This is a genomic window from Kribbella qitaiheensis (assembly GCF_014217565.1).
Taxonomy (GTDB): Bacteria; Actinomycetota; Actinomycetes; order Propionibacteriales; family Kribbellaceae; genus Kribbella; species Kribbella qitaiheensis_A.
In genome coordinates, this window is sequence record NZ_CP043661.1 from 286,711 (window position 1) to 512,313 (window position 225,603).

A 225,603-nucleotide genomic window follows, 5' to 3' on the forward strand; every position below is an offset into this window, starting at 1 on the left:
TGCATCCTGGTCGCTACCGGCGGGATGAACCGGGCGGCGCTCGAGGCGACCGGCGTACCTGTGACCTCGACCATTCCCGAGGCGGTCCGGCTGATCGCCTGAGCTGTCCAGGTGCTGGATAGAGAATGCTGCAAGGCGGGCTGCCTACCGTCGCCGGGTATGAAGCCCACGCGTACTGACCACCCCTGCACCCACTGTTCCCGGTGGACCTCAAGGTCGGCCGGCTGATGGCAAGGCGACTGCAATGGCAGCGTCTGAAGGACCGGCCGGATCTGGCCGCCGGCCCGGTTCGAACGGCACTCGACGACCTGGATGCCCTGGTCGCGCCGATCGACCCCGGACTGGCGGACACGGCCGCATTCTGCGCCGAGTACGGCGTTCCGCTCGAAGCGTCCGCGAACTGCCTGATCGTGGAGGGCCGCCGGTCGGCCGTCACGAGGGTAGCGGCCGTCGTCGTACTGGCGACCGCGCGTGCTGACGTCCGCGGCGTCGTCCGGCGACATCTCGACGTCCGCAAACTCTCCTTCACCGCCCACGACGACGCCGTCAGCCGGACGGCGATGGAGTACGGCGGCATCACGCCCATCGGGCTACCGGCTGACTGGCCGGTGCTGGTGGACGAAGCCGTCACCACGGCGGGCTCGGTGATCCTCGGCAGCGGGATCCGCGGCTCCAAGCTGCTCGTCGAAGGCTCGGCCCTCCGCCGCCTGCACGCTGCCCAGATCCTCCAGCTGGCGCTGCCCACCGTCGACGCCGACATCGAGGTCGCGCGCCCAGCCCTGTCCGGCTTCTAGCCCGTCTCCAACCCACCGCCCCAAGGGTGTGGTGGTGGGTACCGGTCGTGGCGAGATGGACAGCGAAAAGATGGACGCCGAGTTCGACGTGGTTGCCGACTGGACCAGGGCAGCGGTCGAGCAACTCGGTGCCGACCATGCGATCCCGGCCGGCTGCCGCGGCAGCGCGAGTCCCTCCGCGCTCGCCTGGCTGGCCGAGGCGCTCGAATTCACCGCCGGGACGAGGCTGCTCGACCTGGGTGCCGGGATCGGCGGTCCGGCGGCCTGGGCGGTCCGCCGTTACGGCGTACGGCCTGTGCTGGCCGATCCGATGGAAGGTGCCTGCCGCGCCGCTGCCCGGCTGTTCGGCCTGCCGGCTTTCGAGGCGGACGGGACGGCCGTTCCGTTGCGAACGGCATCAATCAGTACTGCGTGGTGTCTCGGCGTCCTCTGCACGGTCGAGGACAAGGCCGGCCTCTTGGCGGAGCTGCACCGAGTCCTCGCTCCCGGCGCCGGCCTCGGGCTCCTCGTCCTGGTCGCCCAGACCACCCACCTGGATCCGATCCCGGCGGGCAATTCTTTCCCGACCCAGACCGAGCTCCAGGACCTCTTGAGCCAGAGCGGCTTCACGATCGAGGAACAGGTCGCCGACCCGCGCGACACACCGTCCTCCTGGACCCGCCGGACCGACCGCGTCGACGCTTTGATCCGCCGGCAACACCACGATGACAAGGCCTACCTCCAGGCCGAGGAACAAGAAGACCGCCTCGGCGTGCTCCTCTCCAGCGGCCAGCTCAGCTCCCAGCTCCTCCACGCCACCCGCTCGAGCCGAGCCTGGAGCTGATCGGGGTCAGACGCTCCGGAGTACGGAGACCACGACGCCGAGGACGGTGGCCTGGTCGCCGTCGATGACTTCGTACTCCGGGTTGCGCGGTTCCAGGAACACGTGGCCGTTGCGGCGGCGATAGACCTTGACGGTCGCCTCGTCGTCGATCATCGCGGCGACGATCTGGCCGGAGTGGGCCTCGGACTGCTGCCGGACGACGACGGTGTCGCCGTCGCAGATCGCGGCGTCGATCATCGACTCGCCCCGCACCTTCAGAGCGAAGACGGTGCCACGCCCGGTCAGGCCGCGCGGCAACGAGAGGAACTCGTCGACGTGCTCGATGGCGGAGATCGGCGTACCGGCCGCGATGTCACCGACCACCGGCACGGAGACCGAGTCGTCAGAGGTCGACTCCGACGGGGCTGACCGCAGGAACGCCCGTACGTCGATCGGTCGCGACACGGAGGCGCTGCGACGCAGAAACCCCTTCTCCTCAAGGCTCGTCAAGTGCTTCGACACGGAAGAGGTCGACCGCAGGCCGACCGCATCGCCGATCTGCCGGCTGCTCGGGGAGTACCCGTTCTTGACCACACAGTCCCGGATCACCCCCAGGATCCGCTGCTGCCGCTCCGGCAACACAGAGGTGTCCAACTGACCGAACGGCTCAAGATCGTCGTAGCTCACCGCGAAATACTAGAGTGCGCTGGACCTCTGCCCGGTACCGCCTCGCAGGTCGGTGAAAGGTATCGGACAGTTCGGCTCGGATGCGCAGCTCATCAGGTCGTCGCAGCCGACGGCGAGGGCCGAACGCAGGGTTGCCGCGATCACCGATAGGTCGGCGATCCGGGTTTCGATGTCGGCCAGTTTCGTGGCGGCGCGTTCCTTCAGGTCCGTGCCGTGATGGTGACCGCCGACCTTGAGCAGGTCGGCGATCTCGTCCAGCGAGAAGCCGAGGCGCTGGGCGGCCTTGATCACGCGGAGGGTCGTCACGGCCTCGGGTGGGTAGAGGCGGTGGCCGCCGTTGGTGCGGTCCGGTTCGGCGAGTAGGCCGCGGCGTTCGTAGTACCGGAGAGTCTGGAGGTTGACTCCGGCTGCGCTGGCGACCTGGCTGCTGCGGAGCTTCATGAGAGTGCGGCGGTGGCTCGGGTGGCCAAAGCGTCGAGGACCGTACTGCGGGTCGGTGGGACCGTGGCGGTCAGGAGGATCTCGCCGTTGTGGCTGGGGGAGAAGGTGAAGGTGAAGAACGAGCAGCAGTCCGTTTCCCGGGCGGTGAGCGCTCTCGCGGTTTCCTCGGCAGCGGCGTCGAGGCGCAGTTCGAGAGCCGAGTCGGTGCGGACGACAGCTCGCAGGGAGGTTGCGAAGAGGTCGTCGAACTCGGCGACTCGTAGTGGTTGCTCGGCGGTCGGCAAGGTGCATGCATCGGGCACCCAGTTCTCTGTACTCATGGAACGACGGTAAACCCGTACCCCGGTACCGGATGCAAGCTGATTGGATGGTTGGTATGGGTGGCTCACTCAGCGGGCAGCAGCGGTTGGTTCTTGGGTGGTTGGCGGAGCTGGCGGTGCCCGCGGATGAGTTTCCGTCGGCGAGAGACGTTGGTGTTGTCGAGTTCGTGGAGCGGGTGCTTGCCGAGGATCGGCCGGACTGGTTGCCGCGGGTGGTGCGGGGGCTCGAGGTTGCTGGGATGGAGCCCGACCTTGACGTAGTACTGGCTGATCCGGACGGGGCGTGGCTGGTTCGGCTGCTGGCACAGGGGTTCTATGCGGGCGAGGGGCAGTACGACGGGCAGCCGGCGGCGTGGGTGATGGTGGGCTGGCAACCCGCTGCGGGTGGGCCTTGGGAGCCGGTCGAGTTGGAACTCGCAGTCACGCCTCGGGCGGCGTTGGCTGATCGGTATGACTGCGTGATCATCGGGTCGGGGGCTGGTGGGGGAGCGGCTGCGCAAGTGGTTGCCGAGTCGGGGCGGTCGGTGCTGGTGGTCGAGACCGGGCGGTACCCGGCCACCGATGACCTGACGCGTGACCATCTGCGGAACCCGCGCTCGGTTGTCGGGCTGCCGGCGCCGACCGACCCGGATCCGCGCGGTCGGCCGAGGGTGTCCGTCGTGGATGGCGAGCGTCGGGTGGTGCTGCCGCCCGACGGTCGCTGGGGCAACAACGCGTTCACCGTCGGCGGTGGCACTCGCGTGTACGGCGCGCAGGCGTGGCGGTTCGTCCCGCGTGACTTCCGGATGGCCAGCACCTACGGCGTACCGGAGGGGAGTGGGCTGGCGGACTGGCCGATCAGCTATGACGACCTGGAGCCGTACTACTCATTGGCCGAGCAGCGGTTCGGCGTGAGCGGTGGTGGGGTCGACCCGTGGCACGACCCGCGCTCGATCCCACTGCCGATGCCACCGATGCCCCGGTCCGCGACCACGCAGCGCCTCGCGGCCGCGGCCGAGCGGCTCGGGTGGGGGACTCTCGACGTGCCGCTGCTCATCAACTCTGAGGACCGCGACGGCAGATCCGGCTGCGTGCGCTGCGGACAATGCGTCGGGTTCGCCTGCCCGGTCGAGGCCAAGGCAGGCACTCACAACACTGCCTTGCCGGCCGCACTCGCCACAGGCCGCTGCACGCTGGTGACGGAGACGACAGCTGAACGGTTGGTCGTCGACAGCCGCGGCCGCGTCACCGGCGTAGCGCTGGTGGCTGCCGATGCCGACGGCCGGATCTGGCGGCGTACGGTCGACTGCGCGGACGTCCTCATCGCCGCCGGCGCCACCGAAACCCCACGCCTGTTACTGAACAGTGCGCACGACGGCGAACCAAGGGGACTAGGCAACAATCTCGACCAGGTCGGCAGGTATCTCCAGGCCCATGTGTACGCCGGCGCGGTCGGCCTCTTCGACGACGAGGTGGCCGAGCTGATCGGCCCCGGCGTATCGATCGCGACCTGCGACTTCCGCCACGGCAACGACGGGATCATCGGCGGCGGAATGCTGGCGAACGAGTTCGTCCCGACCCCAGCGGCGACGTACGACTACCTGACGGGCGCCGGCCTGATCCCGCGCGCGGGTTCGGCGGGCAAGCAGGCGATGCGGCGCGAAGCCCGGCGGATGCTGCGTGTGGTCGGGCCGATCCAGGAGGTTTCGTCGGCCGATTCCAGAGTGCGGGTCGACCCTGGCGTCGCCGATCGATTCGGCAACCCGGTGGTGGAGATCAGCGGATCAATTCATCCCGAGGACTTCCGCGCTCAGGCGTACATGAGTGAGAAGGCCAGACAGTGGCTGGCCGAAGCAGGTGCAGTCCGTACTGCGGTAGGCGGCGCCGGCACCCCCAACAGAGCCAGCGTCGGTCAGCACCAAGCCGGCACCTGCCGGATGGGCGACGATCCGGCCCGCTCTGTCGTCGATCCGGACGGCCGGGTCTGGGGGCACGACAACGTGCGGATCGTCGACGGCTCGGTCAACGTGACCAACGGCGGCGTGAATCCGGTCCTGACCATCCTGGCCGGGTCCCTGCGGACAGCCGCCCACCTGGTGAGCTAGCCGGACCCGGCGCGCTGGGGAGCCCGGAGCAGGAACCCCGGGCTCCCCAGTCGTTTCACCAGCTGTTGTTGGAGATGTCCTGGCCGAGGATCACCTGGTCGTAGGTGTTCCCGTCGTTGTCGTCGGTGTAGGCGACAGCGACTTCGGCGTACGGCGAAACCGCGACCGTCTGCTGCTCCTGACGACCGAGAGTGGCCTGGCTGAGCCGCTGCGCCGACAGCCTGCCCGCATCGGTTCCGTTGGTGCCGAAGCCACGAACCCACACATCGAGGTCCGTGGCCTGTACGGTCCAGCCGACGACCGAATTCGACTGGTCGTCCAGCCCGACAGACGGCGCCTTGCCTCCGGCCGCTACCTCGACCTCGGTGAAGCGAGGGGTGCCGGCCGAGTCGTAGGTGCGGGTCCAGGCGCCCGCCGTGCCGGTGTGGTCGGATTCCCAGGCGACGGCGAAGTCGCCGTTGAAGTTGGCTGCCACCGACGCGTGCCTCTGCTGACCACCTCCGTTGGTGTTCGCCGTACGGCGCGAGAGGGTGGCCGCGCCGTTGGTGCGCGCCAACCGGATCAGGCCGATGTTGTACGACGCGTTGGCGTCACCGTCCTCGTCCCAGACGACGACTGCGTCACCCGAGGCCGACACCCCTACATCCGGGTTGTGATGCTGGCCCGTCGTCTGTGAAGCGGTCACCTCCCAGGCGCGAGTCGTCGGACCGGTGAATCCGGCTGCCTTGACCATCGCCTGGGCGCCGGTCTGGATGTCCTCCCAGACCACGGTGAAGGCGACAGCGGCGCTGGAAGGTGCACCGTCCGGGTCGACGGCCACGCGCGGGTTGATCTGCTGGCCGTCCGCACTGGTGTTGGCGTTACCCGAAGCGGTGACCATGCCTGCCGTGTTCACCACCCGGTACGGGACGTTGTAGAACCCGTTGCCGTCCGGGTCGTCGGCCCACACCACGACGGCGTTGCCCTTGTCATCAAGGCCGACGTCGGGGTGGAGGTGACGCCAGTTGGTGACGCCGCTGCTGCCACCGGCGGACAGCTTGACCTCGTACGCCGCCGCACCGTTGTGGAACAGCCGCAGGTAGATCTCGCTGTGCGCGTTGTCGGTCGCGTCGGTGGTGTCGCGGTCGTCCTCCCAGACGACCGCGACATAACCGTTGCGATTGGTCGCGATCGAGGGCGCGTCCTGGTCTCCGGTGGACGCGCTGTTCGCGGTCTGCCAGGTCGGTGTCGCCAGGGCGGCACTCGCGTTGGTCGCAGTGAAGACGACCGACGAGGCCAGCACCGCAAGGGCGAGGAGCTTCTTCATGGTCAGCCCCCTCAGACTGCCTGAAGGCCGGGCCGGCCTTCTTCGATGACGAAGGACTTCGCGGTGGTCGCCGCGGCTCCGTGCTCCGACACCTTGGCCACGGCCCGGAAATCGGCATGCATCTGCGTCGGGCTGATCGTCGTACGGACGTAACCGCGGCGGTTGTTGTAGAACTTCAGCCACGGGTTGGTCCCGACGTCGGGAATGGCGGTGGCGCCATCACCGTCACCGCTGGAGGTGACCGAGCTGGTGACCAGTTCGGACCCGATCACGGCCGATGCCGGGTTGTTGTAGTCGGCAACCAAGTTGCTCGCCCAGGCACGGTGCACGTCGCCGGTCAGTACGACGGGGTTGCGGACGCCGCGATCGACCCAGCCCTGCTGGATCCGGGCCCGGGAGGCGCGGTAGCCGTCCCACGAGTCCATGCTCGCGCCGGTCGAGTTGAACCGGCGCGCGAAGAACACCTGCTGACCGATGATGTCCCAGGTCCCCTGGTGCTGGGAGAGACCGTCGAGGAGCCAGGACTCCTGCGCGTTGCCGGGCAGGCTGCGGGAGGCCAGATCCGCGTCCGAGCAGATCTTCCAGCCGTCGCCGCAGGCCTGGTCGTTGCGGTACTGCCGGGTGTCGAGCATGTGGAAGGTGGCGAGGCTGCCCCACCTCAGGCGGCGGAACAACGGGATGCTCGCCCCGTTGTTGGCCTGCGCCGGGCGCAGCGGCATGTTCTCGTAGTACGCCTGATAAGCGCCGGCCTGCCGAGCGGTCCACTGCGCGGCGGTCAGCGCCGGAGTGTTGTTCTCGCGGATGTTGCCGGCCCGGTTGTTCTCGATCTCGTGATCGTCCGGTACGACGATCCACGGTGCGACCGCGTGCGCGGCCTGGAGATCCGGGTCCGACTTGTATTGCCCGTAGCGGCGGCGATAGTCCGCGAGTGTGGTGATCTCGGCGGTGCCCGCGTGCAGCCGTGGGCGGCCGGCGGTCGCGCCGTACTCGTAGATGTAGTCGCCCAGATGGAGGATGACGCCCGGGTTGTCCTCGGCCATCCGCCGGTAGACGGTGAAATAGCCCTCCTCGTAGTGCGAGCAGGACGTGAACGCCATCAGCAGATCGCGTCCGGCGGCACCGAGTGCGGGTGTGGTGCGGGTGCGGCCGACGGGAGAGATGTGGCCCTGGGCCCGGAACCGGTAGAAGAAGTCCGAGTCGGAGTTGAGGCCGCCGGCGACGACATGGACGGAGTGCGCGGCCGCGTACGTCGCCGTGACCGATCCGGAGGCGACCAGCGTGGTGAAGAGCTCGTCGGTCGCTACCTGCCACTCGACGGCCACGTTGGCGTCGGCCATGCCGCCGTGACCATCGGCATTGAGGGGGAGGGGTGCCAGCCGCGTCCAGAGGACGACGCTGCTCGCGTCGGGTTCACCGGAGGCGATCCCGAGCTGGAACGGATAGGGCACTGCTGCGGTGGCGTTGATGACACTGGAGTAGGCGGGAATCGCGGTGGCGCCGGCTGCCGCGAGTCCGCCGAGGACAAGGGTTCGACGACTGATGGGTTTCATGGAGCCTCACCTTCGGGAGCACACATGACGTCAGGTCACCGGAAAGCTGAAGTGGGCGGAAACTTCCGGGAACCTCAAGGGCGGTGGTAGTGCGTTCCCATACTGGCGGGGTTTATGTAACTTTTCTACGGCGCGCCGGGAAACAGTGCCGGAACCTGTCAGCCTTCGCGGGCGGCGGTCAGGAGTTGCTCGAGGTGGGCCCGGGTCAGTTGGCCGCCGGAGAAGGCGACCAAGCGACCGACCGGGAGAGCGCCGAGCAGCACGGCCAGGTCCGTGCCGGCCGCTTCCGCGGTCAGCTCGGCACCGAAGGTGGCGCTGAGAAGACCGCCCAGAGCCGTGGCCGTGGCCGGGTCGCTCAGTGCCTCGGCGAGGGAGGACTCCAGCGTGACGGGAAGCCGGAACTCGTCACCTGTCACCTCGACGGCGACCTGGCCGCGGAGGTCGCGACTGGAGGAGCCGACGGATACGACGTACTCGCCGCTCTCCACCAGCCAGCAGTCCACCCGGACGTCCCAGTAGGCAAGGTCGGCGCGGTCGATCGTCGTCTCGACGGTCGCACTCTCCCCGGGCGCCAGCGTCGCGCTGCCGAACGCGACCAGTTGCCGCGGCGCGCGCTCGACCGAAGAACCCGGCACGGAGACATAGAACTGGGCGACCTCGCGGCCCGTACGAGTGCCGGTGTTGGTGATCGTCACCCGCGCCTGGAGCGACGGATCGACGACGAGATCGCTGTACTCGAAGGTCGTGTAGGACAGGCCGTGCCCGAAGGGGAAGGTGACCGGGAGCTCGCGCGCGTCGTACCAGCGGTACCCGACCTGCAGGCCCTCGCCGTACCGGACGTGGCCGTGCTCGCCGGGGAAGTTCCCGTACGCCGGTACGTCCTGCAGCCGGACCGGGACTGTTTCGGTGAGCTTGCCGGACGGGTTGACCGCGCCGAAGAGCACGTCGGCGAGCGCGGCACCACCGCCTTGACCGAGGAGCGCGGCGTCCAGGATCGCCGGTGCGATGGTGATGGGAGCGACCCGTAGTACGGAGCCGTGGATCAGGACCACGACCGTCCGAGGCTGGGCCGCCACGACCGCGGTGAGCAGTTCGAGTTGCTCGGGCGGGATCTCGATGTCGGCACGGTCGGCGCCCTCGGATTCCTGCCGCGCCGCAAGGCCGAGGAAAACCACAGCGGTGTGCGCAGTGGCCGCGGCTTGTACTGCGTCCTCGCGCAGCGCGGCGGCATCACCGGAGCCATCGGTGCTGAAGCCCGGCGCGAAGGTCACTTCGGCGCGGGCCCCGATCTCCTCCATCGGCACGTCGAGCCGGGTCGGGGTCACGTGCGAACTGCCGCCGCCCTGATAACGCGGCTGCTGAGCGAACTCGCCGATCACGGCGAGGTGCTTCGAGCTGTCCAGCGGCAGTAGGTCGCCCTTGTTCTGGAGCAGCACGATGCTGCGCGCGGCAGCCTCCCTGGCCAGCAGGTGATGCGCATCGGCGTCGAACTCGGCGCCCTCGCGATGCGCTGCCGTCGTACGGGTGGCCAGGGCTGTGACGCGATCGGCGGCGCGGGCGACCCGCGCCGGGTCGAGGGAACCGTTGCCCACGGCCACGACCACGTCGTCGTCGGTCGCCGCGCCACCGCCTGGCATCTCGAGATCGAGGCCGGCGGCAACGGCCGCGGGCCGGTCGGCGACCGCACCCCAGTCACTGACGACGACTCCCTGGAAGCCCCATTCGTCGCGCAAAACCTTCGTGAGCAACCATTCGTTCTGCGAGGCGAGGACACCGTTGACGCGGTTGTAGGAGCACATCAGGCTCCACGGATCCGCCTCGGCGACGACTCGCTGGAAGGCGCGCAGGTAGATCTCGCGCAGCGTCCGCGGATCGACGTCCGCACTGACCCGCATCCGGTCGTACTCCTGGTTGTTCGCCGCGAAGTGCTTCACACAGGCGCCGACCCCCTCGCCCTGGACGCCCCGGACCCAGGCGGCACCGAGGACGCCGCTGACGAAAGGGTCCTCGGAGTAGTACTCGAAGTTGCGGCCGCAGCGCGGATCCCGCTTGATGTTGATGCCCGGGCCGAGGAGCACGTGGACGCCGAGGGCCTGCGACTCGCGGCCGAGGGCCGTACCGATCCGCTCCACCAGCCCGGGATCCCAGCTCTGGCCGAGCCCGGCCGCCGGCGGGAAGCAGGTCGCCGGAACGTTCTCGGCGATGCCCAGCTGATCTGACGCGGCAACCTGCTTGCGAACTCCGTGCGGGCCGTCGGTGAGCACGATAGCCGGCACCGGCCCGACCTGCTTGGTGGTCCAGAAGTCGGCCCCACTACCCAGCGCTGCCTGCTCGGCCAGTTCGCTCATGTCATCAGTCCTCTTGATCGGCCGCGGGCGGCAGCATGGGGTAGTCGATGATCGGATAGAGCCCGACGGTGAACCCGTACGTCGTGTCGCCGGCGCGGGGCAGTTGGTCGAAGTCGTGGATCAGCCGGTCGACCTGCTGCCAGAACTCCGCCGCCCGTTCCTCGGGGATCCGGGCGTGCCGGATGAACGACCGCATCTGGCCGGAGTCGTAGGCCGCGGCCGACTCCTTCATCGCGACCTCGAAGTCGTTGAAGTCATGGGGCAGTGCCGCGCCCTGGCCCTGCCGGCCGAGTCCGACGTAGAACATCCGGGCCGCGCGACCGTAGTACCGCTCGTCGATCGCCCGCACCCGCTTGGTCCGGACGACGCGCAGGATGCCGGCCGCGGCGAGCACGTTGACGTGGTGCGCGACGGTGCTCTTCGGGCGTTTGACCGCGGCGGCCAGCTCGGTGACCGTCGCGGCCCGCTCGTGCAGCAGGCCGAGGATGGTCGTGCGCAACGGATCGCTGATCGCCCGCACCTGCTCGGCGGTGGTGAGCTCGATCGTCTCTTCGAGTTCGTAGTCCGGCACGTTGGTCGCCATGATCGGGCCAGCCTAACGAAGGGGCTCGGCGGTGAGGGCGATCGTGAGGTCGAGCACCGTCCGGGGGTCGTCGAGCCGGTCGCCGAAGAGCTCACGAATCTGGCCCATGCGGTATCGCACTGTCTGCGGATGGACGTGGAGAGCGCCGGCGACCTCGTCGCGTCGGCCGAGCTGGAGAAGCCACTCCCGCAGCGTCTCGATGAGCCGCTCGGCCGTGGCCGGGCGGAGCTTGGCGAACGGCGCGAGGACCCGCTGCCGGAGATCCTCCAGTGCCGCCGGGTCGGACGTCACGACCAGGGTCGCCAGGTGATGCTCGGTGTCTACCGGTGCGCTGGTTTCCACCACCAGCCCGAGGCCGCGGGTCCGAAGGACTCTGACGTACGACGTACGCGCGGCGGTCCAAGGTTTGTCCGGACCGACCCACGCCTGACGTCCGCGCAAAGTCCGCAGCAGGGCGGGTCGCGCTGAGCCGTGCGCGTCGGGGACCAGCAGGACCGTCACGTCTTCCTTCTCCAGCTCGGGCAACTCGTCCTCGGTGCGAAGGGTGCGCGGATCCAAGGAGGCGAGAACTCCACGGACGTGGGCATTGGGCAGGACCACGGCGGTCAACGTCTGCGGTGGCTCCCAGCCCGCTCGCTCCGCCCGGTCGACGAGCTGGTCCGCGCGATCTCCCTGCAAGAGACTCCGGCTGAGCGCCTGCAGGTAGCGCTGCCGGACCTGACCGCTGGTCGCAAGCTCGTCGGTATGGCCCGCGACGCTGGCGGCGGAGAGTTCGTCGATGTAGGCGAAGACGAGCTCGGCGAACTTGGCCAGCGTCTCGGCCGAGAGTCCCACCTCGACGGCGGTGCCGGACAACTCTCGCCAGGAGACTCGAGCGCCGACTCTATAGGCGGCGAGCAGCGCGTCCATGCTGCGGCCACTCCGAGCCTCACCGCGGCCGAGGATGTAGGCGCCTTCCAGAGCCGGAGTCAGCGGCGTACCGGGGTCGCCGCTGCTGGCCAGGCGGAGAAATCCGCCGAGTGCGAGCTGGACGGCACCCTCGATCTTGGCGCCCATCGGGCCGGCCAGGGCATTGGTGTAGCCGGGCACTTCGGTGATGATCGCGTGGACCGTGTTCTGCGCGATGTCGACCAGGCGGGAGCGCAACAGGTCCATGGCCGCCTCGCCGAGCTCAAGGTCGGCAGCTCCCCGCGCGGTGCGGCTGGCGTGACGGATGCGATCGGAATCGGGCATTGTTTGTTCGCTCCGTACAAGATCGGCCGACAGATTCACCGCTTACGGTCATGAAATTACACCTCCTGTCGAGGACTCTGGAGTGCATGACCACTTTCGTGCCCGATCAAGGCGTCCGGGCGACCCCTCGTCAGCGCCTGCGTGAGCGGGTCTGGCAGCTGGCGGCCGCGGCGACGCACCCGTTCGATCCGGCCGACTACCTCGATATGTTCCGGCCGCTGCGACCCGGCGCCGAGCTGCGGGCCCGCGTCGTCGAGGTCCGCCGGGAGACCGCCGACGCGGTGACCGTCGTACTGCGGCCTGGCGGCGCCTGGCGCGGCCACCAACCGGGTCAGTACGTCCGGATCGGCCTCGAGGTCGACGGCGTACGGCTGTGGCGCTCGTACTCCCTGACGTCCGCACCCGGGAACGGCCTGCTCACCATCACGGCGAAGGCTGTCCCGGACGGTGTGGTCAGCGCTCACCTCGCCCAGGAGTTGCAGCCCGGCCAGTTGGTGCACCTCGACCAGGCCGTCGGCGACTTCGTGCTCCCCGACCCGGCGCCTCGCAAGGTCCTCTTCGTCACCGGCGGCAGCGGCATCACCCCGGTGATGGGCATGCTGCGGGCCGGCCTCGATCGGCTGAGGGACGTCGTACTGGTTCACTCCGAGGCTTGTGCCGATGACGTGATCTTCGGCAGCGAGCTGCGTGGCTTCGCTGAAGAGGGTCACCTCCGGCTGGTCGAGCAGCACACCGATACTCACGGCCGGCTCGATGTGGCGGCCCTCGCCGTGCTCGTGCCCGACCTGGCCGAGCGGGAGGTCTGGGCCTGTGGTCCGGCCGGTCTCCTCGACGCGCTCGAAGAGCAGTGGGCGGACCCCGGACTGCTGCACACCGAGCGCTTCCGGACCGCTCTGGCCGAGCCGGGGGAGGGCGGGACCGTCCGATTCACCGGGGCCGGGGTCGCTTTAGAACTCGACGGCGCGACGCCGATCCTCGACGCGGGCGAAGAGGCCGGCGTGCTGATGCCCTCGGGTTGCCGGATGGGCATCTGCTTCTCGTGCGTACTGCCGCTGCGTGAAGGGTCGGTTCGCGACCTCCGCTCCGGCGACGTCACCACCGCCGCCCCCGGCGACGGCGTCCTGATCCAGACCTGCATCTCGGCCGCGGCCGGCTCCTGCGACATCGACCTCTGAGAGAGATCCCCTTATGACAGTGCTGCAGAAGAAGACCGACAACCCGATCGCTCACCTGACCGGTGCGGACATCGAGGAGATCGGCCGCCGGCTCGACGAGATCCGGGCCGACGTCATCGCCGAGCGTGGCGCGTCCGACGCGGCGTACATCCGCAAGGTCATCAACGTGCAGCGGAAGCTGGAGCTGTCCAGCCGGGCCGTGCTGTTGCTGTCCCTGTTCCCGCCGGCCCTGGCTGGTCGGCACCGCGGGTCTGTCGGTGGCCAAGATCCTGGAGAACATGGAGATCGGCCACAACGTCATGCACGGCCAGTGGGACTGGATGCGGGACAAGAAGATCCACTCGACCACCTGGGAGTGGGACCACGCCTCGCCGTCGGAGCAGTGGAAGCACTCGCACAACGAACTGCATCACACCTACACGAACGTGGTCGGCAAGGACAACGACCTCGGCTACGGCATCATGCGCGTCGACGAGGACCAGCGCTGGCACCCGCTCTACCTGGCCCAGCCGCTGTGGAACTTCATCAACGCCTGCTTCTTCGAGTACGGCATCGCGGCGTACGACCTGGAGCTCGGGAAGAACCTGGCCACCAAGAAGCGCCGCCAGAGCCCGGACTTCAAGGCCCGCACCAAGCAGGTGTTCAAGAAGATCCGCGGCCAGATGACGAAGGACTACGTGATCCACCCGCTGCTGTCGGGCCCGTCGGCCCTGCACACGCTGGCCGCCAACGCGACGGCCAACGTGGTCCGCAACATCTGGGCGCACTCGGTGATCATGTGCGGTCACTTCCCCGAAGGCGTGCAGACGTTCGAGCGGCGCTCGATCGAGGGCGAGACCCGCGGCGAGTGGTACCTGCGACAAATGCTCGGCTCGGCCAACATCTCCGGCGGCCGCGCGATGCACATCATGACCGGCAACCTGTCGTACCAGATCGAGCACCACCTGTTCCCGGACCTGCCGAGCAACCGGTACTCCGAGATCGCGCCGAAGGTGCAGGCGATCTTCGAGGAGTACGGCCTGACCTACACGACCGGCCCGCTGCCGAAGCAGGTCGCCTCGGCGTGGTCGAAGGTGATCCGGCTGTCGCTGCCGAACGACTTCGGTCAAAAGGTCAGGTCGCGGGTTGCGGGCGGCCGGCAGGCGCTGCCCGCCTAGTCCTGCTCAGGAACGTGGGCGGCGGGGCGCTTCCTTCAGGCGCTCCGCTTCCCGCTGTACCTCGGCCTGGGTGGCGCGCTCACGCTCGAGCCACTCCGGGTTCTCGTCCCGGAGCTCCTCGATCTGCTCGGTGGTCAGCGCGTCGGTGACCCCGCCGCGGGCGAGGCCGGAGATCGAGACGCCGAGCCTTGCCGCGACCACCGGCCGGGGGTGCGGGCCGGTACGGCGGAGCTCGCGCAGCCACTCCGGCGGGTCGTTCTGCAGCGTGTTGAGCTCGTCGCGCGAGACGACACCCTCCTGGAACTCCGCGGGGGTGGCTTCGAGGTACACGCCCAGCTTCTTCGCCGCGGTCGCGGCCTTCATGGTCTGGGTGCTCTTTTGCGACGTCATGGCGTCAAGGGTAACGACGATGCACGGCCGCCATGACCACCATCCTTCAGGGCCCGTTAGCCTGAGCCGGTGACAGACTCCGACGGACCGGCCTCCTTCAAGCTCGCGTACGTCCCCGGGGTGACGCCGACCAAGTGGGTCCGGGTCTGGAACGAGCGGCTGCCCAGGGTGCGGCTGACGCTGATCCCGGTCACCGCCGCCGAAGCGGCCGACGTCGTACGGGCCGGTGAAGCCGACGCCGGGCTGGTGCGGTTGCCGATCGACCGGACGGGTCTGAGCGCGATACCTCTCTATACCGAGACGACAGTGGTCGTGGTGCCGAAGGATCACGTCGTGACCGCGGCCGAAGAGGTGACCTTGGCCGACCTCGCTGACGATTTCATACTGCATCCGCTCGACGACATCCTCGGCTGGGAAGAGCTTCCGGGGGAGCCGGCGTTCGAGCGGCCCGCGACGACGGCTGCCGCGATCGAGCTGGTGGCGGCGGGAGCGGGGCTCCTCGTGGTACCGCAGTCGCTGGCCCGGCTGCATCACCGCAAGGACCTCACCTATCGGCCGTTGTCGGACGCTCCGGAGTCGCAGGTCGCGCTGACCTGGCCGGAGACCGAGACCACCGACCTGATGGAACAGTTCATCGGCATCGTCCGCGGCCGGACCGTCAACAGCTCCCGCGAACGACCGCCGACGCCACCCAAGGCCAAACGCCAGGACACCAAGAAGCAGGACCCCAGGAAGAAGGCCGCCGCCGGCCGCCGGCAGCCCGCCAAACGCGGCAAACCCCGCGGCCGCTGAGAACCTCCGGATCCGGCTGTGCCGCCGCGATTCCTGACCGGCCGAGGCTGACACGGTACTTAATCTTGACTGATTCCAGAAAAGGGGGCAGACTCCGGAACGTGCCGACGACCTCCGAGATCGAGCAGCTGTTGCGTGGGGCAACGCTGCGCGTGACCAGGCCGCGGGTGGCCGTGCTGACTGCCGTCCACGGCATTCCGCACGCCGACACGGACTCGATCATCGGGGCCGTGCGCGCCGATCTCGGCGAGGTTTCGCACCAGGCCGTGTACGACGTACTGCGCGCGCTGACCGAGGTCGGTCTGCTCCGGCGGATCCAGCCGACCGGCATGGTCGCGCGGTACGAGTCGCGCGTCGGGGACAACCACCACCACGTCGTCTGCCGGTCGTGCGGCACCATCGCCGACGTGGACTGCGCCCACGGTTCGGCCCCTTGCCTGACGGCCTCGGAGGATCACGGCTTCGTGATCGACGAGGCCGAGGTCGTCTACTGGGGCCTGTGCCCCGACTGCTCGGCCAGAACCGGTACTTGATCAATCCCTTTACTCCGGAAGGTACTCCCGTGTCTGACAAGCCTGACGCCGAAGTCGGCGAGATGAATGAGCCGAGCCAAGCCCAGTGTCCGGTCGACCACGGTCGTTTCAAGCACCCGACCGAGAGCGGGAGCAACAGTGACTGGTGGCCGAAGCAGCTCAACCTGAAGATCCTCCGCAAGCACCCCGCGGTGGCCAACCCGCTGGGCGCGGACTTCGACTACGCCAGGGCGTTCGGCACCGTCAACCTCGACGACCTGGCCACCGATGTCGACGCGGTACTGACGACCTCGCAGGACTGGTGGCCGGCCGACTTCGGTCACTACGGCCCCTTCATGATCCGGATGGCGTGGCACAGCGCCGGCACGTACCGGATCAGCGACGGCCGTGGTGGCGCCGGCGCCGGTATGCAGCGCTTCGCGCCGCTGAACAGCTGGCCCGACAACGGCAACCTGGACAAGGCGCGCCGGCTGCTCTGGCCGGTCAAGCAGAAGTACGGCCAGTCGATCTCGTGGGCCGACCTGATGATCTTCACCGGGAACCGCGCGCTGGAGACGATGGGCTTCAAGACCTTCGGCTTCGCCGGTGGCCGCGCGGATGTCTGGGAGCCGGACGAGGACGTCTACTGGGGTCCGGAGCAGACCTGGCTCGGCGACGACCGCTACACGGGTGACCGCGAGCTGGAGAACCCGCTGGCCGCGGTACAGATGGGCCTGATCTATGTGAACCCCGAAGGCCCGAATGGCAACCCGGATCCGCTGGCCTCGGCCCGCGACATCCGCGAGACGTTCGGCCGGATGGCGATGAACGACGAGGAGACCGTCGCGCTGATCGCCGGCGGGCACACCTTCGGCAAGACCCACGGTGCGGCCGACCCCGAGCAGTACGTCGGACCGGAGCCGGAGGGCGCGCCGCTGGAGCAGCAGGGCCTCGGCTGGAAGGGCTCGTTCGGCAGCGGCAAGGGTCGCGACGCGATCACCAGTGGTCTGGAGGTCACCTGGACGGCGACCCCGACCCGGTGGGGCAACGCCTTCTTCGAGAACCTGTTCGGCTACGAGTGGGAGCTGACCCACAGCCCGGCCGGCGCCAACCAGTGGAAGCCGAAGGACGGCGCCGGCGCGAACACCGTGCCGGACCCGGAAGACGGTTCGCTGGTCCGTACGCCGACGATGCTGACCACCGACCTCGCGCTGCGGGTCGACCCGATCTACGAGCAGATCTCACGCCGCTTCCTGGAGAACCCGGACCAGTTCGCGGACGCGTTCGCCCGCGCCTGGTTCAAGCTGACGCACCGCGACATGGGCCCGATCCAGCGCTACCTCGGCCCGCTCGTGCCGCAGGAGGAGCTGGTCTGGCAGGACCGTGTGCCTGCCCTCGACCACGAACTCGTCGGCGATGACGAGATCGCCGCGCTCAAGACGCAGCTACTCGACTCGGACCTGTCGGTCTCGCAGCTGGTCTCCACCGCGTGGGCGTCGGCCTCGACGTTCCGTGGCAGCGACAAGCGCGGTGGCGCGAACGGTGCGCGGATCCGCCTCGAGCCGCAGCGCGACTGGGAGGTCAACGAGCCCGACAACCTGCGGCTCGTACTGCGTGTCCTGGAAGGGATCCAGGAGTCGTTCAACAGCGCCGGTGGCAAGAAGATCTCGCTGGCCGACCTGATCGTGCTCGGTGGCGTCGCCGGTGTCGAGAAGGCCGCCAAGAACGCGGGCTTCGATGTACAGGTGCCGTTCACCCCGGGGCGTACGGACGCCACGCAAGAGCAGACGGATGCCGACTCGTTCGCCGCGATGGAGCCGACCTCGGACGGCTTCCGGAACTACCGCGGCAAGGGCAACCGGCTGCCGTCGGAGTACCTGCTGGTCGACCGCGCGAACCTGCTGAACCTGAGCGCGCCGGAGCTGACCGTCCTGATCGGCGGCCTGCGGGTGCTCGGTGCGAACCACCAGCAGTCCTCGCTCGGCGTCCTCACCTCGGCGCAGGAGTCGCTGACCAACGACTTCTTCACGAACCTGCTCGACATGGGTACGACGTGGAGCTCGGTCTCCGAGGACTCGGAGACCTTCGAAGGTCGCGACGCCTCGGGTGAGGTCAAGTGGACCGGTACCAGGGTCGACCTGGTCTTCGGCTCGAATTCCGAGCTGCGAGCGCTGGCCGAGGTCTACGCCAGCGACGACGCCAAGGAGAAGTTCGTCCACGACTTCGTCGCCGCCTTCGACAAGGTGATGAACCTCGACCGGTACGACCTGGTCTGATCTGTTCCACGTTTGCTGTCGAGGGGTCCAGGCTCGCCTGGGCCCCTCGGCTAGTTGCGGTCCGTGGCTGGGCGGGCACCTGAAATCACTGCGGCGCTATGTCAACTTCGAGCCCCCTGAGCGCATCTATTAAGTGTCTCTAAGGGGGGACAACTCATGAAGTTCATCCACACCGATCACAAGCCGATCCGCCGACCTCTCCGAGCCGCCTTCGCCATCCTGGCAGTTGCGGCCATCCCGGCAGCCGCGGTCGCCGTACCGGCCGTCGCCGACGCGTCCACGACAGCCGCCAGCTCGTGCCCCACCGGTTGGGGTTCATTGCCGGAGGCAAGTACTTACCGTGGCCTCGGCAAGCTGACGAACGTCCGGACCGGTCGGCACGACTGTTTCGACCGCATCGTCTTCGACGTCAAAGGCAAGCCGTCCTGGTTCGGCGTGCGCTACGTCACGAACGTCTACACCGTCGGGGAAGGGGCCCTCGTGCCGCTCCGTGGCGGCGCCAAGCTGGAGATCGTCCTGTCCGTGCCTTCGTACGACGATGCCGGCAACGACACCTATCACCCGGCGAACGTCAACGAACTGACCAACGTGCACGGCTACCGGACCTTCCGGCAGGTCGCGACTGCGGGCAGCTTCGAAGGGGAGACCACGATCGGGCTCGGCGTCCGCGCCCGCCTCCCGTTCCGCGTCTTCACCCTCACCGGCGCAGCGAACACGAGCCGCATCGTCGTTGACGTCGCCCACCACTGGTAATAGTGCAGAATTGCCCGTGTGAGTAAGGATGCGACCATCGGCGCGAGCAGCGCGCCAGCTGTGCCCAGGTGCCGGTAGATGTTGGTCGAGCTGGCGGTGGGGGACGCGTACGGGGCCGGGTTCGAGTATGCGGATCCGGCCTTCGTCGCGACGCACAACACGGTGCGCGGCTATGTCCAGCATCCGACGCACGCGGGTATTGGGCCTGGTGCCTATACCGACGATACGCAGATGACGATCGCCGTTGCCGAGCACCTGATTTCCGCCGAGCCATGGACGGGCGAGCGGCTGGCGGATCGATTCGTGACGGCGTTTCGGCGGGATCGGCGCGAAGGGTACGCCGGTGGGTTTTACCGGCTGCTGTCCGAAGTACAGGATGGTGCCGAGTTGCTGGCTCGGATCGATCCGAGCAGCGACAAGAGTGGGGCGGCCATGCGGGCCGGGCCGGTGGGGCTGCTGCCGACGGTGGCCGACGTGCTGCACCACAGCGCGGTACAAGCTCGCGTCACGCACGACACTCCGGCCGGCATCGAGGCGGCGCAGGCGGCGGCGCTGGCTGTGCATTACTGCCACTACGAGCTGGGTCCGTTGGCCCAGCTCGGACCGTGGATCGACCGGCAGGTGCAGTCCGTGGGTGGTCGGGGCGGGTGGTCGCAACCTTGGCGTGGCAAGGTTGGCGCACAGGGGTGGATGAGCGTTCGCGCTGCGATCACAGCGATGACCAAGAGCACCAGCCTGAGCGACATTTTGCGGAGCTGTGTGGCTTTCACCGGTGACGTCGACACTGTCGCGACCGTGGCGCTCGGCGCGGCGTCGCGATCGCCGCTGGTGGTCCAGGACCTTCCGAACGTGCTGCGGCGCGGGCTGGAGAACGGCCCGTACGGGCGTGGTTACCTGTGGAATCTTGATGCCCGCTTGCTTTCCTGCACGTCACCGCTGGCGGATCCGGCCGGGCCTTCGGTGGTGGGGCTGTGGGGTGACGATTCGCTCTTTCAGGGAGCAACGGAGGCCGACCGGGTCGCATTCGTTGCTGACGGCACCGGTTGGTTTGAGCACGCCAATGCGTTCGCCACCGAGGTCGAGCGCTTCAACTGGGAGCAGTTGCCCGCTGGGCGGATACGGATCGCCTTCACCCGCTACCTGTACCTGGAGAGCGGCAAATCTCCGGAGGCCAAGGAACACTGGCACTCCGAGCGACTTCTGACCGCCCGAGTGGGGCGGGGGACTGATGCCATCGACGGCGAAGCGACGGTGCTGACGTTGGAGGCCGCCTCCGAGCGGCCGCGTCGATTTGCGCTGGTTCGCGCCGACGTCACCGCCGCCGCTGATCCGGCTGGGCCCATCGATTGACCAATTGTCCGGTCTGACGGTCGTGCGGGGATGGCGTCATGTGGCTATCCGGAGGACATCGCCCACGCGATCGCCGCCAAGAACGGCTGGCAGGTACGCCGGGACGGTGCTGACTGGCGTCGCGTGGTTCCTTCACCGTTGCCGCAACGAGTGGTGGAGCTCGATGTCGCCGAGCTCCTGCTCCAGAACGAGGCCACAGTGGTCCTCGCCGATTTTGGTACGCCGTCCGCGCGGGCGTTGGGGGCGATCTCGGTGGGCGAACTGGAGGCGCTGTCCTTCCCGTCCGGCGGTCCCATCCGGCCCCGGTCGTCCTTCAGTTCCTGTCGGCGAAATATACCTACAACCCGTCGCGGCTCGCGGTGATCTATCGCCCGGCGGCCGGGAGGTGTTGGATGGAACTGACCGACTATGTCAGGAGAAACATGTCGAAACCGCTCAAGATCGCGGTGCTGGGGTTCTGGCACGTCCACGCCGGGGACTACGCGAAACAGGCCGAGCAACATCCCGGGACGGAGCTGGTCGCCGTCTGGGACGACGACCCCGCGCTCGGCCAGGCTGGTGCGGATCGGTTCGGAGTGCCGTACACGGACGATCTCGACGCTCTGCTCGCCCGCGACGACCTGGACGGCGTCACCATCACCACGGCGACCAATGTGCACCGCGACATCATGGTCAACGCGGCGAACGCCGGCAAGCACATCTTCACCGAGAAGGTGCTCGCGCCTACCGTCGCGGAGGCAGAGGAGATCATCGCCGCCGCCGACGCCAACAAGGTCAAACTCGTGGTCTCGCTGCCCCGGCTCGCGCACGGCTACACGCAGGCGATCCGCGAGGTGATCGACAGCGGCGACCTCGGCCGGCTCACCTACGGCCGCGTCCGGCTCTCGCACGACGGTGCCATCGCCAAGAACGGGGGAGAGGACGGCTGGTTGCCCCGCCGCTTCTTCGAGCCGGAGACGGCGATCGGCGGCGCGCTGACCGACCTCGGCTGTCACCCGGTCTACCTGCTCCAGCTCTTCCTCGGCGCGGATCCCGAGACCGTCAGCGCGACGTACCGGTCGGTGGCCGGTCGTGACCTGGAGGACAACGCGGTCGTGACGGTCGGGTACGCCGATCAGAAGATCGGCGTGATCGAGGCCGGGTTCGCGAGCCCGAACCCCTTCACGATCGAGATCTTCGGTACCGAAGGCAGCCTGACCTACACCGACGAAGGCAACCTCCTGCAGGTCAGCGGCAAGCAACTGCTCGTGCCGGACCACAGTCAGGACGCGTTCGGCCAATGGGTCGACCACATCGCAGGAGGCACCCGCGCCGACGACAACCTCGCCCGGGCCGTGGAGCTGACCCGGATGGTCGTCGCGGCGAACGAGGCCGCGGCGGCGGGCCGGGCCATCTCTTACCAGGGCCCGACGGCCTGATCGTTCTCCCCACCCCACGAACGAGGAGACACCCATGCCACAAATCAAGGTCGGCCTGATCGGGGCCGGCGGCATCGCGTCCGCTCACATCAAGGGCTACAACGCCCACGCCGACCGGATCGGCGTCATCGCGGTGGCCGACGCGGTCGAGGAAACGGCTGCTGCCCGCGGCGCCGAGCTGGGCGCCACGCCGTACACGGACTATCGCCAGATGCTCGCCGCGGAGGACCTCGACGCGGTCGACATCTGCCTGCCGCACCACCTGCACCGCGACGCGATCGTCGCGGCGGCCGAGGCGGGCAAGCACATCCTGTGTGAGAAGCCGCTCTGCCTGACCGCGGCTGAGGCCAAGGACGTCCGTACTGCGGTCAGCGCCAGCGGCGTCACCTTGATGTGCGCGCACAACCAGTTGTTCATGCCGGCTGTCGCCAAGGCGAAGGAGTTGCTGGAGGCGGGAACCCTCGGGACCGTCTACGAGGTGCGGACCACCGACAGCTTCTACAACGACTTCGACCCGGCCAACATGGGCTGGCGCGCGAGCACGAGTACGAGCGGTGGCGGCGAGCTGATCGACACCGGCTACCACCCGACGTACCTGATGTTGCACCTGGCCGGCGGCTTACCGGTCGAGGCGACCGCGATGCTGTCCACGCATCGGCTGAAGTTCATGGAGGGCGAGGATTCCGCGCAGGTCCTGATCAGGTTCGACAACGGCGTCGTTGGGCAACTGGTCACCAGCTGGGCCTATCAGCCGGCCGCCGGCACCGAGCGCTTCTCGGTCGTCGGGGAGCTCGGCGCCCTGCACAGCGACGGGAGCTCCGTCACCACCAAGCTCCGCTCCGGCGAGACCAGCACCATCGACCTGGAGCCCGTTGACACCTTCGTCGCCGAGATCGGCCACTTCGCCGACTCCCTGCTCAACAAGACCCGCCCGCTGCACACCGAGGAGGAGGGCATCGCTGTCCTGGGCATCCTGCTCGCCGCCTACGAAGGCGCTCGCAACAAGACGATCGCCCCCGTACTCCGAGCCGATTGAACCGACGCGGGATAGTTGAGGAGTGACCAGTACCGCTGACGAGAGCGCGTCGGAGCAGACGACGGCCGTGAGGCTCGAGAAGCGTGTCCTGGTGAAGGAGGTCTGGCTCGTCCTCGCGCTGTCGCTCGGCGCATCGGCCGTTTCGGCCCTGATCTCCTTCACCGGGGTGCTCACCTCGCATCGTCCGTTGGGCGATCAGACGGCGGTGATCGTCGGTTCGCGTGCTCCGGGGCGGCCATGGCTCGACCTCGCCTGGCAGATCTTCGCGGTGGTGACGGCGTTGGTGCCGGTCGCGCTGGTGGCCCACCTGCTGGCGCGGGGTGGTGAATCACTGCGGACGCTCGGGTTCGACCGACGGGACCGCCGCCGGGATCTCGCCCGTGGAGCGGCCGTGGCCGCGGGTGTCGGTGCCGCCGGGTTGGCCTTCTATCTCACGGCCGTCGCGGTGGGAGTGAGTCTGACCGTCGATCCGGCGCAGCTGCCCGGAGCCTGGTGGCGGGTGCCGGTGCTGATCGCGGTCGCGGCGCAGAACGCGATACTCGAAGAGGTCATCGTCCTCGGATATCTGACCCGGCGGCTGGAGCAGCTGGGCTGGTCCTTCAGGAGCAGGACGGCCGCGAGCGCCGTGCTGCGTGGGTCGTACCACCTCTACCAAGGATTCGGCGGCTTCGTCGCGAACCTGGTGATGGGTGGGCTGTTCTGCTACCTGTACCGGCGGTGGGGACGCGTGATGCCGCTGGTAGTGGCGCACACGCTGATCGACGTGGTCGCGCTGGTCGGAGCGACCTACCTGATCGGGAAGGTCGGCTGGCTACCCGGCGGCTGATCCGGTCAGTGTGGGAGCTTGCGGGTGTCGATGAGTTGCTGGGCGACATCTCGGAGCTTGGTGTTGGTGTCTTGGGAGTAGCGCTTGAGGATGGCGAACGCGCGGTCGTCGTCGACGTCGAAGCGCTCCATCAGGATGCCCATCGCCTGGCCGACCAGCTTGCGGGCGTCGACCGCCGACGTCATGGTCTCGTCATGCCGCGCGGAGGCGACCGCGACGGCGGCATGCCGGCCGAGGATGTGCGCGATCGCCTCGCCGTCCTCGCCGAACGCGTTCGGGCCGGGGCTGTACAGACCGAGTACGCCGACCGACCGGGTGGTGCCGCCGCCGATCAGCAGCGGAACGTCCAGCACGCTGCGGACCCCCAGGGCGGCCACCTTCGCAGCCCATTGGGGCCACCGGTCGTCGGTGAAGGTGTCCCGGATGAGCACGGTGGTGTGTTCCCGCAGGACGGTGACCAGGGGACCGACCGAGGTACTGAGCTGCAGGTCGTACACGTCCGCGACGACCGGGTCGGTCACCGCTGCCACCTGCGGCCGGCTACCCCTCGTGTTGAGTGCGACACCGGCGTAGCTGCAGTTGAGCGCCTGCAGAGCGAACTGGACGACCGCGTCGATGGTCTCGCCCACCCCGTCGGCGTCGTGCAGCTCGAGCGCCAGCCGGGCGAACGTTTCCGCCACGTCGGCGGAAGCGGGATCAAGCGGCGTCATGGTTCGCTCCAGGCAGGTGTCAGCACCAGGAGCACCCACACCTCAGGAGTGATCCGAGGCCAAAGGTAGTGCACCGCCTCCGTGGTTTACCGGAGGGGTGTCAGCGTGGCGGTTTCACCAGCGCATCAGACCAGGTAGCGATCGCCGGGGCGCAGTACTCGGAGCCAACAGCAGCCGTATCCTTCGACGCGGTGGCGGAAGGTGCCGTCGGTTCCGACCTCGGTGACAGCCCCGCTGAGAAGGTCCGCGACCCGGAGGCCGGCAGCCGCTCCTGCCACAGCGATCGTCACCTCCGCAGGTTCGTCGGCGAAGTTGTGCAGGGCGATCACCGTGCCGCCCTCGCAGTCCGAACGGTGGGCGAAAACCGAGGGGGCCTCGGTGGCAAGGATCGTGCAGGTACCCCAGGACAGCTCCGGGCTCTCCCGGTAGCGCTGGACCAGGAGCTTGATCCAGCTGAACAATGAATCGGGATCCCGTCGTTGGTCTGCGACGTTCACGTACTCCGGGGACAGTTCGCCTTCCACCATAGGCCGGAACAGGTTGTCCGGATCGGCGGCAGAGAAGCCACCGTTGACGCCGCTGGTCCACTGCATCGGAGTCCGTACCGCGTTGCGCCCGTCCACACTGAGGTTTTCGCCCATGCCGATCTCCTCGCCGTAGAACAGCACCGGCGTACCAGGCAGGCTGAAGAGCAGGCTGTAGACCATCTTGATCCGGGCCGGGTCGTTGCCGAGCATCGGAGGCAGCCGCCGGCGCAGGCCACGGCCGTACAGCTGCATGTCCTGGTCCGGTCCGAAGGCGTCGAAGACCTCCTGCTTCTCCTGCTCGGTCAGCTTGTCGAGGGTCAACTCGTCGTGGTTCCGGACGAAGGTGCCCCATTGCGCCTCTTCCGGCGGAACGGGTCGTTCGTTCAGGGCCTTGACCAGTTCGGCGGGATCGGACCGGGCCAGCGACAGGTACAGCTTCTGCATCCCGATGAAGTCGAAGCACATCGTCAGTTCGTCGCCGTCCTCGTCGCCGAAGAACTTCCGGGTGTCCTGGTAAGGCAGGTTCACCTCGCCGAGGAGGAGGGCATGTCCGTTGCGCCGGTTGAGGAATGCCCGCAGGTCGCGGAGGTAGTCGTGCGGGTCCGGCAGCGCACCGGCGTCCTGCGCGCCTTTGGTGTCCAGCAGGAACGGGACGGCGTCGACCCGGAACCCGGACAGCCCGAGCTGCAGCCAGAACCCGATGATCCGGATGATCTCCTCGCGGACCTGCGGGTTGGCGATGTCGAGGTCGGGTTGCTGCTTGTAGAACTGGTGCAGGTAGTACTGGCCGGCCTGCTCGTCGTACTGCCACAGGCTGGTCTCCTGGTCCGGAAACACGATGCCCTCGGCGGCATCCGCGGGCGGTTCGTCGCGCCAGACGTACCAGTCCCGGTACGGCGATTCCCGCGACGCCCGGGCGCTCTGGAACCAGGGATGCTGATCGGAGGTGTGGTTCACCACCAGGTCGGCGATCACCCGGATCCCGCGATCCTGGGCCAGCGTGATCAGCTCGACCAGGTGCCCGTGCGTGCCCAGCCGGGAGTCGACGCCGTAGAAGTCGGTGATGTCGTACCCGTCGTCGCGGTCCGGCGTCGGATAGAACGGCATCAGCCACAGACAGGTGACACCCAGTTCGGCGAGGTGGTCGATCCGCTGCGACAGCCCGCGGATGTCGCCGCGGCCGTCCCCGTCGGTGTCGAAGAAGGTCTCGATGTCCAGGCAGTAGACGACAGCGTTCTTCCACCAGACATCGGCGGTCTCGGTCAGCCTCACGGTTGGCTCACTTCCAGTTGGGGGAGGACTTTCTCGCCGAACACGTCGATGAACTCCGACTGCTCGCGCCCGACGTGGTGCAGATAGATCGCGTCGAAGCCCAGCTCGGCGTACGAGTTGAGCCACTCGGCGTGCTGGGCCGGATCGGACGACACCCGGACCGCCTGGTGGATGCCATCCGGTGGCACGTGCTCCGCGGCCTGGTCGAACGCCTCGGCCGTGTCGGTGTCCCAGCAGAACGGTGGGGCGAAGACGTTGGTCCGCCATTGGTCATGGGCTAGTTCGAGCGCCCGCTGCTCGTCGGCGGCGTGACTCAGATGCACCTGCAGGCAGACCTTGCCGCGTCCGCCGTTGTCCTTGTACGCCGAGATCATCCGGCGCAACTGGTCTTCCCCGGCCCGCGATGGTGATCATCCCGTCGGCCCAGCCCGCGCACCACTTCGCCGTACTGGTGGACACGGCCGCGGCAAGGAGCGCCGGCGGCTCGGCGGGTGGGACCTGCTCGTGGGAGGCATGAAAGCCGTAGACGGTCATGCCTCCACGTGCCCCGACCGGCGCCGTCGTACACGGTCAGATCGCGATGATGGCCGTGTCAGCTACACCGAGCACGGCCGCTGGGTCGCCGCCGACGGGTACGAGCACCTGGTCGAGCTCGAGGAGCGGTTCATCGAGGAGTTCGGGCGAGCGGAGTACGACATCGCCCGGGAAGTCATCGAGCGGGTCGTGGGACTGCTGGATCAGCTGGCCTCGGAACAAGAAGACCGCGACGCGGGCTGAGGGTCAGCGGAGGTCTTCGGACAGGGACTTCGCGGCCTGGGTGAGCAAGGGGACCGCGCGTTCGACCAGGTCCTCGGTCATCCGGCCGGCCGGGCCCGAGATCGAGATGGCCAACCGGGACGGCGCGTCCGGCACCGGTACGGCGACGCAGCGGACGCCGAGCTCCTGCTCGCCCTCGTCGATGGCGTAGCCCTGCTCCTCGGTGGCGTGCACCTGGGACATGAACGCGTCCGGGTCGGTGATGGTGTTGTCGGTGTGCTTCGGCATACCGGTGCGCTGCAGCAGGTCGCGGACGTCGTTCTCCGCGAGCTGGGAGAAGATCGCCTTGCCGACCGCGGTGCAGTGCGGGAGCACCCGGCGGCCGACCTCGGTGAACATCCGCATCGAGTGCCGGGACGGGACCTGGGCGAGGTAAACGATCTGGTCGCCGTCGAGCATCGCCATGTTGGCCGATTCGCCGAGCTCGTCGACCAGCCGGGCCAGATGCGGGCGGGCCCAGACGCTCAGCATCCGCGACGAACTCTCGCCGAGGCGGACCAGCTTGGGTCCGAGGACGTACTGCCGCGAGGGCTCCTGGCGCAGGTAGCCGAGGTCGACCAGCGTGCGGACCAGGCGGTGGATCGTCGGCAGTGGGAGGCCGGAGGCGGTGGCCAGCTGGGACAGGCCCATCATTCCGCCGGCGTCGGCCATCATCTCCAAGAGGCCGAAGGCGCGCTCGATGGACTGCACGCTGCCGGACCGGCCCTTGCTGCTGGTCTCTGCCGTGCTGCTGGTCTCCGCCGTCACGGTGATCCCACTCTCCTCGAAGCTTCCGGATGACGGAAGTTTACCGCCAGATGGTGGAAGCAGGGCGCTCTTGCAACTTCCGTAGTACAGATACTAATATCCGCATTACGAAATCTCGAGGATTGAGGTGCGGTCAAGTGGAAGATGCACTCCTTGCTGAGCTGGATCGGCGGCTGGCGGATGCCGACGCGGAGCTGGCCGCGACGTACCCGGGCGAGCGTGGGGTCCGGCAACCCGTCCATACCGTCTACGTGCCCGCCGACCGGTTCGACGCCGGGACGGTCGGCGAGTGGGGACAGGGTGCGCGGGACGCATTGGTCCGCCATGCCTCGTCGCGGGCGGAGTTGGCCGAGGCGCTGGAGTTGCCGACGAATCTGTCGGCTGAGGTCTACGGGCGCGTTCTCGCCAAGTTGGAGCGCGAGCCGATCGAGGATCTGCGGATCGACTTCGAGGACGGCTACGGCACCAGGCCTGACGAGCAGGAGGACGCGGCAGCCCTCAGCGCGGCCCGTGCGGTGGCCGAGTTGGTCAAGACCGCCGAAGTCCCGCCGTACTACGGACTTCGGATCAAGTCTTTGGAGGCGCCGAGCCGTCGTCGTGGGGTGCGGACGCTTGACCTCTTCGTCGGTGAGCTGGCGGCAGCTGGTGCGTTGACGGACGGGTTCGTCATCACGCTTGCCAAGGTGACGTCGGTGGAGCAGATCGAGGCGATGGTGATCGTGCTCGCGGCGATCGAGGAGGCCCACGGGGTGCCCTCGGGGTCGCTGAAGTTCGAGATCCAGGTCGAGACGCCGCAGGCGATCCTCGCGCCGGACGGCACCACGCCGTTGGGGCGCATGATCCGGGCCGGCGCGGGACGGGTGACCGGTCTGCACTACGGCACCTATGACTACTCGGCCTCGCTCGGCGTCGCAGCCGCGTACCAGAGTATGGAGCACCCGGTCGCCGACCACGCCAAAGACGTTATGCAGTTGGCCGCGGCGGGCACGGGGGTGTTCGTCTGCGACGGCTCGACGAATGTTCTGCCGGTCGGCGATCGCGAGGTTGTGCACGCTGCCTGGCGACTTCACCTGCGGCTGGTACGACGTTCGCTCGCGCGCGGCATCTACCAGGGCTGGGACATGCACCCCGCCCAGCTCCCGAGCCGCTACGTCGCCACCTACTTGTTCTACCGCGAAGGCCTCGAGTCGGCCGCCGCGCGGCTTCGCGCCTACCTCGGCGGCGGCGACTCCGGCTACCTCGACGAGCCCGCCACAGCAGCAGCCCTCGCGAGCTACATCCTCCGCGGCCTCGAATGCGGCGCCACCGAGCTATCGGAAATCAACACCCTCATCGGCATAGGCACCCCCCAACTAGCAAAACTGGCCCGCCGCCCCCTCCGTCCATAAGACCACCCCGCCTCAGTCCCGTGGGGGCCAAGTCGTGCGGAGCGTGATTGGGCAGGCTGGCTGGCGCGAAGGGCGAGGGCCTGAGTAGCCCCCTGTGGCCTGCGGTACGGCTGTCTTTGTGCACCGGCTGAGCGTTCTGGGCGGAATACATGCTCAGGTCGTGCACAGAGGGCGGAACGCCGGTGTCGGTCGCCGGCCCTTGTGCACCAGGTGAGCGTCTTCCGGCGGCGGAATGCTCAGCCGGTGCACAAAGACGCCGTACTGGGGAACTGGGGAACGGGGGACGCCGGCGGTGGGGGGTCCGCTCCGCGGTCTGGTGCTTTGGCCGGCTTTGTGGTGCTAGGCGCGGGTGAGCTTTGCCAGGAGGCGGCGTTGGGTGGTTGCTACCTGGCTGGCGAGGGTGGCTTCGTCGACGGTGATCACCGTGTCGTGTTCGACCACCGGGCGGCCGTTGACGAGGAGCAGTTCCAGTGGGGGTGGTGAGCCTAGGACTAGGGCGGCTACTGGGTCGGCGATGCCTGCATGGGGGAGGGTGTCGAGTCGCCAGACGGCGAGGTCGGCGAGTTTGCCTACCTCCAGGGAGCCGATCTCGTTCTCGCGGCCGAGGATGCGGGCGCCGTCGAGGGTTGCCATCTCCAGTGCAGCCCGTACGCCGAGCGCCTGCGGGCCGCCTCGGGCCCGAGCGAAGAGCAGTGCGTGCCTTACTTCTTCGAGCAGACTGCCCGCTTCGTTGCTGGCGGCACCATCCACGCCGAGGCCGACCGGGCAGCCGGCCGCCCGGAGGTCCGCGACCCGCGCGATCCCGGCCCCGAGACGCGCGTTGGAACTCGGGCAGTGCGCGACCCCGGTGCCGGTCTGGCCCAGCCGCTTGATCTCCGCGTCGTCGAAGTGGATGCCGTGCGCGAACCACACATCCGGCCCGGTCCAGCCGAGCTCCGCGGCGTACTCGGACGGCGTACAGCCGAACTTCTCGTCGCACCAGTCGGCCTCGTCGGTGGTCTCGGCCAGGTGAGTGTGCAGCCGGACGCCCTTGCGGCGGGCGAGTTCCGCCGACTCGCGCATGAGTTCGCTGGTGACGCTGAACGGCGAGCAGGGTGCGACCACCATCCGCAGCATCGAGTCCGGTGCGGGATCGTGCCACCGGTCGATCGCCGCCTCGGTCGCGGCCAGGATCTCGTCGCGGTCCTGGACCACGGAGTCGGGTGGCAGTCCACCGTCCTTCTCGCTCAGGTCCATCGAACCGCGCGCCGGGTGAAACCGAAGTCCCACCTCGGCAGCGGCAGAGATCTCGGCCGCCAGCAGGTCGCCGCCGGGGAAGACGTAGTGATGATCGGCGGCCGTCGTGCAGCCCGTCCGCGCGAGCTGGGCCAGCGCGCCCTGGGCGGCCGTGTGCACGGACTCCTCGTCGATGCCGGCCCAGACCGGGTAGAGCGCGGTCAGCCAGCCGAACAAGGTGGCATCGACGGCCAGCCCCCGGGTCACCCATTGGTAGAGATGCTGATGGGTGTTGACGAAGCCGGGGGTGACGAGGCATCCCCGGCCATCGATCACCCGCGCTCCCTCGTGCCTCGGTGCGGGCCCGGGGCCGACGGCAACTATGCGGTTGCCGTCGGCAATGACGTGTCCTGAGGTGAGCTCACGGCGTTCCTGATCGAGCGTGACGATCGTGGCTCCGTCGATGATGATCAACAGAACCCCGGTACTGCGTGCCAGGCCGACCCTGCATCCGTGGCGTCGTCGCGCACGACGGTCGCCTCGATCAGCCCGTACGGACGATCGGCGGCGATGAACACCTCGCCCGGGTTCTCCACGTCGAAGGGGCTCAGGTCGACCAGGAAGTGATGCTTGTTGGGGGCCGAGAACTTGATCTCCGCGACCTCCGGGTGGCGCTCGAGCACTGCCTCGCCCATCCCGTACAGCGTCTGCTGGAGCGCGAGGCTGTGGATCCGCGCGAACTGTTCGAGCAGCAGGCCCTTGATCTCGTCGTACGACTTGTCCCAGTCGACGTCGGTGTGGTCGTAGCGCCAGCGGGCGACCAGCGAGGTCGCGAGGATGCGGTCGTCGGTCTCTGGCAGGGTCGTGTATTTGTCCTTGAGGAAGCCGTGGAACTCCGAGCCGGTGGACTTGAGCACGGTCAGGTCGCGGATGCCCGACACGACGTGCGCCCTGCGATCGTCGCCGCGGCCCTCGACGTTGACGACCGTCGTCCGGATGCCGCTGCCGCCGCGGACGAAGGAGTGGTCGTGGCCGGCGCCGTCGACGGAGATCCGCTCCCACTCGTACTCCTCGATCTCCACCCGCGCGCCGTCGGCGGCCGAAGAGGCTTCGAGGAAGTGGTCGCCCAGCGTGAGTGCGAACTCTTCGATCGCGCCGACGCCCTTCTCCTTGGCGAAGGCGAAGGCGGTGTTCTTCTGGCTGTCGGTCGGCAGTACGTCGGACTGGTCGCCGGTCGTGTGCGCGTTCTCGAACCGGCCACGCAGTGCGGAGGAGACGTTCAGGTCGCGGATCTGGTGCCGGGGGGTGTCGCGGTAGATGCGGACGACCCGGCTCTCGGCCTTGCCGTACTGGTTGGCTCCCAGGTGGATCGCCATCGGTCAGCTCCCTCGATAGGTAGAAAACGCAAACGGGCTGAGCAGCAACGGCACGTGATAATGCCGCTCGTCGGTAATCGTGAAAGTCACACTGATCTCAGGAAAAAACAGCTCTTGCCCGGTAGCCGCCCCGTACTCCGCGACATCAAACCGAAGCTGATAGTTGCCAGGCTCCAACTGACCGCACGCGAAATCGGTAACGCGGCCATCAGCATCCGTAGTACCGCTCCCGACCAGCGCTGCTGAGGTCAGCTGGTGGAGGTGGACGGGGATGCCTGGGGCGGGGTGGCCGAGCGCGGTGTCCAGGACGTGGGTGGAGATGGTGCTCATGCGGGGATCTCCTTGCCTAGGGCAATGAGTTTGGTCAGGCGTAGTACGGCTATTTTGCGGAGTTCGTCTTGTACTACGTATGCCTCGGTGCGGGGGTCGTTCGTCAGGCGATGGTGGAGGGCGGTGAGCATTTCGGAGGCGGTGAGGCCGGTGGCGCAGATGAGGAAGACCTGGTTGAAACGTTGTTCGTAGGCCTGGTTGCCGGCTGTTAGTGCTGCTCGTACTGACGGGTCGTCGCCTACTCCTGATTGTTCGTTGCGGGACCAAGTTGCTTCGGTGGTGTTGCCGTTGGCTCGGTCGCCGATTCGGGGGTGGGCTGCTAGGGCCTGAGTGACCTCGGTGGCGTCAAGGTCTCGTGCCGCCTGGTCGGCGACCGCGGTGAGGGAGGGGAGGTCGTCGTACGGGCGGGCGGTGAGGATGCGGTTGACCCAGCGCGGTACGTCGCAGCAGGCGGCGAGCAGGGGGCGCAGCTCGTCGGCTGGTATGGAGTTGAAGTTCTGCAGGTCCACCGATCACACCTTTCCGGAGGAGTCGTTCAGCAGTTGGCCGTCGATCCAGACGGCGCGGATGTCGGCCGGGGTGCCGAGGGTGAAGACCCGGGCGAGGGTGTCCTCGGCATCGGAGGCGTGCTCGATCCCGACCGCCAGTGGCGAACCGTCCAGCGGGCGCAGCAGCTGAGCGTCGAACCGTTTGCCAACACTCAGATCGCCCACGTCGGCGCCCAGCCCGAGCGCCTTGGCGCCGGCGGCCGTCGCGAGGTGCAGCAGATGCGCGGAGCTGAGCGGATGCCCGTGATCGCCGAGCAACTGCTGACAGAAGTACGCCTGCAGTCCTTCCTTAAGCAGTGAGAACCCAGTGCCCGCACCAACATCCGAACCGAGCGCGACATGTACGCCGTGGTCGAGATGCCGTCCCAGCGGGAACAGTCCACTGCCCAGCACCGCATTGCTCGTCGGGCAGTGAGCCACCGTCGCACCGCTCTCGGCGAGCAGCTTCAGCTCGACATCGGTCGGGTGCACGTTGTGCGCGAACACGCTGCGATGGTCGACCAGCCCGTGCCGCTCATAGGTGCTCACGTAGTCGCTGCCGCCGAACAGTTCGGCGACCGCAGCGATCTCGGCCTCGTTCTCGTTGAGATGCGAGGTGAACAACGCGCCCGGAATCTCCTCCAGTACGCGCTGGCACGAAGCGAGCAGCTCGTCCGTGCAGGACAGCGAGAAGCGCGGCGTCACGGCGTACCGGTTGCGTCCTACTCCGTGCCAGCGAGACGCCAACGCGAGCGATTCGTCGTACGCGCGCTCCGGCGTCGTCAGCAGATCCTCGCGGATGATCCGGTCGCTCACGACCAGCCCACTAGTGATCCGCAGGCCGACCCGCGAGGCCGCGGTGAAGAGCGTGTCGACCGCCTCGGCGTAGTGCGCCCCGAAGACCAGCGCACTCGTCGTACCGGCTGCCGCGAGGCCACGCACGAATTCGTCGGCGACGCTCGAGGCATAGGCCGCGTCGGCCATCCGCGCTTCTTCGGGCAGCGCGTACTTGTCGAGCCATTCGAGCAGCGGCATCCCCATCCCGCCGACCGCCCGGATCTGCGGGAAGTGGACGTGCGTGTCCACGAACCCGGGCAGCACCAGCCCACCGGTCAGATCGACGATGTGCTCGGCCGGATGCGCGCCGCGAATCTCCTCGAAGGGGCCCCGGGCAACGATCAGGCCGTCCTTGACCACGAGTGCGACGTCGGTACCGACCCGCAGCTTGCCGCCGGTGAACGGGTTGTCGGGGGTATCGAGAAAGGTGCCTCTGAACAGCGTCATGCTTTTGCCTCACGATGAACCGGCGCGGAGTTGCGCTCGGCAACGAACAGTTGGAGCAGCCAGGCGGCCACGCTGACAGCGATGACGGCCGGCTCCTTGCCTGGCAGGTCGGACAGCCCGATGGGCGTGACGATGGTGTCGATCGCCTCGGCCGGATGACCGTCGTCGGCGAGCTTCCGGCGGAACCTGGTCCATTTCGCGCTGGACCCGATCAGCCCGATCGAGGCCAGCTGCCCATTGCGCAGAGTGGCGTCGCAGAGAGCTGCATCCTCCGCGTGGTCATGGGTCATCACCAGCGCGTGAGTGCCCGGCGGCAGTTCGGCGATCACCAGCTCCGGCAGCACCGGAACGTGATGCACGTGAACTCCGGCGACGGCGTCGTCGAGCACGGACAACCGCGAAGGCGCGAGCTGGTCCGGCCGAGAGTCGACCAGGTGCAACTCGACGTCGTGCCGAGCCAGGATCCGGGCCAGCTCAAGCCCGACATGCCCGACCCCGAAGATCGCCACGGACGGGACGACCGGAAGAGGTTCGAGCAACAGCCGCACCTCGCCGCCGCAACACTGAACCCCGTGCTGGTACGGCGCCTTGTCCGACAACGCGAAGTCGAGCGTCTCCGGCGACGTGGCCCGATCCGCGAGCAGCGCACGAGCACGCTCGATCGCGACCGACTCCAGATTGCCGCCGCCGACAGTGGCCCAGACCTCGTCCTCGGCCACGACCATCTTCGCCCCGGCCTCGCGAGGAGCATGGCCGCGAACCGACATCACCGTCACCAGTACGCCGGGCCGCCGTTGCTCGCGCAGCCGCTGAACTGCCTTCATCCACTCCATCTCGGTCGTCACCCCCTGCTCAATCCGGCGGGTTCGAGCGAGCGAGCCCGGTCCAGCGCCCAGTAGACGGCTTCGGGGGTCGCAGGCGAAGCGAGATCGACGCTCGTCCCGGCCGGCCCGAACGCCGCCGCGGCCTGACGCAACGCCTCTCGGACCGAGAAGGCCAGCATCAACGGCGGCTCGCCGACGGCCTTCGAGCCATAGACGGCACCGTCTTCATGAGCCTTCTCCAGCAGCCGGACGTTGAAGACCTCCGGCATCTCCGAGAAGCTCGGCAGTTTGTAAGTGCTAGCAGCCTGCGTAGCCAGCCGGCCCCGGTTCGGACCCTCGCTCTCGTCCCACCGCAGATCTTCCAGCGTCAGCCAGCCGGCGCCCTGGACGAAGCCGCCTTCGATCTGACCGATGTCGATCAGCGGACTGAGGCTGTCGCCGACGTCGTGGACGATGTCGACCTGGCGCAGCGTGTACGCGCCGGTGAACCCGTCCACCTCGACCTCGGCCGCCGCCACGCCGTACGCGAAGTACTTGAACGGCTCGCCCCGCATCGCGTTGGCATCCCAGTGCAGTCCCTCGGTGCGATAGAACCCGGCCGCCCACAGCTGAACCCGCTGGAGATAGGCCGCCTTGACGACCTCTTCCCAGCTCAGCGTCCCGCCGTCGAAGACGATCCCTCGCACAGTGCCATCCACGAACCGGACGTCAGCAGGGTTGATGCCGAGCTTGCCGCTGGCAACTTGTTCGAGCCGCTCACGGATCTGCTCGCAGGCGTTCTTGATCGCCGCACCGTTGAGATCGGCACCGGAGCTGGCCGCGGTGGCCGAGGTGTTGGGCACCTTGTCGGTCCGCGTCGGCGCCAGCCGGACGTGGGCGAGCGGTACACCGAGGCTCGTGGCCGCCACCTGCAGCATCTTGGTGTGCAGGCCCTGTCCCATCTCGGTGCCGCCGTGGTTGATCAGCACCGAGCCGTCCTTGTAGACGTGGACGAGCGCACCGGCCTGGTTGAACGCGGTCAGGTTGAACGAGATGCCGAACTTCACCGGCGTCATCGCGACCGCCCGCTTGGTGTTCGGGTGGGTCGCGTTGAACAGCTCGATGTCGACCTGCCGCTGCGAGATCTCGCCGGCTTCGAGCACCTCGCTCCAGCACGCCTCCAACCGCTCGGCGTGACGGACAGGCATCCCGTACGGCGTACTGTGCTGCGGCTCGTAGAAATTGCGGCGCCGCAGCTCCATCGCGTCGTACCCGAGCAATGGCGCGCAGCGGCCGAGCAGGTCCTCCACGACGAGCATCCCCTGCGGTCCGCCGAAGCCGCGGAAGGCCGTCTGCGAGGTCTTGTTCGTCTTGGCGATCCGGCCGTCGACCCGGACGTTCGGGATCCAGTACCCGTTGTCGATGTGGCACATCGCGCGGGCCAGCACCGGCTCGGACAGGTCGAGGCTCCAGCCACCATCGGCGGTGAGCGTCGCGTCGAGCGCCACCAGATGTCCCTCGTCGTCGAAGCCGACCCGCCACTCGCTGTGGAAGCCATGGCGCTTGCCCGTCATCGTGACGTCCTGGGTGCGATTGAGCCGCAGCCGAACCGGCCGGCCGGTCAACGTCGCGCCCAGCGCCGCGATGGCGGCGAAGCCGTGCGGCTGCATCTCCTTGCCGCCGAAACCGCCGCCCATCCGCAGGCACTGGACGGTCACGGCATGGCTCGCCACGCCGAGGACGTGGGCGATGATCTCCTGGGTTTCCGACGGGTGCTGGGTGCTGCTCTGGACGAAGATCTGGCCGCTCTCGTCGACCATCGCCAGCGCGGAGTTGGTCTCCAGGTAGAAGTGCTCCTGCCCGGCGAACTCGAACTCCCCGGAGAAGACATGCGGCGCAGCGGCAAGTGCCGCCTCGACGTCACCGCTCTCCAGGTGCCGCCCGATGCCCTGGAAGTTGCCTGCGGCAATCGCTTCGCGAACGGTCACCAGCGACGGCAACTGCTCGTACTCGACCTCCACTGCCGCGGCTCCGAGCCGAGCCGCCTCCCAGGTCTCGGCGAGCACCCAGCAGATGGCATGACCGTGGAACATCGCCTCAGCCGGGAAGAGCGGCTCATCGTGCTTCACCCCGGCGTCGTTGACCCCAGGAACGTCTTCGGCGGTCAACACACGAACAACACCCGGTACGTCGTACGCGGGCTTCACCCTCAGCGACAGGATCCGCGCATGCGCGTACGGCGACTGAACCGGGAACGCATGCAGGACGTCGCGAGTCCGTACGACGAGGTCGTCGGTGTAGAGAGCCTTGCCGGTGACGTGCAGCGCGGCGCTCTCGTGCGGCAGCGGCAGGCCGACGACGGCTTGCTGTGGTCGTTGCGATAGTGAGCTCATCAGCTCACACCTCCAACTGGGCATAGAAGCGGAGCAGCGACTGACCGAGCATTGCCGACCGGTACGACGCACTCGCGCGGTGGTCGTCCATCGGCGTGCCCTCGGCGGCCATCACCGCGGCTGCTTCGCGGACGGTCTGCTCGGTCCACGGCCGACCCGTCAGCGCATCCTCGGTCGCCCGAGCGCGTAGTGGCGTGGCAGCCACTCCGCCGAGACCGATCCGGGCTTGGGTGACGACACCGTCCGCGACCTCGATCGCATAGCCGACCGCGACGCTCGAGATGTCGTCGAAGCGGCGCTTGGCGATCTTGTGGAAGGCGGTCATCGGTGCCAACGGCAACGGAACGAGGACGGCCCGGATCAACTCGTCCGGAGTCTTCAAGGTCTGCCTGTACCCCGTGAAGTACTCCGCGAGCGGCACCACCCGATCACCGCGGCGGGACGTCAGCACGAGGGAGGCGTCGAGGGCCAGCAACGCGGGCGGCGTATCACCGATCGGCGAACCGGTGCCGAGATTGCCGCCGATCGTGGCGCCGTTGCGGATCAGCCGCGACGCGAACTGCGGGAACATCTGCGCCAGCAGCGGCACCCTGCCGTCGAGCAGCCGCTCGATCTCGCTCAGCGTCAGCGCGGCCCCGATCCGGATCTCACTGGACCCGACCTCGAACTCACGCAACTCCGGCAGCCGATCGACGGCGACGACCAGGGCAGCCCGGACGCCGCGGAGATTCACCTCCACCCCGGCATCGGTCGACCCGGCCACGATCCGGGCGTCGGGCCGATCGGCCAGCACACCCAGCACGTCGTCGAGACTCGCCGGCCGGAGGAATTCCGCCCCGTCGACCGCCAGTCGCGTGGCCGCCGGTGGGGGAGGAGGGGACAACCTACGAGCCGCGAACGCGTCGTTGTCTTCCGGTACGCCGAGCGCGTACGCCGCGTCGCGGATCGGCCGGTAGCCGGTGCACCGGCACAGGTTTCCGCTGAGCGAGTGCAGGTCGAAGCCGTTCGGGCCGTGCTCGTGGTCGTCGGTGCCGTGGGCGGCCGCAGTACGAGCCGGGCGGTAGTACTCGGCCGCCATACTGCAGACGAAGCCTGGCGTGCAGTAGCCGCACTGCGATCCACCGCGGACGGCCATCTCCTGCTGCACCGGGTGTAGCTCGGTGTCCTTCCCCAGACCCTCCGAGGTGACGATCTCCTGGCCGTCCAGGGCTGCGGCCGGCAGCAGGCAGGCGTTCACCGCCGTCCACTCGGTCGGACTGTCGATCCCGGGCCGGGCGACGAGGACCGAGCACGCACCGCACTCACCCTCGGCGCAGCCCTCCTTCGCGCCGGTCAGGCCGCGGTCGCGGAGCCAGTCCAGCAAGCTGGTGTGAACGGGTACGCCGTCGAGGCGGGCGTCCTGGCCGTTGACCTTGATCGCCGCGGCGCGGAGGGTCTGGGGAGTACTCATCGGCTGCTGCTCCAGCGGGTACGTGCACTGTGGATGGGATTGGCGTCCTGCAGGAAGTCGTCGAAGCGGTAGCCGGCGATCTTCGCGATCTCGAGCAGCGCGGCGGCCTGTTCCTGGTTCTCACAGTTGCCGAGCCGGATCCGGCCCTGCTCGACGATCCGGTCGAAGGACTCCGCGTCCCGGACCGAGATGACGAGCGGGAAGCCGAAGCGTTCGCGGTACGCCGCGGTGATGGCGGCCAGCTCGTCGCGATCCGGCTCGGGGAGATAGGTCAGGCCGCGGGCGGACTGGTCCCGCAGCGACGCTTCGCCGCTGAGGCCGTCGGCGACGAACTGCGATCCGAGCTGCGGGTAGGACTCGATCAGGTCGCGCTGCTCCTGCGGCGATCCGGAGAAGAGCGCCTCCTGGAACGACCGGCGCAGCGCGTGGGTGTCAGCGAACGGCCGCATCGTCCAGGCCCGCTCGACCATCCAGGTGGGCCCCTGGAAGAGGCCGGAGAAGGTGGTGACGAACCCTTCGCGGGTCATCTTGTTCACCTGGTCCAGCCGGACGATGGTGTCACCCGGTACGCCGGCGACCGCGGGGCCGAAGTCCTTGCCCACGTGGTGGAAGAGCAGGTTGAGGCCGATCGCGGTCAGGCTGCCGAGGGTGATGCCGCTGCCGAAGATGATCTCGGCCCAGCCCGGCACCGCCTGGGAGATCTGCGGCTGCGCCGTGACGTACATGGCCAGGCCGACGCTGGTCGCGACGATGACCACGTTGCGGTGGTCGTGGAAGTCCACCTTGGCCAGCGTCTGGAAGCCGACCACCGCGACGGTGGCGAACATCGCCAGGGCGGCGCCACCCAGTACCGGGTGCGGGACGCCGGCGACGATCGCGCCCGCCTTGGGCACCAGGCCGAGCAGGATCATGATCCCGCCGGCCGTCGCGACCACCCAGCGGCTCTTGACCCGGGTCAGCCGGACCAGCCCGACGTTCTCGGCGAAACAGGTGTAGGGGAAGGAGTTGAAGACACCGCCGATGGTGGTGGCCAGGCCGTCGGCGCGCAGGGCGCGAGCGATGTCCTCGCGGCCGATCCGCTTCTCGACGATCTCGCCGGTGGCGAAGACGTCACCGGTGGTCTCGACCGCGGTGATCAGCATGACCACGATCATCGAGATGATCGCGGCGATCGAGAACTTCGGCCAGCCGAAGTTGAACGGTGTGGTCACCCCGACCCAGTCCGCACCGGTGACCGCGCCGAAGTGGGCGTCACCGAAGGCCCACGCGACCGCCGTACCGGCGACCAGTCCGACCAGTACAGCGATCGTGGCGAGGAAGCCCTTGAAGACGCGCTGGATCAGCACGATCAGCGCCAGGGTGCCGAGGGCGTAAGCCAGGTTCTTTCCGCTGGTCGGGTCCGAGGTCGGGCCCGCTCCGCCGGTCGCGTCCCCAGCCGCCACCGGCAGCAGCGCCAGCCCGATGATCGTGATGACCGAGCCGGTGACGACCGGCGGGAAGAAGCGGATCAGCTTGCTGAAGAAGGGCGCGATCAGGAAGGTGGCGAGGCCGGCTACGAGGACGGCGCCGTAGATCACCAGCAAGCCGCTGGTCCCGCCACCGGCGGCGAGGCCGATCGCGATCATCGGCGACACCGCGGTGAAGGTGACGCCCTGCAGCAGCGGCAGCCGGACCCCGACCTTCCAGAAGCCGACGGACTGGATGATGGAGGCGATGCCGCAGGTGAACAGATCTGCGTTGATCAGGTGCACGAGCTGCTCGGTGGTCAGCCCGATCGAGTTCGCCAGCAGGATCGGTACGATCACCGCGCCGGCATAGAAAGCCAGCACGTGCTGGGTGCCGTAGACGGCCAGCCGTCCCGGCGACAGCACCTGATCGACCGGATGACGTGTGCTGTTCGGTCTCGGGTTCGCCTTCATCGGGCACCTTCCAAGGGGTCGCGGGCGGTTCTGGCCTGCACGACAGCTTGGGCTCAGGTGCTAGTCGATTGCACCCGATAAACCTCCGAACTTGCCCCGTTCCGGCCCCGCCGGATTTGGAGGATCCTCCAAATCCGGGCGATTACAGCGACTTGAGTGCGAGGAACACGTCGACCCGGTCCTCGAATTGCGACAGATCGCGACCGGTCAGTTGCTCAATGCGTTCGATCCGGTAGCGAACGGTGTTCACATGCAGGTGCAACGCCTCGGCTGTCCGGGACCAAGAACCGGACCAGGCGAGGAATTCGTCCAGCGTGGCGATCAGGTCGGCGTGGGTTCGCCGATCGTGGTCGAGCACCGGCCCGAGCACCCGGTGCGCATACGTCCGCCGTACGTCGTCAGGCACCGTGGCGAGCAGGAGGACATGCGAGGCGACCTCGTCAGACGTCACGACTGAGATCCGGGTCCGGCCGGCCAGTGCCGCCCGCTGGGCGAACCGCGCCTCCTCCAGCGCGCCGGTCAGCGCGTCGACGGTGGTCGCACCGCTGATGCCGACCGTGAGTCTCCCCTTGCCCAGGCCGGGAGAGAGCCGGCCGAACGCGCGGCGGAGCAGATTCGGGAGCTCGGGAGAGGACGGCAGCAAGGCGACCGGCAGGCCGTCCCGGCCCGCTGCCACCACTGCTGGTCCGACCGTGAGCGCGACGTCCTCGAACACCGTCAGCGCGATCTCGGCCGGCCCGTCGTCGCGCAGCTCGCCCACCGCGATCGCCAGCGGGCGGTAGGAGTGCACGCCGGCCTGCCGGAGCCGGGTGGCGACCTCGGCGGGCGGACCACCGGACTCGATCAGCGCGAGCGCGTCAGCGACCAAGGGCCGTAGTGCCAGCCGGCCTTCGTCGCGGCGTACGCGATCGAGTGCCGCGATGGCGGCCAGCTCCTGCACCGCCTCGACATGGGCACGCGACCACTGGGTGTGGTCGCCCTCGACGACCAGCAGCCAGGCGGTCAGCCGGTTGCCGAGACCCGACCCGATCGGGAACAGGCTGTAGGCCGTACCGCCCGCGTCGGCGACGGCAGGCGTGCGATCGGCGGTCAGGAACCGCCGGGTGACCGCGTCGAGAGTGTCGTCGTCGAGCGGGCCGGGACCCGGTACGACGTGCCGTCCGGTGGAGGTGATCACCCGGGCGTCGTGCCCGATCTCGGTGGAGATCCGGGCGGTCAGCTCGTCGAGGCTGCGGCCGGAAGCGATCGCCGAGAGCAGCTGGCGCTGCCGGACCAGACTCGCCGACAACCGAGCGCCGGTGTCGGCCGAGCCGGCGGCGGCGACGTACTCGGTGACGTCTGCGAAGGCGACCTCGGTCGGCACCTCGACCAGGGTGACCTGGTGGCGACGGCAGGCCTCGAGCAGGTCTTCCGGGATCATCCCGAGCAACGCCGCGCCCGCGAGGATCGTGGTGGCGCCGCGGTCCGCCACGGAGGCGACGAAGGTCTCGCTGTCCGCGGGGCTGCGGCGCCAGACCAGACCGGTCAGAACCAGCTCGCCGCCGTTGAGGTAGTTGCCGGGCTCGAGCAGGTCGGTGGTGATGATCCGGCCGATCGGCCGGTCGTACGCACCGCTGGCCGCATGCAGCAGTCGAAGCCGCAGGTCCGGTACGTCGAACAGCTCCGAGAGCAGCATCTGTGCCTCCTCCGACCGGTGCGATGACCGCATGGGGTCCTTGGAGGAACGTACAACGCAGGCCCGCGCGCGCGAAAAGCGTGCTTGTCAGAGGAGGGTCCGTGCGGGCATCGAACGGGCCTGATCGGGCGCTTGCTGCCTGGTGCTTGACGGGCTCGGTGCGGCCATTCTATGGTCATTTCGCATAGCAGAAGCAAGTTTCCACAATGCGGAATTATGAGAGAAGGATTCATGAGCCACCCGCTGCCCTACGCGGTGAACTGCTCGATCCTGTTCACCGAGCTGCCGCTGCTGGAGCGCCCGGCGGCCGCTCGGCAGGCCGGTTTCGAGGCCGTCGAGTTCTGGTGGCCGTTCGCCGGGGCGGTGCCGGCCGATCACGACGCCGACGCCTTCGTGACCGCGATCCGCGACGCCGGCGTCCAGCTGATCGGCCTGAACTTCTTCGCCGGTGACATGCCCGCCGGCGACCGCGGCCTGGTCTCCTGGCCCAAGCGAGCAGCCGAGTTCCGGGACAACATCGACGCTACCGTCGGCATCGGAGAGCGGCTCGACTGTCGGGCCTTCAACGCCCTCTACGGCAACCGCGAAGACGGCCACCCGGCGGCGGAGCAGGACGAACTCGCCGTCGAGAACCTCAGGCTGGCTGCCAAGGCCGCGGAGCGGATCGGCGCCACCGTCCTGGTTGAGCCGGTGAGCGGTGCGGAGCGCTACCCGCTGCGGACCGCGGCCGACGTACTGGCCGTCGTCGATCGGGTGGAGGCGGCGAACGTCGGCCTGCTCGCCGATCTCTATCACCTCGCGGTCAACGGCGACGACGTCGATCAGGTGATCGCGCAGCACTCCGACCGGATCGCTCACGTTCAGATCGCCGACGCGCCCGGCCGCAACGAGCCCGGCACCGGCACGCTCCCGCTCGAAACCCAGCTGGTCGCGCTCGCGGCCAACGGCTACGACGGCTGGGTCAGCTTGGAGTACAAGCCGGCCACCACCACTGACGACAGCTTCTGCTGGCTGCCGCGCGAACGCCGCGGTCTGACCGGCACCCCTAAGGAGATCCAGTCATGACGAACATCGCCTTCATCGGTCTCGGCATCATGGGCAGCCCGATGGCAGTCCACCTCGCCAACGCCGGTCACGACGTCACCGGTGTCAACCTCGACCCCGAGCGGGCCAAGCCGCTGATCGAGGCCGGTGGCCGCGCTGCCGCGTCCATCGCCGACGCGGTCAAGGACGCCGACGTGGTCTGCGTGATGGTGCCCGACTCCCCGGACGTCGAGCTGGTCCTCGCGGGTGAGGGCGGGGTGTTCGAGAACGCGCGAACCCATGCGCTGATCATCGACTTCTCCAGCATCCGGCCCGACATCACCATCGAGCTGGCCCGGCAGGCCCGCGAGCGCGGCTTCCGGTTGCTCGATGCGCCGGTCTCCGGCGGCGAGGCAGGCGCGAAGAATGCCGCGCTGTCGATCATGGTCGGCGGCGAGGCCGGCGACTTCCAGGTGGCCAAGCCGCTGTTCGACGCGGTCGGCAAGACCATCGTCCACGTCGGAGCGAGCGGGGCCGGGCAGACGGTGAAGGCAGCGAACCAGCTGATCGTCGCCGCCAACATCCAGGCGCTGTCCGAGGCGGTGGTCTTCCTGGAGGCGTACGGCGTCGACACCTTGGCCGCCCTCGAGGTGCTGGGCGGTGGACTGGCCGGGTCCGCGGTGCTGAACCAGAAGAAGGAGAACATGCTGTCGCGCTCCTTCGAGCCGGGCTTCCGGATCGACCTGCACCACAAGGACATGGGTATCGTCACCGCGGCCGCCCGCGAGCGAGGCGTCGTCGTACCGCTCGGTTCGCTGGTGGCTCAGCTGGTTGCCTCGGCCCGCGTGAACGGCGACGGTGGCCTCGACCACTCCGCCCTGCTGCGTGGCGTCGAGCGGCTGTCCGGAAAGGCGTCGAACTGATGGCCAGGATGCGCGCGGTCGACGCCGCGGTTCTGATCCTGGAGAAGGAAGGCTCGACCCAGACCTTCGGTCTGCCGGGTGCGGCCATCAACCCCTTCTACAGCGCGATGAAGAAGCACGGCGGGATCAAGCACGTACTGGCCCGGCACGTCGAAGGCGCCTCGCACATGGCCGAGGGCTACACGCGGGCCAAGGCGGGCAACATCGGTATCTGCATCGGTACGTCGGGGCCTGCCGGTACCGACATGATCACCGGCCTGTACTCCGCCTCGGCCGACTCGATTCCGATCCTGTGCATCACCGGCCAGGCGCCGGTGGCCAAGCTGCACAAGGAAGACTTCCAGGCGGTCGACATCGCCTCGATCGCCAAGGCGGTCGCGAAGTGGGCCGTCACCGTGATGGAGCCGGCGCAGGTGCCGGGGACGTTCCAGAAGGCCTTCCACCTGATGCGCGAGGGCCGGCCGGGTCCGGTACTGGTCGACCTGCCGATCGACGTCCAGTTGGCCGAGATCGATTTCGACATCGAGACTTATGAGCCGTTGCCGGTGACCCGGCCGGCCGCGACCCGGGCTCAGGCGGAGAAGGCGCTCACGCTGCTCAACGACGCCGAGCGGCCGCTGATCGTTGCGGGTGGCGGGGTGGTCAACGCTGATGCGGCCGACCTGCTGGTCGAGTTCGCGGAGCTGGTCGGCGTGCCCGTCGTGCCGACGCTGATGGGCTGGGGAACGATCCCGGACGACCATCCGCTGACGGCCGGCATGGTGGGTCTGCAGACCTCGCACCGCTACGGCAACGCCACCTTGCTGGCGTCCGACGTCGTGCTGGGCATCGGCAATCGGTGGGCCAACCGCCATACCGGGTCGGTCGCGACGTACACCGAAGGCCGGAAGTTCGTGCACGTCGACATCGAGCCGACCCAGATCGGCCGGGTGTTCGCCGCGGACTACAGCATCGTCTCGGACGCTCGTGCCGCGCTGGAGGCCTTCATCGAGGTGGCCAAGGACTGGGCGGCGGAGGGCAAGCTGGCCGATCGGTCCGCCTGGGTGGAGGAATGCAGGCAACGCCGTACGGCGCTGCAGCGCAAGACGCACTTCGACAACGTGCCGATCAAGCCGCAGCGCGTGTACGAGGAGATGAACCGGGCCTTCGGACCCGAGACGCGTTACGTCTCCACGATCGGGCTGTCGCAGATCCAGGCCGCGCAGATGCTCCACGTCTATCGGCCGCGGCACTGGATCAACGCCGGCCAGGCCGGGCCGTTGGGATGGACCATCCCCGCGACCCTGGGTGTCGCCGTCGCCGACCCGGACAGCACGGTCGTGGCGCTGTCGGGTGACTACGACTTCCAGTTCCTGATCGAGGAGCTGGCGGTCGGGGCGCAGTTCAACATCCCCTACATCCATGTCGTCGTGAACAACTCGTACCTGGGGCTGATCCGGCAGGCGCAGCGCGGACTCGACATGGACTACTGCGTTCAGCTGTCGTTCGACAACATCAACAGTCCTGAACTCAACGGCTACGGCGTCGACCACGTCAAGGTCGCCGAGGGCCTCGGCTGCAAGGCTCTGCGGGTGTCCGACCCGGCCGAGATCCTGCCCGCCCTGGAACAGGCCAAGAAGCTCCTGGTCGAATACCAGGTGCCGATCGTCGTCGAGATCATCCTGGAGCGCGTGACCAACGTTGCCATGGGCACCGAGATCGACAACGTCACCGAGTTCGAGGAGCTCGCCGAGCACCCGGAAGACGCCCCCACCGCGATCGCACTGCTGACCTGATGGCAGCGCTCTCGCCTGGAGCGCCGGGCCCCGGCCTTCCCCCGCCCCAAGTCGCGCCACGGGCGCGTGCCTCCTCTCCTTCGTCGCCCCGAGCGAAGCGAGGGGCGGGGTGCCGGGTTGTTGTTGCCTCGGACAAGTTCAAGGGCACGTTGAGCAGCGATGAGGTGGCTGCCGCGGTGGGTGACGGCGTACGGCTGGTTTGTCCGGACGCTGTTGTTGACGCGGTGGCGGTGGCCGACGGTGGCGAGGGAACCCTCGCCGCCGCGGTCGCCGCGGGGTTCGAGCTGGTACGGCGAACTGCCACGGGGCCAACCGGTCATCTGGTGCAAAGCGGGTTCGCCCGCCGTGGTGATACCGCTGTCGTCGAGTTGGCCGATGTGTCGGGTCTGAGCCGGCTGCCTGCGGGGGAGCCGGCTCCGATGACGGCGACCTCCCGTGGGACCGGTGAGTTGATCGCTGCCGCTATCGACAGTGGTTGCACGCGGGTGATCCTCGGTATCGGCGGCAGCGCCTGCACCGACGGGGGAGCGGGGCTGGTTCGCGCGTTGGGTGCTCGGCTACTCGACGGCAGCGGCTGGGACCTCGCCGAAGGTGGTGCCGCTCTAGCTAGGGCGGTGTCGCTCGACCTGACCGCACTGCGTGAGCGGCTGGCCGGAGTACAGATCGTCGTTGCCTGCGATGTCGACAACCCGCTGACTGGGCGATCCGGTGCAGCAGCGACCTACGCTCCACAGAAGGGCGCTTCCCCGGCGCAGGTCCAGGAACTGGACACCGCCCTGACCCACTGGGCGGACCTTGTGGCCCGCGCTGTCAAGCGGACCACCCGCAATGCCCCCGCTCCCATGGCGGGCCGCGATGCTCGCGACTCTCGCGGTCACGCGCCGCCTCGCGAGACCCGCGGTCACGCGCAGGCTCGCGATCTGCGTGACGCTCACGGAGCGGGCGCGGCCGGGGGAGTTGGGTTTGCGGCGATGGCCCTGCTGGGGGCGGAGTTGCGGCCCGGGATTGAGCTGGTGCTTGAGCTGGTCGGGTTTCATGAGCAGCTCAAAGGCGCTGACCTGGTGATCACTGGTGAAGGGGCGCTTGACGAGCAGACATTGCATGGGAAGGCGGTCGCGGGGGTGGCGGCAGCGGCCCGGAAGAGCGGAATCCCCGTGGTCGCGGTCTGCGGGACCAACCGGCTCGACTCCGGCAGGCTGCGGCAGGCGGGGATCGCCGCGGCGTACGCGCTGACTGACCTCGAACCCGACGTACGAAAGTGCATCGCCGATCCCGCTCCTTTGTTGCGGCAGCTCGGCGAACGGATCGCGGCCGATCGGCTTCCAGCGTTCGACCCACCACAGAGACCTACGATGACTGCAACTGAGAGGGGCGTCGTATGACCGCGCTGGACCTCGTCATCCGGGCCCGCCGGATCGTCGGTACCGCGGGCGAGCTGCCCGGCACCGTCGGCGTCAAGGACGGCCGGATCGTCGCCGTCGAGCCCTACGACTCCGATCTCGAGGGCGCCGACCAGCTCGTGCTGGCCGACGACGAGGTGATGATGCCCGGCCTCGTCGACTCCCACGTCCACGTCAACGACCCAGGACGCACCGACTGGGAGGGCTTCACCACCGCCACCCGGGCAGCCGCGGCCGGTGGCGTCACCACGATCATCGACATGCCGCTCAACAGCATCCCGCCGACCTGCGACGTACCGGCGCTGGAGCTGAAGCAGAAGGTCGCCCAGAGCCAGGCATCCGTCGACGTCGGCTTCTGGGGCGGCGCGATCCCCGGCAACGTCGCGGAGTTGCGCCCGTTGCACGAAGCGGGCGTCTTCGGCTTCAAATGCTTCTTGCTGCACTCCGGCGTCGACGAGTTTCCGCCGCTGAACCCGGCCGAGCTGGAGCTCGCGATGCGCGAGATCAGCTCGTTCGACGGATTGCTGATCGTGCACGCCGAAGACGCCCACCGAATCGACCACGCGCCGGCACCGAACGGCGCGAGCTACGGGGATTTCCTGCGGTCACGGCCGCGAGAGGCGGAGAACGCCGCCGTCGCCGACGTCATCGGTCTAGCGGCCCTGACCGGCTGCCGGGCGCACATCCTGCACGTGTCCAGCGCCGACCTGCTGCCGATGCTGGCCGCGGCTCGCCTCGACGGTGTCCGGATCACCGCGGAGACCTGCCCGCACTACCTCACCTTCAGTGCCGAGGAGATCCCCGCCGGCGCCACGCAGTACAAGTGCTGTCCGCCCATCCGCGAAGCGGCGAACCGCGAGCTGCTCTGGGAAGGCTTGCGCGACGGCCTGATCGACCTGGTGGTCTCCGATCATTCGCCGTCGACGGTCGATCTCAAGTGCCTGGACACCGGCGACTTCGGCGCGGCCTGGGGCGGCATCGCCTCGCTCCAACTCGGCCTGCCCGCGGTCTGGACGCAGGCGCGCCGACGAGGCTTCACCCTGACCGACGTCGCCGGCTGGATGTGCCAGGCGCCGGCACGACAGGTCGGCCTGCGACACAAGGGCCGCATCGAGATCGGGTACGACGCCGACTTCAGCGTCTTCGCGCCCGACGAGACGTTCGTGGTGGACGTCCATGCCCTTCACCACAAGAACGCGCTCACGCCGTACGACGGAATGCCGCTGACCGGTGTGGTTCGCCGCACCTGGCTCCGGGGCGCATCCATCGCGGCCACCCCACAAGGACACCTGCTGAACCGAGGAGGACAAGGATGACCTACTACTACTCTCCGGCCGGCGGACTCCCGCCGCAGACCGAGCTGACCACCGATCGCGCCGTCTTCACCGAGGCATACGCCGTACTGCCGCGTGGCACCATGCGCGACATCGTCACCAGCCAGCTGCCGTTCTGGGAGAACACCCGGCTCTGGGTGCTCGCCCGGCCGCTGTCCGGCTTCGCCGAGACCTTCTCGCAGTACATCGTCGAGGTCGCTCCGGGCGGTGGCAGCGACAAGCCCGAGACCGACCCCGGCGCCGAGGCCGTCCTGTTCGTTGTCGAAGGCAACTTGTCCCTGACGGTCGCGGGTGAGAAGCACGAGCTCGAGCCGGGTGGGTACGCGTTCCTGCCACCGGCGGCCGATTGGACGGTGCGCAACACGAGCGACCGGAAGGTGGTGTTCCACTTCTTCCGCAAAGCCTATGAGCGGGTGGAGGGGATCGACCTGCCGGAGGCGTTCGTCACCAACGAGATCGACGTCGAGGGCCACGCGATGCCGGACACGGAGGGGCGCTGGAAGACCCAGCGGTTCGCGGATCCGCTCGACGTCCGCCACGACATGCACGTCAACATCGTCACCTTCGAGCCCGGCGGTGTGATCCCGTTTCCGGAGACGCACGTGATGGAACACGGCCTCTACGTGCTCGAAGGCAAGGCCGTCTACCTGCTCAACAAGGACTGGGTGGAGGTGCAGGAGGGCGACTTCATGTGGCTGCGATCCTTCTGCCCACAGGCCTGCTACGCCGGCGGTCCGGGCCGGTTCCGCTACCTGCTGTACAAGGACGTCAACCGTCACCCGAAGCTTCCGCGGCAGCTCCTGTGACCGCGGCTGACTGAACACCCTTGTGACTGTCCCATCTCTGCGTCGTTAGGCTGTTCGGCGTAAGACCGGACGGTGAAGGGAACCTCGTGACTGCCAATGAAGAGCTGACGGCTCAGCGCGATCGTGCGCGCAAGGACTACGAAGCGCTGGTCGCTCGTGGGCTGAAGCTGGATCTCACCCGAGGGAAACCGTCGCCGGATCAGCTCGATCTCGCGCTCGGACTGCTGGAGCTGCAGGGTCCGCCGACCGCCGCGGACGGCACCGACCTGCGCAACTACGGCGGTCTCAACGGCCTTCCGGAGCTGCGGGCGATCTTCAGCGAGGCGCTTCAGGTGCCGGCCGGCCAGTTGCTGGCCGCCGGTAACTCCAGTCTCGAGCTGATGCACGACGCGGTGGTGTTCGCGATGCTCAGCAAGGTGCCGGGTGCCGACCGCCGGTGGGCGGACGAGCCCGAGATCGCGTTCCTCTGCCCGGTGCCCGGGTACGACCGGCACTACGGCATCTGCGAGCGCTACGGGATCACGATGATCCCGGTGGCGATGACCCCCGACGGACCGGACATGGACGCGGTCGAAGGCCTCGTCGCCGAAAATCCTGCGGTCAAAGGCATCTGGTGCGTGCCGAAGTACAGCAACCCGGACGGTGTCGTGTACTCCGACGAGACGGTTCGCCGGCTCGCCGCGATGGAGACCGCGGCGCCGGACTTCCGGATCTTCTGGGACAACGCGTACGCCGTCCATCACCTGGCCGACGAGCCCGCCGAGATCGCCGACATCCTCGCCCTCGCTGCCGAGAACGGTCACGCCGACCGGGTCTTCGTCTTCGGCTCGACCTCGAAGATCACCTTCGCCGGTGCGGGCGTCGCCTTCTTCGGCTCCTCGCCGGCGAACGTCACCTGGTGGCTGAGCCACACCGTGAAGCGCAGCATCGGCCCGGACAAGATCAACCAGTTGCGGCACGTGCGATTCCTCAAGGACGCCGAGGGTCTCCGGGACCACATGGCTCAGCACGCCGCGGTGATCCGGCCGAAGTTCGACCTGGTCGACAAGATCCTCACCGCCGAGCTCGGCGACAGCGACCTGGCGTCCTGGACCAGCCCGGCCGGTGGCTACTTCATCACCCTGACGGTGCCGGAAGGCTGCGCCAAAGAGGTGGTCGCGAAGGCCAAGGCGGCCGGTATCGCCCTGACGCCCGCCGGCGCCACCCACCCGTACGGCGACGAGCCGGCGGACCGCACGATCCGGATCGCGCCGACCTATCCCGATCCGGCCGAACTCCAGACCGCGATCACCGGTCTGGCGACCTGCGTCCGGTTAGTTGCTACGAACAAGCGCTTGAACGCGTGACGCTGCGCTGACGGGGTGTGTTCGGAGTTTACGAACTCTGGACACGCCCCGTGCTGACACGGTCTACTCACCCTGATCGAGTGGAGGATCGTGACAGGAATCAGGCTGGACTCGGTGTCCAAGGTGTACCCGGGAGGCCATCTGGCCGTCGATGAGTTGACCCTCGAAGTCATGGACGGCGAGTTCATGGTGCTGCTCGGGCCGTCGGGTTGCGGCAAGACCACAGTGCTGCGGATGATCGCGGGGCTGGAGGATCTCAGCAATGGCGCGGTGTGGTTCGGCCGTACCGAGGGCACGGCGCTGACCCCGAAGGACCGTGGGGTCGCGATGGTCTTCCAGAACGGTGCGCTGTACCCGAACCGGACGGCGCGCGAGAACATCATGTTCCCGTTGCGGATGGCGGGCGAGGACCTGGTCGAGGCCAACGCCAAGGCGTCCGGGCTGGCCCGGATCCTCGGCATCGACGGCGCGCTCGACCGGTTGCCCAGGACGCTGTCGGGCGGCCAGCGGCAGCGGGTCGCCATCGGCCGGGCGATCGTCCGGCAGCCGAAGGTCTTCCTGATGGACGAGCCGCTGTCGAACCTGGACGCGACGATGCGGACCGAGCTGCGCCAGGAGATCGGCTCGATGACCCGGGACATGCACGTGACGACGGTCTACGTGACGCACGACCAGGTCGAGGCGCTGACGCTGGCCGACCGGATCGCGATCATGCGGGACGGCAAGATCGAGGACGTCGGCACCCCGGCGCAGGTCTACGACGACCCGGCCACCGCGTTCACCGCGGGCTTCCTCGGTACGCCGAGGATCAACCTGATGACCGCGATCGTCCAGGTCGCCTCCCACCACCGGGTCACCCTGGACCTCGGCAGCCAGACGATCGCGCTGCCACCGACGGACCGCAGATCGATGATCCTGCGCGACCACGCCGGTGAACAGGTCATCGTCGGAGCCCGCTCGGACGCCTTCTCGGTGACCGCGGGCGGCGGCGACGCGAACCAGTTGTCCGGCACGATCCGGGCGCTGGAATTCCACGGCCACCAGTGGATCGCCTTCGTCGACGCCGGTCTCGAGTTGCTGAATCCCGATCTGATCGGCCTCAGCCGGCGTCGCAAGGTGAGGACCGGCCGGCCAACCTCGCACAGCGCGGGCTCTCGGGTCCACCGCAGCGCCGGACGCCTGTCAGCAGTGGCGTCCAAGGTGCGATCCCTCGGCCGGGACAGCACGCCGCCCCCGCTGGAGCCACTCGCTTCGGCGACCCATCGGCGGTCCGACCTCGTCATCGAGATCGACAACGTCGTCGGCCTGAAGACGCACGACCAGATCCGGCTCACCGTGGACGTCTCGCGGATCCACATCTTCGACCAGCGCGGCCGCCGGGTGGACCGCGTCAAACGCTGAGCCCGCTGGGCCCCTGCTCTTGCCGTCCAACGCAGAGCCCCGTCCGGCAAACTGCCGGACAGGGCTCGTACTGCGATGGCGTCAGCCGAGGTGATCGCGCCAGGAGCCGGGTCGGGCGGGCCGCGTTGGTCGGGCCGGTCAGCAGAGCCAGATCCGCGGGCTGACCCCATCGGGTCCGCTGCACCTTGTGGGGGTTAGCCCCGCCGAGTGGGGGTCGGCCCCGCCGTGTGGGGGTTAGCCCAGCTGTGTGGGGGTTAGCCCAGCTGTGTGGGGGTTAGCCCAGCTGTGTGGGGGTTAGCCCAGCTGTGTGGGGGTTAGCCCTGCCGTGCGGGGGTTAGCCCAGCCGTGAGGGGGTTAGCCCAGCTGTGTGGGGGTTAGCCCTGCCGTGTGGGGGTTAGCCCAGCTGTGTGGGGGTTAGCCCTGCCGTGAGGGGGTTAGCCCAGCTGTGTGGGGGTTAGCCCTGCCGTGTGGGGGTTAGCCCACTGGTATGGCAGTGGGCTAACCCCCAGGAGAGGAGGGGAGCGCATTGATGGTCACCGGGGTTGCCGGTGGGGGTCGGCCCTGCCGTGCGGGGGTCGGCCCTGCTGTGTGGGGGTTGGCCCTGCTGTGCGGGGGTTAGCCCACTGGTATGGCAGTGGGCTAACCCCCAGGAGAGGAGGGGAGCGCATTGATGGTCACCGGGGTTGCCGGTGGGGGTCGGCCCTGCCGTGCGGGGGTCGGCCCTGCTGTGTGGGGGTTGGCCCTGCTGTGCGGGGGTTGGCCCATTGGTATGGCAGTGGGCTAACCCCCAGGGGAGGAGGGGAGCGCATTGATGGTCACCGGGGTTGCCGGTGGGGGTTGGCCCTGCTGTGTGGGGGTTGGCCCTGGTGTGTGGGGGTTGGCCCTGCTGTGTGGGGGTTGGCCCTGGTGTGTGGGGGTTGGCCCATTGGTATGGCAGTGGGCTGACCCCCAGGGGAGGAGGGGAGCGCATTGATGGTGACCGGGGTTGCCGGTTGTGGGCTTCGGCGGGTTGTTGGCGGGTTGTTGGCGGGGGGCCGGGGGGCCGGGGGGCCGGGGGCGTTGGGGGGGGGGGGAGCCGGCCGGTTAGCCGTCCGACTCGGGGGCCGGGAGGTAGGAACCGGGCACGTCGGCCGGGGCGACGATCTTGGCTTCGCCCGGGTACGGCGTGGACCAGTCGTGGGCCTGGTACCAGTCGAAGTGGTTCATCTGCGCGGGGTTGGCGAAGTCGGCCCGGGCATTCGGACCGGTGGTTCGCTGCTGGGACTTCCAGGCTTCCCACTTCGCCGCGACGTCCTGCTGATCCGCCGGTACGACGGCCTTCGGGGCGGGCGCCGCGTTCGGGTTCTGCGCCGCCGGAACGTCCGCACCGCAAGGCGGCAGGGTACTCAGGCCCGCGGTCAGCGAGGTCCGGTTCGGCACCGCTGTGAACGGGGTGAAGTCGGGCTTCGTCGTGAACGCAGTCGTCATCGGTGTGGCGGCGGTGTCCTTCTGGTTCATCGGCTTGATCCCGAGGATCTGCTCGATCGTCCGGATCATCGTGATCTGGGTGTAGTAGCGGCTGTCGACGACGCCGTGCTGCGCCCAGGGGCTGATGATCTGGATAGGAGCCCGGTGGCCGTCGATGTGGTCGAGACCGGCCTGGGAGTCGTCCTCGACGATGAAGATCGCCGAGTCCTTCCAGTACTTGCTGTGCGAGATCTGGTCGACGATCTTCGCGGTGGCGAGGTCGTTGTCGGCGACCTGGGCGGCGCCGTTCGGCGGTCCACCGGTGTGGTCGTTGGACAGCCAGAACATGTTCAGGTTCGCCGGTCCGGTGGCCTCGAAGTCACGCTTGAAGATCTCGGCCTTGTAGATGTCCGGGACGCTGGTGTCGAAGAGCGGGAAGCCCGGCACCGAGACGGCGTTGAGGGACGGAATCGCCGAGCCCGTGGTGATGGGGTAGGCGGTGTTCTGCCCGGTCGCGGCCATGTTCTTCGTGTCGCAGTACAGGTTCTGCCAGGTCGCGCCGGCCGGCTTGCTCTCGATCGACTGGAACTCGCCGTAGTCCTTGACGGACTTGCCGGCCGCCTGCGCGCCGGTCCAGATGAAGCCGCTCTTCTGGTGGCCGAGTGCATCGTTCTCGGTGTCGTAGCTGCGGGTGTACTCGCCGGCCGAGGACTCGGTGTACTCCGGGTTGTCGGCCTGCATCAGCCAGTTGTGACCCTCGGCGGAGTTCGTGCCGATGTCGTAGGTGTTGTCGTACAGCCCGAACTGCTTGGCCATCGCGTGCTGGTTCGGCGTCACGTTCTCGCCGTACTGCGCCAGCGCCGGGTCGCCGTTGCCCGCCGGGATGTCGCCGTACACCTGGTCGTAGGTCCGGTTCTCCTTGACGATCAGGAAGACGTGCTTGATCGTCGAGGGCTCGCCGAGCCGGTTCGGCACCGGCACCGGCTTCTTGTTGCCCTGGCCCGCCCGGGCCGCGCCCTTGGTCCAGCCGTTCTGCTGGAAGACCTTGTCCGTGCCCTTGCGGACGGTGCGGTCATCCGGCAGCCGGAACCGGGTCAGGCTCGACGTCGTGTCGTGGGTGCCGCGACCGGCGGCAGTCGTCGTACGGCGGGCGTCGACCCCGCGGGTGTTGGAGACCACGATGTCCTTGCCGACGGTCGCGAGCTCCGCCGGGAAGTAGTCCGTCGGGAGCAGACCGACGTAGCTGACGGGCTCCAGCGGGCTTCTGTAGTTGTAGACGGCAACCGCGTTGGCCCGGCCGAGCGACACCAGCAGGTGGCCGTCGTCGGTGAGCGTCACGCCGTCGGGTTCGTAACCCACAGAGGCCTCGGGCCACGGCTGGGTGGCGATGGTCTGGACGACCTTGCCGCGCCGGGTGTCGATGACGGAGACGTTGTTGGTGGCGGTGTTGGTGACGAACACGACGCCGTTCTTTGCGTACACGGCGGTCGGGTGCAGGCCGACGTCGATGCTCGCGGGCGCGGCGGCCGGCTTCGACAGGTCGATCACGCTGACCGTGCCGGTGGTGGTGGCAGCCGTGATCTGCGAGGCCGGCACCTGCGTGCCGTACGACTCGATCGTGGGCTCGCCGGGTTTGGCCGGACGGCCGCCCTCGTTGCTGACGTAGAGCTTGTCGCCGACCATGACCATGTCACGCGGCGCGTTGCCCACGGCCCAGCTCTGCTTGACGGTGCCGGTCGCGGTGTCGATCGCGACGACCTTGTTCTGGCCGTTCACCGCGGAGTACACGGTGGAACTGTCGGCCGAGAACACGGCCTCACCCACCAGTGCGCGCTTCGCGCCGTCCGCGGCGATCGTGACGAAGGTCGGGTTGGCGAGGCTGCCGTCCGGGTTCACGGTGAACCTGCGGTAGCCGTCCGACTGGCCCAGCCACAGCTGCGAGCCGTCGGGGGAGTACGTCGGGCCTTCCTGGCCGACGTCGTTCTTGGGGATCTTCAGGTCGGCAGCGGCGTTGTTGCCGACGTACTGCTGCACCTTCCAGGTCTTCAGGTCGACGATCGCGAGCGCCATCCCGCCATCGGTCACGGAGGCGGCCAGATGGCCGCCGTCCGGACTGACCGTGGACGACATGATCTTCCCCTTCTGGAGGAGAAGACGCTCGCCCAACGGTTCGACGTACTGGTCGCTGGAGACGACCTGGCCCTTGTCGGTGACCTGGCCGACCTGCTCGGTGCCGAACTGAACGGTCGAGGCGACCGCGGTGCCGGCAAGGGTCACGGCGATGGCGGTGGTTCCCGCGGTGACCAATGGAATCCGGCGGCGAAGAAGGCTGGTTAGGCCTTTCTCGTCACGCCTACGACGGCGTGTTACCTGCATGGGGGCTATCCCTTCGGGGTGGACGGAAGCAGTTCGAGGTTGCCGTCGAACTGCCACAACGGGTTCGGTTCGTCGCCTGCCGGGGTCCGGACCAGGAAGAAGCCGTTGACTTCTTTCGGTCCGTCCCCGTCGGCGACGTACCGACCGAGCGGGTTGATGTCGAGTTGGTAGATAGCCGAACCGGCTGCTTCGACACCTGGCAGGTGCCAGCTCACGACGCAGCGCCAGTCGTTGCCGGGACCGACGGCCGAGACCTGGCCGCCACCTTTGGTGCAGGCGGCGGAGGTCTGCTGTTGCTCCTCGGTGACGTCGGGCCGGTTGAGCTGTTTGGTCTGCAGGCGATAGAGGTGCGCGAAGGACGTGGCGACCGACCGCTGCACCTTGTCCTGATCGATCCCGGAGCCGCCCCCGGTCGCGGCGGTCAGCACCCCGGCGGTCAAGGCGAACAGGACGACGAGCGGCAGCAGGCCCGCGGTGAACGCCAGCCGGCCTGACCCGTCGTGCGCCGGGTTCGTGAAGTCACGCCGTACGAAGAGGAAGTAAGCCAGTGCCGTCGCGACGACCACCCACACCAGACTGACCGCGATGCCGATCAGCAGCGGTCCGAGTTGGGCCGGACCGGTGAACAGGCCGTTCCAGCTGATGAAGGCGTAGCCGGGCAGGGCGTAGCGGATGGCGACGGGTACCGGGAGTTGCTGGACGAGCTGCATCGCCAAGGCGACCACCGCAGGAAGCAACAGGCCCATCGGCGACCGGCCCAGCGCGACGGACCCGAGCAGGCCGATCGCGGCGAGAGCCAGGGTCGGGGCGAGCGCGCAGGCCCAGGCGAGCAGGACCTTCCCGGCGGCGTCGCCCGGCGACAGCAGCTGGCCGTCGAGGCCGATCAGGGACCTGTTGCCGACGACCGCGAGGCCGCTGATCGTGCTCGAACACACCAGGCCGATCACGAGCAGCACGATGACGGTGAGGCTGGCGAGGGCCTTCGAGACGAAGATCCGTCGCGGCGACCGGACCGCCACCAGCAGGTGGCGCCAGGTGCCCAGCCGGTCCTCGGCCGCGAACACGTCACCGGCGACCAGCGAAGTCAGCAGTGGGAGAGCCCACGAGCCGGAGAAGCCCAGGATCACCAGCGGTCCCGCCCACCCGGTGGCGTGCATCCACCGGCCGAAGAGAGTGTCGACCGGGAGCGAGGCCTGCCGGCTGATCACGGCGACGAAGAGCGCGGGCCCGAGCCAGCAGGCGATGATCACCAACCGCACACGCCACTGCGAGACGAGCTTGACCAGCTCGAACCGGTAGCCGCGCGCCACCGAGACCGGGCTCGCGACCGGTGCCTGAACAAGGGTCGCGGTCATCGATTCGTCTCCTGCTGCTCGGTCAGGGCGAGGAACGCGGCCTCGAGTGGCGACACCACCGGTGCCAGCTCGCGCACCGCGATACCGCCGTACACAAGGGCTTTCACGAGTTCGTCCATGGCGAGCACCGGCGCGGACACCACCAGCAGCTCGGCGTCTTCTCGTACGCCGTCGTCGACGACCCGGACGCCTTCCGTTTCACCAGCGATCCGCCGAGCGGCCTCGGCATCGGAGGTGGTCAGCCGGTAGTCGAGTTCACGGGTCTCGGTGGCCAGCTTGGTCAGCGGTCCGGAGAAGGCGACCCGGCCGGTGGAAAGGATGGTGACCTCGGAGCACAGTGCCTCGACGTCGTCCATCCGGTGGCTGGACAGGACCACGGCCGTTCCGTCCGCGGCGAGCCGGGTCAGTACGCCGTACACGTGCTTCTTGCCGGCCGGGTCGAGTCCGTTCGAGGGCTCGTCGAGGACCAGGAGTCTGGGCTTGGTGAGCAGGGCGGCGGCCAGGCCGAGCCGCTGCCGCATGCCGAGGGAGAAGCCCCGGATCCGGTCGTCGGCGACGTCGGTGAGCCCGACCTGGTCGAGCACGTCGTCGATCCCTGCTGTCGGCGCCTTCCCGCGCAGGGCGGCCAGCGCGGCCAGGTTCTGCCTGGCGGTGAGCGAGGGATAGAGGCCGGGTCCGTCCACGAAACCGGCGACACCGTCCGGAGCGGCGAGCGCCCGGCCGACCGGCGTACCGAGGATCTCCAGGGTGCCGCTGTCTGCGACGGCGAGGCTCAGCAGGAGGCCGAGCAGGGTCGTCTTGCCGGCGCCGTTGGGTCCGACCAAACCGTGGATCTGGCCCGCCGCCACCTCCAGCTCGATGCCGTCGAGCGCCACGACCTCGCCGAAGCATTTGCTGATTCCGCGCGCGCGGACAGCCACCTGCTCGTCCATGAGTACCCACTTTCCTGGCCTCTATGGAACATAGTTTCGCTATCCGACCGAGGCGAGGACCGCAGGTTTAACGTTCATAGAACGGCAGGCGACCTGCTGTGCGGTTCAGGCGGGCGTGGGCGACTTCTCGATGTCCGGTTCCGCGACGTGGCACGCCGCGGTGTGCCCGTCGCCGAGGACGCGGAGCTTGGGCGTGACGTGGTGGCATTCGTCGACGACCAGCGGGCAGCGCCAGCGGAACCGGCAGCCGGGTGTCGGGTCGATGACCCTGGGCGGCTCGCCGGTGTCGCCCTCGACGCCGACGGTGAGCGGCGCCCGCGGATCGGGCACGGCGCCGAGCAACAGATCGGTGTAGGGGTGCTTGGGGTTGGCCAGGACCGACTCGGTCGGTCCGGACTCGACGATGTGACCGGCGTACATGATCATCAGCTTGTCGGCGACGTACCGCGCGCTCGCGATGTCGTGGGTGATGTAGAGGAACGACACCCCGGCCGTACTCCGGAGCTCTGCCATCAGGTTGAGCAGGCCGATCCGGATCGACACGTCGAGCATCGAGACCGGCTCGTCGGCCAGGATCAGTTTGGGCTTGTGCGCAAGGGCTTGCGCGAAGCCGATGCGCTGGCGCTGACCGCCACTGAGCTCGTACGGATAGCGCTGCATGATGTCGGCGGCCCGGGGTCAGTCCTACCGCCTCGACGACTCGCTCTGCCTCTTCGTGCCGCTGCGCCTTGGTGAGCTCACCGCTGTGCAGCTTCAGACTGCGGGTGATGCCGTGCGACACCCGGAAGGCAGGGTTGAGGGAGCTGAACGGATCCTGGAAAACCATCGGTACGTCGCTGCGGTAGGCGAGCTGGTCCCGGCGGGACCTCAGGCCGGACAAGGCGCGTCCCTCGTAGAAGATCTCGCCGCTGGTCGGTTTGTAGACCCCCGCGAGCAGTCTGGCGATGGTGCTCTTGCCACTGCCGCTCTCGCCCGCCAGCGCGACGATCTCCTGTCGATCGATAGTGAGGTTGACGTCGTCGGCGGCGTGCAACATCTGGCGGGAGAACCCGCGACCGACCCGGAAGTGCCGGGTCAGGTCCTTCGTCTCGAGCAACGGCCCGGTCGCCGCCTCGGCGTCGGTGGGGGAGACTCTCGTCGCCGTCATGGCGTCGCCTCCTTCACTGGTTCGGCCACTGCGGTTTCGGGAGCGTGCAGCAGACAGCGGGCCTGGACGGAACCGACCTGATAGAGCTCGGGCTCGATCTTGGGACAGTCCGCGAACGCCTCCGGACAGCGCGGATGGAACCGGCAACCGCTCGGCGGGTGGGCGAGATTGGGTGGGCTGCCGGGAATCCCGGTCAGCGGCACCTTCGGGCCGCGGATCGACGGGAACGCGTCGAGCAATCCCTTGCTGTACGGATGGGCCGGATGGTCGAAGACCGCCCGGGTGGCGCCGAGCTCGACCACCTGGCCGGCGTACATCACCATCAGCTGGTCGGAGAAGTGGCTGACCAGCGACATGTCGTGGGTGACGAAGATGACAGCGAAGCCGAGTTGCCGCTGCAGCTCCTTGATCTGGACCATCAGCGACCGCTGGGCGACGACGTCGAGGGCCGAGGTCGGCTCGTCCATGATGATCAGGTCCGGGGTGAACAACAGCGCCATCGCGATCATGGCCCGCTGCCGCATCCCGCCGCTGAGCTGGTGCGGATAGCTCTTGAGGTGGATCGGGTCGATGCCGACCAGCCGCATCACCTCGGCCGGACGGTCGTCGGCCACGTGTTCGTCGTGCGCCATGATCGCGTCCCGGAACTGCGCGCCGATGCTCTTCACCGGGTTGAGCGCGTTCATCGCGCTCTGCATCACCACCGAGAAATCGCGCCAGCGCAACGCGGCCAGGCTCTTCTCGCTCATGGCGACCAGGTTCTGGCCCTGGAACACTACGCTGCCGCCGGTGATGGCGGCCGGCGAACTCAGCAACTGGGCGATCGCGAACAGCAGCGTGGACTTGCCGCAGCCCGACTCGCCGACCACCCCGACGAACTCACCGGCATGGACTTCGAGATCCACCTTGTCGACCGCCACGACCGGACTGTCCCCGGTGTCGTACTCGACGGTGAGATCGCGGACCTCAAGAATTGGCTGACTTGACACGTCGCCTCCGAACCGGCCGCAGTGCGGGGTTGCTGATCTCGTCGAACGCGTAGTTGAGCAGGGCGAAGGAAACACCGAGCAAGGCGACCGCCAGGCCCGGCGACAAGGCCCACGCGGGCAGGTCGTTGACCAGGGCCCCTTGGTTCTGCGCCCAGTAGAGCATCGTGCCCCAGCTCAGCGAGTTGGGATCGCCGAGCCCGAGGAACTGCAGGCCGGCGGCCGTCAGCACGGAGTACAGGGCGGCGCCGAGGAAGTTCGCGACGATCAGCGAGGTCATCGTCGGCAGCATCTCGACCACGATGATGTACGACCGGCGCTCACCGCGGACCCGGGCCGACTCGAGGAAGTCGCGGTTGCGCAGGGACAGCGCCTGCGCGCGCATCTGCCGGGCGCCGTAGGACCAGCCGGTCGCGACCAGCACGATGATGATCACCGTCAGGTTGCCCTTACCGGCGTACGTCGCCAGCACGATGATCAGCGGGAATGTCGGGAGCACCAGGAAGATGTCGGTCAGCATCGACAGGCCGTCATCGGCCAACCCACCGAGGTAGGCGGCCGAGACGCCGATGACGACCGAGAGGATCGTCGCGCCGAGACCCGCGACGATCGCGATCACCAGCGACTCGCGGGTGCTGTAGATCAGTTCGGCGTACACGTCCTGGCCGAGGCCCGTCGTACCTAGCCAGTGTTCGCCGGACGGTGGCTCCAGCGGCAGGTCGCCGATCGCCCGTGGGTCACCGTGCAGCCACGGGACGAACAGGTGCGGGAACGCTGCGAGCAGGATGAAGAGGAAGAGCAAGGCCGCCCCGAGCATGGCCTTGCGGTTGTGCATGACGGCCCGCAACAGGCCGCCCCGCGGCCGCCGAGTCGCGCTCGGTGCGGGTGCTGCTGCCGTTCCGGCGACGATCGCGCTCATGGGCTATCCCTTCGTCCGGGCTCGCGGGTCGAGCAGGAACACCGCGAAGTCGCAGAGCAGGACACAGATCAATACGGCCAGGGTCACCAGCAGGAAGAGTGCCTGCAGCAAGGGATAGTCCGTACTGACGGTGGCGTTGTAGAACATGTAACCCAGTCCGGGGTAGTTGAAGACGTACTCGACCAGGATCGTGCCGGAGATGACGAAGCCGAGTGACATCGCGAAGCCGGACAGGTTCGGCAGGAACGCGTTCCGGCCGGCGTACCCGAACATGATGCGCCGGTTGGGGATGCCCTTGGCCCGGGCCATTCGGACATAGTCCTCGGCCAAGGTGGTGATCATGTTGTTCCGCATGGTCAGGATCCAGCCGCCGATCGCGGTGATCAAGATGGTGCCGGCCCGGCAGGATGCCGTGCTTGAGCACGCTGACGATGAACTCGCCGTTGAACCCCGGCGTCAGCCCTTGGTCGTAGTTGAAGTCGTTCGGCAGGATCGGGTTGTTGCCGATCGCGAACAGCGAGATCAGCAGCAGCGCGACCCAGAAGTACGGCAGGGCCGAGGTGACGATGAAGACCGGCGGCACGATCCCGTCGATCAGCCCACCGCGCCGCCAGCCGGCGATCGTCCCGATCAGCGTGCCGAGGACGAACGCCAGCACGGTCGCGATGCCGACCAGCCCGAGCGTCCACGGCAACGCGTCGCCGATCAGCGTGGTCACCGGGACACCGAGACTGCTGCCGATCGACACGCCCCAGTGCCCGGTCACCATCGCCTTCAGGTACTCCGTGTACTGGAGCAGGATGTTCTTGTCCGGATCGAAGCCGAACTCGGCCAGCACGGTCCGCAACTGCTCCGGCGAGACGACCGAGCCGCCCTTGCTGAACCGCTCCCGCAGCGCCTCCTCGGGGCTGCCCGGCATCAGCCGCGGGATGAAGAAGTTCAGCGTCATCGCCGCCCAGAGAGTGAGCACGAAGAAGCCGAGGCGACGGATCAGAAACCTCACGGCTGACAGCTCCTTGTGCTCACTCTCGCGGACGCCCTGCTGCGGGCGCTGACTGCTGTTCCTGTACTGAATACTTCTGTGCCGGCTACTTCTGGGCCGACTTCGAGTACAGGTTGCTCAGCACCTGCCCGACGTCGGGGATGTTGTACGGCGCGGGCTGGGCGAAGGGGTTGTCCTGCGTCGGCCAGCCGTCGATGTCCTTGGTGTTGTACTGGTACCAGTCGACCGACTCGGTGGTCGGGATGAGCGGTACGTCCTTGATCATGTACGACGAGATCTGCTTGATCAGCTTGACCTGCGTGTCGGGGTCGGCACTCGCGTACTGGTCGAACAGCGCGTCCACCTCGGGCTTCATGTAGCGCTGGTAGTTGCTGCTGGCCTGCTTGCCGATCGGCGCGGAGTTCTTCGAGTACAGCAGTTGCCGCAGTTCGTAGTACGGCGTGGGTCCGCCGGACTGGCTGGAGTACGCCAGGTCGTAGTCACCGGTGAAGAGCTTCTGGTTGTACGACTGCTGCTGCAGGTCCTGGATGGTCAGCTCGATGCCGACGGTCGCCAGTTGCTGCTTGACGACCGCGAGCGACGCGTCCCAGTCGGTGTAGCCGGTGACCGTGATGACGCTGAGCTTGAGCGGGTTCGACGACGAGTAGCCGGCGGTCTGCAGGAGTTGCTTGGCCTTGTCCGGGTTCGGCTTGTCGTAGCCGGCGGCGGTCAGCGCGTCCTTGTCGAAGTACTTGTCGAAGGTCGGCGTGACGACACCGGCCTGGTTCGCGGCCGGCTGGTAGCCACTCTCACCGATCTTGGAGATCTGCTCCCGGTCGAGCGCGTAGGCGATCGCCTGCCGGATCGCCAGATTGCTGGTGATCTTGTGGGACGGGTCGAGGTTCGGGATGATCGCGACATTCGCGGTCGGCGGGAACCAGTAGTTGTTCTCCGGCGACTTCGACTTGTAGAACTTGTCGATGTTCGGGATGTACTGGCCACCCCACTGCGCCTTGCCGCTCTGCAGGTCGAGGTTGGCCGGGTTGTTGTCCAGGTACGCCGGGTACTGGACCTTCTCCAGGTAGGGCTTGCCCGGCTGCCAGTAGGTGCCGTTGGCAACATAAGAGATGTTGTTGCTGCTGCACGAGGCGACCGTGAACGCCCCGGTGCCGACCGGCTTGGTGTTGGCCCAGGTGGCGGACTTGGCGGCCGCGTCACCGGTCGACCAGATGTGCTTGGGGACGATGCCGATCTGGTTGGCGAAGTTGAAGAAGTACGGCTCGGCGGGCGCCTTGAACTGCAGCGTGACCTTGTCGCCGGCAGCGGTGACGCTGGTCAGACCCGCGCCCGTCCACAGCGAGTACAGGTCGAGCGCCGGCTGCTGCTTCATCAGGTTGAAGGTGAACGCGACGTCGTCGGCGCTGAAGGCCTGGCCGTCGCTCCACTTCACCCCGGAGCGGATGGTGAAGACGATCGAGTCCTTCTTCGGCGACCAGGCGAAGGACGTCGCCAGCATCGGGGTGGTCTCGCCGGTCTTCAGGACGTTGACGAAGGTCAGCGGTTCGTAGACGAAACCGAGGGCTTGCTGGTTGACCGCCGGGTTGAACGGGTTGAACTGGCACGGCCAGGTCTGCCCGCCCACGTTGGCGATCGTGACGGTGCCGCCCTTCTTGTACGCCCCCTGAGCGCCACCACTGCTGGTCGACGCCTGGGGATTGCTCGATGACGTGTTCCCGATCGGTTGGTCGCCGCCGCCACAACCGGCGGCCAGGAGGCCGACGGCTATCGCGGTGACGCCAACACGCTTGATGGCCCTCATCGTCTCTGCCTTTCACTACTTGAATTGATGATCATGCGAAGGCCCCCTCGTCGAGGACGGCGCCGGCGGCCCTGGACCCCAAGGGCGAGCGCACCGACCAGCGGCGCGTCCGAGGGGAACCGGGCCACCGTCAACTCCGGTGGGAAGGGGACTGCCGCGTCGAGTGCGCGGCGTAGCTCAGGTGCGATCCGGTCCCAGGAACCGGCCAGCCCGCCGCCGACCACGATCCGGACCGGGTCGATGGCGATGGCCAGGTTGACGACATGCATCGCCAGTTCACGGTTGAACCCGGCGGTCAGTACTGCGGCCTCCGGCTTGGTCTCGGCCAGCGCGAAGACCTCGGCCGCTGTTACTTTCAGCCCGAGGCGGCCACTGCCCGTCGCCTCGAGCGCCTGGCCGCTGACGACCTCCTCCAGGATCGTGCGTTCCGTCGAGTCGATCCATACGTCCGCAGCCGCTCGCAGGCTGTAGCCGATCTCGCCGGACGCACCGTGCGCGCCGGAGATCACCGTGCCACCGGCAACGATCGCCACCGCCAGACCCGTGCCGAGATTGAGGTAGATGCCCGGATCGCAGTCGACAAGGGCACCCCAGCGCAGCTCGGCGGCTGCTGCTGCCTTCACATCTGTCGCGAGCTGGACCGGTACGCCGGGGAAGGCGTCTCGCACCAACTGTCCGAACGGGAGTTCGCCCCAGCCGGGAAAGGTCGGTGCGAGCTCCACGCGGTCGTCGTACGGAATGCCGAGTGTCGCGGCACCAACGGCCGCCAGCCGGCCGTCCGGGGCCACCTCCGCCAACAGATCGTGGGCAGCGGTCAGGCCACGGGCAAGCGCGGCCCCGGCTCCGGCCTCGGCCAGACTTTCGACAGTCGTGACACCGAGACGTCGGCCGGAAAGGTCGCAGACCGCCACGGCGATCTTCGTACCGCCGAAGTCGAGTCCGAGGACCACCGGCGAACGAGTCATGGGCTGGCACCTCCTCGTGCCTACCAAATACAATTAATCGGAAACTACGTTAACAATCACTGTCGACACAAGGCCTCTTGGTGACGTAGGTATTAAGAGTTCGCAACGTAAGGAGCTTCAGATGACGGTTGTCGCGGGAGGTGCCGCCGCGGCCCGCCCGCGACTGATCCGTGCGATCAACGAGCAGGTGCTGCTCGATCACATCCGCCGGTCCGGGCCGCTGTCGAGGACGGAGCTCGCCAATCTCTCCGGTCTGTCGAAACCCACGGTCTCCGCGGCGCTGGGCAGCATCGAGCGGGCCGGACTCGTGCACGCGACCGGTCAGCGAACCGGCAGTCCCGGGCCCGCCGCGATCTTGTACGAGGTGCGGCCGGAGGCGGGGTTCGTGCTCGGGCTGGACGTCGGACGCGAGTTTCTGCGCGGCGCGGTGACCGATCTGGCCGGCACCGTTCGCAGTCGACTGAGCGTGCACACGAAAGCCGGCGACGCGATGGCCCGCGTGCAGGAGTTGGCCGATCTGGCGAGGACGTTGCTGGCCGAGGCCGGCATCTCGTCCGCCCAGCTGATCCAGACGGTGATCGGAAGTCCGGGTGTCTACGATCCGGGGCTGGACACGTTGACCTTGACCGGGCGCATCGGCTGGGACTCCCCGGCCGTACTGGCGGCGCTGCGCCAGGAGTTCGGGGCGACGTTGATGATCGAGAACGACGTCGATGCGGCGGCGCTGGCCGAACGCGTGCACGGTCATGGTCGCGGCGTCGAGAGCTTCGCCTTCGTCTCCGTCGGCACCGGTATCGGGATGGGGCTGGTGCTCGACGGCAAGCTGCGGCACGGCTCGCACGGGGTGGCCGGCGAGATCGGCTATCTGCCTTTCGCCGAAGGCAGTGGCAGCGACGCGCGGGATGCCCGGAAGCGGGGCAGCTTCGACGCGTCGGCGTCGGCCGCGGCCGTGGTGCGAGCCGGCCGGCGCGCCGGTCTCCGGGGTGCCTCCACGGCCGAGAAGGTGTTCGCGGCGGCGGCGCGTGGCGATTCGGTCGCGGCCGCGGTCGTCGCCGAGGAGGCGCTGTTGGTAGCCAAGGCGGTGTGCACGGTGATCACCGTCGTCGACCCTGACCTGATCGTGCTGGGCGGTGGCATCGGGCAGGCGCCGGGCTTCCTCGAGGCCGTCGTCGACCAGTTGCGCCGGTTGGCGCCGGTGCTGCCGGAGGTGGAGGTGAGCGTCCTCGGCGTCGACACCGTCGTGGCCGGCTGCCTCGCCGCCGGTCTGGACCAGGCCTGGCAACACCTCGCCGGCCACCGGATGACCAGCTGACCCGGGTCGGTCGGCAGCCCGTCGGCGGATATTCGGTGGCGGGCCGGCGGCAGGCGCTGGTAGCGTGCTCGATCTGCCTTTTCCGTATCTGCGTGAAGGATCGAAACGAACCGGATGGCCTCCGGGGCGGGACCCTGTTGATCGCCGCCAGTCCGTCGTTCGTATCCGTGCCAACGCGAGTCGAGGCTTCTTTCCATGGTCGAATCCGTACCTGTCCCTGCTTTGCCCGAACTCCGAACCGAACGAATCTTCCTGGACGAGGCCCGCGCCGCGCTGGCCCGCATGCACGCCGACGTGCTGGTGCGAGACATCCCGGTCATCGGCGGTGAGGACAACGACGAACGCTTCACCAACGAGGCCAACGCCCGTGCCCACCAGAACAGGGTGCTGGCCCTGGTCGACCTGCCGGACGTGCCGCTGTTCTTCGGCCTGCTCGACTACGAGCCCGGCACCATCGAGGGGATCGACCAGATCCACATCGGCCGCCGGCACGTGCACGACGGCAGCGGCGTCCCGCTCGTCGTCGACTGGCGGGCCAGGGTGTCGGTGCCGTTCTACCGGGCGACGGCGGGCGACCGGCAACACGTCGTACTGCGGCGTCGCTACGGCTTCTCCGATGCGGCCGAGCTGACCGGTTTCGAGGACGAGCCGCTGGTCGGAGTCATCGAGTCCGATCAGGCCGACAAGTTCCTGCGGGCCGAGATCGAGCGGCCGCGGACCGGGCCGATGCGCGACATCGTGGCCACCATCCAGCCGGAGCAGGACGACCTGGTCCGGGCGCCGTTGCATCCTTCCGTCTGCGTGCAGGGTGCGCCCGGTACCGGTAAGACAGCCGTCGGCCTGCACCGCGTGGCATACCTGCTTTACACCGAGCGCGAGCGGCTGAGTCGTGGCGGTGTCGTGATCGTCGGGCCGAACAGTTCGTTCCTCTCCTATATCCGCAAGGTGCTGCCCGCGCTAGGCGAGGTCGACGTACGGCAGATCACGATCGAAGAGCTGATCACCCGGCCCGCGACGGCGTCGGACGAGGCGGAGAACGCGCGGGTCAAGGGTGATGCCCGGATGGCCGACGTACTGCGGAAGGCCTTGTGGTCGTACGTCGGTAAGCCGGCCGAGGGAATCCTTTACAGCAAGGGATCCAGGCGCTTTCGGGTGCATGACTACCAGCTCGGGGAGATCGTCTCCGCGCTGTACCAATCGACCAGATACGCCCCTGGCCGGAATGCTCTCGCGCAGCGGGTCGCGCACGCCGTACTGGTTCAGATGGAGCAGAGCGGCGATTCGCCGGACGATCGGGTGCAGAATGCCGTCGCCCGGTCGAAGCCCGTGAAGGATCTGCTCGCCGCGGTGTGGCCGCAGGTCGTGCCTGAGCAGGTGCTGCACCGGTTGTTCTCCGACGCGGAATTCCTGGCGCAGTCGGCCGACGAGCTCACCGAGGACGAACGTACTGCGCTGCTTCGGCCCAAGGCGCGTGGTTCCTGGAAATCGGCGAAGTGGTCGGTCGCGGACGCGGTGCTGCTCGACGAGCTGGAGGACCTGATCGAGCGTCGGTCCGGCTCACTCGGCCACCTCGTCCTGGATGAGGCGCAGGACCTGTCGGCGATGCAGTTGCGCGCTCTCGGGCGGCGCTGCCGGACCGGGTCGGCGACCGTCCTCGGCGACGTGGCCCAGGCGACGACCCCGTGGGCTGCCGGCTCCTGGGACCGGGTGCTCGGCCACCTCGACAAGGCGGATGCCGTCATCGCCGAGCTCGATCGGGGGTTCCGCGTACCGGACCAGATCATCGACTTCGCGGCGAAGCTGCTGCCACAGATCGCACCGACGCTCGGCGTACCGCGTGGTGTCCGTACGGTCGCCGACGCGCTCTCGATCGTCCCGGCCGACGAGCTCTCGTTCGCGGACGCGATCGTCGCCGCCTGCAGGACCGCACTCACCGGCGAAGGCTCGGTCGCACTCATCGCGGCCGACGACCAGGTCGCCGGGTTGCGTGACGCACTCGCCGCCGCCGGCCTTCAGCCGGCGCTCCTCGGCGCCAGCGAGGACGCGATGGAATCGTCCCGCCTGGTCTGTGCCCCCGCCTCTCTCGCGAAGGGCCTCGAATTCGACGCGGTCGTCGTTGCCGAACCGGCCCGCATCGTGGCCGCCGAACCCCGCGGCCTCCAGCGCCTGTACGTCGTACTCACCCGAGCCGTCAGCCACCTCCGGATCATCCACGCGGAACCGTTGCCCGCGGCCCTGAACCGGTAAGCCGCGACGCTCGGTGCGCAAGGTTGACCCCGGGTAGCGGACTTAGGTAAGGCTTACCTAGCATATGGGGCCCGTCCCCGTTGCTCCCACCACGAGTTCCTGATGCACCCGCGGCCCGGCTTCCACTTCCTGGACTAGTGCACCGACGGAGGAGGACGCGAAGCGGGTGTACATACAAGAGCGCCCGGTGACGTGGTCACCGGGCGCCTTGAGGGAGTGCTGTCAGCTGAGGGTTGCGAGGGTGTCGTTCCAGGTTTTGGACGGGCGCATGATGGCTGCGGCCTTGGCGGGGTCGGGCTGGTAGTAGCCGCCGAGGCCGACCGGTGAGCCCTGTACCGCGAGGAGCTCCTCGATGATGGTCTGCTCGTTGGCGGCGAGGGTCTCGGCCACGGTGGTGAAAGCCTTGGCCAGCTCGGCGTCGTCGGTCTGCTTGGCCAGCTCCTGCGCCCAGTACAGGGACAGGTAGAAGTGGCTGCCGCGGTTGTCGATCCCACCGACGCGACGGGTCGGGGACTTGTCCTCGTTCAGGAACGTCGCCGTCGCGCGGTCCAGTGTGTCAGCGAGGACCTGCGCCCGCGCGTTGTCGGTCGTCTGCGCCAGGTGCTCGAAGCTCGCGGCCAGGGCGAAGAACTCGCCGAGGCTGTCCCAGCGCAGGTAGTTCTCCTTCACCAACTGCTGGACGTGCTTCGGCGCCGAGCCGCCGGCGCCGGTCTCGAACAGACCGCCACCGGCCATCAGCGGCACGACCGACAGCATCTTCGCGCTGGTGCCCAGCTCCAGGATCGGGAACAGGTCGGTCAGGTAGTCGCGCAGCACGTTACCGGTGACGGAGATGGTGTTCTCACCGCGCCGGATCCGCTCGAGGGAGTACTTGATCGCGTCCACCGGCGCCAGGATCTTGATGATCAGGCCCTCGGTGTCGTGCTCGGTCAGGTACTTCACGACCTTGCCGATCAGGTTCGCGTCGTGTGCGCGGGTCTCGTCGAGCCAGAACACCGCCGGGTCACCGGTTGCCCGGGCCCGCGTGACGGCCAGCTTGACCCAGTCGCGGATCGGCGCGTCCTTGGTCTGGCAGGCACGGAAGATGTCGCCGGCCTCGACCGCCTGCTCCAGTACGACGTTGCCGTCGGCATCGACCATCCGGACGGTACCGGCGGCCGCGAGCTCGAAGGTCTTGTCGTGGCTGCCGTACTCCTCGGCCTTCTGCGCCATCAGACCGACGTTCGGGACCGAGCCCATCGTCGACGGGTCGAAGGCGCCGTACGCGCGGCAGTCGTCGAGGACGACCTGGTAGATCCCGGCGTAGCTGCTGTCCGGCAGTACGGCGAGGGTGTCGTGCTCCCCGCCGTCCGGACCCCACATGTGCCCGGAGGTGCGGATCATCGCCGGCATCGAAGCGTCGACGATCACGTCGGACGGCACGTGCAGGTTCGTGATGCCCTTGTCGGAGTCCACCATCGCCAGCGCCGGGCCGTCGGCCAGCTCGGCGTCGAAGGAGGCCTTGATCGCGTCACCGTCGGCCAGTGCGGCCAGCCCTGTGTAGATCCCGCCGAGGCCGTCGTTCGGGGACAGCCCAGCCGCGGCCAGCGTCTCGCCGTACTGCGCGAACGTCTTCGGGAAGAAGGCGCGGACGACGTGGCCGAAGACGATCGGGTCGGAGACCTTCATCATGGTGGCCTTCAGGTGCACCGAGAACAGCACGCCGTCGGTCTTCGCCTGAGCGAGCTGGGCGGTCAGGAACTCGCGCAGCGCGGCGACGTGCATCACCGAGGAGTCGACGACCTCGGCGGCCAGGACCGGGATCGACTCACGCAGTACGGACGTCTCGCCGTCGGCGCCGACGAACTCGATCCGGAGCGTGCCGTCGGACTCGATCACAGCCGACTTCTCGGTCGAGCGGAAGTCGTCGGCGGCCATCGTCGCGACGTTGGTCTTCGACTCAGGGGTCCAGGCGCCCATCCGGTGCGGGTGGGTCTTGGCGTAGTTCTTCACCGAGGCGGGTGCGCGGCGGTCGGAGTTGCCCTCGCGCAGGACCGGGTTGACGGCGGAGCCCTTGGTGCTGTCGTAGCGGGTGCGGATGTCCCGCTCGGCGTCGGTCTTCGGTTCGTCCGGGTACTCCGGGAGCGCGTAGCCCTGGCTCTGCAGCTCCACGATCGCGGCCTTGAGCTGCGGGATCGAGGCGGAGACGTTCGGCAGCTTGATGATGTTCGCACCCGGCGTCTTGGCCAGGTCGCCGAGCTCGGCGAGCGCGTCCGGGATCCGCTGGTCCTGCGTCAGGTGGTCGCCGAAGACGGCGATGATCCGCCCGGCCAGCGAGATGTCCCGGGTCTCCACGCCCACACCGGCCTGCGCGGCGTACGCCTGGATCACCGGCAGGAGCGAGTACGTCGCCAGGGCCGGGGCCTCGTCCGTATGGGTGTAGATGATGGTCGACTCAGTCACCGCGTATGTCCTCTACTCCGTCGATGTCGCTCCTCGGGCCACCCCGTGGAGGCAACCCCACCTTAGTCGGCGGACCGGCCGCGCCCGGCGGCGAGTGGCGATGGTCACGACAACTCCAGGTAGTGGTGGCCGGGCTCTTCCGCAGCGGGCGGGGAGGAGCTACCTTCGCGATACGTGAGAGCGCTCTCACCTCCTGCCTTCGTCTTTCCGCCCCCTGGAGGTGGCACCCGTGATGCCTAGTCCCGAAACAACCCGCCGACGGTCGCGCCGGCGCGCGACCTTGATCGCGATCGTCCTGGCCGTCTGCTCGACCCTCCTGGTGGGCGGCGTAGCGACGGCGGCCGACGACTACACGCAGTCGGCCGCGTCGCTGAACGCGACCCAGGCCCAGATCTCGTTCACCCCGACCACGTCGGCGCTCTATGTCGACGTGCACTACACCGTCACCGGCCAAGGGCAGCAGAACGTCCGCATGACCCTCAGCAGCGGCACCTGGCGGACGACAGTGAGCGGGCTGTCCACAGGGACCGTCGTCGACTACTGGTTCACGTACGAGAAGAGCGGCCCGCAGTACGACACGCCACACTTCTCCTACACCCACGGCGGTAGTACGACTACGGCTGTCGCGACGCCGACCTTCTCGCCGGCGGGTGGCCAGTACTCGTCCGCCCAGACGGTGACGATCTCCACCACCACCTCGGGCGCCACCATCCGCTACACGGTCGACGGGTCCACGCCGACGGCGTCCTCGACGCTCTACAGCGGCCCGATCAGTGTTCCGTCGTCGCGCACGGTCAACGCGATCGGCATCAAGTCCGGCCTGACGAATTCGACCGTGGCGGGTGCGACGTACACGATCGGCAGTACGCCGGCGAGTTGCCCGACGCAGTCCGACGTACCGAACTTCGGCCCGAACACCCGCATCTTTGACCCGAGCATGTCGTCGGCGACCATCCAAGCGCAGCTCGACGCGGACTTCAACGCGCAGAAGGACACCCTGACCGCGCAGATGGCCAACCGCCGGGTCGCGCACCTGTTCAAGCCCGGCGCCTACAGCGTGCACGACGACGTCGGCTACTACACCTCGGTCGCGGGCCTCGGCCAGAACCCGGGTGACGTGGTCATCAACGGCGCGATCACGGTCGACGCTTTCAACGCTTCCGACCAGGGCGTGGCGCTGCAGAACTTCTGGCGGTCCGCGGAGAACATGGCCGTCAACCCGGTCGGCGGCTCGGATCGCTGGGCCGTCGCGCAGGCCGCGCCGTTCCGCCGGATGGATATCCGCGGCAACCTGCAGCTCTACCCGGCCAGCTACGGCTTCGCCAGCGGTGGCTACATCGCCGACACGAAGGTGTCCGGCGAGACCGCGTCCATCTCGCAGCAGCAGTGGTACACCCGGGACAGCAACCTCGGCAGTTGGGCCGGTGGCGTCTGGAACATGGTCTTCTCCGGTACTACGGGCGCTCCCGCGACCACCTTCCCGAACCCGCCCGAGACCACCCTGGGCACCACGCCGGTCTCACGCGACGTGCCGTATCTGTACATCGACGGGGCGGGCAAGTACCGCGTCTTCACGCCGTCGCTGCGCACCAACGCGTCGGGCGCGAGCTGGGCGAACGGCTCCACCCCTGGTACGTCGATCCCGATGAGCCAGTTCTACGTGGTGAAGGCGGGCGACACCGCGTCGTCCATCAACTCCGCACTGTCGTCCGGCTGCAACCTGTTCTTCACCCCGGGCGTCTACCACCTCAACCAGACGCTGAACGTGACGAAGGCCAACACCGTCGTGCTCGGTATCGGCTACCCGACGTTGATCCCGGACAACGGCGTCAACGCGATGCAGGTCGCCGATGTCGACGGCGTACGGCTGAAGGGCCTGCTGTTCGATGCCGGTACGACGAACTCGGCGGCGCTGCTGACCGTCGGTCCGTCGGGCTCCGCCGCGAGCCACGCGGCGAACCCGACCACCCTGCAGGACGTGTTCTTCCGCATCGGCGGGTCGATCGCCGGCCACGCCACCACGAGTCTCGTTGTCAACAGCAACAACACGATCATCGACCACATCTGGGCCTGGCGAGCCGACCACGGTAATGCCGGGACGTGGGGCTGGACGCAGGCGACCGGCGATACCGGATTGCTTGTCAACGGCAACAACGTGCTGGCGAGCGGGCTGTTCGTGGAGCACTACCAGAAGAGCCAGGTGATCTGGAACGGCCAGGGTGGCAAGACGATCTTCTTCCAGAACGAGATGCCGTACGACGTGCCCAACCAGGCGAGCTGGAACCGGCCGAGTGGGCGCAACGGCTACCCGGCGTACAAGGTGGGGGACAACGTCACCTCGCACGAGGCGTGGGGGTTGGGCAGTTACAACTTCTTCAACGTCAACCCGTCCGTCAGTGCCTACAACGCGTTCGAGGTGCCGAACAACGCGAACGTGCGCTTCCACAGTCTGTGCACGGTGTCGCTGAACTACCAGGGCGTGATCACCCACGTCATCAACGACACCGGCGCGGTGACGCCGCCGGGGACTGTCCCGGTGAACGTGGTCAGCTACCCGTGAGCTGAGGGAGCCCGGTGCCGCACGGCACCGGGCTCCCGCCCCGCACTAGGCTGGCGTCGTGGACGATCAAACGAGCTGGCGCGAGCAGCGGCGGGAAGCCTCGGCCGCCCATGCCGCCGCGCTCGAACGACGGAAGGCCGCCGAGACCGAGCAGGCTCGCGGTCTGCTGGCCGACTTCATCGAGAAGCTGCACGCGGCGGGTATCGAGCCCCAGAAGCTTCGGGCGCCGGTCGTCGGCTCAGGCGCCAGTTACAAGACCGGCATCACCGGGTGGTATCTGCGCCGCAACAAGTCGCTCGGCATCGACACCGACGGCAACTTCTACATCCTCGGCGTACCGGCCGGCCTGAAGGCCCGCCTGGTCGGCGTACGGATCCTGCCGTCGGATCCGCCGCTCGTCATCGGCCAAGGCGCCCGCGACGGCGAATCCCTCCCGCTGAAGAGGCTGCTCGAACTCCGCCTGACCGAAAGCGGGCTGGTTTAGAACGACTGTCGGCTCGGTCGGCGTGGACCGGACCGCCAGGGATGCGCCGTCCTCGCCTGGCGACCGGCCGGGTCACGCTTGTCCCCGCCTGATCCCACCAATCTCGCCTTGGCCACGCGAGCTCAGGCGGCGGGTTCGGACACGATGTCGGGGGCTTGGACAAGGTATTACGTGTCCCAAGTCCCCAGTTGGTGTCCGGAGTCCCCAGTTGGTGTCCGGAGTCCCCAGTGGGGCGGTGAGAATTCCCGGCGGCTGTGGGCGCTCTGTTAGGCGCCTTTGACGTAGACCCAGAGGTCGTTCTCCCGGGCGAAGTGGCTGATCTCGTGCTGGTCGCCTGGTTGTCCGTCGGCCAGGTAGTGGGCGCGGAATTCGACGGTGCCTTCGGTGTGGAAGGCGCTGCCGCCGGCCGTGTTGAGGATGTCGAGGGCGGTCCATTCGAAGTTCTCTTCGAAGGTGAGATGCGGTGGGCGGCTCGCCGCAGCCCAGGTGCGGAGCAGGTAGGCGGCGTCGTGGACGACATAAGCGACGTACCGCGAGCGCATCAGCTGCTCGGCGGTCGCCGCCGCCTTCCCCCGGTGCAGGCGTCCGCAGCAGTCGTCATAACCAGCGTCGAGTCCACACGGACAAAGTTCGGCCATGCGAGACAACCTAGTGCCCGCGGGCGACGGTGGTGGCGATCAGGAGGACCGTGGTGGCCGCGATGGCGGCGATGACCGCCGTGACCCCGATCCAACTGACGGTCAGGGGGAGCAGGAGGATGACGGCCGCGCAGGTCAGCAGGATGGCGGGTGGGATGACGGGCTCCTCGACGAGCGGTGCGTGGACCGCCCAGAGGAGGATGAGGAACACCGCGACCGGGATGGCGACGGCGTACGTGACTTCGAGGTGTCCTGCCTCGACGTGGTGACCGGATTGCTCGACGGCGACCTCGAGGCCGGCGCCGAGGGCGGCCAGGGCGGCGAAGATGCCGTAGTGGCTGTAGCCCCAGAAGTAGGACCAGTTGCGGTTGGCGCTGAGGCCTTCACCCGCCGGTTCGAGGAAGTAGAGCCACCAGAGCGCGAACAGCAGGACCAGGGCCGAGATCGCGATGGTGACGAAGGAGCCGCTGATCCCGTTGGCATCCAGCGCGCCTTGGACCCCGGTCGCCGCGGCCAGCACGCTCTCGCCGAGCAGGATGATCGTGAAGAGGCCGTAGCGCTCGGCGATGTGGTGTGGGTGCCAGTTGGTGGGCATGGTCCGCTCGGCCCAGCGTGGTACCAGCAGGTCGAGGACGGCCATCACCAGGAACAGCGGGAGCTGGGCCGATGACGGCAGCAGGCCCGTGTCCAGGACGACGAGGCGGAGGACCCAGCCCACCTGGACGATGGCGATTCCAGCGGCGTAGCGGAACGCCGTACGCCGACTTGCCGGGTCTTCGATGCCGGCCCGCACCCACTGCGCGACCAGGGCGATCCGCATGATCACGTAGCCGAACGTGACGGCGCGGAAGTCGGAGTGATCGGCCGCAGCCGGTACGCCGGCGGCCAGCACGAGGACGCCTGCCATCTGCAGCATCGTGAGCAGCCGGTAGGGGACGTCGTCGGTGTCGTACGACGAGGCGAACCAGGTGAAGTTCATCCAGGCCCACCAGATCGCGAAGAACACCTGCAGGAACGGCACGATCGAGGTGAGCCCGTGGGCCTCGGCGATCTGGTGCGCGAGCTGGGCCGTGGCGGCCGCGACGGCGATCACGAAGGTCAGGTCGAACAGCAGTTCGAGCTGACTGGAGACGCGGTGCGGTTCGTCGATCGGCCGCGCGCTCATCCGTACCCGGATGGGCATCCGGGAGCTTGCTGGGGGCAAGGTTCCACTCCTGTCGGTCAGCAGCTGAGACAGCACAGCAGTCCCAACTGTGGCAGAAGGGGAAGGAGCCGCTGTCACAGCCGGGCGGGCTCTCCGGTCTTAGCTGGTGACCGGACAGCAACGAATGCCCCGGCGGACAAGGAAGGTGTGCCATGAGAATCGTGGTAATCGGCGGTACGGGCCTGATCGGATCGAAGCTCGTCGCGAAGCTCGGCGAGCACGAAGCTGGTCGAGAGCGGCTACTTCCGCGCCAAGCTCGCCCAGGAGAAGCTGATCGAGGACTCGTCGATCCCGTACTCGATCGTGCGCGCGACCCAGTTCTTCGAGTTCGTCCCGAGTATCGCGGACGCCGCCACCGACGGGAACACGGTCCGGCTGGCGCACGTCTTCTTCCAGCCCATCGCCGCTCAGGACGTAGCCCAGGCAGTCGGCCGGGTCGCGGTCGGTGCGCCGCTGAAGGGCCAGCTGGAGGTCGGCGGTCCGGAGCGCTTCCGGATGGACGAGTTCTTCCGCAAGGTAGTTGCCGAGAGCAACGACATGCCCGAGGTCGTCACCGACCCCAAGGCCGTCTACTACGGAATCTCGCCGACCGAGAGCGCACTCGTCCCCGCCGACGACGCCAGCCAAGGCGAGACCACCTACGCCACCTGGAGCCAGCAGTAGTAACTACTCGCCCGGCGGTCGGGTCCAGGCCGGCGATGTCGGCTACATGTCGAGCACGATGTCGCTGGTCGGGCGGGCGCAGCAGATGAGCGCTTCGCCTTCGGCCGCCGGTTCCAGTGGGGTGGGGGAGTAGGTGACCTGGCCGGAGAGGACCGGGGTTACGCAGGTGTGGCAGACGCCGGTGCGGCAGCTCCAGCGGGTCGGGACGTCGCAGGCTTCAGCCAGTTCGAGCAGGGTGGTTTTGGCGAACGGGGTTGAGATGCCGCTCCGGGCGAAGGTCACCATCCGGCCGGTTCCGGGTGGACCCGGTGGCTGGTGCGGTGGACGGCTGACCTGCCCGGCGATCCCGGGGTTGATCGGCGGCAGGGCACCGAACAGCTCGGTGTGGATGCGATCCGGCTCGAGTTCGGCCGCGATCAAGGCCTCTCGCATGTCGGCCATGAACGAAGCCGGCCCGCAGATGTACGCACTCGCCTCGGCCGGGAGCGCCAACTCCAGCAGCTTGTCTTTCGTCAGGCGGCCCGTGGTGCCGCTGTAGTAGATGTGCTCGCGCGCGTTCGGCAACAACGCGAGCAACTCACGTGCCTCCGCGGCCAACGCATGTTCCTGCGGCCCGCGTGCGCTGTGGATCCACCAAACCTCCCGCGTACTGCGGACGCTCGCGAGCTGATGCAGCATGGCCAGCACCGGCGTGAGTCCGATCCCGGCCGAGATGAGCAGGGCCGGACCGGTGGCTGTCCCGAGCACGAAATCTCCGCGCGGAGCGGCCGCCTCGACGACAGTGCCGGGCCGAAGTTTGGTGGTCAGATAACCGCTGACCACGCCGTACGGCTCGTGCTTCACGCTGATCCGGTAGCCGTCGCTGCCGGGAGCGGACGACAACGAGTAGCTGCGAACCGGGACCCGGATGTCCGGGTCGGCGATCTTCAGCGTCAGGTACTGGCCGGCCTGAGCAGCTGGCAAGGGTGTCCCGTCAGGCGCGGACAGGTAGATCGACGAGACCATCGAGTTCTCGGCGACCACGTTCGTGACCTGTAGCGGCCGGAAACCGGGCCAAGAAGGCTCGTTCTCGGAAGAGGTCTCCAGCAGGTCGCGGAACGACGTCTGCCAGCCTGGGCTGAGCGCGGGGATCTCGGTGGCGCGGCGCAGGACCTCCGGATCGCGGTCGGGCAGATAGAGCAGCGCGTCCACCGCGGCGACCGACAAGGCGTTGGGACCGGTCCTCGTCTTCACGATCTGATCGCCGGCCTGGACCTCTCCTTCGGTGATGACCCGCAGGTAGAAGCCCGGGCGGTGGTGAGCGACCAGCAGCGAAGGAAGCTCGGGCTCGCCCATCCGCAGGCCGACCCGGTAGCAGGTGACGCGCGGCTGGGTCACCTCGAACTCGGCCGCACCGATGCGATACCGGTCGCCGATACAGACCTCGTCGTCGGGCATCCCGGCGACGGTGAAGTTCTCGCCGAACTGGCCGAAGCTGAAGTCGTCGCGGCCGAAGTACTCCTGCCAGTACTGGTAGGACTCGAGCTGGTAGACCATCACGGCCCGCTGCTCGCCGCCGTGCCCACCCTTGTCGCCCTGGCCGTCACCGTCGATGTTGAGCCGGCGGACCATCGCGGGTCCGTCGACCGGATACTTCCAGATACCCGTGAAGACGGTTTTGCCGTTCCACGCCACGTCTTTCGGCATCCCGACGTTCACCGACAGGATCGAGGACTTGCCGGCCGCTTCCCTAGCGAGTGGCCCCTGTTGCCAGGGCAGGCCCATCTGCCGCTCCTTTCTGGAGGTCTCTCGAGAATGTCACTCAGGTCAATGGTTCGCCACCGTCGACCTGCAGCTGTTGTGGATGGCAGGTAAGACGGCGCTGGGCGTCAGGCGAGACGGATGTGGAAGATGGCTTCGTGCGCGTCGTGGCCGTCGACGTTCAGCGGGATGATTTTCGAGGTGATGAAGTCGAGCTGGACCGTGCCGTCGCCGGGCAGCCAGTTGATCCGGTCGATGCCGCCTGTGTAGACCGAGTGCTCGTTCGGCTGCGCGGTCGCGGTGTCGTAGTTCGGGTTGTTGGTGTCCGCCGTCCAGATCACCAGGGTGCCGTTGTTGTGGTGGGCCATCACGCGCTCGCGGTGGATCTTCTTGTGCAGGTCCCAGTAGGGGCGCAGGTTCGGCCGCTGCGCGCCGTTGTAGGCGTTGTACAGGTAGTGCGTGTTCATCAGCGTGAACTTCAGCCCCGGATGCGCGTTGTGCTGGACGACGACCTCGTTGATCCAGCGCGGCGGGCTCACGTCGGGAACGACGCCGTGCACGAAGATCGGGTCGGAGTTGTACAGGTTCCAGGGTTGCGGGACGGAGATCGGGACCCGGTACGAGTTGGGATGGTTCAGGAACATGTTCGTGTAGGCGTCGCCGAAGGACTGCGAGATCATCGCCGGCTCGCCGGTGTCACCCTCGCTGATCTCCTGCCAGCCGACGAACGGCCGGTTGCCCGGATCGCCGTCGCGGACGGCCGCGATCGCCGCCTGCCGGGCGCCGAGGTTCTTCCGGCCGATGTTGGCCGTGATGATCGGGAGCCGGATCCAGTCGCCGGCCGCTTCGGCGCTCCCGGCGAGCGAGCCGGCCACCGCGGCGCCGGCCACCACGCCTCCGCCGAGCTTCAAGGCCTGCCGTCTACTGATCCTGTTGACCATTTCCTACCTCCACAAGAGCCTGGCCTTCCGGCCAGTAGGCGAATTTCCTGGACGTTGGTGAACCTGGGCCACACCACACCACAGCCCATCCCCACCGCACTTCGTTCTCGACCAAACCCGACCACGGCGGACACTTCCTCGCCGTGGAATCGCCGGAGACCTTCGTCGCCGAGATCACCGCGGCCTTCACCGACTACCTCCCTGGTTGAGGTGGAGGCGGCGGAGGAGTTGGGCGTTGGCGGCGACGACGATGGTCGAGGCTGACATCAGGACGGCGCCGATGGCGGGGCTCAGCGTGATGCCGGCCCAGGCCAGTACGCCGGCGGCAAGCGGGAGCGCGACGACGTTGTAGCCGGCTGCCCAGGCGAGGTTCTGGGTCATCTTCCGGTACGACGCCTTGGACAGGCGGATCACGCCCGTCACGCCGCGCGGGTCCGACGAGGCCAGTACTACGCCGGCAGACTCGATGGCGACGTCCGTCCCGGCACCGATCGCGATACCGACGTCGGCGCGGGCCAGCGCGGGGGCGTCGTTGACGCCGTCGCCGACCATTGCCACTGTGAATCCGCGGGCCTGCAGTTCGCTGACAGCCTTGTCCTTGTCGGCAGGCAGTACCTCGGCGAACACCTCGTCCAATCCGAGGTCAGCTGCCACCGCACGGGCAACGGGCTCGGCGTCACCGGTGATCATGACGAGCTTGGCGATGCCGGCTGCCCGGAGCTGTTGGACTGCTTCCCGTGCCTCGGGCCGTACTTCGTCCTCCAGGGCGATGGCCGCGATCACTACGTCGTCGCGCAGGAGGTGGAGGACCGCGGCGCCTCGGTTCGACCATTCCTCGGCGTGGTCGCGCAAGGAGTCGGGGACTGTCGCGGCCAGCTCTCGCAGCAGCGCTGGTCCGCCGACGGCGTAGGTGGTTCCGTCGATGACGGCCTGGACGCCGCGTCCGGTGAGCGACTTGAATTCGGCTGCTTTCGCGCGGCCGCCGCGCTGGTCGGCGGCGGTGACGATGGCGCGCGCTAGCGGGTGCTCGCTGTCGGCTTCCACGGCACCGGCGATACGCAGTACGGCGTCTTCGTCGATCCCGTCACCTGCGACGCCGGTCACGACGTGCTCGCCCTTGGTCAGCGTGCCGGTCTTGTCGAACAGGACTGCCTGCACGGTGCGCATCCGCTCCAGCGCCAGCCGGTCCTTGACCAGGATGCCTGACTTGGCTGCGACCGCGGTGGACAGTGCGATCACCAGCGGAATGGCCAGCCCGAGGGCGTGCGGGCAAGCGATGACCAGGACGGTGACGGTCCGGACGACCGCCTCGTTGAGGGTGCCGAAGGCCCACCAGGCGATAAAGGTGATCAAGGCAACGGTGGTGGCGATGTAGAACAGCATCGCGGCGAACCGATCGGCCAGGACCTGCGCGCGTCCGCTCGACTCCTGTGCTTGCGCGACGAGCCGCTGAATCCCTGCCAAAGCAGTGTCATCGCCGACCGCATCGACCCTTACGCGAATCGCGGAGTCGGTCGCGACGGTCCCGGCCACGACGCGGTCGCCGATGGCGCGAGAGACCGGCCGGGATTCGCCGGTGATCATCGATTCGTCGAGCTCTGCTGCGCCGTCGACGATCTGACCGTCGGCGGGGACGCGGGAGCCGGACCTGACCAGGACGACGTCGCCGATTCCGAGCTCGGCCACCGGGATGGTCTCGATGCCGTCGTCGGTGACGCGGTCGGCATCATCGGGGAGCAGCGCGGCCAACGCGGCGAGCGCGCCTTGCGCCTGGCCGATCGCCTTCATCTCCTGCCAGTGGCCCAGCAGCATGATCGTGACGAGCGCGGCCAGCTCCCACCAGAAGTCCAGGTCGAACAGCCCGACGCTGGTCGCGAGCGACGCGACGTACGCGACTGTGATCGCCATCGAGATCAGCAGCATCATCCCGGGTACCCGGTCGCGGACCTCGCGGATGCCACCGACCAGGAACGGCCAGCCGCCGTAGAGGAACACGAACGTCCCGAGCACCGGACCGACCCAGCTGATCCCGGGGAAGTCCAGCTCGTAGCCGAACCAGTCCATCACCATCTCGCTGGTCGCCACGATCGGCAATGTCAGCAGCAGACTCAACCAGAACTTCCGCCGGAACATCTCCGGATCGTGCCCAGCATGCTTGTCGTGCCCCGAGTGGTTGCTGTGGGCATCCACTTCGTGATGACCCGGTACGCCGTGCTCAGTGACCTTCGCCATGATCATTCCTTTCACTGCCCGCTTCGTCACCACCCTTAACACTATACCCCTATGGGGTATTCCGGATGTCTCAGCCAACATATCGATTTCCGAGCTGATGGGGGTTTACCGTGGCGGGTGAGATCCGCTTCGAGGAGAGGGCGGCTGACGACGCCCAGCTGTTGGTGCTCCTGAAGGCCGCGTTCGCCGAGTTGGTCGAGCGCTACGGAGCGGTAGGTCGCTCCCAGGTCAAAGGCGATGCGCGCTACCTCGTTGTACTCGGCGACGCCGGCATCGCGATCGGCTGCGGCGCAGTACAGGCTTTCGGCCCGGGCACCGAGCATCCCGGCGACGGCGAGCTCAAGCGCATGTACGTCGTACCGGGGTCGCGTGGGCGTGGGTATGCCCGTGCGTTGCTAGGTGGCCTTGAGGAGTTGGCGCGAGTGGCTGGGCATCCGGTGCTGCGGCTGGCGACGGGTGAGCGACAGCCTGAGGGGATCGCGCTGTACGAGTCGAGCGGATACGCCCGCACGGCGCCGTGGGGCAAGTACGTCGACCAGCCTCTCACCCACTGCTACGCGAAAGACCTGCGCGAGCTCTGAGGGCGTACCGAGTGAAAGCCGGTACTTCGGACACGTAGCCGAGGTCGCTGCGGGAGATCGCGTCGTGCAACGCCACCGCGATTCGGCTCCACCAGGTCGAAATCCATCTCCGCCACCGTCGCGGCGATCACCTCGTCGCCGTGGCCGAACCATTTCTGGCTCCGCCGCTGCCGCAACTCCTCAAGTGCCGGCACCGTTGGTATGGCCCTGCCCCTCTGCCGGCAGCCGACGGGTGTCGATCAACTGTTGGGCGACGTCGCGCAGCTTGGTGTTGGTGTCCTGGGAGTAGCGCCTGAGGATGGCGAAGGCGCGGTCGCCGTCGACGTCGAAGCGCTCCATCAGGATGCCCATCGCCTGCCCGACCAGCTTCCGGGCATCGACCGCGTGCGCCATCGAGATCTCGTGGCGCGCGGTCGCGACGGCGACCGATGCGTGCCGGGCGAGGATGTGCGCGATCGCCTCGTCGTCGGCGCCGAACGCGTCCGGATCGGGGCTGTAGAGCCCGAGTACGCCGACGGTCCGGCATTGGTCGCTGCCGGTGACGAGCGGTACGTCGAGAACACTTCGTACTCCGAGCGCGCTGACCTTGGCTGCCCAGTCAGGCCATCGCTGCTCGGTCGTGGTGTCCCGGATCAGCACGGTGCTCCGCTCTCGCAGGCAGGTGACCAGCGGTCCGGTCTCGCTGTCGAGCTGCATCTGGTACGCCTCGGCGACGACCGGATCGGTGACGGCGGCGACTTCCGGCCGGCCGCCCCGGGTGTAGAGGGTGATTCCGGCGTACGAACAGTTCAGCGCCTGTAAGGCGAACTGGGCCACGGCCTCGACCGTCTCCACGACGCCGTCGGCATCGTGCAGCTCGATCGCCAGCCGCGCGAACGTGTCGGCCACGTGCTGATGGTCGAGCTGCACGTGGGAGTCCAAGGGTGCGTCAGCGGCACCCGCTCCGTCGGAGTGAACCATGCGCTCATCATGGCAAGCCGCCTCGAATTCACACCACCAGCACGCTCTGTAGCCGAAATTCCAGGCTTGCCGTGGGGGGACGGCCGCTGTGATCACCGAACGGCGTAGCGTGACAGGAGTGGTGGACGCCACCGATCACGGCCCGAGGCGGAGAAGGTCATGACAGACCATGCGGTGATCCTGGCCCGGCTGGCGCGGCTCGCGGCGGCCAACGCGCGGGACCGCCACCTGGCCGAGCGGTTGTGTGAGGCGTGCCGGCTGATCCTGAGCGTCGACGCGGCCTCCATCACGGTGAGCAACGACAGCGCGAGCAGGATCACGCTCGCCGCGACGAATCAGCTGGCGGCGCGGCTGGAGGATCTGCAGGACGTGCTGGGCGAGGGACCGTGTCACGACGCGTTCCGGACCGGTCAGCCGGCGGTCGTCGACTTCGACGAGGAGACCGGGCGGCGCTGGCCGGAATTCAGCCGGGCCGCGCGCGCCGAGGCCGGCGCCGGCTCGGTCAAATGTTTCGCGATGCGACCGGGGAAGCAGGTGTTCGGCACGTTGAGTCTGTACATGTCGAGTACTCCGCAGGCGGCCGAGTCGGACGAGACGGCGCAGTTCCTCGCCGATGCCGTCGGCGCGGCGCTGCTGCGTGACCCGTCGAACGAGGCGGGCGTCACGGACAGCGGCGCGTGGTCCTCGCGGGCGGCGATCCACCAAGCGACCGGCATGGTCATCGCTCAGCTCCGGCTCGGGCCGGATGACGCGCTGGCCATTCTGCGAGCACACGCGTATGCGCATGAGACCACACTGGCTGAGATCGCCGAGCTGGTTGTTGCCCGTCGGCTCGACTTCTCCCAGGGAGACTGATGACCATGCACGAGAACGCCGGACGCGCGGGCAACGCGCTGCACGAACTGGCGGTCGCGACGGCCGGCCTGCTGGGCGAGCAGGACGTGATCGGGATGACTTCCTCGCTGCTGGCGGGCTGCAGTCGCGCGACCGGAGCCGCCGCGGCGGGTCTGGTGGTGGCCAGGCCGGATGATCGGCGACTCGAGTTGCTCGCCTCGACCAGCCATCGCGCCGAGCAGATCGAGCTCTATCAGCTCCAGGCCGACGAGGGGGCCTGTGTCGACGCGGTGAAGACGCTCGAGCCGGTCACCGTGGTCGGTAGCGCGCAGATCGCCGACCGTTGGCCGACGGTGGTGCGGGCTTTCGCGGCGGCGGGATACACGGCCGTCCACGCGGTTCCGATGATCTGGCACGGCGAGGCGCTGGGCGCTGTCAATCTGTTCTTCGTCGACGGCGGATCCATCGACGAGATCAGCGAGATCGCCCAGGCCTTCGCGGACGTGGCTGTTGTCGCCATCGTTCACTCCGGCCGCGTGACCGCCCAGGACGTGGTTGCCCGCTCCCGGGCCGCGCTGGACCAGCGGATCGTGATCGAGCGTGCCAAAGGCGTGATCGCGTACGCCGGGAACGTCCCCACCGACGAGGCGTTCGACCTGCTGCTGGCGCTGGCCGGCAGCAGCGGGCGCCCGCTCGGCGAAGTCGCCGGCCAGCTCATCGACCACGCCGTCAGCACCAATTGAGGATCAGTTTCGCCGACGGGCCGCCGCCAACCCCGCGGGGGGCGCACCATGAGAGCTCCAGGGACGAGTGGTCCCGGTGCTGCGGCGCGTCTGGAGTCTTGAGTGTGTTCAATCACCGTGAACTGACTGCGGCCGACATCTTCGCCCGGCTCGCGGTCGACCTCCACGCCGCCGGCGGTATCGGCGAGACCGTCGAGGCCGTCGCCAAGTTCGCGGTGCACGCGCTCGGGTGCAGCAGTGCGAGCGTAGTTCTGATCAGGCGGGGACGTTCGCCGGAAGTTGCCGCGGTCACCGATGAGGCACTGGCGGAGCTCTACCGCCGGCAGATCGACACCGGGAACGGACCGCTGATCACGGCTGTCAAGGACGATGTCGTGGTGATGGTCGCCGACGTGTTGACCGATGATCGCTGGACTGCCGAATGGGCAGCCCAGGTCGCCGCGGCGGGAATCCGCAGCGCCTTGCACCTGCCGCTTCCAGTGGCGGGCCGGCCGGTCGGCGTACTCAGCGTCTACAGCGACGCGGCGAACGGGTTCTCCGACGACGACCTGGCGGTCGCTCACATCCTGGCCCGGCATGCCTCGATCGCTGTCGCCACCAGGCGGCAGCAGGACACCCTCGGCCAGGCTGTCGATGCCCGCAAGCTGGTGGGGGTCGCGATGGGGATCCTGATGATCAGCTACGACGTCGATCAGGCCCGCGCCTTCACGATTCTCCAGCGCTATTCGCAAGACACCAACACCAAGCTGCGCGACGTCGCCCAGCACGTGATCGACACCCGCAAACTCCCGAACGGGCGGCTGCCCACCTGAGCCGTCAGGCCGGTGCCGGCTGCCCGTGGTCCCGGTTGCCGCCGGTGTAATGGATCGTCTTGACGGGCGATCGGGACGGATAGGGGCCGCTGGCATAGATGTTGGTCTCGACAATCTGTCCGTCGGAGTCCTTGATGATGTGCCGGACACCCGCCCAGCGGGCCACCTCGGCGCCGATCGTGAGTTGCCTCAACCGCGGTCCGCCGCTGGAGAACGGCTGATCCGAACCGACCCGCCGGCTCCTCCACACCCCGTGCTCGCAGTACGTCTCGACATCTCTGGTGTCCACGGCCTGTTCCCCTTCCCCGATGATGATCGGGGCCCCGGTACCCGCCGTTTCCGGCCGCAATCGTGGCGAGCCGCACTGTTCGGGGAGTTGGGCAACTGGTAAAAGTGGCGAATGGACAGGCCGAGGATCGTCATCATCGGAGCCGGGTTCGCCGGGTTCCATGCTGCCCGCCGGCTGTGCCGGCTCGCCAAGGGCCGCGCCGACATCCTCGTGGTGAACCCCACCGACTATTTCCTCTACGTACCGCTGCTGCCCGAGGTGGCGACCGGCATCCTCGAACCGCGCCGGGTGAGTTGTCGTACGACCGGCTCGTGATCGCTGCCGGAGCGTCAACAAGCTCCTGCCGATCCCCGGGATCGCCGAGCACGCGCACGGTTTCCGTGGCATCCCCGAGGCCGTCTTCCTCCGCGACCACCTGACTCAGCAGCTCGAACTGGCCGACGCGACCGATGACGGTCTTCGCCTGTGGTGACGCGGTCGCCGTGCCGGACCTCACCCGACCCGGCGAGATCACCCCGATAACGGCCCAGCACGCCGAACGACAAGGCAACCGGGCCGCGGACAATGTCGCAGCCAGCCAGCCAGCCAGCCAGCCAGCCTGACGGGCGGTGCGCTGAAGCCCTACAGCCACAAGGATCTGGGAGGGTAGATAGCTCCGGGGGGTAGTCAGGCGTGGTCGCCGTCCAGGAGTTCGTGGAGTTCGGCGACGGCCTTGGTGATGTTGTCGTAGTCGTTCTGGGCGGCGCGTGACTCGGCGCTGATCACACCGCACCGGTGCACGCGGCGGAAGTCGCCGTACGGGAACTTGTAGTGGCCCTGGCGCCGGACTGGCCGGTGTCCGCTTCGTCGCCCGCCCCAAGTGCCCGGAGGCGTTGTTCGTCATGGACAGGGAGGCCGCGGCACGGTTCAGAGGTTGGCGCCGGCTGACTGCAGGCGCTTCGCCAGGATGCGACAGCGCTCACCCAGCTCCGGCGGGTCCAGGGCCTCGAAGGGGTGGCCGAGCAGGACCATGTGCATGAGGACGAAGTCGAGGCTGCCGCCCCCGCTGAGTACCTCGCAGTGCTCGTCGTCGCGCGGTCGCACGACGGCCGCCGACGCCGGAAGTTGCGCGCGCACCGTTTCGGCCGGTGCGTGCACGAGGAAGCGGGCCTGGTGCAGGTAGACCCGGCTCGCAACGGCTTCTTGGACGTACGACGCTGCGTCGGGCGCCGGGCGGGGGCGGAAGTGCCAGGTTCGGGCGGCCACGTCGGTCATCTTGTCGACGCGGAAGTTGCGCCAGTCGTCGCGGTCGAGGTCGTAAGCGAGGAGGTACCAACGCCGATCTGAGGCGACCAGGCGGTAGGGCTCGACCCGACGTCGCCGTACCTCGCTCCCGGACGGGTAGTCGAAGCCGGCCTCGACCTCGTCGCGGCAGGCTCTGGCCAGCGTCATCAACACCTCGGGATCGATCGGCGGCCGACCTCCGCCGAAGGACTCCACCGAGCCGGAGAGGGCCCGCACCTCGTGCCGCAACCTGGTCGGCAGCACGCGGTCGAGCTTGGTCAACGCCCGTACTGCGGCGTCGCCGGCACTCGCGACGCCAGCACCCGCCCCGGCGAGCAGCGAGACCGCGGTGGCGATCGCCTCCTCGTCGTCGAGCAGCAGCGGCGGCAGGTCCTTTCCAGGGCCAAGCTGGTAGCCGACGCCCTGACTGGACTGCACCTGATAGCCGAGTGTCCGCAGCCGCTCGACATCGCGGCGTACGGTGCGTGAAGTGACGCCCAGCCGGGAGGCGAGCTCGGGGCCGGTCCACACCTGGCGCTGCTGCAGCAGGCCGAGCAGGGTGAGCACCCGCTCGGTCGTCCCTAGCTCGTCGTCCATGCGACCAGCCTGCCAGATCTAGCGGACCGATCCTGTCCGCTTGGGGTGTCAGGGTGGGTCTATGCAAATCAACGCTACGAACGGAGCAGACCGATGAGCCGCGAGATCCAGGTGACCTTCGACGCCCATGACCCGGCGGCTCTGTCGCTGTTCTGGCGCGATGTCCTCGGTTATGTCCACCCCGGCCCACCCGGAGTCGAGCTCGCCGAGGGCGACGACCCGCTGGCAGCCTGGGACGAGTTCCTCGAGCGGCCGGCGTGCCGATGGCGGAGCGCAACACGGCCTCGGCTCTGGAGGATCCGGACAAGCGAGGCCCGCGGTTCTTCTTCCAGCAGGTGCCCGAGGGCAAGGTCGCCAAGAACCGCCTTCACCTCGACATCCGGGCAGCTCCCGGGTTGGAGAAGGACGAGCGGATGGCGGCGCTGGAGCTCGAGTGCGATCGGCTCGTCGCGCTGGGAGCGACGCGACAAAGCAGGCACGAACCCGCACCGCCGTTGAGCCTCGGTTTCATCGTGATGACCGACCCTGAGGGCAACGAGTTCTGTCTGGACTGAGGTGGGCGGCGCACTCGGCCGCGACGGCGACAGCCAGCGTTTCGGGCGTGTCGTCGTCGCGTTCGGGGACCAGGTGATGGACCGTGCCGGTCGGCCGGCGTGATCCCGGCGGCGGCGACGTCCTGGAGGGAGGCCCGTCATGAGAGATCCTACGGGAGAGCGCTGTTGGTGGCGCATGGGTTCGGACGGATCGGGGTACGGGCGGGGACAAGCATTCTGACCGTGGTCCAGAGATGAGGCTGCGCCGTGACTCGACAAGTCGCGAGGGTCGATCATGCTTTCTGGCAATACCCCCACCTCAGTACCGACGCAGTGTTCCACGCCCGAAGAAAGGGCCGAGCGCGAAGCCGCCACCAGAGCGTTGCTGGAGCGGCGAGCGCGAAGCTCCGATGAGGCCGAGCGGCAGGAGCTGCTCGAAGATGTCATCGAACTCAACATCGAGATCGCCCGGGGCATCGCGCACCGGTTCCGCGGGAGGGGTGCGGAAGCCGATGACCTGGACCAGGTCGCGTTCCTCGGACTGGTCAAGGCGGCCCAGCGCTACCGGCTCGAGGAAGATACGCCGTTCATCGGTTTCGCGATCCCGACCATCCGCGGCGAGGTGAAGCGGTACTTCCGCGACTGCGCGTGGACCGTGCGGATCCCGCGGCGGTTGCAGGAGGTCCAGGGGATGATCCTGACCAAGCTCCCCGAGTTGCAGCAGCGACTGAACCGCGAGCCGACGCGGGAAGAGCTCGCGGCGTACCTGGCCGTGGAGTTGGAAGACGTCGAGCAGGCGCTGGCCGCGACAGGGTGCTTCAAGGTGCTGTCGCTGGACCGGCCGGCAGAGGAAAGAAGTCTGTCGCTGGCCGACGTGGTCCCTGCCGAGGAGGACTGGACGGTCGGTCAGCTGGAGGCCGTCGACATGTTGCAGCCGGTGCTGGCAGACCTGGGACCGCGCGAGCGGCGCATCCTGGAACTGCGCTTCGTCGAGGGCTGGATCCAGGCCGACATCGGCAAGGAGATCGGCGTCAGCCAGATGCAGGTCTCCCGCCTGCTCAGCCAGATCCTGAACGACCTCCGCGCGAAACTCACCCCCGCACCCGCGGCCGCCTGACGTGCGACTGAGACGGAGCGATCCGGCGAAGCCCGGCCTGACCCGGCGGGGCCGGGGCAAGGGATTCGGCTATCTCGATGCCGACGGCAACGTTGTCGACGATGCCGCGGTGGTCGAGCGGATCCGGGCGCTGGTGATTCCGCCTGCCTGGAACGATGTCTGGATCTGCCCGCACCACAACGGGCATATCCAGGCGGTCGGGACGGACGAGGCCGGCCGTCGTCAGTACCTGTACCACGACGAGTGGCGCACGTCGCAGGATGATGACAAGCATGATCGGGTGAAACGCCTGGCAGCCCGGCTCCCTGAGTTCCGCGCGGCGGTGGATCGGGACCTGTGTACGGCGGGGCTGGGCCGGGCCCGGGTCCTGGCGACCGCCCTCAGGATGCTCGATCACGGTGTCTTCCGGATCGGCAACACCCGGTACGCCGAGGACGCGGGCAGCCGGGGTGCCGCGACGTTGCTCCGCGACGACGTACGGGTCCGCAAAGGCCTGCTGGTGTTCGACTTCATCGCCAAGGGCGGTAAGCAGCGCACACTCGAACTGAAGGACGACAAGCTCGCCGCGGCGGTATCCGCGCTCAGACGGAGCAAGCACGACAACCCGCGGCTACTGGTCTTCCACGACAAGTCCGGTTGGCACGAGATCGATGCGAGCTCGATCAACGCGCGGTTCCAGGAACTCGTCGGCGACCAGTACACGGTGAAGGACCTGCGCACCTGGACCGCCACCGTCCACGCCGCGGTGGACCTGGCCGAGGCCGATCCGCCGCAAACCGAGCGGACCGCCAAGAAGGCCGTCAAGGAGATGCTGACCGAGGTGTCGGAGCATCTGGGCAACACCCCGACGGTGGCCCGCGCATCGTATGTGGATCCGCGCGTCATCGCGCAGTACGAGGAAGGCCGGACGATCGCCCGGGCGATCAAGAAGGTCGGTTCCGACGAACTCGAGCGGCAGAAGGTCCGGGAGAAGCTCGACCCGTCCGTCGCCCGCCTGGTCGCGGAAGGTGGTCGGCAACGCAAGTGAAGGCAGCGGGTCTCTCCGCGTACATCGCCGCGGCGTAGGCGTCGAACGGCAGGGTCGCGCCGGGAACCTGTCGACCGGCGCAGTTCCGTTTGCTGGGTGGGTATCACGTGGTTATGGTGCGTTTCCGCCTCGTCTGGGGTTGTGCGTGCGGCCTGGTGGTCGCGCTGGGGATCGCGGCCGCAGTGCTTGCGCTGCCGGCCGTCTCGCTGGTGCCGTTGTTCCTGGTGCCGGGGTTGCTCGGCTTCCTCACCGCGCTGATCGCCCGGATGGATGCCGATGCCCAGGTGGGTCTGGATCGGCTGCGGCGGGCGATGACGACGGGCCTGGTAGTCGGGTGCGCGTGCGTCGGCGCTGCGGGGCTGCTCGCGCTGCTCGGACCCGGCGCCTTGCTGATCGGGGCTTTGGTGGCTGGGACCTCGCCGCCCGTCGTACGGCGGTTCCTGCCGAAGGCCGACAAGGGTGATGAGCTTCGCCAGCAGCCGACTTTGCTGCTTTGTCGTCAGTGGCAGAGCAGCTACGAGGCGCTGAAGATCGAGCCTGTTGCCTCGCGACGGCTGGAGATCGTCCGGGCTCGGGCGCGGTGTCTCGACGAGCTCGAGCGGAGGGATCCGGCCGGGCTGCAGGCGTGGCTGGCCTCCAACGCCAGTGCTGCGGGCGATCCGGCCCGCTTCCTGAGCGAACCTCCGTCGTCCAGCTGATAACGCTGGCGCCCGGAGTACGGCGAGGCTGGGAGTTCCGGAAGTTGATCGTCCGGAACGGGGGTTATCGTCGCAGGTGTGGACATGCTGACTGATGAGCAGATCGCTGAAGCGGACCTGAAGGACTGGCGGAAGCTGGGGCAGGGACTTCATGCGCGCTATGTAGTCGAGGGGTTCGGCGGCGGGTTCGTCGCCGCGGTGGGGCAGGCAGCAGATGCGCTCGGGCACCATCCGCGGGTGGCGATGGGGAGCGGGTACGTCGATCTGAAGGTGATCAGCGACGACGCTGTCTATCGCGACGGCGAGGGCACCGAGCACATCATCGAATGGGTGACGGAGCAGGACCTCGAGCTCGCCCGGCGGATCACCGAGATTGCCGCCGAGCAGGCGGTGGTGGCTGCGCCGAGTGCGATCACGGCGATCGAGATGGCGATCGACACCGCGCACATCGAGAAGATCGCTCCGGTCTGGGCGGTTCTGCTGACCGGAAGCACCGAGGCGCAGGGGCGCGGGAGCACCGGCAACGACATCCGGGACGCCACCGGGCGAATGCCGATCCTGTGGTTCCAGAAGACCGATGAGCACGAGACGCCGCGCCAGCGGTTCCACATCGATGTCTGGGTGCCGGCCGACGTGGCCGAGCAGCGGATCGCCGCGGCCGTCGCCGCCGGTGGGATCGTCGTCGACGACAGCCAGGCGCCGTCGTTCACCGTGATCGCCGACCAGGACGGCAACAAGGCGTGCGTATGTACGCCGCCGGATTCGGCGAAAGAGAGCTGACCGGCGGCCGGGTCGCGCTGAGCGAAACCCGAGTGCCGTTCGGTCAGGCGGTCGCTAGGCTGCCTGGGTGATCGAGCTGCCGCCGTCCTTCCTGGCGATGCCTCGCTGGTGGAACGAGGGGCAGGAATGGCTGGCGTCGTTGCCGGCGAGCGTCCGGGACCAGTGTGAGCGATGGAATCTCCAGCTCGACGGCAGGCTCGCGCACGGGTCGAACGCGATCGTCGTACCAGTACTCCGGTACGGCGAACCGCTGGCGCTTCGGATGTCGCCTCCTGGTCGGGAGGTCACCGAGCAGATCCACGCGCTGAGCTGGTGGAACGGCCGAGGCATGGTGCGATTGGTGGAAGCCGAGGCCGACCGGGGCGCCATGCTGCTCGAACGCCTCGGCAGTCCCTTGAGCGACGCTCCGCTCGCCGAGTCGATCGGGATCCTCGGCGGTCTGATGCGTCGGCTCGCGGTGCCGGGGGACCCGACGTCCTGGTCTACTGCCGAGATCGCAAGCCGCCGGGCCGCTGAGCTCGAGCCGGAGTGGGATCGGCTGGGTCGCCCCTTCGACGAGGCTTGGTTGCGTGAAGCTGAGCACCTCGGTGGTGGCAGGTTGGCAAGCACCGAGCACGACCTGGCCGTCAACGGTGACTTCCACGCGGATCAGGTACTACGCGGTGCCCGCGAACCGTGGCTGGTGGTCGATCCCGTGCTCTGTCGCGGCGACATCGAACTCGACCTCGCCCGGATCCTCTGGATGAGCATCGACGCGATGAAGACCGACGGCGAACTCCTCGACCACTTCGCCACCCTGGTCGCGACAGCCGAACTCGACCGGGACCGGGCCCGCGACTGGGTCGTCTTCCGCACCACCGACTATTGGCTCTGGGGCCTCAAGGCCGGCCTCACCGAGGACCCGATCCGCTGCCACCGACTCCTCGGCGCTTTCCTCTAGGTCGCGCCGCGCTTCCGAGGTCAGGCGGCGACCGGGGCGGCTTCCGGCGTACGGCGAGTGGTGGTGCTTCGGGCGCCGAAGGCGAGGCCGAGGGCGGTTGCGCCCAGGGCGAGCATCGCCGGGGTGAGCCAGGGCGAGACGACGCCGGCTGAGTACGTCGTACCGTCGTCGAGCTTGCAGTCGAAGCGCAGCGGCAGGTAGCCGGCGTCGTAGCCAGTGACGTGGCTGATGGAGCTGGGCGTCGGCGCGGACAGCCGGCAGGCGGGCGAGGGTGACGAGTCCGTGCCGTGCGACGACTCCGATTGCTGGGCGCCGATCACCACCACGCCGAACGCGTAGCCGCCGACGGCCAGCGCGCCGGTGAGCAGAGCCAGCCCACGTAGGACGCGAGCAGCACGCCCCGCGGGGCGCCGACGGATCAGCGCGACCAGCGTGCTGACCAACCCCCAGCTCGCCACCAGCAGGCTGACCAGGAAGACGACGAGACCCACGAGGAAGACCATCGTTCAAGTCCACCACACGGGAGGGCCGTCCCCGACCCACGGCAACGCGACGGTACGTCGTGGGTCGGGGTCGAGTCAGCTGGTGCAGGGGAGAGTGCCGCTGCGGAGGCGTGCTGGCTGGTGTTGCCGTCGTCGGACCAGAGCACGGTCTTGTGGCCGGAGGTGCAGGTCGACTGCGGGGCGATCGTGAAGCCCTCGTTGTTGAGGTTCGACATGCCGGACGGGCGGCTGTAGGTGGCCGTGACCGCGAACTTGCCCTGGGCATTGAGATCCAGGGTCTTCGTCTGTCCCGAGCAGGTGTCGTCGCACTCGGCCCAGAGGTGGCCGGTCTCGGGTTCGAACTCGAGATCCATCACCCCAGCGAAGCCGGTAGTGATGGTGGCGACCCGGGTGTAGCTGCTGCCGGACAGGCTCAGGGCGTAGGCGTAGATCGTGGCGTTGTCCTCGAGACCTAGGAAGTACAGGCCGGTTCCGTGGCCCGAGTAGCTCCTGGGGGAGTAGGCCGCGCCGGTGTGCTCGTCGCGGAAGCCGTGCGCGGTGAGGAAGCTGTCAGGGATCCAGGAGATGGCTTCGAGACCGCCGTTGGGGTCAACGTCTGGCAGGTCTGGGGTGAGGTTCCATTCGCCGGTCGCGTTCAGGGAGGACGCCGTCGAGTTGGGGTCGAAGCGGAGCACCTTGAGCAGGCTGTCCTCGTCGTTCTTGTTGTCCCGCTCGGTGGACACGAACAGCCCGTCGGGAGTCGCGACCACACCTTCGGCATCGGGGTCGCCGTTGCCGTTGCTGTAGTGCAGTGCCTTGCCGCTACTCGGGCTAGGTTTCCACTTCGCGCCGTCGGGGAGGAGTTTGTAGATCATGCCGGGGCCGTTCTTCACCGCCCACACCACGGTCGGGCTCTGGAAGGACAGACCGCTCAGGTTCGACCCGAAGACATTGCTGCCGTCAGCGGTCGAGACCGAGGATCCACCAGGCCAGGTGGTCGCAGTCTGGGCGCTCCAGCCGTACGACGTACTGGACAGCGCGAGCCCTGCGACAGCCAGGGAGACAACGGTGAGTCGTGCTTTTCCAAGCCAGCTCATCTAAGACCTTTCTCGTGGGGCGACGAGGTACAGGTGGTCAGAGTGTTTCCCGCCAGTAGCAACAGTGGCAACCCTGCACCTGTCGTCCTGGACTACGACTGACCTGGTAGGCGAGATAGGCCACACCTGTGCGGACTTCCATTTAGTAGGACGTCCATGCATATAGTTGGGTGTCCTACTAAATGATGAGGCTGACCTAAAGGTCGCCGATCGCGGGAACGGAGCACGATGGTCAACCGGCATGGAAGGGCTGGGCAGCTACTGCCTCACCGAGCCCGAGGCCGGTTCGGATGCGGGCGCGTTGCGTACGACGGCTCGTCGGGACGGTGACTCGTATGTGCTCGACGGAGTGAAGCAGTTCATCTCGGGCGCGGGGTCGTCCAGCGTGTACGTCGTGATGGCGCGTACCGGCGAGCCGGGGCCGCGTGGCATCACCGCCTTCGTGGTGCCGGGTGACGCTGCCGGGCTGTCCTTCGGGGCGAACGAACGCAAGATGGGCCGCCTTCACCGTGGCGAACAAGGCTCTGCAGTTGCACGGCGGCTATGGATATCTGAGCGAGTACGGCATCGAGAAGGTTGTGCGCGACCTGCGCGTGCACCAGATCCTGGAAGGGACCAACGAGATCATGCGACTGATCGTCGGGCGCGCCGTCATCGAGGAGGCCGCATGAACGACGCTCCTGTTCTTATCAGCATCGAAGGTGCGGCGGGGCACATCGTCCTCAACCGGCCGAAGGCCATCAACGCGCTGACCCACGAGATGGTGACGATCATCCAGGCCGCGCTGGACGAGTGGGCCGACGACCCCGCAGTACAGACCGTTGTGCTGACCGGAAGTGGAGAACGCGGGTTGTGCGCGGGTGGCGACATCGTCTCGATCTACCGCGACGGTCTCGCGGGCGGCTCGGAATCGGTGGCGTTCTGGGCGGACGAGTACCGGCTGGATGCGACCATCGCCGACTACCCGAAGCCGTTCGTCGCGATCATGGACGGCATCGTGCTCGGTGGCGGGATCGGGCTGTCCGCGCACGCTGATGTCCGAGTGGTCACCGAGCGATCCAAGATCGGCATGCCTGAAACCGGCATCGGGTTCTTCCCTGATGTCGGCGGCACCTACCTGCTGTCGCGCGCGCCGGGGGAGTTGGGTACGCACCTGGCGCTGACCGCTGGTTCGGTGCGGGCGGGCGACGCGATCGCTGTTGGACTGGCCGACTGGTACGTGCCGAGCGACCGGCTGCCGGCTCTGCTTGCGGCCCTCGCCACGAAGGCGCCGTCGGAGGCCGTCGCGGCGGTGGCGGACGATGCACCGCATTCGGCGTTGCTCGCCGATCGGGCCTGGATCGACGCGGCGTACGAAGGCGATGACGTGGTGAAGATCCTGGCTCGGCTGGCCGGTTCGGAGGCCGAGGCGGCTCGTGAGACTGCCGTCGTACTGGCTTCGAAGTCACCGACCTCGGTGCAGGTGACGCTGCGGGCGTTGCGGAATGCGTCGGATCTGCCGTCGTTGCGGGATGCGCTCGATCAGGAGTTCCGGCTGTCGGTGCGCTTCCACGGGTCGCACGACTTTCTCGAGGGGGTGCGGGCGCAGGTCATCGACAAGGACCGCAATCCGCGCTGGTCTCCGGCCGACCTCGACGATGTCGCCGAGGAGACGGTCGCCGCGTACTTCGCCACTCTCGGCGCCGACGAGTTGGGACTCGGACGATGACTGTTACCGCTGTCGGATTCATCGGGCTGGGCAACATGGGTGGACCGATGGCCGCCAATCTGGTCAAGGCCGGTTACACCGTGACGGGCTTCGACCCGTCTGAGGTGGCGCGTTCCGCGGCTCAGGAGGCCGGCATCGTGATGGTGGGTTCGCCTGCCGAAGCGGTCGCGGGTGCCGAGGTCGTCATCACGATGCTGCCGAGCGGTCGGCATGTTCTCGATGTCTATCAAGGCGCCGCAGGGTTGCTGGCGGCTGCGCCGGCCGGTGCGCTGTTCGTGGACAGGTAGTTTCTTGCCCGTGAACCGGGACGGCCCCTTATCTCCCGTAGTTGTTGGCGAAGCGGGGATCTACCACGGGACTTCGCCCGCGTCCTCGAAGAACTTTCCGTTCGGGCCGTCGTCGGGCAGGGTCGCGAGTTCGACGGCGATCGCAGCGCCCTGTTCGGGGGTGCGCACGCCGTGGAAGCCGTTGAGGTCGGTGGCGACGTAGCCGGGGCAGCCGACGTTGATCAGGATGTTCGTGCCGCTCAGTTCTCTGACGTACTGGAGGGTGACGGCGTTCAGGAAGGTCTTCGACGGCGCGTACGCCACGGCCACGGGCCCCGTCCTCTGCTCGGCACCCGTACCTGCCTGCCGGGTCAGGGAGCCCACGCTGCTGGACATGTTCACGATCCGCGGCGAGGCGGAGCGGCGTAGCAGCGGCAGCATCGCGTTGGTGACGCGGATGACGCCGATCACATTGGTCTCCACGACCGTGCGGATGGTGGCGGGATCGACCCGGGTGGGATCCTGCGGCATGACGCCGGCGATCCCGGCGTTGTTGACGAGTACGTCGAGGCGCCCGGCCCTTTCCTCGATCACCCGCGCGGCGGCGGTGACGCTCGCGTCGTCGGTTACGTCAAGCGGCACGCCGAACGCGTCGACGCCCGCCGCGCGCAGTTTCCGCACCGCGTCCTCTCGGCGCTGCTCGTCGCGTGCGCCGACGCCGACGCTCAAGCCGAGGGCGCCGAGGCCCGCGGCGATCTCGTAACCGATTCCCTTGTTCGCGCCGGTAACCAGCGCAATCGTCTGCTCGCTCATGGGAACGATGCTGCCTGGGCCATCCGGCGCAGGTCCAACACCGATTGGGTGAGCAACGATACCGGTCAGGTATGGATCCGGCGTACCGTGGCTGGATGGAAACCCGGGAGCTGCGCTACTTCGTCGCCGTCGCTGAAGAGCTGCACTTCGGGCGCGCCGCGCAGCGGCTCGGGATCGCACAACCGCCCTTGTCGCGGGCGATCCAGCAACTCGAACGCCGACTCGGGGCCGTACTGCTCGACCGCACAAGCCGCGCCGTCACACTGACCGAGGCCGGCTCGGTGCTGTTGACCGAGGGCCGCGCGGCTCTGGACGCGGTCGACACCGCCGAACGCCGGACCCGCCGCGCCGCCCTCGCCGCGACCGGCCGTCCCGGCACGGTCCTGGTCACGAAAGCCAGCGCGTCCAGCGAACTGCTGGCGGAGCTGCTCGACGCCTACGCCGCCGAACCCGGCGCGGTACCCGTCGAGGTCATCCTGTGCGGCCCGGCCGAGCAGGGACGACTCCTACGCGAGGGCCGGGCCGACGTGGCGCTGCTGCACACGCCGTTCGACTCGACGGCAGGGTTCCACACCGAAGAACTCAGCACCGAGAACCAGGTCGTGGTTCTCCCCGCCGGGCATCCCCTCGCCACCCGGCCGCAGGTGCGCATGGCCGACATCACCGGTCTTGACGACCTGCCACTGCCACGCTGGCCCAACCCCGACGGCACCTACCCGCCCGGCCCAGGCCCCCAGGTCCGCGACCACGCGCAGTTGCTGCAACTGGTCGCCCTCGGCCGCGCCTGCGCCGTCTCCCCGGAATCCTGCAGAACCCGACTGACCAGCGACCTCGTCGCCGTGCCCGTGCTGGATGCGCCCCCAGTCACGACCGTGATCGCCTGGCCACCGCACAGCAGATCCCGGGCCGTCGCCGACCTTGTCAGGATGGCGACACGCCTCTCCCCGAAGCAGGCCACCCAACCAACGAGTCAAAGCGCCACCTGACGAGTCACGGCACAGCCGACAGTACGTTCCTCGCTGGCAACGGTCGCGGCCGTAGTACCAGTCGTGGGGGTTAATTCACGGGATTAAGAATCATGGGTTCGGACTCTTGACTTCTTGTTCGGCAGCCATCAAAGTTCCAATATCCTATCCGATATGTGGTTGTTGCCGGTGGCTGTCGCACCACAGAGAGAGGTCTCACCGCTCATGACCAGGTTCCTTCGAAACAGGCGACGCGGGGCATTCTCGTGGGGATTCTCGTCGTCGCCGCGCTGCCGGTCGGACTGACTGCCTCCGCCGCGCGCGACCCACGCGGAACAGCGCCCGCTCAGAGCGCTGCCAAGGCGAAGACGACGACCAGTACTACGAACGCGAGCATCTCCACGCCCGCGACCGTCACCACCGCGGCGAGCCCGTCACTCGGGCCGGCGGGCGCGGCGGCTGCCAAGCCCTACATGGGCTGGAGCAGCTACAGCATGCAGGTGTACTCCAACGACGGTGGCAACTGGATCAACGCGGCCCAGATCATGGCCCAGTCGGACGCGATGCACAAGAAGCTTCAGCCGTTCGGCTGCAAGTACATCAACATCGACGCGGCCTGGAACGGGCTGCGGGTGAAACATCGCGAGTCGGTGGAGGCGATCGCCGGCGCTGTCACCGGTTCGCTCGCTCGCCCGGACTCGCTGATCGTCGGCCGGGTACCGCGGCCTGCTTGGCCTCGGCCGGCACCTGATGGAGTTGTCCGTTCAGCCGTTGCACATCTGACACGTCAATCTCCTCGCTGGGTTTGGGTTGTGGCCATTGGGCTGGGGATGCGGCCTCGGAGGGGTTGCGCTCGAGCGGGCCTTCACCACCTGCACTGTCAGCTCGACCTTGCTGATCGGCGCGGTCTATCTTGTCGCCGCGGTGGGGACCTTGGGCATGTACATCGCCTCGCGCCGACTCGGAAAGCTGCTATTCAAGTAGTGCGCTGAACAGCAAGGTGGCGGAGGTGGCGCCCGGATCCTGATGACCGACGCTTCGCTCACCCAGGTAGCTCGCGCGGCCTTTGCGGGCGAGCAGGTCGATGGTCGCGTCCCGTCCTGATTCGGCGCCGCGGAGACCTGCCTGGAAGATGTCGGTGTGGTCGTACTGCGCTGCCGCCGCGGCGTCGAGTGCGTCGATGCCGGGAGCGAGTGTGTCGTACATGGTCTTGTCGCCCGCGACGGCGCTGCCCCTGGCGACGACGCCCGCGAGTCCGGCGCGTAGGCCGAGGGCGAATCGGCGGGCGTCGAGGTCGTGGTGGTTGCCTAGGGCATCACCTAGGCAGAGGAAGAAGCTGCCGAAGAGTGGGCCGGCGGCGCCACCGACATTGCTCACCGCTGTCTTGCCGACCCAGCTGAGGAGGCCGCCCGGGGCGTCGGGTGCGGAGTCCAGGGTGGCTGAGACGACGGTGAAGCCGCGGCGAAGATTCGTCCCGTGGTCGGCGTCGCCGATCGCGGCGTCGAGCGCGTTGAGTTGGTCGTGGTGCGAGTCGACGAGGGTTCCGAATGCGGCGATCCAATGCCTCAGGAACTCGACGGTGATCACGAACGTCCGTCCTGCGCGGCGGGCAGGGAAGCGGCGAGGTCGACGGCACGATCAGCCGCCGTGCGGGACAAGGCGAGGTAGACCAGACCCGCGACTACGCCGGCGCTGAGTTCGGCGACCAGATAGACCGGCAGCTGGGCGAAGTTGACCTGGCCGCCGGCGACCTGTTGGACGAGCATCGGACCGACCGTGCGGGCTGGGTTGATCGAGGCGCCGGTGATGGGGGCAACGGGGATGATCGCGCCGAAGACCACGAAACCGATCGCGAGGCCGGCGAAGCCAGGGGCCGCCTTGCGGTGCGTCGCGCCGAAGACCGTCAACACCAGGATGAAGGTTCCGACGAACTCCGCGGTGAACGCCTGCACGACGCCGATGTTCTCGCCGTACGTCGCGACGCCGAGACCGAGGTCGCTCGCCTTGGAGCCGAGGACGCCGAGGATCGCGGCGGCTCCGAGCACCGCGCCGGCCAGTTGAGCTGCCAGATACGCCGGGACGAGTGACCACGGGAACTTGCCGGTCGCGGCCAGGCCGAGCGTCACGGCCGGGTTGATGTGGTTGCCGGAGATCGGGCCGAGCGCGTAGACGGTGGCGACCACCGCGGCCGCGAAGGCGAGCGAGATCATCCCGAGGTCGGCCATCGTGAAGGGGGCCGAGCCGTTCACGATCAGCGTCGCCGGGACCGCGCCGACGCCGACGAAGACCAGGATCGCGGTACCGATCAGCTCGGTGCCGAGTCGTTGGGTCAGGGAGTTGTCGTCCATGGGAGTCCTTCCGGGAGCGATCGGAGTACAGGCCGGGGGCGATGCGAACCTGAAGGCCGTTCGACATTATCGAATAGTTCTCGGAAGATACGCCTGTGGTTCACTGCTGTAAAGATGTGTTCGATCCTTGGAGGAGAACTCGGATGATCCAGTCCGTCGACCGGGCGATCCGGATACTCGCAGTGCTGCAGGGTGCCCGCCGGCTGAGTCTGTCCGAGGTGGCCGGCCGGCTCGAGTTGCCGCCGTCGACGGTGCACGGAATCCTCAAGACCCTGCAGGCGCACGGCATGGTGGTCCAGGATCGCGACTCGAATCGCTACCAGCTGGGTCCGGCGGTGCTCAAGCTCGGCAACGTCTACCTCGACACGTTGGAGCTCCGGTCGCGAGCGGTCACCTGGTCGGAAGAGCTGGCCCGCCGCAGCGGTCACGCTGTACGGACCGGTGTGCTCACCTTCGACGAGGTGGTGATCATCCATCACGAGCCGCGGCCTGACGGGAGCCGGCAGATGCCCGAGGTCGGGATCGTCATCCCTGCGCACGCGAGCGCTCTGGGGAAGGCGCTGCTCGCATTCCTGCCCGAGCAGGCAACTGGTCTGATGGCCGGCGACAAGCTCCGGAGCATGACGTCGGAGACGCTGGTCGATCCGTCGGTACTGCGTGCGCAGCTCGCCGAGGTCGCCCGCGAGGCGCTGGCGACGGAGCGCGAGGAGGCGGTGCTCGGCGAGGCCGGAATCGCGGCGCCGATCTTCGACGCTTCTGGTGCGGCGGTCGGTGCCATCGGCATCGTTCTCCCGGCCGCCGACTGGCCGCCGGCGGAGTCGACCTTCACTGCGGTCCGTGAAGCGGCCCGCAACATCAGCCGGGAGCTCGGCTCACCGCGCTGGCCGGCCTAGCCCCAGCCCTCGAAGTCAGCGGCTGGTCTTTACAGGCAGATGAACCGCGGCTTACTGTGTGAAATCCATTCGACATTATCGAATGAGATTCACAAGAGGAGGCGACGGTTGTGAAGAAGCTTGTCAACGGTGTGAGCGACGTGGTGCCCGAGATGCTGGCCGGGTTCGCGCTGGCCAACCCCGGGATCGTCGTCCTGGGTGACGGTGTGGTCGCCAGGGCCGATCGCGAAGAGCTCAGGCAACGCGGGCAGGTGGCGTTGATCTCCGGCGGCGGCGCTGGGCACGAGCCGGCTCATGCGGGGTATGTCGGGCCGGGCATGCTCACCGCGGCAGTCGCCGGTGACGTCTTCAGCTCGCCGTCCGCCGACGCCGTGCTGACCGCGATCCGGGCCGTCGGCGGCGAGGGCCGGCGTCCTGCTGATCGTGAAGAACTACACCGGCGACCGGCTCAACTTCGGCCTCGCCGCCGAGATCGCCCGCGGCGAAGGCATCCCGGTCCGGATGGTCGTGGTCGCCGACGACGCCGCGCTCGCCGACAGCGACGAGAACGCGGGTCGCCGCGGCCTTGCGGGAACCGTCCTGGTCCACAAGATTGCCAGCGCCGCCGCCGAAGCAGGCAAGCCGCTCGACGAGGTGGCCCAGGAAGCACTGGAGGCGGCGGGGTCCGTGGCGACGATGGGTGTCGCGTTGTCTGGCTGCACGGTCCCGGCGGCGGGTAAGCCGGGACTGGATCTCGGCCCGGACGAGATCGAGTGGGGCCTCGGCATTCACGGCGAACCGGGGGTCGAGCGCGGCAAGATCTCCTCCGCCGACGAAGTAGTCGATCGGCTTCTCCGGCATCTCGTCGCCGACCGGCAACTCAAGGCCGGTGACCGAGTGGTTCTGCTGGTCAACAACCTCGGCGGCACCCCGACGATGGAGCTCGGCATCATCGCCGGCCGCGCGGTCGCGTTCCTCGCCGGGCACGGGATCAAGCTCGAGCGGCTGTGGGTCGGCACGTTCCTCACCGCACTCGAGATGGCCGGCTGCTCGCTGTCCCTCGCGCGGGTCGACGACCACGTGCTCAGTCTGCTCGACGCTCCCTCCCAGACGAGTGCCTGGCCGACTCACCTCGGCAAGGTCTCGACCCACACCGAGGAGCCCCAGCCCCGCGTCGAGCCATCAGCACCCACTACGACAATCGGCGATCACCTCAAGCTGCCGGTAGCTGCCGTCTGCAACGCCTTGATCGCGGCCGAACAAGAGCTGACCGACCTCGACCAGATCGTCGGCGACGGTGACCTCGGCATCAGCCTCGCCCGCGGCGCCCGAGCTGTCCTCGACGGGCTGAACCAGTACGACGGCACCGACGACGCGACCGCGCTGCGCGGCATCGCCGGCACAGTGCGCCGTACCGTTGGCGGCACCTCAGGTCCGCTCTACGCAGCCCTCGTACTTCGAACCGCCACGGCCCGCGCAGCCGGAAAGCCTTGGCCAGAAGCCTTTGCGGAGGGAGTGGACGCCATAGCCGAACTGGGCGGCGCGAAGATCGGCGACCGGACGATGCTCGACGCTCTCATCCCAGCCGTGGCCGCGTTGCGGACCGGCGCACTGGGTGAGGCGGTTGCGGCAGCCAGGAAGGGCACAGATGAGACGGCGGGGATCATGGCCCGCCGGGGCAGGTCGAGCTACCTCGGTGATCGCGCGCTCGGCACGGTCGACCCCGGCGCCGAGGCGGTCGTCATCTGGCTCGAAGCCCTCGCAGACGTTCTGACCCCAGTCAGCTGAATCAACTTGCGAAGCCACCAATAGGCGCCGCGGATCGTGGCCTCGCTGCTCGGCCCAGGCCGGTCGGCAGCACGAAGCTGGACTTCAGCTTCCGCGGCGACTACCGCGACGACGTCCACGCGTCGACTGCGGCAGGTGCGGCGATCAACTTCACCTTCCGCGGTACTGCGGTGGACTGGGTCACGGCGCTGGCTCAGGACCAGGGTGAGGCCGACGTCTACCTCGACGGCAAGGTCGTCACCAGGGTGAACCTGCACAGCGATGTGCGCGTCACCACCCGGCAGGTGTTCAGCAAGACCGGTCTGACGGATGCGCAGCACACGCTTCGCATCGTGAAGATCTCAGGTGACCAACTGCGGAACGACATGATCCGCTACACGCTGGCGAAGTAGCTCCAGCAGGATGCTTCGGCGGGCCGGGAGATTCTCCCGGCCCGCCTTGGCGTTCAGCGCGCGTTGAGCTGGTGAAATGAGGGGGACCAGAACGGCGGCGAAGGAGTACGGGGATGAGCGAGAAGGTCTGCATCGTGACGGGCGGCGGCGGTGCCCGGATCGGCAACGGGATCTGCCGGGCGCTGGCGGCCAAGGGCTGGACCGTGGTGGTCGCTGACCGGGATGTGCCGGCCGCCTCGGCGGTGGCCGACGAGTTGCGCGGAGCGGGCGCAACCGCAGTACCGATGGCTTTGGACACCACCGATGCCGAATCGGTGCGGGAAGTGGTCGCCGCGACGATGAGCGAGTTCGGGCGACTCGACGGCCTGGTCAACAGTGCCGGGGTCGGAATGCGCAGGCACGGCGGCGAGGCGACGCCCGAAGAGTTCGACCGGGTGCATTCGATCAACTACCGCGGGCCGTGGAACTGCATCCGGGAGGTCCTGCCGATCATGCTGCGGAACGGCGGCGGCAGCATCGTCAACATCGGGTCGGTGCACGCGGCCGGTGCCACCGAGACCTTCACCCTGTATGCCGCGACGAAGGCCGCGCTGACCGCCCTGACACGGGGGATCGCGCGGGACTACGGGCTCCGGAACATCCGCTGCAACATCGTCCACCCCGGAGCGGTGGAGAGCCGCGGCAACGAGCACCTGCTGGCCGACTTTGTCGCAACCAAGCAGATGCTTCCGCGAGCCGTCGAGGCGATCGACATCGGCAACGCGGTCGCCTTCCTACTCTCCCCGGAGGCCCGCGCCATCACCGGCATCGAACTCTTCGTCGATGCCGGCACCACCGCCATGCTGTTCGAACAACTACGTCCGGGCGAGCATCAGGACTGATCAGCGGCCGGGGAGGCGCTCGCTAGGGCCGCAGCGGCATCGGGCAGATCGGTTCGGTGGCGGCGTCAGCCAGATCGTAGGCCACCATCGGGCACCGCTGGCAGTACAACAGCCCATCGCAGGGGTTGGTGACGAACTCGTGCTCGTGGATCGCTCGGTGACCGTTGTTCTCGTTCGACGATTCGGTCACGGTCCTCTTTCCCCAGGGAGGCTGCGGTCCGTCCCCGGTGCCCCGCCGGCGGATTTCCACGCATCTACGCCGGATCGGCCGCCGCGTCCACGGCGGGTAGGTCGGCGCGGATGACGAGCAGCCGGTGCAGCATCGTCAGCTTGATCGTCGACTCCAGCGCCGGCCGGAGCCGCGCCAGACACAGGCTGCCACCGGCATCCGCCGCCAGTTGGTGGAGCCGCACGAACGCCCCCAGGCCGCTGGAGTCGCAGAAGGCCAGCTCGGCCAGATCCAGGATCACCGAGCGGCCCGCCTCGGCCGCCGGCTGGACGACCGCCATCAGGTCGCTGATGGTGCCGAAGTCCAGCTCGCCGTGGACGCCGATCACGACGTCGGGCCCTCGGTCCAGCACCTCGACCGACAGCATCTCTTCACTCACTGTGCGTGCCTCTTAGCTTGCGGGTGTCGATCAACTCCTGCGCGACGTCACGCAGTTTGGTGTTGTTCTGTTGTGAGTAGCGCTTGAGCATCTCGAACGCACGGACCTGGTCGGTGTCGAAGCGCTCCATCAGGATGCCCATCGCCTGCCCGACGAGCTTACGCGCGTCCACTGCGGCGGCCATGGCTTCACCATCCTGGGCCGAGGCGACGGCGATCGACGCGTGCCGGGCCAGGATGTGGGCGATCGCCTCGTCGTCGGCGCTGAAGGCGTTCGGCTCGGTGTTGAACAGCGACAGCACGCCGATGAGTTGCTGACTGATCCACATCGGCACGTGCAGGTACGACCTGACCGGGTACCGCGTGACCTTGGCCGCCCAGGCCGGCCAGCGCGTCTCGGTCTCGACATCCACGACGTGTACGACGACGCCCTCGCTCAGAGCTGTCTGTAGCGGGCCCTCGCCGAGATCGAACTGCAACTGATAGATCGCGGTGACCAGCGGGTCGGTCACCGCCGCGATCTCGCGGCTGCCCCGCAGCGTGAGCGTGACGCCGGCGTAGGAACAGGCCTCCGCCTGGAGCGCGAACTGCACGACCGCCTCGACCGTCTCGTCCACGCCGGCAGCGTCGTGAAGCTCGATCGCGAGCCGGGCGAAGGCGTCCGCTCCGAGCGTCTCCGACGGGCCCATCTCAACGGACAGGGTCGGCTGCTCCACCTGGTAGCTCCTGACCTCGGGGGGCCGAGCTGACTGATCCATGGCCATACGATGCCTCCCCGCGAGTTCCGCTCCACCTGCGACGCGGAATTAGAGCACAGACCGTTGCCTGACTGGAAGGGGAGCTCCCAGCGCCAGCAAGGCGGTGTCGTCCGCGAGGCGGGGGCCGAAGCCGGCCAGTACGGCGGAGAGTGCTTCGACGAGCGCGGCCGGTGACGTACCGGCGTACTGGGTGGCGAGTGTCCGCAAGGCCTCGGGGCCGTACAGATCACGCTTTCCGTTGACCCGCGCCTCGGTCAATCCGTCGGTGTAGAGCAGCAGCATGTCGCCCGGCCCGAGGGTGACGTCGGTCAGCGGAAACTGCGAGGACGGCAGGATGCCGATCAGCGTTCCGTCCTCGCTGAAAAGGAATTCGCAACTGCCGTCAGCGCGGATCAGCAGGGGTGGCGGGTGGCCGCCCGATGCGAATCGGAGGGTGACTTCGCCCGTCTCGAGGTCGCTCCGCAGGGTCCCGAAGACGGCCGTGCAGTAGCGCAGGTCGCCGCCGGCGTACCGCTCGTGCAGTACTGCGTTCAGGGTGCCCAGCGCGGCGGTCGGGTCGTGCATCGCGGCAGCTCGCAGGGTGTAGCGAGCGACCGAGGTCACCGCGGCGGCGGTGGGACCCTTGCCGCACACATCGCCGAGGAAGAAACCCCAGCATTCGCTCTCGATGGCGAAGACGTCGTAGAAGTCGCCGCCGAGCTGGTCGGGCGAAGCGGTGTGGTAGTACGCGGCGGTGGCCAGACCCGGTACGTCGGGAATAGTGGCCGGTAGCAACGACTGTTGGAGGACGGCAAGCGCGTCCTGCAGTCTGGCGCGGTCACCCTCGGCCTGCCGCCGGGCCGCTTCGGCCGCCTTCCGCTCGCGCAGCAGTTCCTCTTCGTACGCACGCCGGATCCGCGCGTCGAAGACCGTGGTACGGACCAGGACGGGACCGCCGGCGTCGTCGTACTTGACGACCGACGACACCAGGACCGGTATCCGGCCGCCGCCGTCCCGCTTCAGCTCCAGGGCGACTCCGCCGACCTCGCCCTGCATGCGTAACAGGGGAGCGAAGTGCGTCTTGTGGTAGAGCTTGCCGCCGACGGTGAGCAGGTCGACGAACCGGAGCCGTCCTACCACCGCGTCCCGGGGCAGACCGAGCCAATCGAGCAAGGTGTTGTTGACCTTGACGATCGTGCCGTCCATCGACGTCGTGAGCTGGCCACAAGGGGCGGCCTCGTACGCCTCCTCGTCACTGTCCACCTGCACTGTCACTTCAGGGCCGCGACACTGCTTGTCGTTTCAGGCCCGCAAGAAAGTCTGTGATGGCCCTGTTGGTGGCGTCGGGGGCCGACAGGTGTGGGCAGTGCCCGGCGGCATCCAAGGTGACGAGAGTGGACCCCTCGACGGCCGTCCGTACGTAGGCGCCGACCTGGCGCGGTGCGATGACGTCCTCGGCCGACTCGAGGATCAACGTCGGCACCCGGACCGCTGCCAGGTCCGCGCGGGAGTCGGACAGGAACGTCGTCCGGGCGAAGACCCGGGCCATCGCGGGATCGGTGGCGCAGAAGCTGTTGGTCAGCTCCTCGCCGAGGTCGGGGCGGTCCGGTGTACCCATGATGACCGGTGCCATCGCGGCCGACCAGCCGAGATAGTTCGACTCCAGCGAGCTGAGCAGCTCGTCGATGTCCTCGACGCTGAATCCGCCCTTGTAGTCACCGTCGTCCACGTAGCAGGGGGAAGGGGCGACCATCACCAGCGCGCCGATCCGCTCCGGCGCCTGCTGGGCGGCCAGTACGCCGATCATCGCGCTGACCGAGTGCCCGACGAACACGGCGTCGGTCAGCTCGAGCGCGGCGCAGACCTCGACGACATCTTCGGCGTATCCGCTGAGCGAGGAGTAGCGCGGTTCGTCGAACGCGGTCAGGTCGGACCGGCCGGAACCGACGTAGTCGAAGAGCACCACCCGGTACTCCGGCGCCAGGGCGGGGACGGTCAGCCGCCACATGTTCTGGTCGCATCCGAACCCATGAGCCAGCACCACGGCCGGGCCGGCCGGATTACCGGTGACCACGACGTGGTTCCTGCGCAAGATGTCCACCCCGCCATCCTCGCAGTTACCGCGGCGGGTAGGGCCCCACGGGTTACTCGTTGCGTTTGCGATGGGTGATCACCACCAGGTCCACCACGGCGACGACCGCGAACCCCACCGCCGCGACGACGAACGGCACCGGCACCTTCAACACCACGAAGGCGACCGCCGCGCAGCCACAGACAACAAGCCCGAAGGCGGCCAGCACCATCCGCAGCGTCAACGCACTACGCGGTGCCGGGGGAGTACCTCTGTCCGCCATGTCTTATCCGGTGACACCTGTCCGGTGGTCCCAAACCCTGAGCCTATGCTGGGGGCGTGTCCACGGAGTGAACCTGGCGGTTCGCGGCTCAGAGCGTCAGTTACCATAGTTAGGTAAGGCTTACCTAATTATGGACTGGGAGATCATGAGAGACCTCCGTGTCGCCGTTGTTGGCGCCGGGCCTGCGGGTATCTATGCGGCCGACATTCTGACCAAGGAGCACGACGGAGCCCACGTCGACCTGATCGAACGGCTGCCCGCGCCGTTCGGGCTGGTCCGGTACGGCGTGGCGCCGGACCACCCGCGGATCAAGGAGATCATCAAGGCGCTGCACCGCGTCGTCGGCCGGGACCGGATCCGGTTCCTCGGCAACGTCGAGTACGGCGTCGACCTCAAGCTCGACGACCTGCGCCGGCACTACGACGCCGTCATCTTCGCGACCGGAGCCATCAGTGACCGCGAGCTCGACATCCCAGGCATCGACCTGCCCGGCAACCATGGTGCCGCCGACTTCGTCAGCTGGTACGCGGGTCATCCCGACGTACCGCGGGACTGGTCGCTGGATGCTCGCCAGGTCGCTGTCATCGGAGCCGGCAATGTCGCGCTCGACGTGGCCAGGATGCTGGCCAAGCCGGCGGACGAGCAGCTCAGCACCGAGATCGCGGACAACGTCTACCAGGGTCTGAAAGCGAACCAGGCCACGGATGTCCACGTCTTCGCCCGGCGCGGACCGGCCCAGATCAAGTTCACCCCGATGGAACTGCGCGAGCTCTCGCACTCCCCGGCGGTGGACGTGATCGTGCACCCCGAGGGCTTCGAGATCGACGAGGCGAGCCAGCGGGCGATCAATTCGAACAAGGGCACCCGCCTGATGGTCGACACGCTGCTGAAGTACCTCGAGGCGGAGCCGACCGGAGCCGAACACCGCATCCATATCCACCTGTGCCACGCGCCGGTCGAGGTGCTGGGTGCTGAGCGGGTCGAGGGATTGCGCACCGAGCGCACTGAATTGCAGGGCGACGGCACCGTCCGCGGCACCGGCGAGTACGTCGATACGCCGGTGCAGGCGGTCTACCGCGCGGTCGGGTATCTCTCCTCGCACCTGCCCGGGCTCCCGTTCGATCACCAGGCCGGTGTGATGACCAACGACCGCGGCCGGGTGCTCGACCTGGATGACGTGCCGCTGGCCGGCCTGTACGTCACGGGCTGGATCAAGCGCGGCCCGATCGGCCTGATCGGGCACACCAAGTCGGATGCGGCCGAGACGATCGCGAGCCTGCTCGCCGATCTCGACGGGCTGCCGCGGCCGGAGGTGTCCGATCCCGACGCGATTCTCAAGCATCTCGCCGACCGCGGTGCGACCGTCGTCGACGCCGACGGCTGGTCCCGCCTGGACGCCCACGAGCTCGCACTCGGTCAGGGCCAGGGGCGCGAGCGGATCAAGGTCGTGCCCCGCGAGGAGATGATCCGGGCAGCCGGCCCGACTGAGGAATGAACCGGGTACCTTCTCGACCTCCGGACGGTCGATGACCCCCTGCATACCTAGTATCTAGATACCGAGTATGCAGTCGGGGTATCGACCTACCGAGGAGAGACATGAACAGACGAGTTGCCATCGTTTCCGCACTGGCCGTCGCGACCCTGGCCGGGGCTCCGCTGGCCGCCCAGGCGGCGCCGGCACGCCCCTCCGCCCAGGTGGATCAGCCGTACACGCACCTGGTCACCGGCCATACCTGGAGCACCGGGGGTACGTACATCTCCCACGGCGGTGACATCAAGCTGAAGCTGACCACCCTCCCGAAGACCACCGACGTCCTCGTCGAGGACTGTGAGAGCGGCGGGGATCTGGGCGACGTCCAGGCCTTCACGAAGAAGGCCCCCAGCCACGTGCTGGCGACCGACGTACCGGCGGGGACCTGCGTGCTGATCCTCTTCCAGTCGCATGCGAAGAGCGGCGCCTACCAGGTCAAGGGCACTCTCAGCTACTGATCCGGCTCGGGTTATTCAGGCACAGGTGCCGCGACGAGAAGCCCGGTGCCTGTGCCACCTGAGCAGATCGCGGCCGGCCGTGGGTCGCTGAACCAGCCGCGCCATCGAAGGAAAAAGCACCCGCCACCGAACAGCAGAGCGGCCACCCAGTAGAGCAAGGCGGTCAGCGCGACCGCGCCGAAGGCGGCGGTCCAGGAGACCCCGATCGATGTCAGACCGGCGACCAGAGCGCCTTCGCGCGGGCTCGCACCATGGACGCCGGGAAGCACTCCGGCGAGCTGACTCGCGCCGAACACAGCGATCAATTGGAAGGCCGACACCGAGTCGCCAACCGCCTGCAGGGCCCCGATCAGCAGGCCCAGGATTGTGGCCTGGTAGCCGATCGACAACGCGACACCGGCCGCGAACACCCCCGGCGACGGCCAAGGCAAATTGCCTGCCAGACCAGGACGCCGACGGCGTACGACGAGGGCCGCTGCCAGCACGATCGCGGCAAGGCCGAGCGCACCCGCGAGCACGGTCCAGGGCAGGGTGATTCCGCAGACAGCGACGGCGACGACCAGTCCGACGGCGCCGACGAACCGGTCCAGGGCGACGGACGCGATCGCCGACGAGCGTCGTACGCCGGTTGCTTCCAGGCGGTGAACCCGCCAGACGTCGGCGCCGGCGTGCCACGGTGAGATCAGGCCGAGGATCTCACTCTCCGCATACGCACGCACGTGCCACGCCCGGGTCCGCCCGCTGGCGGACAGGGCGTGCCAGCGCAGCGGGCACAGGACATATTTGCCGATCGCGAACGGCAGCAGCCCGACGACGGCGGGCAGCACCGACGTGTGCGGGACCCGCTCGACGTTCCAGAGCGAGATCATCACGGCGCCCAGCAAGGCGCTCACCTGAACGGCGCGATTGGTGACGATCGCCCGCGCGACCCGGAAAGGTGTCTTGAACTGCTCTTGCCTCACACGCACGACGGCCTCCTCTCGGCCAACCGAACGGCGTCGCCGGGGCCCGAGTCGCTTGCCCCCGCCACTCGGTCAGACCATAACCGCCCGGCCCGACCCCCGCATCCCGCCGCCCGCGCGCCGCCTACTCGTTCAACGGCCGTTCAGCGCCCGTTGTTGATGGGTGATGGTGATCGGCCCGTACTCCGAGCGGTTGGTCAGCCGAGTGCTTCGAGGTTCGTCTGCCGACCACCAGTTGATCGCCCGGGCGGGTGAGTTACCCACCAGTGAAGTAAGGTGAGACTTACTCAGCCGTTCCGGCCGAGTCATTGAGGCCTGCGGGGGTGGGTGGAATCGCCGTGATGAACAGTTGGGACGAAGGTCGCCGGATTCGGGTGATCAGGACGGCGCGGTCATGACCGCCGCCGGTACTCCGTCCGCGCGCCGGACGAGGCGTGGGCGCCGTCGGCCGTTCTCGGTCGAGGCGCGGTTGGCCGAGCACGTCGACCGGCTGGGCGAGGAACATCCGCCGATCCCGGTGGACAGCGCGGACTACTCGATGAAGCGTCCGGAGGTGCTTGCCGAGCAGTTCGGTCCGGTGCTCACCTACATGGCGCGAGTCGAGCTGGAAGTCGAGCGCAACGTCCTCGAGCTGAACCTGTTGCTCCCGGATCCGCCCGCCGTGGACCAGCACTTCTACGCCGATGTGTGGCTTCCGCAGGAGATCCATCACGGGTTGCTGCTGGACAAGCTGCAGAGGCTGGCCGGCCTGCCGCCGTCGGACCCGGACCTCAGCTCGATCGAGTTCAGCTATCGGGTCCTCGGTGCGCTCGGTCGCTGGAGCCCCGTCCAGGACGTGAGCCGGATGCTGTACTACCTCACCGGCGTGGCGACCGAGCAGTCGGCGATCCTTGCCTACAACAAGCTTCACCAGGGGCTGCTGGACCTCGGCGAGGAGGCGGTCGCCTCGACGATCATCGCGCCGATCCGGCGCCAGGAGCCGGGCCACTTCGCCTACTACAAGATCGCCGCCCAGGGCCTGTGGACCGAGCTGTCCCAATGGCAGAAGTGGCTGATCAGGACGCTCCGCCGGCACACCTTCGAACCGGTCGGCGCGTACACCAAGAAGCAGTGGGCGGAGTTCGGTGCCGTGATGCATCACCTTGGCATCACGACCGAGGACGGCACCGGGGTGAGTCGCTACGCCCAGCAGATCGGGCGGGTCGAGATGGAGTTGCTGTGGGCCCAGCGCCAGGGGTTGCGGGTGCCCACCTACATCGTCGACTCGCTCAAGTCCGCCGCGAAGCTGGCGGCCGCCGATCGCAGCGTCGCGGGTTGACCAGCTTCTAGCGGAAACGCTGCGGCTGGGAGCGAGCCGTGAGGATGACGAAGGCCGCCGTGGCGAAGGCGGTCAGGGCGGCCGGGATGAAGAAGACGTGCGGCAGGCCGATGGCTGCCACGCCGAGGCCGCCGATCGCGCCACCGATGGCAGAGCCGACCGGGATTGCGCTGAGGAAGACGCCGGATGCCGTCCCGACGCCCTCGGGGTTGAGGTGCTGGGCGATCGACACTCCAAGCGCTCCGACGCACGCCCAGAGGCCGGCCGTGAGAGCTTGTCCGAGGAACAATGCCCAGACCGTGGTGCCTGTCGCGTAGGCGAGGTTTCCGCCCAGGCCGAGTGCGGCTCCGCCCGTCATCACCGCCAGTGCTCCGTAGCGGTCGGCCAGCCTGGCCACCAGGGGGAGCAGCAACAGCTCCAGCAGTGGCTGGATTCCGATCACGGCGCCGCGCATCGCGTCGGAGACGTGGAGTTGTTCGGCCATGTAGATCGGCAGGTAGCCGAACTTGATGGTGTCGCCGGTCATCGCCAGGACGCAGACAGCGGTGAAGACCAGCAGCGGCATCAGGTGGTCGATCTGTCGCCGGTTCGGAGGTCGTAGCGGCGGCGCCAGGTCCTGGTAGCGCTCCACCCGCTGGCGGCCGAACGGGATGAGCTGTGCGAAGACGCAGACAGCGGTTGCCGCCAGCAACGAACGGAGGCCGAAGACCCCGCCGTACCAGCTGCCCAGGACGGGGCCGAGGATCCAGCCGATCGTGAACGCCATCCGGATGGTGGCGATCACCCTGTTGTCCGATCTGGTCGGGTGCCGGCTCAGCTCGTCGCGGCAGGCAGCGAACAGTTGCGCCATCGAACCGCCCGCGATGCTCAGCGCCAGTGCGCTGATCACGAACGGCAGCCAGACCGACCGGGCGGCCGCCATCGCGAGCCAGCCGAGCGCGCCGATGATCGCGCAGAGACGGAACCAGAGCAGCCGCTCAGGGGTTCGGTCCGACAGCCTGCCGATGAGGAAACCGGCCAGCGGGGCGGCCAGGTTCGTCACGTAGTAGAGGCCGGCCACCGGCAGCGGCGTACCGAGCTCGCGGACCAGGAAGAGGGTCAGCTGAGGCGTCGCTGCCGACGTACCGATTCCGGCGATCAGCAACGACAGGAACGCCGAACGATAGAAGCGCGACCGGACGACAATCCCCACCGCAGACTCGGATCGGTCGAGCATGACCCTCCAGCCGCTGTTCAGCACCGTCGGTAAACGATATCCGGCCGGCCAGGATGACGGTCCGTCATCTCGATGGTCGAGAAACCCGGTCACCGAGATTGGCGTCCTGCGCGGGGGTACCAGCTCAGGGCCGGAAGGAGGCCACGTGCGACTGATCGACGCCAAGCCGCTGGACGACGACGCGCTGCAAGGGCTGGACGCGTACTGGCGGGCTGCGAACTATCTCTCCGTCGGGCAGATCCCGCGCCGCCGCCAAGATCCCCGCCCTGGTCTACCTGCTCGCGAACCCGTTGCTGACCGAGCCGTTGCGCCCGGAGCACATCAAACCGAGGCTGCTCGGCCATTGGGGTACGACGCCCGGGTTGAACCTGATCTATACGCATCTGAACCACGTGATCCGCGAACGCGAGCGGGAACTGATGTACGTGATCGGTCCCGGTCACGGCGGGCCCCGCGATCGTCGCGAACAGCTGGCTGGAGGGCAGCTGGACCGCGACGTACCCGAGGGTCACCCAGGACGGGCCGGGGATGGCGAGGTTGTTCAAGCAGTTCTCCTTCCCCGGCGGGATCCCGAGTCACGTCGCGCCGGAGGTGCCTGGGTCGATCAACGAGGGTGGCGAGCTGGGCTACTCGCTCAGCCACGCTTACGGAGCCGCCTTCGACAACCCGGATCTGGTCGTCGCCTGTGTCATCGGCGACGGCGAGGCGGAGACCGGGCCGCTGGCGACCTCGTGGCACTCGAACAAGTTCCTCGATCCGCGCCGCGACGGCGCGGTCCTGCCGATCCTTCATCTGAACGGCTACAAGATCGCCAACCCGACCGTGCTCGCCCGGATCGGCGACGAGGAGCTGGAAGCGCTGCTGCGGGGCTACGGCCATGAGCCGTACCTCGTCGACGGCTCCGAACCGGCCGGTGCATCAGGCCCTGGCGGCCGCGATGGACCGCTGCTTCGACCGCATCGACGAGATCCAGCTGGAAGCCCGTACTACGGAAGGTCAGCCGCGCCAGGCCTGGCCGATGATCGTGCTCCGGACGCCGAGGGGCTGGACGGGGCCGCACACGGTCGACGGCGAACCGGTCGAGGACACCTGGCGGTCGCACCAGGTACCGCTGTCCGGCGTACGGACGAATGAGGACCACCTTCGGCAGTTGGAGGACTGGCTGCAGAGCTACCGTCCGGAGGAGCTGTTCGATGGCGACGGCCGGCCGTGACCGAGCTCGGACATCAGCCGCGCGATGTCACCCGCCATCGACCTCTTCGAGTACTGCGTGTGTGCGGCGTCCGCGGCCGGTTTGTCCGACTGGCCGTAGCCACGGAGGTCGGGACACAAGACGGTGAATTCCTTCGCGAGCACCGGCGCGACCTGGTACCAGGTCGTATGGGTACGCGGGTGTCCGTGTAACAGCACTACCGGCGGTCCCGAACCGCCGTGGCGTACGCGGAGACTGACTTCGCCGACGTTGATCTGGCTCAGCTGAAATCCATCGAACATGTGCTTGCAGGTACCACATTCGTACTCCCGAGTGTCAGCTGGCAGCCATCGGCTGGGCCGACTCGGCGGTATCCCAGTTGTCGAGCAGGTAGTGGGCGAACAGATTGTCCACACCGAGGCAGCAGGTCGCACCGAACAGGATGCCGGCGACGGACTCGGGGTGCTCCTCGGCGTAGCCGTCGCACAGATCGTGGGCCGCGATCTGCTCGTGGACGGCGTCCGCCTCGACATGCTCGGTGAAGTAGCGAGCCGCTACCGGTCCGGCGCCGAGGCGGGTCGCGCCGGCGGCGTACCGGCGATTGGGCAGAGTCGAGGTCATCTCCAGCGCGGCCAGGTGGCCGAGCAGCGCCGGGGTCCACTGGCGATGCAAGGCGAAGGTCGACATGACGTTCGAGATCGCGAGCGTGACTGCCGGTACCTCGGGGACATAGCGGCCGTAGGAGTCGTCGAGGTCGAGCCAGCGCATGGTCGAGCGGAAGAGTTCGGCGTGCATCCGCTCCGGCCGGCCGCCGCCGTACTCGTCGGCCTGGATCTCGACCAGGGCCGTCTTTGCCGGGCCGTCGAGGCGGGGGATGCCGAAGCTGTGCGGGTCGGCCTCCTTCAGTTGGTAGACCGACCGGTTCAGGACGAACTCCCGGAACTCTTCCAGGCCGGCGTGACGATGCAGGAAGGCCGCCAGGGAAGGGCCGTCATCTCGATCGATCAGGTCGCGGAGCAAGTCGGAGGGCTTGCCGTCGACAGTGGCCGGCCAGTAGGTGGCGCAGAGCCACTCGAGCCAGGGGTGTTCGAGCTCGGCCCGGAACGCCAGGATGTCGAGGTCCCATTCCGCCGCCGGATCGACGTCGTCGAAGCCGCGGTAGTGCAGTTCGTAGCAGCACCACAGTGCCAACTGCAGATCGTCGTCAGCCCAGGGCTGGTCGTACTCGCCGACGAGGGGAGACGGCACGAGGCGGCCATTCAGGTGATCGCCGAGCCATTGGGTGAGTGGTCCGCGGGGTGGGGGAAGCTGCATGGTTCTGTCTCCTTCACGACCCAGCGCCGGTACCCGCGGATTCACGGGCCATGCCTGGCCGGAAAGTGACGTCGGCCTCCCGCCGACTCAGTGACCTGCTGACTTGCGGAGTTCGGGGAGGACCTCGGTGCGGTAGAGGTTCATCATGTCGACCGAGTGGGGACCCATGTTCGCGACGTAGATCTCGTCGAAGCCGGCCTCGACGTACGGTTCGAACGCCTTGAGATGATCGGCTGCCTTCGCGCCGCAGGTCACGGATTCCGCGGTCTGCTCCTTGGTGACCAGTTGGCTGGCCTGTTCGAAGTGGCGCGGCGAGGGCAGCACCTGGGACAGCTCTCCGGGGAGGCCGGCGTTGCCCCAGATCCGGTGCGCCTGCTCGATGCCCTCGTCCTCGGTGGGCGCATAGCTGACCTTGAAGCCTGCCTGGGTGAGCTTGTCACCGCCGCCGTTCGTACGGAACCGCTGCAGCAGGTCCTTGTCGGGCGTGGTGGTGATGTAACCGTCGGCGATCCGGGCGGCCAGGTCCGTCGCTTGCGGCCCGAATCCGGACATGTAGATCGGCAGCGGCGAGTCCGGGCGGGTGTAGATCCGGGCGGTGTCGACGGTGTAGTGCTTGCCGTGATGGCTGACGAAGCCGTCCTCGGTCCAGAGCCGGCGGATGATCTCGACGGCTTCCTCCAGCATCTCCAGCCGTACGTCGACCGTCGGCCAGGCGTCGCCGAAGATGTGCTCGTTGAGAGCCTCACCGCTGCCGATGCCGAGCCTGAAGCGACCGTTGAGCAGTACTGCGCTGGTCGCGGCGGCCTGGGCGATGACGGCCGGGTGGATCCGCACGGTCGGGCAGGTGACCGCCGTCGTTACCGGAAGCTCGCAGACCTGGGAGACCGCGCCGATCATCGACCACACGAACGCACTCTGCCCCTGCTCGTCGTTCCAGGGGTGGAAGTGGTCGCTGATCCACAATCCGTCGAAGCCGGCCTCCTCGGCCAGCCGCGCCTGCTCGATCAACTGCGCCGGTGTGTATTCCTCGCTGGACAGAAAATATCCGATCTCCATCTACCCGTGGTACCCAGGAACGGGCCGCGCAATCGGCGTCCTGGACCTCGTCCTGGTTCGGGGGAGCGGAGCGGGGTACTCGAAGGCAATGGAACCTGAAGCTGTGGTCGAGACGGCCCGACGGTTGGCGGAGGCGCTGAAGCCGGGCGACCTGGACCAGACGTTGAGCCGGATCACCGCGGCAGCAGTCGAGGTACTGCCCGAAGTCGACTTCTGCAGCATCACCATCCTGCATGCCGACGGCAGCCTGGATACCAGCTCGCCGACCGATGAGAAGCTGTGGAAGCTGGACCAGGCGCAGTACCAGTTCCGTGAAGGTCCTTGCTACGAGGCCGCGACCACCACGGTTCATGTCATCTCCCCGGATCTCGCGAACGACGAGCGCTTCCCGCAGTACGCCGCGGTCGCCGTCCGGGACGGGATCCGGGCCCATGCCGGGCTCAGGTTGTTCGACGGACCGAAGGGTCGCGCGGCGCTGAACCTGTACTCCGAGACGCTCGGAGCGTTCTCGGACCTGGCCTCGCTCGGCGCCCTGTTCGCGCACCAGTCAGCGGTGGCGATCGGCTACGCCTACGAGATCCGCGAACTCCAGGAGGCCGTGAAGACCCGCGGCCTGATCGGGCAGGCGGTCGGTATCGTCATGGAGCGCTACAAACTGAACGACCAGCGCGCCTTCGCATTCCTCGCCCGGCTGTCCCAGCACGGCAACATCAAACTGAGACGAGTCGCCGAGCAACTCGTCGCCACCGTCCCACAGCCCACCGACGACCGCTGATCCGCACGCCACATACCCGCTGGCCGACCAGCAGGGTTGGAGTAGGTGGTGGTGGATCATCAGGTGCGGGTGATGACCTGAAACGTCTGGTGGCGCTTCGGGCCCCGGCGGCGTGAGCGTCAGCCCGGCAACCTCAACGCGGCCGCCGACGCGATCAGGGCATGGTGCCGCCCTGTTCGGCTATACCAAGTTGTACGGCCAGGTGCCTGGCGGAGGGGGAATACCTGCGGGTGCCGCAGGCGCAGTACGGGCCGATCAAGGTGTCCCATGGACGCCGGCCGGCTCTGTCCGACGGCCCGGCCGCGTACGAGATGTTCCAGCAGAAGCAGGACGGCGCGATCAAGATCCTCCTGACCCCGTAAGAGTCTGCGGATGGATCGGCGCAAAAGTTTTTTCGCGCCGACCCATCCGGGGTGGTGATGGTGGCGAAGTAGGGGTGTCAGCTGCGGGTCGCGGGAGCGGCCCATCAGCAACTGGTGGCGACAAGGCCGGGTGGTTCTCCGGTGTTCGCCGGAATGACCAGTCGCCCCGGCTCAGTCACCTCACCGAAAGAGAGATCGTCATGTCCAAGAACGTTGTCCGGCTCGGCCTCGCCGCGTCCGCACTCTCCCTGCTGTTCGTCACCGCTGCTTGTGGCAGCAATAACGACAAGTCGAGCAGCAGCCCGTCGACGACCACGTCGTCCTCGGCGCCGGCCCCGACCGACACCGCGAGCTCCGCCCCGGCCGACAACACCTCCGGACTGGTCGGCCCGGGTTGCGCCGACTACGCGAAGGCGAACCCGTCCGGTGCTGGTTCGGTTGACGGTATGGCTGCCGCTCCGGTTGCCACTGCTGCTTCGGGTAACCCGTTGCTGAAGACGCTGGTCGCGGCTGTGTCGGGCAAGCTGAACCCGAAGGTCGACCTGGTCTCGACGCTGAACGGTGGTGAGTTCACCGTGTTCGCGCCGGTCGACTCCGCGTTCGCCAAGATCGATGCCAAGACGATCGCCACGCTGAAGACCAACGACGCGCTGCTGTCCAAGATCCTGACCTACCACGTCGTCCCGGGTCAGCTGGACGCGACCGCGGTCGTCGGCAAGCACGCCACGGTCGAGAAGCAGGACGTCACCGTCTCCGGTTCGGGCGACAACCTGATGGTCAACAACGCCAAGGTCATCTGCGGTGGCGTGAAGACGGCCAACGCGACGGTCTACCTGATCGACTCCGTGCTGATGCCGCCGGCGGCCTGACGATCCCGTCGCCCGGCATCACCGGGCCGGTGTCACCAGGCCAGGACACCAGATCACGGTGACACCGACCCAGCAGTGACGGTGGTGCCTCCCAACTCCAGGGAGGCACCACCGTTTTTTGTTTCCCGGCCCACCCATCCACCGGCCGGGCTGCCTCGAATGCTGGGTGATGCGGCTGTGATCCAGATCACAACATATGCGATCGAGTCGCATCTACGGGGGACTGGCCGCCGGCACCCGCCGGCGGCCACGTAGTACCGGAGAGAGGGAAGGAACAGTCATGAGTGACGCAACACGACGCGGATTCCTGGTGTTCGCGGGTGCGGGCACCGCGGCCGCGGTCGGCGCGGTCGCCGCGGGGCCGAAGCTGTTCGGCGACCAGCCGGACGCCGCGCCCGCGAGTACGCCGCTGCAGCCGGCCGACCTGGCGACGGCGGAGTCGTTCGTCGTCCACGTCAAGGACGTGAAGTCCGGGCAGCTGGCGATCCTGGTCGGTGACCGGGAGGTGCTGGTGACGGATCGCGAACTGGCCCAGCGACTGGCCGGAGCGGTCACCGCCTGAGCGGTCGCCGTCCCAGCGCCTGAGCAGTCGGCGTTGAGCAGTCGGCGTTGAGCAGTCAGCGTTGAGCAGTCAGCGTTGAGCACCATCCAAAGCGGCTCCGGCAGACCGCTCCTTTGCAATGCATCTGCAGTTCCCATGGGAGGAAACCCAGACATGTCTTCGCATCGCGAAGCGCCGGAGATCTCGAAGGATCCGGTTGCCGACAACACCGACGTCTACGCGTTCGTGAGCCCGGACAAGCCGGACACGGTGACGCTGATCGCCAACTTCATCCCGTTCCAGAACCCGTTCGGCGGGCCGAACTTCTACGAGTTCGGCGACGATGTGCTTTACCAGATCCACATCTCCAACGGCGGTGACGGCAAGACGGATATCAGCTACCAGTTCCGCTTCCACGCCGAGATCCGGAACAAGAAGACCTTTCTCTACAACACCGGCCCGATCACCTCGATCAAGGACACCACCTGGAACCGGCCGCAGTACTACTCGATCACCCGGGTCGAGCACGGCCGGTCGCGGATCCTGGCTCGCGACCTGGCCGCGCCGCCGGTCAACGTGGGCGTTCGTAGTACGCCGAACTACGCCAAGCTCGCCGGTCAGGCGATCCACACCTTCGGCACCAACCGGAAGGTGTTCGCCGGTCAGCGCGCGGACGGCTTCTTCGCCGACCTCGGCAGCATCTTCGACCTCGGCACCCTGCGGCCGTTCCAGATGGCGCACCTGATCCCGTCCGCCGCGGCGATGGGCGTCAACGGGTTGCAGGGCTCGAACGTGCACACGATCGCGATCCAGGTGCCGATCAGCGACCTGACCTGCGACGGCAAGACGCCGAAGGACGTGATGGACCCCAAGTCCGTCATCGGCGTCTACGCCTCGGCCAGCCGTCAGCAGTCCAAGATCCTCGACGACATCCTCGGTATCCCGGTCTGGCACGGCCCGCACAAGCAGGTCTCGCGGCTGGGCAACCCGCTGTTCAACGAGGTCATCGTGCCGATGGCCGAGAAGGACAAGTGGAACAGCCGGCCGCCGTCCGATGACAAGAAGTACGCGGAGTACGTGACCAAGCCTGAGCTGGCCGGGTTGCTGCCGGTGCTCTATCCGGGCGTGTTCCCGAGGCTGGCGGCGTACAAGAAGCCTCGCGCCGACCTGGCGGCGATCCTGCTGACCGGCATCCCGAAGGGCGTAGTACCGGGGTTCCAGAACTACACGGGACCGGTGCAGGCCGACTTGTTGCGGCTGAACGTCGCCGTACCGCCGTCGAAGTCGCCGAACCCGCTCGGCCTGGTGGCGGGCGACGCGGCCGGATTCCCGAACGGGCGCCGGGTTTTCGACGACGTCGTGACCGTCGAGCTGCGGGCGGTGGCCGGACTGACGATCCCGCTGGTCGATCCGTCGTACACGATCGACGACGCGGCCGGTGCGATCAAGGACGGTACGTCGAACACGAACTCCGACTACCTGAAGACGTTCCCGTACCTCGGTACGCCGGCAGGCGGTTACCAGAGCAAGCCGGGCGTTCCGGCGGTGTCATGACGCTCACCAATGCCGAGGAGAACCCGCATGCGGGCAAGGGATCGTCGGTCCTGCTCGACATTGGCGACGACGTGGGCGCGATCGTGATCACCCTGCCGGCCGACCTGGAAGACGTGGAGATCGAACGCCGCCCGGTCGGCTGGTCAACCGAGCCTGCAGCCGATCACGACCACGAGCCTGCAGCCGATCACGACCACGGGCATGCTGAGGAGCACGGCCATGGGCATGGGGAGCACAGTCACCGCTTTCCGCACGTGGCGGTCGTGCCGCGTTCTTCGCCTGATGGAGAGTTGGTCCACTCGGCTGTCTTCTTCGACGTACCTGAGGGCAGCTACGAGCTGCATGCACTGCCCGACGGGCCCGTGCGACTCACGGTGGAGGTAACCGGCGGCCACGTCACCGAGGCGACCTGGCCGGAGTAGTACAGAGGGCTGCCGGGATGACCCCGTGCACATCCCGGCAGCCCTGCCTGTTTCGGCACCCCGCTGAACCGCGGGGGCGTTCGGGCTACTTCTTGAAGGCGTCCTTGACGTTCTCGCCGGCGCTCTTCAGATCGGCCTTGGTCTGGTCGGTCCTGCCCTCGGCCTCGAGGTCCTTGTTGCCGGTCAGGTCTCCGATGACCTCTTTGGCCTTGCCTGCCAGCTCTTCGGCGGCGTTCTTGGCCTTGTCTGCGATACCCATTGCTGTCAACTCCTGTTGATCGACCGGCCCGGTGGAGCCGGTGTCCGTGGGATTCCCTGGTCGGGCCCGCTTGTCCACCGCGCGCGGGGTCACTGCACGCGGCTCGTGGGTTTGGTGCCGCGGGCGACGCGTAGCTCGATCCGGTGGTGGAGGTCGTCGCGGCCGATGACGCGGTGGAGGTCGTCGGCGGTCAGTTCGGCCGCGGCCCGTACGGCGTCGAGGTCGGTGGCGGGCTCCAGGGTCGCGGTGAGTTCGGCGACGAGCTGGCCGCGATCCAGGACGATTCGCCCGGAGCCGCTCCGGATACCCGGCGTTTGCGCGAGCACCTTGGCGGCAGTGGCAGCGGCGGCCTTCGCATCGGCGGTGAGGCGTCCGGTCGCGTCGCTGCCGGTGAGGCGGAGTTGGCCCGTGCCGCGGCGGGGGAGGTGCCGGGACAGCCAGCTGAGACCGAGGCCCACCAGGAGCAGGCCACCGAAAGCTGTTGCCCAAGGCCACCAAGACGTCCGCGGCAGGTCGGTGAGCGCACTGATCTCGAGCCGGGCCGGCGACGTCGGGGATCAGGTCGTAGCGCCAGCCGAGCGCGGCTGCTCCCGCCGCGATCAGTACGCCGGCGATCGCGAAGGCGGCGATCCGATCGAAGGCGACGAGCCCGCGACGCATCTCAGTTCTCCTCGACGGTGACCCGGGCGCGAACCCGGGGGAGCGGTGTGACGGTTTGCAGCCGCTGTCCGATCGCGGCGGTCAGGTCGTCGCGGACCTGGCTCGCGTTACCGGTCGCAGTCGCGGTTACCCGCAGTCTGTGTCGCCGGGCCTTGGTGCCTGCCGCGGTGACCGAGTCGATGGTCGTAGCAGTGTCCGTGGCCAGCCGGGCCGCGTCGCGGTAGCGGATCCAGACACCGGCGTCGCCGACAGCCAGGTGGGTGGTCTTGCGCGGCTTCACCGCGGCGATCAGGAACCAGACCCCGATCAGTATCGCGGCGATTCCGGCGGGGATCATCCAGTCGACCGGCTTCAGCACCGAGGCTTTGCCGAACAGCCACTCCAGCCATGAGGTCCCGCCGATGGCACCGGCCGAAACGAGCGCGTCGCGGACGCCGACGGCGCCGACAGCGGTGACGGCAAGAGCGCCGATGATGCCGGCTGTTGCGGCGGCGGGTAGGGCGACCGGCTTTTTCGCTGGTGTGCTGGTCACTCCACCCTCCTCGGGATCTTGGTGCTCGGGATTTCGACAGCGGAGATGTCCACGCTGACCGCGTCGATGACCAGCCCGGTGAGGTGGGTGACGGTGCTGCCTACCCGGCCGCGAATCTCGGCGGCCAGCTCAGCGAGCGGATGTCCCCACTCCACGGCGACCTCGACGGTGAGCCGGGCTCGTTGTCCGGCCAGCAGCGCGTTCGCCTTGGGCAGGTCGTGTCGGAAGGTCGCCTCCTGCCGCAGTACGCCACGAGCCTCCAGCGCGGAGGCTTCAGCAATCCGTTCGACCACGCGGGGGCTGATGATCAACGCGCCCCGGTCGCCAGGTTCACCGCGATCGCCAGGACCGCCCGGATCGCCGCGGTCGCCCGGATCGGGCTCGATCGGCTCGACGCTCGGGGCGGCGAGGGCGGTGTCAGCCACGGCCGCGGCGTGACATCAGGTCGTCCAGCCCTTTGGTGCCGTCGGTCAGGTACCGGCCGACGGCGAATCCGACCGCGCCCAGTACGAGCGCCAGCAGGAACCCGCCGAAGCCGCCGGCTGCCGCGGCGATGGCGATCAGCAGGCCGGCGAACAGGCCGATGGTCGAGGTGTTCACGAGTTCTCCTTGAAGTGGTGCGGCTGTTACTGGACGCGGCGTTCGGCGGGGGTGTCGTCGGGAGTGTCGTCGTCTTCGCCTTCGAGGTGGATGTCGCTGACGGCGATATTGACCTCGGTGACCTCGAGGCCGGTCATTCGCTCGACCGCGGAGATCACATTGCGCCGGATGCCCTGGGCCAGATCCGCGATGCTGACGCCGTACTCGACGATGATCTGCAGGTCGATCGCGGCCTGCCGCTCGCCGACCTCGACCGTGACGCCCTGGGACAGGTTCGTCTTGGAGCCCGGGATCCGGTCCCGGATCATCCCGACCGTGCGCGCCGCGGTACCGCCGAGGTCGTAGACGCCGCTGACCTCGCGGGTCGCGATGCCGGCGATCTTCGACACCACCGTGTCGGCGATCGAGGTCTTGCCCTGGGAATCGGTGCTGTCGGCAACCAGCTCCGCGGCCGGCTGTCCGACCGGCTTGAGCGTGGATCCGGTGGGGGTGTTCTGGCTCATCGGTGCATCCTTCGATTCGGAGTACGGGATGGTTTGTCTTCGGTAGGACGACGGGCTCGGATGGTTCGTCACGGCGGGTTCGGTGTGAGCACGATCACCAGCTGGGTACTGAAAGCAGCGTGACATCTGCGAGGCTGGCGTCGTCTCTATTTCAACGGGCGCGCCGATACGTGCCCGCGGATCAGGGCGCGGAGGAGGAAATCGGTGACGACCGCTGACGCGGCAGGTTCTGGGGCATCGGTGGCCCCGGCTCCTGGTGGCCTGGCCGAGTTGGACGAGGCAACTCTGGTCGCCAGGGCGCGCGACCGTGACCCCGCCTCGTTCGAGCTGCTGGTCCGCCGTTACCAGCGGCGCATCTACTCACTTTGCCTACGGATGCTCAACGGCGCCAGCGGTGAGGCCGAAGATGTTGCGCAGGAAGTGTTCCTGACTGCCTGGCGACGGCTCCCGGAGATCGAGTACGACGGTGCCTTCGGCAGTTGGCTGTATCGCACGGCGACCAACAAGTGCCTGACGATCCTCCAGCGGCGCAAGCCGGTCGACGAGATCGATGAGCACAACACCCCGATCGAGACCGGCGTCGACGGTGACCCGGCGCGGGCGGTGCACAACAGCGAAGCGATGAGAGCCCTCACGCTGGCACTCGCGCAGCTGCCACCGCCACAACGAGCCTGTTGGCTGCTGCGCGAGGTGCACGGCAGGTCGTACCAGGAGATCGCCGACCTGGTCGAGACGACACCAACAGCGGTCAGAGGCCGGATAGCCCGAGCACGAGCAGAGCTGGTGGAGGTGATGAAGCCATGGAGATGAAGCCCACGCAGGAGACCGCTCACCTGCTGCCGTGTGGTCGCAGCGTCGAGGATGTCTGGGACGACCTCGAAGCCGGACGGGTCACCGACCACGCTCTCCGCTGCCCGCATTGCACTACGGCGCGGGCCGGCCTGGATGAGCTGACCGAAGCCACCCGCTTGCTGATCGACGACCCGATCGAACCGCCGGTCGGGTTCCTGGACAAGATCATGACCGCGGTGCGGGCCGACCTCAGCCTCGGCCGGTCGATCCCGCTCACCTCGCAGGTGGACGTCTCGACGTACGCCCTGGCCGCCGTACTGCGGTATGCCGTCGATGGCGTCGACGGGGTCCGCGCCCACGAGTGCCGGATCGAGGTGGCGCCGGACAACCCAGGGGCTGTCCGGGTGTGGATGTCGGTGGCGCTGCGATTCGGTTCTGGGCAGGTCACCGCGCTGGACCAGGCCAGGCATCGCGTCGCTGCCGCCTTGCCCGAGAGGATCGGGCTGGAGCTCGAGACGCTGGACTTCGAGGTCGTGGACGTGTGGATGGAGCCGGGAGAGCAGCGATGAGCGCCGGCAGTCTCCTACCGCCCGGCCTTCGCGCCGAGATCCGCGCTGCAGAGGGTGCCGCGGGAGCTGCCCGTGCCGTGCCCGGCGTAGTACGGCTGCAGCCTGGGGTCTGGGGATTGCTGCGCCAGTTCGCCACGCAGGCCTGGACGCAGGCCACCGGCAAGCCGCTGCCTGATATCGGCGGCGTCGACGCGGACCTCACCGCCGAACAGCTCCGGATCGACCTGCGGGTCGTGGTCAGCATCTTCTACCGGGCAGCCGACGTCGGCGAAGCGGTCCACGACGCCGTCATGGCCGCGGTCGCACCGATGACAGACAGGCCGCTGCAGGTCCGCGTCCACATCGTCGAGATCGACCTCGAGCCGGGAGGTTAACGGGCCGGCGGGTTGGCTTCGAGGGTTACATTGGCTATGTTACATCTGTAGTGTCTTATTAGCCGATGGACAGCGGAGATGATCCCGATGCCGGACCAGCTCGTGGAACAAGCATCTGAACGCCTCCTCGCTTCGGCGGCGCGGTTGTCGCGGGACCCGATGACCGAGATCGACTGGGAGGCGCCGGTCGACGATCTCTACGGGCTGTCGCCGGAGTGGAGCACCCTGTACGGAACGGCGTACTGGGAGGAGCTCAGCGAGGAGCAGCGGCGCGAGTTGAGCCGGCACGAGGCCGCGTCGGTCGCCAGTACCGGGATCTGGTTCGAGCTGATCCTGCAGCAGCTGATCCTCCGGGACGTGTACTCCACCGATCCGGCGAGCAGCGAGTTCCAGTGGGCTCTGACGGAGGTCGCCGACGAGTGCCGGCACTCGATCATGTTCGCGCGGGCGACCGGCAAGCTCGGAGCGCCGGTTTACCGGCCGTCGTTCGCGACCCGGGAGCTCGGGCGGCTGTTCAAGACCCTGGCTGTCGGGGAGGCCGCGTACGCGGCGATCCTGGTGGCCGAGGAAGTCCTCGATGTGATGCAGCGTGACTGGATGCGCGATCCGCGCGTTCTCCCGCTGATCCGTCAGGTGAACAACATCCACGTCGTCGAGGAGTCCCGGCACATGATGTTCGCCCGGGACGAGACCCGGGAGGCGCTGGTCGGTGCCGGCCGTACGCGGCGCTGGACCAGTGCGCTGGTGATCGCCATCGCGGCCTGCGTGATCGTGAAGGCGATGGTCAATCCGGCGGTCTACGCCAACGTCGGTCTCGACAGCGCGCGAGCCGTTCGGGAGGCAGCGGGCAACGAGCACCATCGAGCGCTGATGCGGTCGAGCTGCGCTGGTCTGATGGAATTCCTCGGCTCGACCGGCCTGCTCACCGGACCCGCGGTGCGCATCTATCGCCGCGTCGGACTGATCTGACCTGCGATGACGTACGTCGTCGGCGGTGGTTGCTGTAGCGATGCCAGTTGTGTCGCGGTCTGTCCGGTCAACTGCATCCACCCCTCTCCCGGCGAACCCGATTTCGGTCAGACCGATGGAGTGTTCATCGATCCGCAGGTCTGCATCGACTGTGGTGCCTGCGCCGAGGCTTGTCCGGTCGACGCGATCTCCCCGCTCGACCAGCTCGCGGCGGACGATCATCGGATCGCCGCGAACGCGACCTTCTACACCGACAATCCGGATCGTCGAAGCGATGGCGGCCTTGCGTCGTGGGGCCCGCCATCCTTCGATGCCTGGACGGCCGCTGCCTTGCCGATGAAGGTGGCGATCGTCGGTGCCGGGCCGGCGGGCCTGTACGCCGCACGGGAGCTCCTGCTCCGCAGTACGGCCGAAATCAACTTGCTGGACAAGCTTCCACACGTCGGCGGGCTTGCTCGCTACGGTGTCGCGCCCGATCACCCGGACACCCGCCAGATCGTCGGCGTACTCGAACGGGTCGCCCGTCATCCACGGATCCACCTACGGCTGGGTGTCGAGTTCGGCCGGGATGTCGACCATGCGCAACTGGCGGACAGTCATGACGCGGTGGTGTATGCGCTCGGCGCGCCAGAGAGCCGGTTGACCGGGATGCCGGGGGAGGACGAGGCCGGAAGCTGCAGCGCCTCCGATTTCGTTGCCTGGTACAACGGTCACCCGCGCATCGATACCTGTCCGGTCGACCTGCGCGGTCCAAGGGCTGTTGTCGTCGGCAACGGCAATGTCGCGATCGATATCGCCCGCCTCCTGCTGAGTGATCCCGAGCGGCTGGCGAGAGCGGAGCTGGGTCCGGCAGTGAGGCATGCGCTGACTGCCGGTGAGATTCGCGAGGTGGTGCTGCTGGGACGGCGCGGCCCCGACGTCGCGGCGTACTCCGAGTCCGAGTTCCGGGAGATCGTGGGGCTGCCCGGGGTCACGACCGTCGTAGCCGATGCACCGGGTGTCGGCAAGGCCATCGAGGCGGGAACTGGCCGCGCCGGATTGCTGACCGGCGTACGGCGTGAGGCTGTCGATCTGTCGGCCGATCCTCTGCCTGGTCGTCGACTGGTCCTCCGCTTCGGAGCAGCGCCACAGCGGTGGCACGACGGCACGCTCGACGTGAGCGACGGCCAACCGATCCGGGCCGGCATGCTGATCAGCGCGATCGGCTTCCACTCGCCACCAGTACCGGGTCTTCCATACTCCGACGGTCGCATCCCTCAGGCCGACGGGCGCGTCGTCGGAATGACGAACACCTACGTCACCGGTTGGCTCCGACGTGGCTCCAGCGGCGGCCTCGGCCACAATCGCTTGTGTGCCGAGGAAACAGTCACCGCTCTGCTGTCCGACGCATCGAGCCGAATCGCCTTACCTGTCGTGTAACTTCCGCACGGCCGGACCGCTTTCGTCGAGCGGCCGGCCGGACTGCTTGAGCAGGACCAGGGCGACGGCGGGGAAGACCAGGACCGAGATGAGCCCGGCGCAGATGAGCGCGGCGGCGGTCACCTCGGACATCAGTCCGGTCGTGACGCCGATCTGCGTCGCCGTCACGATGAACGGCAAAGAAGTTGCCTGCAGCAACGCCATCGCCGCGGTCGGGCGCGGACCAAGTGTCCGCAACGACAAGTACGCCGGTACGCCGCGGGCAATCAGTAACGCTACCAGGAAGAGCGGCACCCGGAGCAATGCCGCTGGATCGTCGAGCAGGCCGCCGAGATCGAGCCGCAGCCCGCTGGTCACGAAGAACACCGGAATGAGGAAGCCGTAGCCCAACGCCGCCAGCTTCACCCGGAACTGCGGATGCGAGCTGGAGTCGCGGTCGACCATCCCGACGACGGCACCCGCCAGGAACGCGCCGAGAATGGTCTCCAGACCGAATTGCTCGGCCAGGGCGACGAAGGCGACCAGCAGGACGACGGCGGCCCGGACCCGGATCTCGGCGGTGGTGTCCTGCAACCGGTACAACGCCGCACCGAGCTTCTGCGAGCGGCCCGCGGTCGAGACGACGACGCCCGCGACAGCGACCAGGACGGCGAACAGCGCGACCATCACGATTCGCTCGCCGGCACTACCGCCCTCGGTAGAGAACAGCAGCGAAAGCACCAGCACTGCGGCGAAGTCTGCGACGGAAGCGGCCGCGATGGTGGACTGCCCGACCTCGCCGTCGACCTGCCCGGCGTCCTTGAGGACCGGAACGACCAGACCCAACGAGGTTGCCGACAAGGTGATCGCGAGCAGGAAAGGACTGTGCACCCAGCCGGCCGCGGCGAAGCCGGCGCCCGCGACTCCGCCGAGGACGAGCGTGATCAGGTAGCCGAGCAGGGCCAGTCGCAGTACCCGGCCGCGCAGTCTGTGGACGTCGATCTCGAGACCGGCCAGGAACAGCAGGAACCCGAGGCCGAGCAGCGAGACGATCTGGACCGGCAGATCGACGTCGACCAGGCCGAGGCCATGCGGTCCGAGGACGATGCCGGCCACGATTTCGAGCACGACGGCCGGGATCCGGAAGCGTGGAGCGAGCCCGAGTAGCAGTGGTGCCAGTAGGGCGACCAACACGACGGCGAACAGGTTGGTGAAATGAACACCCGGCATGGCGGCTTCCCAGGGTCAGCGGTCGCGGGGGAAGTTGCGGAAGGTGTCGAGGAGCCGGTCGCGGGTCTCGTCGGAGAGACTCTCCGGCGGGAGCTGGCCGACCTCGTCGATCGTGCGGCGCATCTGGTCGAGGTAGATCTCGCAGCCCTCACAGATCGCCAGGTGCTCGACGAAACGTCGTTCGGTGTCGCTGTCCAGCGTTCCTTCGAGGAAGGCGGTGACGAGTTCGACCAGTTCGGCGCAGGTCATCAGGCACCTCCCGCCGCGGCGGCGTAGTACTGCTCGAGGTGGGTTCGGACAGTTGCCCTTGCGCGGTGGAGCAGGACTCGCTGGTTGGCCGTCGAGATCTCCAGCAGAGCGCAGACCTCGTCCGCGCTCTGCCCGTCGATGTCCCGCAGCGTCAGTACGACCTGCTGGCGGGCAGGCAGCCCTTCGAGCGCAGTCGCCACGACCGCACGCACCTCACGGGCGAGCACCTCGCTCTCGGTGCTCGGCCACGTCTTCGGGAACGCCAGCCACCCGCCCGGGTACGGATCGTCCGGGCCGCGGAAACGGCTCTGCCCGACCGTCGGTCCGTCCTCTGCCAGCAGGCTCGCCCACGGGACCGTGCGATGTTCGCGGACGCCGCGCTTGCGGGCCGTGTTGACCAGGATCCGGTAGACCCAGGTCTTCAGCGACGACCGGCCCTCGAACCTGCCGATCCCCTGGAACACAGCCAGCCAGGTGTCCTGGACGACCTCCTCGGCGCTCGCGTTCGTCGACACGAACGTCCGCGCGAGCCGCAGCATCGAGGTGGACCAGCCGTCCAGCAGACGGGCGAACAGTTCCTCGTCGCCGGCCCGGAGACCGGCGACCAGGACATCGTCGGAAGGCAGGGCCGCAACCACAGCTCGACGGTAATGGACAAAGTCCGTCCGGTACTGCGTCGCGACCATTACTCCTGCCTTACCGGTGCCGCGACGTCAGCGGTATTCGGGGTTCTCGAAGTCGAACCGGCAGCCGGCATCCCACTCCGAGCGCTGGTTGCCGTACGCCGGGATCCCGCCCGCGTCCTTGAGCATCCGGGCCAGGTGCAACAGGTTCCAGGTCATGAAGGTCGTGTTGCGGTTGGTGAAGTCGTTCTGCGGCCCACCCGATCCCTCGTCCAGGTACGACGGTCCGGGGCCGGCCTCGCCGATCCAGCCCGCGTCGGCCTGCGGCGGGACGGTGTAGCCGAGGTGTTGCAGGCTGTAGAGGACGTTCATCGCGCAGTGCTTGACGCCGTCCTCGTTACCGGTGATCAGGCAACCACCGACGCGGCCGTAGTACGCGTACTGGCCGGCGGAGTTGAGGATCGAGGAGTTCCCGTAGAGCCGTTCGATCACCTGCTTGGTGACGGAGCTGTTGTCGCCCAGCCAGATCGGCCCGGCGATCACCAGGATGTCGGCGGCCATCACCTGCTCCTGGATCGCCGGCCACTCGTCGACGGCCCAGCCGTGCTCGGTCATGTCCGGCCAGACGCCGGTGGCGATGTCGTGGTCGATCGCCCGGACGACGTCCACCTGTACGCCGTGCTTCTCCATGATCTTGCGGCTCACGTCGACCAGGCCCTCGGTGTTGCTGCGGTCGGGCGATCGCTTCAGGGTGCAGTTGATGAACAACGCCCGCAGGTCGTCGTAGTCGGTCATCTCAGGTTCTCCTTGCGTGGTCAGGGGATTCACAGCAGTTCGGCGTCCTGCTCGATACAGAGCAGAGCGGGTCCGGTGGTCGCGAAGAGTTCGGTCATCGCCGCTTCGAGGTCCTCGCGGCGGTCGACCCGGAGGCCGGTCGCGCCGCAGAGCCGGGCGTACTGCGCCCAGTCGGGGTTGACGAGGGAGGTGTGCCAGACGGGATAGTCGGCGGCAAGCTGCTCCTTGCTGATCTTGCCGAGCGCGTTGTTGTTCAGCAGCACGTGTTTGATGCCGATGCCGTATTTCACGGCGGTGGTCAGCTCCGCGGCGTACTGGCCGAAGCCGCCGTCGCCGGTGACCGCGAGGACCGGTCGGCCCGGTGCGGCTGCCCAGGCGCCGAGTGCCGCCGGATAGCCGAAGCCGATCGAGCCCAGGTAGCCGGACATCAACACCGGCTGGCCTTTCGACTCCAGGTAGCGGCCCAGCGAGTACGCGTGGTTGCCGACGTCAACAGTTACGACGGCGTCAGTCGGCAGGTGACGTGACAGTACGTCGAAGACGGCCGCCGCGGAGACACCCAAGCCGCGATCGTCGTTCACCCGGCGTGCCTTCTCCGCCCGCCAGATCGCCCAGCGCTCGGCCAAATCCGGCCGCTGGTCCTCGGCCTTCACCTCGGGAAGCCTGTCCAACAAGGCGTTGAGGCTGAGTGCCGCGTCGCCGAGAACGTCCGCCGTGACGGCGTCGAACCGGCCGATCGCGGCATGGTCGTCGTCGAGCTGCACGATCGCCTTGTACGCCGCGATGCCGGTGTGGTTGGAGAACGAGGCGCCGACCACGATCAGCAGATCCGACTCGTTCATCAGCCAACTGGCCACCGGCGTACCGCTGCGGCCGAGCACGCCGGCGCCGAGCGGGTGCGTGTCCGGTACGAGCCCCTTGGCCTTGAAGGTCGTCAGCACCGGGGAGTTGAGGTGCTCGGCGAGCCGGCGTACCTCGTCCTCGGCGGCTCGGGCGCCATGTCCGACGATCATCACCGGCCGGCGCGCGTCGCGGATCAGCGCGGCAGCACGAGACAGCGCGTCCTCGTCGGGACGGATGAGCCGCGCCGAGAGACGTCCGCGCGGAGACGCTGCGGGGGAGTCGGAGGGCAGAACCTGTACTTCGTCCGGCAGCACGAGATGAGCGACACCTCGACCGTCGATCGCGTGCTTCACCGCCAGCCCGGCAAGCTCCGCGTGGTCGCTGCCGGCCTGGATCGCCGTGCTCGAAATCGCCACGTCCTTGAAAACCGCGGTGAGGTCGAGATCCTGGAACGCGCCCCGGCCGAGCACCTTGGACGGGACCTGGCCGGAGATGGCGAGAACGGGGGAGCCGTCGAGCTTGGCGTCGTACAGGCCGGTCAGCAGGTTGGTCGAGCCGGGGCCGGCGATGGCGAAGCAGGCTGCGGGGCGGCCGGTCAGTTTGCCGTACGCGCTGGCGGCGAAGGCTGCCGCGCCCTCGTGCCGGATGCCGATGTAGGTGAGTTCGCCGCGCGCCTCGGCCCGGCGCATCGCCTCGGCGAACCCGAGGTTGGAGTGCCCGACCATGCCGAAGACGTGACTGATGCCGTGGGCAACCAGCGTCTCGACCAGTACGTCGGACACCGTGCGAACCTGCTCCGGTACGGCGGGTAGCTGGACGTAGACGCCGTCGGTCCGTTCATCGACCGGGTACGCCGTCACGCCGTCCGAGAAGCCCTCCGGCGGTTGCCCGGTGATCGGGTCGTAGTCGTATCCGTGCCACGGGCAGCGCAGCAGACCCTTCTCGATCGAGCCCTCGCCGAGCGGTCCCCCTTGATGAGGGCAATGGTTCTCCAGGGCACCCAACCGGGCTCCGCATCGTGCCAGCGCCACGCTCCGGCCGTCGACGACCACGCTGCGAACCCGCCCGTCCGCCGGTACGTCGACCGGGTCGACCCGGTGCCAGCCGTTCCGGGCCACATCGCCGGCGTTGCTCTCGGCCTCGTCCCCGGCCAAGTCGTCGGCCATGTAACGCCTCCCCATCTCGGTGACACGGATACCTCTGATGGGTCAGTGCCGGCAGCAGGCCAGGCGTTACACGAGGAGACTGTGACCATGGACGAATGGAGACTGGACAGCACCCGGAGAGCGCTCCACGGAGTTGCCGAGCTGATCCTGGCCGGGCCGCAGTACCGGCTCGGCGGCGGGATCCGGCTGCGCGTCGTACCGGGTGGGTTCGGGACCGTCGCCATGCCGGACCTCCGGGTCGATGGTGACCTGCTGGTGTGGCCGGACGGGTCGATCGAACTCTCCGGCGGGACGTTCGCCGAGCGGGCCCAGGAAGCCGGGGTGGAGGCGAGCCGGCTGGACGATGTCTACTCCGGCGGGCTGAAGATCGACCCGGACTCGCAGATCGATCTCGACCCGGCTGCCGCCAGGCTGATCGCCGACGCCTTCGGCCGCGGTGATGCCGCGCTCAGGGCCTTCGCCGCCGACAGCACACCGATCCTCTGGCCGGAGCACTTCGACGTCGGCATCACGGTCGACGAGATCAACTACGGAGTCTCACCCGGCGACGACGGCATCGCGGAGCCTTACGCGTACGTCGGGCCGTGGACCCCGCGGACCGGCGACTTCTGGAACGCGTCCTTCGGGGCGACCCGACTGATGGCCGACCTGCCGGACGCGGGTGCCGTTCTCACCTTCTTCCGGACCGGCCAGGAGCAAGCCGGCCTGGAGTGAGTGACTCACCCAGCTAGTGTCCTGTTTCTGAAGTTCGCTGGATAAGTTGGTCTCGGGTGTTTTGTCCTGTGCCGCGTTGGCGGTAGTGGCTTCGGCTGCGTGGCAGTAGTCCTTCGCCCGCCGGGATCGGGTGGGAGTTCGTTCGCCGTCGGGGCACCGGGGTCTGGTGGGGTTGGTCAAGTGCGCGGAGTGTGATTGGGCGGGTCGGCTGGCTCCGAGGCTGTGTGCGTCTGGGATGCTCCCTGTTGCCTGCGGTGTGGGCGTCTTTGTGCATCGGCTGAGTGTTCCGGGCCGATCGCGTGCTCAGGGCGTGCACAAGGGCGCGGAACGCCCGCGTCGGTTGCCGGCCTCTGTGCATCCGCTGAGCGTTTTCCGCGGGCGGAATACTCAGCCGGTGCACAAAGACGCCCGCACTGGGCGTCGGGGTTGGCTGCCATCGGTGCGGCCTCAGACACCTTCCGGGGAGCGGGGGGGGGCCGGGGGCCGGGGAAGGCCTCGTCCCCCGCCCCGGCATGGTGTCAGACCTATCCAGCGAACTTCAGAAGCAGGACACTAGTAGGCCCGTACGCCACGGCCTGCTTGGCGAGGTTGCGGACACTCGCCAGATCACCGAGGTCGGCCTGGACGAAGTCCGCCTTGCCACCGACGTGACCCAGGTCCGCCGGTCACCGCGGTCAACACGATGATCGGCTACCTCCGCACGTTGCAGCGGTAGGCGTCAGGACAGGGGGTCGCGGTGGTCGCGGGCCGGCGGCGAAGCCGACGATCACCTGTACTGCGGCCAGGCAGCTGAAGACGACGAGGGTCGCGGTCCAGCCGCCGGTGTGTTCGGCGAGGTACCCCGCGATGACGGGCCCGGTCGCGGCCAGGAGGTAGCCGACGGATTGAGCCATACCGGACAGTTGAGTGGTCTCGTGGGGCGAGCGGCCGCGGTAGCTGATCAAGGTCAAGGCGGCGACGAGAGCAGCCCCTTGGCCCAGTCCGGCGATGACGGCCCACACGATGACGAGGTCCGGTACGAGGAGCAGGCCCAGCAACGCGATCACGATGGGGGTGCTCGCGACGACCGCGCCGGCTCGCTGGCTGACCGGATTCTTCATCAGGCGGGGGATGGTCAGACCGCCGACGAGGCCGAAGCCCTGGAACAGGAAGAGATGGATGCCGGCCGTCGACTCGGAGACGCCGCCGGTCGTGATCTCGATCGTGGGCAGCCAGTTGACGAGGAGGTAGAAGCTCGTCGACTGCAGGCCCATGTAGAAGGTGACCAGCCACGCCATCGGCTGCCGCCACACACTCACCGGCGGATCACCGCCGTCAACGACCACCGGTGCGATCGGGCCGGAGTTCGAGTGCGCGGGCAGCCTGACCAAGGCGACGACGAGAGCGAGCCCGCCCCAGACCGCCAGCGAGAGACGCCAGTCGGCCAAGTTCGCGATCGGCACGGCCAGGACCGAGGCGAGAGCGGCTCCGCCGGTGATGAACGCGGTGTACACCCCGGTGGCGCGAGACACGTGGGCGGCGTAGTCGCGCTTGATCAGGACGGGGACCAGGACGTTGCCGACGGCAATCGCTGCGCCGATCACGATGGTGCCGATCCACAGTCCGACGTGACCCGTGTACGACCGGGCGACGCTCGCGGCGGCCAGGACGAGGAGCGAGACGAAGACCGCTCGCTCCATCCCGAGTCGCCGGGAGGCGAGATGGACCAGCGGCGAGGCGAGCCCGAAGGCGACCAGCGGGAGCGCGCCGAGCGCACCCTGCGCCGCCTCGCCGAGGTTCTCGTCGAGGCCGATCTGCGGCAGCAGCGGACCGACGGCGGTCAGTGCGGGGCGCAAGCTCAAAGCGACGAGGAACACGCTCGCGGTGATCAGCGGAGCCCGCGTCGCCACTTTGCCCGACCCCGTCACGAAACCACGCCCTCTACCTCGCCCGACTGAAGAAGTTCTCCCTTCAACTTGTAGTCGGGGCGATCCCGCGGCCGTACCCCGGGGTGGCCGTCAGCGTCGGGCCTTGAGTCCAGGGCGATGTCGATGAGCTGGTTCTCCTGGCCACCGATCAGGTTGCGGCGCCCGCTTCGGTAAGGAGCTGAGCGCCCGGATGCGACCAGCTCGCGGAGCGAACAGCGCCGGAGGTGTCTCAGCCGACCGAAGGGCCGAGGCCCAGGGATTGGGGCGTGCTGGAGTCGGGGGAGGGTTGGTGGAGGCCTTCGTCCAGGGGGCCGAACTCGGTCATCAGTGCGGCGCTGCCGCCCCACGGGGTTTGTTCCTCGGCGATCAGGGTGTTGGTGGTCAGCAACAGGCCGGCTACCGACGCACCGTTCTGGAGGGCGGATCTGGCCACCCTGAGCGGATCGACGATGCCCATGTCGAGCATGTTCCCGTAGCGGCCTTCGAGTGCGTCGAAGCCGTCGTCCGGGCCGAGCTGGCTGATCCGTTCCAGTACTTCGGCGCCGTTGTAGCCCGCGTTCGCCGCGATCAGGTAGGCCGGTTCGCGGAGCGCCAGCCGGACGATCTCGACGCCTATCGCGTAGTCGTCCTTCACTTCGAGGTCGTCGAGTGCCGACGCCGCATGCAGGATCGCGACGCCACCACCGGCGACGATGCCCTCGGCCATGGCCGCCCGGGTGGCCGACAAGGCGTCCTCGACGCGGTGCTGGAGTTCCTTCAGTTCCGCGGGGGTCGGTGCGCCGACCTGGATCACCGCGACCTTGCCGGACAGCGAGCCGATCCGCTCGGTCAGTACGTCCTCGTCGACCCCGAAGGTCGCCCGCTCCAGCTCGGCACGGAGTTGCGTGAGCCGGAAGGCCACGTCCTGCTCATGGCCGGCGGAGGCGACGATCTCGGTCCGATCAGCTGTCACCCGCACCTGGTCGGCGCGGCCGAGCTGGTCCAGTGTCAGCGTCTCCATCGTGAATCCCGAGTGCCGGCTGAGAACCGCGCCGCCGGTGATCGCGGCGATGTCCTCCAGCTTGTGCAGCCGCCGGTCGCCGAAGCCCGGCGCCTTGATGCCGACGCAGCGGATGTGCCCGTTGACGTGGTTGTGCACGAGCATGCTGAGCGCGGTGCCCTCTAGGCTCTCGGCGATGATCACCAGCGGTTTCGGGTCCCGCATGACCTTGTCCAGCAGCGGCATCAGCTGCTGCACCTTGGTGATCTTCTCGCTGCAGAGCAGGATGTACGGGTCGTCGAGGACCGCGTGCATACTGCCCGGATCGGTCACCATGTACGGCGACAGATAGCCGTTGTCGAACTCGAATCCCTCGACGAAGTCGACCCGGATCCCGTGGATCGGGGACTCCTCGACGGTCACGATGCCGCCGTCGCCGACCGAGTAGAGCGCCCTCGCGATCACCGCGCCGACCATGTCGTCGTCGTTCGCCGAGATCCCCGCCACCCGGGCGAGGTCGTTCTCGGTGGCGACCGGGTGGGCGACCTGGCGCAGCCGCTCGACCAGCCGCGCGACCGCGACGTCGATACCGCGCTTCACCAGCACCGGGTTGCCGCCGGAGCCGATCGCCCGCATACCTTCGCGGACGATGGCGTGCGCGATCACGGTCGCGGTGGTGGTGCCGTCGCCGACGATGTCGTTGGTCTTGATCGCCGCTTCCTTGACCAGTTGGGCGCCCATGTTCTCGAACTGGTTCTTCAGATGGATCTCCCGGGCGATGGTGACGCCGTCGTTGGTGACCACCGGCGAGCCGGTGATCTTCTCCAGGATCACGTTGCGGCCCTTCGGGCCGAGCGTCGACTTCACCGCCTCCGCCAACTGGTCCACTCCGGACAGCATCAGCTCGCGTGCCTGTGCACCGAATCGCAGTTCCTTGGCCATCGGTCCCTCCTCCTTCGACTGCCCGGTCAGGGCGAACTGTGTGCTCGGATGAGTCTGCTAAGGAACGAGGATCGCGCGCCCTCGGACCCGGCCGGCGTCGAGATCGGCGATCGCCTCGGCGGCGGCGTCCAGTGGGTAGGTCCTGGTGTGCAGGGTGACCTTGCCCGCCTGCGCGAGTGCCATCAGCTCGGCCAGTTCGTTGTACGTGCCGACGATGTTGCCGATGATGTTCCGCTCGGTCGAGATGATGTCCAGGGTCGGGATCCGCAGCTGGCCGCCGTACCCGATCACGAAGTACGAGCCGCCCGGTGCGGTCATCGTGAAGCCGTCCGCCTCGGCGCCCTGCTCGGCGACGAAGTCCAGTACGACGGTCGCGCCGGCGCCCCCGGTCAGATCCTGGACCGCGCCGATCTGGTTGCCATCAGCAACGACAGTGTGATCGGCGCCGAGCTGCTCGGCGAGTTTCAGCGCCTCGGGGTTGCGGTCGACCACGATGATTGTGGTGGCGGTCAGCGCGGCCAGGCACTGGATGCCGATGTGGCCGAGCCCGCCGGCCCCGATCAGTACGCAGGTTGTCCCTGGGTACACCAGCGGGATCGCCTTACGGACCGCGTGGTACGCCGTGATGCCGGCGTCGGCGAGGGCCGCGACATCCTTCGGCTGCGTGGCCGGATCGAGTTTGACGCAGGCCCGCGCGGAGGTGAGCAGGTACTCGGCCATCCCGCCGTCGCTGTCCAGGCCGGGGAAGGTGCTGAACGCACAGTGCATGTCGTCGCCGGCCCGGCAGGCGTGGCAGAGCCCGCAAGTGGGGGTCGGGTGCAGGATGACCGTGTCGCCGACCTCGACGTTGGTGACGGCGGAGCCGATCTCGTGCACCCAGCCGGCGTTCTCGTGGCCGATCGTGTAGGGCAGCGCGGGGTCCATCGCGCCCGCCCACTGTCCCTCGATGATGTGCAGGTCGGTACGGCACACGCCGGCGCCGCCGATCTTGACGACGACGTCCAGAGGCCCTTTGACGCTGGGCTCCGGGACCTCCTCGACCACTGGTTGCTGGTGGTATCCGTGCAGTCGAACGGCTTTCATCCCTCGTCCTCCTCCTCACCCGCACCGGTGGTCGGGTAGCGGTGTCGCAGCATTCCCCGGCAGATGCCGGTGTTGGCCTCGATGCCGACCCTGGAGACGCGGGCCCTGCCCAGGTGCATCGACACCGCGGTACCGGTGATGGGGGCACCGGTACCGGGGTCGACGAGCAGGGGCGCGGCGGGATCGGTGCGGAGACCGAGCTCAGCACGCCGTCGGCACAGTCTGTCCAGCTGTGCCGACGGCGGCGTATCCGCGAGCGTCATCGTCGTCAATGCCGCCGGATCCAGACCGGCCGCCAGGAGCGGCCGGCAGACCTGATCGGTGCCCGCGAGCACCGCCTTGGTCAGGAAGGTCCGCCGCAGCTCGTCGAGCTCGCCGACTGCCTCGCCGGCGAACGACACGGCGAACCCCGCGCGTGCCGCTACGCCGGCGTTGATCTCCGCCGACGCGAAATGGCCCTCCAGCGCCACGTCGGCGCTGCGCACCTCCGGCAGTGCCGACACCACGTCGTACGCGTCGGCGACCATCAGGAAGGCGAAGTTGGGTGCACAGAAGTACGTCGGCAGCCGGAGCCGCACCCGGGCGTCTCCGGCTGCCGACACGATGCACTCCGACACGAAGCCGAGCGTGGTGATCGGCTCGTCGAGCTCCGGGTCCCGGACGGCGTCGAGCGCTGCCAGGACCCGGGACCGCTCCGTCACCGCCGCTGTCATTACTGGGTGACCAGCTTCGCGTCGTCCTGGGCGGCCGGCTCGGCGCCGGCCGGCTGGAACTCGCCCGGCACCTTGATGTCGTACAGCTTGGCCGCGTTCAGCCCGAGGATCTTCTTCTTGCCCTCGACCCCGAGCCGCGGGTAGTCGGAGTACTCGTCGCCCGCGGGGAAGTCCCAGTCGACGAAGCCCTCGATCTGCCACTTCGGCTCCCAGATGCCGTAGTCGCTGCCGAACGTCATCTTGTCCTCGCCCACCCAGAACAGCAGTTCGCCCATCACCTTGGCGAAGAACCGCGGCCGGGCGTGCATCAGAGCGCCGATCACCACCGACAGGCCGGCGTACACGTTCGGCTCCTGGGTGGCCATGAAGCAGAAGTCCTCGATCCGGGGCAGCCCGACGTGCTCGACGATGAAGTTCAGGTCGGGGAAGTCGGTCGCCGCGTGGTCGATGTCCGACACGTCGAACGCGTCCTTGTCCAGCGGCCAGATCGTGGGGCCCTTGTGGACATGGATGTTCTTGATGCCGAGCTCCTGGCTGGCCTCGAGGAAGCGGTACGCCTCGGGGTCCTTGAGCGTCCAGCCGCGGGAGCCCTCCCGCCACTCCGCCGTGTACAGCTTCACGCCGCGCGATCCGTACCGTTCGACGTTCGCCTTCAGCGTCGCCAGGCCGGCATCGCCTTCCCGCGGGTCCCAGCGGGTGTTGTAGATGAACTGGCCCGGGTGGCGCTCGCCCATCTCCGCATTGCGCTCGGTGGTGTTGAATCCCTCCTTGTACCACTCGGTCAGATAGGTGGGCTGGAAGACCGCGATGTCCACGTGACCCTCGTCGAAGACGTCCTTCATCAGGTCGTCCTCGGAGTACTTCTGGAACTTCTCGATCGACCAGTGGGTGTCGGCGGGTCCGAGGCTCTGGTACGCGTGGAAGCACTCGATCCAGCCCTTCGCGTACTGCTCGGCCCCCGGCACCCAGTTGTCCGGTGCGGCGTTCCAGTAGTGCATGTGGCTGTCGACCACGAAGTACTTCTCGCCGTTCTTCTCGTACACGGCTGGCCTCCTGACGGACTCAGTGCGCGGTGAGGTCGAAACCGATGAACTCGGCGGCGTCCTCGGGATTGGCGAACATGATCGTGCGGTCGTCCTCGTGGATCATCCGGCCGTAGTGGGTGGACATGTTCTCCTCGAACTCGGCGGCGTCGAAGAAGCCGGGCTCCTCGCCGAGCGCCTCGGAGATCTCGGCGTAGTCGACGACCATGGTGCCGACCGCGTCGACCCGGATCATCGACGGCAACGGCGTCACGGTGACGTTGTCCTTGGTCCGCATCACGTCGGCGACGACCATCCCGACCTGGTTGTTCATCAGGGTGAAGCCGCACTTGTTGGAGGCGGTGTTGTCGGACTTGAACGGGCTGTCGACGACCGCCTTCAGCGTGGTCACTGGGTCAACTCCTTCGGCTCTTCCAGACCCAGCCCGGTGACCAGGCCGCTGAAGCGGCTCTTCACCCGGTCGAGACCGTCTTCGAATCGTGGTGGCTTGCTGTCCGGCTGCGACCACAGCGGTTGCAGGGTCCTGGCCGCGGAGATCGCCCGGCCGGCCCACAGCGACGTCCAGTCCTGCAGCTGCGCCTTGTTGTGGTCGGCGAACTCGCGGTCGTTGGTGAGCAGTTCGAACATCGCCTTGGTGTAGCGCAGATCGCGCTCGGCGAAGTCGTACTCCTCGGAGCCGACCACGGTCGGTGTGACGAAGTCGCCGTTACCGGGAGCGGCCTGCTGGACCAGGTGGCTGCGGAACAGCTCACCGACGAGTGGCTCGAAGACGATGTTCGCGGCGAAGATCGCCTCGCACCAGTCGTCGATCGCGGTCAGCTGCTCGGCCACCTCGCGGACGCCCTGCCAGGCCGGGTCGGACTTCCACGTCTCCAGGTGGGCGGCGCCGTCGAACCCTTCGATCTCCTCGCTCAGCGTCAGGTTGTAGAGCGCGAGGTCCTGGGCGGCACGGATCCGGTGCATGCTGTTAACGGAGATCGCGTTGTTGTGCATGTTGGTGGGAGCACGCCGGTTGGCGTTCGCGAACAGGTACAGGCCGAGGCCGTGGTCGACGTGCATCCAGGCGCCGACGTGCTGCTCGACGAACCGGATCCAGTTCCGGTTCCACTGCTCGAACGCCTTCGACTGCCGGGCCGCGTCGATGTTCTGGTTGAGCTGCCGGACGACGTTGGAGTTGTACCGGTACAGCGTCATCTCCCACTCTTCGTTCGGATCCCGGAACTCGTGCCAGCCGGTGGCCGGCCAGTCGTAGCCCTTACCGCCCGAGCCGGGGAACCGGGCCGGTTCCGGCCGGTCGGAACCCCAGGCCTTCAAGGCGGTCCAGTCCAGCGGGTAGCCGCCGCGGCCGTCGGAGAACCCGTACAGCCAGCCCTGACTGAGGTAGTGCCTGGGGTCCGGCTGGACCTCGACCGTCACGTCCTCGTAGTGGGTCTGCTTGCGCTTCTGCGGCTCGTAGTAGTTGTACCGGCGGGCCGTCGAGTCGGGGAATACCTTGGCCCCGGCCTCCGCGTCGGTGAACACAGGCTTCGGAACGCTGCGTTCGGGTGTGATCGTCATCAGGTACCTGCCTCATCCTTGCGTCGCGTTGCCCGGCAGGGGCCGGACCGGCCCCGGTGGACAGCGGCGTGCCGGCGTCACCGGTAGTGGTGAACTTGTCGTAGAAGATGCGCTTCTGGGCGACACCCAGCTGCTCGAGCAGTGGCAACGCCGCCTCGACCATCGGCGGCGGCCCACACACATAGGCGTCGGCGCCGGCCAGCCCGGACTCGTGCCGCGCGACCACATCGGTGATCAGGCCTGTTTCGCCCTCCCACCCGTCGCCCGGTTCGGGCTCGGACAGTGCCGGCACATAGCTGAACCTCGGCAACCGGTCCGCCAGCTCGCGCAGTTCGGTGTCGAAGCAGAGGTCGCGACGACGCCGCGCCCCGTAGTAGTAAACAGCCGGCCGGTCGATGCCGCGTTCCGCCATCGAACGCAACAGGGACAGGATCGGTGCCATCCCGGCACCGCCGCCCAGGAAGACGAGCCGGGCGTCCGGGGCGTCCCGGAGGGTGAACACCCCGAACGGCCCGGTCAGCGTCACGTCGTCCCCGACCGCCAGCTGCTGGTCCAGGTACTGCGAGAACAACCCGCCCGGGTACACCCTGATGACGAACTCGAGCCGGCCACCGTCCTTGGTGGTCGTGTTCGCCATCGAGAACGAGCGGGTCAGGTCGGTCCCCGGGACATGGAAGTCGACGTACTGGCCCGGGAAGAACTTCAGTTGGGTGGGTTCCTTGAGCCGGAGTACGAGGTGCCGCATGTCGTGCGTCACCGGCTCGTTCGACGACACCTCCGCGGTGGCCTCCTGGATCGGCAGACCGGAGCGGATCATGTCGGCGTCGTAGTTCAGCAGCTCGATCGTCAGGTCCTCGTACGGATGCGCCCGGCAGAGCAGCGTGTAGCCCTCTTCGAGCTCGTAGTCGGGCAGGGCGAACGTGGAGTACCGATCCAGCTCGATGTCCTCACCGTCGAGGACGAACGACTTGCAGGCCGAGCATTGCCCCTCCTTGCAGCCGTGCATCAGCATGATGCCCTGCTCCGCGGCCGCGCGCAGTACGGTCTGGTCCTCGTCGACCTCGATCTCGATGCCGACCGGTTCGAACCGCACGACATGCTTGTCGCCCATGGAGGTCCTTCCGGTCGAGTCGGTGCTGGTTGGCCGAGCCGGGGAGTGGGGAGGGACGGCTGGATGCCGCCCTCCCAACCCGAGGGGCTCACTCCTCCTTGGGGGCGCGGCCGGCAGGACCACCTCTGACGTAGCGGGCGGCGAAGGCCTGCCGCTCGTCGGGGGTCATCTCGTTCAGCAGCACGTTCGGGCTCTGCAACGGCGGGCAGCGGCGCAGGTGGTCCAGCGTCCACATCTTGTCCGGGTTCAGATCCAGGTGCGGCTGCGCGACCATCGTCTTGCCGTCGTCACGGACGAAGCCCATGTCGGACACGACGTCGGCCCAGTTCCAGCCGTGGTAGAGCGTCTCCCACTCGCGCATCCCGATCAGCTTGCCCATGTTGGGCGTCTCCCGGCCCTGGTACGTCGGCCGGAAGGCCGTCGCATCGGTCCAGTGGCACGGCTCGCTGCAGTACGTCCGGACCTGGCCGTCGACCTCGTCCATCACCATGTCCTCGCGGACCAGGCAGGGGACCATGCAGGTCCAGCAGCGGTGCGGGTACTCGTAGTCGACGTCCTCGAACACGATCGGGTGATGCCCGTTCGGGGTCGCGAGCCGGTTGTAGGCCTCCCACCACTTGCCGTACTTGTCGTACCAGCCGGGGTACTTGAACTCGAACCACTCGAAGTCCTTGTCGGTCATCGGGTCGATCCGCCAGTAGTTCGCCAGCCAGCCGGTGGCGAAGAACTGCGCCACCTCGTGCACGTAGCCCTTGTTCCAGATCTGGTTCCAGGACTCCTCGATCAGGTCGTGCGGGATCTCGAGGCCGTACTTCTCCAGCGGCACCAGGTAGCTGCGGTAGTAGTCGTCGTAGATCCAGCGGCGCCACATCTCGGCGTAGCTCTCCCGATCCTTGCGCCGGTCCTTGGTGCCGTACTCGATGAAGGTGCCGATCGCCGCGTCGACGACGCGGTGGTTGTTCCACCAGGCGTACCGCAGGTCGCGGGCCAGCAGTTGGTGGTTGCCTTCGTCGGCCAGCGCCATCAGCAAGGTGGCGTAGCCGTTGCTGATGTGCCGCGACTCGTCGGACTGGACCGAGTGGAAGACGGTCGGCAGCAGGTAGTCGCCGTTCGCGGCCGCCTCGGCGGGCATCGCGACGAACAACGTGTTGGTGAAGGCGGTCTCGGCCACGATCGTGAGGTAGACACTGGCCGCGGTGATCGCGTCACCGGTGATGAAGCCTTCCGCGAACTGCCGGCCGATGGTGCCGCAGTAGTCGCTCTGGAAGTTGCGCAGGCTGGAGTTGAAGCCCGCCGGGTCGATGTAGTTGTTCATGTACAGGCGCTTGAGGTTCTGCTGGATCGTCGAGTGCCTGACCTCGTCGATCATCTGGATCGCCTGGCCGTTGTGCAGTTCGGGGTTCGGCACGGTGCGGAACAGCAGCGGCATCGCCCGCGCGGCGGAGATCTCCGGCAGCGGGATGATGCTCAGGAACAACTTCTGCCACTCCAGCCAGCGCTCCTGCACCTGGCGGAACATGTTGCCGCGGATGGCTCCGTCCGAGGCGCCGTAGACGCGGTGGTCCTTCTCCTCCTGCATCGGGAAGTACGACCGCAGGACCTGCTTCAGCGGGTCCTTCTTCTGCGCCTTCTGGAACGTGTAGTCGGTCCCGTACTGCGAGACCGGCTCGTGGTACGCGGGTTCCCAGGAGAGTTCCTGGATCTTCTGATGGGCCTTCGCCACACTTTGGCGACTCATGGCACTCCTCACCTTCGCGGTGGCCGCCGGCCCTCGAAGGGCCTACGTCTTGCCTATTGCCTTGCGTTTGAAGTACATCGCCGCCGTACCGGCCGGGAGGTCTCAAATTGAGACCCTGTCGTCAGCGGTCGCCGAACACTGCTTGCCTGATCCGGGCGAGCTCGGCCTCGGAGTCGGGCAGCGTCCGCGTATCGCCTGGACTGGAAGGCCGGATGCCGAGCGTCAGCAGCAGGGCTCCGGCCGCCTCGCCGGGGTCACCCGCCGACCCCAGTACGGGGTGCAGACCGGCATCGGCGAGCTGGTGGAAGACCGCGTTCACGATCGTCCAGGGGTTGTAGGTCTCGTCGTCCATGGAGTACCTCCTGCTCTGCTCCCCATCCCACCCCCGCGCGAGCGGCCTGAGTGTCTCAATCTGAGACAGCCGGATCGCCGGGAAGCACTAATCTGGAGAGGGCGATGCCATCGGTGGGGGAGCCGACATCTCCGCCAGGTCCCCAGCCGGTCGCCAGGAGGCTCTGTGGACGAATTGGCACCTGTGTCAGGTGACAGCAGCCGGCTTGCCGAGGCCAGGCTGAGCTTCCTGACGTACGACGCGTTCCCGGTCGGCGACGTCCGCCGTCCGGTACTGGCGTCGTGGGTGCGGTCGCGGCGATGGAATCTACCCGCCGACCGGATCGACCTGCCGTACGTCGCGGATCCCGAACTCGACGTACCGCTGACCCGCAGCGCGACCCCGGTACTGCGCCGGCTCCACGAGCACCTCGCCGGCCAGCCGATCAGCGTCATTCTGACCGAACGCAACGGGATGGTGCTCCGCCGGCTGACCGACGACGCCGAGCTGAGCCGGCACCTCGACCGGGTCAATCTCGCACCGGGTTTCAGCTACTCCGAACAGTTCGCCGGCACCAACGGCATCGGTACGGCGCTCGAGCGCGGTGGGCCGATGCACGTCTTCGGGCACGAGCACTACGCGGAGGATCTGGAGGACCTCGCGTGTGCCGGAGTACCGATCAAACACCCGATCAGCGGCAAGACGGTGGGGGCCATCGACCTGACCTGCTGGCGCAAGGACGCCGGTTCGCTGCTGATCGCGCTGGCCAAGACCACCGCGGACCAGATCCGCGCGGCATTACTGAGTGACAGCTCGGCCCGGGAGCAGGAGCTGCTCCAGGAGTACCTGCTGGCCGGACGGCGGTCCGGTGACATGGTGCTCGCGGTCAACGACGACCTGCTGCTGATGAACACCAGTGCCCAGCAGAACCTCGACGCCAGCGACCAGGCTGCGGTCCTCGCCCATGCCGCGGACATTCTGGCCCAGACCGCGGGCAGTGCCCTGGCGGTCGAGCTCCCGAGTGGCCGAAGGGTGCGCATCACCTGCCGTGCGGTGCCCGCGGACGGACGGGGAGCGGCCGCCGTCATCCAGATCACCCGGCAGACGACCGGTCCCGGTTCAGCGAGCTTCAACGCGAATCGGCCGCCGTCCAGGCCGGAGCTGCCTGGCATCGTCGGCAGGAGCGCACCCTGGCTCGCGACCAGCCGAACCGTCGACAACGCCTATCGCGCCGGGCAATGGATCGTGCTCACCGGCGAGCGAGGCACGGGGAAGGTCGCACTGGCCCGGGCGGCCCATCAGCAGAACAACCGGGCCGGATCGTTCCACCTGGTCGACGCCGCCGAGTCTCCGGACCACATCGAGGCGGAGCTGGCCGACGACACTGTGCAGGCGCTGGTGATCCGGCATGCCGAACGGCTCGTCCCGGCCCGGCTCGACGAACTGGTCGGGGCCTTGCACAGTGGGCGCGAGCGCCGGCTGTCGGAGCCGCCGTGGGTCGCACTGACACTGACGACCGGAGACTCGACCGAGCCCGACCTCGGCGAGTTGCTGACGGTGTTCCCGATCACCGTCGACGTGCCGTCGCTGCGGCATCACATCGACGACATTCGCGAACTGGTCCCGCACTTCCTGAGCCAGCTGAGCCACGGCGACCTGACCTGCTCACCGGAAGCGATGCACCAACTGCTGCGGTCGGCCTGGCCCGGCAACATCGCCGATCTGCAGGAGGTGCTGAAGCAGGTCGTCCACCACCGGCGACGGACCGGCGTGATCACGCCGTCCGACCTGCCACCCGATCTCCAGACGAGGAGCCGCCGCAGTCTCAGCCAGCTGGAGGCACTCGAGCGCGACGCGATCATCCACAGCCTCCTCGACAACAACGGCAACAGGCGCGACGCCGCCAAGTCGCTCGGGATGTCCCGGGCCACCATCTACCGAAAGATCCACGACTACGGAATCCGCTGACCGCCGGACCGGATAGGTTCGCGGGATGAGGATGACTGTCGTCGGCTGCGCCGGTTCCGCACCCGGCCCCGACTCCGCCGCATCGAGTTACCTGGTCGAGAAGGACGGCTATCGGCTGCTGCTCGATCTGGGCGCGGGCGCCGCTGGACCCCTCCAGCGCTACGCCTCGGCAGAAGACATCGGTGCCGTGATCTTGTCGCACGCGCATTCCGACCACTGGTCGGACGTGACGCAGCTCAGCTACTACCGGAGCAAGGCAGTCCGCGACGGATCCGACTGCGGGCCACTGCGAATCTTCGGACCGGCAAACATGAACGAGGTCCTGACGACCAATCCTGTCGATTTCACCGCAACGATCACGCAAGCGGGAGACCTCGACCTCGGGCCGCTGCGAGCCCGCCTGGCCCAGGTCCAGCACGGCGATCCGGAGTGCTGGGCGACCAGGATCGACGACGCCTTGTGCTACCCGGCCGACACCGAACCGTGCGCGGCGATCGAGGAGCTGGCCGACGGCTGCGGCGTACTACTCGCCGAGGCGTCGGGATTCGACGCCGACGGCCCGATGCGCGGACACCTCACCGCCGGGGACGCCGGCCGACTGGCGGCAAAGGCCGGATCGAAGCTCCTGATCCTCACCCACCTGCGCGCCTGGCAGGACCACCTACGCCTCCTCGACGAGGCAGCCCAGCTGGCCGGATGCCCCGTCGTCCTGGCCAACCCCGGTCTGCGAGTCGCGCTGTGAAGGTGTTTCTGTCGACTGACATGGAGGGGACCGCCGGGGTTGTCGACTGGGGGCAGGTGCGTGGGCCGAGTACGGAGTACGAGTACTACCGGGGGCAGCTGCAGTCGGAGGTCAATGCGGCGATCGACGGTGCGCTTGGCGCGGGGGCGACCGAGTTCCTGGTCAATGACTCGCACTCGACGATGCAGAATCTCCGGCCGGACGAGCTCCATGGCCGGGCGAGCTATCTGTCGGGCAAGCACAAGCCGCTCTACATGATGCAGGGTCTCGACGACTCCTTCGACGCGGCGATGTTCATCTCGTACCACGGGTCGGCGGGATCGACGTCGTCCGTGCTGCACCACACGTACAACCCGCGGGCCATTGCCGAAGTGCGCCTCAACGGTGTGATCGCGGGGGAGGCCGGGATCAACGCGCTGGCGGCGCTGGCCCACGGGGTTCCGGTGGTGCTCATCTCGGGCGACCAGGTGACGATCGATGAGGCATTGCCGTTCTGTCCGGAGATCGAGGCGGTCGTAGTCAAGGAATCCGTCTCGCACAATGCCGCGCTGTCCCTGCACCCCGACACCGCGCGTGAGCTGATCCGCGACGGTGCGCAACGCGCCCTGGAGCGGTTGGCCGACGCCCGGCTGCCGAGCATCACATTGCCTGCCGAGCTGACCGTCCGGTTCCACAGCCATGCTTTCGCGGAGCTGGTCTGCGCCCTCCGAGGCGTCGAGCGGCAAGCCGAGAAGGTCGTTGTCATCAGCAACGACGACCCTCTCCAACTCTTCCGCGCGTTCATCGCCACCGTCCTGCTGACCAGGGGTGTGAGCGAGTAGCGGCGGGTTTTCGGCCACTGGCGAGTTCTTCGTCCCCTGGCGGGCTATTTCCGCGGTATCGGGCGAAGATCGCGCCAGCCGATCCGGCCGACGCGCCGCGGCGGCCTGGCGGGCCGCCGCGGATGCTGCGCTCTCAGCCGAGGTAGTCGCGCCAGGGGCCGGTGATGGCGAGGGTGATGCCGGGGGTCTGGATGTTGACGAAGAGGACCTTGCCGTCCTCGGAGAAGGTCGGGCCGGTGAACTCCGAGTCGTTGAGCATGTTCCGGGCGATGGCGTACGTCGGGCCGCCGGGGGTCGCGCTCAGCACGTGGCTGGAGGCGTTGCCGTCCTCGGCCAGGATGAGCGAGCCCCACGGGGTGACGGTGACGTTGTCCGGGCCGTCGAAGTTGAAGTCCTGGTACCGCGCGCTCGGGCCCTGGTTGGCGGCGGCGTTCGCCGGGAAGTAGGTGACCAGCTGGATGGTCTGGGCCTTGTAGTTGTAGAACCAGACCATGCCCTCGTGCGGGATCCCGTCGGCCGGTACGTCGGTCGTACCGGACTTGGCGAACGAGTTCACGACGTACACGCCGTCGTGGGTGCCGTAGACGCCCTCGAACTTCTTGCCGCGGGTGACCTGGCCGTCGGTGAACTGCTTGCGAGTGGAGACCGTGACCGCGTCGCGATCGGGCACCGGCACCCAGGTGACCCGGAACGGGCGAAGCAGCTGGGCGGAGGTCAGGTAGGCGACGTCCGGGATCGGCTTGCCGTCGTCGTTCAGGATCGCCATCGCCTCGAGGACGCCGAAGTTGACGTTCTGCAGGTCCTTCCAGCTGTCCTTGCCGAGCCGGTAGCCGGCCGGCGCGGTCCACCGGTAGAACGAACCGTTGGGGCCGGACGCGTCCTCGGACAGGTAGATGTGCTGCTTGTCGCGGTCGATGGCGAGCGCCTCGTGCGCGAACCGGCCGAGCGCCTTGAGCGGCACCGGGTGCGCGGTCTCGCCGTCGCCCCAGACCTCGAAGACGTAGCCGTGGTCCTTCAGCCGGGTGGTGCCGTTGGCCTTGTTCTCGGTCTCCTCGCACGTCATCCAGGTGCCCCACGGCGTCGGGCCGCCGGCGCAGTTGGTGAGCGTGCCGGAGATGCCGACCCACTCGCCGTGGTTGGTGCCGTCACGGCCGACGGAGATGACGGTGCAGCCACCGGCCGCGCCGACGCCCGAGTCGTAGACGGTGCCGGGGATCTGCGGTACGCCGAGGGCGCTGTTCCCGCCGATCTCGTGGTTCTGGATCAGCGTGTACTGCTTGGTGCCGTTGCCGAAGACCGCCGTACCGTCGTGCAGTTCCGGCGTCGGCTGGCCGCTCTTCAGCGTGGTCTGGCCGGCCCGCGTGACGATCGCGTACTTGAAGCCCGGCGGCAGCGCGAGGATGCCCTTGGGGTCATCCATCAGCGGCGGGAACGGCCGGTTCGCCGGGTAGGGCCGCGAGGCCGGCGCGGGCGTGGCCTCGGCCAGCGAAGGGACGGCGCCGACAGCGGCGAAACCGACACCCGTGGCGCCGACGGCGGCACCCCGGAGTACGGAACGGCGATCGAGGGACATGGTGGAACTCCTTGAACAGTGATGGATTCAGCGCAGCTGCGGCGGGCGGCCCCGAGACGCCGTCCCCGCGCCCCGATCCTTGACCCGCCCGGCGGCCACCAGGCAAACACCACCTGAACAACCACCCCCACCCACGACCACTTCAGTGCTCAGTCACCGCCCGTACCGGTAGGTTGCACGCTCCGCTCATGACCAGGGCGGACGGGGCGCTCAGTGGTTGTAGGTCGGCAGGGATGCTCCGGTCGACTAGTGCTCGCGCTCAGACTTGTCGTCGGCGGGGATGGTTTGGCTGGGGGCGGGGTGCACTGCCTGGCTGGAGGTTCGGGGGCGCTCGTACCAGCGCCGCCACGTCGCTGGTCGCGCCGTTCAGCGACGGCGGCGCCGGTGGAACAGCATCGGCCGAGTTGTTCGGTGGTGTAGTTCGGATGTACGGCGGAACGGTCGGCAGCTTGGCCGTGATCGCCAACGCGTGGTACTTGCCCTTGGCAACGATGCCTCGACGCTGAGGTAGTCGCCGTACCCGGGCTCGGAGTACCAGCCCTCGGTGGTGCCGCCCATGATCTCTTCGACCAGCCGGTCGGCGTCGGTGTTCTGCTCGTACAGCTTGTTCGTGCCGACTTGGCCGCCCAGCTCGAGAGCCTGCTCGATCTCCGCCCAGGCGTCGGCGACCTGGTCCTGCGAGGTCAGCACGAGCTGGGCCACTGAGCCGGCGCCCCAGGAGGGCTTGAGCAGCAGCGGCGGGGTCAGCGCCGCCGGCGCGCCGTGCAGATCGGCGGCGGAGTCCACCCGACGGAACCGGGGGATCGGTACTCCGGCGGCCTGCCACGCCTGCCGCATCAGCCGCTCGTCCCGCGCTACCCGGATACCCGGTCCGGCACCGGCGAGGCCAAGCCGGTCCGCTGCGTTGGCCACTGCCAGTACGGCGAACTCACTGTCAGATCGTGAAGGCCTCACTGATCTTGGTCTGCGGCACACCTCCGTGCAGCGCCTGGTAGAACGGGTGGCCCGCGGTCAGGTCGGCACGATGGATCGGCCTACCGGTGATCGCGGAGGCGTAGAGCGCGGTGACGAACTCCATCGTCGGCCGGGTGTTGGTCAAGGTGGTGTCGTGCGTGTCGCCGCTCAACAGGTCGTCGACCAGGCGGTTGAGTTGCGCCTCGTGGTTGCTCGGCACGTCCTTGCCCGCCGAAGCAGTCCACGGATCGGCCCCGATGGCCTCGGCCGCCGAGTCGCCTGTACGCCGTCCGCCGGGATCCAGCCCCAGCTTGGCCGCGTCATCCTGGCCGGGTGCCGGAGAGAACGACCAATCCGCGTCGGAGTAGCCGTAGACGTGGTCGACCTCGAGAGTTCCGCCGGTCGTGTCGATGCGGATCCTGCTCAGCTCCCGCGGCGACAGCAGGCTGTTGATCACGGTCGCGACGGCGCCGCTCTCGAAGATCACCGACGCCATCGACACGTCCTCGAACTCCACCGGACGATCCAGCCGTACTGCGGTGGCGCTGATCGTCCGCCAGGGCCCGAGCAGGTGCAGCAGGAGGTCGATCTGGTGGATGCCATGGCCGAGCGTCGGCCCACCGCCCTCGCCGACCCAGGTGCCGCGCCACTCCGGGTCGAAGTAGCCGCGCGGCCGGAACCACAATGTCTCGCAGACGGCAACCTGCGGGATGCCGAGCGCGCCGCGGCCAAGGAGCTCGGCCGCCCGGACCGCTCCGGATCCGTGCCGATGCTGGAAGACCACGTAGACCGTGCCTTCGCTCGATCGCTCGGCCGCCGCCACCGCGTCCATCTCGGCCAGACTCAGCACGGGCGGCTTCTCCAGCAGGACCGACTTGCCGGCGGCCAGGACCGCGATCGCGATCTCGGCGTGGCTGCCGGGTGGCGTCGCAACCGAGACCAGGTCGGGATCCTGCGCCGCCAGGAGCTCCGCCACATCGCCGTACGGCGTCGAACCGAACTTCTCGGCGAGCGCCTGCGCCTTCGCCTCGACGATGTCGGCGACACCGACCAGGGTGGTCCGGCCGGTGCTCGCATAGCCCTCCGCATGGCGACGGCTGATGTTGCCGCAGCCAACGATCGCGACCTTGAGGTTTGTCACTGAGCCGCCCCACGCAGGACCGCCTGCTGCTGGGCCGTCAAAGCCAGCCGCATGGTTTCGAACGTGTGCTCCTGCGGCGCGGCCGTCGTGGTCCGCTCCTGTACGTCGTGCACGAGGTCGGCGTAGTAGGTCAGCTCGACGTCCGAGCAGTCGACGTACTGCGTGCTGTCCTGATCGACCAGGAACAGATGGTCGCCACCTTGCCGGCCGGCGATGTCGACGTACTTGCGCATCTCGATGTAGCCCGCGGTGCCGAGGATCATCAGCCGGCCGTCGCCCCAGGTCGGCAACCCCTTGGGCGTGTACCAGTCGACCCGGATGTAGCCCTGGGCGTTGTCGCTGCGGAGCAGCACGTCGCCGAAGTCCTGCAGACCGGGGGAGTCGGCGTTGGCGAAGTTCCCGACCGTGCTCGCCACCACCTCGGCGGTGCGGGCGCCGGTGAACCAGAGGAACTGGTCGATCTGGTGGGAGGCGATGTCGACGAGGATTCCGCCGTACCGGCTCTTGTCGTAGAACCAGTCCGGCCGGCCGGCACCACCGCCGAGGTGGGCGCGGTCGCCGATCCGGTGCGGGCCGAGCCCGATGGTCTGCACCACAGTGCCGATCCGGCCCGCGCGGACCAGCTCGCCGGCCCTGATCACGCAGCGCACCTCGAACCGCTCGGAGAACGTGACGGACCAGAACCGGCCGGTCTCGGCGACCGCCTTCTCGATCTCCTCGAGCTGCTCGAAACTGACGCAGCCGGGCTTGTCGGCCACGACATCCTTGCCGGCCCGCAGTGCCGCGACGGCGATCGGCCCGCGCCGGTCCGGCACCGCGGCGGTCACGATCAGGTCGATCCCGCCGGTGGCGATCAGTTCGTCGGGACTCTCGACCACCGGGACGTCCGGATAACGTTTGCGGACCTCGGCGGCGATCGCGCTGGACGCATCATCGGTCGCCATCGCGACGAACTCCGCACCGGCCTCGATCAGGCCGGCGATCTGACCGTGGATGTGGGCGTGATCGAGACCGACGGCGGCGAACCTGACGGTGTTGGTGGAGGTCAACGGTATTCCTTTCGATTCAGCGCGATGCTTCGAGTGCCTGGGCGAATTCCTCGGCGATCTTGTCGCCACCGCCGCTCTTCCACTTCTTCACCGCGGCCGCCCAGGCGGAGACCGGTTTGCGGCCCTGGATGATGTCGTTGGTCACCTGCGTGATGTCGTCGGTGAGCTGCGGTCCTTTCCGGACGTTGGTCTCGGAGTACATGCCCGCGACCGGGTCGGTCAGGGCGGTGGGGACGGTCTGCTTCATGGCGTTGAACTCCGCCTCGCTGTTACCCTCCTTCTCCGGCAGGAAGATGGTCCAGGGGGCGTCCGCCTGGTACATCAGGCCGAGCTGGGTCTCGCAGAACCCCCGGTCGTTGAGCACCGGATTGCCATCGACAGCAGTGTGATGGACGCCCGGCAGACCGAACTTGCGGAAAAGGTACTCCGTGGTGCCGAACGGCGTCGCGAGGAAGTTCAGGTACGACAGCAGCGCCTCGACCCGGCCCTCGGACTTCTTGCTGATCGCGGTAAGCCGAGAGCCGGAGCGCCCATCCAGACCCGGCCCTGCCCCGAGCCGTCGTGCTTCGGCGGCGCGATGACGGAGATCCTGGCCTCCTTGGAGACCGGGTAGTCGCGCCGTAGGCGATTGATAATCGATGGTTTGGCGTGGGGCGGGGGAACAATGTCACCATCGGTCACAGGCACTCCTTTGGTCATCCCAAAAAAAGTGATCGATCCACTTCTGAGCCGGTAGCTAACCGCAGCCCGTAGAGGGTGTCAACCTCTCGTCGGGGATTCGGCGGCCGCCCGGGCGGGGTCGGTGCTAGCCTTCGTACGCCGCCGCGTGAACGGCTGGGCGCGAGGAGGGACACGTGGCAGAAGCAGAGCCGAAACGGCCGGCGACCATTCATCAAGTGGCGAGTCTGGCCGGTGTATCGCACACGACGGTTTCCCGTTATCTGCAGGACAAGGACAGCCTGAAACCGAAGACCAGGGTCAAGGTCGAGTTCGCGGTCAAGACCCTCGGCTATCGCCCGAACCTGGTCGCACGCTCGATGCGGACCCGGCGGACCAACCGCCTCGCGATAGTTCTTGCGGCCGGTCCGTACTTTCCGGGAAGATTGCTCGCGGCAGCGTTCGAAACGGCACATCGTGCGGGATATCAGGTCGAGGTCGTCAGTATCGAAGGTGGCGCCCGGGTGCGTGCGGAACGCATCGATGAATTGGCCGAATCCGGTCAGGTCGAAGGAATTCTTGCTATTTCTTCCATTGATCTGAAAGGTAAAAGATCGCGCCGGGTGCCAATTGTCGAGAGCGATATCTACGATGATCATCTGCGTGGTCTTGGCGAGCTGGCCGACGCCTCGCAGGTGCGCGAGATCATCGAATACCTGAGCTCATTGGGGCACCGGACGTTCTTCCACGTGGCCGGTGCGCAGACCCATGCCTCGGCCCGTAACCGCAAGAGCGTGTACCTGGAGACGATCGAGGACCTCGGGTTGCGATCGGCCGGCGCCGTCGACGGTGATTGGTCGGCCCAGTCCGGCTTCGACGCGATCACCAGCCTGCCGGACGACTGCGGGGTCACCGCCGTTGTGGCAGGCAACGACGGTGTCGCCCTGGGGGTGATCCGCGGTGCGTGCTCGCGCGGGTGGGAGGTGCCGCGCGATCTCAGCGTCTTCGGCTGGGACGACGAGGAACATGGCAGGTTCTCGACGCCCTCGCTGTCGACGGTCGCGGTCGACCGAGAGGCGCGGGGTCGCTATGCGATCACCCGTCTCCTCGCCGAGATCCACGGCCAGCCGGTCCCGGAGCCACCCAACCGGACCATCAACCGCCTCATCTTCCGAGAGTCCACCGCGCCTCCACCATCCGCAGCCAGTCGTCGCCGATCAACTGACTGATCCGTCGAGACTCCTCCACACCGTTGTCAGCGGAAGGGGTCGTGGTCGACCTCGTGGCGCACTGCCTGCAGCGCGTCGCGGAGGTCGGGCAGTGTGACCGAGCCGAGAGCCAGGCGGAGCGCATGCGGCACCGTCGGTGTGGTTGCGAATGGTTCGGCGGTGGAGACCGCGATCCCTTGGTCAGCCAGCGTTGCCGCGATCCGGTCCGGGCGCGCATCAGGGGCCAACGGCAACCAAACGAGGTACGACGACGGATGCCCGGCAAAGGGCAGCCCGGCCAGCACCTCGGAGGCGATGGATTGCCGTAGGCGGGCGTCGTTGCGCTTCGCCATTTCGAGGCGGTCGACCGTCCCGTCGTCCAGCCACCGGCAGGCGATCGCTGTTGTCACGCCAGGGACGTGCCAGGTCGTTGCCCGGATGACGCGCTCGAGTGCCGGTACGAGTTCCACCGGTGCGGCGATGAAGCCGACCCGGAGACCGGGTGCGACGCTTTTCGAAAGGCCCGACACGTAGACCGTGAGGTCGGGGGCGAGCGTCGCCAGCGGTGGTGGTGCGTCGTCGATCAAGTAGGCATACGAGGCATCCTCGACGATCGATACGCCGTACCGGTTGGCAATCGAGACGAGCCGCGCCCGCTGGAAGGCGTCGTACACCCAACCGAGTGGATTGTGCAGGGTCGGCATCGCATAGACGGCGCGGACCCGGCGTCGCCGGCACAACTGTTCGAGCGCGTCGAGATCGGGCCCGGACCCGGTCACCGGCAGGGGGGCCAACTCCAGCCCTAGCGTGCGAGCGAGCACGATGAACCCGGGATACGTGACCGCGTCTACGGCGATCACATCACCCGGCTGGAACAGGGCCATCGCTGTCACTGCCAGACCGTGCTGGGCGCCACTGACGATCAGAACTCGTTCCTGGCCGACATCAAGTCCCCGTCTGTGCAAGTGACGGGCGACCGCGGCCCGGTCCTGCGCACGCCCACGATGCGGCTGATAGCGCAGCAGCGCATCGAGGTCGCCGGCTCCGGCGAGATTTCGCAACGCCTCCCGCAGCAGATCGGCCTGCCCGGGAACCGAGGGGGAGTTGAAGCTCAGATCGATGGCGTCGACGGCCACTGCCCTTTGATCGGTCCCGTCGCCGGCAGTGGCGGCAAGGTCGCGCACGAACGTGCCCCGGCCCTGCTCGGAACTGACCAGGCCCATGGCTTCGAGTTCGGCGTACACCCGGGACGCCGTCGCGACCGCGATGCTCTCGTCGGCGGCGAGGCTCCGGTGGGTGGGGAGGCGATGCCCGGCCGGCCACCGGCCGGCGCGAATCTGCGCAGCGAGCGAGTCGACCACAGCCTTGTACTTCGGCACCCTCACGCCCGCATTGTATGCAGGACAATTCTTCGACTGTCATGGATCGACGGCTCTAGCCTGCGGTGACCGAAAAGGAGCCCGGCATGCACCTCGCGATCCTGACCTTCGACGGCTACAACGAACTCGACTCGCTCATCGCCCTCGGCATTCTGAACCGCGTCAGCGCGCCTGGCTGGCGGGTCTCGATCGCCGCCCCGACGCCGCGGGTGTGTTCGATGAACGGCGTCACCATCGACGCCATGATCGATCTGGATGAGGCCTGCACCGCCGACGCTGTCATCGTAGGTAGTGGTATCAAGACCCGCGAAGTGGTCGAGGACCCCGCCATCATGAACACACTGGGCAGGCTGGATCCCACCCGGCAACTGCTGGCCGCGCAGTGTTCCGGCGCGCTGGTCCTGGCCAGGCTCGGGCACCTGAAGGACGTGCCCGCCTGCACGGATCTCACTACCAAGCCGTGGGTCGTGGCTGCCGGCGTCGAGGTCCTCAACCAGCCGTTCTTCGCCCGCGGCAACCTCGCCACCGCCGGCGGCTGCCTGGCATCCACCTACCTTGCCACCTGGATCATCGCCCGCCTCCACAGCCTCGAAGCCGCCAAGGAAGCGATGCACTACGTAGCCCCAGTAGGCGAAAAAGACGACTACGTCACCAGAGCCCTACAAAACATCACCCCCTACCTTGAGCCAACCGTGTCAGGCGCGCTGATCGGCACGTGAGTCCAGCGATTGAAGGCTTCGGGGGTCACGTTGCTTCCGCAGAGGATGGTTGCGACGGTCCTGCCGTCGAATCGTCCCTGTCCTTCCAGGATTGAGGCGACTCCCAGTGCTGCGGCTGGTTCGACCACCAGCCCGGCGTGAACATGAAGAAGACGCATCGCTTCGACAATGGCTGCCTCGCTGACCAGGACCGCGTCGTCCGCGATCGACGAAAGATCGTCGAGTACTTCGGGGATCACGTACCGGCCGGCGACCCCGTCGGCGATGGTGCCGGGGGCGCCGACCTCGACCGGGTGACCGGCGCGCAAGGCCAGCGTCATCGCCGGCGCGTTCTCAGGCTGGACGCAGATGACCTCGGTGGTCTTCCGCAGACTCTTGAGCGCGAAGCCCACGCCGGATGCCATCGCGCCGGCACCCAGCGAGATCAGTACGGAGTCGAGCTCGACGGGCGACTCGGCGAGTTCGACCCCGATCGTCGCGGCTCCTTCGCAGGTCCCGATGTCCCTGCTGTCCTCGACCAGGAACGCACCGGTCTCGGCGGCGTACCGGGTGGCGGTTTCAAGGGCGGCCTCGATCTCCCCGTCGACCAGGATCACGGTGGCGCCAAGGGCTTTCATCCGCTCGAGCTTCAGCGGATTGGCGGCCGAGGAGGCGACCACCGCGACGCCGATGCCACGCCGCCGGCCGCTGTACGCGAGCGCCTGGCCAAGGTTCCCGGCGCTCGCACAGACGGCGGCGTCCGCATCGCCTTCCAGCCTGCTGAGAACGGTCTCGGTCCCGCGTCCTTTGAAGGAGCGAACGGGATTGAGCGTCTCGACCTTCAGGATCAGCCGGCAACCAAGCACGTCGCCCAAGGGTTCGCATTCGTACTGCGGGGTGTTCAGGAACACCGGATCGATCTGGTCACGAGCACCGAGAATCCTCGCAAGCTCCAACCGCATCCCGACCTCCACCATCGTCTCGATACACCCGGCATCACGCTATGAGGACGCGGGATCTCAGGGCTAGGTCGTCCATTGTCTCCAAGACGTGGAGGCGGTGGACTCGCGTGGGCATTCGGAGGGTTCGGAAGGTTGCTACGAGGTCGCGGAGCTCGGCGTAGGCGTCGCCGGTTACGTCTTCGGTCAGTTGGAGGTAGCCGGCCAGGAGTGGGCGTTCTACGGCGAGGGCGAGTGCGGCTTGTTCGTCCGCCGGTTCGACCGGGAGGTAGATCCGGCCGATGTTGTAGCGGCCGATCCAGGGGCCGCGGATGACGAGATCGATCGGTGCGTCGAGCTGCCGCGGCTCATCGCTGCCGTGTACCAGGGTGGCGTGGAGCCGGTCGGCTCTCAGTTCGAGTCCGCGCCACCAGATCAGTCCGGCCAGGCGTGAACCCGCCAGGGCCTTCAGGAAGGCCTCCGGTCGCGGGTCGGCAAGGGGGAGGACCAGTGAGTGCACAGGTGGCCAGAATTCACCCGGTCCGGGATCCGGCCCGAGCGGACCGCGAGGCCGGTCGGTCAGCAGTGGAAGGTGACGCGCTCTGTAGCGCTCGTCGAGCCGCAACGAGTCGTGGTCGTCCCACTCGTACTCCTGCTCCGCGAGTACGTCGAGCAGATCTGACATCGCGACTCCCCGAGCGAAGGTTGACTTGGAGTGTGCTCCAAGTTTTACGGTCTTCTGGTGACTACGAAACGCGCCCTGGCCGACGAGCCGCCGACTCTGACGATCGCACAGGTTGCCGAGCGGACCGGGCTGTCGGCGGACACGCTCCGGTACTACGAGAAGGCCGGCCTGATCGAGCGAGTCGGACGCAACACGGGCAACCAGCGCCGGTACGCCGCCTCGGATCTGGCCTGGCTGGAGTTTCTCCTCAGGCTGCGGGAGACCGGGATGTCCATTGCCGAGATGCAGCGGTTCGCGCAACTGAGGGCGATGGGGGATACCTCGGTCGGTGACCGATTGGTGATGCTGCGTGAGCATCGCGTCGCACTAGGTGAGCGCATCGCTGCTCTGCTGGCCGATGCGGGCGCGGTGGACGAGAAGATCAACCACTACGAACAGCTGCGGTCGAAGCAGCAAGAGACGGACCAAGAATGAGCGTCACCACCGCCACTGACCACGCCGAGACCCGGAGCGACCGCTTCGAGCGCGGCCTGGAGGTCCTGACCAGGATCGACGGCGAGGCCGGCCGGAAGGTCGTCGACTCGCTGGCGGACATCTCACCCGAGCTCGGTCACCAGGTCGTCGCCTGGGCGTTCGGTGACATCTATGACCGCCCCGGACTGGCACCGCGCGACCGCCAGCTCGTCACTCTCGGCATGCTCACCGCTCTCGGTGGTTGCGAGCCGCAACTCGACGTACACATCAATGCGGCCCTGAATGTCGGCCTGACCTGCGAGGAGATCGTGGAGGCGCTGCTGCATTCGGCCGTGTACTGCGGGATGCCCAAGGCACTCAACGCCACCTTCGTGGCCAAGAAGGTCTTCTCCGAACGCGGCCTGCTCCCCGGGAAGAAATAGTCCGACGGCCTTGGATGGGCGTCTGGACGAAATTGGGAGCATACTGGGGTTGATGGAGCCTTCCCGCGCGACGACGCGTCGTCACTTGTCAACGAGTCCCTTCAAGCCCAGGGTGCCCGACCCGATCAAGACGTTCGAAGAAGGTGACCGGGTCTCCCACGACAAAGAGGGGATGGGCCGGATCACTGCGGTCGAGGGCACTCACGCGGTAGTTGTCGACCTCGGCGGCGGCAAGCTACTGCGCGTCCTTTCGCCCTTCGACAAGCTGCACCAGCTCTAGCCATTCACCGGCTGGTGCTGCGCTCGCTTCGGAACATTCGCCGGTAGGCGGTCGGTGAGACGCCGGCGGTGTCCCGCAACTGCTGTCGCAGGTTGGTCCCGCTGCCCAAGCCGGCTCGCCCGGCGATCTGGTCGACTGTCAGATCTGTGTCCTCCAGCAGTTGCCGGGCATAGTCCAGTCGCTGCATGGCCAGCCAGGTCCCGAGGCTTACCCCGGTCTCGGCGCGGAACCTGCGAGTGAAGGTCCGCACACTCATTCGCGCGTGCTCGGCAAGCTCGACGAGACTGAGTGGACGGCCGAGCTGCTCGGCAGCCCACGCGCGAGTGGCCGCAGTACCGCCGTCTTGTACGGGCGGGATCGGGCGCCGCACGTACTGCGCTTGCCCGCCGTCGCGTCGCGGCGGTACGACGCACGCGCGGGCGACCGAACTGGCCACCGCGCTGCCGTGGTCGCGGCGGACGACGTGGAGGCACAGGTCGATGCCGGCAGCCACTCCTGCCGAGGTGAGTATGTCGCCGTCGTCGATGTAGAGCACGACAGGATCAACCCGTACTGCGGGGAACAGTTGCTGGAGCTGCTCCGCTTCGGCCCAATGAGTAGCAACTGGTCGGCCGTCGAGGAGCCCCGCGGCGGCGAGTACGAAGGCGCCCGTGCAGATCGCCAGCAGCCGGGTCCCGGGCCGGATCTCCTTGAGGGCGCGCAGGACGGCGTCGTCGAGAAGGCCGTTGTTGTCGACGATCTCCTCGAGCAGGTCCGAGGGAGGGATCACGACGGAGTCGGCAGTGGCGAGCACCGAAGCGTCGTACTGGACGCTGATGGCGTAGTCCTCGGAGGTCTGCACGGGTAAGCCGTCCATCGTGCACGTCACCACCTCGTACAGCGGGTTCTCCGCTGCGAAGGCGCCGCCGAAGATCCGCGACGGGATGGCCAGCTCGAAGGGGACGACGCCGGGCAACGCCAGGACGGCGACGCGATGAACAGCTGATCGAGACATGGCCCGATAGTTGCACATGATGTCCATCAGGCCAGTAGGCAAGCCCCAAACGGCGCGGAAGACTTCGAGGCATGTCAATGAACGAGAAGATGATGCTCGCCGTGGTCGCCGAGCGCAGTGGTGGACCTGAAGTCCTCGAACTGCGGGAGGTGGAGCGGCCAACACCTGGCCTGACCGAGATCCTCGTCCGGGTGCACGCGGCCGGAGTGAATCCCACCGACTGGAAATCCCGCACCGACAACGGCGACGAGGCCTTCCCGGCGATCCTGGGCTACGACGTGGCCGGCGTCATCGAGGAAGTCGGATTCGGTGTGACCTGGTTACGGGTGGGCGACGAGGTCCTGGGGATGCCGAAGTTCCCGCTGCTGCCCGGCGGCTACGCGCAGTACGTCGTCGCCCAGTCGCGACAGTTCGTGCGCAAGCCGAAGGCGCTGAGTTTCGAGCAGGCCGCGGGACTGCCGTTGGCCGCGTTGACTGCGTGGCAGGGCCTGGTCGAGACCGGGCAACTGCGCTCGGGGCAACGGGTGCTGGTGCATGCGGCGGCCGGCGGCGTCGGTCACCTGGCGGTGCAGATCGCCAAGAGCCTCGGCGCGTATGTCATCGGCACCGCGAGTGCACCCAAGCATGAGTTCGTCCGCTCGCTCGGAGCTGACGAGGTGATCGACTACCGCAACGAAGACTTCGCCGACGTACTACGAACGCGGCCGGTCGACGTGGTCTTCGACCCGATCGCGGGCGACACCAGTCTCCGCTCGCTCGAAGTGATCAAGGACGGCGGTTCGCTCGTCTCCATCCTCCCCGTTGACGAGGCGGCCGCGGCAGAGGCGCGGCGGCGGGGAATCCACGCCGAGTTCACTCTGGTGGAGCCCGACCGGCTGGCCCTCACCGCGATCACCGAGCTCGTCGACCAAGGCAAGCTGCGCGTCGAGATCGACTCGGTGTTCCCGTTGGCCGAGACAGCGGCAGCACACCGACGCGGTGAAACCAACCAAGCCACCGGCAAGATCGTCCTCCGCGTCATGGCGGAGGACTGATCCTGTCGATGGATCGAGGTCAGCTGCACAGAGCGGTGTCCAGGGACTTCGCTACTCGCCTGGCGTCCTCGATGGTGGTCGGCATCGCGGTGACCGCGAGGGCGGCTTCGCGGCCGTCGGTGGTGACGGCATTGCGGGTCTCGAAGCCGAAGATGTCGCCGCCGTGGGTCCAGGCGGTGCCGCCGCAGGAGAGCTTGAGCTGTGCGATTCCGAGGCCGTACCTGGAGCCGCCGACGACGTCGAAGTCGGGGGCGTCGACCGTGGTCAGCATCTCCTTCAGCTGTGCGGGCTTGAGGAGCTTGCCACCGATGAGCGCGGTGAAGAAGCGGTTCAGGTCGGCGGGGGTGCTGATCATCTGGCCGGCGGACCAGCCGAGGGACGGGTCGAGCTCGGTGACGTCGGTTTCCTTGCCGTCCGGGGTGGTCTTGTAGTAGCCGTGCGGGTGCGGGCCGAGGATCCGCTGGTCGCCGAGGGCCGGCCAATAGGTGTCGCGGAGCCCGCGCGCTCGATCACCCGGCGGGTGATCTCCTCACCGATCGGGCGGCCGGTCACCTTCTGCACGATCAGGCCGCGCCACTGACGAACAGCCCCAGCCAGAGCGCGGTTCGAAGGGCCGAGCCCCGAGCCTTCTGAGGTCGAGCGGTGGTGTTCTGCTCGACTGTGTTCGAGATGCGATACCGGTCGGCCATGACTGCTCCTTCAGCGACGTTGTGGATGTCACCAACGCTAGGGACGGCGCCGCCGCCGAACCATCCAGCAGCCAGGCGGACCGGAGTACAGCAGGCTGTACTCTTTGGCGCGCCAACTGTCGGACCGATCCTCGGTGCCTTACGTTCTTCACGAGGAGGTGGCATGTCCGTCGAGGAGTACGACCGGCGTCCGCGCAGGCGTTTTCTGCTGTCCCGGCTCGGGCCGGCGGTCGATGCGCTCGAGCACCTGGTAGGTGGCTGGGTACTGCGCTGCTGGCCTTGGCCGCACTGGTATGGACGCTGATCGTCGCCGCGAGCTGCCTTGTCGGCATCGGCTATTTCCTGATCCCCTCCGCTTTGCAGGCGACGCGCGCGATCGCGGACCGGGAGCGGGCCCGACTGACCGCCTGGTCGCTGTGAGCGTCTTTCTCGGAGCAGCGCGGCGCGCTCTTGCCCGGGATCCCGCAACTGCGGATGCGGCCTTGGCGAAGGCGCAGGGTGCCGCCGAGCAGGCGCTTGCCGGGTTGCGAATGGTTGCCCGCGGCATCCTTCCGCCGGTACTCGAGGATCGCGGACTCGCCGGCGCGCTCACGAACCTCGTCAGTAGCTTTGGTGTCCCGTGCGACCTGGAGATCGACGTCACCGCGCGATGCGCGGCCTCGGTGGAGGCGACGGCGTATTTCGTGGTCGCGGAGGCGTTGACCAACGTCACCAAACACAGTGGAGCCACCAGCGCCGGGGTCGTGCTTCGTCAGGAGGGCAACAAGTTGAGCCTGCGCATCCAGGACGACGGCCGGGGTGGAGCCGATGCGGACGCGGGGACCGGGCTGACCGGGATCCGCCGCCGGGTCGAGGCCTTCGACGGCCGGCTGACCCTCACCAGTCCGGCCGGCGGCCCGACGATCATCGAAGTGGAGTTGCCATGCGGATAGTGATCGCCGAGGACGACGCGCTGCTCCGAGAGGGACTGGCACAGTTGCTGCGGGCCGAGTCTCTTGACGTGGTGGCGACGACGGACTCCGTCGAGCCCTTCCTGGCCGCGATCGACGAGCATCGTCCAGATGTCGCCATCGTCGATGTCCGGATGCCACCGACCCATACCGATGAGGGGATCCGCGCCGCGGTCGAGGCTCGCCGTCGTCAACCGGGGTTGGCGGTGCTGGTGCTGTCGGCGTACGTCGAGCAGGCGTTCGCGACCGACCTGCTGGCGGGTGGGGCCGGCCGCCTCGGATATCTGCTCAAAGAGCGAGTGGGGCGGGTGGACGAATTCCTGGACGCCTTGCAGCGCGTCGTGGCCGGCGGGACGGCGTTCGACCCCGACGTGGTGCGGCAGTTGCTGTCCCGGCCTCGTCAGGACCACACGCTCGAGCGATTGAGCCCCCGCGAGCGCGATGTGCTGGCACTGATGGCCGAAGGACTCGGCAACGTGGTGATCGCCGAGCGGCTGGTGATCACCGAGGGCGCCGTCCACAAGCACATCCGCAGCATCTTCGCGAAGCTGGAGCTGTCGCCGGACGATCAGGCTGATCGTAGGGTCGCGGCGGTGCTGCGTTATCTCGACGGAGTGCAGCGAAGGTAGTGCCTGCTGTACCACCGAGTCGCCAGTTGGTGGGATGTCGGCGGCGGTCCGGTCTTCGTAGCGTTGTGGGTATCCACTCAGCATGCGCGAAGACCGAAAGGCAAGCCGATGTCGGTAACCATGGATCCAGGCCTCCAGCCGGCCCGAGTAGCGGCGCCGAACGGCGTCGCGGCGGTACGGGTGGAGCACCTCACCCGGATCTACGAGGGTGGCGATCAGCCGGTTACGGCTCTCGCCGGGGTCGATGCGGCCTTCGGTAGCGGCACGTTCACCGCCGTGATGGGCCGGTCGGGGTCGGGCAAGAGCACCCTCCTGCAGACGGCGGCCGGATTGGACCGGCCGACCTCCGGACGAGTCTGGATCGGCGACAGCGAGCTGTCCCGGCTGTCGGAGAGCCAGCTCACCCGGTTGCGCCGGACCAAGATCGGATTCGTGTTCCAGGCGTTCAATCTGGTCGGCGCGCTCACCGTCGAGGAGAACATCACGCTGCCGCTCCGGCTGTCCGGCGTACGGCCTGATCGCCGCTGGCTGGCCGAGGTCGTCGATCGGGTCGGGGTCGGAGGACGCCTGCGTCATCGTCCGGCCGAGTTGTCCGGTGGGCAGCAGCAACGGGTCGCGATCGCCCGGGCGCTGGCGATGCGCCCGACCGTGGTCTTTGCGGACGAGCCGACGGGAGCCCTCGACGGACAGACCGCCGCCGACGTACTCGTACTGCTGAAGTCGATCGTCGACGACCACGGACAGACGATCATCATGGTCACTCACGACCAGGTGGCAGCGTCGTACGCGGACCGGGTGATGGTGCTCGCCGATGGCCGCATCTCTGCTGACACAGGGGGACAGGCATGACCGGGCTCGCACTGCGTCTGGTCCGGCATCGGCCGGGCAGCATCCTCGCCACCCTGATCGCCCTCGCCGCCGGCGTCATGATCCTGACGGGGACGGGCGCGCTGGTGGAGTCCGGACTCCGGCATCGGCCGGAACCGCAGCTCTACGGAGGTGCCGATCTCGTCGTCGCCAAGCGCGACATCACCTTCACCGGCAAGGAATTCGGGGGCGACCCCTACACGGCGACGGTTCGTCTCCCCGAGTCAGGCACGGTGCCGGAAAGCCTGGTCGATCAGCTTCGGCAGGTGCCTGGGGTCTCCGTGGTCGTCGCCGATCAGTCGATTCCGGCCGTCGCCTCGGCTGCGGGAAACCGCCCGGTGGCCGGTCACAGCTGGAGCGCCGCCGCGTTGGCGCCGTACAAGCTCGTTGCCGGCGGCAAGCCGGTAGCTGACGACCAGCTCGTCGTGAGCGCGAAGCTCGCGACCGACGGCTCATCGCAGGTAGGTCGACAGACAGAGCTCGTGATCGGCGGCGTTGCGCACGAATTCACCGTCAGCGGGATCGCTGAGGGGCTTGAGAACGCGGTGTACCTCACCGATGCCCGTACGGCGGCGCTGGCACCGCATCCCGGTCAGGTGGAGGTCGTCGGGATTGTGGAGGCAGCCGGTGCGGATCGGGCGGCCGTTGCGTCGGCCGTCGAGAAGCTTGCCGCATCGGTGTCCGCGAAGGCGTACGCCGGTGCCGATCGTGGGCTGGTCGAACGCTCTGATATCGCCGCGGCGCGCGGTTTCCTGGTCCAGGTCGGTGCCGCGCTCGGTGGCTACATCGTGCTGCTGATCGTCTTCGTGGTCGCGGGCACGGTAGGCCTGTCGATCCGGAGCCGGCGGCGCGAGCTGGCGTTGCTGAGGGCAACTGGTGCCACGCCTTGGCAGCTACGGCGAATGTTGATGGCCGAAGCGGCCGTGATCGGCCTCGCCGGCTCGGTGATCGGCGTCCCGACCGGATTGCTGGCGAGCCGGTGGCTGGGAGATCAGCTCATCGCGAGGGACTTCGTGCCGACCGGCTATCCGATGGCTGTCGGCGTCCTGGCAGCACCGGCCGCCGTCTTGATCATCATGCTGCTCGCGGTGGTCGCGGCCTTGCTGGCAGCTCGCCGGGTTTCGGGGATCCGGCCGGTCGAGGCACTGGCCGATGCGGCGATCGAGCCGGCGCGCAGTGGCAAGGTGCGTCTCGGCTTCGGCCTTGCATCTCTCGTCGGTGCCATCTCGTCCAGCGCTGTGGCCTTGGGCGCTGGTGGGCAGGCGGCACTCGCCGGCGCGATGGGCATGCTCTATCTCTTCGTCATCGCTGTCGCTCTGCTGGCTCCGTGGATCAACACGTCCGCCGCCAGATTGCTTGGTCCGGTCCTGCGCGCGGGTTGGGGCAACAGCGGGTATCTCGCCTCGAAGAACCTGACCGCGAACGCGCGGGGGATGGCGATCGTGCTGACGGCACTGGTTCTGGCTGTCGGGTTCGGTGGATCCGTGTGGTTCCTGCAGGACAACCTGGAGCGGCAGACCGTTCAGCAGGTCCGCGCCGGGACACTCGCGCAGTACGCCGTGGTCTCGTCGGCTGGTCTGCCGGCGAATGTCGCGGAGCCGCTCCGCAACGTTTCTGGCGTAGAGGCGGCGACGGCGGTACGGCGTACGTCGGTGATCGTGAAGGTTCTCGAAGACGCCGAGGCGGTTCCGGCGCAGGCGATCGATCCTGCCGATGCCGCCGCGACGATGGACCTCAAGGTCAAGGAGGGCAGTCTGGCCGAGGTGAACCGCAACAGTCTCGCGGTCTCCTCGATCCAGGCCTCCTCGCAACACTGGAAGGTGGGGGACACCGTCGACGTGTGGCTCGGCGATGGAACGCCGGAACGTCTCCGGGTCGCCGCGATCTACGAACGCGGCTTGGCATTCGGCGACTTCGTCCTGGACCGGGCGACCGTCGGCCAGACGCCGGACCAGGTCCTGATCCGGACGTCGGGCAGCGAGGCCGAACTGGCGAAAGCCGTGGCGCGGATTCCGGGCGCGGCCTTGGTTCCGACCGACCAGCTCACGGCGGAGCTGGGGAAGGATCTCGCCATCAGTGCGTGGCTCAACAAGTTGCTCATCGCCGTGATGATCGGCTATGCCGCCCTGTCCGCCGCGAACACCATGATCATGGCGGCGCTGGCGCGTCGGCGTGAACTGGCGGTACTGCGCCTCAACGGCGTCACCACCCGCCAAGTCAAGCGAATGGTCAACGCCGAGCAGGCCGGCCTGCTCGGGGTCGCTCTCGTGATCGGCGGCGCGATCGCGGCCGTGACCCTGACCGCGGTGGTGCATGCCGTGACCGGAAGCGCGTTGCCTTACGTGCCGCCGGTCGGCTGGGTGGCGGTGCTCGGTGGTGCTGGGGTGCTGGCGATGACCACGACGATCCTGCCGATCGGCCTGCTACTGCGGAAAGCGTCCGTGGCGGAAGCCGGCACCAGGTAGCTCAGCCGGCCGCGGTGATGGCGATCGGGCGGAAACCGCGCGACTGCACGAGAGCCGTGACCAGCAGCATGGTGGCTTCGGTGGCCCTGGCGGTGGTGATGGATCCGAGATCCTCGATCCACTCGCCGGGCCAGCCGATGCTGATGAGCAGGTCGCGGACGACGGCCTTTGCCGATGCGTCGTCCGCGGAGAGGAATGCGGTCGGCGGGACCGACAGGCTGTGGGGATCGGTCATCACGCTGAAGAGCATCGTGTTGAGGGCCTTGACCACGCGAGTGTCCGGAAGAGCCTCTTGGAGCAGTTCGCCAAGACTCCCGGTCGGGTAGCACAGCTCGCCCGGTCTGCCATCGACCCGCTTGGTCGCGTTGGCGAGGTCGATCAGAATCTTGCCGGCGAGCTCGCCGCGCAGTGCGGTCAGGCGAGCGAGGCTGCTGTCGCCGGGAGTTGCGTTCACGACGATGTCGGATTGCCTCACGGCAGCGGCGTGATCGGCGAACGTGACTCCTGGACCGGCCCAGTCGGAGGTGCTTTGGGCCCGGGTGCCTACGACGACGGTGTGGCCGGCTTTGGCGAAGGCTCCGGCCAGTCCGCTTCCGACGCGTCCGGATCCGAGAACGGCGATCGTGGTCATGGTCATGGTCATGGTCATGGTGGTTCTCCCTGAGGTCATCGGATGGCGGACAGAGTCGTGACGGCTTGCAGGTGTACTCCGGGTGCCGCGGCGAGGAAGTCGTCGCTGGCCAGGGTCCATGGCCGTCCTTGGATGTCGGTGATCGTTCCACCGGCCTCCGCGACCAGCAGCGCGCCGCTGACAAGGCCGGACCGGACCTCGCTGAACTGCCAGAAGACGTCCATCCGGCCGGCCGCGACCTGGGTCAGCTGCAAGGTGGCGGGCACCGACGTTCGCAGTACGAAGCCGTCGGTGAGCATCGCCGAGGTGGACTCGCCCATCCGGCGTACAGTCTCCGCGTTCTCACCCGGCTGTGCCTGGCCGGTCCCGACGTACGCCGAGCGCAAGTCGGACTTGGCCGACACGTTCAGCGGGGTGCCGTTCTGGAAGGCGCCGCCGCCCGCCACCGCCGTGTAGGTGTCGCCGGTCATCGGCAGATGCACCGCGGCCAGCACCGGGCGGTTGTCGCGGATCAGGGTCGCGGTCACGGCCCAATCAGGAAGGCCGTGGACTGCGTTGACGTTGCCTTCGACCGGGTCGGTCACCCACCATTCCCCGTCGGGGAGCAGGCTGGAGTCGAGTTCCTCCTCGACCCAGCCGGCGCCCGGCCGGGCCGCGAGCAGCGCGTCGCGCAGGTAGGCGTTGGAGATCGCGTCGTTGGCGGCGAGGGCGGCCCAGATCGCAGGCAGGTCGGCAGGGCGGGCGTCGGCGGTGAATTGCTCACGAACACGCTCACCGGCCGTGCGGACGGCGTCGATTGTTGCGGTGAGCAACTGGCCGTCCTCGGTCAGGCCGGGGATCGGCGTGGTTTCGGCAGTCATCAGGTTCTCCAAGATCAGGTGGTGTGTTCTCAACCCAACCTCGGAGTTCGGATGACGTCCAGTGCAATCTAGGCAATGTATGATTTACCGTCATGCAATTGGATCTGAATCTGCTGATCGCCCTCGACGCGTTGCTGGAAGCGGGGAGCGTTACCGGTGCGGCGGAGCGGCTCCATCTCTCGCCGCCGGCGATGAGTCGTACGCTCGGCCGGCTGCGCCGCGCGATGAACGATCAGGTGATGGTCCGGACCGGTCGCACAATGACGCCGACGCCGCGGGCGGTGGCGCTTCAGGCGCAGGTCCATGTTCTGGTGCAGGAGGCTCGCGCCGTGTTGTCGGCCGAGCAGGAGCTCGACCTGGCGACTCTCGAGCGCACCTTCACGATGCAGTGGCACGACATCGTCACCGCGGCAGTCGGGCCCGGGCTGATCTCCGACCTGCAGCGGACCGCACCAGGTATCCGGCTGCGGTTCCTGTCCGAGGCCACCACCGATACGGCCGACCTGCGCCACGGCCGGGTGGATCTGGAGATCGGCGCGACCATTCCGGCCTTGCCCGAGATCGCTCACACGACGGTAGGCCACGATCGGCTCGTCGTCGCCATGCGCCGGGCTCATCCGTGCGCGACCGGCGACCTCACGGCCGAGTTGTATGCCGCGCATGACCACCTGACGGTGTCGCGACGCGGCCGGCTTTCCGACCCGGTGGACGACGTGCTGCAGGCACTCGACCTTCGTCGCAAAGTCGTCAGTTCCGCCCCCACAGCGATGGCAGCCCTGCTGTTCGCCCGCACCGCGGACGTCTTGGTCGTGGTCCCCGAACGAATGAGCCGCAGCTTCGTGGAGTCGCTCGGTCTACTGACCCGGACCATCCCGCTGGAGCTGGAGCCGCTACCTGCCGTCCTCGCCTGGCATCAGCGCTACGACACCGACCTCGCGCACACCTGGCTCCGCACCGAGATCCAAGCCGCACTAACAGCCATCCTCACCGCGGCCGACTGACGCCAAGTGTCGCTTCGATCGACTCGATTTGGTCTCGGTTTGCTCGCGGCATTGTCACAAGCGGTCGAGTTCTGTTGCTCTGTGCATCAATTGGGTACCTGAGGAAACAACAGTTCTCGGGAGGTAACGATGCGAGTCGCGGATCGGTACCAGCTCGAAACCGTTGTGGGCCAGGGCGGGATGGGTAGGGTCTGGCGCGCTACCGACGAGGTCCTCGGCCGGGCGGTGGCAGTCAAGTTGCTCAAGCAAGGCAGGGCCGACGACGCGGTGGAAGAGAGATTCCACCGGGAAGCTCACGCGGCCGCGGTGGTCAACAATCCTCATGTCGTCGGAGTTCATGACTTCGGGCCGCATCAGGGCAGCTTCTTTCTCGTGATGGAGCTTGTCGTCGGGAGCACTCTGGCGGCGGTCCTCCAGCGATCGGGACCGTTCAGTCCGCCGGCCGCCGCGCGGATCGTCGCGCAGGCCGCCGACGGACTGTCCGCGGCGCATCGCGAAGGAGTGATTCACCGCGACATCAAGCCGAGCAACCTGTTGATGGCCGGTGACGGGACCGTCAAGGTCGCCGATTTCGGAATCGCTTGTTTTCTGGGGGATCCAGCTGGTGAACCGACCCACGACGGGCGGATTCTCGGTACGAGCTACTACGTCGCCCCGGAGCGGGCGAGGGACGAGCCGGCCGGCCCGGCTGCTGACATCTACTCGCTGGGCTGTGTGCTCTACCAGTTGCTCACCGGCGGTCCGCCTTTCGTCGCAGACACCCCGACCGGCGTACTACGCCAGCATCTGGCGGGAACTCCGACCTGCCCGGCCCGGCTCGAGAGAGGGTTCGGGCGTTACCTTATGCGCATGCTCGCGAAGAGCCCAGCGGACCGGCCCGCCGCCGATGAGGTCGCGGACTGGTGCCGGCAGGCCTACCTGAGCGCTCCCACCGACCTTCAGCCAGAGCCCGGTACGCCTGCACAACCGTCATTCCTCCCCATGACCGAGACCATGGCGAGCCACGGATAGTCGGCAGCGGTACCCATCACCCCGTGCTGGCCTGTCCTCGCCCGGCTGAGACGGCATGGCCGAGGTGGGCGTCCTCAGCAACGCGGGACGCCGGCAGCAGGAGTTCAGTTCGCGCCCTGGGCTCCAACCCAGCTGGAGCCTGCCGGATTCGGTCGGGAAGGGGCTGGTTGCGCAGGGGGTGTCCCGACTGACAGGTAATGGTCGCCGGGATCGCCCTGGATACCGACTGGCTGAGCGTGGCTCCCATCCGACGGACCGGCTATTACCTGTCGGTCGGGACGGCCCTCTCGGATCCTGGGATTCCCCCCGTCTCCGAGGTCCGCCCCCAGAGGAGGGAGCAGCCGCCTCTTGAGCTCGATCCACCTGAGGGGCCGTTGTGGGTGCCGAACCGATTTTGAGGGTGGGGTGGGCGTTTGGAGCGTGGTCGGGTGCCGGACCTTACTACCGCTAGGGCCGCTGGGATCTCAGCGGGGGAGTAGGGCGGCTTCCTGGAGTTGTTGCCAGATCTCGGACTGGTCCACCACGGTGACGCCGAACTTCTCGGCCTTGGTGAGTTTGGCGGCGCCGACGTCGGCGCCGGTGATGAGCAGGTCGGTGCTGGCCGAGACGGACGAGGCGATGGTCGCGCCCGCCTTCTCGCAGAGTCGCTGGAAGGCTGGCCGGGCGACCTTCTCGCCGGAGCGTGGGTCGTTGATCGAGCCGGTGACGACCACTGTCTTGCCTGCCAGCGGTGCGCCGGCCGCGACGACCGGTGGGAGGTCTTCTTCGCGGACGTCCAGAGAGACGCCGGCGGCGCGGAGGCGTTCGAGCTCGGGGCGCAGCCGGGTGAGGTGCTCTATCAGTGAGGCGGCGACCTTCGGCCCGATGTCCTCGACGGCGACGAGCCCGTCGACGCCCGCGTCGGCAACCTCTTCCAGCGAACCGAATCCCGCTCGGCAGACCCTGGTCGCGGTGCCTTCGGAGGCCATCGGGATCGCGAGGCCGATCAACGCCCGGCGGAGGCCGACCTGACGACTCGTGTCGATCGAGTCGATCATCCGGGCCGCCGAGATCTCGCCGATACGGTCGAACTCCAGCAGCCCTTCCTTGGTCAGCCGGTAGAAGTCCGACGGGTGCTCGAGGATTCCCGCCTCGGCCAGCCGTTCGATCCAGACCCCGCCGATGGCGTCGATGTCGGCGGCAGCCCGGGACGCCCAGTGGATCAGTCGCCGTACGGTCTGGGCGGGGCAGGCCACATTGGTGCAGAACAGTTCGCGGCTGTTGCCTTGCTCGGTCAGGGGCTCCTGGCACGACGGGCACACCGAGGGCGGGACGATGTCTCGCTCCTCACCGGTGCGCTTGGAGGCATCGAGCACGCCGGCGACGAACGGGATCACGTCCCCGGCACGGCGGACCAGCACTGTGTCGCCGATCTTGATGCCGCGGGCACGGATCACTTCCTGGTTGGCCAGCGTCGCGCGGGTGACCGTCGTACCACCCACGAAGACGGGCTCCAGCCACGCGACCGGCGCGATCTTGCCGGTTTTGCCGACGTCCCAGACCACGTCGGCCAGCACGGTGGTCTTCTCCTCGGCGGCGAACTTGAACGCCATCGCGCCGCGCGGCGAGCTGGACCGGGTCCCGGCGGCCGCGAAGGCGTCGCGATCGGCCAGTCGCAGTACGGCGCCGTCCAGGTCGTAATCGAGCTTGTTGCGCTGCTGCTCGATCGTGGTGATCACCGCTTGCGCGGCGGCGGCGTCAGCGCAATGCCGCATCTCGGCGGCGGTGAACCCGAGCGTTTGCAGCGCGCGATCCAGATCGGCGTCCGTGTTGTCGGCGTCGCTGAGCAGGTCGAAGGCGAGGAACTGGAGGCGCCGCTCGGCAACAGTGGCCGGATCCTTCGCGCGCAGGGTGCCGGCGGCGGCGTTCCTCGGGTTGATCAGGGGCTTGTCCGGGTGAGTGTTGTTATAGGCAACGAAGGTGGAGCGCAGCATGACTGCCTCGCCGCGGACCTCGATGCGGCCCGACACATCGAGCCGGTCCGGGACTCCATCGGCCAATGCCCGTACGAGCGGGGTCACGTCGTCGCCGGTCGTGCCGTCGCCGCGGGTGATCGCCCGTGCCAGCTTGCCGTTCTCGTAGACCAGGGCCAGTGACAGACCGTCCAGCTTCGGCATCACCACCACCGATTGGCCGGGAAAGCGGCTGAAGAAGGCCTCCACCTGTTCGGGGCGGGTCGCCTTCTCCAGCGACAGCATCGGCCGCGAGTGCCGGATCGGCGCGTGCAGCACCGCGGGCGCGCCGACCTGCTCCAGCGGATTCGGGTCGGGCGCCAGCTCGGGATTCGCCTCGATCAGCGTCCGTAGCTCGTCCTCGATTACGTCGTACTCCGCGTCCGCCACCGACGGCGAACCCCGGTAGTAGGCGTCGCGTAGTACGACGATCTGATCAGCCAGTTCCTGAATCCGCTCCCCAACGTCCACGGCTCAGGACCCTACCTGGGTACGCCGACAAACCGCCCTGGACGCGGACCAACACCGGCGCCAACAGCCACGGCCAGACGATCCCGTCCGGTCTGCTCGGTCCCGCGTCCTTGCGCCCGCGTTTCACCGTCGAGGTCCCGCTGAAGCGGTAGCCGCGGTCAGTCGCAGGTGTCGCAGATGCCGTTGGCCGGGGTCTGCAGGTTGCACTGGGGGCACTTGTTGATCGGGCGCTCGGCGATCGCGGCCTTGCGGGCTCGCGCGCGGGCGGCGGCGAGCTTCGGCGGGATCATCGCGCTGCCGCCACCGGCGGGCAGGCCGGCTGCCTCGAAGTGCTGGTAGTTGGCGAGGCGCGCGTGCGAAGCGTGCGCATCCGGGTCCGGGGGAGTGGTGCCGGTCGCCGCACCCACGATCGCGGCGTACCCGTCGAAGACACTCTCGTCCGGGTTGACGCACAGCGCCGACAGCATCGGCTCACCACGACGCAGGCTCTCCGCGGAGACCTCGGCGAGCACGCCACCGATCCACTGCCGGGTCGGCTGCTTGGTCCGGATCCGGGTCAGCTCCTGTACGCCGGCGGCGATGTCCTTGAGCTGCACGAGCGCCTGGTACTTCTTGGCCGCGACGAGCAGCATCTCCCGGGCGGCACCCGCCCACTCGATCCGCGCGGTGGCCACGCCGACATCGGACACTTCGCGCCAGGGGCGGTCCTCTACGTCCGGAAGATCGTGGTCAGGAGCGGCGACATCGAAAATGGACACCCGCGTGACCCTAACGGGCCCAGCTCCAATCAGCGAAACCGCCGCCTGCCGCGACCCGGCGGTACGCGGTATTGACCGGTCGCAGGCGGTGACCTAAATTGTGTCGAAACGCTTCGACGAAGCGCTTCGACAATCGGCCCGGAATCCTCCAGCGCACTCTGACCCGCGGTGTCGTCGGCGCGGTCGAGTGACCCGGCACCGACTCTCGAAAGAGCAACCAGATGAAGTTCACAGACGGCTACTGGCAGCTGCGTCCGGGGCTGACCCGGCTGCGTCCGGCCGCGGTCGAGAGCGTGGAGACCACGGAGCGATCCCTGGTCGTCCACGCCCCCGCGAAGCAGATCGTCGGTCGTGGCGACACCTTGAACCAGCCGCTGTTCACGATCACGGTCACCTCACCGGCGGCAGGGGTGATCGGCGTCCGGATCCAGCATCACAGTGGTGGGTTGCCGCCGCGGCCGGCCTTCGAGCTGGCCGCCGAAGAGACCCACCCGGTGAAGATCGAGGTGGACTCGGAGACCGCGCGGTTGACCAGCGGAAACCTCACGGCGGTGATCGGGCTGGACGGACCCTGGGACCTGCGGTTCGAGCGGGACGGCCGGCTGCTGACCGATTCCGCCGCGCGCAGTATCGGCCTCATCACCGACGACCGGGGGCGGCAGTTCCTGCACGAGCAGCTCGCGCTCGGCGTCGGCGAGACGGTCTACGGCCTCGGCGAACGATTCGGGCCGCTGGTCAAGAACGGCCAGGTCGTCGACATCTGGAACGCCGACGGCGGCACCTCCAGCGAGCAGGCCTACAAGAACGTGCCGTTCTACCTCAGCAGCGCCGGGTACGGCGTACTGGTGGACACCCCGGCCAGAGTCTCCTTCGAGGTCGGCTCGGAGGTGGTGTCGCGGAACCAGTTCAGCGTCGAGGGCCAGGAGCTGACGTACTACGTCATCGACGGTCCCGAACCGAAGGACGTGCTGCGCCGCTACACCGGGCTGACGGGTCGGCCGGGCCCGGGTGCCTGCCTGGTCGATGGGCCTGTGGCTGTCGACTTCCTTCACCACCGACTACACCGAGGAGACGACGAGCAGTTTCGTGGCCGGGATGGCGTCCCGCGACCTGCCGCTCAGCGTCTTTCACTTCGACTGCTTCTGGATGCGCCAGTTCCACTGGTGCGACTTCGTCTGGGACCCGATCGCGTTCCCCGACCCGGCCGGCATGCTGAGCCGGCTGAAGGAGCGCGGGTTGCGGATCAGCCTGTGGATCAACCCCTACATCGCGCAGCGATCGGTTCTGTTCGAGGAAGGCCGGCGGCTCGGCTATCTGCTCAAGCGGACGGATGGTTCGGTCTGGCAGTGGGACATGTGGCAGGCCGGGATGGCGATCGTCGACTTCACCAATCCCGACGCGACCGCCTGGTTCCGGTCCAAGCTGCAGGCGCTGATCGACCTCGGCGTCGACTGCTTCAAGACAGACTTCGGTGAACGGATCCCGGCCGAGGACGTGGCCTGGTTCGACGGCTCGGATCCGGAGCGGATGCACAACTACTATCCGCACCTCTACAACCAGGCGGTCTTCGACCTGCTCACCGACAACCGTGGTGCGGGCGACGCAGTCCTGTTCGCACGGTCGGCGACGGTCGGTGGCCAGCAATTCCCGGTGCACTGGGGTGGCGACTGTGAGTCGACCTTCGAGGCGATGGCGGAGTCGTTGCGGGGCGGCCTGTCCCTGGCGTCGTCCGGCTTCGGCTACTGGAGCCACGACATCGGTGGCTTCGAGGGGACCCCCGACGCCGCGGTCTTCAAACGGTGGGTGCCGTTCGGTCTGCTCTCGTCACACTCCCGCCTGCACGGCTCCGGCTCGTACCGGGTTCCGTGGGCCTTCGACGAGGAAGCGGTCGACGTACTGCGTCGCTTCACCAAGCTGAAGCTGTCCCTGATGCCTTATCTGGCAGTGGTTGCCGAGGAAGCGCACACCGACGGTACGCCGATGATGCGGCCGATGGTGCTGGAGTTCCCCACGGATCCGGGCGTGGCGTACCTCGAGCGGCAGTACATGCTCGGCCCGGATCTACTGGTCGCTCCGGTGATGAGCAAGGACGGCGAGGTTCGGTACTACCTGCCCGAGGGGACCTGGACGCATCTGCTGACCGGCGAGCAGGTGCCGGGAAGTCGCTGGATCACCCAGACCTACGGCTTCGACAGCCTGCCGGTGCTGGTTCGTCAAGGTGCGGTGATCCCTTTCGGTGCCGTCGACGACAGGCCCGACTACGACTGGTCCGACGGCGTGGAGCTGCGCTGGTTCAGCCCGTCGGAGGGCCAGGTCAGCCGCGTTCGTCTCCCCGGGCCGAACGGGGAGACGCGCGCTGTCGTCGAGCTGACGCTGACCGGCGGTGAGGCAGCTGCCCGGGTGGTTGAAGGCAGCTGCGACCGATTCACCGTCACCGTTCGAAGCTGAGCTCCCGCAGCGCGAGCGACGCGCTGGAGAAGACCAGGTAGACCGCGTGGACCCCGCGAGCTTCGGCCAGTGGGGTCCCGCTCTCAACCCAGCTGTGCCGATGACCGGTCGACGGCACCTGGAGCGTGCCCAGGACAGGGCCGTGCAGCGGATCGTCGAGCCGGAGCTCGATCGTCCCGCCGTTGTCCTCGGCGGCGACCAGCGCCGTGCACCGAGTGGCCCCGTCAGCCAGGTCGACATCCTCGAACAGCAGCCAGGCGCCGTCCTCGAGGGACCGCACCGCATCGCCGCGGTCGGGCGCGGCATCAGTCAGGGTCACCGCGCAGTAGTCGTCGAACGCCGTCGCCTGCAAGGGCATCGACAAGACCGCACGCGGCGGAATCCGCTCACCCAGTACGTCGAAGGCGGCTGTCAGTCTGATGTCCGTGCAGGATCGGCCCACCAGAATGCTGTGCCGCGCCGTCTCGACACAACGCCGGTTGCGGGTGACGTCGAAGAAGGCGAGGTCGGCCGCGGGCAGTGAGAACTCCACCAGTGAGCTCTCGCCTGCCGCCAACGACACCTGCCGGAAGTCCCGCAGTTGCCGCAATGGCTGCTTGGCCCGGGACCGTTGCTGATGGTTGTAAAGCTGGACGATCTCGCGTCCGGCGCGCGTCCCGGTGTTCGTCACGGTGAGGCTGACCAGCAGTTCGCCGTCAGCCGGGACGGAGGTCGTGCTCAGCTGCAGGTCGGAGTACGCGAAGGTCGTGTAGCTCAGTCCGTGGCCGAACGGGTAGAGCGGCGTACCGCGGAAGTACAGGTAGGTCGCGTCGGTGCCGACGATGTCGTAGTCGAACAGGTCGGGCAGATCGGCCGTCGACCGGTACCACGTCTGGGGCAGCCGGCCGACCGGGTCGAAGTCCCCGAACAGCACCTCGGCCAGCGCATGGCCGTACTCCTGGCCGCCATGGGACGACCAGAGCACTGCCGGCACGTGCTCGTCGGCCCACTCGATCGAGAACGGGTAGCTGCTGGACATCACCAGCACGGTCCGGGAGTTTGCGGCATGGACCGCCCGGAGCAGCCGCTCCTGACCGGCCGGCAGCTCGAGGCAGGCCCGGTCCTCGGTCTCCCGGCCGTTCACCAGCGGGTGGTTGCCCACGACAACGATCGCGACGTCGGCGGCCGCCGCGAGCTCGGCTGCACGGGTCGCTCCGTCGATCAGGGTGACGAGCTCGAAAGCCGTTGCCGCCTCGGCGTCCCCCGCCGTCGCCATCGCCCGGCCGTCGGGACCGATGGTGACGAACCTGCCGCTGTTGCGGTGTCGAAGGACCGTGGTCGTGTGGCCGGTGGCGACCAGCTCGAAGGTCTCCTTGACCTCCCAGCTGTTCGGCCCGGGATGGTCTGCGGTCAGCGAACCGTTGTCGGCGACCGTGAGGTAGGCCCCCGTGCTCGCCGACCGCAGCGTCCAGGCGCCGCCGCCGAAGTCGAACAGGTCGAAGGCGCCGGACGTCGCCAGCGTGACGGAGCCGTCCTCCTCGGTGCCCAGACAGCCGTCGTTCGTCCGCAGTTCGATCAGGTCCACACCTTCACAGAAGTCCACCGCGTCCGGTCCGAGCCGTTCGGTCAGCCCGGTCCGTGCGGTGACCTGATACGGAAGGGTGCCGGAGTACCAGTCCTGGAAGAGCACATCGGCCAGGGGGCCGACGATCGCGACCCGTCGGGTGGTCTCGGCGCTGAGCGGCAGCACCTGGCATTCGTGCTTCAGCAACACGATCGACTGCCGGGCAGCCTCCCGTGCCAACTGCCGGTGCGCCGGACAACCGACCACGTCGGCCGCGGGGGAGCCGTACGGATCGAGTTCGACCGGATCGAACTCACCCAACCGGAACCGCACGGCCAGAGCATGCCTGACGGCCTGGTCGATGTCCGCTTCGGTCAGCAGCCCCCGCTCCAGTGCGCCGGACAGGTGCCGCAGCGACGGCCCTGCGTCGCTGTCGTCCTGGGTGAAACTGTCCACCCCGGCCCTGAGCGCGGCCGCGTAGGCGGTCTCGGCGTCGTCGAAGTAGTGCTGGAGCTCGGTCAGGTTCGCGGGTGCGCCGGCATCGCTTACCACCAGCAGGTCGTCCTCGGTCCAGGTCCGGACGACGTCGTTGATCAGCGGGCTCAGATGGGCCGGCCGTCCGTTCACCAGGTTGTACGACGGCATCATCGCGACGGCCGCGCCGGCCGCGATCGGTGCCTGGAAGGCCGGCAGTTCGTAGTCGTGCAGGACCCGGGGCGGCAGGTTGCTCGAGCTGGTGCACCGGTCGGTCTCGTTGTTGTAGGCAAGGAAGTGCTTGAGCGTCGGTGCGGTCTTGAGTGTCGCCTCGTCGTCGCCGATCAGGCCCCGGCCGTAGGCGACGGCCAGTACGCCGGTCAGCCACGGATCCTCGGAGTAGCCCTCTTCGTTCCGACCCCAGCGAGGGTCCCGCAGGGGGTTCACCACGGGCGCCCAGACGTTCAGGCTGACTCCCACCGGGTCGCGGTGATGGAACACCCGGACCTCGTCGGCGACCGCGGACCCGACCGCCCGGACCAGCTCCGGATTCCAGCTGCTGGCCAGCCCGATCGCCTGCGGGAAGACAGTCGCCGGGCCGAGCCAGGCCACCCCGTGCAGTGCCTCGGTGCCGGTCCGGAACGAGGCCAGGCCCAGCCGCGGAACGGCCGCCTGATGCTGGTGGAGCAGGCCGAGCTTCTCCGGCAGGCTGAGCCGGTCGAGCAGGTCGCCCAACCGCTCCGGCAGCTTCCGGGCCGGGTCGCGGAACGGCTGCGGGACCTGGCTGGGCGGCGAGGTGCTCATCGAATCGCACTCCGAACGGGGTCGTCGTCGGTTGACGGTGTCGGGCTGAGGGAGGGTCGAAGCGCTTCGACGACCGTGCCGGGCGGTTTGGGCGGGCCGGACGGCAGGCGATCGAAGCGCTTCGATCAGCGGGTGAGTGAGAGCGTCGCACCCTCGGCGGCAACGGTCAAGATCTCAGTGCGGAGACGGCCGGTAACCGGCCGGAGTCGAGGCTGTCCAGGGAGCGGGCGACGGCGCCGATCGCCGTCGCGTCGTGGCCGAAGGTCGAGGTGACGACCTGACAGCCGCCTGCCTCGGGTGCCAGCGCGTCGTCGGCGAGCTCCTTCTCGATGGCCGGCAGCAGCCAGCGTCCCAGGGCCGCGTACGAACCGCCGAGGACGATCAGTTCGGGGTTGAGGATGTTGGCCAGCACCGAGACACCCCGGCCGAGCATCGTGCCGGCTTCGGACAGGACCTCGAGGGTGCCCGTCTCGCCGGCCTCGGCGCGGCGGACCAGTTGCTCTGTCCCGACCTGCGGGTCGGCGTCCGGCAGGCCGGCCGGATCGAGCCGGGCGAGGATCGCGGGAACACCGGCGACCGCCTCCAGGCAGCCATGCCGCCCGCAGCCGCAGAGTGGACCGTCCGGCGTGATCTGGAGATGGCCGATCTCGCCGACATAGCCCAGATGGCCGCGCAGCGGGCGGCCGTCGCAGATCACGCCGGCGCCGACACCGGTGTCGCCGGTCAGATGGATCAGGTTGGTGCTACCGGTGTGCGGGCCGTAGCGATGCTCGGCCAGTGCGCCGAGATTGGCGTCGTTGTCGACCAGCACCGGGAAGGCCGGCCGGCCGAGCGCCTGCACCAGGTCCTTGCCCAGTTCGACGTCTCGCCAGCCCAGTCCGGCGGCCAGCACGACGGTGCCTTCGTAGTTGATCAGCCCGGGCACCCCGACCGTCAGGCCGAGCACGTCACGGCCGGACGAATGGACCGCCGTGACCGCGCGGCGAGCCAGCGCGGCCAGTGCCGCGATGGCCTTGGCCGGACCGGCGTCAGCAGCCGGGCCGGAGCGGTGCCAGCGGAGTAGTTGATCGCCGGCCGCGTCGTAGGCGATCGCAGTCAGCCCGCGGGCGCTGATCTCCATCCCGATCGCCGCGTACGACGAACCGTCCAGCACCAGCAGGGTGGCCGGACGGCCGACATGGTTCTGGGTCTGCTCGGTCTCCCGGACCAGCCGCCGGCCGATCAGGTCGCCGACGATGCTCGTCACGGTGGCCTTGTTCAGCCCGGTCCCGGTGGCGATCGCCGCCCGGGAGCAAGGGGCCTCGGCGCGCAGGAATCGGAGTACCGCGGCCAGGTTGGTGGCGCGAACGTCGGTGTGGTCCGCGGTGTGAGTGGTCAAGGTCCGTCCTGTTCGGCTCGGTCGGCGCGGGATGCGGCGACGGATCAGTTCTACACCTTGTGGGGCGATCTGGGGTGAGCTAATTTGTTTGGCTACCAGCCCAACTAACTCTACTCCGGGACGGCCCCCGTTCCCAGCTTGGAAGGAAAATCATCGTGAACGGACTTGGAGGCGGTTCGACGAACCGCCGCACCTTCCTGTCCCTGCTCGGAGCCGGTACCGCGGTCGCCGCCGGCGGCGCGACCCTGTCCGGTTGTTCTTCCGGCTCGAAGGCGAGCTCGGCGGGCGGCCGCGCCGAGACAGAGGACAAGCTGACCGGTCTGCTGCCGAAGTACATCGCCTACGAACCGGTCAAGCCGGACCTGGCGGGCCTCAACGGCGCGGATCCGGCGTTCACGAAGTACCCGGCACAGCTGGTCCGGGCGCTGCCGGACAAGCCGGTGACCAGCGGCAAGGAGGTCAGCGCGATGACGCCGCTGTGGGGCCCGTTGCCGCCCGGCCTGGGGAAGAACTCCTACTTCGACGTGAACAACGAGCGGATCGGCGCTCCGGTCCGCTTCAACGTGGTCAACGGCGGCGAGTACGGCGACAAGCTCGGACCTGTGCTCGCGGCCGGCAACGTGCCCGACCTGCTCTGCATCCCGGGCTGGGAGATCTCCGGCCAGACCCGGTTCGGCCAGGCGGTCGACAAGCTCTTCGAGGACCTCACCCCGTATCTGGCCGGTGACAAGGCCGCGGCGTACCCGATGCTCGCCAATCTGCCGACCCGCGCCTGGGCGTACGGGGTCTGGAACTCGCAGCTCAAAGCCGTGCCGTTCCCGGGCAACGGGCTGCCCTGGGCGCTGTTCTACCGCAAGGACCTGTTCACCAAGCTGGGCGCCGCTCCGCCCAAGAGCGCCGACGACCTGCTGACCCTGGGCAAGCAACTGACCGACGCCAAGGCGAACCGCTGGGCGTTCGGCTCGATCATGGACGAGGTGGCCAGGGCGTTCCGGGCACCGGCGGGGTGGCGCAAGGACTCCAGCGGCAAGCTGATCAACAAGATCGAGAGCCCGGAGTTCGAGGAGGCGGTGGCCTTCACCCGCAAGCTGTTCCAGTCGGGGTACGTGCACCCCACCGTGGTCGGCAACGCGAGCGCCGATCAGAAGCCACTCTTCGAGGGCGGTCAGATCCTGGTGTACCAGGACGGTCCGGGATCGTGGGCCGAGGCGCTGCAGCGGCAGCTTCCGATCAACCCCGCCTTCGACATGCAGGCCGTGATGCCGTTCGCGCACGACGGCGGAGAGGCGATCGTCTGGAGCGGCGACCCGGCGGGCATCTTCACCTTCGTCAAGAAGGGCCTCGGTGAGGCGCGCATCAAGGAACTGCTCGGCGTCCTGAACTACACCGCCGCCCCGTTCGGCACCGAGGAGTACCAGCTCGCCGCCTACGGGCAGGAGGGCAAGCACTACATCAAGGAGAGCTCCGGCGCTCCCAAGCTGACCGCGCTGGGGACCAAGGAGGTCGCCAACACCTACATCTTCCTGGGCGGACGGCCCGAGGTCATCACCCAGAGCCAGTACCCCGGCTACGTCCAGGCGATGAGCGCCTGGCAGAACGAGTCCTGCAAGCGGTTCGAGAAGAACCCCTTCGAGGGGATCCGGGTCGAGGCGCCGTCGAAGATGGCCGCTCTGAACCAGCCCTTCGACGACAAGCTGCAGGACATCCTCCGGGGCCGGCGGCCGGTCTCGGAGCTCAAGACGGCGGTCCAGGCCTGGCGTTCGGGTGGCGGGGACGAGGGCCGCGACTTCTACGCGAAGGTGCTCAGTGACAACGGTCGATGAGGTCCGCGCACCGGTCGAGCAGAAACCGGCTCCGGCGCCACCGCGTCGGGCCGGCCGGCCGAACTGGCGGCTGAGGCTGCGGCGCGACTGGCCGCTGCTGTTGATGGTGACCCCGGTGATCGTCCTGCTGCTGGTCTTCCATTACCTGCCGACGCTCGGCAACGTGATCGCCTTCCAGGACTACTCGCCGTACGTCGGCATCCGCGACAGCGAGTTCATCGGCCTGACCAACTTCAGCCGGTTGTTCAGCGAGGCGGCGTTCTGGAAGGCGCTGCTCAACACGTTGACGATCACCGCCTTCCAGCTGGTGTTCTTCTTCCCCATCCCGATCCTGCTGGCGCTGCTGCTGAACAGCGTGCTGTCAGTGCGCGTCCGGACCTTCATCCAGGGCGTCGTCTACCTGCCGCACTTCTTTTCCTGGGTGCTGGTGGTATCGCTGTTCCAGCAGATGATCGGTGGCGCCGGTCTGCTCGCCCAAAGCCTGCGTGGCCATGGGTTCCAGGCCGTCGATCTGATGACGAAGCCCGACTCCTTCATCCTGCTGGTCACCTCGCAGGCGGTCTGGAAGGACGCGGGCTGGGGCATGATCGTGTTCCTCGCGGCGCTGAGCACCATCAACCCGGCTCTCTACGAGGCCGCGGCGGCCGACGGCGCCAACCGCTGGCGCCGGCTGTGGCACATCACCCTGCCGGGCCTGCGCCCGGTGATCGTGCTGCTGCTCATCCTGCGGCTGGGTGACTCCCTCACGGTCGGCTTCGAGCAGTTCATCCTGCAACGCAACGCCGTCGGGGCCGACGCGGCCGAAGTGCTGGACACCTACGTGTACTTCGAGGGCCTGCTGGCCGGTGACTTCGGCTACGGCGCCGCAGCCGGTCTGTTCAAGGGCGTCGTCGGCCTCGTGCTGGTCCTTGTCGCCAACAAATTCGCTCACTTGGTGGGCGAGCAGGGGGTGTATTCCCGCTCATGAGCTCACAAGCAGTCAAGCCAGTCGCCGCCCTGACCCGGCGACCACGCAACCCGGAACGGCCGGTCTGGGAGGAGGAGCCGACGCTGGTCGGCCGGGTAGGCAAGCCGGTCGTGCTGGCAGTGGTCTTCCTGGCCGTCGCCTTCCCGCTGTACGTCGTGGTCGTCACCAGCCTGTCGACCACCGAGGCCGTCACCCGCGCGGGTGGGCTGGTCGTAGTACCGCGGGACCTGACCATCGCCGCCTACGTCCAGTTGCTATCCGGCGGAGTGGTCACCCGTGCGCTCGTGATCAGCGCCCTCATCACGGCCGTCGGTACTGCGTTCAGCCTGCTGATCACCATGCTCGCAGCGTACGGGCTGTCGCGGCCGGGATCGTTGTGGCACCGGCCGTTGCTGTTCATCGTGCTGCTCACGTTCCTGTTCGGGCCCGGGATCATCCCCAGCTATCTGCTGGTGAACTCGCTGGGCCTGATCGACAGCTACGGCTCGCTGATCCTGCCCACCGCGATCTCGGCCTTCAACCTGATCGTGATGCGCGCCTTCTTCATGGGCATTCCCGGTGAGCTGATCGACAGTGCCCGGATCGACGGCGCCGGCGAGTTCGCCGTGCTGACGCGGATCGTGATGCCGCTGTCCAAGGCAGTGGTCGCCGTGGTCGGCCTCTTCTACGCCGTCGGCTACTGGAACGCCTTCTTCAACGCGATGCTCTACCTCAACGACAACAGCAAATGGCCGTTGCAGCTCGTACTGCGGACGTACATCGTGCAGCAGCAGGCTCTGCCCAGCGGCGCCGGTGGCGTCACCTCGTCGCCGGCTCTCGGACTGGCACCGGCACCGGGTCTGGCGATCAAGATGGCCATCGTCGTGCTGGCCGTGATCCCCGTGCTGCTGGTGTACCCGTTCATCCAGAAGCACTTCACCAAGGGCGTCATCATCGGCGCGGTCAAGGGATAGCTATCTTCAGAAGGAGTGGGATGAATCTTCCACGCAGACACTTCCTGGCCCTGGGCAGCGCGGCGGCCGTCGCCGTCACCGCCTCGACCCAGCCGGCGGCGGCGACGCGGTACCGGCAGTCGGAGGGGTATCGCTGGCGGAACGTGGAGATCGTCGGCGGCGGCTTCGTCACCGGCATCATCCATCACCCGAAGCAACGCGGGCTGGTCTATGCCCGGACAGACATCGGCGGGGCGGCCCGGCTGGATCCGCGGACTCAGCGCTGGGTGCAGTTGCTGGCCTGGGTCGGCCTCCGGGACTGGAGCCTGACCGGGGTCGAGAGCCTGGCGATCGATCCGGCCGATCCGTCCCGGCTCTTCCTTGCCGTCGGCACCTATACGAACGAGTGGTCGCCGATCAACGGGGCGATCCTGCGCTCGACCGACCAGGGCAGGACGTTCCGGCGGACGGACCTGCCGTTCAAGCTGGGCGGCAACGAGCCGGGTCGATCGATGGGCGAGCGGCTCGCGGTCGATCCCTGCGACGGCCGGATCCTGTACTTCGGCACCCGCAACCAGGGCCTGTGGCGAAGCACCGACCGCGGCGAGACGTGGGCACGGGTGGAGAGTTTCCCGGCCACCGGTACTGCGGGGATCGGGCTCGGCTTCGTCTTCTTCGATCAGTGCGGCGACCGGCGTGGCAGGCCGACGCGGACGATCTACGTCGGGTCGACCGACCCCGCCAATCCCTTGTGGCGCAGCGATGACGCGGGGCAGACCTGGTCGGCCGTGCCGGGGCAACCGACGGGACTCATGCCGCATCACGGCGAGCTCGCCTCCGACGGGCAGCTCTACCTGACCTACGGCGATCTGCCCGGACCGTACGAGATGTACAACGGCGCCGTGCACAAGCTCGATACTGCGACCGGCGTCTGGACCGACATCACCCCGTTGCGCCCGAACACCGGCGGCGAGGCAGGGTTCGGGTACGCGGGGCTCGCGGTCGATCCGCGCCGGCCCGGCACGGTGATGGTCTCCACGATGAGCAGATGGGGTCCGGTGGACGACGTGTTCCGGTCGGTCGACGGGGGAGCGACGTGGCACTCCATCGGGTCGAAGATCGTGCTGGACACCTCGGGCGCGCCGTATCTGGATTTCCACGAGACGCCCAAGCTGGGCTGGATGATCGGGGACATCTCGATCGACCCGTTCGACTCGGACAAGGTCATGTACGTCACCGGGGCCACCATCTTCGGAACCGACGACGTGACGAACGCGGAGCAGGGCCGTAGTACGCACTGGTCGGTGCGGGCCCAAGGGCTCGAGGAGACGGCAGTCCTCGACCTGATCAGCCCGCCGTGGGGACCGCCGCTGGTCAGCGCGCTCGGTGACATCGGCGTTTACCGCCACGACCGGCTGGACGTCGTACCGCCGGACGGGCAGGCCGCGAACCCGGTCAGCGGGAGCTCGCCGAGCCTCGACTACGCGGCGAAGACCGAGGGATTCGTGGTTCGGGTCGCGTACGGCGGCAGTCTTCAACGCGGTGCTTTCTCGACCGATGCGGGGGCGAGCTGGCAGCCGTTCGCGGGCGAGCCGGCCGGTTCCAGTCAGCCTGGGAAGATCGTGGTGAGCACGGACGCGCGGACGATCGTCTGGGTGCCGGGTGACGTGCTACCGCACTACTCGCGCGATCGGGGGGCGACCTGGACATCAGTGGCCGGCCTTCCGCAGCAGGTCGCGATGGTCGCCGACCGGGTGAACCCGAGCCTGTTCTACGCCTTCGATCCGGCCACCGGTACGGCGTACCGGAGTCTCGACGGCGGCGTGAACTTCTTGCCTTCGGCAACTGGACTGCCGACCGGTAGCGGCAAGCTCGAAACGGTGCTGGACCGGTCCGGGCACTGCTGGCTGGCGACCGGTGCCGGTGGTCTGTATCGCTCGGTGGACCAGGGCCTCAGCTATCAGCGGGTGACAGGAATCGAGGAGGCGCAGACCGTCGGGTTCGGCAAGGCTGCGCGCGGACGATCCGGCATGGCGGTCTACAGCTCAGGCAGAGTAGGTGGAGTGGACGGCATCTTTCGATCGGACGACAGCGGCGTGAGCTGGACCCGCATCAACGACGACCGGCATCAGTACGCCTCCACCAACGAGGCGATCACTGGCGACCCACGGGTCTACGGGCGGGTCTACCTGTCCACCAACGGTCTCGGGATCCCTTACGGGGAGCCGATATGACGGGCCTGTACTTCGGGGGCGACTACAACCCGGAGCAGTGGTCGCCGGAGGTGTGGAAGGAAGACATCGCGCTGATGCAGCGCGCCGGCGTGAACCTGGTGACGGTCGGAGTCTTCGCCTGGTCCAGCCTGGAGCCAGAGCCAGGGCGGTACGAGTTCGGCTGGCTCGACCAGGTGATGGACCTGCTCCACGACGGTGGGGTGCAGGTCGACCTCGCCACGCCGACGGCATCACCGCCACCCTGGTTCAGCCGGCTGCATCCGGATGCCCTGCCGGTGAAGCCCGACGGCTCCCGGCTGATGCACGGGAGCAGGGATACGTACTGCGCTTGCGCGCCGGCCTATCGGGAGGCCGCGGCAGGGATCGCGCGGGCGCTGGCCGGACGCTACGCAGGGCATCCTGCGCTGGCGATGTGGCACGTCCACAACGAGTACGGCACCGTTTGCTACTGCGACCATGCCGCTGCGGCGTTCCGACGTTGGCTGCAGCACCGGTACGGCGAACTGGATCGGCTCAACGCCGCTTGGACCACCGCGTTCTGGAGTCAGGGTTACGCGAACTGGGAGGACATCCAGCCGCCGCGGGCCACGCAGTACTTGGTGAATCCGACGCAGGCGTTGGACTTCCGGCGATTCTGGTCGGACGAACTGCTCAGCGCGTTCTCCGAACAGAAGGCGATCCTGCGCGGCTTCTCCCCGGACCTCCCGGTCACCACGAACTTCGTGTTCGGGGGATGGGTGCCGGTCGACCATGCCCGCTGGGCAGCCGAGGTGGACCTGGTGGCGATCGACCACTATCCCGGCAGCGCGGGCATCGGCGCGGAGGAGCAGACCGCGTTCGGCGCGGACCTGGCTCGCGGCTGGGCCGGTGGACGGTCGTGGCTGTTGATGGAGCAGGCCGCCGGCACTGTGCATGACGGCGGCCGGCTGCACACCAAGGAGCCCGGCCGGATGGCCCGGCACAGCCTGGCCCACATCGCCCGCGGATCGCGTAGCGCGATGTTCTTCCAGTGGCGAGCCTCCAGGGGCGGCGCCGAGATGTTCCACTCCGCGATGGTGCCGCACGCCGGTGCGCAGAGCAGGCGGTTCGCCGAGATTGCCGAGTTCGGCTCCCGGCTGCCGCGGCTGGCGGAGATCGAGGGAGGCTCGGTCCTGGCCGAGGTGGCGATTCTCTGGGACGCCGAAGCCTGGTGGGCGATGCAGTCGACCCAGCTGCCGTCCTCCGACCTCGACTACCTCACCGCGGTCGAGGCAGCGCACAGGCAGTTCTGGGCGGCCGGCATCGGTGTCGACTTCGCCGCTCCGGCGGCGGACCTGTCGGCGTACCGGCTGGTCGTCGTGCCCAGCCTCTACCTGGTCTCGGAGGAGACCGCCGCCTCGATCGCCCGGTACGTCGAAGGCGGTGGGCACGTGCTGGTGACCTACTTCAGCGGGATCGTGAACGCCGACGCGCAGGTGTGGCTCGGCGGCTATCCGGGTGCCTTCACAGAGGTCCTCGGGTTGCGGGTCGAGGAGTTTCACCCGATCAGCGAGGTGAGCCTGGCTTCCGGTGCCTGGGGGAGTCTGTGGAGCGAGGACGTGCAGCTGGCCGGTGCCGAGGCCGTCGACCGGTACCGCGGGGGCGTACTCGACGGATCGCCTGCCGTCACCAGACATCAGTACGGCGATGGCGTGGCCTGGTACGTGTCGACCCAGCTCGACGATGACGCGTACCGGTCCCTGGTGACGAAGGTGACTCGCGAGGCAGGGGTCGACGATCCCGAGTTGGCTGCCGGGGTCGAAATGGTCCGAAGACGATCCGGCGCAACCACTTGGACCTTTTTGATCAACCACGGCGACGCGGAAGCCGTCGTACCGATCGCCGGGTATGAACTGCTGTCGTCCGCCGAGATCACCGGACAACTGGTCTTGGCCGCAGGTGCTCAGGCGGTGGTGAGGAACTGAAGGTCAGGGTGCGGTGCTGGTGCTCGCGCGGGCGGTCAACTGCGCGGGCACCAGCGTCACTGCCGGCGCCTGGTTGCCGTCGAGCTTGGCGATCAGGGCCTCCACTGCCTGCTGGCCGATCTCGTCGGCCGGAAGGGTGACCGACGACAACTTGGGCACCTGCCGTTCCGCGACGTCGTCGGCGCAGATCGCCAGCAGCGACATGTCCTCGGGGACCCGCCGGCCGAGGCTGCGCAGCACATCGAGCAGCGGGCCGATGATCGGCTCGTTCTGCACCACCAGGCCGGTGATGCCGGGATGCTCGCGCAGCAGTTCGCCGACGGTGCCGAGGACCGCGTCGAAGGTGGACTCGCAGGGAGTCTCGATGCCCTGGATTCCTCGCCGCTCGGCCGCGGCCTGGAAACCCGCCATCGTCCGGGCGGCGAAGCCGGTCTGGCGTTCGTAGACCGCCGAAGGCGTTCCGAGCAAGGCGATCTCGCGATGCCCGAGATCGGTCAGGTGGTCGACGCACTGTTCCGCGGCAGCGAAGAAGTCCAGGTCGATACAGGTCAGACCCTCGGTGTCGGCCGGGATCCCGATCAGCACCGACGGCATCGGCAGCTCCCGCAGCAGCGGCACCCGCTCGTCGTGGAGCTCCACGTCCATCACCACCAGCGCGTCGACGAGTGCGCTCTGCGAGACGCGCTCGAGGCCAGAGCGGCCTTCGTCCGCGGTCAGCAGCAGGACGTCGTGGTCGAACCGGCGGGCGGTGGTGACCACCGCGGTGGCGAACTGCATCAGCACCGGCACATGCATGCCGGCGCGCAGTGGGATCACCAGGGCGAGCACGTTCGACCGGCTCGAGGCGAGCGCGCGGGCGCTGGCGTTCGGCCGGTAACCGAGCACTCGGACGGCTTCCTGGACGCGGTCGCGCGTCGCACCGGAGATCGATCGCTTGCCGCTGAGAACATAGGAGACCGTGCTGGTGGCCACCCCGGCCTGGCGGGCGACGTCCGCGATCGTGACGATGGCTTTCCTCCGCGATTCGGGCCTCAGAAAATTGAAGCGCTTCGATTTCAGGATAGTGCGTCGAGGCCGGCAAAGTCGCTGGTTCACGGCCGGTCGCCTGCAAGGTCTGGCGCGGACCGCTTCGGCGTTCTACAGTGTCGTCACACTCGTCGAAGCGCTTCGATTTCTCGCTGTGAAGATTTCGAAGCGCTTCGACAAAATTCTGTCCCCTGCGTTCGCCCAAGGCCCGGCCGCCGGTCGGGCTCGACGAGAGGAACGGAAATGGCGAGATGGTGCAAGGCAGCAATCGCAGTGCTGGTAGTGCTTACCGCGGGCCTGGTGACGGCGGCTCCTGCCAATGCGGCGACCTGGTCGTCGTCGGACAAGTGGGGCTCCTGGTCGAACGGTGGCTACACCGTGCGCAATGACGTCTGGGGCGGTGGAGCCGGCGCCCAGACCATCTGGGCCAACTCCTACAGCAACTTCGGAGTCTGGGCGGATCACCCCAACACGGGTGGGGTGAAGGCCTATCCGCATTCGGCCCGTAACATCGGCCGGCAGGTGAGTGCGCTCGGTTCGTTGACCAGCAACTTCAACGTCTCGAGGCCGGGCGGTGGCGCGTACACGTCGACGTACGACATCTGGGCCGGCAACAACGCGTACGAGATCATGTTGTGGATGAACAAGCAGGGCGCGGTCGGCCCGATCGGCAGCAAGCAGGCGACGGCCTCGGTGGGTGGTCACAGCTGGGACATCTATCGCGGCAGCAACGGCGGCAACGAGGTCTTCTCGTTCATCCGTACCTCGAACACCAATGCCGGGTCGGTCGACATCAAGGCCGTCCTGAACTGGATTCGCGGCAGGGGCTGGATGGGTGACACGACTGTCGGCGAGGTGCAGTTCGGCTTCGAGATCACTTCGTCGTCCGGCGGGATGAACTTCACCACCAACTCGTACTCCGTTTCGTCCAGCTGACCGCCGGACCCACCACCCGGGGCAGCCGTCCCGGGTGGTGGGTTCGAGGTGGAACGGTCGTGATCGATTGTGTTCGGTGTCTTCTGCCGGGCGACTGGTTCCGGGAAGGTGGTCGGATGTCGATCGCACGAGGCTGGCAGGCCCTGAGTCCGGCGGTTCGGGCGGCAGCGCTCGAGTCGGCGGCGCGGCGACGTCGGACTGGCAGACGCTGACCCGAGTAGCCGCCGGCGAAGTCGCGCTGCTGAACTCGAGCCCGGAGCAACCGCTGGGAAGACCTGGGGCTACACAGGCGCCAGCGCGACCTCAGGCACTGTGACCGGCGACCTCTACAACACGTTGCGGTACGCAAAGAACCACGAGTCGCTCGTCTACACCTTCGATGGCCTCGAGCCGGGGACGTACACCATCCACGCGGGCTACTTCGATCCCTGGCCTTGGGCCAACCGGGCGGCGCAGGTCTCGGTCAACGGCGCGGTCGTGGATCAGGAACGACTCTTCACCGCTTCCAACGAGGCCGCGGAGTACCGCGACATCACCGTCGGCCCGGACGGCAAGGCCACCGTCACGATCACCCCGACCCCCTCACCCGACATCCAACTCAGCTGGCTGATGGTGGCCGGCAACTAGAGACCCCTGCCTGGAGGGCGTTGTGGATCGCGGTGGTTCAGGGGCCACCCTGGGGGTCGACGGTCTCGTTGATCTCTTCGGCGATGCGGCGGAGTTTGACGTTGCGGTGCTGCGAGAGGCGGGCGAGGAAGGCGAAGGCGCGCTGGTCGTTGAGTTTGTACCGCTCCATCAGGATGCCGACCGCCTGGCCGATGGTGGTGCGGGTGTGCATCGCTTCCTGCAGGCTCTGGATCTCTTTGGCGTACTCGATCACGGTCGCGGCCTGATGGGCGAAGAGCCGGCTCAGTACCTCGAAATCCGCGAAGGCTCCGACGTTGCGGGAGTACAGATTGAGCGCGCCTTGGGACTTGGGAGCGTCGAACAGGCGGATGCCGGCCTGGGCCCGGATGCCGGCCGCCACCGCGGCGGCGGCGTACGCCGGGAAGCGCTCGTCAGCGGCAAGGTTGGGCGCGGTGACGTGGACCGTGTCGGTCGCCGCGTCGTAGCAGGGGCCTTCCTTGAGCCGGTACTGCGTCGCGTCCAGGTCAACGATCAGGTCATCGGTCGGCGCCGCCGTCTCGAGGCTGCCGTCGGCGTGCAGAACGGTGATGCTGGCGTACTCGACACCAGGGAGCACTTCGACCGCGGCCGCGGTGATCTTGTTCAGCGTCTGGTCCAGATCGCCGGCTGAGAGCGCCAGCGACAAACGTCGTGCGGTCTCGATCAATCGTTCGTCACCCATCAGTACCGAGTACCCACCTCTGGCACAGGCAACCTTGACGTGACGCTGGGTGCTTGGTCCGGGGTGGTCGGGTGGAAGTGAGTGCTTGACAGGGGGCGGGGGCGGTTTCATGATGCTGACACTCGATGTTGATAACTGCGCAAAAAGTGCTTCTTCGTTCAACAATGAGCAGAGACCTTGCTCAAGTCGGCTGAAGAAGCGGCAGTCCGCCCCCACGCGAGGAGATGAGCATGACCAACGTCAACCGCCGGAGGTTCCTCCAGTTGGCCGGTGCCGCCGCCGCGGCCACGGCGTTGCCGGGAGTGATCGAGAGGGCCGCCGCCATCGCGGCGGCCACTCGTACCGGCACGATCGCGGATGTCGAGCACGTCGTCGTACTGATGCAGGAGAACCGCTCCTTCGATCACTACTTCGGCTCGCTGCGCGGCGTCCGCGGTTTCGGGGATCCACACCCTGTCTCGTTGCCCAGCGGCAAGAGCGTCTGGCATCAGGCGGCTGCCAACGGCACCGAGACGCTTCCCTTCCGGCCGGCCAAGAGCAATCTCGGCCTGACCTTCATCGAGGATCTGAACCATGACTGGAACGGCACCCACAAGGCCTGGAACGGCGGCAGGTGGGACCAGTGGATCCCGGCCAAGACCACGACCACGATGGCTTATCTGACCCGCAACGACATTCCGTTCCACTACGCACTGGCCGACGCGTTCACCATCTGCGACGCCTACCACTGCTCGATGATGTCGGCCACTGACCCCAACCGTTACTACATGTACACGGGCTGGGTCGGCAACGACGGCTCCGGCGGCGGCCCGGTGATCGGGAACGAGGAGGCCGGCTACGGCTGGAAGACCTTCCCCGAGGTCCTGGAGCAAGGCGGCGTGTCCTGGAAGGTCTACCAGGACATCGGTTCCGGCCTGAACGCCGCCGGCGGCTGGGGCTGGGACTCGGATCCGTTCATCGGCAACTACGGTGACAACTCGCTTTTGTACTTCACCAAGTACCGCAACGCCCAACCCGGCAACCCCTTGTACGACAAGGCCCGGACAGGAACGAACGCGAAGGCCGGCGACGGGTACTTCGACAAGCTCAAGGCCGACGTACTCGGCGGCAATCTGCCGCAGGTCTCCTGGATCGCCGCCCCCGAAGCCTTCACCGAACACCCGAACTGGCCGGCCAATTACGGCGCTTGGTACCTGTCGGGTGTCCTCGACGCACTCACCGCCGACCCGGAGGTGTGGAGCAAGACCGTGCTGCTGCTCACGTACGACGAGAACGACGGTTTCTACGACCACGTGGTACCGCCGTTTCCGCCGGCGTCTGCCGCCCAAGGTCTGTCCACTGCGAGCGTCGCCGGTGAGATCTACACCGGGGGAGCGGGCTCGAGCTACAACACCAACCTGCCGTACGGGCTAGGCCCGCGGGTGCCGATGCTGGCGATCTCGCCCTGGAGCACCGGTGGCTGGATCTGCTCGCAGACCTTCGACCACACCTCGATCATCCAGTTCATCGAGAAGCGCTTCGGCGTGACCAACCCGAACGTCTCCGACTGGCGGCGGACGGTCTGCGGCGACCTCACCTCGGCCTTCGACTTCACCGGTGCCAACAGCGCGAAACCGACGTTGCCCAGCACAACGGCGTACAAGCCGCCGTTGCCCCACAGCACGTCGCCCTCCTACCATCCCGTGCCGCCGGCGACAGGCGCGCTTCCGCAGCAGGAATCCGGCACCCGCTCTGCGAGGGCTCTGCCTTACGACCTCGCCGTGGATACCAAGGTCGTGAGCGGCCGGATGCAGTTCACCTTCGCCAATCGCGGCACGGCCGGGGCCGGCTTCCATGTCACCTCCGCTACGCGGAGCGATGGTCCGTGGCCGTACACGGTCGGCGGCGGTAAGTCCCTCGTCGATACCTGGGCGCTGCCCTCGGGAAGTACCTCCCGCTACCAGTTCTCCGTGCACGGTCCGAACGGGTGGGTCCAGGAGCGGGCCGGCGTCATCGGCAGGCTCGGCCCCGAGGTCACGGCCCGGCACAACCCGAGCACCGGCTACGTCGACCTGACCTTCATCAACGGCGGCACGACCGCCGTGACCTTCAAGGGTGTGGACGCCTACGAGCCGGCCTCGGCGTACACCTACACCGTCCAGCCCGGCGCTACCCGGGCGGTGCCCAACTGGGGTGTTGCCGCAGGCAACCGTTGGTACGACATCACCGTCACCAGCAACAACGACACCGCGTTCGTACGCCGGTTCGCCGGCCACATCGAGACCGGCGCTGCGTCCACGAGCGACCCGGCCATCGGCTCATGACTCTTCCCTCGAACGGAGCCCCCGTGAAAATGCATCGACGACTGGCCGGTCTCGCCCTAACGGTTGTTCTGGCCAGCACCGGTCTCGCAGTGACAACTCACCACGCGGCGGGTGCCGACACCGTGGCCGCGAACACCAGCACCGCGATCGGCGCGAAGCCGATGATGGGCTTCAACAACTGGGCGCGCTTCACCTGCGCCGCGCAGGCCCGCCTCGACGGCACCCGGACCGGGTATTCGTTCCAGCAGTTCATGCAGGACCAGGCGAAGGCGATGAAGGACACCGGCCTCGTTGCCGCCGGCTACAAGAACCTCACCGTCGACGACTGCTGGATGCAGCGCACCAGCGCGGGCTATCTGCACGGAGCGGCAACCTGGGGCGGTAGCAGCCAGCCCGGCTTCGACTTCGAGCTGACCGACTATTCCAACTACGTCCACAGCCAGGGGATGGAGACCGGTCTCTACAGCACCTCGGGCGTCAACACCTGTCAGGGCGTGCCCGGCGGAGTGCTGGGACACGAGCAAGTGGACGCGAATTCCCTTGCCTACTGGGGAGTCGACTCACTGAAGCTGGACAACTGTGGGACGACCAGCAGCAACCGTCAGCAGATCTTCACCACGATGGCGAATGCCCTGAAGACGGCAACGGCCAACACCAGCAGGAAGATCCTCTTCAACGAGTCCGCGCCGGCCGGCTACGGCCCGACCACAGCTGAGAAGTACAACTCGATGGACTGGGTCCGGACGCTCGGCCAGATGTGGCGCGTCAGCCCCGACATCGCCGTCTGGCATGGCGACAGCGCCTCGGCCTGGAACTGGCCGCACGGCGGCGACTACTACGAGGGTGGGGTTTTCCAGAACCTGAACGACACCGTGGCGCTCGCCCGCTACAACGGCCCGGGCAACCACAACGACGCGGACATGCTGCTGATCGGTGACAACAAGCAGCTCACCGTTGCCGAGCAGCGCAGTCAGTTCGCGCTCTGGTCGGCGATGGGGTCCCCGCTGATGATCAGCTCCGACATCCGCAAGATGGCTGCCGATCCCACGACGTACGCGCCTCAACTGAACATCCTGAAGAACAGCGACATCATCGCCGTCGATCAGGACGCATTGGGCGCCGGCGGTTACCTCGCATCCCGCGACAACGCCTCGGCCACTGCTGGGATCGATGTCGTCGTCAAGCCGCTCGCCGGCGGCCGCCGCGCGGTCGCAGTACTGAACAAGAGCGCCGCCTCGACGAGTTACACCCTGGACCTCGCGCGGGTCGGCTTCGGCAACACCAGTTGCACCCGCACCGCCCGGGATCTTTGGAACCACACCAACCTGTCGGTCCAGTCGTCGATCACTACGACCATCGCGAGCCACGACACCGCGATGTACACCGTCGACCCCGGAAGCTGCGGGACCCCCATCCCCGTCGGTCAGATCCAGGCGCCGCAGAGCGCCTTCCAGGCATCCGCCCTTTGCCTGGACGCCTACTCCGGCGCGGTGGCCGGTAACAAGGTCGCCTTGTACTCCTGCACCGGCAACAGCAACCAGCAATGGCAGCGCCAGGCGAGCGGCGTTATCTCGTCGCTGCAGAACACTGCCCTCTGCATTTCCGGCGACTCCACCGGCCTACGCCTGGCCACCTGCAACACCAACGACACCAGGCAGAAGTGGACCTACAACCGCTCCGGCCAACTACGCCAGGCCAGCGGAGTCTGCGTCGACATCGCAGGCAGCGACTTCTCCAACGCCAGCTCCGTAGTAGCCACCTATTCCTGCGGCACCCACCAACCCAACCAAACCTGGACCGCCCCCTTCGACACCCCGCCCGCTGCCTGACCATGCGGATTGCCTGGTCAGCGCGAAGTAGTCCTACGGGGGCCTGGACGTCTTTGTGCACCGGCTGAGTGTTCCGGGCCGGTCGCACGCTCAGGCCATGCACAAGGGCGCGGAACACCCCCAGCGGTTGCCGGCCTTTGTGCATCCGGTGAGCATTTTCCGGCGGCGGGATGCTCAGCCGGTGCACAAAGACGCCCGTACGGGGGGCGGTCTGAGTGCGCCGAACGCGTTGTCTTCCTCGCGCACCGCGCGATGACCTTCCCGGAGGGCCTCAGATCTGGTTGGCGGGGGGAGCGCCCTGCTGCATCGTGGTCTTCTCGACCACGATGCTGGTCGCGTACCGCGGGGTGCCCGGCGGCTCGCTGTCCGTCCACTCCCCGGCGTACTTCTCCGCGATCGAACGCTCCAGCGCCAGGTCCGGATCGGGGGTGAGGTCGCTGACCGTACCGCGGAGTTCGATGTAGTGGGTCGGGTGCGCGGGGTCGACCACCACCACCGCGATCCGGCGATCACGGCGCAGATTGCGGAGCTTCTGGCGTCCCTCGACCAGGCTGATGCGGACGGATTCGCCGTCCCAGAGGAACCACAGCGGAGTGACCTGCGGTTCGCCGCGCTTCCCCACGGTGGAGACGAAGGCAACCGCCGTCGACCTGAGCAGTTGATGAAAGGCGATCGGGATTTCCATTCCCGCAGAGTACGGCGTTCGTCATCCGGCCGGTGGAGGTTTCGGCGGCGACGCGGGATCGGCCGATTCGAGCGGCTCGAAGGTGACCTCGATCGTTTCGGCGGCCTTGTGGCGCTGGGCCTGGGCGTACATCGCGTAGGCGCGATGGTCGGCCGGCGTCAGGTCGGTGGCCGAGTCGGTGAACAGGGCCAGCAACGAGCGTGGGTAGAGCCGGTAGGCGATCACCGAGTTCAGCTCGGCGCCGATCACGGCGATCACCGAGGCGGCGTAGATGAGGCCGATCAGCCCAAGCGTCAGCGCGAAGACGCTGTTCACCTCGCTCGTCTTTGCCAGTACGTCGTTGACGTAGATGCCGCCGAGGCGTTCGAGCAGATGCCAGCCGAGAGCGGTCAGGAACGCGCCTGGAATGACCTTCCGGAAGGCCGGCCGAGGGCTGGTGCCCGGGCGCAGGCAGAGCGTCAGCATGGCGGTGAGCACCAGGACGGAGCCGATCGAAACGAGCCACCCCATGCCGTTGGCCACGTCGCCGGACATCGATACCTGGCTTCCGACCAGGACGGTCAGGGTGGCGAAGCTGAGGACGGTGAGACCGGCCAGTGACAGCAGTGCGCCGGACCGCAACCGCCCGCGGAACGGGTTGGGCCGACCGTTGCGGGGGACTCCCCAGGTCACGTTGACCGCGTTCTGCACCGCCTGTCCGAGCCCGATGACGCCGTACACCGCGGCGAGCGTGCCGACGATCACGGCGGCTGTGCTGCCCTGCAGACCCTGTGGGGTCGCCAGTTGGGTACCGACGATCGGGAACTCCTTGAGCGCCGACTCCAGGACGGCCTTCTGCAGGCTCTCGTTGCCCTGCAGGACGAACCCGAGGACGGATGACGAGATCAGCAGCATCGGGAAGATCGCCGCGAAGGCGTAGTAGGTGACGATCACCGCGAGATAGCTGCCCTGGTCGTCGAAGAACTTGTAGATCACGGCGAGCGGAAATCCGAGGCGCCGATGCCGCCGTTGCACGGTGTCCAACCGCTGCCCCAAGGTGCTCACGCCCCCACCGTACGATCCCGGCCCCCGGATCCGCTCAGCGCCGCCCCGCCTCAGGGCCGTCGAAGGCTCCGAGGCGCCGGGAAGTTGCCGCAGGCATCGGCAACGGGCGTGCACAGGTTTCGGGTTTCAACGCTGGAGCGTGGGTACCGGCGGGAGTACGAAAGGTACGACAGCTACGCCCCGCAGTGGCGGGGCCTGAGGAGGAGCCAAGAGATGGGCAACACCACCGAGTCGGTTGATGTCGAGGCACCGATCAGCGCCGTCTACAACCAGTGGACCCAGTTCGAGTCGTTCCCCGAGTTCATGGAGGGCGTCGATCAGGTCAAGCAGCTCGACGAAACGCATACGCACTGGGTGACCAGTATCGCGGGCGTGACGCGTGAGTTCGACGCGACGATCACCGAGCAGCACCCCGACGAGCGGGTGGCATGGGCGTCCGACTCCAAGCCGCGGCATGCCGGTGTGATCACGTTCCACCGCCTGGCGGACACGACCACCAGGGTGACCGCTCAGATGGACGTCGACCCGGACGGAATCGCCGAGCAGGCGGCCGACAAGACCGGACTGATCAGTCACCGGGTCAAGGGTGACCTGAACCGGTTCAAGGAGTTCATCGAGAAGCGTGGCGCCGAGACGGGCGGCTGGCGCGGCGATGTCAACCGCCCCGGGGTCTGAGACGGCCAGAGCGTACTCGACGAGAGGATGAATCGGTGAAGGCCGTGATGATGACCGGCGCCGGCAGTGGGATCGGCGCGGCAACCGCCTTACGTCTGGACCGGATGGGCCTGCGGGTCTTCGCGGGAGTCCATGACGCCGCCGACGGTGAGATCCTCGGCAGGCAGACATCGAGTTCCGTCAGCACGCACCAGGTTGATGTGACGGATCGTGCCTCGATCGAGGCCTTCGTCGCGACGGTGGACGCGGAGCTGGGGTCCGATGGTCTGACCGCGGTGGTGAACATCGCCGGCGAGGGGATCGCGGGTCCGCTCGAGCTGCTCCCGATCGACAGCTTGCGGGAGCAGCTCGAGGTCAACGTGATCGGGCAGGTGTCGCTGACCCAGTTGGCCTTGCCACTGGTTCGGCGTACCGGCAGCGGCGGCCGGATCGTGTTCGTGGGCTCGATGGGCGGGCTCGTGTCGGTCCAGCTCGCCGGCGCGTATCACGCGTCGAAGTACGCGATCGAGGCGATCGGCGATGCCTGGCGGCAGGAGTTGGCGCCCGATGGGATCGCGGTGTCCATCGTCGAGCCGGGGCCGATCGCGACGCCGCTGTGGGCGAAGGCCGTGCAGACGCTCGACCGGCTTCCGGCCAACGAGCGCTACGCGGCCCGGATCGACGCGTTCCGCGAGTCGCTGCGGAGCGCGTCCAAGAACGGCATCAGCCCGGACAAGGTCGCCGAGGTGATCGAACACGCGGTCACGGCTGATCGACCGCGCAGCCGCTATCCGGTCGGAGTGGCCGCCAGGGTGATCCCACCCTTGCGGCGGCTGATGCCGGACCACCTGTTCGACAAGGCAGCCCGTCGGGTCACCGCGCAATGACGACATCGTGAGAAGGGGATTGTGATGGGTGATTACGAGGCTTCGACCGTCGTCGACGTCGCGGCGAACATCCTGTTCGACTACTTGTCCGACATCGAGCGGCTGCCGGAGTACCTGCCGCAGATGACGGAGGCGCGTCGGCTGGACGAACGCTCCGAGCAGGCGCAGGGGCTGGAGGCGCGCCGGCCGGGGGAGCCGGTGCGGGAGCGGGTCGAGGTCGCGGCGGTGATCGATCCTGATGATGCTCCCGAGCATGAGGTCAGGAGCGAGGCGATCTTCGAGATCGTCGAGGAGGGCCGGAAGCTGCGCTGGTCGGCGCCCGGACCGCACGAGTACCACGGTGAGCTTGACGTCGACTTCGTCGCGGACGGCAGTTCCAAGCTGACCGTTCGCCTGCACACCGACAACGCCGAAGGCCCTTCGATCGACGAGGCACTCCAGCGCACGGTGACCGGCATCAAGTCCACCGTGGAAGGATCCTCGGCTCAACCCCGCGAGACCCCTGGTGCCTGATCCACGGCATCACGACCTGGTGATCATCGGTGCCGGCTCGGGCAACATGGTCGTCGATTCGTCCTTCGCCGATCTCGATGTCGCGATCGTGGCGGACGGGCCGTTCGGAGGCACCTGCCTGAACTTCGGCTGCATTCCGTCCAAGATGCTCGGTTACACCGCGGACGTGGCCCGGACGGTCGGCGGAGCCGCGCAGTACGGGGTTGAGGCGTCGCTGCGGGGAATGCGTTGGCGGCAGGTGCGTGATCGCGTGTTCAGCCGGCTCGATGCCGAGTCGGCTGAAGGCCGGGAGGGGCGCGAGAAGAGCGACTTCATCACCGTGTACGACGGTCATGCTCGGTTCACTGGACCGAAGCGGCTTCAGGTGGAGCAGGGCGAGACCTCTGTCGCGATCGAAGCAGAGCAGATCGTGCTGGCGACCGGAGCGCGACCGACGGTGCCGCCGCAGGTCGCGGACTCGGGCCTGCCGTTTGAGACCTCCGACACGATCATGCGCATCGACCAGCCGCCGCGGCGACTCGCCGTACTGGGCGGTGGGTACATCGCGGTGGAGTTGGCGGAGGTGTTCGCCGCGGCGGGGAGCGAGATCGTCATCGTCGAACAGGCCGAGGAACTGCTCGGTACGCAGGACGAGAGTGTGTCGGAGGCTTTCACTGAGCTCGCCGGTCGCCGTTTCGAGCTGCAGTTGGGGCGGGAGCTGACGCGGCTGGAGGGCTCGGCTGGTGAGCTCCGGCTGGTGCTGGACGACGGCACAGTGGTTGAGGCCGACATGCTGCTGGTCGCGGTCGGCCGTACGCCGAACAGCGACGGGCTCGATCTGGCCAAGAGCGGTATCGAAACGTTCGACGATGGCCGGGTGGTGGTGGACGACTATCAGCGCACGGAGGCGGACGGCGTCTTCGCGCTCGGCGACATCTGCTCGCCGTACCAGCTCAAGCATGTCGCGAATCGGGAGGCCGAGGTGGTGGCGCACAACTTGCGGCATCCCGACGAGCTGCGGGCGACAAGCCACGACGTCGTACCGGCCGCGGTCTTCAGCAATCCGCAGATCGCGTTCGTCGGAGCCACCGAACAGGACTGTCGCGATGCCGGCCGCGATTACGCGGTCGGCACCACGCGGTACGCCGACGTGGCCTACGGCTGGGCCCTGGAGGACACCGACGGCTTCTGCAAAATCCTCGCCGACCGCGACACCGGCCTCTTACTCGGCGCCCACCTGATGGGCTCCCAGGCGCTAACCCTGATCCAGCCCCTGGTGCTTGCGATGACCCTGGGGATAGACGCAAAAACCCTTGCCCAGCAGCCGTATTGGATCCACCCCGCCCTCAGCGAGGTAATCAGCAACGCCCTCCGCGCCCTCTGAACCGCCGCAGGACTCCCGGACCAGTCTCCCCGGCGCCCGAGTAATTACGTCAGGCCGGCCGGCGGCCGTGGTCGACCGTCCGGCCGATCAACCACGCGCACCGACGCCCATCCGCCGGAGTGTAGAGCCGGATTCTCCACCCCGACGGCATCAAACGACTGCCTGACAACCGCTCGCTCACCTTCCAGAACCTCGATCCGGGATCTACTGTCAGGCGATGAGCAAGCAGATCATCAGGACCGACCGCGCCCCCAGTTCGCCGTTGTACAGCCAGGGTGTGCGGGTCGGGTCGACCATCTACGTGTCAGGCACGGTCGGTATCGATCCAGCGACCGGCCAAATGGCGGGTACGACGATCCAGGAGCAGACGCGGCAGGCGTTCCGCAACTGCGAGGCGATCGTCGAGGCCGGCGGCGGCAAGCTGGCGGACGTAGTACAGGTGACCGTGCTGCTCACGAATCCTGACGACTTCGCCGGGATGAACGAGGAGTACGCGAAGGTCTTCTCGACCGATCTCCCGGCCCGGGCGGTCGCCAAACTCGGAGTGGTACTGCCGAACGTCCTGATCTCGGTCATGCTGACAGCACAGCTCTCAGACTGAGGGCGTCGGGTCTGGGTGCTTGACGAGGATCGCGCGGGTGTAGAGGAGGCTGAATCCTCGGCGTTGGGCGTTTTGTTGTGACCTTGATGCGGGCTGGGTGGTGATGACTCCGACCTCGCAGCCGGCGGTTGCGGCGTCGGCGAGACGAGCCGACAGGAGCGCGGACTGGATGCCGTGGTGGCGGTGGGCGGGAGCTGTCGCCGCGCCGGCGAACTGGGCGATGCCTTCTGCTGTCCGTAGCCCGGCGCCGCCCGCGATGGCGCCGTTCCGCAGCGCGATGTAGCGAGCGATGTCTGCCGTGGCGGCATCGCGTTCGGCGGTCAGGTAGGTGTCGCGGGGAAATTCTTCGCGCCACGGAACGCCTTGGGTGTCAGGGACGGCGACAGCGTCGGCCATCAGGTTGAGCCAGATGTCGAACTCGTCGTCGCCGCTGGGCCGGATCTCGACGCCGTCCGGGGTGACCGCGTCGTACTTGTCCTCGATCGCGATGCCGAGCACGTTCTCGAACGACTCCAGTCGATAGCCGCGCTCGGTGAGGGCGAGGGCGATGTCCGGGTCGGCGAGATGGGGAAGCTCTACCTGTACCGGTGCGCCGAGGGCGGCGTACGCGCGTTCGATCTCGTCGAGTTCGGCCGCGGTCGGTACTCCACCGAAGCCGAGCCCGACGACCTTGTTGAACGGTGAGTCGTCATCGGCGAAACTCGCCAGTCCGCCGGCGACGGGGATGACGAAGCCGCTGCCCGTACGGCGATGAGCCGCGCGCGCCGCGGTCTCGATGAGTACTTTCTCCACCCGCTCGATTCGCTCGGCCAGGGCGACATCGCAGAACAGGGGTGATTGGTCGTTGTTCAGAGCTGGTGAGGTTCACTTTCAGACTTCGGGCGTGCGGGGAGAGGTTGGTCCAGCCAGACGCGGTCCCGCAGGGGGACCCCGTCGATGATGATCGTTTCGGCGTAGCCGGTGTCGGGGGTGAACGCGTCGCGCTCGATGCGAAGCATGCGGAAGCCTTGCCGCTGATAGAAGCGCAGATTGCCGGTGTCGGCCGCGGCGGTCGCGACCAGCAGCCGTACCGCGGCGCGTTGTTCGCAGTACCGGATGGCCGCGGCGACCAGCGCGCGGCCGATTCCCGTACCGCGGCGGCTTTCGACGATCGCCATGCTGTTGAGCTCGAACGCCTGCTCGCCGCTTGCGATCAACTGCAGCTGACCGACGAGTTCGCCGTCCTCCTCGGCGACGAGCACCTCACCGAGGTTCAGGTACTTGTCGATCTGCGAATCCGAGTCGTCAGCGAGCCGGAACAACGGTCGCAGCGGCTCGCGGTCACCGTCGTACGGGCCTATCACCATTCCACCACCGTCCCACGCAGGGCCCGCTCGGCGCGCGTCCTTATTGTGCTGGCGGACCAGAGCCGGGTTCGTCTGGCGGCTCCCGGCTGCTGAGGGCCACGTGCTGACACACGGCCCGGACGACGGGGCAGATGATGTTGTGAATCTGTTCCGTCAGGACGAAGCGGACTTCTGAGGGACGGCGCGCGGGGTGCGCGGGTCAGTCCCGGCGCAGGCCGGCGATGAGGATGTCGACCAGGCGGCGGGCGTCGTACCGGGGGTTGTTGCCCGCCCCCGCGCAGAGGCCGCCGACCCCGCGCATGAGTTCGTAGGCATCCAGGTCGGGGCGGATCTCGCCGGAGTCGGCGGCGGTCTCGAGCAGTTGGGTGCAGACGGGCAGCAGCCGATCGAGGAAGTAGGTGTGCAGCGGGTCGAAGCAAGGGTCGTCGGACTGCAGTACGCCGGCGAGTCCGTGTTTGGTGACCAGGAAGTCGACGAACAGGCTGATCCATTGCTTCAGCGCGGCGTGCGGACTCGTGCTGCTCGCCAGGAGGGCTGGTCCGGCCTCGGCGAGGGCGTCGACCTGATGCCGGTAGACCGCCAGGATGAGATCCGCCCGGGTCGGGAAGTGCCGGTAGATCGTGGCCGTTCCGACTCCCGCCTGGGTTGCGATGTCGCGGATCGGCGCCTCCACACCGGACTTGACGAAGACAGCGGCGGCCGCCGCCAGCAAGGTCTCCTCATTGCGCTGCGCGTCCGCCCGCTTGGGCCTGGCCACGGATGGTGCGCCCGCGTCGCTCACCCGCATCGTCTCCTTCGCCTTGGCTTTACTAAACGGGACACTGTCCCGTATGTTCGATTCGGGACAGTGTCCCGTTTAACCCTATGGTCGCAGATCGAGAACCGGGCCTCCAACCGGCCCAGGTACAAGGAGCGAAATATGTCCACCTATCTGCTGGTGCACGGCGCCTGGCACAGCGGCCAAGCCTGGGACCGCGTGGTCCCGGGATTGACGTCAGCGGGCCACCAGGTGCTGGCGCCGTCGCTGACCGGCCACGGTGACAAGGCGCATCTCCTCACTCGCGAGGTAGGACTCGACACACACGTCGACGACATCGTCAGCCTGATTCTCGAGGACGACCTCACCGACGTGATCCTGGTCGGGCACAGCTACGCCGGCCTGGTCATCTCAGCCGTGGCCAACCAGCTCCCTGATCGAATCGCGGAGTTGGTCTACCTCGACGCGATGGTCCCGGAGGACGGCGAGACCGCGTGCGACGTGATGCCTGTGACCAAGCTCCTGATCGACCTCGCCGCCAAGTCCGGCAGCGACTGGCGAATCCCGCCACCCGAACCACCGTCGTCCTCGGACCTGTTCGGGGTCACCGACCCATCAGACATCGCCTGGCTACGCGCGATGCTGTCAGACGAGTCGGTCCGTTGCCTACAGCAACCAGTACGCCTGGACAATCCACTCGCGCACACAATCCCACGAACCCACATCCACTGCGTAGTAGGCGTACCAGAGGGCTACGCCCGCCGCCCCGTCCCCGCCACCCAACCAAACGGCACCCCTGCGCAAGTCTGGGAACTCCCCACCGGCCACGACAGCATGATCACCATGCCAACCGAACTAACCAACCTCCTCCTCAAACTCAGCTAGCCCACCCCTCGAAGGCCGTCGATCTCATGCATGGCCGGCCTCACCAACTCGCTCCAGTTCCAGCTAGCGCTAGCGCCGGCGTAGGAGGGGTGTGGGGACACGCCCATGGGACGACCCGGGTGGGTCGTCCCATGGGGTGGTGGGTCAGCAGTTGCCCATGCGGGCTACTCGGGTTCGCCAGGTGCCGTCTGTGCCGAAGTACTGCTGGGCGGAGATGGCGCAGTTGCCGTTGGAGGTGCCTGCGTCGATGGATGCCGATGAGTACTCGCCGTACAGCGCGGTGCTGTTGTCGCTGACCGAACCGATGAAGTACAGGAGGTCACTGGCGGACAGCGTGGTGATGGGCTGACCGGCCTGCAGTTGGTTCACGGTCAGAGATACACCCTGGCCCGCGTCGGCGTCGGTGAAGACCCAGCTGAGGTAGACGATCGGGCCGGCCGGGGAGATCCCGACGGCGATGGACGGGTTGAAGTCGTCGGTGTTGTTGCCGTGGAACGCGTCGGCGGTGATTGCCGTGTTGTTGGCGATGTTCACAGCGCCGTACCGCACGGTCGGGAAGCCACCGAAGTCGCGCACATGGGTGAACCAGATCTTGCTGCCGTCGAAGTACGGCGTCGAGCGGATGTCACCGGCCGAGCTGTCGAGACTGATCGCGTTCGGCTGCCGGGCCGGCCGCGTCGGCGCGGTGAAGGGTGCGGAGATGTCGGCCTGCAGTGTCAGCGTTGCGCCGCTACCGCCAGAGTTGCTCAGCCGGTAGAGCCGGTACCCGAACCCGGGGAGCGAGCCCAGGAAGTACGTGGACGGGCTCGGCACCATCGGGTTGCCGGCGGTCGTGACCGGAGCGACCGCGGAGGCGGTGCTGAAGGCGTTGAAGCTGAGCGACGTGTTGTTGTACAGGATGGATTTGCGCAGCCCGAAGAGGGTGAAGGTGAGGCCGTTGTTGGTGTTGCGAGTGGAAACCAGCAGGGCGTTGGCGTCCTGACCGAGGGTCGGCAGGTCCATCTGCATGTTGGCCGGGAAGAGGCTGCCCCGCATGGTGATCCGGTAGACGTTCCAGATCCCGCAGGCATCAGAGGTACGGCTCGCCGCGGCGTACATGGCGGGAATGGCGTTGCCCGGCTGGATGATCATCGTGATCAGGCTGAACCGTTTGTTGACCATGTCGTACTGCAGTCGCGGCTTGATCAGCTTGTCGCTGCTCCTGAGCAGCTGGTTGAGAGTGATGCCGCCGCCGCACTGCACGACCCCGGTCCGGTTGGTGACCTGGATGAACCGGTTGGCGAGTTCGACGATCTGGCTGGGGCTGGATGCCGCGGACGGGTCAGGCACCGTGCAGATGCTGCAGCCTTGGCTCCGGTTGATGCCGTCGAACTGGCTGGAGATGTGCGGCGCCAGGCTGGGTGCCAGCTTGCCAGTGCTGCCAGGTACGACCTTGCTGGTGCTGCCAGGTACGAGCTTGCCGGCGGCCGCGGTCTGACGGGGTGCTTGAAGGTGCGCCGCCTTGGCCGCTGCCCGGAAGTCCGAGGCCTGCGGCGTGGCACTACCGCCGCCTGTGGGTTGTGCCGCTGCCGCCGAAGGGATGCTCGCGGCCGCGGTCACGTTGTTCGCCCCGACGAGGGTCGCGGCGGTCATCACCCCGATGACCGCCAGGGCTACCGGGCGGGCAAGCCGTCTGCGACGACGGATGGAAGGAATCTGCATTGCGGTGCCTCTCTCACTGAGCGACGGCCCCCTGCCGTCGTTGTCTCAGGCTGGCGAGCAAGGCTGGAACAGCTCTGAAGCGGCGCTGAAACGTCGGCCGGACGTGGTTCGAAAGTCCCTGCGTCCAAGGGCTGCTGTCCGATACCCTGAACTTCGGGGGAGGGGGCGGCGATGCGGATTCGTCTGCTCGGAAACATCGACGTCGTTCTGGACGGTGCGGTTCTGCCGGTACCAGGGCTGCGGCGACGCGCGCTGTTGGCAGCATTGGCCTTGCAGCGAGGTGCCGTGGTCGACAAAGACCTGCTCGTAGGCATCGTCTGGAACAAGGACGCGCCTTCGACCGCCCTCAACACCCTGCAGAGTCATGTGTCCTATCTACGGGACCTATTGGGCGACAGGGGAGTGATCCAATACCGTCGCCCTGGCTACATCCTCGATGTGGAAGGCACCGACACGGATGTCGAGCTCGCCGAGAATCTCTTCGACCAGGCCGTCCGCACCACACAACTCACCGACCGTGCCCGGGACCTGCGCGCGGTCGTCGACCTGTGGCGTGGCCCAGCCCTTGCCGACGTCGCCGGGTTGCCCTGGCTCGAGGAGCAGGCCGACCGGCTCGAACACCTGCATGGCCGAGCCGGGCACGCGTTGCTGGAGACTCGTTTCGCGCTGGGTGAGCATGCCCAGCTGATGCCCGAGCTGGAACAGCATCTGCGGGACAATCCTTTCGACGAACAGATGCACGGCAATCTGATCCTCGGGTTGTACCGAGCCGGCCGGCAGGCCGACGCACTCACGGCGTACCAGCGGTTGCGCACGACCCTGGCCGAAGAGCTAGGCATCGAGCCCAGCCCGGACCTACGCGAGTTGGTTACCGCGATCCTCCGCCAGGACCCCGCCTTACTGCGGCCGCCGGAATCACTGGAGCTGTCGGGTCCGCCGATCCCTGCGCAACTGCCCGCGCCGGGTGCCACCTTCACCGGCCGGCAAGTCGACCTGGACCGACTGGACACCCTGCTTGCAACGGAGCGCGGCAGTCTGGCGATCGGCACCATCGCCGGTACGGCGGGGGTCGGCAAGACCACCCTGGCCTTGCAGTGGGCCTATCGGGTCCGCGACCAGTTTCCCGACGGCCAGCTCTTCGCGGACCTGCGTGGCTACGATGCCGGCCCGGCCGTACGGCCCGTCGACGCATTGACCGGCTTCCTGGCGGCGCTGGGTGTGGCGGGGGACCAGATCCCTGTGGACGTTGACCAGGCAGCCGCGCTCTACCGCACGATGATGGCCGGCCGCCGGATGCTCATCCTGCTGGACAACGCTCGTACTGCGGACCAGATCCGCCCTTTGCTGCCAGGCGAACCAGGGAGCCTCGTGCTGATCACCAGCCGCGATCGCCTGAGTGGACTGGTCGCCTGCGAAGGAGCCCTGCCGCTACCTCTGAACGCGCTCACCGAGGCGGAGGCGCATCAGCTACTCACCAACGTTCTCGGCGAGGCCAGGGTGATCACCGAGTCGGACGCCACTGCGGAGCTTGCCCGAGCCTGCGCTTTTCTCCCGCTGGCTTTGCGAATCGCTGCCGCCAATCTGGCCTGGCAACCACATCGACGGATCGACGACTATTTGGCCGAGTTGCGTATCGACAGGCTGCGGATGCTCACCATTGACGATGACCCCGAGCAGGGAGTCGCAGCAGCCTTCGACGCGTCGTACCAGGCCTTGACTGTCCCGGCCCGTCGCCTCTTCCGGCTTCTCAGCCTGGTCCCCGGCCTCGACCTCACCATCCCCGCCGCTGCGGCCCTGAGCGGAATCGAGGTCGCGGACGCGCAGGTTCTGGTCGGCCGGCTGGCTTCGGCCCACCTGCTTGACCAGCCGGCATCCGGCCATTACGCCTGGCACGATCTGCTGCGCGCCTATGCGGCCGATCGCTCGGACGCCGAGGATTCGGAGGCGGATCGCGTAGCAGCGAGCCGGCGTCTGTACGACTGGTATGTCGAGGCTGTGGTCGGCGCGGCAGACCTTCTCTACCCGCACATGCTCCGTCTGTCCCGGACAGCGAGTGCTCACATCTTCGCGGATCGTGCAGCCGCGCTGGACTGGCTGGACACCGAGCGGGCGAATCTGGTCGCCGCCGTACGGCAAGCGACCGTGCCCGAAGCGGCTTGTGTGCTTGCCGACGCACTGCGTGGCTACTTTCACCTACGGCGCCGCTCGACGGATTGGCTGGTCGTCGGTGAGTCCGCGCTGAATGCCGCCACTGCACTCGACGACGTCCGCGCCCAGGCGGCAGCGCGACACAGTGTCGGGACGGCTTACCGCTGTCTGGGAGATTCACCGAGTGCCCTGCAGCACTATGACGAAGGCCTGCGGTTGACCCGGCTTTCCGGCTGGCAGGAGGCCGAGGCGACCGCTCTCGGCAACCTCGGCATCGTCTATCAAGCGCAAGGGCGGCTGAAGGCGGCGGTCGGCCGGCTCACCCTGGCGATAGCGCTCGATCGCCGCATCGGCCGGACCGCGGGCCTGGCCAACAACCTCGGCAACCTGGCCGCCGTCTACCTGGATCAAGGGAGCCTGGAGGCGGCCGTCGACTGCTTTGATGAGGCGCTCGAGCTGAATCGCCGCTCAGGCAGCCGGCACGGTCAGGCTCTCGCCCTGACAGGCCTCGCGCAGGCATACAGGGAAGCGGGCCGGGTCGACGATGCGATCGACCGGTTCACCGAGGCCATGCAGTACTGCGTTGAGATCGGCGACCGCGACGGACAGGCGATCGTCCACATCGGACTCGGCGAAGTGGCCCGGGACCAAGGTCGAACCGCGGACGCCCGTGAGCACGCTCATGCAGCACTCACGCTGGCTCGAGACGGCGGCGACCCGCGTACCGAAGCGCTCGCCCTCAACCTCCTGGCCTCCGCAGTGAGCGATCCACACGAGGCACTCAGACACAACACCCGAGCTCACGAGCTGGCCGAGCGGACAACCGTGCCCCGCAGCCAGATCCAGGCCATGCTCGGACTGGCAACCGCAACCCTCCGGCTCGGCGACCTCGCCCAAGCCGGCGCCCACGCCGAACGCGCCACGACCCTCGCCACCCACTGCGGCTACCGCCTACTCGAAGCCGAAGCCCGCGCCACTTCGGCAAGGATCCATCTACGCCTTGGCGAACCCCAGCAGGCAACCGGCTAACCCAGGTAAGTCTTCCAGGCGTATCTGGTGGCTGCTCAGTTGCCGGCGGTGCGGGTCAGGAGGCGGCGGCGGAGTCGGTGCAACTGTGGCATCAGCCCGTAGATGACGATCGGTACGGCGATGGTCGCGAGGACGAACGTGCGCACGACCGGGGTGAGGGTGCCGAGCCAGCCACCGAGAGCAAGGTTGAGAACGGTCAGGGTCGGGAAGACGGCCAGCCAGATCATCAGGGCCAGCTGATGTTTGGTCGGCGGCGCAGGAATGCTGGGCAATGCTTTCGGTGCTGAAGTGGTCATGTCCCAAGGTTGGGGCCGCGGGCGGGGATCGGCTACCAAGGTTGCTGTTTGTGGGAAAGGGGCGTCAGATGAGTGCGTGCAGGACGCCTCGGCAGTGGAGATCGCGGCAGTGCTCGGTCGGGTCGCGGGCCGGCTCAAGCGAGTCCGCGGACAGCGCCGGCTGACGCTCACCCAGGTTGCGGAGGCGACGGGGACGGCCGGGGTGAAGCCGCGACGGCGCATCTACACCCTCAAACGCGAGGTACTCACCGGCGGCGAGGCGTTGGGCACCATGTCCTGGGGCCGTGACACCGACGAGCACGAAGCTCGTGAGCAGTTGGCCGCGTTCGTCGCTGCTGGCGGCACTCTGATCGATACGGCCGCGGCGTACGGCGAACCCGAACTGGGACCCGGCGAGGATCTCGAAGAGCACGCTGTCGCGGCTCGAGAACGGGCAACGGCGGCCAACTCTTGAACTTCTTCTTGCGTTGTCGCATGCCTATCGTGTCCCGCTTGACGACCTCGTCGAGGCGCCGGCCGAGGGCGATCCGCGCCTCCAGCTCAAGCCTGCTCGCATCAAGGGCAGGACCGTGATCCCGCTGACCGGGCAGCCCGATGGCGTGCAAGCCTGGAAGATCGTCATCCCGACCAGCAAAGTCACTCCAGAGCCACGGGCACATGACGGCTACGAGTGGATCTACGTGCTGTCCGGCCGCATGCGTCTTGTGCTCGGCGACCAGGACTGGGTGCTCGGACCCGGCGAGATCGCCGAGTTCAGCACCCAGCTGCCGCACTGGTTCGGCAGCACAGGAGACGACCCCGCGGAGATCCTCAGCATCTTCGGCCGCCCCGGCGAACGCATGACCATCCGAGGAACCCCACCCCAGGCATAGCGATCGAAGCTCAGCGGTCGTCGGGGGCGGGACGCAGGTCGAGGCGCATGAGGATGCGAGGGTGGCCGGCCAGGACGGAGGTGGTGTCGGCGGCCTTGGTGAAGCCGGCGTGATCGAAGTTCTTCCGGAGTCCCGCGTACGCCATCGTCAGGTCGACCTTGGCGTCGCCGTTGTCGAGTGGGTACGCCTCGATCACCGGTGCGCCGTGGTTGCGGGCGAACTCGACAGCGCCGCCGATGAGGCTGTGCGAGATGCCCTGCTTGCGGTGCCCGGGCCGTACGCGGACGCACCACAGCGACCAGACAGGTAGATCATCGACGTGCGGGATCTTGCGGTTGCGGGCGAACGAGGTCTCCGAGCGTGGTGCGATCGCGGCCCACCCAACCGGGACATCGCCGTCGTACGCAAGCACTCCGGGAGCCAGCTCGGCTCGGCACAGTCCAGCGACATACTCGCCCCGGGCGGGACCGCGCAGCTCATTGTTCAGCTTGGACGGGATCCGGTAGCTAAGACACCAGCACACGTTCGACCCAGGCGACTTCGGACCGAGAACGGCGCGCACATCCTCGAAAACCACAGCCGGTCGAACCTCAATACTCATCACCCCACAATTCCACAATTCCAAAGCTGGCCGACGGTGCGGGGACATGCCGGCAACGCGTGCTGTGGAGCGCGGGCTAGCGTTTTGCGGGGGTGTAGGTCAGGTGGGTCACCCGGGATGATGCGGCCGTGTGGGTCTGGGCCAGGGCGAGGCGGTCGGGGTCCACACGGTCGAACAGGCGGATGCCGGTGCCGAACAGGACGGGCGCGAGGGTCACCGAGAATTCGTCGACCAGGCCGGTGTCCAGGTACTCCTGAATCGTCTCGGCGCCGCCGGCGATGCGCACGTCGCGGTCGCCGGCGGCTTCGCGAGCCTGGAGCAGTGCGCTCTCGATGCCGTCGTTGACGAAGTGGAAGGTAGTGCCGCCCGGCCGCTCCCACGGGTCACGCTTGGTGCGCGTGACGACGAACACCGGGGTGTGGAACGGCGCATCCTCCGGCCAGGCCAGCTCGCCGGCCTCGAACATGCGCTTGCCCATGACGCTCGCGCCGGTCCGCTCGTACGTCGCCCGGGCGACGTCGTTGTCGAGTCCTTCCTCGCCGCCCTCTCCGAGCTTGAGGTTCTCCCGGAACCAGCGCTGCGCGAGCAGCCACGCCTGCAGCTCCGACCACTTCGCCATCCAGCGCTGGACCTTCGGGTCGTTCTGACCCCCGGGCGAGAAGACGTCCTCGACGGGTACGGCTTCCGGCGCCATGAAGCCGTCCAGCGACATCGTCACGCTGAAGAACACCTTTCCGGCCATCAGCTTTCCGCTCCGTTCCGGGTGAGTTCGGCGACGTACGCCGCCAGGTTGCGCAGGGTCTGCTCGCCGCCCTCGATCGCGTGGTACTTCTCCGCGGCCTCGTCGCGTAGTTCCTTGGTGCGGAACACCGTGCGCATCACGATCCGGGTCCGGTCCCCGGCCGGCTCGAAGGTCAGGAGCGACTCGAAGGTGTTCGGGTCGTCGCGGGATTCGCCGTGCAGCAGCGCGATCCGCTCCGGCGGGACGATTTCCCGCCAGGTGATCCACTCCTGGTAATCGGTCCCGTCCGGCCCGTGCATCACGAAGTCCCACACCCCGCCGACGCAGAACTCGAAGGACCGCGTCTTGGTGCTGAAGCCCTCCGGTCCCCACCACCGCGACAGGTGCCGGAGTCCTGTGAACGCCTCGAACACAAGCTCCCGCGGGGCGCCGATCACCCGGGAGATCACGATCTCGCGGTCCGCGGTCGCCTGCGCGGGCTCGCCACCGCTACTGGTCGTCGTCATCGTGTGGTCCCTCCTGCCTTGCCTGCTTCAATTCCTGTACGTACTCGTCCAGCCGGTCGAAGCTCTCGCTCCAGAACCGCTCGAAGCCGCCCACCCACTCGTGGATCGGCCGCAGCCCGCGGGCGTCCAGGTCGTACAGGCGCTGCTTGCCCGCCCCGCGGACCCGCACGAGCCCGACCTCCCGGAGGACCCGCAGGTGCTTGGACGCCTGCGGCTGGGTCATCCCCAGGTCCCGCGCCAGGTCGGTCACCGGCCGTTCGCCGCCCCGCAGCAGCACCAGGATCTCCCGCCGCTGCGGTTCGGCGATCGCGTTGAACGCGTCCGAGGTCGTGGCCGCTCGTGCCATGGCGCCATCATATGCCCATATCGGAATGCGTCAATCCTCTTCGCACCACAGGACGGGCTGTCCGCACTATTTCCGGCGGAGGTCAGGCTGTGGCGAGTTGGGCGACGATGGTGTCGATGTTGCTGATCAAGGACAGGTGGCCTTCGCCGGGGACCAGGTGGGTGGTTGCGCCGGCGACGTGCTCACCGAGCCAGCGCCCGTGGTCTCGCGGGACCATGCGGTCCTGGTCGCCCTGCCAGATCGAGACGGGCACCTTGATGGCGGCCAGGTCGACGCCCCAGTCGGTGAGGAACGCGAGGTCGTCGTCGCGCCAGCCGTCGTACCCGCAGGAGACGGCGGCACGACAGGACTCGGCCAGGTAGCCCGCGAGGCCGTTGTTCAGGGCGGCCTGATCGACTGCGGACAGCAGGTCGCCGAACGCGGCGACGACGTCGTCGGGCCGGACATCCTTCAGGCCGGCGCTCGCCGCGGTGAGGAATTCGTCGAGTGCTTCTTTGCCGGTCGCCGCAGCCCCGAATTCGGAGAGGTTGTCCTCGCCCATACCGGCAAGCCAGTCGAGCCCTGCGGCGTCGTACGGCGCCACGCCCGCGATGATCGCCGCAGCCCGGCATCGGTCCGGAAGTAAGGCCGCGCAGGCGAGTGCGTGTGGACCGCCACCCGACCATCCCAGCGTGACGAAGTCATCAGCACCGACAGCGTCGAGCAGCGCTGCGACGTCGTCCGCTACGTCGGCCACCCGGCGACCCGGCTGCGGACTGCTGTCGCGATAGCCCGGTCGACTGTGCGTGACAAAGCGCATCCCGTGCCGGGCGGCCGCCTCGGCGACGGGCCCCAGGACCATGGCGACACCCGGCGTGCCGTGGTGCATCACCAAGGGCCGCCGACCGGCCGGCCCCTCGACCAAGTACTCCAGAACTCTGCCACCGCTGACTTCAAGTCGTTCCACTAGGCGATCGTAGGCCCGGCGGGGCAAAGGGATGCGCGTGAGCGGAGGCGATATCTGTACATACTTCACACAGAAAGAATCCCTCCCCGAAGCCGATTCAGGGTCGAGGCCGCCTGGTCAGCGAAGTACGGCCCAGACGGTTTTGCCGCCGGTCGTGGTGGGTGACCACCCCCAGGAGGCCGAGAGTGCGGTGACGATCCGAAGGCCGAATCCGTTGGTGGATGGCTGGTTAGGGATTGTTTCGAGCTGCATCGGCGGCTCTGGGGCGAGGTCGGTCACGGCGACGGTGAGCAGTCCGCGGCGTAGCTCCAGCCGGTGGATCAAGTCGCCGCCGGTGTACCGCAGGGCATTGCTGACGAGCTCCTCGCTGACTGCGGTCGCGTCTTGGGTCAGGTTCGCGCAATCCCACGTCGTACAGGTCTGGCGGACCTGGCGACGGCCGGCCGGAGCGCTCTGCAAATCGTGCGGCAAGACCCTGAGTGTCAGCCGGCGGAGCGGAAGGTCTCTTGCCGCGGTCATGGCCTCGGCGAGCGTTGAGGCGATCCGCAGGTACCGCTCGAGCGACCGGGATCGTAGTCGCTGCTCCATTTCGGGAGCTGCGACGAGCAGCAGCGGCACCCCGGACCACAACGCTGCTTGCCGTGCGACCACGGCGAAGATGCTCAACGTGTGCACTTGGCCGACCTGTAACCGCGCCAGGTCGACCAGAACGGCTTGCGGCTGATCAGCAAGGCACTTCAGCAGAGCATCTCGCAACTGAGGCGCCGTGGAGACCGAGAGCAACCCAACAGGGGCGACGATCGTCATCTCGTCGTGTGCACTCAACCCGATCTGGAGTGCAGTCGGCGGAGGCCCGGAAGCTGGACGAGATTCCCGATCGGGCATGGCGAGTCGCCTACTTAAGTTGTGTCCGTCTCTTGACCCACCGTCGCACGGATGCGCCCCGCTGTCACCGGCGCATAACTTGAGTACCTTCGAGGGACACCCATCGCCTCAAGCTGCGGTCAGTTGACCGTTGCTGGTGGGACGCCGTCGCTCTGGAGGACGGGTTTCTTCTCGCGCCTGCGGGGGAGCATCAAGGCCGGCACCAAGGTGAGGCAGACCAGTGCCCAGGCGACCCAATAGGTGTGGGAGAAGGCTGTCGCGGCGTCGACCAGTCCGCGGCCGATGGATGCGGGGTCGAGGTGGAGCCGCGCAAGACTGTCCGGCCGGGTGTTGGAGAGGATGGCGGCCTGAGTCTCGCGGAGTCCATCGCCCACGCCGGGGACGCCTTGCGTACCGGGGATGATCGGCGAGTTGTTGAGCTGGTTGGTGAGGATGACCGACATCGTCGCGACCCCGCAGGACGAGGCGATCTGCTGGCTGATGTTGAGCAGCGTCGACCCGCGCGCGACCTGGGGACCGGACAGGGTCCGCAGCGCCGTCGTGAACAACGGCATCATCGTGCCGCCCATCCCGAAACCCATCACGACCAGCATGGCGATCAGGACGGGGTACGGCGTGGTCGCGGTGATCTGGGTCAGGCCGAACATACCCACCACGATCAGCCCGATCCCGAAGGGCACGATGCGGCCCACCGGGATCTTGTCCACCAGTCGCCCGGCGATCGGCATGGTCACCATGGCGCCGAGTCCCTGTGGCGCCACCAGGAGACCCGCATGCAGCGTGGACTCGCCACGGATCTGCTGGAAGTAGGTCGGCACCAGCAGCAGCCCGCCGAAGAAGGCCGCGGCGAACAGGAACATCGTGATGATCGAGATGGTGAGGTTGCGATCGCTGAACAGCCGCAGATCGAGCAGCGGGTGCGCCGGCCGGAAGGAGTGCCAGACGAACGCCGCCATCAGTAGCACCCCGGCCAGTACCGAGATCCACACCCGCGGCGCGGTGAAGTCACCGCCCTCGGCGGGAAGCGAGGAGACACCGAAGAGGAACAGCGCGAGCCCGGGAGACATCAGCGCCAGTCCGAGGAAGTCCAGCGACTCCGACCGGTGGGCGGTGTCCGGCGCCAGCGCGAACCAGGCGTAGACCAGCGCGGTCGCACCGAGCGGGACGTTGATGAGGAAGATCCAGTGCCAGCTCGCCACCTGGATCAGCCAGCCGCCCAGGATCGGCCCCAGGATCGGGCCGAGCAGCATGGGTACGCCGAGGATGGCCATCAGCCGCCCCATCCGGCGGGGTCCCGCGGCCTGGGTCATGATCGTCATGCCGAGTGGCATCAGCATGCCGCCACCGAGCCCCTGCAGGACACGGAAACCGATCAGCATGTCGATGCTCGACGCGGTGGCGCACAGAGCCGATCCGGCCGTGAAGAGGAAGATCGCGCTCATGTAGAGCCGCTTGGTGCCGAACCGATCGGCCGCCCAGCCGGTCAGCGGGATGACGGTGGCGAGCGCGAGCGTGTACGCCGTGACCGTCCAGGCGACGTGGGAGTAGGCGATCGGGCCGTCGGCCGAGCCGAACTCGTCCTGGAAGGTCGGCAGGGCGACGTTGACCACCGTGATGTCGAGGATCGACATGATGGCGCCCAGCACCACCACGCCGGCGATCTTCAGAACGGCCGCATCGATGTTCTCGGGATAGTCGGACCGGGTCGCTGGCTGGCTCACCGTGGTCTCCCCCTGAGCGCGAGATCTGATCGCCAACGAGCGTACGCGCGACCTCCGGCGGGCACGAGCACATTTTCGATGCTCGCGTCCGCCGCCGCCTGGGTCTATTCGCGCCAGCCGGTGAGTTCGACGGACTTGCCGGTGTCGACCCGGAAGGCGAGCTTGATGGCGATCTCGGCCCCGGCGGCCAGTTCGAGCTTCCAGGTGAGTACGCCGAGGTCGGTGGTTTCGGCCGGCTCCGGTACGGCGGTGATCGGCCTGACGGTGATCTCGTGGTCGCGTGGTACCGGCACTTGATCGAGCACCGTGATCCGGGCCTGGCGCGGGGTGTGGTTCTCGATCTTGGTCTCGTACTCGACCTCACGCCGGCGGGTCGACCCGAGCGTCGCCTTGCCGGCGGTACGGCGTACCAGCTCGCGCTCGACGCGGATCCGGTCGTCCAGACCGAGGGCGAGCTCGACGTCTTCGCCGGGAGCCCACATCGGCAGCGCGGCCGAGCCGACGAAGTCCGCCTCGTGGAAGACAGCGGCCCTTCCGGCGGGCAGCGTGTGCGTTGACGAGTTCACCACCGTGGCCCGCAGATGGACGTCGGCCGACCGGACCGGCGCGGTGATGTAGTCCAGCTCGGTGTCGAGGTCGACGGACGCGATCGTCGTACGGTGTGAGGCTCCGTCCGCGGGCACGGCAACCGGTCGCGGCGGGCTGTAGGTCGCTGCTGTGATGCCCTGTTCGACAGTCGCGACCAGGTCGGCGAAGGGGGGTGCCGCAACTGACTCAAGGCTCTGCGCGCCGAACGAGGCCGGTCTGGCAACGTCACGACTCAGCGGGGCGCCGGCCGGCGCGACCGGTACCGGCGGGTGGTAGCGATCGAGGTACCAGGGGTCTAGCTCGGGCACCTTCGCGGTCACCATCGGGCGCGCGGTCGACAGGGTGAGGTCGCACTCCGGCCAGTCCTCGCCGGTGTGCTGGGTGATCAGGCCGTACCAGCTGAGGGTCAACTGGTCACCCGTGAGACGGACGTCGTACGAGCTGGTCCAGCCGGCGCCAGGCACGACGTACGAAAGCTCGATCTCCACCTCCGCCTCGGATTCCAGAGCCAACCCGACAGCAGCCGAGCGGCGGTCGGGAGAGCGTTGCGCCGCGATCGCGGCAAGCCGGCGGTCGGCAGCCGCAAGGCGTTCCTCGGCCTCGTCCCGCTGCTTGGCCAGCCCCCGGCGCTTCGCCCGTACGGCGGACAGCCGGCCGGCCAGCGACTCGGTGAACTCACCCAGGTCGAGGCTCGCCTCGCCGGCTGCAAGGGTCCGGGCGAAGGTGCCGCCGGCCCGTCGGCCCAACTGTGCCAGGAACTTGTCGAGCTGGACCTGGACCTCATCGGCATCGGTCAACTCGTCGACCTCGGCCTGGGCCTCGACGCGTTGGCGCGTCAGCTCGGCCACGGTTTCGTCCGGCGCCTGCGGATGATGCCGCATTGCCACGTCCACGCCGAGCACAGTGGCCGGTCCGCGGCCGGAGACCCGGACAGAGTCTTCCTGCAAGGCAAGGGGCAGCGACTCGACGTACACGGTCTGGTCGCCGGCCGGCGCGCTGATCCTGCCTCGCCGGGTGATCCGGGCCCGGTCGGGATAGACCACCACGGCCACGATCGGTGCGTCCACTACGAGTTCGCTCATCTCCCGACAGTAGCGGCGTCCGGGCCGGATCCCCCTAGGCGCCCACCTGCCCCGAGGCGATGCGTCCAACCCACCCTCGGCTGGCCCCGGAGACCTCGTCTGCGAGCGACACGCATTGCCCGCTGAAGCGGTAAAACTCTCACTACAGTGAGTAGTTGCTGGTAGGTGAGGTGGCGACGTCGGGGGAGGGGCAAGCGCTTCGAGGTGAGGTGGCAACGATTCCATCAGAATCCGAGCTCGTTGAGGGGACGCCGTGATTGATGCTCGACTTGTGGCCGTTCTGGTTGCCGATCGGGTGACGGGGCGCTTCGCCGACAAGACACGCGAGGTCGCCAGGTACGTACAGAAGGTGGACGGGCGGGTCGAGATCGTCTTCACCGGCCGCTCCGGATCGTACAAGTACGGCCCGGAGCGGGTGCGGATCGTCGCGCCGGTCGAGCGTGTTCGCCTTGGCGAAGGTCGGTTGGTCGAGGTCGACGGCGCCATCTGGGAGACCGCGACGGAGGTCTGCACCTTTCACGGCCCGGACGGGGCGTGGTCACGTGTCTTCTACTCGACGGGGCAGGGTGAAGCGCGCCGCAGCCGACCGGCGGCGCAGGTGCGGATCGTCACGGATGCTGCGGGTACCTCGAGGGTCCCTTCGCCTTCGGCCTGGTCCGCCTGCTCCGGCGCGAGCTGAAATCCGCCTGACGGTTTCCCGGCCGATCGATAACTTTGATCACCGCGGGCGCATCTAGTAGGTGTCCTGAGGGGGGCAACGTGAATTCTCACACCATCAGTCCTGCCCATGTTCGCCTACCGATCCGCACCGCTGCTGTACTGCCCGACGGCTACACCGTGCGTCCTGCTGAGCCTCGTGATGCCGAGTCGCTCTTCGGACTGCTCTCGGCTTACAACACGGCGGTGGTCGGATTCGCCGACTGCACGCTGGAAGCCGTTGCCGACAGCCTTGTCGAGCCCGGCATCGACCATGTGACCGATAGCTGGCTGGTGCTCACTGGGGACGGGGTGCTGGCGGGGTACGCGTCGGCGTTCGGCAAGGGTGACCTCCAGGTGATCGGCATCGAGGTGACCTCGCAGGACCCGTCGGTGGCCGCCTGGCTGTTCGACCGGGCGATGTGCCGCGCCCGGGAGATGGGACGCGATCGCGGCCATCCCGAGATCACCGTCGATCTCTGGAGCTACCGGGCCGACGAGTCGCTGGCCGCTCTGCTGGCGGACAACGACATCACTGCCTGTACGACGTACCACCGGATGCGGCTCGACCACACCGGACCCGTCGCCGCGCCCAACCCACCCGCGGGCGTCGTAGTACGCCGCGGCGCGCATGACGACGCCACCCGCTGGGCTGCTCACGAAGTCATCATCGACAGCTTCCGCGGCCAGTTCGGCTTCGTCCCTCGCCCGCACGACGAGTGGGTCGAGGCGCTCGAGGCGAGCTCTATGTTCGCCTGGTCACAGCTGATTCTGCTAGAGATCGACGGGCGGGCAGTTGCCGTACGCACGTGCTTCGACGATTTCATCGAGTCCGACAACTGTGGCTACGTCGGCATGCTCGGCGTAGTCGAAGAATTCCGGGGGAGGGGATTGGCGAAATTCCTCCTCCAAGACTCCTTCGCCGCCGACGCGGCCGCCGGTCGAACCGGCACGATCCTTAACGTCGACACCAACAACCCGACCCCGGCACTCGGCCTCTACACGTCAGTCGGCATGACCCCCACCCTCGTCCTCAACGGCTGGCGCCGAGTCGTACCCACCGAGCCGGCTAGCTGATCGCCAACAACCTCCACGAGATCCGCCACCACGCGAAGTAGGTCCAGGCCCAGTAGGGCTCGGGGCTAGGTGAGTTTGAGGACTCGGGCTGATGGTTCGCCGGATGGTGCTGTGACGGTTAGTAGGTCGTCGTACCAGGTGAGGGACCAGCCGTCGAGGGAGGCTGGGAAGAGCGGGGCGATCGTGCCTGTGGGGAGCTGGAAGGTGATCTGGGTCTGGTCTCCGGAGCGGTGCCAGAGGGTTAGGTAGCGGGGGTTGGGCCGGCCAGGCCGAGTGCGACCCGTTCGTCGGTCCAGTGCGTAGTCCGACTGGCCAGAACGGCGTGGTGTGTTCGAGTTCCGGCAGGATGGCGCGGTGGGCCGCCAGGGCCGATCGGACGAGTTCGAGTTCGTCGGCGGTCATCCTGTTCAGGTGGCCGGACAGGTACATTCGGCCGAGGATGCCGTTCACCAAGCAGAAGGTGAACTCTTCGCGGGACGTGCCGTTCCGCGGATAGGCCCAGTTGCCGGCCTGTTCGGGAAGGACGGAGGCAGGTGCCGCCGCCGCGATCGTTGCGTACAGCAATGGGTCCTGCTGGTCCGAGGTCGACTGCAGATGCAACCGGGACAGCATCGCGTAGTCCATCCGCATCGCGCCGGACGCACAGTTCCCAGCAGCAGGTCGGGGTGCCGGGCATGATCCCTGCCCACGTACATCCCCACAGGCGAGTAGCCCAAAGCAACGACCCACCATCCCGCGCCATGGTCGAGGAGCTTCCTTGACAAGACGAGTGTTGTCGGCGTCCTATCAGAGGTAAGTCATTGGGGGAGCTGAGCGGAGACGATGGGCATTTACAGGAATGCGGTGCTGCCGCGGCTGATCAATGTTGCGTGCGGCGTCAAGTCGGCGCGGCCGAACCGTGAGCGCGTCTGCGCCGGGCTGGCCGGCGAGGTGGTCGAGATCGGCTTCGGGACCGGGCACAACGTTCCGTTCTACCCCGCGGCGGTCACTGGCGTCGCGGCGGTCGAGCCCGCGGATCTGGCCTGGAAGCTCGCGGCGAAGCGGTTGGCAGACAGTGGCGTGCCGGTGCGGCGATCGGGCCTCGACGGGCAAGTGCTCCCATTCCCTGATGACACTTTCGACGCTGCCCTGTCGACCTGGACCATGTGCACGATCCCCGACCTCGACGCTGCGTTGTTCGAGCTGCGGCGCGTACTGCGGCCGGGTGGCACGCTGCACTTCCTGGAGCACGGGTATGCGCCCGACGAATCGGTGGTGCGCTGGCAGCACCGGTTGGAGCCGATGAACAAGCGGCTGTTCGGCGGCTGTCATCTGACCAGGAGAATCGACGACGCCGTACGAGCTGCCGGGTTCGACATCGTCGAGCTCGACCAGTTCTACGAGGAGGGGGCGCCCAAGCCGATGGGGGCGCTCAATCTCGGAATCGCCACCTCCGCCTGACCTACCCCCGGCCAGCTCGATCAGCCTGGCCGAGACGCCGTGTTACTTACGGGCTGCCAGACGACCGTACGGCGATCCTTCGCCCCGTTGTTCGGACGTGCAAGAACCCAGCTACTGCTATTGGCCGGTGGCCTGCGACAACCGTTGCTGGAGTCCGGTCGCACGGAGTGCTCGACGGCTCAGCGCCAGGCGTAGGGCAGCCTCGGTGCCGACGACCCGTACCCGGTCCTGGGCGCGAGTGACGGCTGTGTAGAAGAGTTCGCGGGTGAGGAGTCGGGACTCTTCGCCTGGCATCAGGACGGTGACCTCGGCGGCCTGGCTGCCTTGGGCTTTGTGGATGGTCATCGCGTGCAGGGTCTCGATGTTGCCGAGTCTGCTGGGGGCGAAGTCGAGGCGGCCGCGGGAGCTGTTGATGAAGACTCGCAAGGAGCCGTTGGGGAGTCGGATCGTCACTCCGACGTCGCCGTTGTAGATGCCGAGGGCGTAGTCGTTGGCGGTCACGAGCACCGGTCGGCCGACGTACCAGGTGTCCCAGAGCGGGTCTTCGGTTTCTTCGGTGATCCAGCGCTCGACTGTCCGGTTCCAGTAGTTGACGCCCCAGGGGCCTTCCCTGTGGGCGCACAGCAGGCGGTGGCGGTCCAGCGCTTCCAGGGCGGCGTCGGTATCGCCCGCTTCGGCGGCTTGCCGGATTGCGAGTACGTCGGGAAGCAGGGCGGACCGGAGGGCTTCGCGAGGGTCGTCGTCCTCGATGAAGCGCACCCGGTCACCGCCGCTGCGCAGTACGGCGAGAACGTCTTCGGGGCGGTCTTCCCGGACGGCCAGTGCCAGGTCGCCGATCTCGCTGCCGAAACGGTGAGAGGTGCGAAGCTCGGCCGCTTCGATGTGTCCGCCACCGACCAGGCCGTCGACGAGGTCGGCGAGTACCGCCCCTGCCTCGATGGAGGCCAGTTGGTCGGGGTCGCCGACCAGTATCAGCCGGGCCTCGGGCCGGACGGCTTCCAGCAGCCGCGCCATCATCGTCAGCGAGACCATCGAGGTCTCGTCGACGACGATGATGTCGTGCGGCAGCCGGTTGTCCCGGTCGTGGCGGAATCGGGTCGACGAGTCGGGGCGGCCACCGAGCAGCATGTGCAGGGTCCGGGCGTGGAAGTCGCCCAGCCTTTCAGTGTCTTTCGCATCAAGGCGTTGGGTCATCTCGCGCCGGACCGCCTCTTCAAGACGACCCGCGGCCTTGCCGGTTGGTGCGGTGAGTGCGATCCAGGGACGGCGGTCCCCGGCGATCTCCGCCTGTTCCGCGAGGACAGCCAGCAGGCCGGCGACAGTGGTGGTCTTGCCCGTGCCTGGACCACCCGTCAGAACCGTCGTCCATTGCCGCGCCGCAGTCTCTGCTGCGTTGCGCTGCTCGACGTACGCAGTACCGGGGAAGAGCCGGTCAAGTCCTGCAAGCAAAGCTCTTTCGTCGGCGATCTCTGGTGCGGTTCGGCCGGCTCGGCGGCGAAGGTCCTGCTCGACTTGTTCCTCCTCCCGCCAGTAGCGATCGAAGTACAGGCGGGTGTCCTCGAGGTGGAGCGGGCGCGGATCGGCGAGCAGGGGACTGACGGCAAGAGCCGCGAGCCATTCGTCCAAGGCGGGCCAGGCCAGCTCTTCGCCGTCCTCGCCGACTTCGTCACGGACCTCGGCGAGGTCGAGGCAGATGGATCCGGCCCGGACGGCTCGCGCCACCAATGCGCAGGCGAGCGCCACGGATTCGTTGCTCTCAGCAAGCAAGGCTGTGAGTCGGGAGGCGACATGGACGTCGGCGGCCAGAATCACGCCGGCCATGTTGAAGTCACGCAGGATCCCGGTGGCGGTGAGCGCGAGTGTGGAGTCGAACTCGTCGACTGTCGTGGTCATGTCGCCCTCCCATCGAGCAGATCGGACAGTGCCAGCACTAGTGCCGCGGGCATCGGCCAACTGAACACCCCTGCTGGGTGCCCATCTACCAGAGGTGTGTCCGGTCCGCACATGCCGCGCAGATAGAGGTAGATCACCCCACCGAGATGTACTTCGGGGTCATAGTCCGGGAGCCGCCAGCGGAGGTATCGGTGCAGCACCACCGAGTAGAGCATCGCCTGCAAGGGATAGTCGGAGTGCAGCATCGCGGCGCCCAGCTGATCCTGCCCGTACTCCGCGGAGGTGGCGGGTTCCTCTGGATCGCCGAGCCGGTTGGTCTTGTAGTCGACCACCACGAACCGATGGCTCCCGCCATGAGGGACACGCAGTACGACGTCGATCGACCCGGACAGGTAGCCTCGCAGGCTCTGTCGGCCGAGCAGTGGCTGTTCGAGCCGGTCGGCGTACGCAAGGAGCGGGTCGTCGGCTGACAGGTGGGTGCGCAGCAGCGGCGCCAACTGGGCCAGCTGTACGTCGGTCGCCACCGCGTGATCGCCCCCGGCCAACGGGATCTCGAAGTCGAGCTCTCGGAGCCGGTCGGCTCGGCCCAGATCGCCCAGGGTCAGCCCCGGAACGAGCGGACCGAGGGGGGTGCTGTGAAGTGGCAGCATCGCCGTGGCCAGCGCATCGGGGGTCACGTCGACTCGCCAGAATCGCAACTGCTCGCGGACCCTTCCGGCCAGCTCGGCGTGCAGATCGGGCGATTGGGGGTCCGCCTCTTCGAGCACGGCATGCACGAGTGATCCGAACGTGGCTCCCGCCGGCAGACCGTCCATCGGAGACGGCAGTGCATCGGTCTGAGCGGCCCCAGGTGCTGGTACCGGATCTACAGACTCGTCCTCCAGTTGGCTTTCCTCCTGCTCGCTGACCACACCGCTCGCCTGCTGGTCAGCCGCCCGGATCAGTCCCGAGTACGACGTACGGCGCCAGGCGATGTCGACCTCACGGGAGAAGGTTCCGACCGCGAGTCCGCCGGGCAACTCCTCAGGTACGGGCTCGACATGCTCTGCGATCAGCGATTCCTCGATCACGGGGCCGCCGGCCTGCTGCCAGCGCCGCAGCCAGACCAGTACATCGTCGTCGGACGCTGCTCTTTCCAGGGTGTCGGGCACGACCGGTTCGCCCTGCTTGCGGGTGCGCAGCAGCCGGGAGATTCCTCCGTTGACCTCGTCCCACGACGGCGCCCACCAGGCCACGACCTGTGACTGGGCACGGGTCAGCGCGACATAGGTCAGCCGGATGTCGTCACCGGCCTCCTCGGCCCGCCACTGTCGCTGGTTGGCTTTGTGGCCACGGTGCCCCTTGCCGCCGAGGTCGAGACACCGCTCGCCGTCCTCGTGGAAGAGAATCAGCTCGGTGTCCTCGACGACGTGACGGTTGAACGCGAAGGGCAGATAGACGACCGGGTACTGCAGGCCCTTGCTGACCCACACAGTCATGATCTGTACGGCGGCGGCGTCGCTGTCGAGCCGACGGGTTCGCTCCGTCGTGCGGCCCCGGCCGGCGCACTCCTCGCGTAGCCAGTCGAGCAGGGC

General features: G+C 67.8%; 215 protein-coding genes and 10 pseudogenes (2 of these 225 cut by a window edge). 109 read left to right on the forward strand and 116 right to left on the reverse strand.

The features are described from left to right. The 3 genes from F1D05_RS01260 to F1D05_RS01270 form a co-directional block, all read left to right on the forward strand. On the forward strand, positions 1-102 hold the 3' portion of the coding sequence (locus F1D05_RS01260; RefSeq protein WP_206686027.1) for an HAD family hydrolase. The gene continues 552 nt to the left of window position 1, outside the view; 102 of the gene's 654 nt are visible here — the last part of the coding sequence; its start codon lies off the left edge, out of view; it ends in the stop codon at positions 100-102. A gap of 101 nt (positions 103-203) precedes the next feature. Continuing rightward, a complete protein-coding gene (locus F1D05_RS01265; RefSeq protein WP_246486354.1) occupies positions 204-794 on the forward strand; it encodes a YbaK/EbsC family protein in 591 nt (196 codons plus the stop codon). 34 nt (positions 795-828) lie between these two features. Further along, complete coding sequence (locus tag F1D05_RS01270; RefSeq protein ID WP_206686028.1) at positions 829-1,617, forward strand: class I SAM-dependent methyltransferase; 789 nt, start codon at positions 829-831, stop codon at positions 1,615-1,617. Between the two features lie 6 nt (positions 1,618-1,623). Here F1D05_RS01270 and lexA read toward each other — a convergent pair whose 3' ends face one another. The 3 genes from lexA to F1D05_RS01285 are packed head-to-tail and all read right to left on the reverse strand — an operon-like array spanning position 1,624 to position 3,044. After that, positions 1,624-2,283, reverse strand: a complete 660-nt coding sequence (gene lexA, locus F1D05_RS01275) for a transcriptional repressor LexA (protein ID WP_185445469.1) — start codon at positions 2,281-2,283, stop codon at positions 1,624-1,626. Between the two features lie 9 nt (positions 2,284-2,292). Next, entirely contained in the window at positions 2,293-2,724 is a 432-nt protein-coding gene (locus F1D05_RS01280; protein ID WP_185445471.1) for a MerR family transcriptional regulator, read from the reverse strand. Continuing rightward, complete coding sequence (locus tag F1D05_RS01285; protein ID WP_185445473.1) at positions 2,721-3,044, reverse strand: hypothetical protein; 324 nt, start codon at positions 3,042-3,044, stop codon at positions 2,721-2,723. Before F1D05_RS01285 ends, F1D05_RS01280 begins: the two co-directional genes overlap by 4 nt. Before the next feature lie 56 nt (positions 3,045-3,100). Here F1D05_RS01285 and F1D05_RS01290 point away from each other — a divergent pair, with 56 nt between their 5' ends. Continuing rightward, a complete protein-coding gene (locus tag F1D05_RS01290; protein WP_185448934.1) occupies positions 3,101-5,128 on the forward strand; it encodes a GMC oxidoreductase in 2,028 nt (675 codons plus the stop codon). Positions 5,129-5,183: 55 nt separating this feature from the next. On the opposite strand, the gene F1D05_RS01295 is transcribed toward F1D05_RS01290, so the two are convergent. From F1D05_RS01295 to F1D05_RS01315, 5 genes are all read right to left on the reverse strand, one after another. Further along, on the reverse strand, positions 5,184-6,434 hold the full coding sequence (locus F1D05_RS01295) for a hypothetical protein (RefSeq protein ID WP_185445475.1): 1,251 nt from the start codon (positions 6,432-6,434) through the stop codon (positions 5,184-5,186). 11 nt (positions 6,435-6,445) lie between these two features. Beyond that, a complete protein-coding gene (locus F1D05_RS01300; RefSeq protein ID WP_185445477.1) occupies positions 6,446-7,984 on the reverse strand; it encodes an alkaline phosphatase D family protein in 1,539 nt (512 codons plus the stop codon). A 158-nt stretch (positions 7,985-8,142) separates the two neighbouring features. Beyond that, positions 8,143-10,332: a glycoside hydrolase family 3 C-terminal domain-containing protein gene (locus F1D05_RS01305; RefSeq protein WP_185445479.1), complete on the reverse strand. Its 2,190-nt coding sequence runs from the start codon at positions 10,330-10,332 to the stop codon at positions 8,143-8,145. Positions 10,333-10,336: 4 nt separating this feature from the next. Next, on the reverse strand, positions 10,337-10,915 hold the full coding sequence (locus tag F1D05_RS01310; protein WP_185445481.1) for an ArsR/SmtB family transcription factor: 579 nt from the start codon (positions 10,913-10,915) through the stop codon (positions 10,337-10,339). Positions 10,916-10,927: 12 nt separating this feature from the next. Next, a complete protein-coding gene (locus tag F1D05_RS01315) occupies positions 10,928-12,148 on the reverse strand; it encodes a PucR family transcriptional regulator (protein WP_185445483.1) in 1,221 nt (406 codons plus the stop codon). A gap of 86 nt (positions 12,149-12,234) precedes the next feature. Here F1D05_RS01315 and F1D05_RS01320 point away from each other — a divergent pair, with 86 nt between their 5' ends. Next, positions 12,235-13,323: a ferredoxin reductase gene (locus tag F1D05_RS01320; RefSeq protein WP_185445485.1), complete on the forward strand. Its 1,089-nt coding sequence runs from the start codon at positions 12,235-12,237 to the stop codon at positions 13,321-13,323. A 13-nt stretch (positions 13,324-13,336) separates the two neighbouring features. Then, positions 13,337-14,480: pseudogene (locus F1D05_RS01325) on the forward strand (fatty acid desaturase family protein). 6 nt (positions 14,481-14,486) lie between these two features. Here the strand turns inward: F1D05_RS01325 and F1D05_RS01330 are convergent. Beyond that, a complete protein-coding gene (locus tag F1D05_RS01330) occupies positions 14,487-14,870 on the reverse strand; it encodes a DUF5997 family protein (RefSeq protein ID WP_185445487.1) in 384 nt (127 codons plus the stop codon). Between the two features lie 69 nt (positions 14,871-14,939). Here F1D05_RS01330 and F1D05_RS01335 point away from each other — a divergent pair, with 69 nt between their 5' ends. The 9 genes from F1D05_RS01335 (at position 14,940) to F1D05_RS01375 (ending at position 23,833) form a co-directional block, all read left to right on the forward strand. Continuing rightward, the gene (locus F1D05_RS01335) at positions 14,940-15,662 is read left to right on the forward strand and encodes a LysR substrate-binding domain-containing protein (RefSeq protein ID WP_185445489.1); all 723 of its coding nucleotides are present in this window, start codon (positions 14,940-14,942) and stop codon (positions 15,660-15,662) included. Positions 15,663-15,763: 101 nt separating this feature from the next. After that, the gene (locus F1D05_RS01340) at positions 15,764-16,195 is read left to right on the forward strand and encodes a Fur family transcriptional regulator (protein ID WP_185445491.1); all 432 of its coding nucleotides are present in this window, start codon (positions 15,764-15,766) and stop codon (positions 16,193-16,195) included. A gap of 62 nt (positions 16,196-16,257) precedes the next feature. Then, on the forward strand, positions 16,258-18,450 hold the full coding sequence (katG, locus tag F1D05_RS01345; RefSeq protein WP_185448935.1) for a catalase/peroxidase HPI: 2,193 nt from the start codon (positions 16,258-16,260) through the stop codon (positions 18,448-18,450). 156 nt (positions 18,451-18,606) lie between these two features. Further along, positions 18,607-19,203 (forward strand): AMIN-like domain-containing (lipo)protein, encoded by a 597-nt coding sequence (locus F1D05_RS01350; RefSeq protein ID WP_206686030.1) that lies wholly within the window; start codon positions 18,607-18,609, stop codon positions 19,201-19,203. An 81-nt stretch (positions 19,204-19,284) separates the two neighbouring features. Next, a complete protein-coding gene (locus tag F1D05_RS01355) occupies positions 19,285-20,553 on the forward strand; it encodes an ADP-ribosylglycohydrolase family protein (RefSeq protein ID WP_206686031.1) in 1,269 nt (422 codons plus the stop codon). 30 nt (positions 20,554-20,583) lie between these two features. Next, on the forward strand, positions 20,584-20,916 hold the full coding sequence (locus tag F1D05_RS01360) for a hypothetical protein (RefSeq protein ID WP_185445495.1): 333 nt from the start codon (positions 20,584-20,586) through the stop codon (positions 20,914-20,916). Between the two features lie 59 nt (positions 20,917-20,975). After that, positions 20,976-21,971, forward strand: a complete 996-nt coding sequence (locus F1D05_RS01365) for a Gfo/Idh/MocA family protein (RefSeq protein ID WP_185445497.1) — start codon at positions 20,976-20,978, stop codon at positions 21,969-21,971. A gap of 34 nt (positions 21,972-22,005) precedes the next feature. After that, entirely contained in the window at positions 22,006-23,007 is a 1,002-nt protein-coding gene (locus F1D05_RS01370) for a Gfo/Idh/MocA family protein (protein ID WP_185445499.1), read from the forward strand. A gap of 22 nt (positions 23,008-23,029) precedes the next feature. Beyond that, complete coding sequence (locus F1D05_RS01375; RefSeq protein ID WP_185445501.1) at positions 23,030-23,833, forward strand: CPBP family intramembrane glutamic endopeptidase; 804 nt, start codon at positions 23,030-23,032, stop codon at positions 23,831-23,833. A gap of 5 nt (positions 23,834-23,838) precedes the next feature. Here F1D05_RS01375 and F1D05_RS01380 read toward each other — a convergent pair whose 3' ends face one another. The 3 genes from F1D05_RS01380 to F1D05_RS01390 all read right to left on the reverse strand — a co-directional run bounded on the left by F1D05_RS01380 (position 23,839) and on the right by F1D05_RS01390 (position 26,725). After that, positions 23,839-24,543: a GAF and ANTAR domain-containing protein gene (locus F1D05_RS01380; RefSeq protein ID WP_185445503.1), complete on the reverse strand. Its 705-nt coding sequence runs from the start codon at positions 24,541-24,543 to the stop codon at positions 23,839-23,841. A gap of 125 nt (positions 24,544-24,668) precedes the next feature. Then, positions 24,669-26,342: an alpha-amylase family protein gene (locus tag F1D05_RS01385; protein WP_185445505.1), complete on the reverse strand. Its 1,674-nt coding sequence runs from the start codon at positions 26,340-26,342 to the stop codon at positions 24,669-24,671. Further along, entirely contained in the window at positions 26,339-26,725 is a 387-nt protein-coding gene (locus F1D05_RS01390; RefSeq protein ID WP_246486356.1) for a hypothetical protein, read from the reverse strand. The genes F1D05_RS01385 and F1D05_RS01390 overlap by 4 nt, the downstream gene beginning before the upstream one ends. A 130-nt stretch (positions 26,726-26,855) precedes the next feature. Here F1D05_RS01390 and F1D05_RS01395 point away from each other — a divergent pair, with 130 nt between their 5' ends. After that, positions 26,856-27,119 (forward strand): hypothetical protein, encoded by a 264-nt coding sequence (locus F1D05_RS01395; RefSeq protein WP_185445507.1) that lies wholly within the window; start codon positions 26,856-26,858, stop codon positions 27,117-27,119. Between the two features lie 3 nt (positions 27,120-27,122). Here F1D05_RS01395 and F1D05_RS01400 read toward each other — a convergent pair whose 3' ends face one another. Then, positions 27,123-27,905, reverse strand: a complete 783-nt coding sequence (locus F1D05_RS01400) for an IclR family transcriptional regulator (protein WP_185445509.1) — start codon at positions 27,903-27,905, stop codon at positions 27,123-27,125. A gap of 137 nt (positions 27,906-28,042) precedes the next feature. On the opposite strand from F1D05_RS01400, the gene F1D05_RS01405 reads away from it, so the two are divergent. Then, positions 28,043-29,293 (forward strand): DUF6986 family protein, encoded by a 1,251-nt coding sequence (locus tag F1D05_RS01405; protein ID WP_206686032.1) that lies wholly within the window; start codon positions 28,043-28,045, stop codon positions 29,291-29,293. A 339-nt stretch (positions 29,294-29,632) separates the two neighbouring features. Here the strand turns inward: F1D05_RS01405 and F1D05_RS01410 are convergent, their stop codons facing one another. From F1D05_RS01410 to F1D05_RS01455, 10 genes are all read right to left on the reverse strand, one after another. Beyond that, positions 29,633-30,982 carry an 8-oxoguanine deaminase gene (locus F1D05_RS01410; protein ID WP_185445511.1) on the reverse strand — a complete coding sequence of 450 codons (1,350 nt, stop codon included), beginning with the start codon at positions 30,980-30,982 and terminating at the stop codon, positions 29,633-29,635. Then, positions 30,979-31,884: a factor-independent urate hydroxylase gene (gene pucL / locus F1D05_RS01415; protein WP_185445513.1), complete on the reverse strand. Its 906-nt coding sequence runs from the start codon at positions 31,882-31,884 to the stop codon at positions 30,979-30,981. The genes F1D05_RS01410 and pucL overlap by 4 nt, the downstream gene beginning before the upstream one ends. A 3-nt stretch (positions 31,885-31,887) precedes the next feature. Next, on the reverse strand, positions 31,888-32,214 hold the full coding sequence (gene uraH / locus F1D05_RS01420) for a hydroxyisourate hydrolase (RefSeq protein ID WP_185445515.1): 327 nt from the start codon (positions 32,212-32,214) through the stop codon (positions 31,888-31,890). Further along, positions 32,211-32,723 (reverse strand): 2-oxo-4-hydroxy-4-carboxy-5-ureidoimidazoline decarboxylase, encoded by a 513-nt coding sequence (gene uraD, locus F1D05_RS01425; protein ID WP_185445516.1) that lies wholly within the window; start codon positions 32,721-32,723, stop codon positions 32,211-32,213. Before uraD (F1D05_RS01425) ends, uraH begins: the two co-directional genes overlap by 4 nt. Before the next feature lie 3 nt (positions 32,724-32,726). After that, positions 32,727-34,025: a guanine deaminase gene (gene guaD / locus F1D05_RS01430; protein ID WP_185445518.1), complete on the reverse strand. Its 1,299-nt coding sequence runs from the start codon at positions 34,023-34,025 to the stop codon at positions 32,727-32,729. Next, positions 34,022-34,870, reverse strand: coding sequence for a xanthine dehydrogenase accessory protein XdhC (gene xdhC, locus F1D05_RS01435; protein ID WP_246486357.1), 849 nt, complete (start codon positions 34,868-34,870; stop codon positions 34,022-34,024). The genes guaD and xdhC overlap by 4 nt, the downstream gene beginning before the upstream one ends. After that, a complete protein-coding gene (xdhB, locus tag F1D05_RS01440) occupies positions 34,867-37,221 on the reverse strand; it encodes a xanthine dehydrogenase molybdopterin binding subunit (RefSeq protein ID WP_185445520.1) in 2,355 nt (784 codons plus the stop codon). Before xdhB ends, xdhC begins: the two co-directional genes overlap by 4 nt. A gap of 4 nt (positions 37,222-37,225) precedes the next feature. Then, complete coding sequence (locus F1D05_RS01445; RefSeq protein WP_185445522.1) at positions 37,226-38,671, reverse strand: xanthine dehydrogenase small subunit; 1,446 nt, start codon at positions 38,669-38,671, stop codon at positions 37,226-37,228. Next, a complete protein-coding gene (uraD, locus tag F1D05_RS01450) occupies positions 38,668-40,590 on the reverse strand; it encodes a 2-oxo-4-hydroxy-4-carboxy-5-ureidoimidazoline decarboxylase (protein ID WP_185445523.1) in 1,923 nt (640 codons plus the stop codon). The genes F1D05_RS01445 and uraD (F1D05_RS01450) overlap by 4 nt, the downstream gene beginning before the upstream one ends. Positions 40,591-40,732: 142 nt before the next feature. Continuing rightward, complete coding sequence (locus F1D05_RS01455) at positions 40,733-42,265, reverse strand: PucR family transcriptional regulator (protein ID WP_185445525.1); 1,533 nt, start codon at positions 42,263-42,265, stop codon at positions 40,733-40,735. Positions 42,266-42,481: 216 nt separating this feature from the next. Between F1D05_RS01455 and F1D05_RS01460 the strand changes: the two genes are divergently transcribed. The 8 genes from F1D05_RS01460 to F1D05_RS01495 all read left to right on the forward strand — a co-directional run bounded on the left by F1D05_RS01460 (position 42,482) and on the right by F1D05_RS01495 (position 52,273). Then, positions 42,482-43,330, forward strand: coding sequence for a hydroxypyruvate isomerase family protein (locus F1D05_RS01460; RefSeq protein ID WP_246486358.1), 849 nt, complete (start codon positions 42,482-42,484; stop codon positions 43,328-43,330). Further along, the gene (locus F1D05_RS01465; protein WP_185445527.1) at positions 43,327-44,211 is read left to right on the forward strand and encodes a 2-hydroxy-3-oxopropionate reductase; all 885 of its coding nucleotides are present in this window, start codon (positions 43,327-43,329) and stop codon (positions 44,209-44,211) included. The genes F1D05_RS01460 and F1D05_RS01465 overlap by 4 nt, the downstream gene beginning before the upstream one ends. Further along, a complete protein-coding gene (gene gcl, locus F1D05_RS01470) occupies positions 44,211-45,986 on the forward strand; it encodes a glyoxylate carboligase (protein WP_185445529.1) in 1,776 nt (591 codons plus the stop codon). Before F1D05_RS01465 ends, gcl begins: the two co-directional genes overlap by 1 nt. Continuing rightward, positions 45,986-47,368: a glycerate kinase gene (locus tag F1D05_RS01475; RefSeq protein ID WP_185445531.1), complete on the forward strand. Its 1,383-nt coding sequence runs from the start codon at positions 45,986-45,988 to the stop codon at positions 47,366-47,368. Before gcl ends, F1D05_RS01475 begins: the two co-directional genes overlap by 1 nt. After that, a complete protein-coding gene (gene allB, locus F1D05_RS01480; RefSeq protein WP_185445533.1) occupies positions 47,365-48,702 on the forward strand; it encodes an allantoinase AllB in 1,338 nt (445 codons plus the stop codon). The genes F1D05_RS01475 and allB overlap by 4 nt, the downstream gene beginning before the upstream one ends. Next, positions 48,699-49,526 carry a bifunctional allantoicase/(S)-ureidoglycine aminohydrolase gene (locus tag F1D05_RS01485; RefSeq protein WP_185445535.1) on the forward strand — a complete coding sequence of 276 codons (828 nt, stop codon included), beginning with the start codon at positions 48,699-48,701 and terminating at the stop codon, positions 49,524-49,526. Before allB ends, F1D05_RS01485 begins: the two co-directional genes overlap by 4 nt. 86 nt (positions 49,527-49,612) lie before the next feature. Next, on the forward strand, positions 49,613-50,872 hold the full coding sequence (locus tag F1D05_RS01490) for an aminotransferase class I/II-fold pyridoxal phosphate-dependent enzyme (RefSeq protein WP_185445537.1): 1,260 nt from the start codon (positions 49,613-49,615) through the stop codon (positions 50,870-50,872). 114 nt (positions 50,873-50,986) lie between these two features. Beyond that, the gene (locus F1D05_RS01495; RefSeq protein WP_246486360.1) at positions 50,987-52,273 is read left to right on the forward strand and encodes an ABC transporter ATP-binding protein; all 1,287 of its coding nucleotides are present in this window, start codon (positions 50,987-50,989) and stop codon (positions 52,271-52,273) included. Between the two features lie 1,083 nt (positions 52,274-53,356). On the opposite strand, the gene F1D05_RS01500 is transcribed toward F1D05_RS01495, so the two are convergent. The 11 genes and pseudogenes from F1D05_RS01500 to F1D05_RS01540 all read right to left on the reverse strand — a co-directional run bounded on the left by F1D05_RS01500 (position 53,357) and on the right by F1D05_RS01540 (position 65,200). Next, on the reverse strand, positions 53,357-56,095 hold the full coding sequence (locus F1D05_RS01500) for an alkaline phosphatase family protein (protein ID WP_185445539.1): 2,739 nt from the start codon (positions 56,093-56,095) through the stop codon (positions 53,357-53,359). A gap of 5 nt (positions 56,096-56,100) precedes the next feature. After that, positions 56,101-57,450, reverse strand: coding sequence for an ABC transporter permease (locus F1D05_RS01505; protein ID WP_185445541.1), 1,350 nt, complete (start codon positions 57,448-57,450; stop codon positions 56,101-56,103). After that, positions 57,447-58,382, reverse strand: coding sequence for an ABC transporter ATP-binding protein (locus tag F1D05_RS01510; protein ID WP_185445543.1), 936 nt, complete (start codon positions 58,380-58,382; stop codon positions 57,447-57,449). Before F1D05_RS01510 ends, F1D05_RS01505 begins: the two co-directional genes overlap by 4 nt. Positions 58,383-58,487: 105 nt before the next feature. Next, a complete protein-coding gene (locus F1D05_RS41735; protein ID WP_428995049.1) occupies positions 58,488-58,934 on the reverse strand; it encodes an oligopeptide/dipeptide ABC transporter ATP-binding protein in 447 nt (148 codons plus the stop codon). A gap of 63 nt (positions 58,935-58,997) precedes the next feature. Then, positions 58,998-59,529 (reverse strand): annotated as a pseudogene (locus F1D05_RS42720) (ATP-binding cassette domain-containing protein); the annotation flags it as partial. Then, a complete protein-coding gene (locus F1D05_RS01520) occupies positions 59,526-60,518 on the reverse strand; it encodes an ABC transporter ATP-binding protein (RefSeq protein ID WP_185445544.1) in 993 nt (330 codons plus the stop codon). The gene F1D05_RS01520 and the pseudogene F1D05_RS42720, both read right to left, overlap by 4 nt. Further along, on the reverse strand, positions 60,496-61,434 hold the full coding sequence (locus F1D05_RS01525; RefSeq protein WP_185445545.1) for an ABC transporter permease: 939 nt from the start codon (positions 61,432-61,434) through the stop codon (positions 60,496-60,498). Before F1D05_RS01525 ends, F1D05_RS01520 begins: the two co-directional genes overlap by 23 nt. A gap of 3 nt (positions 61,435-61,437) precedes the next feature. Continuing rightward, positions 61,438-61,821: an ABC transporter permease gene (locus F1D05_RS38565; protein WP_206686034.1), complete on the reverse strand. Its 384-nt coding sequence runs from the start codon at positions 61,819-61,821 to the stop codon at positions 61,438-61,440. A 73-nt stretch (positions 61,822-61,894) separates the two neighbouring features. Beyond that, positions 61,895-62,383: pseudogene (locus F1D05_RS42725) on the reverse strand (ABC transporter permease); the annotation flags it as partial. A 139-nt stretch (positions 62,384-62,522) separates the two neighbouring features. Further along, complete coding sequence (locus tag F1D05_RS01535) at positions 62,523-64,235, reverse strand: ABC transporter substrate-binding protein (protein WP_185445546.1); 1,713 nt, start codon at positions 64,233-64,235, stop codon at positions 62,523-62,525. Then, on the reverse strand, positions 64,232-65,200 hold the full coding sequence (locus F1D05_RS01540) for an ROK family protein (RefSeq protein WP_185445547.1): 969 nt from the start codon (positions 65,198-65,200) through the stop codon (positions 64,232-64,234). The genes F1D05_RS01535 and F1D05_RS01540 overlap by 4 nt, the downstream gene beginning before the upstream one ends. Positions 65,201-65,321: 121 nt before the next feature. Here F1D05_RS01540 and F1D05_RS01545 point away from each other — a divergent pair, with 121 nt between their 5' ends. Together F1D05_RS01545 and F1D05_RS01550 are read left to right on the forward strand one after the other, a co-directional pair. Continuing rightward, on the forward strand, positions 65,322-66,512 hold the full coding sequence (locus tag F1D05_RS01545; protein ID WP_185445548.1) for an ROK family transcriptional regulator: 1,191 nt from the start codon (positions 65,322-65,324) through the stop codon (positions 66,510-66,512). A 195-nt stretch (positions 66,513-66,707) separates the two neighbouring features. After that, positions 66,708-68,759, forward strand: coding sequence for a HelD family protein (locus F1D05_RS01550; RefSeq protein ID WP_185445549.1), 2,052 nt, complete (start codon positions 66,708-66,710; stop codon positions 68,757-68,759). Between the two features lie 222 nt (positions 68,760-68,981). On the opposite strand, the gene F1D05_RS01555 is transcribed toward F1D05_RS01550, so the two are convergent. Further along, positions 68,982-71,201 carry an NADP-dependent isocitrate dehydrogenase gene (locus tag F1D05_RS01555; protein WP_185445551.1) on the reverse strand — a complete coding sequence of 740 codons (2,220 nt, stop codon included), beginning with the start codon at positions 71,199-71,201 and terminating at the stop codon, positions 68,982-68,984. A gap of 232 nt (positions 71,202-71,433) precedes the next feature. Here F1D05_RS01555 and F1D05_RS01560 point away from each other — a divergent pair, with 232 nt between their 5' ends. Together F1D05_RS01560 and F1D05_RS01565 are read left to right on the forward strand one after the other, a co-directional pair. After that, positions 71,434-73,761 carry a chitobiase/beta-hexosaminidase C-terminal domain-containing protein gene (locus F1D05_RS01560; protein WP_185445553.1) on the forward strand — a complete coding sequence of 776 codons (2,328 nt, stop codon included), beginning with the start codon at positions 71,434-71,436 and terminating at the stop codon, positions 73,759-73,761. 58 nt (positions 73,762-73,819) lie between these two features. After that, positions 73,820-74,245, forward strand: coding sequence for a hypothetical protein (locus F1D05_RS01565; RefSeq protein WP_185445555.1), 426 nt, complete (start codon positions 73,820-73,822; stop codon positions 74,243-74,245). A gap of 266 nt (positions 74,246-74,511) precedes the next feature. Here the strand turns inward: F1D05_RS01565 and F1D05_RS01570 are convergent, their stop codons facing one another. Next, positions 74,512-74,883 carry a YchJ family protein gene (locus F1D05_RS01570; RefSeq protein WP_185445557.1) on the reverse strand — a complete coding sequence of 124 codons (372 nt, stop codon included), beginning with the start codon at positions 74,881-74,883 and terminating at the stop codon, positions 74,512-74,514. 10 nt (positions 74,884-74,893) lie between these two features. Further along, the gene (locus F1D05_RS01575) at positions 74,894-76,048 is read right to left on the reverse strand and encodes a low temperature requirement protein A (RefSeq protein ID WP_185445558.1); all 1,155 of its coding nucleotides are present in this window, start codon (positions 76,046-76,048) and stop codon (positions 74,894-74,896) included. A gap of 342 nt (positions 76,049-76,390) precedes the next feature. Between F1D05_RS01575 and F1D05_RS01580 the strand changes: the two genes are divergently transcribed. Beyond that, entirely contained in the window at positions 76,391-76,750 is a 360-nt protein-coding gene (locus tag F1D05_RS01580) for a hypothetical protein (RefSeq protein ID WP_206686035.1), read from the forward strand. A gap of 42 nt (positions 76,751-76,792) precedes the next feature. On the opposite strand, the gene F1D05_RS01585 is transcribed toward F1D05_RS01580, so the two are convergent. The 3 genes from F1D05_RS01585 to F1D05_RS01595 form a co-directional block, all read right to left on the reverse strand. Further along, positions 76,793-78,514: an MOSC and FAD-binding oxidoreductase domain-containing protein gene (locus F1D05_RS01585; protein ID WP_185445560.1), complete on the reverse strand. Its 1,722-nt coding sequence runs from the start codon at positions 78,512-78,514 to the stop codon at positions 76,793-76,795. A 104-nt stretch (positions 78,515-78,618) separates the two neighbouring features. Beyond that, the gene (locus tag F1D05_RS01590; RefSeq protein WP_185445562.1) at positions 78,619-79,431 is read right to left on the reverse strand and encodes a hypothetical protein; all 813 of its coding nucleotides are present in this window, start codon (positions 79,429-79,431) and stop codon (positions 78,619-78,621) included. Positions 79,432-79,617: 186 nt separating this feature from the next. Beyond that, the gene (locus F1D05_RS01595) at positions 79,618-81,663 is read right to left on the reverse strand and encodes a heavy metal translocating P-type ATPase (RefSeq protein ID WP_185445564.1); all 2,046 of its coding nucleotides are present in this window, start codon (positions 81,661-81,663) and stop codon (positions 79,618-79,620) included. Between the two features lie 110 nt (positions 81,664-81,773). Between F1D05_RS01595 and F1D05_RS01600 the strand changes: the two genes are divergently transcribed. Then, a complete protein-coding gene (locus F1D05_RS01600) occupies positions 81,774-82,244 on the forward strand; it encodes a GNAT family N-acetyltransferase (RefSeq protein WP_185445566.1) in 471 nt (156 codons plus the stop codon). Positions 82,245-82,424: 180 nt separating this feature from the next. Here F1D05_RS01600 and F1D05_RS01605 read toward each other — a convergent pair whose 3' ends face one another. Continuing rightward, the gene (locus F1D05_RS01605) at positions 82,425-83,204 is read right to left on the reverse strand and encodes a GAF and ANTAR domain-containing protein (RefSeq protein WP_185445568.1); all 780 of its coding nucleotides are present in this window, start codon (positions 83,202-83,204) and stop codon (positions 82,425-82,427) included. A 159-nt stretch (positions 83,205-83,363) separates the two neighbouring features. On the opposite strand from F1D05_RS01605, the gene F1D05_RS01610 reads away from it, so the two are divergent. The 3 genes from F1D05_RS01610 (at position 83,364) to F1D05_RS01620 (ending at position 85,593) form a co-directional block, all read left to right on the forward strand. Further along, on the forward strand, positions 83,364-84,059 hold the full coding sequence (locus F1D05_RS01610) for a GAF and ANTAR domain-containing protein (RefSeq protein ID WP_185445570.1): 696 nt from the start codon (positions 83,364-83,366) through the stop codon (positions 84,057-84,059). Next, entirely contained in the window at positions 84,059-84,781 is a 723-nt protein-coding gene (locus F1D05_RS01615) for a GAF and ANTAR domain-containing protein (protein ID WP_185445572.1), read from the forward strand. Before F1D05_RS01610 ends, F1D05_RS01615 begins: the two co-directional genes overlap by 1 nt. A gap of 104 nt (positions 84,782-84,885) precedes the next feature. After that, complete coding sequence (locus F1D05_RS01620; RefSeq protein ID WP_185445573.1) at positions 84,886-85,593, forward strand: GAF and ANTAR domain-containing protein; 708 nt, start codon at positions 84,886-84,888, stop codon at positions 85,591-85,593. 4 nt (positions 85,594-85,597) lie between these two features. Here the strand turns inward: F1D05_RS01620 and F1D05_RS01625 are convergent, their stop codons facing one another. Further along, positions 85,598-85,882 carry a DUF2188 domain-containing protein gene (locus F1D05_RS01625; protein ID WP_185445575.1) on the reverse strand — a complete coding sequence of 95 codons (285 nt, stop codon included), beginning with the start codon at positions 85,880-85,882 and terminating at the stop codon, positions 85,598-85,600. A 111-nt stretch (positions 85,883-85,993) separates the two neighbouring features. Here F1D05_RS01625 and F1D05_RS39345 point away from each other — a divergent pair, with 111 nt between their 5' ends. Then, a complete protein-coding gene (locus F1D05_RS39345) occupies positions 85,994-86,197 on the forward strand; it encodes an FAD-dependent oxidoreductase (protein WP_219732986.1) in 204 nt (67 codons plus the stop codon). 591 nt (positions 86,198-86,788) lie between these two features. Here F1D05_RS39345 and F1D05_RS01635 read toward each other — a convergent pair. Then, positions 86,789-87,742 carry a helix-turn-helix transcriptional regulator gene (locus F1D05_RS01635; RefSeq protein WP_185445577.1) on the reverse strand — a complete coding sequence of 318 codons (954 nt, stop codon included), beginning with the start codon at positions 87,740-87,742 and terminating at the stop codon, positions 86,789-86,791. Between the two features lie 93 nt (positions 87,743-87,835). On the opposite strand from F1D05_RS01635, the pseudogene F1D05_RS42450 reads away from it, so the two are divergent. The 6 genes and pseudogenes from F1D05_RS42450 (at position 87,836) to F1D05_RS01665 (ending at position 92,837) form a co-directional block, all read left to right on the forward strand. Next, positions 87,836-88,296: pseudogene (locus F1D05_RS42450) on the forward strand (VOC family protein). 274 nt (positions 88,297-88,570) lie between these two features. Continuing rightward, positions 88,571-89,392, forward strand: a complete 822-nt coding sequence (locus F1D05_RS01645) for a sigma-70 family RNA polymerase sigma factor (protein ID WP_185445579.1) — start codon at positions 88,571-88,573, stop codon at positions 89,390-89,392. Between the two features lies 1 nt (position 89,393). Continuing rightward, entirely contained in the window at positions 89,394-90,419 is a 1,026-nt protein-coding gene (locus tag F1D05_RS01650; RefSeq protein WP_185445581.1) for a DNA topoisomerase IB, read from the forward strand. A 113-nt stretch (positions 90,420-90,532) separates the two neighbouring features. Beyond that, complete coding sequence (locus F1D05_RS01655) at positions 90,533-91,117, forward strand: hypothetical protein (RefSeq protein WP_185445583.1); 585 nt, start codon at positions 90,533-90,535, stop codon at positions 91,115-91,117. Positions 91,118-91,201: 84 nt separating this feature from the next. Beyond that, positions 91,202-91,897: a VOC family protein gene (locus F1D05_RS01660; protein ID WP_185445585.1), complete on the forward strand. Its 696-nt coding sequence runs from the start codon at positions 91,202-91,204 to the stop codon at positions 91,895-91,897. Positions 91,898-91,964: 67 nt separating this feature from the next. After that, on the forward strand, positions 91,965-92,837 hold the full coding sequence (locus tag F1D05_RS01665; protein ID WP_185445586.1) for an aminoglycoside phosphotransferase family protein: 873 nt from the start codon (positions 91,965-91,967) through the stop codon (positions 92,835-92,837). 20 nt (positions 92,838-92,857) lie between these two features. Here the strand turns inward: F1D05_RS01665 and F1D05_RS01670 are convergent, their stop codons facing one another. Then, entirely contained in the window at positions 92,858-93,340 is a 483-nt protein-coding gene (locus F1D05_RS01670) for a hypothetical protein (RefSeq protein WP_185445588.1), read from the reverse strand. Further along, entirely contained in the window at positions 93,256-94,416 is a 1,161-nt protein-coding gene (locus F1D05_RS01675; protein WP_185445590.1) for a hypothetical protein, read from the reverse strand. Before F1D05_RS01675 ends, F1D05_RS01670 begins: the two co-directional genes overlap by 85 nt. Before the next feature lie 241 nt (positions 94,417-94,657). Between F1D05_RS01675 and F1D05_RS42730 the strand changes: the two are divergent. From F1D05_RS42730 to F1D05_RS01690, 4 genes and pseudogenes are all read left to right on the forward strand, one after another. Next, a pseudogene (locus F1D05_RS42730) lies at positions 94,658-94,858 on the forward strand (acyl-CoA dehydrogenase family protein); the annotation flags it as partial. A gap of 67 nt (positions 94,859-94,925) precedes the next feature. Then, a complete protein-coding gene (locus F1D05_RS39565) occupies positions 94,926-95,087 on the forward strand; it encodes an acyl-CoA dehydrogenase family protein (RefSeq protein ID WP_246486363.1) in 162 nt (53 codons plus the stop codon). Further along, the gene (locus F1D05_RS01685) at positions 95,084-96,124 is read left to right on the forward strand and encodes an enoyl-CoA hydratase/isomerase family protein (protein ID WP_185445591.1); all 1,041 of its coding nucleotides are present in this window, start codon (positions 95,084-95,086) and stop codon (positions 96,122-96,124) included. Before F1D05_RS39565 ends, F1D05_RS01685 begins: the two co-directional genes overlap by 4 nt. Next, positions 96,121-96,411: an NAD(P)-binding domain-containing protein gene (locus tag F1D05_RS01690; RefSeq protein ID WP_185445593.1), complete on the forward strand. Its 291-nt coding sequence runs from the start codon at positions 96,121-96,123 to the stop codon at positions 96,409-96,411. The genes F1D05_RS01685 and F1D05_RS01690 overlap by 4 nt, the downstream gene beginning before the upstream one ends. A 60-nt stretch (positions 96,412-96,471) precedes the next feature. Here F1D05_RS01690 and F1D05_RS01695 read toward each other — a convergent pair whose 3' ends face one another. Then, a complete protein-coding gene (locus F1D05_RS01695) occupies positions 96,472-97,203 on the reverse strand; it encodes an SDR family oxidoreductase (protein WP_185445595.1) in 732 nt (243 codons plus the stop codon). A 95-nt stretch (positions 97,204-97,298) separates the two neighbouring features. Between F1D05_RS01695 and F1D05_RS01700 the strand changes: the two genes are divergently transcribed. Then, complete coding sequence (locus tag F1D05_RS01700) at positions 97,299-98,189, forward strand: LysR family transcriptional regulator (RefSeq protein ID WP_185445597.1); 891 nt, start codon at positions 97,299-97,301, stop codon at positions 98,187-98,189. 951 nt (positions 98,190-99,140) lie between these two features. On the opposite strand, the gene dhaL is transcribed toward F1D05_RS01700, so the two are convergent. Together dhaL and F1D05_RS01710 are read right to left on the reverse strand one after the other, a co-directional pair. Continuing rightward, positions 99,141-99,755 carry a dihydroxyacetone kinase subunit DhaL gene (dhaL, locus tag F1D05_RS01705; protein ID WP_185445598.1) on the reverse strand — a complete coding sequence of 205 codons (615 nt, stop codon included), beginning with the start codon at positions 99,753-99,755 and terminating at the stop codon, positions 99,141-99,143. Continuing rightward, the gene (locus F1D05_RS01710; RefSeq protein ID WP_185445600.1) at positions 99,752-100,516 is read right to left on the reverse strand and encodes an MIP/aquaporin family protein; all 765 of its coding nucleotides are present in this window, start codon (positions 100,514-100,516) and stop codon (positions 99,752-99,754) included. The genes dhaL and F1D05_RS01710 overlap by 4 nt, the downstream gene beginning before the upstream one ends. Before the next feature lie 143 nt (positions 100,517-100,659). On the opposite strand from F1D05_RS01710, the gene F1D05_RS01715 reads away from it, so the two are divergent. The 5 genes and pseudogenes from F1D05_RS01715 (at position 100,660) to F1D05_RS01730 (ending at position 104,449) form a co-directional block, all read left to right on the forward strand. Beyond that, positions 100,660-101,409, forward strand: coding sequence for an IclR family transcriptional regulator (locus tag F1D05_RS01715; RefSeq protein ID WP_185445602.1), 750 nt, complete (start codon positions 100,660-100,662; stop codon positions 101,407-101,409). Between the two features lie 152 nt (positions 101,410-101,561). Continuing rightward, positions 101,562-101,744 (forward strand): annotated as a pseudogene (locus tag F1D05_RS42735) (dihydroxyacetone kinase subunit DhaK); the annotation flags it as partial. Between the two features lie 88 nt (positions 101,745-101,832). Beyond that, entirely contained in the window at positions 101,833-103,176 is a 1,344-nt protein-coding gene (locus F1D05_RS42740) for a dihydroxyacetone kinase subunit DhaK (protein WP_281388892.1), read from the forward strand. Between the two features lie 77 nt (positions 103,177-103,253). Continuing rightward, the gene (locus F1D05_RS39585) at positions 103,254-103,568 is read left to right on the forward strand and encodes a hypothetical protein (RefSeq protein ID WP_281389005.1); all 315 of its coding nucleotides are present in this window, start codon (positions 103,254-103,256) and stop codon (positions 103,566-103,568) included. Between the two features lie 113 nt (positions 103,569-103,681). After that, on the forward strand, positions 103,682-104,449 hold the full coding sequence (locus F1D05_RS01730) for an SDR family NAD(P)-dependent oxidoreductase (protein ID WP_185445604.1): 768 nt from the start codon (positions 103,682-103,684) through the stop codon (positions 104,447-104,449). 22 nt (positions 104,450-104,471) lie between these two features. Here F1D05_RS01730 and F1D05_RS01735 read toward each other — a convergent pair whose 3' ends face one another. The 6 genes from F1D05_RS01735 to F1D05_RS01760 form a co-directional block, all read right to left on the reverse strand. After that, positions 104,472-104,639 carry a hypothetical protein gene (locus F1D05_RS01735; RefSeq protein WP_185445606.1) on the reverse strand — a complete coding sequence of 56 codons (168 nt, stop codon included), beginning with the start codon at positions 104,637-104,639 and terminating at the stop codon, positions 104,472-104,474. A 64-nt stretch (positions 104,640-104,703) separates the two neighbouring features. After that, a complete protein-coding gene (locus F1D05_RS01740) occupies positions 104,704-105,057 on the reverse strand; it encodes an STAS domain-containing protein (protein ID WP_185445608.1) in 354 nt (117 codons plus the stop codon). After that, positions 105,050-105,745 carry a GAF and ANTAR domain-containing protein gene (locus F1D05_RS01745; protein ID WP_185448942.1) on the reverse strand — a complete coding sequence of 232 codons (696 nt, stop codon included), beginning with the start codon at positions 105,743-105,745 and terminating at the stop codon, positions 105,050-105,052. The genes F1D05_RS01740 and F1D05_RS01745 overlap by 8 nt, the downstream gene beginning before the upstream one ends. Positions 105,746-105,862: 117 nt before the next feature. Beyond that, on the reverse strand, positions 105,863-107,056 hold the full coding sequence (locus F1D05_RS01750; protein WP_246486364.1) for a PP2C family protein-serine/threonine phosphatase: 1,194 nt from the start codon (positions 107,054-107,056) through the stop codon (positions 105,863-105,865). A gap of 13 nt (positions 107,057-107,069) precedes the next feature. Beyond that, complete coding sequence (locus F1D05_RS01755; RefSeq protein ID WP_185445610.1) at positions 107,070-107,894, reverse strand: alpha/beta fold hydrolase; 825 nt, start codon at positions 107,892-107,894, stop codon at positions 107,070-107,072. A 43-nt stretch (positions 107,895-107,937) separates the two neighbouring features. Beyond that, the gene (locus F1D05_RS01760; RefSeq protein WP_185445611.1) at positions 107,938-108,147 is read right to left on the reverse strand and encodes a DUF6343 family protein; all 210 of its coding nucleotides are present in this window, start codon (positions 108,145-108,147) and stop codon (positions 107,938-107,940) included. 145 nt (positions 108,148-108,292) lie between these two features. Between F1D05_RS01760 and F1D05_RS01765 the strand changes: the two genes are divergently transcribed. Together F1D05_RS01765 and F1D05_RS01770 are read left to right on the forward strand one after the other, a co-directional pair. After that, positions 108,293-109,642: an FAD-dependent oxidoreductase gene (locus F1D05_RS01765; protein ID WP_185445613.1), complete on the forward strand. Its 1,350-nt coding sequence runs from the start codon at positions 108,293-108,295 to the stop codon at positions 109,640-109,642. Positions 109,643-109,743: 101 nt separating this feature from the next. Next, entirely contained in the window at positions 109,744-110,136 is a 393-nt protein-coding gene (locus tag F1D05_RS01770) for a hypothetical protein (RefSeq protein WP_185445615.1), read from the forward strand. Positions 110,137-110,147: 11 nt separating this feature from the next. On the opposite strand, the gene F1D05_RS01775 is transcribed toward F1D05_RS01770, so the two are convergent. After that, positions 110,148-111,104 carry a lysylphosphatidylglycerol synthase domain-containing protein gene (locus F1D05_RS01775; RefSeq protein ID WP_185445617.1) on the reverse strand — a complete coding sequence of 319 codons (957 nt, stop codon included), beginning with the start codon at positions 111,102-111,104 and terminating at the stop codon, positions 110,148-110,150. A 388-nt stretch (positions 111,105-111,492) separates the two neighbouring features. Here F1D05_RS01775 and F1D05_RS01780 point away from each other — a divergent pair, with 388 nt between their 5' ends. Further along, positions 111,493-112,416 carry a GTP-binding protein LepA gene (locus F1D05_RS01780; protein ID WP_246486365.1) on the forward strand — a complete coding sequence of 308 codons (924 nt, stop codon included), beginning with the start codon at positions 111,493-111,495 and terminating at the stop codon, positions 112,414-112,416. Positions 112,417-112,423: 7 nt separating this feature from the next. Here F1D05_RS01780 and F1D05_RS01785 read toward each other — a convergent pair whose 3' ends face one another. Then, entirely contained in the window at positions 112,424-113,632 is a 1,209-nt protein-coding gene (locus F1D05_RS01785; protein WP_185445619.1) for an MFS transporter, read from the reverse strand. Between the two features lie 305 nt (positions 113,633-113,937). Between F1D05_RS01785 and F1D05_RS41750 the strand changes: the two are divergent. Together F1D05_RS41750 and F1D05_RS01790 are read left to right on the forward strand one after the other, a co-directional pair. Beyond that, positions 113,938-114,006 (forward strand): annotated as a pseudogene (locus F1D05_RS41750) (hypothetical protein); the annotation flags it as partial. A 100-nt stretch (positions 114,007-114,106) separates the two neighbouring features. Further along, a pseudogene (locus F1D05_RS01790) lies at positions 114,107-114,845 on the forward strand (hypothetical protein). Here the strand turns inward: F1D05_RS01790 and F1D05_RS01795 are convergent. The 3 genes from F1D05_RS01795 to F1D05_RS01805 form a co-directional block, all read right to left on the reverse strand. Then, positions 114,803-115,126, reverse strand: a complete 324-nt coding sequence (locus F1D05_RS01795; protein ID WP_246486366.1) for an alpha/beta fold hydrolase — start codon at positions 115,124-115,126, stop codon at positions 114,803-114,805. The pseudogene F1D05_RS01790 and the gene F1D05_RS01795 sit on opposite strands and share 43 nt — an antisense overlap. Positions 115,127-115,160: 34 nt before the next feature. After that, positions 115,161-116,138: an iron-containing redox enzyme family protein gene (locus F1D05_RS01800; protein WP_185445620.1), complete on the reverse strand. Its 978-nt coding sequence runs from the start codon at positions 116,136-116,138 to the stop codon at positions 115,161-115,163. 87 nt (positions 116,139-116,225) lie between these two features. Beyond that, complete coding sequence (locus F1D05_RS01805; protein WP_185445622.1) at positions 116,226-117,194, reverse strand: TIGR03557 family F420-dependent LLM class oxidoreductase; 969 nt, start codon at positions 117,192-117,194, stop codon at positions 116,226-116,228. An 88-nt stretch (positions 117,195-117,282) separates the two neighbouring features. On the opposite strand from F1D05_RS01805, the gene F1D05_RS01810 reads away from it, so the two are divergent. The 6 genes from F1D05_RS01810 (at position 117,283) to F1D05_RS01830 (ending at position 121,717) form a co-directional block, all read left to right on the forward strand. Further along, positions 117,283-117,969, forward strand: a complete 687-nt coding sequence (locus F1D05_RS01810) for a GAF and ANTAR domain-containing protein (RefSeq protein ID WP_185445624.1) — start codon at positions 117,283-117,285, stop codon at positions 117,967-117,969. A 230-nt stretch (positions 117,970-118,199) separates the two neighbouring features. Then, on the forward strand, positions 118,200-118,331 hold the full coding sequence (locus tag F1D05_RS41755; RefSeq protein WP_281388893.1) for a hypothetical protein: 132 nt from the start codon (positions 118,200-118,202) through the stop codon (positions 118,329-118,331). Positions 118,332-118,531: 200 nt separating this feature from the next. Beyond that, positions 118,532-119,200 (forward strand): fasciclin domain-containing protein, encoded by a 669-nt coding sequence (locus F1D05_RS01815; RefSeq protein WP_185445626.1) that lies wholly within the window; start codon positions 118,532-118,534, stop codon positions 119,198-119,200. A gap of 280 nt (positions 119,201-119,480) precedes the next feature. Next, positions 119,481-119,762: a twin-arginine translocation signal domain-containing protein gene (locus F1D05_RS01820; RefSeq protein ID WP_185445627.1), complete on the forward strand. Its 282-nt coding sequence runs from the start codon at positions 119,481-119,483 to the stop codon at positions 119,760-119,762. A gap of 153 nt (positions 119,763-119,915) precedes the next feature. After that, the gene (locus F1D05_RS01825; protein WP_185445629.1) at positions 119,916-121,295 is read left to right on the forward strand and encodes a DUF4331 domain-containing protein; all 1,380 of its coding nucleotides are present in this window, start codon (positions 119,916-119,918) and stop codon (positions 121,293-121,295) included. Further along, positions 121,292-121,717: a hypothetical protein gene (locus F1D05_RS01830; protein ID WP_185445631.1), complete on the forward strand. Its 426-nt coding sequence runs from the start codon at positions 121,292-121,294 to the stop codon at positions 121,715-121,717. Before F1D05_RS01825 ends, F1D05_RS01830 begins: the two co-directional genes overlap by 4 nt. 85 nt (positions 121,718-121,802) lie before the next feature. On the opposite strand, the gene F1D05_RS01835 is transcribed toward F1D05_RS01830, so the two are convergent. Together F1D05_RS01835 and F1D05_RS01840 are read right to left on the reverse strand one after the other, a co-directional pair. Then, complete coding sequence (locus tag F1D05_RS01835) at positions 121,803-121,976, reverse strand: CsbD family protein (RefSeq protein ID WP_185445633.1); 174 nt, start codon at positions 121,974-121,976, stop codon at positions 121,803-121,805. 89 nt (positions 121,977-122,065) lie between these two features. Further along, the gene (locus F1D05_RS01840) at positions 122,066-122,434 is read right to left on the reverse strand and encodes a hypothetical protein (protein ID WP_185445635.1); all 369 of its coding nucleotides are present in this window, start codon (positions 122,432-122,434) and stop codon (positions 122,066-122,068) included. A 58-nt stretch (positions 122,435-122,492) separates the two neighbouring features. Between F1D05_RS01840 and F1D05_RS01845 the strand changes: the two genes are divergently transcribed. Next, positions 122,493-122,657 (forward strand): hypothetical protein, encoded by a 165-nt coding sequence (locus F1D05_RS01845; protein WP_185445636.1) that lies wholly within the window; start codon positions 122,493-122,495, stop codon positions 122,655-122,657. On the opposite strand, the gene F1D05_RS01850 is transcribed toward F1D05_RS01845, so the two are convergent. Genes F1D05_RS01850 through F1D05_RS01865 form a run of 4 tightly spaced genes read right to left on the reverse strand, consistent with a single transcriptional unit; the run spans position 122,638 to position 124,271 of the window. After that, entirely contained in the window at positions 122,638-123,168 is a 531-nt protein-coding gene (locus F1D05_RS01850) for a DUF6286 domain-containing protein (RefSeq protein WP_185445638.1), read from the reverse strand. The two genes, F1D05_RS01845 and F1D05_RS01850, sit on opposite strands and share 20 nt — an antisense overlap. Then, positions 123,165-123,593, reverse strand: coding sequence for an Asp23/Gls24 family envelope stress response protein (locus F1D05_RS01855; RefSeq protein ID WP_185445640.1), 429 nt, complete (start codon positions 123,591-123,593; stop codon positions 123,165-123,167). The genes F1D05_RS01850 and F1D05_RS01855 overlap by 4 nt, the downstream gene beginning before the upstream one ends. Continuing rightward, positions 123,586-123,768, reverse strand: coding sequence for a hypothetical protein (locus F1D05_RS01860; RefSeq protein ID WP_185445642.1), 183 nt, complete (start codon positions 123,766-123,768; stop codon positions 123,586-123,588). Before F1D05_RS01860 ends, F1D05_RS01855 begins: the two co-directional genes overlap by 8 nt. A gap of 26 nt (positions 123,769-123,794) precedes the next feature. Further along, entirely contained in the window at positions 123,795-124,271 is a 477-nt protein-coding gene (locus F1D05_RS01865; RefSeq protein WP_185445644.1) for an Asp23/Gls24 family envelope stress response protein, read from the reverse strand. 204 nt (positions 124,272-124,475) lie between these two features. On the opposite strand from F1D05_RS01865, the gene F1D05_RS01870 reads away from it, so the two are divergent. From F1D05_RS01870 to F1D05_RS01890, 5 genes are all read left to right on the forward strand, one after another. Then, complete coding sequence (locus F1D05_RS01870; protein WP_206686036.1) at positions 124,476-125,081, forward strand: RNA polymerase sigma factor; 606 nt, start codon at positions 124,476-124,478, stop codon at positions 125,079-125,081. After that, positions 125,072-125,632, forward strand: coding sequence for an Asp23/Gls24 family envelope stress response protein (locus tag F1D05_RS01875; RefSeq protein WP_185445646.1), 561 nt, complete (start codon positions 125,072-125,074; stop codon positions 125,630-125,632). The genes F1D05_RS01870 and F1D05_RS01875 overlap by 10 nt, the downstream gene beginning before the upstream one ends. Further along, the gene (locus tag F1D05_RS01880) at positions 125,629-126,006 is read left to right on the forward strand and encodes an Asp23/Gls24 family envelope stress response protein (protein ID WP_185445648.1); all 378 of its coding nucleotides are present in this window, start codon (positions 125,629-125,631) and stop codon (positions 126,004-126,006) included. Before F1D05_RS01875 ends, F1D05_RS01880 begins: the two co-directional genes overlap by 4 nt. 78 nt (positions 126,007-126,084) lie before the next feature. Continuing rightward, positions 126,085-126,975: an AurF N-oxygenase family protein gene (locus F1D05_RS01885; RefSeq protein ID WP_185445650.1), complete on the forward strand. Its 891-nt coding sequence runs from the start codon at positions 126,085-126,087 to the stop codon at positions 126,973-126,975. 6 nt (positions 126,976-126,981) lie between these two features. Further along, positions 126,982-128,394: an FAD-dependent oxidoreductase gene (locus F1D05_RS01890; protein WP_185445652.1), complete on the forward strand. Its 1,413-nt coding sequence runs from the start codon at positions 126,982-126,984 to the stop codon at positions 128,392-128,394. Here the strand turns inward: F1D05_RS01890 and F1D05_RS01895 are convergent. From F1D05_RS01895 to F1D05_RS01915, 5 genes are all read right to left on the reverse strand, one after another. After that, a complete protein-coding gene (locus F1D05_RS01895) occupies positions 128,380-129,603 on the reverse strand; it encodes a cation:proton antiporter (RefSeq protein ID WP_185445654.1) in 1,224 nt (407 codons plus the stop codon). The two genes, F1D05_RS01890 and F1D05_RS01895, sit on opposite strands and share 15 nt — an antisense overlap. 15 nt (positions 129,604-129,618) lie before the next feature. Then, positions 129,619-129,852, reverse strand: coding sequence for an anti-sigma factor family protein (locus tag F1D05_RS01900; protein WP_185445656.1), 234 nt, complete (start codon positions 129,850-129,852; stop codon positions 129,619-129,621). Beyond that, a complete protein-coding gene (locus F1D05_RS01905) occupies positions 129,852-130,490 on the reverse strand; it encodes an RNA polymerase sigma factor (protein ID WP_246486367.1) in 639 nt (212 codons plus the stop codon). Before F1D05_RS01905 ends, F1D05_RS01900 begins: the two co-directional genes overlap by 1 nt. Before the next feature lie 75 nt (positions 130,491-130,565). Further along, the gene (locus F1D05_RS01910) at positions 130,566-131,270 is read right to left on the reverse strand and encodes a flavodoxin family protein (RefSeq protein WP_185445660.1); all 705 of its coding nucleotides are present in this window, start codon (positions 131,268-131,270) and stop codon (positions 130,566-130,568) included. Positions 131,271-131,299: 29 nt separating this feature from the next. Further along, a complete protein-coding gene (locus F1D05_RS01915) occupies positions 131,300-133,279 on the reverse strand; it encodes a thiamine pyrophosphate-binding protein (RefSeq protein WP_185445662.1) in 1,980 nt (659 codons plus the stop codon). A gap of 87 nt (positions 133,280-133,366) precedes the next feature. Here F1D05_RS01915 and F1D05_RS01920 point away from each other — a divergent pair, with 87 nt between their 5' ends. Beyond that, positions 133,367-133,993, forward strand: coding sequence for a hypothetical protein (locus F1D05_RS01920; protein ID WP_185445664.1), 627 nt, complete (start codon positions 133,367-133,369; stop codon positions 133,991-133,993). Between the two features lie 674 nt (positions 133,994-134,667). Here F1D05_RS01920 and F1D05_RS01925 read toward each other — a convergent pair. From F1D05_RS01925 to F1D05_RS01970, 10 genes are all read right to left on the reverse strand, one after another. After that, entirely contained in the window at positions 134,668-135,882 is a 1,215-nt protein-coding gene (locus F1D05_RS01925; protein WP_206686037.1) for a CynX/NimT family MFS transporter, read from the reverse strand. A 247-nt stretch (positions 135,883-136,129) separates the two neighbouring features. Next, on the reverse strand, positions 136,130-137,821 hold the full coding sequence (gene groL, locus F1D05_RS01930) for a chaperonin GroEL (protein ID WP_185445666.1): 1,692 nt from the start codon (positions 137,819-137,821) through the stop codon (positions 136,130-136,132). A 57-nt stretch (positions 137,822-137,878) separates the two neighbouring features. Then, complete coding sequence (locus F1D05_RS01935; RefSeq protein ID WP_185445668.1) at positions 137,879-138,904, reverse strand: NAD(P)-dependent alcohol dehydrogenase; 1,026 nt, start codon at positions 138,902-138,904, stop codon at positions 137,879-137,881. After that, entirely contained in the window at positions 138,901-139,605 is a 705-nt protein-coding gene (locus F1D05_RS01940) for an iron-sulfur cluster assembly protein (RefSeq protein ID WP_206686038.1), read from the reverse strand. Before F1D05_RS01940 ends, F1D05_RS01935 begins: the two co-directional genes overlap by 4 nt. 11 nt (positions 139,606-139,616) lie before the next feature. Next, the gene (locus F1D05_RS01945; protein ID WP_185445672.1) at positions 139,617-140,660 is read right to left on the reverse strand and encodes an amidohydrolase family protein; all 1,044 of its coding nucleotides are present in this window, start codon (positions 140,658-140,660) and stop codon (positions 139,617-139,619) included. A 19-nt stretch (positions 140,661-140,679) separates the two neighbouring features. Then, on the reverse strand, positions 140,680-141,051 hold the full coding sequence (mimD, locus tag F1D05_RS01950; protein WP_185445674.1) for a propane 2-monooxygenase effector subunit MimD: 372 nt from the start codon (positions 141,049-141,051) through the stop codon (positions 140,680-140,682). Beyond that, positions 141,048-141,974 carry a hypothetical protein gene (locus F1D05_RS01955; RefSeq protein ID WP_206686039.1) on the reverse strand — a complete coding sequence of 309 codons (927 nt, stop codon included), beginning with the start codon at positions 141,972-141,974 and terminating at the stop codon, positions 141,048-141,050. Before F1D05_RS01955 ends, mimD begins: the two co-directional genes overlap by 4 nt. Beyond that, positions 141,916-143,328: an NADH:ubiquinone reductase (Na(+)-transporting) subunit F gene (locus tag F1D05_RS01960; protein ID WP_206686040.1), complete on the reverse strand. Its 1,413-nt coding sequence runs from the start codon at positions 143,326-143,328 to the stop codon at positions 141,916-141,918. The genes F1D05_RS01955 and F1D05_RS01960 overlap by 59 nt, the downstream gene beginning before the upstream one ends. An 88-nt stretch (positions 143,329-143,416) precedes the next feature. Beyond that, the gene (locus F1D05_RS01965) at positions 143,417-145,066 is read right to left on the reverse strand and encodes a methane monooxygenase (RefSeq protein ID WP_185445678.1); all 1,650 of its coding nucleotides are present in this window, start codon (positions 145,064-145,066) and stop codon (positions 143,417-143,419) included. Positions 145,067-145,187: 121 nt separating this feature from the next. Beyond that, positions 145,188-145,418, reverse strand: coding sequence for a hypothetical protein (locus tag F1D05_RS01970; protein WP_185445680.1), 231 nt, complete (start codon positions 145,416-145,418; stop codon positions 145,188-145,190). A 165-nt stretch (positions 145,419-145,583) separates the two neighbouring features. Between F1D05_RS01970 and F1D05_RS01975 the strand changes: the two genes are divergently transcribed. Genes F1D05_RS01975 through F1D05_RS01985 form a run of 3 tightly spaced genes read left to right on the forward strand, consistent with a single transcriptional unit; the run spans position 145,584 to position 148,928 of the window. Beyond that, the gene (locus tag F1D05_RS01975; protein ID WP_185445682.1) at positions 145,584-147,365 is read left to right on the forward strand and encodes a sigma-54-dependent Fis family transcriptional regulator; all 1,782 of its coding nucleotides are present in this window, start codon (positions 145,584-145,586) and stop codon (positions 147,363-147,365) included. 25 nt (positions 147,366-147,390) lie between these two features. Next, positions 147,391-148,107, forward strand: coding sequence for an MBL fold metallo-hydrolase (locus F1D05_RS01980; protein WP_246486368.1), 717 nt, complete (start codon positions 147,391-147,393; stop codon positions 148,105-148,107). Positions 148,108-148,109: 2 nt separating this feature from the next. Then, on the forward strand, positions 148,110-148,928 hold the full coding sequence (locus F1D05_RS01985) for a M55 family metallopeptidase (protein ID WP_206686041.1): 819 nt from the start codon (positions 148,110-148,112) through the stop codon (positions 148,926-148,928). A gap of 133 nt (positions 148,929-149,061) precedes the next feature. Here the strand turns inward: F1D05_RS01985 and F1D05_RS01990 are convergent, their stop codons facing one another. From F1D05_RS01990 to F1D05_RS02010, 5 genes are all read right to left on the reverse strand, one after another. Next, positions 149,062-150,501, reverse strand: coding sequence for an alkaline phosphatase PhoX (locus F1D05_RS01990; RefSeq protein ID WP_185445685.1), 1,440 nt, complete (start codon positions 150,499-150,501; stop codon positions 149,062-149,064). A 366-nt stretch (positions 150,502-150,867) separates the two neighbouring features. Beyond that, positions 150,868-151,413 carry a hypothetical protein gene (locus tag F1D05_RS01995; protein WP_185445687.1) on the reverse strand — a complete coding sequence of 182 codons (546 nt, stop codon included), beginning with the start codon at positions 151,411-151,413 and terminating at the stop codon, positions 150,868-150,870. A 22-nt stretch (positions 151,414-151,435) separates the two neighbouring features. Then, positions 151,436-152,596: a Gfo/Idh/MocA family protein gene (locus F1D05_RS02000; RefSeq protein WP_185445689.1), complete on the reverse strand. Its 1,161-nt coding sequence runs from the start codon at positions 152,594-152,596 to the stop codon at positions 151,436-151,438. After that, positions 152,593-153,645: a Gfo/Idh/MocA family protein gene (locus F1D05_RS02005; RefSeq protein WP_185445691.1), complete on the reverse strand. Its 1,053-nt coding sequence runs from the start codon at positions 153,643-153,645 to the stop codon at positions 152,593-152,595. Before F1D05_RS02005 ends, F1D05_RS02000 begins: the two co-directional genes overlap by 4 nt. Positions 153,646-153,661: 16 nt before the next feature. Next, a complete protein-coding gene (locus tag F1D05_RS02010; protein WP_185445693.1) occupies positions 153,662-154,009 on the reverse strand; it encodes a hypothetical protein in 348 nt (115 codons plus the stop codon). Positions 154,010-154,541: 532 nt separating this feature from the next. Here F1D05_RS02010 and F1D05_RS02015 point away from each other — a divergent pair. Further along, on the forward strand, positions 154,542-155,531 hold the full coding sequence (locus F1D05_RS02015) for a LacI family DNA-binding transcriptional regulator (RefSeq protein ID WP_206686042.1): 990 nt from the start codon (positions 154,542-154,544) through the stop codon (positions 155,529-155,531). 26 nt (positions 155,532-155,557) lie between these two features. Here the strand turns inward: F1D05_RS02015 and F1D05_RS02020 are convergent, their stop codons facing one another. Next, entirely contained in the window at positions 155,558-156,895 is a 1,338-nt protein-coding gene (locus tag F1D05_RS02020) for a PLP-dependent aminotransferase family protein (protein ID WP_185445697.1), read from the reverse strand. Between the two features lie 80 nt (positions 156,896-156,975). Between F1D05_RS02020 and F1D05_RS02025 the strand changes: the two genes are divergently transcribed. Beyond that, positions 156,976-157,608: a DJ-1/PfpI family protein gene (locus tag F1D05_RS02025; RefSeq protein ID WP_185445699.1), complete on the forward strand. Its 633-nt coding sequence runs from the start codon at positions 156,976-156,978 to the stop codon at positions 157,606-157,608. Here F1D05_RS02025 and F1D05_RS02030 read toward each other — a convergent pair. Next, on the reverse strand, positions 157,566-158,549 hold the full coding sequence (locus tag F1D05_RS02030; protein WP_185445701.1) for a threonine ammonia-lyase: 984 nt from the start codon (positions 158,547-158,549) through the stop codon (positions 157,566-157,568). The genes F1D05_RS02025 and F1D05_RS02030 overlap by 43 nt on opposite strands. Positions 158,550-158,583: 34 nt before the next feature. After that, positions 158,584-159,210 carry a hypothetical protein gene (locus F1D05_RS02035; protein ID WP_185445703.1) on the reverse strand — a complete coding sequence of 209 codons (627 nt, stop codon included), beginning with the start codon at positions 159,208-159,210 and terminating at the stop codon, positions 158,584-158,586. Positions 159,211-159,267: 57 nt separating this feature from the next. Between F1D05_RS02035 and F1D05_RS02040 the strand changes: the two genes are divergently transcribed. From F1D05_RS02040 to F1D05_RS02050, 3 genes are all read left to right on the forward strand, one after another. Next, the gene (locus F1D05_RS02040; protein WP_206686043.1) at positions 159,268-159,684 is read left to right on the forward strand and encodes a MerR family transcriptional regulator; all 417 of its coding nucleotides are present in this window, start codon (positions 159,268-159,270) and stop codon (positions 159,682-159,684) included. After that, on the forward strand, positions 159,681-160,106 hold the full coding sequence (locus F1D05_RS02045; protein WP_185445705.1) for a carboxymuconolactone decarboxylase family protein: 426 nt from the start codon (positions 159,681-159,683) through the stop codon (positions 160,104-160,106). The genes F1D05_RS02040 and F1D05_RS02045 overlap by 4 nt, the downstream gene beginning before the upstream one ends. Positions 160,107-160,218: 112 nt before the next feature. Further along, complete coding sequence (locus F1D05_RS02050) at positions 160,219-160,386, forward strand: hypothetical protein (protein WP_246486369.1); 168 nt, start codon at positions 160,219-160,221, stop codon at positions 160,384-160,386. A gap of 4 nt (positions 160,387-160,390) precedes the next feature. Here F1D05_RS02050 and F1D05_RS02055 read toward each other — a convergent pair whose 3' ends face one another. Next, positions 160,391-161,380 (reverse strand): GlxA family transcriptional regulator, encoded by a 990-nt coding sequence (locus F1D05_RS02055; RefSeq protein WP_185445709.1) that lies wholly within the window; start codon positions 161,378-161,380, stop codon positions 160,391-160,393. Between the two features lie 71 nt (positions 161,381-161,451). Here F1D05_RS02055 and F1D05_RS02060 point away from each other — a divergent pair, with 71 nt between their 5' ends. Next, a complete protein-coding gene (locus F1D05_RS02060) occupies positions 161,452-162,414 on the forward strand; it encodes an NADP-dependent oxidoreductase (protein ID WP_185445711.1) in 963 nt (320 codons plus the stop codon). A 19-nt stretch (positions 162,415-162,433) separates the two neighbouring features. Here the strand turns inward: F1D05_RS02060 and F1D05_RS02065 are convergent, their stop codons facing one another. Together F1D05_RS02065 and F1D05_RS41760 are read right to left on the reverse strand one after the other, a co-directional pair. Further along, on the reverse strand, positions 162,434-162,871 hold the full coding sequence (locus F1D05_RS02065; RefSeq protein ID WP_206686288.1) for a serine hydrolase: 438 nt from the start codon (positions 162,869-162,871) through the stop codon (positions 162,434-162,436). Positions 162,872-162,977: 106 nt separating this feature from the next. After that, positions 162,978-163,103, reverse strand: coding sequence for a hypothetical protein (locus F1D05_RS41760; RefSeq protein ID WP_281388894.1), 126 nt, complete (start codon positions 163,101-163,103; stop codon positions 162,978-162,980). Between the two features lie 163 nt (positions 163,104-163,266). Here F1D05_RS41760 and F1D05_RS02070 point away from each other — a divergent pair, with 163 nt between their 5' ends. From F1D05_RS02070 to F1D05_RS02090, 6 genes are all read left to right on the forward strand, one after another. Further along, positions 163,267-163,407, forward strand: a complete 141-nt coding sequence (locus F1D05_RS02070; protein ID WP_185445713.1) for a hypothetical protein — start codon at positions 163,267-163,269, stop codon at positions 163,405-163,407. Further along, positions 163,383-163,523, forward strand: a complete 141-nt coding sequence (locus tag F1D05_RS38580) for a hypothetical protein (RefSeq protein WP_206686044.1) — start codon at positions 163,383-163,385, stop codon at positions 163,521-163,523. Before F1D05_RS02070 ends, F1D05_RS38580 begins: the two co-directional genes overlap by 25 nt. Further along, positions 163,520-164,035: a sensor histidine kinase gene (locus F1D05_RS02075; RefSeq protein WP_206686045.1), complete on the forward strand. Its 516-nt coding sequence runs from the start codon at positions 163,520-163,522 to the stop codon at positions 164,033-164,035. The genes F1D05_RS38580 and F1D05_RS02075 overlap by 4 nt, the downstream gene beginning before the upstream one ends. Then, a complete protein-coding gene (locus F1D05_RS02080) occupies positions 164,026-164,682 on the forward strand; it encodes a response regulator transcription factor (RefSeq protein WP_185445717.1) in 657 nt (218 codons plus the stop codon). Before F1D05_RS02075 ends, F1D05_RS02080 begins: the two co-directional genes overlap by 10 nt. A 108-nt stretch (positions 164,683-164,790) precedes the next feature. After that, positions 164,791-165,531, forward strand: coding sequence for an ABC transporter ATP-binding protein (locus F1D05_RS02085; protein ID WP_246486370.1), 741 nt, complete (start codon positions 164,791-164,793; stop codon positions 165,529-165,531). Then, the gene (locus F1D05_RS02090) at positions 165,528-168,014 is read left to right on the forward strand and encodes an ABC transporter permease (RefSeq protein ID WP_185445719.1); all 2,487 of its coding nucleotides are present in this window, start codon (positions 165,528-165,530) and stop codon (positions 168,012-168,014) included. Before F1D05_RS02085 ends, F1D05_RS02090 begins: the two co-directional genes overlap by 4 nt. A 1-nt stretch (position 168,015) precedes the next feature. On the opposite strand, the gene F1D05_RS02095 is transcribed toward F1D05_RS02090, so the two are convergent. Both F1D05_RS02095 and F1D05_RS02100 read right to left on the reverse strand, forming a co-directional pair. After that, positions 168,016-168,663: an NADPH-dependent F420 reductase gene (locus F1D05_RS02095; RefSeq protein WP_206686046.1), complete on the reverse strand. Its 648-nt coding sequence runs from the start codon at positions 168,661-168,663 to the stop codon at positions 168,016-168,018. A gap of 17 nt (positions 168,664-168,680) precedes the next feature. After that, on the reverse strand, positions 168,681-169,505 hold the full coding sequence (locus F1D05_RS02100; RefSeq protein ID WP_185445723.1) for an inositol monophosphatase family protein: 825 nt from the start codon (positions 169,503-169,505) through the stop codon (positions 168,681-168,683). A 92-nt stretch (positions 169,506-169,597) separates the two neighbouring features. Between F1D05_RS02100 and F1D05_RS02105 the strand changes: the two genes are divergently transcribed. Next, complete coding sequence (locus F1D05_RS02105; RefSeq protein ID WP_185445725.1) at positions 169,598-170,506, forward strand: LysR family transcriptional regulator; 909 nt, start codon at positions 169,598-169,600, stop codon at positions 170,504-170,506. A 129-nt stretch (positions 170,507-170,635) separates the two neighbouring features. Further along, positions 170,636-171,517, forward strand: coding sequence for a serine/threonine-protein kinase (locus tag F1D05_RS02110; protein WP_185445727.1), 882 nt, complete (start codon positions 170,636-170,638; stop codon positions 171,515-171,517). A 464-nt stretch (positions 171,518-171,981) separates the two neighbouring features. Here the strand turns inward: F1D05_RS02110 and ligA are convergent, their stop codons facing one another. Beyond that, on the reverse strand, positions 171,982-173,979 hold the full coding sequence (gene ligA, locus F1D05_RS02115; RefSeq protein WP_185445729.1) for an NAD-dependent DNA ligase LigA: 1,998 nt from the start codon (positions 173,977-173,979) through the stop codon (positions 171,982-171,984). 158 nt (positions 173,980-174,137) lie between these two features. After that, entirely contained in the window at positions 174,138-174,737 is a 600-nt protein-coding gene (locus F1D05_RS02120) for a hypothetical protein (protein WP_185445731.1), read from the reverse strand. 221 nt (positions 174,738-174,958) lie between these two features. On the opposite strand from F1D05_RS02120, the pseudogene F1D05_RS39590 reads away from it, so the two are divergent. Together F1D05_RS39590 and yicI are read left to right on the forward strand one after the other, a co-directional pair. Next, positions 174,959-175,552 (forward strand): annotated as a pseudogene (locus F1D05_RS39590) (alpha-xylosidase); the annotation flags it as partial. Positions 175,553-175,760: 208 nt separating this feature from the next. Then, positions 175,761-177,185, forward strand: coding sequence for an alpha-xylosidase (gene yicI, locus F1D05_RS39595; RefSeq protein ID WP_246486371.1), 1,425 nt, complete (start codon positions 175,761-175,763; stop codon positions 177,183-177,185). On the opposite strand, the gene F1D05_RS02130 is transcribed toward yicI, so the two are convergent. Together F1D05_RS02130 and F1D05_RS02135 are read right to left on the reverse strand one after the other, a co-directional pair. Continuing rightward, positions 177,169-180,006 carry a glycoside hydrolase family 3 protein gene (locus F1D05_RS02130; RefSeq protein ID WP_185445733.1) on the reverse strand — a complete coding sequence of 946 codons (2,838 nt, stop codon included), beginning with the start codon at positions 180,004-180,006 and terminating at the stop codon, positions 177,169-177,171. The two genes, yicI and F1D05_RS02130, sit on opposite strands and share 17 nt — an antisense overlap. 166 nt (positions 180,007-180,172) lie before the next feature. Beyond that, positions 180,173-181,384, reverse strand: coding sequence for an ROK family transcriptional regulator (locus F1D05_RS02135; RefSeq protein WP_185445734.1), 1,212 nt, complete (start codon positions 181,382-181,384; stop codon positions 180,173-180,175). 155 nt (positions 181,385-181,539) lie between these two features. Between F1D05_RS02135 and F1D05_RS02140 the strand changes: the two genes are divergently transcribed. Genes F1D05_RS02140 through F1D05_RS02160 form a run of 5 tightly spaced genes read left to right on the forward strand, consistent with a single transcriptional unit; the run spans position 181,540 to position 189,283 of the window. Further along, entirely contained in the window at positions 181,540-183,207 is a 1,668-nt protein-coding gene (locus tag F1D05_RS02140; RefSeq protein ID WP_185445736.1) for an extracellular solute-binding protein, read from the forward strand. Then, a complete protein-coding gene (locus tag F1D05_RS02145; protein ID WP_185445738.1) occupies positions 183,191-184,174 on the forward strand; it encodes an ABC transporter permease in 984 nt (327 codons plus the stop codon). The genes F1D05_RS02140 and F1D05_RS02145 overlap by 17 nt, the downstream gene beginning before the upstream one ends. Beyond that, positions 184,171-185,127, forward strand: a complete 957-nt coding sequence (locus F1D05_RS02150; protein ID WP_185445740.1) for a carbohydrate ABC transporter permease — start codon at positions 184,171-184,173, stop codon at positions 185,125-185,127. Before F1D05_RS02145 ends, F1D05_RS02150 begins: the two co-directional genes overlap by 4 nt. Before the next feature lie 20 nt (positions 185,128-185,147). Further along, positions 185,148-187,340 (forward strand): WD40/YVTN/BNR-like repeat-containing protein, encoded by a 2,193-nt coding sequence (locus F1D05_RS02155; protein ID WP_185445742.1) that lies wholly within the window; start codon positions 185,148-185,150, stop codon positions 187,338-187,340. Then, on the forward strand, positions 187,337-189,283 hold the full coding sequence (locus F1D05_RS02160) for a beta-galactosidase (protein WP_185445744.1): 1,947 nt from the start codon (positions 187,337-187,339) through the stop codon (positions 189,281-189,283). Before F1D05_RS02155 ends, F1D05_RS02160 begins: the two co-directional genes overlap by 4 nt. A gap of 3 nt (positions 189,284-189,286) precedes the next feature. Here F1D05_RS02160 and F1D05_RS02165 read toward each other — a convergent pair whose 3' ends face one another. Continuing rightward, positions 189,287-190,345 (reverse strand): LacI family DNA-binding transcriptional regulator, encoded by a 1,059-nt coding sequence (locus F1D05_RS02165; RefSeq protein WP_343066666.1) that lies wholly within the window; start codon positions 190,343-190,345, stop codon positions 189,287-189,289. 207 nt (positions 190,346-190,552) lie between these two features. Here F1D05_RS02165 and F1D05_RS02170 point away from each other — a divergent pair, with 207 nt between their 5' ends. Then, positions 190,553-191,245 (forward strand): glycoside hydrolase family 12 protein, encoded by a 693-nt coding sequence (locus F1D05_RS02170; RefSeq protein WP_185445746.1) that lies wholly within the window; start codon positions 190,553-190,555, stop codon positions 191,243-191,245. A gap of 312 nt (positions 191,246-191,557) precedes the next feature. Then, a complete protein-coding gene (locus tag F1D05_RS02175; RefSeq protein WP_185445748.1) occupies positions 191,558-191,872 on the forward strand; it encodes a hypothetical protein in 315 nt (104 codons plus the stop codon). Between the two features lie 37 nt (positions 191,873-191,909). Here the strand turns inward: F1D05_RS02175 and F1D05_RS02180 are convergent, their stop codons facing one another. Then, on the reverse strand, positions 191,910-192,593 hold the full coding sequence (locus F1D05_RS02180) for a GAF and ANTAR domain-containing protein (RefSeq protein WP_185445750.1): 684 nt from the start codon (positions 192,591-192,593) through the stop codon (positions 191,910-191,912). Between the two features lie 230 nt (positions 192,594-192,823). Here F1D05_RS02180 and F1D05_RS02185 point away from each other — a divergent pair, with 230 nt between their 5' ends. Next, positions 192,824-194,896, forward strand: coding sequence for a phosphocholine-specific phospholipase C (locus F1D05_RS02185; RefSeq protein ID WP_185445752.1), 2,073 nt, complete (start codon positions 192,824-192,826; stop codon positions 194,894-194,896). 29 nt (positions 194,897-194,925) lie between these two features. Continuing rightward, positions 194,926-196,725, forward strand: a complete 1,800-nt coding sequence (locus F1D05_RS02190) for a ricin-type beta-trefoil lectin domain protein (RefSeq protein ID WP_185445754.1) — start codon at positions 194,926-194,928, stop codon at positions 196,723-196,725. Between the two features lie 271 nt (positions 196,726-196,996). On the opposite strand, the gene F1D05_RS02195 is transcribed toward F1D05_RS02190, so the two are convergent. Next, positions 196,997-197,410, reverse strand: coding sequence for a PPOX class F420-dependent oxidoreductase (locus F1D05_RS02195; RefSeq protein ID WP_185445756.1), 414 nt, complete (start codon positions 197,408-197,410; stop codon positions 196,997-196,999). Positions 197,411-197,431: 21 nt separating this feature from the next. Then, positions 197,432-198,454, reverse strand: a complete 1,023-nt coding sequence (locus tag F1D05_RS02200) for a YihY/virulence factor BrkB family protein (protein ID WP_185445758.1) — start codon at positions 198,452-198,454, stop codon at positions 197,432-197,434. A gap of 213 nt (positions 198,455-198,667) precedes the next feature. Between F1D05_RS02200 and F1D05_RS02205 the strand changes: the two genes are divergently transcribed. The 5 genes from F1D05_RS02205 (at position 198,668) to F1D05_RS02225 (ending at position 202,472) form a co-directional block, all read left to right on the forward strand. Next, entirely contained in the window at positions 198,668-199,129 is a 462-nt protein-coding gene (locus F1D05_RS02205) for an SRPBCC family protein (protein WP_185445760.1), read from the forward strand. Between the two features lie 35 nt (positions 199,130-199,164). Then, complete coding sequence (locus F1D05_RS02210; RefSeq protein WP_185445762.1) at positions 199,165-199,995, forward strand: SDR family oxidoreductase; 831 nt, start codon at positions 199,165-199,167, stop codon at positions 199,993-199,995. 24 nt (positions 199,996-200,019) lie between these two features. Beyond that, the gene (locus tag F1D05_RS02215; RefSeq protein ID WP_185445763.1) at positions 200,020-200,508 is read left to right on the forward strand and encodes an SRPBCC family protein; all 489 of its coding nucleotides are present in this window, start codon (positions 200,020-200,022) and stop codon (positions 200,506-200,508) included. After that, complete coding sequence (locus tag F1D05_RS02220) at positions 200,501-201,871, forward strand: mycothione reductase (RefSeq protein WP_246486373.1); 1,371 nt, start codon at positions 200,501-200,503, stop codon at positions 201,869-201,871. The genes F1D05_RS02215 and F1D05_RS02220 overlap by 8 nt, the downstream gene beginning before the upstream one ends. A gap of 217 nt (positions 201,872-202,088) precedes the next feature. Then, positions 202,089-202,472, forward strand: a complete 384-nt coding sequence (locus F1D05_RS02225; RefSeq protein ID WP_185445765.1) for a RidA family protein — start codon at positions 202,089-202,091, stop codon at positions 202,470-202,472. On the opposite strand, the gene F1D05_RS02230 is transcribed toward F1D05_RS02225, so the two are convergent. The 3 genes from F1D05_RS02230 to F1D05_RS02240 all read right to left on the reverse strand — a co-directional run bounded on the left by F1D05_RS02230 (position 202,464) and on the right by F1D05_RS02240 (position 204,599). After that, entirely contained in the window at positions 202,464-203,264 is an 801-nt protein-coding gene (locus tag F1D05_RS02230; RefSeq protein WP_206686048.1) for a GNAT family N-acetyltransferase, read from the reverse strand. The genes F1D05_RS02225 and F1D05_RS02230 overlap by 9 nt on opposite strands. Positions 203,265-203,320: 56 nt before the next feature. Next, positions 203,321-203,818, reverse strand: a complete 498-nt coding sequence (locus tag F1D05_RS02235; RefSeq protein WP_185445767.1) for a GNAT family N-acetyltransferase — start codon at positions 203,816-203,818, stop codon at positions 203,321-203,323. Between the two features lie 199 nt (positions 203,819-204,017). Then, the gene (locus F1D05_RS02240) at positions 204,018-204,599 is read right to left on the reverse strand and encodes a TetR/AcrR family transcriptional regulator (protein ID WP_428994990.1); all 582 of its coding nucleotides are present in this window, start codon (positions 204,597-204,599) and stop codon (positions 204,018-204,020) included. A gap of 138 nt (positions 204,600-204,737) precedes the next feature. Between F1D05_RS02240 and F1D05_RS02245 the strand changes: the two genes are divergently transcribed. Then, positions 204,738-205,460 carry an alpha/beta hydrolase gene (locus F1D05_RS02245; RefSeq protein ID WP_185445770.1) on the forward strand — a complete coding sequence of 241 codons (723 nt, stop codon included), beginning with the start codon at positions 204,738-204,740 and terminating at the stop codon, positions 205,458-205,460. A gap of 144 nt (positions 205,461-205,604) precedes the next feature. Here F1D05_RS02245 and F1D05_RS02250 read toward each other — a convergent pair whose 3' ends face one another. Further along, entirely contained in the window at positions 205,605-207,161 is a 1,557-nt protein-coding gene (locus F1D05_RS02250) for a hypothetical protein (protein WP_185445771.1), read from the reverse strand. 171 nt (positions 207,162-207,332) lie between these two features. On the opposite strand from F1D05_RS02250, the gene F1D05_RS02255 reads away from it, so the two are divergent. Then, positions 207,333-210,338, forward strand: coding sequence for an AfsR/SARP family transcriptional regulator (locus F1D05_RS02255; RefSeq protein WP_185445772.1), 3,006 nt, complete (start codon positions 207,333-207,335; stop codon positions 210,336-210,338). 35 nt (positions 210,339-210,373) lie between these two features. On the opposite strand, the gene F1D05_RS02260 is transcribed toward F1D05_RS02255, so the two are convergent. Next, a complete protein-coding gene (locus F1D05_RS02260; protein WP_185445773.1) occupies positions 210,374-210,634 on the reverse strand; it encodes a hypothetical protein in 261 nt (86 codons plus the stop codon). A 271-nt stretch (positions 210,635-210,905) separates the two neighbouring features. On the opposite strand from F1D05_RS02260, the pseudogene F1D05_RS02265 reads away from it, so the two are divergent. Both F1D05_RS02265 and F1D05_RS02270 read left to right on the forward strand, forming a co-directional pair. Further along, a pseudogene (locus tag F1D05_RS02265) lies at positions 210,906-211,010 on the forward strand (aldo/keto reductase); the annotation flags it as partial. 91 nt (positions 211,011-211,101) lie between these two features. Then, positions 211,102-211,506: a cupin domain-containing protein gene (locus tag F1D05_RS02270; protein WP_246486374.1), complete on the forward strand. Its 405-nt coding sequence runs from the start codon at positions 211,102-211,104 to the stop codon at positions 211,504-211,506. A 10-nt stretch (positions 211,507-211,516) separates the two neighbouring features. Here the strand turns inward: F1D05_RS02270 and F1D05_RS02275 are convergent, their stop codons facing one another. The 8 genes from F1D05_RS02275 to F1D05_RS02310 form a co-directional block, all read right to left on the reverse strand. Beyond that, positions 211,517-212,107, reverse strand: coding sequence for a GNAT family N-acetyltransferase (locus F1D05_RS02275; RefSeq protein ID WP_185445774.1), 591 nt, complete (start codon positions 212,105-212,107; stop codon positions 211,517-211,519). A gap of 76 nt (positions 212,108-212,183) precedes the next feature. Next, a complete protein-coding gene (locus tag F1D05_RS02280; protein ID WP_185445775.1) occupies positions 212,184-212,849 on the reverse strand; it encodes a dihydrofolate reductase family protein in 666 nt (221 codons plus the stop codon). Continuing rightward, positions 212,849-213,355 carry an SRPBCC family protein gene (locus F1D05_RS02285; protein WP_185445776.1) on the reverse strand — a complete coding sequence of 169 codons (507 nt, stop codon included), beginning with the start codon at positions 213,353-213,355 and terminating at the stop codon, positions 212,849-212,851. The genes F1D05_RS02280 and F1D05_RS02285 overlap by 1 nt, the downstream gene beginning before the upstream one ends. Next, entirely contained in the window at positions 213,339-213,701 is a 363-nt protein-coding gene (locus F1D05_RS02290) for an ArsR/SmtB family transcription factor (protein WP_185445777.1), read from the reverse strand. Before F1D05_RS02290 ends, F1D05_RS02285 begins: the two co-directional genes overlap by 17 nt. A gap of 82 nt (positions 213,702-213,783) precedes the next feature. Then, positions 213,784-214,647 carry an alpha/beta fold hydrolase gene (locus F1D05_RS02295; protein WP_185445778.1) on the reverse strand — a complete coding sequence of 288 codons (864 nt, stop codon included), beginning with the start codon at positions 214,645-214,647 and terminating at the stop codon, positions 213,784-213,786. A 117-nt stretch (positions 214,648-214,764) separates the two neighbouring features. Next, positions 214,765-215,454: a hypothetical protein gene (locus F1D05_RS02300; RefSeq protein ID WP_185445779.1), complete on the reverse strand. Its 690-nt coding sequence runs from the start codon at positions 215,452-215,454 to the stop codon at positions 214,765-214,767. Between the two features lie 197 nt (positions 215,455-215,651). Further along, positions 215,652-217,253 carry a DHA2 family efflux MFS transporter permease subunit gene (locus F1D05_RS02305; protein ID WP_185445780.1) on the reverse strand — a complete coding sequence of 534 codons (1,602 nt, stop codon included), beginning with the start codon at positions 217,251-217,253 and terminating at the stop codon, positions 215,652-215,654. Positions 217,254-217,357: 104 nt separating this feature from the next. Continuing rightward, complete coding sequence (locus tag F1D05_RS02310) at positions 217,358-218,923, reverse strand: DUF4139 domain-containing protein (protein WP_185445781.1); 1,566 nt, start codon at positions 218,921-218,923, stop codon at positions 217,358-217,360. A 271-nt stretch (positions 218,924-219,194) separates the two neighbouring features. On the opposite strand from F1D05_RS02310, the gene F1D05_RS02315 reads away from it, so the two are divergent. From F1D05_RS02315 to F1D05_RS02325, 3 genes are all read left to right on the forward strand, one after another. Beyond that, complete coding sequence (locus tag F1D05_RS02315; RefSeq protein ID WP_185445782.1) at positions 219,195-219,602, forward strand: hypothetical protein; 408 nt, start codon at positions 219,195-219,197, stop codon at positions 219,600-219,602. An 80-nt stretch (positions 219,603-219,682) separates the two neighbouring features. Continuing rightward, positions 219,683-220,696 carry a GNAT family N-acetyltransferase gene (locus F1D05_RS02320; protein ID WP_246486375.1) on the forward strand — a complete coding sequence of 338 codons (1,014 nt, stop codon included), beginning with the start codon at positions 219,683-219,685 and terminating at the stop codon, positions 220,694-220,696. An 822-nt stretch (positions 220,697-221,518) separates the two neighbouring features. After that, positions 221,519-222,136 (forward strand): class I SAM-dependent methyltransferase, encoded by a 618-nt coding sequence (locus tag F1D05_RS02325; protein ID WP_185445783.1) that lies wholly within the window; start codon positions 221,519-221,521, stop codon positions 222,134-222,136. A gap of 117 nt (positions 222,137-222,253) precedes the next feature. Here F1D05_RS02325 and recD read toward each other — a convergent pair whose 3' ends face one another. Next, on the reverse strand, positions 222,254-224,029 hold the full coding sequence (recD, locus tag F1D05_RS02330; RefSeq protein ID WP_185445784.1) for an exodeoxyribonuclease V subunit alpha: 1,776 nt from the start codon (positions 224,027-224,029) through the stop codon (positions 222,254-222,256). Continuing rightward, positions 224,026-225,603: the final stretch of a UvrD-helicase domain-containing protein gene (locus tag F1D05_RS02335; protein WP_185445785.1), read on the reverse strand. Its footprint extends 1,719 nt past the window's final position; the window shows 1,578 of its 3,297 coding nt (coding positions 1,720-3,297); the start codon falls outside the window, past its right edge; its stop codon occupies positions 224,026-224,028. The genes recD and F1D05_RS02335 overlap by 4 nt, the downstream gene beginning before the upstream one ends.

What these genes read in the sequence shown, in the direction of transcription:
- F1D05_RS01280 (WP_185445471.1), bottom strand. Translation starts at nt 2,724, where the DNA reads ATGAAGCTCCGCAGCAGCCAGGTCGCCAGCGCAGCCGGAGTCAACCTC.
- F1D05_RS01285 (WP_185445473.1), bottom strand. Translation starts at nt 3,044, where the DNA reads ATGAGTACAGAGAACTGGGTGCCCGATGCATGCACCTTGCCGACCGCC.
- F1D05_RS01290 (WP_185448934.1), top strand. Translation starts at nt 3,101, where the DNA reads ATGGGTGGCTCACTCAGCGGGCAGCAGCGGTTGGTTCTTGGGTGGTTG.
- F1D05_RS01295 (WP_185445475.1), bottom strand. Translation starts at nt 6,434, where the DNA reads ATGAAGAAGCTCCTCGCCCTTGCGGTGCTGGCCTCGTCGGTCGTCTTC.
- F1D05_RS01300 (WP_185445477.1), bottom strand. Translation starts at nt 7,984, where the DNA reads ATGAAACCCATCAGTCGTCGAACCCTTGTCCTCGGCGGACTCGCGGCA.
- F1D05_RS01305 (WP_185445479.1), bottom strand. Translation starts at nt 10,332, where the DNA reads ATGAGCGAACTGGCCGAGCAGGCAGCGCTGGGTAGTGGGGCCGACTTC.
- F1D05_RS01310 (WP_185445481.1), bottom strand. Translation starts at nt 10,915, where the DNA reads ATGGCGACCAACGTGCCGGACTACGAACTCGAAGAGACGATCGAGCTC.
- F1D05_RS01315 (WP_185445483.1), bottom strand. Translation starts at nt 12,148, where the DNA reads ATGCCCGATTCCGATCGCATCCGTCACGCCAGCCGCACCGCGCGGGGA.
- F1D05_RS01320 (WP_185445485.1), top strand. Translation starts at nt 12,235, where the DNA reads ATGACCACTTTCGTGCCCGATCAAGGCGTCCGGGCGACCCCTCGTCAG.
- F1D05_RS01330 (WP_185445487.1), bottom strand. Translation starts at nt 14,870, where the DNA reads ATGACGTCGCAAAAGAGCACCCAGACCATGAAGGCCGCGACCGCGGCG.
- katG (WP_185448935.1), top strand. Translation starts at nt 16,258, where the DNA reads ATGAATGAGCCGAGCCAAGCCCAGTGTCCGGTCGACCACGGTCGTTTC.
- F1D05_RS01350 (WP_206686030.1), top strand. Translation starts at nt 18,607, where the DNA reads ATGAAGTTCATCCACACCGATCACAAGCCGATCCGCCGACCTCTCCGA.
- F1D05_RS01360 (WP_185445495.1), top strand. Translation starts at nt 20,584, where the DNA reads ATGGCGTCATGTGGCTATCCGGAGGACATCGCCCACGCGATCGCCGCC.
- F1D05_RS01365 (WP_185445497.1), top strand. Translation starts at nt 20,976, where the DNA reads ATGTCGAAACCGCTCAAGATCGCGGTGCTGGGGTTCTGGCACGTCCAC.
- F1D05_RS01370 (WP_185445499.1), top strand. Translation starts at nt 22,006, where the DNA reads ATGCCACAAATCAAGGTCGGCCTGATCGGGGCCGGCGGCATCGCGTCC.
- F1D05_RS01380 (WP_185445503.1), bottom strand. Translation starts at nt 24,543, where the DNA reads ATGACGCCGCTTGATCCCGCTTCCGCCGACGTGGCGGAAACGTTCGCC.
- F1D05_RS01395 (WP_185445507.1), top strand. Translation starts at nt 26,856, where the DNA reads ATGAAAGCCGTAGACGGTCATGCCTCCACGTGCCCCGACCGGCGCCGT.
- pucL (WP_185445513.1), bottom strand. Translation starts at nt 31,884, where the DNA reads ATGGCGATCCACCTGGGAGCCAACCAGTACGGCAAGGCCGAGAGCCGG.
- uraH (WP_185445515.1), bottom strand. Translation starts at nt 32,214, where the DNA reads ATGAGCACCATCTCCACCCACGTCCTGGACACCGCGCTCGGCCACCCC.
- guaD (WP_185445518.1), bottom strand. Translation starts at nt 34,025, where the DNA reads ATGACGCTGTTCAGAGGCACCTTTCTCGATACCCCCGACAACCCGTTC.
- xdhB (WP_185445520.1), bottom strand. Translation starts at nt 37,221, where the DNA reads ATGAGCTCACTATCGCAACGACCACAGCAAGCCGTCGTCGGCCTGCCG.
- F1D05_RS01445 (WP_185445522.1), bottom strand. Translation starts at nt 38,671, where the DNA reads ATGAGTACTCCCCAGACCCTCCGCGCCGCGGCGATCAAGGTCAACGGC.
- uraD (WP_185445523.1), bottom strand. Translation starts at nt 40,590, where the DNA reads ATGAAGGCGAACCCGAGACCGAACAGCACACGTCATCCGGTCGATCAG.
- F1D05_RS01455 (WP_185445525.1), bottom strand. Translation starts at nt 42,265, where the DNA reads ATGCTGCTCTCGGAGCTGTTCGACGTACCGGACCTGCGGCTTCGACTG.
- F1D05_RS01460 (WP_246486358.1), top strand. Translation starts at nt 42,482, where the DNA reads ATGAGAGAAGGATTCATGAGCCACCCGCTGCCCTACGCGGTGAACTGC.
- F1D05_RS01465 (WP_185445527.1), top strand. Translation starts at nt 43,327, where the DNA reads ATGACGAACATCGCCTTCATCGGTCTCGGCATCATGGGCAGCCCGATG.
- gcl (WP_185445529.1), top strand. Translation starts at nt 44,211, where the DNA reads ATGGCCAGGATGCGCGCGGTCGACGCCGCGGTTCTGATCCTGGAGAAG.
- F1D05_RS01475 (WP_185445531.1), top strand. Translation starts at nt 45,986, where the DNA reads ATGGCAGCGCTCTCGCCTGGAGCGCCGGGCCCCGGCCTTCCCCCGCCC.
- allB (WP_185445533.1), top strand. Translation starts at nt 47,365, where the DNA reads ATGACCGCGCTGGACCTCGTCATCCGGGCCCGCCGGATCGTCGGTACC.
- F1D05_RS01485 (WP_185445535.1), top strand. Translation starts at nt 48,699, where the DNA reads ATGACCTACTACTACTCTCCGGCCGGCGGACTCCCGCCGCAGACCGAG.
- F1D05_RS01500 (WP_185445539.1), bottom strand. Translation starts at nt 56,095, where the DNA reads ATGCAGGTAACACGCCGTCGTAGGCGTGACGAGAAAGGCCTAACCAGC.
- F1D05_RS01505 (WP_185445541.1), bottom strand. Translation starts at nt 57,450, where the DNA reads ATGACCGCGACCCTTGTTCAGGCACCGGTCGCGAGCCCGGTCTCGGTG.
- F1D05_RS01510 (WP_185445543.1), bottom strand. Translation starts at nt 58,382, where the DNA reads ATGGACGAGCAGGTGGCTGTCCGCGCGCGCGGAATCAGCAAATGCTTC.
- F1D05_RS41735 (WP_428995049.1), bottom strand. Translation starts at nt 58,934, where the DNA reads ATGCTCGACGTGTCGATCCGGATCGGCCTGCTCAACCTGATGGCAGAG.
- F1D05_RS01525 (WP_185445545.1), bottom strand. Translation starts at nt 61,434, where the DNA reads ATGAGCGCGATCGTCGCCGGAACGGCAGCAGCACCCGCACCGAGCGCG.
- F1D05_RS01535 (WP_185445546.1), bottom strand. Translation starts at nt 64,235, where the DNA reads ATGAGGGCCATCAAGCGTGTTGGCGTCACCGCGATAGCCGTCGGCCTC.
- F1D05_RS01540 (WP_185445547.1), bottom strand. Translation starts at nt 65,200, where the DNA reads ATGACTCGTTCGCCGGTGGTCCTCGGACTCGACTTCGGCGGTACGAAG.
- F1D05_RS01545 (WP_185445548.1), top strand. Translation starts at nt 65,322, where the DNA reads ATGACGGTTGTCGCGGGAGGTGCCGCCGCGGCCCGCCCGCGACTGATC.
- F1D05_RS01550 (WP_185445549.1), top strand. Translation starts at nt 66,708, where the DNA reads ATGGTCGAATCCGTACCTGTCCCTGCTTTGCCCGAACTCCGAACCGAA.
- F1D05_RS01560 (WP_185445553.1), top strand. Translation starts at nt 71,434, where the DNA reads ATGCCTAGTCCCGAAACAACCCGCCGACGGTCGCGCCGGCGCGCGACC.
- F1D05_RS01570 (WP_185445557.1), bottom strand. Translation starts at nt 74,883, where the DNA reads ATGGCCGAACTTTGTCCGTGTGGACTCGACGCTGGTTATGACGACTGC.
- F1D05_RS01575 (WP_185445558.1), bottom strand. Translation starts at nt 76,048, where the DNA reads ATGAGCGCGCGGCCGATCGACGAACCGCACCGCGTCTCCAGTCAGCTC.
- F1D05_RS01585 (WP_185445560.1), bottom strand. Translation starts at nt 78,514, where the DNA reads ATGGGCCTGCCCTGGCAACAGGGGCCACTCGCTAGGGAAGCGGCCGGC.
- F1D05_RS01590 (WP_185445562.1), bottom strand. Translation starts at nt 79,431, where the DNA reads ATGGTCAACAGGATCAGTAGACGGCAGGCCTTGAAGCTCGGCGGAGGC.
- F1D05_RS01595 (WP_185445564.1), bottom strand. Translation starts at nt 81,663, where the DNA reads ATGGCGAAGGTCACTGAGCACGGCGTACCGGGTCATCACGAAGTGGAT.
- F1D05_RS01605 (WP_185445568.1), bottom strand. Translation starts at nt 83,204, where the DNA reads ATGGTTCACTCCGACGGAGCGGGTGCCGCTGACGCACCCTTGGACTCC.
- F1D05_RS01610 (WP_185445570.1), top strand. Translation starts at nt 83,364, where the DNA reads ATGACAGACCATGCGGTGATCCTGGCCCGGCTGGCGCGGCTCGCGGCG.
- F1D05_RS01615 (WP_185445572.1), top strand. Translation starts at nt 84,059, where the DNA reads ATGACCATGCACGAGAACGCCGGACGCGCGGGCAACGCGCTGCACGAA.
- F1D05_RS39345 (WP_219732986.1), top strand. Translation starts at nt 85,994, where the DNA reads ATGGACAGGCCGAGGATCGTCATCATCGGAGCCGGGTTCGCCGGGTTC.
- F1D05_RS01635 (WP_185445577.1), bottom strand. Translation starts at nt 87,742, where the DNA reads ATGGACGACGAGCTAGGGACGACCGAGCGGGTGCTCACCCTGCTCGGC.
- F1D05_RS01645 (WP_185445579.1), top strand. Translation starts at nt 88,571, where the DNA reads ATGCTTTCTGGCAATACCCCCACCTCAGTACCGACGCAGTGTTCCACG.
- F1D05_RS01655 (WP_185445583.1), top strand. Translation starts at nt 90,533, where the DNA reads ATGGTGCGTTTCCGCCTCGTCTGGGGTTGTGCGTGCGGCCTGGTGGTC.
- F1D05_RS01660 (WP_185445585.1), top strand. Translation starts at nt 91,202, where the DNA reads ATGCTGACTGATGAGCAGATCGCTGAAGCGGACCTGAAGGACTGGCGG.
- F1D05_RS01670 (WP_185445588.1), bottom strand. Translation starts at nt 93,340, where the DNA reads ATGGTCTTCCTCGTGGGTCTCGTCGTCTTCCTGGTCAGCCTGCTGGTG.
- F1D05_RS01675 (WP_185445590.1), bottom strand. Translation starts at nt 94,416, where the DNA reads ATGAGCTGGCTTGGAAAAGCACGACTCACCGTTGTCTCCCTGGCTGTC.
- F1D05_RS01685 (WP_185445591.1), top strand. Translation starts at nt 95,084, where the DNA reads ATGAACGACGCTCCTGTTCTTATCAGCATCGAAGGTGCGGCGGGGCAC.
- F1D05_RS01690 (WP_185445593.1), top strand. Translation starts at nt 96,121, where the DNA reads ATGACTGTTACCGCTGTCGGATTCATCGGGCTGGGCAACATGGGTGGA.
- F1D05_RS01695 (WP_185445595.1), bottom strand. Translation starts at nt 97,203, where the DNA reads ATGAGCGAGCAGACGATTGCGCTGGTTACCGGCGCGAACAAGGGAATC.
- F1D05_RS01700 (WP_185445597.1), top strand. Translation starts at nt 97,299, where the DNA reads ATGGAAACCCGGGAGCTGCGCTACTTCGTCGCCGTCGCTGAAGAGCTG.
- F1D05_RS01710 (WP_185445600.1), bottom strand. Translation starts at nt 100,516, where the DNA reads ATGGACGACAACTCCCTGACCCAACGACTCGGCACCGAGCTGATCGGT.
- F1D05_RS01715 (WP_185445602.1), top strand. Translation starts at nt 100,660, where the DNA reads ATGATCCAGTCCGTCGACCGGGCGATCCGGATACTCGCAGTGCTGCAG.
- F1D05_RS01730 (WP_185445604.1), top strand. Translation starts at nt 103,682, where the DNA reads ATGAGCGAGAAGGTCTGCATCGTGACGGGCGGCGGCGGTGCCCGGATC.
- F1D05_RS01745 (WP_185448942.1), bottom strand. Translation starts at nt 105,745, where the DNA reads ATGGGCCCGTCGGAGACGCTCGGAGCGGACGCCTTCGCCCGGCTCGCG.
- F1D05_RS01760 (WP_185445611.1), bottom strand. Translation starts at nt 108,147, where the DNA reads ATGGCGGACAGAGGTACTCCCCCGGCACCGCGTAGTGCGTTGACGCTG.
- F1D05_RS01765 (WP_185445613.1), top strand. Translation starts at nt 108,293, where the DNA reads ATGAGAGACCTCCGTGTCGCCGTTGTTGGCGCCGGGCCTGCGGGTATC.
- F1D05_RS01770 (WP_185445615.1), top strand. Translation starts at nt 109,744, where the DNA reads ATGAACAGACGAGTTGCCATCGTTTCCGCACTGGCCGTCGCGACCCTG.
- F1D05_RS01780 (WP_246486365.1), top strand. Translation starts at nt 111,493, where the DNA reads ATGACCGCCGCCGGTACTCCGTCCGCGCGCCGGACGAGGCGTGGGCGC.
- F1D05_RS01785 (WP_185445619.1), bottom strand. Translation starts at nt 113,632, where the DNA reads ATGCTCGACCGATCCGAGTCTGCGGTGGGGATTGTCGTCCGGTCGCGC.
- F1D05_RS01795 (WP_246486366.1), bottom strand. Translation starts at nt 115,126, where the DNA reads ATGTTCGATGGATTTCAGCTGAGCCAGATCAACGTCGGCGAAGTCAGT.
- F1D05_RS01800 (WP_185445620.1), bottom strand. Translation starts at nt 116,138, where the DNA reads ATGCAGCTTCCCCCACCCCGCGGACCACTCACCCAATGGCTCGGCGAT.
- F1D05_RS01805 (WP_185445622.1), bottom strand. Translation starts at nt 117,194, where the DNA reads ATGGAGATCGGATATTTTCTGTCCAGCGAGGAATACACACCGGCGCAG.
- F1D05_RS01810 (WP_185445624.1), top strand. Translation starts at nt 117,283, where the DNA reads ATGGAACCTGAAGCTGTGGTCGAGACGGCCCGACGGTTGGCGGAGGCG.
- F1D05_RS01815 (WP_185445626.1), top strand. Translation starts at nt 118,532, where the DNA reads ATGTCCAAGAACGTTGTCCGGCTCGGCCTCGCCGCGTCCGCACTCTCC.
- F1D05_RS01820 (WP_185445627.1), top strand. Translation starts at nt 119,481, where the DNA reads ATGAGTGACGCAACACGACGCGGATTCCTGGTGTTCGCGGGTGCGGGC.
- F1D05_RS01825 (WP_185445629.1), top strand. Translation starts at nt 119,916, where the DNA reads ATGTCTTCGCATCGCGAAGCGCCGGAGATCTCGAAGGATCCGGTTGCC.
- F1D05_RS01830 (WP_185445631.1), top strand. Translation starts at nt 121,292, where the DNA reads ATGACGCTCACCAATGCCGAGGAGAACCCGCATGCGGGCAAGGGATCG.
- F1D05_RS01835 (WP_185445633.1), bottom strand. Translation starts at nt 121,976, where the DNA reads ATGGGTATCGCAGACAAGGCCAAGAACGCCGCCGAAGAGCTGGCAGGC.
- F1D05_RS01865 (WP_185445644.1), bottom strand. Translation starts at nt 124,271, where the DNA reads ATGAGCCAGAACACCCCCACCGGATCCACGCTCAAGCCGGTCGGACAG.
- F1D05_RS01875 (WP_185445646.1), top strand. Translation starts at nt 125,072, where the DNA reads ATGGAGATGAAGCCCACGCAGGAGACCGCTCACCTGCTGCCGTGTGGT.
- F1D05_RS01880 (WP_185445648.1), top strand. Translation starts at nt 125,629, where the DNA reads ATGAGCGCCGGCAGTCTCCTACCGCCCGGCCTTCGCGCCGAGATCCGC.
- F1D05_RS01885 (WP_185445650.1), top strand. Translation starts at nt 126,085, where the DNA reads ATGATCCCGATGCCGGACCAGCTCGTGGAACAAGCATCTGAACGCCTC.
- F1D05_RS01890 (WP_185445652.1), top strand. Translation starts at nt 126,982, where the DNA reads ATGACGTACGTCGTCGGCGGTGGTTGCTGTAGCGATGCCAGTTGTGTC.
- F1D05_RS01895 (WP_185445654.1), bottom strand. Translation starts at nt 129,603, where the DNA reads ATGCCGGGTGTTCATTTCACCAACCTGTTCGCCGTCGTGTTGGTCGCC.
- F1D05_RS01900 (WP_185445656.1), bottom strand. Translation starts at nt 129,852, where the DNA reads ATGACCTGCGCCGAACTGGTCGAACTCGTCACCGCCTTCCTCGAAGGA.
- F1D05_RS01910 (WP_185445660.1), bottom strand. Translation starts at nt 131,270, where the DNA reads ATGACCGACTACGACGACCTGCGGGCGTTGTTCATCAACTGCACCCTG.
- F1D05_RS01915 (WP_185445662.1), bottom strand. Translation starts at nt 133,279, where the DNA reads ATGGCCGACGACTTGGCCGGGGACGAGGCCGAGAGCAACGCCGGCGAT.
- F1D05_RS01920 (WP_185445664.1), top strand. Translation starts at nt 133,367, where the DNA reads ATGGACGAATGGAGACTGGACAGCACCCGGAGAGCGCTCCACGGAGTT.
- groL (WP_185445666.1), bottom strand. Translation starts at nt 137,821, where the DNA reads ATGGCCAAGGAACTGCGATTCGGTGCACAGGCACGCGAGCTGATGCTG.
- F1D05_RS01935 (WP_185445668.1), bottom strand. Translation starts at nt 138,904, where the DNA reads ATGAAAGCCGTTCGACTGCACGGATACCACCAGCAACCAGTGGTCGAG.
- F1D05_RS01960 (WP_206686040.1), bottom strand. Translation starts at nt 143,328, where the DNA reads ATGGGCGACAAGCATGTCGTGCGGTTCGAACCGGTCGGCATCGAGATC.
- F1D05_RS01965 (WP_185445678.1), bottom strand. Translation starts at nt 145,066, where the DNA reads ATGAGTCGCCAAAGTGTGGCGAAGGCCCATCAGAAGATCCAGGAACTC.
- F1D05_RS01970 (WP_185445680.1), bottom strand. Translation starts at nt 145,418, where the DNA reads ATGGACGACGAGACCTACAACCCCTGGACGATCGTGAACGCGGTCTTC.
- F1D05_RS01980 (WP_246486368.1), top strand. Translation starts at nt 147,391, where the DNA reads ATGAGGATGACTGTCGTCGGCTGCGCCGGTTCCGCACCCGGCCCCGAC.
- F1D05_RS01990 (WP_185445685.1), bottom strand. Translation starts at nt 150,501, where the DNA reads ATGTCCCTCGATCGCCGTTCCGTACTCCGGGGTGCCGCCGTCGGCGCC.
- F1D05_RS02025 (WP_185445699.1), top strand. Translation starts at nt 156,976, where the DNA reads ATGCACCTCGCGATCCTGACCTTCGACGGCTACAACGAACTCGACTCG.
- F1D05_RS02030 (WP_185445701.1), bottom strand. Translation starts at nt 158,549, where the DNA reads ATGCGGTTGGAGCTTGCGAGGATTCTCGGTGCTCGTGACCAGATCGAT.
- F1D05_RS02035 (WP_185445703.1), bottom strand. Translation starts at nt 159,210, where the DNA reads ATGTCAGATCTGCTCGACGTACTCGCGGAGCAGGAGTACGAGTGGGAC.
- F1D05_RS02045 (WP_185445705.1), top strand. Translation starts at nt 159,681, where the DNA reads ATGAGCGTCACCACCGCCACTGACCACGCCGAGACCCGGAGCGACCGC.
- F1D05_RS02055 (WP_185445709.1), bottom strand. Translation starts at nt 161,380, where the DNA reads ATGTCTCGATCAGCTGTTCATCGCGTCGCCGTCCTGGCGTTGCCCGGC.
- F1D05_RS02060 (WP_185445711.1), top strand. Translation starts at nt 161,452, where the DNA reads ATGTCAATGAACGAGAAGATGATGCTCGCCGTGGTCGCCGAGCGCAGT.
- F1D05_RS41760 (WP_281388894.1), bottom strand. Translation starts at nt 163,103, where the DNA reads ATGGCCGACCGGTATCGCATCTCGAACACAGTCGAGCAGAACACCACC.
- F1D05_RS02070 (WP_185445713.1), top strand. Translation starts at nt 163,267, where the DNA reads ATGTCCGTCGAGGAGTACGACCGGCGTCCGCGCAGGCGTTTTCTGCTG.
- F1D05_RS02080 (WP_185445717.1), top strand. Translation starts at nt 164,026, where the DNA reads ATGCGGATAGTGATCGCCGAGGACGACGCGCTGCTCCGAGAGGGACTG.
- F1D05_RS02085 (WP_246486370.1), top strand. Translation starts at nt 164,791, where the DNA reads ATGTCGGTAACCATGGATCCAGGCCTCCAGCCGGCCCGAGTAGCGGCG.
- F1D05_RS02090 (WP_185445719.1), top strand. Translation starts at nt 165,528, where the DNA reads ATGACCGGGCTCGCACTGCGTCTGGTCCGGCATCGGCCGGGCAGCATC.
- F1D05_RS02095 (WP_206686046.1), bottom strand. Translation starts at nt 168,663, where the DNA reads ATGACCATGACCATGACCATGACCACGATCGCCGTTCTCGGATCCGGA.
- F1D05_RS02100 (WP_185445723.1), bottom strand. Translation starts at nt 169,505, where the DNA reads ATGACTGCCGAAACCACGCCGATCCCCGGCCTGACCGAGGACGGCCAG.
- F1D05_RS02105 (WP_185445725.1), top strand. Translation starts at nt 169,598, where the DNA reads ATGCAATTGGATCTGAATCTGCTGATCGCCCTCGACGCGTTGCTGGAA.
- F1D05_RS02110 (WP_185445727.1), top strand. Translation starts at nt 170,636, where the DNA reads ATGCGAGTCGCGGATCGGTACCAGCTCGAAACCGTTGTGGGCCAGGGC.
- yicI (WP_246486371.1), top strand. Translation starts at nt 175,761, where the DNA reads ATGGGCCTGTGGCTGTCGACTTCCTTCACCACCGACTACACCGAGGAG.
- F1D05_RS02130 (WP_185445733.1), bottom strand. Translation starts at nt 180,006, where the DNA reads ATGAGCACCTCGCCGCCCAGCCAGGTCCCGCAGCCGTTCCGCGACCCG.
- F1D05_RS02150 (WP_185445740.1), top strand. Translation starts at nt 184,171, where the DNA reads ATGAGCTCACAAGCAGTCAAGCCAGTCGCCGCCCTGACCCGGCGACCA.
- F1D05_RS02155 (WP_185445742.1), top strand. Translation starts at nt 185,148, where the DNA reads ATGAATCTTCCACGCAGACACTTCCTGGCCCTGGGCAGCGCGGCGGCC.
- F1D05_RS02160 (WP_185445744.1), top strand. Translation starts at nt 187,337, where the DNA reads ATGACGGGCCTGTACTTCGGGGGCGACTACAACCCGGAGCAGTGGTCG.
- F1D05_RS02170 (WP_185445746.1), top strand. Translation starts at nt 190,553, where the DNA reads ATGGCGAGATGGTGCAAGGCAGCAATCGCAGTGCTGGTAGTGCTTACC.
- F1D05_RS02180 (WP_185445750.1), bottom strand. Translation starts at nt 192,593, where the DNA reads ATGGGTGACGAACGATTGATCGAGACCGCACGACGTTTGTCGCTGGCG.
- F1D05_RS02185 (WP_185445752.1), top strand. Translation starts at nt 192,824, where the DNA reads ATGACCAACGTCAACCGCCGGAGGTTCCTCCAGTTGGCCGGTGCCGCC.
- F1D05_RS02190 (WP_185445754.1), top strand. Translation starts at nt 194,926, where the DNA reads ATGCATCGACGACTGGCCGGTCTCGCCCTAACGGTTGTTCTGGCCAGC.
- F1D05_RS02195 (WP_185445756.1), bottom strand. Translation starts at nt 197,410, where the DNA reads ATGGAAATCCCGATCGCCTTTCATCAACTGCTCAGGTCGACGGCGGTT.
- F1D05_RS02205 (WP_185445760.1), top strand. Translation starts at nt 198,668, where the DNA reads ATGGGCAACACCACCGAGTCGGTTGATGTCGAGGCACCGATCAGCGCC.
- F1D05_RS02215 (WP_185445763.1), top strand. Translation starts at nt 200,020, where the DNA reads ATGGGTGATTACGAGGCTTCGACCGTCGTCGACGTCGCGGCGAACATC.
- F1D05_RS02225 (WP_185445765.1), top strand. Translation starts at nt 202,089, where the DNA reads ATGAGCAAGCAGATCATCAGGACCGACCGCGCCCCCAGTTCGCCGTTG.
- F1D05_RS02235 (WP_185445767.1), bottom strand. Translation starts at nt 203,818, where the DNA reads ATGGTGATAGGCCCGTACGACGGTGACCGCGAGCCGCTGCGACCGTTG.
- F1D05_RS02245 (WP_185445770.1), top strand. Translation starts at nt 204,738, where the DNA reads ATGTCCACCTATCTGCTGGTGCACGGCGCCTGGCACAGCGGCCAAGCC.
- F1D05_RS02250 (WP_185445771.1), bottom strand. Translation starts at nt 207,161, where the DNA reads ATGCAGATTCCTTCCATCCGTCGTCGCAGACGGCTTGCCCGCCCGGTA.
- F1D05_RS02255 (WP_185445772.1), top strand. Translation starts at nt 207,333, where the DNA reads ATGCGGATTCGTCTGCTCGGAAACATCGACGTCGTTCTGGACGGTGCG.
- F1D05_RS02260 (WP_185445773.1), bottom strand. Translation starts at nt 210,634, where the DNA reads ATGACCACTTCAGCACCGAAAGCATTGCCCAGCATTCCTGCGCCGCCG.
- F1D05_RS02275 (WP_185445774.1), bottom strand. Translation starts at nt 212,107, where the DNA reads ATGAGTATTGAGGTTCGACCGGCTGTGGTTTTCGAGGATGTGCGCGCC.
- F1D05_RS02280 (WP_185445775.1), bottom strand. Translation starts at nt 212,849, where the DNA reads ATGGCCGGAAAGGTGTTCTTCAGCGTGACGATGTCGCTGGACGGCTTC.
- F1D05_RS02285 (WP_185445776.1), bottom strand. Translation starts at nt 213,355, where the DNA reads ATGACGACGACCAGTAGCGGTGGCGAGCCCGCGCAGGCGACCGCGGAC.
- F1D05_RS02290 (WP_185445777.1), bottom strand. Translation starts at nt 213,701, where the DNA reads ATGGCACGAGCGGCCACGACCTCGGACGCGTTCAACGCGATCGCCGAA.
- F1D05_RS02300 (WP_185445779.1), bottom strand. Translation starts at nt 215,454, where the DNA reads ATGACGATCGTCGCCCCTGTTGGGTTGCTCTCGGTCTCCACGGCGCCT.
- F1D05_RS02310 (WP_185445781.1), bottom strand. Translation starts at nt 218,923, where the DNA reads ATGAGCGAACTCGTAGTGGACGCACCGATCGTGGCCGTGGTGGTCTAT.
- F1D05_RS02325 (WP_185445783.1), top strand. Translation starts at nt 221,519, where the DNA reads ATGGGCATTTACAGGAATGCGGTGCTGCCGCGGCTGATCAATGTTGCG.
- recD (WP_185445784.1), bottom strand. Translation starts at nt 224,029, where the DNA reads ATGACCACGACAGTCGACGAGTTCGACTCCACACTCGCGCTCACCGCC.